This window comes from Pseudarthrobacter phenanthrenivorans Sphe3 (assembly GCF_000189535.1).
GTDB lineage: Bacteria > Actinomycetota > Actinomycetes > Actinomycetales > Micrococcaceae > Arthrobacter > Arthrobacter phenanthrenivorans.
This window is the reverse complement of record NC_015145.1, coordinates 2,952,861-3,177,488: the sequence shown is the minus strand read 5'-3', so window position 1 is coordinate 3,177,488 and position 224,628 is coordinate 2,952,861. Positions and strand designations below refer to the sequence as shown.

Genomic DNA, 224,628 nt, shown 5'->3' with positions numbered 1-224,628 from the left:
AAGGGCGGCACCCTGCAGGAGTGGGCCCAGCCGCTGATGCTGAGCCTGCACGATCTTTCGCTGGACATGGTGCCGCACACCAGCCACCCGCACCTGGTGATCACCAAGGCCAACGCGGTGGGCGATGCACCGGAGGTGCTGGTCAAAGTCCTCCGCAGCGTCGCGGGCCGGCAGCCGGACTACCTCACCGTGCTCATGACCGAGGCGTCCTGGGGCAGGGACTTTGAACCGGCGTCGGCCGCGTCCACCTACTCCTGGGCGCTGCGCACCGCCCTGCGCGTCTACCTCCGCTCGGTGCAGCTGATCAAGTGGAACCTCTATCCAGGGCGGCGGCGTGCCAGCCCGGCATGGCTCGGTGCCTGGCTGCGGCAGCTGGTGCTGGCCTCGCTGGCCGCGTTTGCCGGGTTCTTCATCCTGCTGGCCGTGCTGGTGGTGCTGCTGCTGATCATCGTCCTGGCCTGGATTCCGGGCCCGGGCCGCTGGGTGGGCAAGCTCGTATCCCTGTTCGCCGATTTCCTGGGGGATCCGCAGGTGTGGAAGCGCAGGCCGTTGCAGGCGGCGGCGATGAGGCAGCGGGTGGTGGACACGCTGCAGCGCTGGGACCACGGCGCGGGCACGGAGGTGACCGTGGTGGCACACAGCCAGGGCGCGGCGATCACGGGGCAGGTCCTGTTCCAGAACCAGGCGCGCGCCACCAATTTTGTCAGCGTGGGCAGCGGCCTGGACCTGCTGGGCTACGCGCAGTGGGGCGGCGGCACGGGGGAGGACCCGGTGACGGACTGGCTGGCCAATCCCCGGCGGCCGCGCTGGATCAACGTGTGGGGAAAGTTCGACTTCGTGCCGGCCGGGCCCATCTCCACGCACGCCAACGGGCCGCTTCCCGTGTTCGGCAAGCTCTACGAGCGGGACAGCGCCGGCGACGGCGGTCCCGGCCCCGAGGAGCATCCCGTCTACAACAGGTCGGCGCTGATCTACGACCATATTGTCTACTCCAAGAACCGGGTGGAGGTGCTGGATCCGCTGGCACGGCTGATCCTGGACCCGCCGCCCGCTTCCAGCGCGCTGGCGTTCAGGGTGCTCGACGGCGACCGGCGGCTCCGTCCGCACCGCGTCATGGTGAAGAGCCTGGGGGTGACGCGGCTCCTGGCCGTCCTCACCTCGGGGCTCAGCGCTCCGGCGGCGCTTGCCTGGCTGGGGTCCCAAGGCTGGGCCCGGGACCTGGTGCAGTGCGGCCCGGCCGGGGCGGGGCAGGATCCGTGGTGGTCCTCCTGGCTGTGCTCCGGGCCTACCTACCACTGGGCGCACGTGGAGGACTGGGGCGTGCTGGCCATTACCGCGGCGGTGTTCGCCGGGGTGCTGGTGGGAATCCTCAACGGGCCGGTGTGGGGCGTGCTGCACAACCGTCTCCAACGGATCCGCAAGCCGTCCTTCCGGCAGTCCAGCGATCCCACCCGGAACCCGCCGGCCAACCCGTGGTGGTCCGTGGCGGGTTACCTGCTGATCGTCACGGCGGTGGCCGTGGTGCTGCCCTTCCTGCTGGCCTGGCCGGAGATGCCGTGGGTGGCGGTTGTGGTGCTGGTGGTTGCCCTCTGGTCGCTGTGCTTCACCCGGACCAGCATCACGGGCCTGCCGGCCCGGACAGGTGGACTGGGCGCTCAGCCCACCGCTTCGGGAAGCCTGCCGGTTAATACCGTGACCGGTGCGGAGGACCAGCGCTCACGCTCCGGCTCGTAGGAGATGACCACGGAGGTGCCGCTGTCCCGCGCCTCGTCCATGGCGAGCAGCAGCGCGTCCTCCACGTGGCGGGCGTATTCCAGCCGCTCCGCCAGCGAGCCCTGCAGGCCGGCGTCGTCAATCAGCACGTGGCCCTTGCCGTCCACGATGACCTTCAGCGAATATCCCCTGTCTTCATGAAGGGACCCCCGGGTGGACGTAATCTCGGTAACTTTGTCTGCCCGGACCAGCCCGTTGCCGAGCGTGCGGATCCACACTTCACCCATCGAATGACCTCCCCTTTGGCAGTGGGCGCGGATCAGCGCCCCTAAGCCGAACGCTACTCCTTTGCGGGGCTTTTGTGACCCCCGAATTCGCTTATTTGCGGGCCTTTTGGCACTGGCGGAGGGCCTATCAGCCGGAGGTTGCGGTCGGCCGGGTTAGGATGCTGCTTTTGGCAGATATGGTGGGCCAAGAGCCGGGGGTGCGTGTGACGTTGGAGGATGCTGTGTGGTCGAAGCTGGATACATATCTTTTCCCGCTCCCGCCAACCACCAAGTATCCCTCGGGAACCTTTGAACTGGATGTGGACTCCGGGCAGATGCGGTGGTCCACGGGGCTGTTCAGCATCCATGGGTTGGGCCAGGGTGAGGTGGTTCCCACCCTCGAGCTGCTCCTGGCGCACAAGCATCCACAGGACCGGGGCCCGTCCGGGCGTTGTGGTCCGGCCTGCTGGAAGCCGGCGGCCAAGGCGCGCTGCTGCACCGGATTATTGACGCCCACGGCAAGGAAAGGCGCGTCTTCTCGGCCATTTTCGCGCTGGCAGACCCCTCAGGACATGTGCAACGCGTCCGCGGGTTCATGGTGGACGTCACGCTGAGCCTTCGGATCGAGTCGGAGCACGCGGCCTCCCAAGCCATAGAGGGCGTGTATGCCCACAAAGCCGTCATCGAACAGGCAAAGGGCATTGTCATGACCCTCCAGGGCGTGGACCCTGAGGGTGCGTTCAAAGTCCTGGCTGTTCAAAGCCAGCACACCAACGCCAAGCTCCACGTTGTGGCAGAAGAACTGGTCAAGGCAGCGGCTGCGGGCAACGCGAAGGATGCGCTGGCCAAGTTCCGGTAGGAGCAGGTGGCGGGACCTTCGGCACTTCTAGCCGGCGGCGCCCCGGGGGGACCCTGATGGCAGGGGCAGGAGCAAACAGTTCCGGCCGTTGACTCGCTTTGGGAGCCTGCATGGCGGATAAGACGATGACCATGGCCGCGACCACCCGGGGCGGCAATATTGGTTCTGTCCTGGTTAACGCCGCCTTGCTGTGGGGCATCAACAACTGGCCGGGCTGGCAGGCGGTGCCCTTCCTGACCGACGATATGACCCGCGTGCTTGGCCTCATCAACGCTTCCCTCACCGCAGGCATCATCGCCAACCTCGTCTTCGTGGTGATCCGCAACCGGGGCGTCATGGCCCTGGGCAACCTGGTGGTCCTGGGAATCGGCCTGGCCGCCACCTTCCGCGTGTGGGAAGTGTTCCCCTTCGACTTCGGGGACAGCTGGTCCGGCTGGCCCGTGGTGGTGCGGGTGCTGCTGGTGCTCGGCATCGTGGGCTCGATCATTGGGATGGTGGTGGAAATCATCGCCCTGTTCAGGTCGCTGGCCGGGGTTGGAGAGCGGGCCCGCCAGTAGCTGTGCGGCGCTGCGTTGTGCGGCGCTGCGCACTGAGGCTGGGATTCGCTGCGCACTGAAGCCCGGATTCGCTGCGCAGTGACAGTCCCTGCGCATTGACGTCTGCCCCGGGTGCGCAGGCGGTGTTCCCCGGTGTGTCCCCGGTGCTGCTGCCCGTGTGTTCCCAAGGCGCGCACGGGAGCGGCCATAGGATAAATCTGATGACTTCCCCGGCCGACCCCCAGCCCTTCAACCTGCGCGGCATCGCGGTGGCAGCGTTCGGACCCACGCTGCTGTACGGGATCGGCACGGGGGCCATCCTGCCGGTGGTGGCCCTGACTGCCCGCGACCTCGGTGCTTCGGTGGCCGTCGCGGCGCTGATCGTGACGCTGATCGGGCTGGGATCGTGGTTCTTCAACCTGCCTGCCTCCCTGGTGACCCTCAAGTTCGGTGAGCGCTGGTCCATCGTGGGTGCTGCCGTCGCCGCCGGCCTTGCGCTCGCGGCCGCCGGGCTGACGTCCCTGGTGCCTGACGGGCTGTGGCTGCTCGCCGTGGCAATGGCCGTCGTCGGAATGTCCGGCGCAGTGTTTGGCCTGGCCCGGCAGAAGTACCTGACGGAGGCCGTGCCCGTGGAATTCCGCGCGCGGGCGCTGTCCACGCTGGGCGGCGTGAACCGCATCGGCGTCTTCATCGGCCCGTTCCTGGGCGCGGCCGTCATGCAGTTCGCGGGGATCGGCGGAGCCTACTGGGTGGGCGTGGTGGCCATGGCGGGTGCGGCGCTGCTGTCCCTCACCATCCCGGACCTGGCAGTTCCGCCAGCGCCCGACGGCGGACACAAGGGTCCCGAGCCCACGCTCCGGAGCGTCGCGGTGTCCCACGCGGGTGTCTTCCTTTCGCTGGGCGTGGGGATCCTCCTGCTTAGCGCGCTCCGCTCGTCACGCCAGGTGGTGATCCCGCTGTGGGCGGACCATCTGGGCATGGATGCCACGTCCGCTTCCCTGATCTACGGGCTGTCCGGGGCGATCGACATGCTGGTGTTCTATCCCGCCGGCAAGCTCATGGACCGCAAGGGCCGGCAGTTCGTGGCGGTTCCTTCCACGCTGCTCATGGGTATTGCGCTGCTGCTGATCCCGCTGACCGGTTCCTTCGTGGGGCTGCTGCTGGCGGCGCTGCTGATCGGGTTCGGCAACGGAATCAGTTCCGGGCTGGTGATGACGCTGGGTGCCGACTTCTCGCCGGACCGCGGCCGGGGGCAGTTCCTGGGGCTGTGGCGGTTCATGGCCGACGCCGGGTCCACGGGCGGGCCGGTCTTGTTGTCGGGGGTGACGGCCCTTGCCAGCCTGGGGGCGGGGGTCTCAGCCACGGGAGTACTGGGGTTCGCGGCGGCGGCCGTGTTCGCCGTCGTGATTCCCCGGCTGAAGCACCGCCGCAACTACTGACGGACCCTTCGGGATATCCTCGACAGATGGGTGAACGGGACGTGAGGACTCGGATCAGGGCGCTGCAGAAAGCCGTGTGGTGGGCGCAGGACTATGTCTACGCTGCGGTGTGCCAGGTCCAGGGCATGCTGTCGCGCGTGCAGCCGGGATCCTTCCACCAGGGCCACCGCAGCCCCGTGCTGATCATTCCCGGCGTGTACGAAAACTGGCAGTTCATGATGCCTCTCATCAGGGCGATCCACGACGAAGGCCATCCCGTCCACGTGGTCACGGTGCTGCAGCGGAACAAGCTGGATGTTCCGGTGGCGGCGCGGATGGTGGCGCAGCACCTTGAAGAGGCCGGGTTGCGGGACGCGGTGATTGTGGCGCACAGCAAGGGCGGGCTGATCGGGAAGTACGCCATGCTGAACCTGGACCCCGAGCACCGGATTTCCCGGATGGTCACGGTCTGCACCCCGTTCTCCGGGTCGCGCTACGCCAAGTACATGCTGCTGCCCACGCTGCGCATCTTTTCCCCCACCAACGCCCTGACGCTTGAGCTGGCCCGCGAGGAGGCCATCAACAGCCGCATCACGTCCATCTACGGGCCGTTCGATCCGCACATCCCGGAGGGCAGCATCCTTCCCGGTGCCACCAACATCGAGCTGCCCACCGCCGGGCACTTTAGGATTTTGGGTGATTCTGAGACGGCACGGATCATCGTTGACCAGCTGAACCCCGGACAGCCGTGACTCCTGGCGTGGGCGATTCCAACGCAGGGGGCTACGGCGTCGGGGACTCGCGCGCCATCCCGGACGAGCCGGACCACTCGCGTTCCAGCAGCGCGGTGGAGCGCCGGCAGAGCAGGTGGGCCACCGTCCTGGCGGTGCTGCAGCGCCTGCTGTACCTCGTGGTTACGGTGGCGGTGGGCTGGGCTGTGTGGTTCTTCCTGCTGTCCCGCCTCACCCGCGGCCCGGAGCAGGCCTGGGTGTTCCTGCCCGTCTGGCTGATCCTGGCCTACGCGCTGCTGCCGCGCATCCACAAGATCCTGAGCAGCCTCTACATCCCGGACTACTTCATCGGCCGGGCAAGGACGGGCGACGGCGTCCTGGGCGATCCCGTGAACCTCGCCGTGGTGGGGACCGGGGAGGAGCTGCGGCGGGCGATGCGTTCCGCGGGCTGGGTGGAGGCCGACGCCATCACTCCCGCCACCGCCTGGCACACGCTGACGTCCACCGTCCTGGGCCGCAGCTACCCGGCCGCCCCGGTCAGCTCGCTGTACGTGTTCGGCAACAAGCAGGACCTGGCCTTCCAGCGGGAGATCGACGGAAACCCGCGCAAGCGCCACCATGTCCGGTTCTGGAAGTGCCCGCCTGGATGGATGCTGCCCGGCGGACTCTCGGTGGACTGGGTGGGCGCAGGCACCTACGACCGCAGCGTGGGACTGTCCCTGTTCACCTTCCAGATCACCCACAAGATCGCTGACCGCACGGATGAGGAGCGCGATTTCATCATCGGCACCCTGCGCGCTGCCGACGCCGTTGAATCCGTGCACATCATCCTGAACTACTCCAGCGGCTACCACCACCGCAACGGCGGCGGCGACGCCATTCGCACAGACGGGCACCTGCCGATCATCGACCTCTACGAGCCGGGCAGGCCCGGGAATCCGGCTAGTACGCACTGAACACGTTGCTGGTGGCCGGCTCAAGGGTGCCGCTGCTGGCGGTCAGCGTGCAGCCTGTTCCTTTTCCTGCGATTTCGAGGGCAGGAAATGCCACGGAACCGGCGGTTGCCACCGGCTGGACGCCCTTGATGCTGCAGTGGGAGGCGAGCGTGACCTGCGCGAGGGCATCTGTCTGGTTGCCGAAGGCGTCCAGGACGTGGACGGTGACGGCCGGGGTGATGGGCTTGTTCTTTTCAACGTCGGGGCCGATTGCATCGAAGCGAAGCCTGGCTGGGGCGGCTGCCGTGATGGTCGCGGAGATGCCGGCCGGTGCCGCCAGGCCGGGTGCCGCGAGGGCTATGGCTGCAGTGCCGGCCTTGGTGTCACCGTAGAAGAACGACGCCGATGCCGAACCGGCAGGGATGGTCACCGCGGTCACGGCTGGACCGTTGGCCGTGGCGGCGAAGATGCCCGTTGCGCCGGAGCTGGTGGAAAGGCTTACCGGGATGCTTCCTGCGGTGACGGGGTTTCCGTAGGCGTCCTGGCGTTCCACCGTGACGGGGCCCAGCAGGGCGGACGCTGAGGCGCTGCCGGCAAGGGTGGTGCCTGCGGTAATGACGAGCTTGGTGGCCGCCGCCGGGAGCACAGTGAAGCTGCTGGTGGTGGCATCAGGGTACCCGGGGCTGGACGCCGTCAGCGTGTAGCCCGCACCGGCCTTGGTGATGGAGAGGTTGCTGAAGGTGGCCATCCCCGACGCGTCGGTTGTGGCCGTGGTGGTTCCGGCCAGCGTTCCGCCTGCGGGATTCGCGCCGAGTCCGAGGTTGACCCGTACTCCTGCCTCGGGAACGTCGGTGCCGGAGACCGTCCGGAGCTGGACCCTAAAGGAAACAAGGGGTGAACCCGCTGTCACAGTTGCGGGGGGCTGGGGGCTGAGGGCCAGTTTGCGGACGCTGGACACCGCCACGGCCGCGCTCGCGGCGCCCGCAGATTTCCAGGAGCGGTAGACGGCGGTGACCAAGTACCGGTGCGTGCCGTCCGGCACCGCGGTGTCCGTACACGTGGTGCCCGGGACAGGTGCAGCAGGGCTGGATCCACAGGCCGGGAAGGCAGCTGTCCCCGTCAGGCGCGTGACGTAGTAACCGGTGGGTGCCACATTCCCGGGCGAAGGGGTCCAGCCCACCACCACGTTGGAGTCGCTGGCCGCCGGCACCGTCACGTTGGTGGGTGGAAGGAGGGTGGCGACTGCCGCCGTCGTATGTCCAACCCCTCGCGCCTGCCAGGACGCCGCGGCAGGCGGGGCGCCCAGCAAAGCACCTGCAACCACGGCCAGGAAGAACGCAACGGGCTGCAGGGCCCGGTGGTACGCCGCCAGCTCCCGCCGACGCCGGGGGCTGGCTTCGGGGGAGCTGGCGGGGGTGTGCATGGGACCTTCCGGAGGTGGGCTGCGGGAGCAGTCAGGCGGATAGCTTCACCATTGGGCCAGGAAGCTGGCGGTGGTTGACAGGAGCGTGAGCCCCTGTGCTCTTCAGTTGGCGGAGAAGTAGAGGGGAACCTGGGCGTTCTTGCAGCCGTCCTGGCTGACGCCGGCCAGGTTGAGCATCTGCAGGGTCACGGTCCCGGTGGCCGTTTCCCCGGGGGCGAGTTCGGCGGCAGTAAAGGTAGGGGTACCCACCAGGAAATCGTCCTTGGAGCATCCGGCGGCGAGGCTCCATGCCGTGCCGTCGCTGTTGGCCACTTCCACTGCCACATTGCTGACCTTCTGGACACCCGCGCCGGCCGGATTGGTGACTTTGAAGGTGAACGTCTGGCTGGGGCCGCCGGGCGAAAGAGCTTCGCCTTCCACGGCTGTCTTCTCGATGGTGAAGCTCTTGGAGGTGCCCGCGGCAGCGGTGGTGCTGCCTGTGCCCGTGGCGGACCAGTAGGCGAAAGCGGCGCCGCCGCCGATGGCGATGAGTGCGGCGGTGGTTCCGATAATGCGTTTTTTACGTCCGGCAATCTTGGCCATGTCATTCCCCTGACAAATTGGTGCGGTGTACGCAGAGACCTTTGGAGCCGTGAGCGGCTCTGATGGGGAAAGCTTCTCCGCGGAGGCTCAAAGTACACCCACGTAATTCCTCAAGTTTCGTGCAAGACTGCCTGTATTTCCGCAGGTCAGACGCCTAAGAGGGTGCCATGACGATTTAGCTGGCGGCCGCGTCCAGCCCTCGCAGCATCCGGTCCAGGTCGGCGCTGGCGGTAATACCCCCGGGGGTATACGATAGCAAACGTAACCACCGACAGGACCAGACGCCTGAGGAGGCACCATGAGCTACACGCACACCATAACCGTTCCGCTTGCCTGGGATGAAGCGTTGCAGCGCACCCGGGACGCGCTGGCCGAGCAGGGCTTCGGCATCCTCTCCGAGATCAATGTCCGCGCAACGTTCGAAGCCAAGCTGGGGGCTGAGGCTGCAGATTCCATTGGGGATTACGTGATCCTGGGCGCCTGCAATCCCGCACTGGCGAGCCGTGCCCTCGCCGCGGAGCCCGCCCTTGGCGCGCTGCTGCCGTGCAACGTGGTGGTCCGCCGCGGCGCCGGGGCCGGCGAAACCACCGTCGAGGCCATTGATCCGCAGACCATGGTGCAGCTCACTGCCAACCCCGCGGTCAAGGAAGTGGCGGACGACGCCGACACGCGCCTCCGCGCTGCCCTCGCCAGCCTTGACGGCAGCATCGGTCCGGGGGCCTGAGGGGGCGCCATGCCAGGCGACGGCTACCAGGGGGATTCCTTGCCGGAGCGCGGGCCTGCTGAGCTTCAGCACCCCCGCTTCGCGCGCGCCTTTGCCCAGGCCGTGGAGGGCATTGACCGCCGCGGCGGAGCGGGGCACCGGCGGGAACTGCTCGCGGGCCTGCACGGGTCCGTGGTTGAAATCGGTGCGGGCGAAGGCTCCAGCTTCACCTACTACCCGCCCTCGGTCACCCACGTGCTGGCCCTTGAGCCGGACGACTACCTCCGCAGCATAGCGGCGGCCAAAGCCGCCGCTGCACCGGTGCCGGTGACGGTGGTTGCCGCCCCCGGCGAACATATTCCGGCGGCGGACGGCAGTGCAGACGCCGTGGTAGCCAGCCTGGTCCTGTGCAGCGTCGGCGAGCAGGCGCCCGTCCTGGCCGAGATCCGGCGGGTCCTGCGCCCGGGTGGGATTCTCGCCTTCTACGAACACGTCCGCTCCGACAACCGGCTTTTTGCCGCGGTGGAGGACCTGCTGACCCCCGTGTGGCAGCGGCTCGCCGGCGGCTGCCACCCCAACCGGGACACCGTGCGGGCAATCGAGGACGCGGGATTCGCGCCCGTCAAGAGCCGGCGCTTCAATTTCGCCGTCAACGCACTGTCGCCGCCCGCCGCGCACGTCCTGGGCACGGCCGTCAGCCCCGGCCCCCGGAAGGCAGGCTAAAGCGGCCAGCCGCCGGCATTCGCTCCGTTAACGCAGAAGAGTCCCGGCGCCGCCATGGGGGGTAAGGCGACGCCGGGACGCTCGGGGGAGCGCGGCATCCTGTGCAGGGGGACGCCGCGCCCGCCGTTCGAACAGCCATCGGGAGACGGCCGGTGGATGGCAGGTACCTGGCGGCGCCCACTTCAAAACGCCGCCAGGGGATTGGGGGGCTTCGAAACGAAGATCCTGCCGGCCGTTTCGCTTGCCTTGTTATGCCACCGCCCGTTTCCCGATACCCGCAACTATCCAGCGGCAATATCAAAAAAGGCACCTGAATCGGCTCAAGGTTCAGTCAAAGTTTGGGGACTTCGCGGCCGGCCAGGAGGGTGACCAACAAGATACGTGATTTTGACGTGGACGAAACATTTGGGCCCTTGCCGTCTCATATCCTTAAGTGCAGGAAAAATTCAGCTGGAGGGACACCTTGGAAACCACCGACGCCGCCGTGAAGCCCATCATTGGACTCACCACCTACCTGGAGCATGCAGGGACGGACGGTTGCGGTACGGTCAGCGCGGCGTTCCTCCCCGAAACCTACCTGGCCCCCGTCATCGCTGCGGGCGGCGTTCCCACGCTTCTTCCGCCGCAGCCCGTGGTCCCCGGAGTCATCGAACACCTGGTGAGCCGGCTGGACGGGCTGGTGATCCCCGGCGGCTGGGATGTGGATCCCGCGCTGTACGGGCAGGAAGCCCACCCCGAGACGGACAAGCCCCGCCCTGAACGCGACGCCTGGGAACAGGCCCTCATCCGTGAGGCGATCCGGCAGGACGTTCCGCTCCTGTGCATCTGCCGGGGCGAACAGCTCCTGAATGTCACCCTGGGCGGCACCCTGCACCAGCACCTGCCCGAGGTGGTCGGCACGGGCCACTACCAGCTGGGCGGGTACGAGTTCAACAAGATCCAGGTGGAGGTCCGCCAGGGTTCGCGCCTGGAGCAGCTGATCGGAGCCAGCCCGGAACCGGTTCCCGTGTCCCACCACCAGGCCGTGGACAGGCTGGGGGAGGGCCTGATCGCTGCCGCCTGGAGCGAAGACCAGGTGGTGGAGGCCATTGAGCACCCCGGCAGCACCTTTGCCCTGGGCATCCAGTGGCACCCTGAGGAACTTCCGGAGGACTTCGGGCTCTTCCGCGGCTTCGTCGAAGCAGCCCGCGCCAAGCTGCTGACCCGCCTGTGGCAGGCCACGCCGCCGTCGGCCGCTCCCGCCCACGCCGCCGCCCCAGCCATGGCTGCCTCCGCGGTCCCCGCCACGGAACTTGAGGCTGGGCCCGGCGCCTTCTGACAGCACCATTCGACCTGAAACGCCTCCTCCCGCCCCGGCCGGAGGGGGCGTTTTCCGTGCTGCCCGCCGCAGTTCTGCTTGCGAACATGAAATAAGCATGCTTACTATGTTTGGGTAACCGAGGTTAAGCCAAAGCCCCGCGGATTTACCGAGGAGCAACGTGGCTAACCAACACCACAGCAGTTTCCCGCATGCACGCTGGGGCCGATGCGCGAAATCGCCGGAACATGCGGGTTCACGATGATACGCCGGGTAGGTGTCGAAGAAGAGTTCCTGATCGTCGACAACGCCAGCGGACACGCGGTGGCGCTGGGCGAGGTGCTGGACCGCCTGAGTGACGACGACGGCCTCAGCAGCGAAATGAAGCAGGAGCAGATCGAGGCCTGCACCCTTCCCCGGATAAGCCTGGAGGAGCTGGCGCAGGACATCATTGCGCGGCGGGTAAGCGCGGATTCCGCCGCGCGGGCCGTGGGAGCACGGTCCGTGGCCCTTGCCACGTCACCCTTCCCGGTGCAGTCCACGGCCGCGCCCGGAACCCGCATCGAGCAGATGATGCAGAAGTTCGGCGTCACCGCCGTCGAGCAATTGACCTGCGGGTGCCATGTCCATGTGGAGGTGGAGTCGGACGAGGAAGGCGTCGCCATCCTGGACCGGATCCGCATCTGGCTCCCGGTGCTGATGGCGTTGACCTCCAATTCCCCCTTCAGCAACGGCGTGGACACCGGCTACGCGAGCTTCCGCTCGCAGGCATGGAACAGGTGGCCCACCGCGGGACCCAGCGACATCTTCGGCTCAGCCCACGGCTACCACACGCACATCCAGGAGATGCTCAATTCCGGAGTGCCCCTGGACCTGGCGCAGATCTACCTGGACGCCAGGCTCAGCCACCACCATCCAACCGTGGAGATCCGGGTGGCGGACGTCTGCCTTTTCGCCGACGACGCCGTCCTCCTTGCCGCCCTGGTACGCGGCCTGGCGGAAACAGCGGCACGGCAGTGGCGGGCGGGCGCACCGCCGGTCGCCGTCCCAACCGTGCAGCTCCGGCTGGCCTCCTGGCAAGCGGGCCGCTACGGCATCGGCGGTGACCTGGTGGATCCGCTGACCTGCCGGCCCCGCCCCGCCTTCGAAGTGGTGATGTCCCTGCTGGACCACCTCCAGCCGGTGCTGAAGGAACAGGGCGAGCTGAGCACGGTGGAATTCCTGCTGTTCCAGCTCCTCGCCCGCGGAACCGGTGCCGACCGGCAGCGCGCAGCTTTCGCCCAGGGGGGCGGCCTCAGCAGTGTGATCACCGACGCGGTGCATACCAGCAGCCTTCCCACCACCCTGCAGCGGGACGCCGCCGACGCGTCTCTGCTCGGCAGCCAACAGGAATTGTGAACATCGGAAACAGGAGGCCAGATGGACCAGAATGAAGCCCCGGTGCTCGAGGCACTGGCTGAACACCGGAAACTGGGACGCTACGGCTTTACGCCCACCTGGGCCCTACCCGGCGCCGACATCTGCGTGGTCAGTGTGCACAAGATGGGACTGGGCTTCGAACGAGGGTCCATTTTCCACCTGCAGGGAAACCTGGTGGACCCGGTCCGCCTGAACCAGTGCGCGCACGTCCTTCCGTTGCCAGGAATGAGGACAGCACCATGTGCGGAATAGCCGGCGAAATCGCCTTCAACGGGAGAACGGCCTCCCAGGAGGCGGTTCTGGAAATGATGGGGGAAATGACGTCGCGGGGACCCGACGGGAGGGGGACCTGGCACGCGGGCTGGGTGGCGCTGGGGCACCAGCGGCTCAGCATCATCGACCTCTCCTCCGCCGGAGCGCAGCCCATGCTCGAGGAGGGCGGACTGGCCGTCACCTTCAACGGGTGCATCTACAACTACAAGGAACTGCGGCGCGAGCTGGAGCCGGACTTCACCTTCCGGTCCACCAGCGACACCGAAGTGATCCTCAAGGCCTACCGGAAATGGGGTGACGACTTTGTCCACCACCTGGTGGGGATGTTCGCCATCGCCCTGTTTGACGCCCGGCGCGGCGAGGTCCTCCTGGTCCGCGACCGGCTGGGCATCAAACCGCTGTACGTTGCGGAGATCCCGGGAAGGCTGCGCTTCGCGTCGTCCCTGCCGGCGCTGGTGGCCTCGGGCGGGATCGACACGTCCGTTGACGAGGTGGCCCTGCACCACTACCTGAGCTGGCACTCGATCGTTCCGGCCCCGCGGACCATCCTCCGCGGGATCCGGAAGGTCCCGGCCGCCACCATCCGGACCGTCAGCCCTGACGGCAGCTGGCATGACCGTGAGTACTGGAAGCCCTCCTACACCCGCCGCGCCGAGCATGCCGGGTGGTCCGCCCTGGACTGGCAGGACGCGGTGCGGGAGGCGCTGCGGACGGCAGTACGACGCCGGATGGTTGCCGATGTGCCGGTGGGCGTCCTTTTGTCCGGGGGACTGGATTCAAGCCTGCTGGTTGCCCTGCTCGCGGAGGAAGGCCAGCACGGGCTGTCCACCTTCAGCATCGGCTTTGACGGCGCCGGCGGGGATTCGGGCAACGAGTTCGAGTACTCGGACCTGGTGGCCCGCGAGTTCGGGACCAGGCATGAGCGCCTGCATGTCAGTACCGCGGAGTTTGCGCCGTCCATCGGTGACGCCGTGGGGGCCATGTCCGAACCCATGTCCAGCCATGACGTCACGGCGTTCCACCTGCTCTCCAGGACTGTGACCGAGCACCTGAAGGTGGTGCAGTGCGGGCAGGGCGCCGACGAAGTGTTTGGCGGCTACGGTTACCACCAGCCGCTGGCCGGCGCGGAACGTTCGCAGGCCCTGCCAACGTTCACCTCATCCTTTGTGGACCACAGCCACGACGAGCTGGTCGGAATCCTTGAGCCTGAATGGTTCACCGGTTCCGACGTCAGCAGCCGGGTCCTGTCCTCCCACCTGGACGCCCCGGGAGCCGATACCGCCCTGGACGCCGTGCTCCGTTTGGACACCCACCTGCTCATGGTGGACGATCCGGTCAAGCGGCTGGACAACATGTCCATGGCGTGGGGCCTCGAAGCCCGTGTCCCGTTCCTGGACCACGAACTCGTGGAGCTCGCCGCGTCCTGCCCGCCCGAGCTGAAAGCCTCCCAGGGCGGGAAGGGCATCCTGAAGGACCTGGGCCGGCAGATGCTGCCCACCGCCGTGGTGGACCGGCCCAAGGGATACTTCCCGGTCCCCGCCCTGCGGCACCTCGAGGAACCCTTCATCTCGATGGTCAGCGACGCGCTCCACGCACCCGAAGCCAAGCAGCGCGGGATCTTCCGCGCCGACTACATCGCCTCCCTGCTGGCCGACCCCAACATGCAGCGGACAGCGGTGAACAGCAACGTCCTGTGGCAGTTCGCCCTGCTGGAGATGTGGCTGCAGCGCCACGGGGTTGGGTAGCCGTGCTGCCGGAACCTCGCGGCTGTGGGGCAAGCCGGCCCTGGCCATCATCGGGGTGGATGTCCCGTCCGTGGCCATGTCCTCCGATACGCTGGTGCCCGCAGCTCGGGCCAGGTTCAGCCTGAGCCTGGCGCCGGGCACTGATACGGCTGCAGCGATGGAGGCTGTGCGCCGGCATGTGGAATCCCACATTCCCTTTGGCGCGGAAGTCACGTTTACTCCCGGCGGACGGACCGAGGGTTTTGCCGGGGACGCCTCCTCCCCGGCCGCACGGGCCATGCTGTCCGCCATGGGCGAGTCGTGGGGCGTGCCCGCTGTGTGCATGGGCGTGGGCGGCTCCATACCGGCGGTCAACATCCTGAACAAGCTGTACCCGGAGGCGGAGATCCTCATCACCGGGGCCGAGGACCCGGACTCGCGCGCGCATGGGGCCAACGAGTCGATCCATCTGGGGGACTTCGAAAACGATCCTCGCCGAGGCCCTGCTGCTGGCCCGATTAAACGCCCGGGGCTGACACTGGCCTGACCCCCGGTCAGTCGGCAGGGCAAGTCTGGGGGTACCACATTTTCCACATTGTCCGGGCGCAAATCCCGCATATCTGAGAGTGAAACCTCCGAACGGGCCGCTGGCCCACCTAGCTTGGAACCTACTTTCAAGAAGACGGAAGTACACCCACCCCAAGGGCAGGTTCCAAGGTGCAGCCGTTCTCCCCCTTCCCCTCCATGCACTCAAAGCATGCGTCCCTGACCGGCGGCACCAGCGGGCGGCATCGACGACGGCGGCGCCTTCGGGTGCTATTCACACGCTTGGCCGTGGCCTGCCTTGTGGCGGGATCGCTGGCAAGTGCTGCCGGTCCTTCCTCCGCGGCTGAAAGTACCGGGCCCAACCTGGTCAACAACCCATCCCTCGAAGCGGGGGCTACGTTCCCGGACTGCTTCCAGGCCTCAGGCTGGGGGACGGCGGGAACCTGGAGCTTCTCCCCTGGCCGTACGGGAGGGCGGGCGCTGTCCCTCACCGTGAGCGGCTATACCTCGGGCGACCGCAAGCTCCTCCAGGCGGAAACCGCTGCCTGCGCACCCAAGGTGACAGCCGGGCAGGTCTACAATCTGGGGGTCTGGTACCAGTCCACGGTCCCGGTTTCCATCACCACTTTCAGGCACACCGCCAGCGGCTGGACGTACTGGGGCGACCTGGGGCGGGTGGCCGCTTCGGCGGGATGGACCGAGGCGAAGGTTGCCACCCCTGCCGTTCCAGCCGGAACAGACCAGATCGCTTTCGGCCTCTCGATTGCCGCGAACGGAAAACTCACCACCGACGACTACTCGCTGTTCGCCACCAGCACCGGGACCACTACGCCGACGCCAGCCCCTGCCGGCGGCGAACTTGTGGTTAACGGAACCTTGGCCACCGGAAGCCCGGTTCCCACCTGTTTCACCACCACCGGCTGGGGAAACCGCACTGTGTCGCAGGCGCTGTCAACCGACATCCCCGCTACTGCCCCGGCCGGGTCCCGCTCCTGGTCCATCACCGTCAGCAACTACGTCAGCGGAGACGCCAAGCTGCTGCCTTCCGAAACGGCAGCATGCGCCCCGGCAGTGAAGGCGGGCAGCAAATACAACCTCTCCATCGACTACAAATCCACATCGCCGCGCAACTCCATCACCGTGTTCACCCACACTGCCGCCGGCTGGGGCTACTGGACCGACCTTGCCCAGCCCGCAGCCTCCTCCACCTGGGCCCAGTCAGCGGTGACAACACCTGCCATTCCCGCGGGAGTTGATGCCATCTCCTTCGGTATGTCCGTCTCCGCCAACGGAACCCTGAAAACCACGAACTATTCACTGAAGGAAGTGGCCTCACCGCCGCCGCCCTCCGGCACGCCTGCGCAGCTCGGGTCCTGGGAGGTGTTCAACGCCCCCATGCCGCTGCGTTCCATCCACTCCACCCTCCTCAGCGACGGCCGGCTGCTGCTGATCGCCGGCTCAGGCAATGACGGCGCGGCCTTCAACGCCGGCACGTTCAAGGCTTCCGTGTGGAACCCCGCCACCAACACCTTCACCAGCATTCCCGTCCCGTACGACATGTTCTGCGCGGGCCATGTCACCCTGCCCGACGGCAAAGTCCTGCTGGGCGGCGGAACGCTGGCCTTCCCAGCTGAGGGCGCCGGCCCCACCACCTTCAAGGGCTCGAAGAAGAGCTACTACTTCGACCCGAAGGACAACACCTTCCACCCCGTGAACGACATGGCCGGAGGGCACTGGTACCCCACGCTGACCAAACTCGGCAACGGCGACATTTGGGCGGCCGGCGGCCTTGACGAAAAGGCTGAAGGAACAGTGCTCACCGAGATGTTCCAGACCTCCACCATGAAGTGGCTCCCCTCAGGAAACGTGCCCCAGACCTGGAGCTTCTGGGGCACCTACCCCCACATGTACCTGCTCAATGACGGGCGGATGTTCTACTCCGGCGGCCATACCTTCGGCAACGGACTGCCCGGCACCGGAGCCTCCCTCTACAACTGGCAGACCGCCCAAATCTGGGACGTGCCCGGACTGCGGCAAAAGGATATGCGGGACCAGGCCGGATCCGTCCTGCTGGGACCGGCACAGGACCAGAAGGTCATGATCGTGGGCGGCGGCAACACCGAAACCAACCTGCCCGCCATCAACCTGGTGGACATCATCGACCTGAAGCAGCCCAACCCGGCCTATGTTCCGGGACCCGACCTTCCAGGTCCCGGAAAGGCATACGTCAACGTCCTGAATCTTCCGGACCGTACGGTCCTCGCCGCGAACGGAGCCCAGCACAACCGTGCGGGCGATGTCCTGACGGCGGCCGTCTACCAGCCAGCCACCAACAGCTGGCTCAGCATCGGCGCGGACCCGGTAGGCCGCAACTACCACTCCTCCTCGATCCTCCTGCCCGACGGCAGGGTGGCGGTTCTGGGCTCAAACCCCCTGGACAACTCGTTCGAGCTGCGGATCTCCGTCTACTCGCCGAAGTACATGTTCAACGGAACACGGCCCACCATCACCGCAGCACCAGCAACGGCAACCCGGGGACAGCAGATCAGCCTGAAGACCACCGGCACCATCAAGGCAGCCCAGCTGATGTCCCCGATGTCCGCCACCCACCAGACGGACACCAACGCCCGCCTAGTGGACCTGCCAATGACCACAAGCGGCGGCAACGTCAATGCCACCATCCCCAGCAACCCGAACCTGCTGCCGCCCGGTCCCTACATGCTGACAGTCCTAGACACCGACAACCGTCCGAGCATCGCGAAATGGGTGTGGATATCATGACCGAACCCCGCCGTCCCCTGCATGGCAGGACGGTCCGGTGGGCGCGCAACAGCGTGATCACACTGGGCCTGACAGCCCTGCTGGCACTGTCCTACCACTCGGCCACCGTCTCCTCGTCGGACGCCGCCGTCAGCCGTACTGGCCATGCTGCTGAATTGGCCAGTATGCAGCGGCCCGGCCCGGAGGGACCCCCTTCCGCGCCGGAACAGCCGGCGGCCGGCGGCAATGCCAACGCCAGTGCCCAGCGCAACGGGAACGCCCAGCCCGGCCAGGTCGATGAGGAAGATCCGGCAAACCGGCCACAGACCTCGCTGCAGGACGCGGCAGGACGCGAGCACCCGGTGGGTGCAGCCAATCCGGCGCGGCAGGCTCCGCTGCCCCAGCTGCGGGAAAAGGTCCTTCCCTCGCAGGTACTCGAAAGCGGCGCCACCGGCTACGGCGGGTGCCTGCTGGAATACGGCGAGAACGGCCAATGCGTACCGGCAGTCCCGCCGAGCCTGGCCAGCCATGTCCAGGACATGAAGGCGGCCGGCGGCAATCCCAGCGCCATGGAGCACCGGTGGTCCTGCACCGAGCTCCGCCAGTACTTCGAGGACGGAGTGGCGCTTCGCCAGGCGGGAACTGATCCCCAGAAGCTGGACGCCAACGGCGACGGAAAGGCATGCGGGGCCGGCGACCGCTAGCCCTTTACGAAGTCCCCTACCCCCCTCCTGAAGCAGGGCCGCGCGAGCGGCTCCGCTTCAGTCCACCCAAAAACCGGTTCCGCACCCCAGTTTCCGCGGCTAACGAAGCAGGCCTCAGATGCTCACCACCATCCTCACCGTCATCACCGGCGTACTCATCATCGGCATTTCAGCGGTGCTTTTCGTGATCGCACTGTCCACGCTCTATGTCTCCACCCATGCCTGGTGGGATCCCAAGACGCAGGCCGCCACGTCCTACACCGACCTGCTTCCCGCGCCGGGGGTCTCCTTTTCGCTGATCATGCCATGCCGGCACGAAAGTGAAATGGTGATGCGCAGCACGCTGGACCACCTGTGCAACCAGGACCATCCCGACGTCGAAGTGGTGATCTCGGTGGGCCATGACGACCCCGAAACGGTGGCGGTGGCCCGGAAGCTGGCCGCGGAGCGGCCGGAGATGGTGCGGGTCAGCGTTGACGAGGGGGCGGTGAAGAACAAACCACGCCAGCTCAACACCGCACTGGCCATGTGCCGCAACGACGTGGTGGGGGTCTTTGACGCGGAATCGATTGCCGCTCCGGACCTGCTCCTGCACGTGGACACCTGCTTCGTGGCCAAGAATGCCGACGTGGTGCAGGGGGCCGTGCAACTGGTTAACTACCGGGACACCTGGTACTCGCTGCGGAACTGCCTGGAATACTTCATGTGGTTCCGCTCCCGCTTGCATGCATACGCGAAACAAGGGTTTATCCCGCTGGGCGGCAACACCGTATTCGTCCGCCGCGAGCTCCTCAGTTCCATCAACGGCTGGGACAACAACTGCCTCGCGGAAGACTGCGACCTTGGGGTCCGGCTCTCGGTGATGAACCGGAAGATCGTCATCGCCTACTCGCCGCACCTGGTCACCAAGGAAGAGACTCCGGACTCCATCCGCTCCCTGGTCAAGCAGCGGACCCGCTGGTCGCTGGGGTTCATGCAGGTGTTCGCCAAGCGTGACTGGCAGGCGCTGCCCACCCTGAAGCAGCGCAGCATCGCCTGGTGGACCCTCATGCAGCAGCACTTCATGGCGTTTGCCGGCCTGTGCATCCCGCTCTGCATCCTCACCGCCCTCTTTGGCAAGTTCCCGGTCCCCGTTACCCTCCTGACGTTCGTTCCCCTGGTCCCGGCGGTCGCCGCCGTCGCCTTCGACATCTGCATGCTGCGGGAGTTCGGCCGGGACCACGGCTACAAGATCCGGCTGTACGACTACGTCCGGCTGGTCCTGGGAACGCCGTTCTACCAGATCCTCCTCGCCTTCTCCGCGCTCCGCGCCCTCATCAAATTCCGGCAAAGCGACTTCAGGTGGGAAAAGACGATGCATGCGGGTTCCCACCTCGGCTACCTGGCGGCACGGCCATGAACGCCCTCCTTGCACCAACCCGGAAAGCATTTGCAGCACCTGTCCTGCCGGCCCGCGCCAGGGGGTTCCTTGTTGGCGCCAGGAGCTTCTACCGGAGCCTTGTGCCGGACCAGAAGGCCGGCGCCCTGGTGGCCATGGTGGCTGCGGCCCTATCCGGCTGGAACATCCTCAACGCCCCCGCTTACCAGGACGACGAAGGCACCTACACCGCCCAGGCCATGGCGGCGCTGAACGGCAGCCTTGCCCCCTACACCTACTGGTACGATCATCCGCCGGTGGGCTGGCTGCAGCTGAGTGCCCTGTCCTGGCTCCCGGGACTGCTGGGCCAGGGTGACGAACCCTACGTGGGGCAGATGCGTTACGTGGTGGCTGTCTTTTTCATCGCCAGCACTGTGCTGGTGTTCCTGCTGGCCCGCCGGCTGCAGCTGGCCCTGCCGTTTGCCGTGCTGGCGGCGCTGCTCTACTGCATGTCGCCCCTGTCCCTGGTGCTGGGCCGGCAGGTGTTCATTGACAACGTCGGCGTACCCTGGCTGCTCCTGGCGTTCTACCTGATTCTCTCGCCCCAGCTGAAACTCTGGCAGCACGTGGGCGCGGGCGTCTGCTTCGCCGTTGCCGTGCTGTCCAAGGAGACGCTGGCCATCTTCGGCCCCGCCCTGCTGCTGGCACTCGTGCACCGCCCGTACTGGAAGACGCGGTTCTTCTCGGTGGTGGGATTCCTGTCCGTTGGCGGGCTGGTGCTGGGCTTCTTCCCGCTGCTGGCAATCCTGCGGGGAGAGCTGATATCCGGGCCGGGGCACGTGTCACTGCAGGACGCCGTCGCCTACCAGTTCGTTTCCCGGCCGGGCTCGGGCAGCCTCCTGGACCCCACGTCCGGGCGGTACGAGCTGGTGATGGGGTGGATGTACTACGACAAGTTCGTCATCCTCTGCGGCATCGTAGGGGCACTGGTTTGCCTGCTCCGGCGCGAAACCCGCTGGATCCCCGCCGGGCTCCTGCTGTTTTCAGCACCTGTGGTAATCGGGCATGGCTACCTGCCGGCCATGTACATCATTGCCGCCATCCCCTTCCTGGTGCTGGCCATCGCGGTCACCGCCGACCTGACCTGGCGCACGGTGTCCCGCCTTTTCCCTTACATTCCGTACCGCGGCAGGCATGCTGCGGCGTTGAAGCGGACAACCCTTGGCTCCCGCCTGGTGGCTCTCGGCATCACCGGCACCACCATGGTGCTCGGCCTGAGCGTGGTGCTGCTGCCGCCGTGGCTGGCCATGGACCGCACACTGCTGGTCAGCAACGAGAACAAGGACTGGAACAACGCCCTTCAGTGGTCCAAGGACAACCTGCCCCAGGACGAGGTTCTCCTGGTGCCCTACTCCATGTGGCACGAACTGAACGCGGACGGACGGCATGACCCGTGGAAAGTGGTGGCCCTGGAGAAAATGGACCTGGACTCCGACTTCGAGGTCCACCACCCTGCCGGCTGGCGAAGCATTGACTGGATCATCGAAGGCCCGCCCACAGCGCGGAACATCAAGAACCTCGAACTGGAAAACGCCGGGCGGGCGTTGGAGAACTCCCGCGTCGTGGCTGCTTTCGGGGACTGGAAGGTGCGGGAAGTGCTCAGCAGCGCGTCGCCGTCGTCCATGGCAGGTGAGCGCCGATGACCAGGCTGGCGCGGGTCCTCTTGAGGGCCAGGATTTCCCGTTTCGCCATGGTGGGGGCGTTCGGTGCGCTGCTGAACATCCTCATCATGACGGCCCTGATCGCCGTTGGCACCAACTACATCACGGCCGCCATCGTCGCCGCGGAAACCACCATCATCACCAATTTCCTCATGCAGGAGAAGCTCGCGTTCGCCGACCTGGCCGAACGCGGGCGGCCGCTGATCCAGCGGTTCTTCCACTCGTTCAGCTTCAACACCCTTGAGGCCGTGGCCAGGATTCCCCTGCTGTGGGTCCTTGTGGAGTTCTTCCGCATCGCGAGTCCGGTGGCGCAGGCCGGAACCCTCGGTGTGGCGTTCTTCGTCCGGTACGCCTTCCACTTGAAGTTCGTCTACGGCGGGCAGGAACCGGTGGTCCCGGTTCCCGTGCCCGTTCCCGTGCTGAAGCAAGCGGACGACTGACAACGTGGGAAAGGGCGCAAAGGTGCCGTTACCGCTGTGGTGGGTCCCGCCGTCGTGCGCTTACACAGGGGCTGCTTCCAGCCCGATGACCGTGAGGCCGCCGCGGAGGGCTGCCGGCTCCAGGTAGCCGAGCGCCTGGGCCACCGGAACGGCCGAAGCGGCAGCCCACGCCTGTGGCCGGCAGGAGGCAGGGTACGGAACCGGCGGCCAGGTATCCGCAGCGGCGTGCCCGGCGAACAACTCCGGAAGGCGCCAGTTGAATCCGTGCGCGGCCCGGAGCAGCCCACCCGCCAGCTTGCGCGCTTCCTCGAAATATCTTTCCGCCAACAGGCCGCCGAGGATCATGGCGCTGTCGTGGGTCCACACGGAGCCGGCGTGGTACCTGGTGGGCCAGTAGGCGGCGTTGCTGGTGGAGATGGTCCGGATGCCGTACCCCGAGTACATGGATGGGTCCATCAGCCGGCGGACCACGATTTCCGTTTCCTCGGCGTTCAGGATTCCGGTCCCGAGCAGGTGGCCCATGTTGCTGGCCACACCGTCCACGGGGTTCTTGGCTGCGTCTAGGGCGATTGCCGGGTACCGGCCGAGATCGTCCTCGCACCAGAAACTGGCCCGGAAGCGGTCACTCATGGCGGCCGCGTACCCGCGCCACTCGGCGGCCTCGGCAGTAGCGTCGGCGCCACTGAAGGCTTCCAGCAGGTCTGCGCCGGCGAGGGCTGCCGCGTATGCGTAGCCCTGGACCTCGCACAGGGCGATGGATCCTTCAGCGAGGTTGCCGTCATGCGCGCGGATGGAGTCACCGCTGTCTTTCCAGCCCTGGTTGGCCAGCCCGTGGCCCGTTGTATCCAGGTATTCCAGGAAGCCGTCACCGTCGGAATCGGCGTGCTCCCGGAGCCAGCCCAAGGCGCGTTCCAGATGCGGCATCAGGTCCCGCACCTCGTCCTCCGGCATTCCTGCCTGCCACGCCTCGTGGAGGAGCATGATCCACAGCGGCGTGGCGTCAATGGTTCCGTAGTAGACCGGCGGCAGGGAAACCTTCCCGTCCAGGGTGACGGTATTGGTGACGCGCCGGACCTCGTGGAGGATCTTGCCCGGCTGTTCCGCGGTGGCTGTATCGGCCTGGACGCCCTGGCGCTTGGCCAGTGCGCGCAAGGTGCCGGCCGCGAGCGTGGTGTCGATGGGGAGCAGCATGCGGGCCGCAATCAGGGAATCACGGCCAAACATGGTGAAGAACCAGGGGGCACCTGCGGCCAGGAACGTGTCATCCGGCGATTCCCGGTCAGCCATCCGCAGGCCATTGAGGTCGCTGACGGCGTGGTGCAGCAACCGGGCGATGTCGGCACTGCCGTGGTCCTGTGGTGCCTCCTCCGCCGGCCCGGACTGCTCCGGCACTGCCAGCTCGCGAGTGCGCGGCGCGATCATGGGAGCGGCAGAATCATGGGCTTCCAGGCGCCAGGAGACCTCGGTGCTGCCGCCGGCAGGTACTGTGACCAGCCACGTTGCGGTGACTTCGGCCTTGTCCGCATGGAGAGTGGGGGAGCCCGTGAATGCCAGCTGCAGGTGCGTATGTGCGTCCCGCCACTGCCATCCGTCCGTGCGGACCTGCGGCAGGTCCGTCGCGTACTGCCCCTGCTTGATCTTTTCCAAGGGAGTGTTATCGGCGGTCATGCGGATCTCGACGGCAAACGTAGCCGGGCTGGACAGGGCGGAGACGATCTCGATCGACTCGCTGACGCCGGCCCCGTCCGCCGAACGCGTCCGGCGCAGCGACACCAGCGGGTCCGCGACGCTGGGGTCCGTGCGGATGAAGCTCAGGTAACCCACCGTGTCCGCCCCGTGGGTCTGGGTCGAAACCCAGCGGGGCTCCACGCCCTCAACGGTCAGCAGGACGGCGGAGATGACGCGCTCATCGGAGCAGTAGATGCCTTGGGCCTCGGTGCCCCTGATCTGGCCGTCCGCTTCGGACCAGGCCTGCACTGGTGCGGCAAAGACTCCGGACAGATCGTGCATGAAGGGCTGATGGGTCACGGGGAAGCTCCTGGAGGGGTGGGAGGCGGCCTGTAATTTGATCGTTCAAAAATTTTCACCGGCAGGCACGCGCAAAAGATTGACAGGGGATTTGAACGTTCATATTGTTTATGACATCAGCAGAGATTGCAACATCCCCCGGCACGCTTTCCCACAAGGACCAAGAAGCCGGGGACAGAACCCAAAGGAGATCGGCCATGGCGTCACGGGTGACTATTGTGGACCTCGCCAACCAGCTCGGGGTTTCCCGGCAGACGATCTCCAATGTGTTGAACGCCCCGCACCGGGTCAAGGAAGAGACGCGCATCCGGGTGGCCAGGGCCATCGAGGAAAGCGGCTACCGGCCCAACGCCGCTGCCCGCCAGTTGCGCAACCATGTGTCCAAAAACGTGGGCATGCGGCTGCAGCCGGCAGGCAACGGCATCAGCGGTACGGTGCTGACGGGCTTCCTGTATGGACTGACCGAGGCTGCGCACAGCCACGGCTACCGGGTGACCCTCTACTGTGCAGACTCGGACGAGGAGGAGATCAGCCGCTACGAGGAACTGGTCACCGAGGCGGACCTGGACGGCTTCATCCTCACAGCCACCCACCACGGTGACCAGCGGGCCGCCTGGCTTGCCCAGCGGGGTATTCCGTTTGTCGCATTCGGGCGGCCCTGGGATTCAGGCCGGGATGTGTCCGACGCCGGGCATTCGTGGGTCGATGTCGACGGCCGCAGCGGGACACGCGAAGCCACGGAACACCTCATTGCCGCCGGGCACCGGAGGATCGGCTACATCGGCTGGCCGAACGGTTCCGGTGTGGGCGGGGACCGGCGCTCCGGGTGGCTCGAGGCGATGACGGAGCATTTCGGGACGGAAGACCCCGCACCGCTCATCTACGCAGGCGAAGACACCGCTGCCAGCGGTTCCTCGGGTGCAGCCACCCTGCTGGCCAGGGGAGCCACCGCCTTCGTCTGCGCCAGCGACAGCCTTGCCCTGGGCGCCAGCGCCTACCTGCGGCAATCGGACCAGCCGGCCCTGGCCTCGGCGGTGGTCGGCTTCGACAACACCCCCGTGGCCGCCGCCGTCGGACTTTCCAGCGTGTCGCAGCCCGTGGAATCCGCAGCTGCCGAGGTCATGCGGCTGCTGCTTGGCCACCTGAACAGCCCGACGGCGGAACCACAGCACGTGCTGCTGCGCCCCCGGCTCGAACTCCGGGACCTCCAGCCGTTCAACCACTAGCTTTTCCCGCCACAACAACCCCCAACTAAGGATCAGACAATGATGACTGCACTACACCCTGCCCAAAAACAGAAAGCATCCCGCATACTGGCCGGCGCCGTGACTGCCCTGGCCACCCTCGCGCTGGTTGGCTGCGGCTCAGGCTTCAGCGCCGGCGGCACAGACGGCACGGACGCTCCGGACGCCGGCGGCCCACTGAACATCCTCATTGCCTCCTCGGGCGAAGCGGAATCCACCGCAGTGAAAACGGCTGTGGCCGACTGGTCCGCCGGCGCCGGAACCGAAGCCACGGTCTACGTCGCCTCCGACCTTCCGCAGCAGCTCAGCCAGGGCTTCGCCTCCGGCAAACCGGCAGACGTCTTCTACGTCTCAGCGGACCAGCTGGCCAACTACGCGGGCAATGGCTCGCTCGAGCCCTACGGGGATGACCTTGCGAACAAGGACGACTTCTATCCTGCCCTGACCGAGGCCTTCACCTACGACGGGAAGCTCTACTGTGCTCCCAAGGACTTTTCCACGCTGGGGCTGGTCATCAACCAGGACCTGTGGAAGCAGGCCGGGCTGACCGAAGCTGATGTGCCAAAGACCTGGGAGCAGCTCGAAGCCGCAGCCGCCAAATTGACCCAGGGCGGCACCGTGGGCCTGGCCTTCGGCCCGGAGTACCAGCGCGTGGGAGCTTTCTTCGCGCAGGCCGGCGGCGGCCTGGCCAAGGACGGCAAGGCGGTTGCCAACAGCGAAGAGAACGTTGCGGCTCTGGGCTTCGTCAAGAAGATGATGAACGACGGCGTAGCCAAGTTCAGCTCCGACCTGGGCGCAGGCTGGGGTGGCGAGGCCTTTGGCAAGGGCCAGGCAGCCATGGTGATCGAGGGCAACTGGATCCAGGGCGCCCTGGACAAGGATTACCCCAACGTCAACTACCAGGTGGCCGAACTGCCTGAGGGGCCCGGCGGCAAGGGGACCCTAACCTTCACCAACTGCTGGGGCATCGCCGCGGACAGCAAGAACAAGGATGCCGCCCGGAAGCTCGTGGAGCAGTTGACCAGCAAGGAGAACCAGCTGGCGTTCTCCGAGGCCTTCGGCGTGATGCCGTCCATCAAGTCCGCCCGTGAGGAGTGGACGGCGGCCTTCCCGGCCCTGGCACCCTTCATGGCAGGTGCGGATTACGCCCAGACCACGCCCTTGCAACAGGGTGCGGCTGATGTCCTGGCCGACTTCAACGCCCAGCTCGAGCAGCTGAAGGACAAGGAGCCCAAGGCCATCCTCGACTCCACCCAGGGTTCGCTTGAGCCGGTCCTTGAGGGGGCAAAGTAGCGGTGGCGGCCCGTGCAGCGCGCGCGACGGGGATCCATGGCAAGCAGGCGCTGGCCGGCTGGATCTTTGTGGCGCCCGTAGTACTGATCCTTGGCCTGTTCCTCCTGGTTCCCGTAGTGATGGCTGCCTGGGTCAGCGTCTCCGACTGGACCGGCCGGGGGAGCCCCTTCGGCCCGAACGTGGATTTCGTGGGGGCGGAGAACTACCAGGCCATCGTTGCCGGCGGCGGACTCGCGGAAAAGGACTTCGGAACGGCGCTGCGCAACAACGCCTACTACGTCCTGCTGGTGGTGCCGCTCCAGACCGCCATGAGCCTGTTCCTGGCCGTGCTGGTCAACCGGCAGGTGCTGCGGGGCCGCGGCCTCTTCCGGACGGCCTTCTACTTCCCGTCCGTTACCAGTTCGGTGGCCATCACGGTGCTGTGGCTGTTCCTGTTCAGTGCAACTGGCGTGGTCAACAAGGTGCTTGGTTTCGTGGGCTTCCAGGGGCCCAACTGGTTCCAGGACCCTCGGGGAGTGCTGCACCTGCTGCTCTCCGCCGTCGGCGTCACGGGACCTTCGGCGGCTGGCGGCCAGTTCCTCGGCATCAGCTGGTGGGAGTGGCTGTCCGGGCCGTCGGTGGCCATGTCCGCCTTCATCCTGATGGCCGTCTTCACCACATCCGGGACCTTCATGCTGCTGTTCATCGCGGCATTGCAGGGACTGGGCTCCGAAGTCCAGGAAGCTGCCCTGATGGACGGGGCCTCCGGCTGGCAGCGGTTCTGGTTCGTCACCCTGCCGATGCTCAAGCCCACGCTGTTCACGGTGCTGACGCTGGGCCTGATCGGCTGCTGGCAGGTCTTCGACCAGATCTACGTTGGGACGCAGGGCGGCCCCTCCAAAACGACGCTCACCCCGGCGTACCTCAGCTTCAACTCAGCCTTCAACAACCAGCAGTGGGGCCAGGGTGCAGCCATCAGCTTCATCCTCTTTGGCATCATCGTGGTCTTCGCGATGATCCAGCGCTGGCTGCTGCGGGATAAGGACAGTGCACGATGAGTATCCAGACCCGGCCCAGGCCGGACCTTCGCAGCACGACGGCGGCACCGGCCGCACGTTCCCGCCGCCGCTTCACAGGTGGCTGGGTGGCCTACGGGCTGCTGGTGGCACTGGCCCTGGCCTACACCTTCCCGTTCCTGGTCCAGCTGGCCACAAGCTTCAAAACGGAACCGGAGGCGGCGGCGAACCCCCTGGCCCTGCTGCCGTCCACCTGGTCCGGGGCTGCCTACACCGCGCTGTTCGCCAATTCCGATTTTCCGTCCTGGACAATGAACTCGCTGATCGTCACCGTCCTGGTTACGGCCGGCCGGGTGTTTTTCGATTCCCTGGCCGGCTATGCCCTTGCCCGGCTGCAGTTCCGGGGCCGCGCCACGGTGTTCGCCATCCTGGTGGGCGTCATGGCGGTGCCGGGGGTGGTCCTGCTGATCCCCAAGTTCCTGGTGCTCAACCAGCTGGGCATGTACGACTCGTACACCGGCATGGTCCTGCCCCTCCTGGCGGACGCCGCGGGAGTGTTCATCATGAAGAACTTCTTCGAATCAGTTCCGGCCTCCATCGAGGAGCAGGCCAGGATTGACGGTGCGGGAGTGTTCCGGACCTTCTGGTCCATCGTGCTGCCCATGTCCATGCCGGCGCTGATGACCATCGTGATCCTGAGTTTCCAGGGTTCCTGGAACGAGCTCAACCACTTCATCGTCTCCACCCAGAGCCCGGAGCTGACCACGCTCACCAAGGGCGTGGCCCAGCTGGCGTCCGGGCAGCTGAGCCAGGGAACGCAGTATCCCCTCAAGCTGGCTGCGGCCCTGCTGATGACGGTGCCGGTGGCGATCGTGTTCTTCATCTTCCAGAAACGGATCATGAACAGCACTGCCGGGGCAGTCAAGGAATAACCGCCAGGGCACCGGGCCCCCGTCCAGCCAGCCGGGCGGGGATCCGGTGACCGTTACCGCTGTGGTGAGTCCCGCCGTCGTGAGGCATAGGCAAACAGTGACGTGGTGGCAACGGTGGCCAGGTACCCGGCGATGACGATCAGCGAGATTCCGGCCCAGAAGTAGTTCGTGGTGCTGCCCTCCTGCCAGGGGCTCGGCGCAAGGCGGACCAGCGAATAGACGGCCACTATGGCCGACACCAGCCCGATCAGCACCGGCAGCGTCAGCCAGATCCGCGCCGAGCCGATGTGCCTGCCAAAGCCGTCCCACGCATTCCATGAGCCGCGGCGCATGATGAGCCACCCCGCGGGAATCATGAAGGCACCCACCAGCAGGAACGCGGCCACCACATCGGCCGGCCGGTGCCACTGGTTGATCAGCGTGGACACCCCGGAAGCGATGGCGAACGTGCCGCCCACGAAGCCCGCCATGGGACGCCAGCGCGGCGAGGCCATCAGGAACACGGCCGCCGCGGCGGAGGCCGCCAGCGTTGTGTGCCCGGACGGCAGCGAGTTCAGCTCCAGCGTCACCACGCCCTTGTCCGGGCGGGCCGGAAGCAGGTCCTTGAGCACCTGGGTGGCAATATTCGCCCCGACGCATGCAGCAACCGCGATTCCGGCCTCGGCCCAGTGCTTCCGGATCACCGTGACGAACAGGACCACGACGGCGGCCATCACCAGTGAGATGGTGGGCAGCAGGTCCAGGAATTTGGTGGTGGCCTTGCCGGCTGGCCCGTGCAGCTCCACGGCTTCCACCAGCGCAGACTCGTCGATGAACTGGCCGGTGGTGGTCTGGACGAAGTAGTAGTACGTGGCGATCAGTCCGGCCACGCAGGCCAGGGTGGCCAGCACGAACAGGAAGCCCGACCCTGGTGCGGGTCGGGCTGCAGTCCTGCCGGGTGATTGCCGTTGGGAAGTCATCGCCTTAAAGGGTGACACAGAAAACTGGGATCCCGCCGCACGTTGGACCTCGTCACCGCGCCCCGCGACGGGAATGCGTAGTTTTTGCCCCGGGGCCGGAACTGAACCCGCGTGAAGACGGCGGGCCTGGGACGGGATGGCTCCAAAAGTCACGCATTTACGGACGCTTGTACAGTTGAATCCATGCCAACCGACCCGCCCCAGGTGCCCGCGCTCGAGGAACTGCTGGCCGGAGCGCACGTGGTGTCCCTGCCCATGCGGGTGAAGTTCCGCGGCATCATGGAGCGCGAGTCGCTGCTGCTGCGGGGGCCGGCCGGGTGGGGGGAGTTCTGCCCGTTCCCCGAGTACGGCGACGCCGAGGCCTCCCGCTGGCTGGCCGCAGCCGTGGAGGCCGCCTGGCAGGGTTTTCCTGCCCCGCTCCGTTCCGAGATCCCTGTCAACGCCACCGTCCCGGCCGTGGCCGCGGCCCGCGTCCCGGACGTTCTTGCCCGGTTTGGCCGGGTGGATGCAGTCAAGGTCAAGGTGGCGGAACAGGGTCAGACGCTCGACGACGACGCCGCGCGCCTCGACGCCGTCCGCGCGGCCTTGCCGGATGCGGCCATCCGGGTGGATGCCAACGGCGGGTGGGATGTTGAAACAGCGGTCACGGCGCTGAGCCGGCTGTCCGCCGTCGGGCTCGAGTACGCCGAACAGCCCGTGCCCACCATCGTGGGGCTGGCTGAGGTGCGTTCCCGGCTCCGGGCAGCCGGCACACCCGTGTTGATCGCAGCGGACGAGAGCGTGCGGAAGGAATCGGATCCCCTGCGCGTTGCCCGGGCGGGTGCGGCCGATCTGTTGGTGGTCAAGGTGGCTCCGCTCGGGGGAGTGCGCCGCGCCCTGGACATCGTGGCGCAGGCCGGGCTGCCCGCCGTCGTCAGTTCTGCGCTGGACACGTCCGTGGGGATCCGGGCCGGGCTGGCATTGGCCGCAGCGCTTCCTGAGCTTCCCTATGCATGCGGGCTGGGGACTGTGTCCCTGTTTGAATCCGACATTACGGTGGATCCCCTGGTGGCCGACGACGGCGGCATCCGCCTTCGCGACGTCGCCGCCGACGCAGGGCTGCTTGAGCGGTATGCGGCTTCCCCCGAACGCCGCGACTGGTGGCTGGCCCGGCTGCGCCGCGTCCACGCCCTCCTGCCCGCCTGACACCCTCTCTCACTCAACGTCGGCTTTCCTGCGACCCTCTCTCACTCGATGTCGGTTTTCCTGAATCCCTCTCGCAGTTAATGTGCCTTCCGGACGAACGCTCCCGCACATACCCGCAGGTCACGAGCGGTTAACCGGAACTTCACCTCCCTGACGGCTGCCCGTAGAAAGCGGCTGACAGGGTGGGCGGACCGCATCGAATTTTTTGGAAGGCAACCATGTCTGAAACGACTGCCCGCAAGTTCACCCTGCTGCCGATGCTCGGCCACACCAAGGGCAAGCGCAGTGCCGTCACCTGCGCCCTGAAATGTGACAACGCCTGCGCCGGCGATGTCTGCAACACCAGCTCCAACAGCTACTTCCGCGACATCGCCTCCGCGACCATGTCCCGCCGCGCCGCCCTGGGCTTCGGCGCCGCCGGTGCCCTCGCCGTCGTCCTCGGTTCAGCGGTGACTTCCCCCGAATCCGCCTCCGCTGCAGGCCTGTTCAAAGCCGCCAAGGAGGGCTTTGGCAAGTCCAAGCTGCAGTTCTCGGCGATCCCCTCCATCGACGCGATGGTTGACGCCGTCACCGTACCGGAAGGCTTCACCTGGAAGCCCGTCATCCGCTGGGGCGACCCCATCTTCAATGACGCGCCGGAGTTCGACCTGAACAACCAGACGGCGGCCGCCCAGGAAAAGCAGTTCGGGTACAACAACGACTACACCGACATCCTGGAGATCCCCGGCAGCAAGGGCCGCCGCGCCGTCCTGTTCTCCAACCACGAGTACACCAACGACGCCATCATGTTCCCGGCCACCATGCCCGCCAAGCAGATGCGTGCAGTGGGGGCCGCTGCCCATGGTTTGTCCGTAGTGGAGCTGGAACGCCAGAACAAGAACAAGCCCTGGACCTACGTGAAGGGCGCCAAGCTGAACCGCCGCTACCTGAACAACACGGTGTACGAACTCACTGGTCCGGCCGCCGGCTCCGCGCTGGTCAAGACCGTTGAAGACCCCACCGGCCGCCTCATCAAGGGCACCTTGGGTAACTGCGCCGGCGGCACCACCCCGTGGGGCACCATCCTCTCCGGCGAGGAAAACTTCCAGGGCTACTTCGTGGGCAGCGGCACCTCCGCCGGGGACAAGCGCTACGGCATCACCTCCAAGCCCACCGCCCGCCAGTGGGAACTGGACGAGCCCCGCTGGGACACGCGCAACGCCGGCTACGAGAACGAAGCGAACCGCTTCGGCTGGATCGTCGAAGTTGATCCCTTCGACCCCACCTCCACCCCGAAGAAGCACTCTATGCTGGGCCGCTTCAAGCACGAGGGCGCCAACGTGATCATTGCCGAGTCCGGCCACGTGGTGGCGTACTCCGGCGACGACGAGCGTTTCGACTACCTCTACAAGTTCGTCTCCAAGGACAAGTACCGCGAAGGCGACCGGGCGCACAACATGACCCTGTTGTCCGCCGGCAGCCTCTACGTGGCCCGGTTCAACGGCAACTCGCCGGCCGCCGAGATCACCGGAACCGGCGCAGTGCCCTCCGACGGCGCCTTCGACGGCATCGGCGAATGGCTGCCGCTCGTGGTGGACGGCAAGTCCGCGGTTCCCGGAATGTCCGTTGAGGAAGTTCTGGTCTACACCCGCCTGGCCGCTGACAAGGTTGGCCCCACCAAGATGGACCGCTGCGAGGACGTCGAGCCCAGCCTGCACACCGGCAAGGTCTACGTGGCCTGCACCAACAACTCCAACCGCGGTGTCGGGTCCAACGAAGGCGCCACCGAAGTCAACCCGCGCACCCAGAACCGCGACGGCCACATTGTGGAAATCACGGAAACGGGCGGCCAGACCTCCACCACTTTCACCTGGAACCTGCTCATGGTCTGCGGAGATCCGGCACAGGGGGACGTCACCTACTTCTCCGGCTTCCCGGTAGACAAGGTCTCGCCCATCTCCTGCCCGGACAACCTGGCCTTCGACTCCGTGGGCAACCTCTGGATCTCCACCGACGGCGCCCCCTCCGGCATCGGCCGCGCGGACGGCCTGTTCAAGGTCGCCCTTGAAGGAGCCGAGCGCGGCAAGGTTGAGCAGTTCCTGGCCGTCCCGCGGGACGCCGAGACCTGCGGCCCCGTCATCCACGACGAGGAGCGCACCGTGTTCGTTGCCGTGCAGCACCCGGGCGAGGACGGCACCTTCGAGAACCAGGTGTCCTTCTTCCCCGACTATGTTCCCGCAGGTACGACGCCGGCAGCCGGCCAGGCGCGCGCCCCCCGTCCGTCGGTGATCCAGGTGTTCCGCACCGACGCCTAAGCCGCTGCCGCCCCTGTGACGCTCTCTCGCTTGATGCGTGCTTTTTGGGAACGCTCTATCACTTCCCGGCGCCCGGGTGCCGCGAAGTGATAGAGCGTTGGGTTTTAAGCGACGTTAAGTGAGAGAGCGTCGTGGGGTGGCAGACTGGTTTGGTGACTTCGCTGAACGAACCTGACGCCTCCCGCACCTCACAGGAAGCTTCTTCCGGCACGGACGCCCCGGAGGCGGCACCTGGGCTAACTTCGCTGGCTGCGGCAAGGATCGCCGTCGGGGTATTGGTCGACGGCGGTGTGCGGCATGTGGTGGTCTCGCCCGGTTCGCGGTCAGCCCCCATGGCCTACGCCCTGGCCGAGGCGTCCGCGGAAGGAAAAGTGGAGCTGCTGGTCCGGATCGATGAGCGCTCTGCAGGTTTCACCGCACTCGGCCTGGCTTTGGCCACCGGCTCACCGGCCGCCGTTCTGACGACGTCCGGGACCGCCGTCGGCAATCTCATGCCTGCCGTGATGGAGGCCAACCACGCCGCTGTCCCACTGATCGTCCTCTCCGCAGACCGGCCGGACGAACTGCGCGGAACAGGCGCCAACCAGACCACCATCCAGCCGGATCTTTTCGGCGAACAGGTGCGCTTCGCCGTCGACGTTCCCGCCGGCTCCAACCCGGAAAGGGCCGTGCAGACCGGCCTGTCCGCAGCCACCGGCGCGTTTGCCGAGATTCCGCCCGGCCCGGTCCAGCTCAACCTTGCCTTCCGCGACCCGCTCGTTCCGGAACGGGGGGAGGACCTTCCGGCGGCTGCCGAGCGGCAGCGCTACCGGATCGGCACCGAGCCGCTCATCATGAACCTCCCGCCGGCGCCGGCTGCGATGCCGCAGCGCCGCACCGTGGTTGTGGCGGGGCACGACGCCGGGCCCGTCGCAGAGGCGTTTGCCCGCGCCCAGGGCCTGCCGCTGCTGGCGGAGCCCTCGTCCAACGCCCGATTCGGCCCGAACGCAGTGGGACCTTACCGTTTGCTGTTGGAGCACTTCGGCCCGGATTCGGCGCAGCCGATTGAGCGGGTGGTGCTGTTCGGCCGGCCCACGCTGTCCCGGCCCGTTGCCGCGCTGCTGGCCCGCGCAGAGGTGCCGTCTGCCCTCTACCAGCCGGTTCCGGTGGCCTGGTACGAGCCCGGGCGCCGCACGGAGCTGCCGCTGGAGAACCTCGCGGACCTCGCCGACTTCGCCGGCCGCGGCACCCCGGAATGGTTGGACACCTGGCTGCTCGCAGGCTCAGCCGCCCAACATGCCCTTGACGGAATACTTACGGCTGACGCATCCGCCACGGGTCCGTCCGTGGGCTCCCTGCTGTGGAAGCACAGCCGGGGGCAGCTGCTGCTCGGCTCCTCCAACGGGATCCGCGACGTGGACCTGGCCGGCTTGCCCGCAGCCGATCCCGCCGCCACCGTTTATGCCAACCGCGGCCTTGCCGGAATCGACGGCACCATCTCCACCGCCACCGGCGTAGCCCTCGGAGGCCGGCAGGAAACCACCGTTCTGCTGGGCGACGTCACTTTCCTGCACGATGCCGGCGGCCTGCTCCTCGGTGCGGGGGAGGAGCAGCCGGACCTGCGGATCGTGGTCCTCAACGATTCCGGCGGTGCTATCTTCGACCTCCTGGAGCACGGCGCGGTGCGTGAGGCCGGAAAGTACGGAGACACCGTCGAACGACTTTTCGGCACCCCCCACACAGTGGACATCGCGGCACTTGCCTCAGCATACGGCGTCGGGCATTCAGTGGTGAGTACGACGGCGGGACTCGCCGAAGCGCTCGCACAGCCGATCCAGGGGCGCAGCATTGTGGAAGTCAGGACGGACCGGCGCGGGCTGCGGGCCCTGCATGCGCGGATCAAGGAAGCGGTGGCGGCGGCAGTCGGGGGAGTGCTGGCACGCTAGCCCACAACTGCACCTTCCACACTGGCACTATGGCCGGTGTTCCTTCATTGCCGCCTCGAAGGCCGGCAGGCTGCGTTCAACCATGTCGTCGTTGGCCGTGAGGGAGATCCGGAAGAAGCCTGGGGTCTCAAACAGCACGCCCGGGAACACGAAGACGTCCCGGCGGACGAGTGACTCCGTGAACGCCTCGTCGTCCGGGATGGGGGACGTGGCAAACAGGTAGAACGTGCCCTCGGGCCGGTGGACGCGGTAGCCCATGCCGCCCAGGACATCAACCAGCCGGTCCCTGCGCCGCTCCAACTGGCCCACGTCAATGGTGAACTTTTCCAGTTCAGGGAGGGCGTGCTGGAGCAGGGCGTTCGGATACACCCACCCCATCGCCACCTGCAGGCCGGTGATGGCCGGGCGCATCTCCTCCCGGTGCGGCATCGTTGGCGGGAGCGCCAGGTAGCCCACCCGCTGGCCGGGGGAGAGGTGGGTTTTGCCGTAGGAGTAGGCGAGAAGGGTGTGCGCGTAAAACTCCACCGGGCTGTGGAAACGGAGCCCGTCGAACACAATCCGGTTGTAGGCCTCGTCCGAGACCAGGTAGATCCGCCGGCCGATCCTCGCCGAGGCAGCTTCCAGCATTTCCGCCAGCCGGAGCAGCAGCCCGGGAGGGTAGATCCGCCCGGTGGGATTGTTGGGCGAATTGATGATCACAACCCTGGTGCGCCCGGTGATGGCAGCCTCAATCGCGTCCAGGTCCAGGTCGAACGTGGCGGTGCTGACTTTGACCTTCACCGGAACCAGGCCGGCTTCAAGGATCAGCGGCTCGTAAAGGAACCACGGCGGAAGGCTGAAAATTACCTCGTCACCGGGATCAGCCACCGTCTTTAGTGCCAGGGCGATGGCGGCAAACCCGCCGGTGGTCAGGTAGATGTCCTCCGCCCGGAAGGGTACGTCCAGGAGCCTCTGGAGGGATTCCGCGGCGGCCTCCCGGGCGGCTTCGCCATTGGTCTGGTAGGCGAACCACTGGTCGTTCTGCGGGGTCAGGGCGTCCCGCAAGGTGTTGACGTACCGGTCGGCGGGCATCTGGTGGGGGTTGCCGAACGTAAAATCGCAGACGTCGGAGTGGCCCTTCCGGCGCAGGTTGGCCGCTGTGATGTACGCGTCCACCCGCTGGAAGGACGGGATGGAGGCCAGCTGCGCTGCGCGGTCAGATACCGCAGAGGCAGCACGGGATGTGATGGTCGGATCGGTCGTCATGCCAGCGCTCCTCTGTTGGCCGGCCGCGGCGGGACGGCGGCCGGATGGGCAGCACGCTGCTGAGCCAGTGGAGGCTGCGGACCTATTCTCTGGCCCGCCCGGCCCGAAGTAAAGGCTTCGATGACGCACAGACGCCCTGGCGCTGCCGGTCTTCAGGCAGCGCCAGGGCATCTGTGGACCCCACCAACGAAGTGGCCTATCGGAAGCTGCGCCTACTCTTCGAGGTCGATGTGCGTCGGATCGAGGACACGGCGCAGGAACTCCTTGGTCCGGGGCTGCGTGGGGGCGGAAATGACCTGCTCGGCCACACCTTCCTCCACCACAACGCCGCCGTCCATGAACACCACCCGGTCGGCCACTTCGCGGGCGAAGCCCATCTCGTGGGTGACCACCAGCATGGTCATGCCTTCCTTGGCGAGGTTGCGCATGACGGACAGGACATCGCCCACGGTCTCGGGGTCCAGCGCGGAGGTGGGCTCGTCGAAGAGCATCAGCTCCGGGTCCATGCTGAGCGCCCGGGCGATCGCCACGCGCTGCTGCTGGCCGCCGGAGAGCTGGTCCGGGAAACGGTCGGCGAGGTGGCCCAGGCCCACCCGCTCCAGGTTGTGCATGGACACCTTGTCCGCCTCGGCCTGGGACCGCTTGAGGACCTTGGTCTGGGCGATGCTGCAGTTGCGCTTGGCGTCCAGGTGGGGGAACAGGTTGAACTGCTGGAACACCATGCCCACCTTGCGGCGCATCTTGTCGATGTCCACATCGGGATCGGTGGCCTCGAAGCCGCCCACGTGGATGCTGCCCTGGTTGGGCTGCTCCAGCAGGTTCACGCACCGCAGCAGGGTGGACTTGCCGGAACCCGAGGGCCCGATCAGGCACACCACCTCGCCGGGAGCCACGTCCAGGCTGATGCCTTTCAGGACTTCGTTGGACCCGTAGGACTTGCGCAGGTCCTTGATGGCTACGCCGGTGGCATGGATGGTGCTGGTGCTGCCGGAGGAATTTACGACGTCGTTCATGGTCTTCCCTGCCTATCGCTTGGTCCGCGCGGAGCGGCTTTCGAACTTCCGGGCCAGGAGGCTCAGGGGGATGGTGATCACCAGGTAGAAGGCGCCGGCCACCAAGAGTGGGGTCAGGCCCGCACCCAGGCTGGAGATGCCGTCACGGCCGAACTTGGTGAGCTCGTACTGCGAGGCGGTGAGGCCCAGGACGTAGATCAGCGAGGAGTCCTTGGTCAGCAGGATGATCTCGTTGGTCAGCGGCGGCAGCACGATCTTGAAGGCCTGGGGGATCACGATGGTGACCATGGCGCGCCACTGCGGCATCCCCAGGGAACGGGCGGCCTCCAGCTGGCCCTTCGGCACCGCCTGCAGGCCGGCGCGGAGCGTTTCGGCGATGTAGGCGGAGGCCACCATGCCGAGGGAAACCATCACGATCACGGTGATGTTCCACGAGACGCCGAAGGCCAGGGGCACGCCGTAGCCGAAGGCGATGAACACCAGAAGCGCGGGGATACCGCGGAAAAACTCGATGTAGCCGGTGGCGATCCACCGGTACAGCGGGAAGCTGGAGAGCTTCATCAGGGCCAGCAGCAGGCCGCCGGAAAGGCCCACGATGAAGCCGAGGAAGGTGTAGATCAGGGTGTTCGACAGGCCGGTGACGAAGATGCCCGGGAACATGGGCCCGATCTTGGCGAAGTTGAAGACGCTGTTGCCGATGGCCTCCCAGTCAGTTGCCAGGATCAGCGCGGCGATGGCCACAACAAAGATTCCGGCCTGGACATACAGGCTTACTCTGGCTCGTTGACGTGCGGTCATTGCCATGGGGTGCTCACATTCGTTGTGCGTGGCTGAGGCCCCGGACGGACTGCGGTACAGCCCGTCCGGGGCCCCAGCGGCGTAATTCTCGAGGCTGCGTAGTACTCAGGGCCGTGCAGGAGCCGGGGCGTGGGCTCCGGGCCGCATGGCGACTACAGGGGCAGTGGCTACTTGGCGGTCTCGCCGAACCAGGTGGTCTTGAACTTCTCCAGGGAGCCGTCTCCCTCCAGCCGCTCGAGCGTGGCGTTGACCTTCTCCAGCATTGCGGTGTTGCCCTTCTTCACGGAGATGCCGAGCTGCTCGCCGGTGGCGAACTCCTCGACGCTCTTGAACTTGGGGTTGTCCTTGATGGCGTATCCCAGCACTGACTGGTTGCCCAGGGCGGCGTCGATGGTGCCGGCCTGGAGTGCCTGGACCAGGAGGCCCGTGTCCTCGAACTGCTGGGCGTCGATTCCCTGCTCTTCCGCGTAGTCCGCGCCGGTGGTGGCCTGCTGGACGCCAACTTTCTTGCCCTTGGCATCGTCCAGGCTGCTGATGCCGGAGTCCTCGCTGGCCACGAGTGCCAGGTCGTCATCGAGGTAGGGGGTGGAGAAGTCCATGACCGACTTGCGGGTGTCCGTGATGGAGATGGAGGAGATGCCCAGGTCGCACTGGGTCAGCGCGGTGCCGGTCTCGATGGCCTCGAAGGAGCTGTCCACGATGCTCAGTTCGGCGCCGAAGTCCTTGGCGAGTTCCTTGGCGATGTCCACGTCGAAGCCGACCGTCTGGCCGTCTTTCTCGAATTCGAAGGGCTCGTAGGGGATGTCCGAGCAAACGGTGAGCTTGCCTGCGTTGATGAGCTGGATGCCGCCTTCAGAGGCTGCCGGGGTGGAGCTTCCGCCGCCGCACGCCGTGAGGGTGAGGGCGCCGACGGCGAAGAGTGCTGCTGCCTTGGCGGTCAATTTGGCCGTGGCCAGGGACTTGAGCTGCATGTTTTCTTACCTTTTGTTGCGGGGAGTATGCCGTACTAAATCGGTTCATAGTGTAGCGCCGATTATGAGATGTGCATCACAGGAAACTTAGTTTCACTATTGGATAACTAAATCACAGAAGAAATCAAGCGTGCAGGAGAGGCGGCTGTCTCATATTCCGGACACCGCCGGACACCGCCGGGAAGGAGGGTTTAGTTGCTGATCCCCAGGGACTCCAGCATCGGCCGGAACTTGGCCCACGTTTCCGCGAGTTCCGCCTCCGGCTGCGAGCCGTCCACGATTCCACAGCCTGCATATAGCCGGACCGAGGTGGGGGATTCGATCACGGCTCCCCGCAGCGCGATGCCCCACTCGCCGTTTCCTGCGGCGTCCAGCCAGCCCACCGGACCGGCATAGGGTCCCCGGTCCAGGTGCTCCAGCTTCCGGATGAGCGCCCCCGCCACCTGTGTGGGGGTTCCGCACACAGCGGCCGTGGGGTGCAGGGCGTTGATCAGCGCAAGGCAGGTGGGCACGTGGCCCTCCACCTCGGTCAGTTCAGCCTTGACGTCGGAGGCCAGGTGCCAGACGTTCGGCAGTTCAAGGATGAACGGCTCGTCGTGTGCGTTCATCGCCTCGGAAAAGGGCGCCAGCTGGGTGGTGAGCGACTGGATGGCGATCTCGTGCTCGTGCCGCTGCTTCTCGGAGCCTGCCAGCACGCGGGTGGCGTAGTCCATGGGCAGTCCGTCCTCGCCGTGCGCGTCGCGGCGGTCCAGAGTTCCGGCCAGCACCCGCGCCTGGGCCGTCCTGCCCTCAACCTGGATCAGCATCTCCGGCGTGGCACCCACCAGCCCGTCCACCCCGTACGTCCAGCATTCCCGGTAGCGGGCCGCGAGCTCGCGCAGCACCGTCGCCGCATGCACGCCCGAGGGAACCGTTGCAACCACGTCGCGCGCGAGCACCAGCTTCTCCAGCGCGCCGGTCCTGATCTCCGCCACCCCCGCATCGACCGCTGCCATCCATGCTTCCTCGCTGAGCGACCCTGTGTGCAGGGTTGCACCCGCGGCAAGGGGGAGGGGGCGTACGACGGCGCCGCCCGCCTTTCCGGGGCCGGCACCAGGGGTGCCGTTCCCGGCTGCGTCCGCTGCCGCCGTCGTGCTTCCGGCCGGACTGTCCCCGTCCGGGGCTGCTGTGCTGCCACCGCCGAGCCAGCGGTCCAGGGCGGCGAGGGCGCCCTCTTCGGTGAGCGGGCCGTCGTCGAACGTCAGCTGGGTGAGCCACACCTGCCCGTCACGCACGCCCACCACGATCTCCGGGACGATCAGCCGGGACTCGTGCGCGGAGGTTTTGGAGAAGGCAAAAGAACCGAAAGCAACCGGGCCGGTGCCCGGCAGCTCTACCGCATCGTCAACTTCGGCCTCAAGGACCAGGTGCCGCCACCAGATGTCGGCCTCGAGGAAACGTTCCGGGCCGGTGGCGGTGAACCGAGCGATTTCGCCGAACCCCGCCAGCCCGGCCTCGCGGCGGGTCCAGCAGAGGACATCGTCCCGGACCAAAAACGACGGCAGCCCCCCGGCGAATTTTTGGCCATCGAGGGGGACTGTCAAGGTGCGGAACGTGCTCGTCATGATGAGACAACACTACTCCCGCCGCCGCACGGCCCCGGAGCGGCGGCGAGGCATGCTTCGTCCAACCCTGACCCGGACCGCCTTGGTCCGGACGCTCCGGAACATTTGAGACAATGACATGGTGAACCGAGCATCCTTGGATAAGCGTCCGGACGAAGTAGCCACAATGTTTGATGACGTCGCACCTAAATACGACGTGGTCAACGATGTCCTGTCCATGGGGCAGACCCGCCGCTGGCGCAAGGTCGTGGTGGAAGCCATGGAAGTCTCCAAGGGGCAACGCGTGCTCGATCTGGCCGCCGGCACGGGCACGTCCAGCGAGCCGTATGCCGACGCAGGCATAGATGTCATTGCGTGTGATTTCTCCCTTGGAATGCTCAAGGTGGGCAAGCGCCGCCGCCCGGACATCAACTTCGTGGCCGGAGATGCCACCAACCTGCCGTTCGCCGACAACGCCTTCGATGCCACCACCATTTCCTTCGGCCTGCGCAACGTCAACGAGCCCAAGAAGGCGCTGGAGGAGATGCTCCGGGTCACCAAACCGGGCGGACGCCTGGTCATCGCCGAGTTCTCGCAGCCTGTGGTGCCGCTCTGGCGCACCATGTACACCGAGTACCTCATGCGCGCCCTGCCGGCCATTGCAGTCAAGGTGGCCTCCAATCCGGACGCCTACGTCTACCTGGCCGAGTCCATCCGCGCCTGGCCGGACCAGGACCACCTCGCAGCCTGGCTGCAGGAGACCGGCTGGGAAAACGTCACCTACCGTAACCTGACCGGCGGCATCGTGGCCGTCCACCGCGCGTTCAAGCCTGCCGGGTCCACGCCGGACAATGCTGCTGCCGCCATCGCTGCGCACAAGGGCCCGGTGGCCAAGCTGCGCCGCAACATCACACGCTGACCTGTGAAGGTACTGATTGTCGGCGCGGGGCCGGCCGGGTCCACCGCCGCGTACTACCTTGCCAAGGCGGGCATCGAGGTCACGGTCCTGGAGAAGACGAGCTTCCCGCGCGAAAAAGTCTGCGGGGACGGGCTCACTCCCCGGGCCGTCCGCGAGATCCAGAAGCTGGGCCTGCCCCACCCCGAGGGTGACGGCTGGCGCCGGAACAAAGGCCTGCGCCTGATCGCCGGCGGCCGCACCATTGAGCTGCCCTGGCCCGAGGTATCAGATTTCCCGCAGTACGGCCTGATCCGCACCCGCCTGGGATTCGACGAGGAGCTCGCCCGGCATGCCCAGGCCGCAGGCGCTGCGATCCTTGAGCTGCATAGCGTCACCGAAGCACTGCATGACGACGACGGCCGGGTCACCGGTGTCCGCGCAGCGCTCCTGGACGAGTCAGGGCGCAAGACGGGGCAGACGCGGGACTTCAGCGCCGACGTCGTCCTCGCCGCCGACGGCAACTCCACTCGCACCGCCGTCTCGCTCGGCATCCGGAAACGCGACGACCGGCCCCTCGGCGTCGCGGTCCGCACGTACTTCACCTCGCCCCGCACTGACGACGACTGGATGGAGGGCTGGCTGGAGCTTCCCGGCCGCGACGGCAAGCTGCTGCCCGGCTACGGATGGGTCTTTGGCGTGGGCGATGGCACCTCGAACGTTGGCTTGGGCATCCTGAACTCCTCCAAGGAGTTCGGCAAGCTCGACTACAAGCAGGTCCTGCGCGAATGGACCGCCGGCATGCCCGCCGAGTGGGGCTTCACGCCGGAGAACCAAGTGGGGGTGATCCGCGGCGCCGCGCTGCCCATGGGCTTCAACCGCACCCCGCATTACTCGCCCGGCTTGCTCCTGCTGGGCGACGCCGGCGGCATGGTCTCCCCGTTCAACGGCGAGGGCATCTCCTACGCCATGGAGTCCGCGCGCTACGCTGCCGAGTTCATCATCGACGCCTCCTCCCGTGCGGCTTCCTCCGGCGGAACGTACGACGCTGATGCGCATCTTGCGCGGTACGCGGACTATGTGCGGGACCAGTGGGGTTCGCACTTTACGCTGGGCCGCGCGTTCGCCGTGCTGATCGGCAAACCCGCGGTCATGAAGCTCGCGCTGCGCACCGGGATGCCGATTCCTGTGCTGATGCGGTTCGTGGTGCGGCTCCTTGCCAACCTCACGGACCCGTCCGCGCGCGGCTTTGAGGACCGGGTGATCCGCGTCCTGGAATCGCTGGTTCCTGCCACATCCAATACCCCGCCTGCTTCGAACCAGCGGTATCCGCAACAAAAAGTTAGGGTTAACCCGTGACCAACCCCGCAGACCACAGCTGGACGCACGCCGGACACGGCCTGCCGGACTCAGAACCCAGCCTCAACACCACCGCCATCGCAACGGGTTTGCAGCTGCCCGCGGGTTTTGCGGCCATCGCCGGAGATGCCGAACTGGGGCCGGCCATCACCAACAACCTGGCGCGGGTGGAGAAGAAGCTCCGCGAAGCCATCGCCAACTCCGATCCGCTGGCTGACGCGACGTCGCGCCACCTGGTGGAAGCAGGCGGCAAGCGCATCCGGCCGCTGCTGACACTCCTCTGCGCGCACCTCGGTGACGCGTCGCTGCCCGCCGTGGTGCAGGCCGCCGTCGTGGTTGAACTGACCCACCTGGCTACGCTCTACCACGATGACGTGATGGACTCCGCGCCGTTCCGCCGGGGTGCACCCACCGCCCATGAGGTCTGGGGCAACTCCGTGGCCGTCCTCACCGGCGACCTGATCTTCGCCCGTGCGTCGATCCTGGTGTCCGAGCTGGGCTCCCGTGCCCTGGGCATCCAGGCCAGGACTTTTGAGCGGCTGTGCCTGGGCCAGCTCCACGAAACCGTTGGGCCGCGTCCGGATGAGGACCCGATCGAGCACTACCTCTCGGTCATAGCGGACAAGACCGGCTCGCTGGTGGCGGCGTCCGGGCAGCTGGGCGCTATCTTCGCCGAAGCCGATCCCGCTTTCGAGCCCGTCCTGGTGGAGTACGGCGAGAAGGTGGGAGTTGCTTTCCAGCTTGCGGACGATGTCATTGATGTCACCGGTATCAAGGTGAAGTCCGGCAAATCCCCGGGCACTGACCTGCGCGAAGGCGTGCCCACCCTGCCGGTCCTGCTCCTGCGCCGTGCTGCCGAGGATGGCGACCAGTCCGCCGTCGAGCTGTTGACGCTTATTGACGGTGACCTGAGCTCCGATGAAGCCTTGGCCGAGGCCGTTGCCGGCCTGCGCGAGCACCCAGTCACGGCCGAATCCTGGGTGGTGGCACGCCAGTGGGCCAACGAAGCCATTGCAGCCCTGGCTCCGCTGCCCGAAGGCGTGGTCAAGGACTCGCTGTCCAACTTCGCGCTGGCTGTGGTGGACCGCGCCAGCTGATTCCTGATCATTCGCGGAAGCCCGGCTCCCTGGTTTTGGGGCCGGGCTTCTTCTTTTCTGAGCCTTGAGTTTCTCTTGGTGGCCTTAAACGGGACAGCCCCGGTTCTCGGCAACGATACGAGTCATACGTTGCCTTGAACCGAGGCTATCTCTCCGTTCGCATCAGACCCGCCGGAGGCGTTTAGCGGATCCATGAATAGTCTATGACAGCTTTGTCATAAAGCGCAAGTACCTTGTTACCCGTTCTGTCACAGACTTTTCCCTCCCTAATGCGGGGAGGCTGACCGGAATGCGCCACTTATGAGTGGTGGGCTCCGGGTGGCCCGGATGGTTGCAGGGCAGGCGCAGGCGGTGGTGGTCAAGAGTCACGCATTCCGGTGCAGGCCGGGGATCAAACCCGGTGATGTGTTGTCCACATAGTCGTGAGAGCAGCTCGCGGCGGCGTTCCAGGCGGCAACACGCTGTTCTGGTGGATATCAATGACTACATGATGCGGCATGGGGGAGCTGCCCGTGCACTGCAGCTGAAGAGGGCCGGTTTCTCTCGAACGATGGTCAGCCAGGCTGTTGGGTTGGGCGTACTTGTCAGAGTTCGGCGGGGCGTCTACGGGCTGCCTGGCCAGGGCGTCATGGCAAGGGCCCTGGCTGCTGGCGGCAGGCTGACCTGCCTCTCCGCGGCGCCGCTGTACGGGCTCTGGACGCTCAACAGTGTTACAACCGTTCATGTCTGCCGCAGTCACCCGAGTAAGGCGGCAGGGCTAAAGGACCATGGCCGGCCCAGGCATCCGAAGCATGCCTGGCTGCCCGTTGTTGGGCTGGCCGATGTCCTGCTTCATGCCCTTCGCTGCCTTCCTGAGCCCGATGCCCTGGTCATGGTGCAGTCCGCCGTGGGCAGCGGAAGCATCTCCCTGGACTTCCTGTTCGCAAAATGCCAGGGGCGCCGGAACGGCAAAGCGCGGTCGGTACTGGATTTGGTGATTCCCAGGGCAGACTCGGTGCTTGAAGTCCTGGCCAACGCGCAGTTCGCGAAAGCCGGGCTTCGGGTCCAGAGGCACGTCTTCATTCCCGGAGTGGGCGAAGTGGACTTCCTCGTGGAGGAATGCCTTGTGGTCGAGACCGACGGGTCCACTCATTTTGAACCGCGTTCCGTGAAGCGGGACCAGCGGCGCAACAACCGCAGCGTCGTCGATGGCTACCTGGTCCTGCGTTACTACTATGACGACGTCGTTCATTCGCCGGAAGCAATGGTGGCTGAAGTCCAGGCGGTGCTGAAGCTGTGGCAAAGCGGTCAGTTTCGTGGCAATTCCGTCCGCAACTTTGACCCATTTGCGTAGCTTATGGCTGAGTCAAAGCTGCCTGACCTCGGCAATCCAAGGGCACGAAGCGGATCCAGCCCTAAAAACTACGCATTCCGGTCACAAGGAACGAGAGGAAGCAGGGAGCCCTAGTCCTCGTCGTCCTCGAAGGCCCACTCGAACATGTCGAACACGAACTCCGAGAACGTGCCTTCCTCGGACTTCCATTGGCCGCGGGCATTGTTGCGCCGGTACACAATGGGATCCGGGACGCTGAGGTCGCCCACGCGGAAGCCCCAGGTGTACTCCTCTTCCTCGTCCTCAAGGAACATCAGGAAGCCCTCGTCATCGACTTCGAGCTCGTCCGGATCCCAGAAGTAGTGGTAGGCCTCCATCAGGTCCTCGCAGCCGCCGAGGGCAAGGTAGAACTCGCGGAGGACCAGCGGAATCTGGAATTGGTGGTCGGCCAGGGCCTTGTCCAGCTCTTCGGGGGACAGGCCGTCCGCTTCCTGCCATTCATCCTCGAGATACTTCGGAACAAGCGCGCGGAACTTCTCGAGGAACATGTCAGTCATGCTCATATCCTAGCCAATTGCGGGGCCGGCAAAGTGCCACCGAAGAGCCGCCGGAACGCCGCATCAGGAGCCTGGCTCGTTGTCCCGACGGTGCCAGCCGTGAACCGCAAGCGGCGCCTGCCAGGACCGGCGCCAGGCCAGGACCCGGAAGGTGAAAACCACGGCAGCAATGGCCGCCGCCGTCAGTACATTGAACATGCCCAGGACCCACAGCACGGCCGTCATCGCCGCCCCCAGGAAGGCCGGCAGAGCGTAGATGTCCTTGGGGTTGAACAACTGCGGAACCTCATTGGCGGTGACGTCGCGCAACAGCCCGCCGCCCACAGCCGTGGTTACCCCCAACAGCACCGACGCCACCGGATTCAGCCCGGTGGCCAGCGCCTTGAGGGTGCCGGTCATGCAGAACAGGGCCAGCCCGGCGGCGTCGAACAGGGTCAGCAGCGAGGTGTACCGCTGGACGCTGGAGAACAGGAAGTACACCAGCGCGGTGGCGAGTACCGGCGGCACCAGGTAGGCGGGGTTGGTAAAAGCGGCCGGGACAACGGCAAGGATGATGTCGCGGATCACACCGCCGCCCAGGCCCACAAGGGACGCCAGCAGCAGGGACCCCACAATGTCGATCTGTTTGCGCGCCGCCAGGAGTGAACCGGAGACGGCGAAGAAGAAGACGCCCAGCAGATCCAGCCACACCGGCGCGTTGTCAAAGGGGAATGTCATGGAGCGTCCCGGCAGTATCAAAGAGGGCGGACAGGGCGGCTCCAACGTTACGCTAGCCCCTATGAACAGCCCCATCATGATCGCCTGCGCCCATGGGACGTCCAGCACACAGGGAGCCGCGGAGGTCAACGCCCTGCGTGACAACATCGCTGCCCTGCGCCCCGGGCTCGATGTCCGGGAAGCATACGTGGACGTCCAGCAGCCTGACCTGGTGGACGTGGTGGCGGGACTGCCGGAGGGGGAGTCCGCCGTCGTGGTGCCGTTGCTGTTGAGCGTCGGTTATCACGTGAAGGTGGACATCGCGCGGGCCGTGAAGAGCCGCCCGGGCAGTGCCGCGGCCGCGCCGCTGGGGCCTGACCCGCGCCTTGCCGAGCTGTTGGACCAGCGGCTCCGTGAAGCCGGCGTGACGGACAACGACGTGATCGTGCTCGCAGCGGCAGGTTCCTCCAACCCCAACGCCGCCGTGAGCGTGGAGGAGCTGCTGGGCCAGTTGCAGGAGCTGCGGTCCAACCGGATGGTGGCTGCCTATGGTGCCTCCGCCAAGCCTTCCGTGCCCGACGCCGTCGCAATGCTTCGCGAGGAGCTTGAGGGTGGTGCCGGTGCGGGGGAGTCCGCAGGGGCTGTCGACGTCGGCGGGCGGGTTGTGATTGCCTCCTACCTCCTCGCGCCGGGCTTCTTCCACGACCAACTCGCCAAGGCGGGGGCCGACGTCGTGACCGAACCCCTGCTGCCGTCCCCCGTGCTCGCCGAGATTGCCCTGGACAGGTACGATGCCGCCGTCGCAAAGATGAAGAAAACGCCCGCCAAAGCACCGGAAACGGAGGCTTCGGCACTCACTGCGGCAGCCCCCGCGGAACCGGCCGCAAATGCACAGGAGGGTGGCTTCTTCAAGGCCGTCCGGCGTTTCGTGACGAAATATTTCCCTAGGTGACTTAGCGTTTCCGGGCCTTTGTGACGCTCTTCGGGCGGGACCTACAGTCGATGCATGACTGATACAGCTCTAGCCGGAGCGTCCGCTGCCTCCAAACGCCCGGCCCGCACGTCCCGCCCCGCCGCGAAGCCGCACGGGCAGTGGAAAGTGGACGGCAAAACGCCCCTGAACGCCAACGAAACCTGGAAACAGGAAGACGACGGCCTCAACGTGCGCGAGCGTATCGAGACCATCTACTCCAAGGAAGGCTTCGACGCCATCCCCGGCCAGGACCTCCACGGCCGGTTCCGCTGGTGGGGCCTGTACACCCAGCGCAAGCCCGGGATCGATGGCGGCAAGACCGCAACCCTTGAGCCGCACGAGCTCGAAGACAAGTACTTCATGCTGCGCGTCCGCATCGACGGCGGCGCCCTCACCACCGAGCAGTTGCGCGTCATCGGCCAGATCTCCGTTGACTTCGCCCGCGACTCCGCGGACCTCACCGACCGCCAGAACATCCAGCTTCACTGGATCCGCGTGGAGGACATCCCGGAGATCTGGACCCGCCTGGAAGGTGTTGGCCTGTCCACCACCGAGGCCTGCGGCGACGTCCCCCGCGTGATCCTGGGATCGCCCGTGGCCGGCATCGCCAAGGACGAGATCATCGACCCCACCCCGCTGATCGAGGAGCTGGGGGAGCGGTTCATCGGCAACCCGCTGCTGTCCAACCTGCCGCGCAAATACAAGACCGCCATCACCGGCCACCCCAGCCAGGACGTGGTCCACGAGATCAACGACTTCGCCCTTGTGGGTGTCCGCCACCCCGAACTCGGCGTCGGCTACGACCTCTGGGCCGGCGGCGCGCTGTCCACCAACCCGATGCTCGGCAAGCGCCTTGGCGCCTTCGTGACGCCGGAGCAGGCCGCCGACGTGTGGCTTGGCGTCACCAGCATCTTCCGCGACTACGGCTACCGCCGCATGCGCACCAAGGCCCGCCTGAAGTTCCTCATGGCCGACTGGGGCCCGGAGAAGTTCCGCCAGATCCTTGAGGACGAATACTTGGGCTACAAGCTGGCCGACGGCCCTGCCGCGCCCAAGCCCACCACCCCCGGCGACCACATCGGCGTGCACGAGCAGAAGGACGGGAAGTTCTTCATCGGCGCCACGCCGCTGGCTGGCCGCCTGTCCGGCGCCGCGCTGGTCAAGCTCGCGGACACCCTCGAGGCCCGCGGCTCCTACCGGCTGCGCACCACCCCGCACCAGAAGCTCGTTGTGCTGGACGTCGAGAAGGACCAGGTTGAGCCGCTCGTGGCCGAACTGGATGCGCTGGGCCTGTCCGCCCGCCCGTCCGTGTTCCGCCGCGGCACCATCGCCTGCACCGGCATCGAGTACTGCAAGCTGGCCATCGTGGAGACCAAGCACACGGCTGCCACCGCCGTGGCCGAACTGGAGCGCCGCCTTGCGGACCTCGCCGAGTCCGGTGAACTGCCGCACGCGCTGTCCCTGCACATTAACGGCTGCCCCAACTCCTGCGCCCGCATCCAGACGGCGGACATTGGCCTCAAGGGCATGATGCTGCCAACGCCCGACGGCGATCCCTCCCCGGGCTTCCAGGTCCACCTGGGCGGCGGGCTGGCTTCCAACGAGCGCGAGGAAGCAGGGCTGGGACGCACGGTCCGCGGCCTCAAGGTCTACGTCGACGACCTGCCGGACTACGTTGAGCGCGTCGTCCGCACCTTCGTGGCCCAGCGCGCCGAAGGCCAGACCTTCGCCGAATGGGCCCACGCAGCAGACGAGGAGGCACTCCAGTAATGAGCAAGCATGCACTCGGAGTGGACCCGGTAGTTGCGCCGGCAGAAGCCGCTGCACAGGTGGAGGCCACGGTGGCAACCGCTGTTGCTGAACCTGCAGGCCGCAAACTCCGCTCAAAGGAAGAACTGAAGGCGCTGGCCGAGGCCGGCGCTGCCGAGCTCGGCTGGGACGCCCCGGCCCGCGACGTGATCGGCTGGGTGGAGCGCAACTTCGAGCTCCCCGCAGTTGCCGTCGCCTGCTCCATGGCCGACGCCGTCCTGCCGGCCCTGGTCGCGGACCAGATGCCCGGCGTCGACGTCCTCTTCCTGGAGACCGGCTACCACTTCCCGCAAACCTACGCCACGCGTGACGAGGTGGCAGCCAACCTCCGCGTCAACGTGGTGGACGTGCTCCCGGAGAACACCGTGGAGCAGCAGGACCGGCTCCTGGGCAAGGACCTGTTCGCCCGCGACGCCGCCCAATGCTGCGCCCTGCGCAAGGTGGCTCCGCTGCAGCGCACTTTGGCCGGCTACGAACTCTGGTTCACCGGTGTCCGCCGCGACGAGGCCCCCACCCGCACCAACACCCCGCTGGTCACCTGGGATGAAAAGAACGGCCTGGTCAAGGTCAACCCGGTGGCAGCGTGGACATTCGACCAGCTGGTCCAGTACTCGGATGACAACCTCCTGCCCGTCAACCCGCTGCTTTCCCAGGGGTACCCCTCCATTGGCTGCCAGCCCTGCACCCGGAAGGTAGCGCCGGGTGACGACCCCCGCGCCGGCCGCTGGGCAGGCTCCGACAAGACAGAATGCGGACTACACGTATGAGCACTTCACTAACCGAGGAGACCCAGGTGACTGAGTCCGCCGTCTCAACCCGCCTCTCCAGCCTGGACACCCTCGAGTCCGAGGCCATCCACATCATCCGCGAGGTTGTTGCCGAGTTCGAGAAGCCTGCGTTGCTGTTCTCCGGCGGCAAGGACTCCGTGGTGATGCTGCACCTGGCCACCAAGGCCTTCTGGCCGGGCAAGGTTCCCTTCCCGGTGCTGCACGTGGACACCGGCCACAACTTCCCGGAGGTCATCGACTTCCGCGACCGCACCGTGGAGCGCCTGGGCCTGAAGCTCGTGGTGGGCTCCGTGCAGGAGTTCATCGACCGCGGCGAACTCGCCGAGCGTGCCGACGGCACCCGCAACCCGCTCCAGACGGTCCCGCTGCTGGACGCCATCCAGCGGAACAAGTTCGACGCCGTGTTCGGCGGCGGCCGCCGCGACGAGGACAAGGCCCGCGCCAAGGAGCGCATCCTGAGCCTGCGTGACGAGTTCGGCCAGTGGGACCCGCGCAACCAGCGCCCGGAGCTGTGGAACCTCTACAACGGCCGCCACACCGTTGGCCAGCACGTCCGCGCGTTCCCCATCAGCAACTGGACCGAGCTGGACATCTGGCGCTACATCGAGCGCGAGAACATCGAGCTGCCCGGCCTGTATTACGCCCACGAGCGCGAGGTCTTCGCCCGCGACGGCATGTGGCGGGCGGTGGGCGAGGTGTCCCAGCCCCTGCCGAACGAGGAAGTCATTACCAAGACTGTCCGCTACCGCACGGTGGGGGACATGTCCTGCACCGGCGCCGTCGAGTCCGACGCCTACACCGTCTCCGACGTGGTGGTTGAAGTCGCCGCCTCCACCCTGACCGAACGTGGCGCCACCCGTGCGGACGACCGCATCTCCGAGGCCGCCATGGAAGACCGCAAGAAGGACGGGTATTTCTAATGACCACCGAAGCAGTTCGCGCGGCGGACCTCGAAACGGCCCTGCCCACTACCCTCTTCCGCTTTGCCACGGCAGGATCGGTCGACGACGGCAAGTCCACTTTGGTGGGCCGCCTCCTTCACGATTCCAAGGCCATCCTGGCTGACACGCTCGACGCCGTTGCCCGCACCTCAGCCGACCGCGGCTTCGGCGGGGAAAAGGGCGGTATCGACCTGGCCCTGCTGACCGACGGCCTGCGTGCCGAGCGGGAACAGGGCATCACGATCGACGTCGCCTACCGCTACTTCGCCACCGACCGCCGCAGCTTCATCCTGGCCGACTGCCCCGGGCACGTTCAGTACACCAAGAACACGGTGACCGGCGCGTCCACCGCGGATGCCGTCGTCGTACTCATTGACGCCCGGAAGGGTGTGCTGGAGCAGACCCGCCGGCACCTGTCCGTGCTGCAGCTGCTGCGCGTGGCGCACGTCATCGTGGCCGTGAACAAGATCGACCTGGTGGACTTCAGCGAGTCCGTGTTCCGCGGGATCGAAGCCGACGTGCAGCAGGTGGGCCGCGAACTGGGCCTCGGCTCGGACGGCATCAGCGATCTGCTGGTGGTTCCGGTGTCCGCGCTCGACGGCGACAACGTGGTGGAGCGCTCCGAGCGCACCCCGTGGTACACCGGTCCCGCGCTGCTGGAGGTCCTCGAGACCCTCCCTGCCGCCGACGAACTCGAGAGCCATCTGGAAAGCTTCCGCTTCCCCGTACAGCTGGTCATCCGGCCCCAGGGCGCGCTGGCACCCGACGCCGTGGCTGCCGGCCTGGATGTGGAGGCCTACCGCGACTACCGCGCGTACGCCGGCCAGATCACGGAAGGCTCAGTCAAAGTAGGGGACCAGGTCTCCGTCCTGACGCCCGGCCAGGATCCGCGCACCACCACGGTGGTGGGCATCGACTTCGCCGGCGCCTCGCTGGACGAAGCCGCCGCCCCGCAGTCCGTGGCCATCCGCCTGGCTGAGGAATTCGACGTCGCCCGCGGTGACACCATCGCCGCCGCCGGGACCGTCCGCGAAGCCTCGGCCGACCTCTACTCGGCGCTGTGCTGGCTGTCCCCGAAGCCGCTCCGCGAGGGCCAGAAGGTGCTGGTCAAGCATGGCACCCGCACGGTCCAGGCACTGGTCCGCAACGTGTCCGGCAAGCTGGACCTCGCCTCCTTCAAGCTGGAACCGGCGTCCACCCTGGAACTGAACGACATCGGCAACGCGCAGCTCCGGCTCGCGGCGCCGCTGCCGCTGGAGAACTACCTGCACCACCGCCGGACCGGTGCGTTCCTGGTGATCGACCCGCTGGACGGCAACACGCTGGCTGCGGGCCTGGTCAAGGACCACCCGGGCGACCACGAGGACGAGCGCTACAGCATCTAGTTTTCGCACGGAATCGCCGGAACAGCGTGAGGCCGCCGTAGAGATACGGCCTTCGCGCAGCGTTCCGGCGATTTCCTGTTACGGGGGCCTTTACCGGGGCAGGGTTTAACCATGGAAACCATCAACAGCAAGCTCCTCAACTGGGCTTCCATCCTGGATGCCCAGACCCGGGAGCAGGCAGTGATGACGGCCGGACTGCCGTTCATCTACCCGCACCTGGCCCTCATGCCGGATGCCCACCTGGGCAAAGGGGCCACCGTGGGCTCGGTCATTCCCACGCTGCATGCCATCATCCCGGCGGCAGTGGGAGTGGACATCGGCTGCGGCATGATCGCCGTCCGGACCCAGTATTCCCTGGCAGACCTGCCCAAGGACCGGAAAAAGCTCCGGGAGGACATCGAGCGTGTCATTCCACTCTCCGCCGGCCACAACAACCGGAGCGTCCTGCCCACCGCCGAGCCCCGGATCGCGGAACTGAAACGGCTGGCCGCCAAAGCCGACTTCAACCCGTCCCGCTACGTGGAAAAGTGGGAGCTGCAGCTCGGTTCCCTTGGCTCCGGCAACCACTTCATCGAGATCTGCGCGGATGAGTCCGACGGCGTCTGGCTGTTCCTGCACTCCGGTTCGCGCGGCGTCGGGAACAAGATCGCCCAGCATCACATTGGCGTGGCCCAGCAGGTGTCCCGGAAACACCAGGTCCGCCTGCCGCACCCGGACCTCGCCTACCTGGACGAGGGCACGCCGCAGTTCGACAGGTACATGGCTGAGCTGCGCTGGGCCCAGCACTTCGCCCTCCTCAACCGCGAGGAGATGATGGACCGCGTGGCCACCCAGTTCGGCCACTGGGTGGGCGGCCGGGTGCAGGAACTCGAGCGGATCAACTGCCACCACAACTTCACCCAGCGGGAGACCCATTACGGCAGGTCCGTGTGGGTGTCGCGCAAAGGCGCCATCAAAGCCGAGCACGGCGATCCGGGACTTATTCCGGGGTCCATGGGGACGGCGTCGTACGTGGTGGAAGGCCGCGGCAACCCTGCCTCACTGAACTCCTCCCCGCACGGGGCAGGGCGCGAATACTCCCGTAACGCGGCACGGAAAACCTTCTCCCTTGACGAGCTGAAGAAGGCCATGAGGGGCATCGAATTCCGCGCGTCGGAGGCCTTCATCGACGAGATTCCGGCCGCGTACAAACCCATTGACCAGGTAATGCACGACGCCGCCGACCTGGTCACTGTCCGGCACAAACTGCGGCAGCTGGTCAATGTCAAGGGGAACTGACCGGGTCAAGACGGTCTGGCGCACGCCCCGTAACAGGAGCATCCGCGCGTTTCGAATATGACGCTAGATGAACGTGCGTGACCCCCCGTTTCCGCTTCGTTGAACGGGTTTGGGCCACTCCCTATGGTGAAACAATGACTAGTTCCAAGCCCGGGATGATCCGCATCGTGGCAGGCGAAAGCGCGGTTCCCAAGCGCAAGCGTGCCATCGAGGCTGCCCTGGCCATCGGGCTGGTCCTGCTGATCGCGGTGGGCGCCGTGGTGGCCTCCACCGTTTCCCGGAACACGGAAGCGCAGGCTGCCGAGCCCACTCCCGCCGCGCAGCTCAAGCTGGGCTACTTCGGCAACGTCACCCACGCCCCGGCCCTGGTGGGCATCAAGGAAGGGTTCCTGGCAGAGGCCCTCGGCGCCACTGCGCTGCACACCGAGACATTCAATGCCGGGCCGGCGGCTATCGAGGCGCTCAACGCGGGTGCCATTGACGCCGCCTACATTGGGCCCAATCCGGCCATCAACTCCTTCGCCAAGAGCCGGGGCGAGTCGGTGAAGATCGTGGCCGGCGCCGCGGCGGGCGGCGCCCAGCTGGTGGTTAAGCCGGAGATCAACTCCGCGGCGGACCTCAAGGGCAAGACCCTCGCCTCCCCGCAGCTGGGCGGCACCCAGGATGTGGCACTCCGCGCCTGGCTCGCTGGCCAGGGGTACAAAACCAACGTGGATGGCAGCGGCGACGTGGCCATCAACCCCACGGAAAACGCCCAGACCCTCAAGCTGTTCCAGGACGGAAAGCTCGACGGCGCGTGGCTGCCCGAGCCGTGGGCGTCACGGCTGGTGCTCCAGGCCGGAGCCAAGGTGCTGGTGGACGAAAAGGACTTGTGGGACGGGACGGGTACCGGCAAGCCCGGAGAATTCCCCACCACCGTCCTGATCGTGAACCAGAACTTCGCCGCGGACCACCCGGACACCGTCAAGGCACTGCTGGACGGCCACGCGAAATCGGTGGCCTGGCTGAACGAGGCCCCCGCCGCGGAAAAATCCAGCGTCATCAATTCCGCCCTGCAGGAATCGGCGGGAGCGGCCCTGGCTGACGACGTCCTGGCCCGGTCCCTGGCGAACATCACCTTCACCCTGGACCCGCTTGCCGGAAGCTACCCCCGGCTGCTGCAGGACGGCGTGGAGGCAGGCACCACCAAGCAGGCGGACATCAACGGCCTGTTCGACCTGCGTGCGCTCAACGGGGTCTCAGCAAACAAGATTTCAGCAGCCGGCCTCGGCCAGGACTGACCCACCACCTACGTAAGGACGCTCCATGCCAGTCGTACTGGAACACCTGGGCAAGCGCTTCGGCGACGGCGCCCCGGTACTGGACGACGTCAACGCCACCATCGGGAAGGGCGAGTTCGTTGCCCTCCTCGGTGCCTCGGGCTGCGGCAAATCCACCCTGCTGAACATCATCGCGGGACTGGAGCCGCCGTCGTCGGGCGCGCTGGAAGTACCCAGCGACGGCGCTGCCTTCATGTTCCAGGACGCCGCCCTGTTTCCCTGGCTGACGGCCCGGGAGAACATCGAACTGGCCCTGAAGCTCCGCGGCGTTGGCAAGGCACAGCGCAAGGCCAAGGCCCAGGAACTCCTGGAACTGGTGCACCTGGGTTCGGCCGGGGACAAGCGCCCGCATGAGCTCTCCGGCGGCATGCGGCAGCGCGTTTCCCTGGCGCGGTCGCTCGCCCAGGACCGGCAGCTGCTGCTCATGGATGAGCCATTCGCCGCCCTGGATGCCATCACCCGCGACCTGCTGCACGATGAGCTGGAGCGGATCTGGAAGGAAACCGGGCGGACCATCGTCTTCGTCACGCACAACGTCCGCGAGGCCGTCCGGCTGGGCCAGCGCGTGCTGCTGCTGTCCTCACGTCCTGGCCGCGTGGTCCAGGAATGGGACGTCACCGAGGAACACCGTACCGACGCCGGGCTTGCCGGCCAGCTGACCGGGGTCATCACCGCCCGGCTGCGTGAGGAGATCCGCCGCCATGCCAAGTAACCAGACGCCCCTTGCCGAGGCCCCTTCGGAACCGGCCGAGCCGCGCCACGTCCACGCCGCCCTGACCCGCACTTCCACCGGCAACGAGGACCTGCGCGAACTCGAGTCGGGGCTGGACTCCCTGCAGTCCGACGCCGCCCGGAAGAACCGCATCGACTGGAGCCGCATCCTGCTGCCCGTGGCCGCCCTGCTGGTCCTGGTGCTGGCGTGGCAGTTCTACGTCTCGCTGGGCCTGAAGCGGCGTGACCTGGTCCCCGGCCCGCTGGACGTGGCCACCCAGATGGGCGTTCTCTGGAACGAAGGCAAGCTCCAGGAAGCCGTCTGGACATCGCTGCAGCGAGGCCTGGTGGGCTTCGTCATTTCGGTGACCATCGCCACGCCCGTGGGCCTGCTCCTGGCCCAGGTGGCACCGCTGCGCCGCGCCTTTGGTCCGCTGATCTCCGGCCTGCAGGTCCTGCCGTCGGTTGCCTGGGTTCCGGCGGCCATCATCTGGTTCGGCCTGACCGACGCCACAGTGTATTTCGTGATCTTTATGGGTGCCATCCCGTCCATCATCAACGGGCTCATCTCCGGCGTGGACCAGATCCCGCCGCAGTACCGGCGCGTGGGTACCGTTCTCGGGGCTTCCCGGCTGGAGATGGCGCTGCAGATCATCCTTCCCGCCGCCCTGCCCGGGTACCTGGGCGGGCTCAAGCAGGGCTGGGCCTTCTCCTGGCGCTCACTGATGGCGGCGGAAATCATCGCCGTGGGCGGCACCATCGGCTTCGGCCTGGGTTCATTGCTGGACCAGGGCCGAATCCTGTCCGACATGACTGTGGTGATGTCCGCGATCCTGCTGATCCTCGCCGTCGGCATCCTGATCGAACTGCTGGTGTTCGCACCGATCGAGAAACGCCTGTTGCGCAGCCGCGGCCTCCTGGCGGGCGGCACCCGCTAGAACCCATGCGTCAGAGCCCGACGGCGACTCCCGCCGTCGGGCTCTGCTGTTCCGTGGCGACCCAAAGGCGTAACTTTTACCCGCCCTCCGCCACACCCGCCGCGTAGTTCCGCTGGCAAGGTCCTGTGCCAGGCTCAAAAGTTACGCAGTTACGCCAGCACCCCGGGACCCAGGCCCCCCGGAAGCTGGGACTGAGTGAAAGACTGGCCCCATGACCGCCAGCTTCGTGTGCCGCACCACATCCAGCCTTCGGCCGGAGCAGCTGTTCGACCTGGCCCGCAGCGTTGACGTCCACGTGGATTCCCAGAAAGGCTCGGGGGAGCGGGTTGTAGCCGGTGTGACGTCCGGGCTGATCGGTGCGGGGCAGGAAGTGAGCTGGCAGGCACGGCATTTCGGGGTGCCCTTGACCATGACCAGCCGGATTACGCACTTCGACTTCCCGCACAGCTTCACCGACGAACAGGTGAAAGGCCCGTTCAAGTCCTTCCGCCACGTCCACGAATTCGAAATTACGGCCGGGGGCAGCGTCATGACGGACCGGGTGGAGTTCAGCGCGCCGTTCGGGCTTCTGGGGCGCGTGGTGGAGAAGCTGGTCCTGCGCCCGTACCTGCAGCGGCTTATCCGGGACCGCGGGCGGTTCCTCGCCGGACTGGGGTGAGTCCTCCCGCCTTTGTGACGCAGCGTTACCTTGCGTGAACTGGTGTTGCTCGCCCTTTGTGGGCGATTGTGACGCGGCCCTACCGTTGATTCATGGCAATTCAGGATATCTACCCCACAGCGCTGCGGCTGCTCGGCCGCCCCGTGCTGGTGGTGGGCGGCGGCCCCGTTGCGGCCCGTCGCGCCAAGGGCCTGCTCGACGCCGGTGCAGTGGTCACCGTCGTGGCGCCCGTTGCCTCTGACGCGCTCCGGGAACTGGCCGACGCCGGCCTCCTCACCTGGGCAGCGCGCCACTACCTTTCAAGCGACGTCGACGGCGCCTGGTTCGTCCAGACGGCCACCGGCGATGCCGCCGTGGACGCGCAGGTCTCCGCAGACGCCGAAGCGCAGCGCATCTGGTGCGTCAACGCCTCCGACCATGAAGCCTCTGCAGCCTGGACTCCCGCGGTCGCCGAAGTGGACGACGTCAAGATCGCCGTGAACGCCGGGGGAGACCCGCGCCGCGCCATGGCCGTCCGCGATGCCGTGGCCACCGCCCTGGAAACCGGCGACCTTCCGCTGCGCCGCCGCCGGGCACACCGCGGTTCCGTTGCCCTCGTCGGCGGCGGCCCCGGCGACACCGGCCTCATCACCGTCCGCGGCCGCCGCCTCCTGGGCCAGGCCGACGTGGTGGTCGCAGACCGCCTGGGCCCGCGTGAACTCCTGAACGAACTTGCTCCTGACGTCCGCGTCATCGAGGTCGGTAAAACCCCCGGCCACCATCCTGTGCCGCAAACCGAAATCAACAGGATCCTGGTAGAGGAAGCCCTGAACGGCCACCGCGTTGTCAGGCTGAAGGGCGGCGACCCGTACGTGCTGGGCCGGGGCGGCGAGGAAGCCGAGTACTGCCGCCAGCACGGCGTCGAGGTGGAAGTGGTTTCCGGCGTCACGTCCGCGATCTCCGTTCCCGCCGCCGCCGGCATTCCGGTGACGCACCGCGGCCTGGCCAAGGGCTTCAGCGTGGTCACCGGCCACGAGGAACTCTCCGAGGTTCCGGCCCGGCCTGATCACACCATCGTCCTGCTCATGGGCGTCGGCCAGCTGCGCGAGTCGGCGTCCGCCCTCGGCAAAGCCGGCCTGCCGGAAAACACTCCAGTTGGTATCGTTGAAAACGGCTATTTGCCGGACCAGCGCGTGACGATTGGCACGCTCGGTTCCATTGCCGGCCAGGCGGAAGCAGCCGGCGTCGCAAATCCCGCAGTGATTGTCATCGGTGACGTGGTGCGCGTGAGCCCGTTCGCGCCGTCGCACTTCAAAACCGCTGACTACAGCACCACCACCCCGAACAAGCCCCGAGTCCTCACCTCCTAGCCGAACAAAAGGAACACAGCCGTGTCATCAAGCACCACCGTAGGTTCTGCCGAACGCCCGCTGCGCGTCGCCGTCGTGGGCTCCGGCCCGGCCGGCGTCTACGCCGCGGACATCCTCACCAAGAGCGAGGCCGTCAAGAGCGGCGAGCTGACCGTGAGCATCGACCTCTTTGACCGCTACCCGGCACCCTATGGCCTGATCCGCTACGGCGTGGCCCCGGACCACCCCCGCATCAAGGGCATCGTCAACGCCCTGCACAAGGTTCTGGACCGCGGCGACATCCGCTTCTTCGGCAACGTGGACTACGGCACCGACCTCACCATCGAGGACCTCCGCACCCACTACGACGCCGTCATCTTCGCCACCGGCGCCATCAAGGACGCGGACCTGAACATCCCGGGCATCGAGCTGGAGGGCTCCTTCGGCGGCGCCGACTTCGTCTCCTGGTACGACGGCCACCCGGACGTCCCGCGCGAATGGCCGCTGGACGCCAAGGAAATCGCCGTGATCGGCAACGGCAACGTGGCCCTGGACGTGGCCCGCGTCCTGTCCAAGCACGCCGACGACCTGCTGGTCTCCGAAATCCCGGACAACGTCTACGCCGGCCTGAAGGCCTCGCCCGTCACCGACGTGCACGTCTTCGGCCGCCGCGGCCCCGCCCAGGTCAAGTTCACCCCGCTGGAGCTGCGCGAGCTGTCCCACTCCAAGGACGTGGACATCATCCTGTACCCGGAGGACTTCGAGTTCGACGAGGAATCGGACCGCCAGATCCAGAGCAACAACCAGACCAAGACCATGGTGGGCACGCTCACCAACTGGATCGCCGAGCAGCCCGAGGACCTCTCCGAGCTCAAGGCTTCCCGCCGCCTGCACCTGCACTTCCTGCACAGCCCGGTGGAGATCTATGACGACGCCGAGACGCCGGGCAAGGTTGCCGGCATGCGGTTCGAGCGCACCGAGCTGGACGGCACGGGCAACGCCCGCGGCACCGGCGAATTCGTGGACTACCCGGTCCAGGCCGTGTACCGCGCCATCGGCTACTTCGGCTCGGCCCTGCCGGAGATCGAGTTCGACCACAAGAAGGGCGTCATCCCGAACGACGGCGGCCGCGTCCTGGACGCATCCGGCGCCCACGTGCCTGGTATCTACGCCACCGGCTGGATCAAGCGCGGACCCGTCGGCCTGATCGGCCACACCAAGGGCGACGCCCTGGAGACCGTGACCTACCTGCTGGAAGACCGCGAAAACCTTCCGGTGGCCAGCGTGCCCGCTGAGGACGCCGTCGTCGAACTCCTTGACGGCCGCGGCGTGAAGTTCACCAGCTGGGAAGGCTGGCTGGCGCTGGACGCCCACGAACTCGCCCTCGGTGCAGCCGCCACCGAGGCCGGCGGCTCGCACGGTGTCGAGGTCAAGCGTGAGCGCATCAAGGTGGTGCCGCGCGAGGACATGGTCAACATTTCCCGCGACGGCGTGGCTGCCCAGGTCTAAGGCTCCACTAGCAACGCGAGGTCACTCCCGCCCGATAGACCGGGTTTATTGGGCGGAAAGTGACCTCGCGTTGCTTTAAGCCGGCCGTGCTATTTCCCGGCCCCGCCGGCGGCCATGAGCTCCAGGCGCTTGAGCGTCTCCCGGTTGCGCACCGTGATCATGGGGTCCCGCAGGAACTTGGGAATCCGCTTGCCGGGTCCGCGGATGGCGTCTTCAGCCATGGTGACCTTGCAGCCCCCGCCCTGGTCCTCCTCGAGGGTGATCACCACTTTTGCTTCACCCAGCGGCCAGCCACGCGCCACCAGTTCGAGCTTCTTGTTTGGCTCAGAAGTTGTCACGCTGGTGCTGTCATTGATCAGGAACGGCCAGGCGCCCACGGAGTGGTGCAGCCGTGATCCGGCGTGCGGCCAGTGGTCGTCCACGGCCCGGATCCGGGAGGCCCCCACCACCCAGCCGGAGTACAGCCAGCCGTCGGCAATCACCTTCCAGACGTCGGCGGCGGGGGAGTTGAATACCTGCGACACGGTTGCCATGGGCTTCCTTTCTGTTGCCGCTGCGCCGGTGCCGGCCGCGGTCTGGTCCGCTGGGGTGGTGGAAGGTACGACGGCGGCTGGAGCCTGCCGCTGGGCGGCCAGGTACGACCGCTCCCGGAGCCGGCGCGTCCAGGGGTAGGTGTGCGCGCCGGGCGGCAAGTTGGCCAGCGGGTCGAAACGCAGGCTGGTGTCCTGCGGTTGTGCAGCAGCACGCAGGCGCAGCTCCCCGCAGTGCTGCCAGGGACCTAACGGCCTGGCCCAGTACAACTCAAGGATCCATTCCCCTGACTGGGGCGATCCTTGGGGAAACCGCCCGCTCTGCAAGCCCAGCAGCACCGGGCCCCGGCGGCCCCGGTAGGGCATCAGGGTCGTCAGGGCGGCGCCGGAGACTTCCAGCCTGGGCTGGAGCAGGAACCTGCCGGGGACCCGCCAGCCTGTGGAGGCGAAGAGGATATCGGCGGGGCCGCCGTCCCTGCTGCCGGCGGCGGGAGTGACCACCCGCAGCGCCAGCCCCAGGATGTCCGGAAGTCCCTTCGGCAGCCCGATCGACCGGGAGAACCGCGCTTCAACCGCGTCCGTTCCGGGCGCGTCGAGCCAGTCGAGGCCGCTTGCTCCGCCGGCACTGCCGGTCCTTACCAGGCGGCCGGTCAGCCCTGTCCCGTTGGGATGGATGGGCCGGACAGGCCGGACCAGCTTCAGGACCCGGAACAAGGAGGCGAAGGCCAGGCCCGCCGCCGCGCTTAAGCCGCGGGCGCCGTCGTCGTCCGTTCGCTGGTCACCCGATAAGTGGTCCGTCATGCTTCCTTCCTACCCACAAAGGCGGAACTACATCCGGCCGAACCGGGAGCGGATCAGGGCGAACACCCCGTAGGCAATGAATCCCGCCCCGATGGCCACCAGCAGGTACGGGCCCCAGGGGTGGTCGCGGAGGGCTTTGAGGCTGCCGTCCAGTCCGGTGGATTCGTCCGGGTTGTGTTTGGCGGCGGCGATGACGAAGAGCAGGCCGGTGAGGACCAGGGCGATGCCTTTGGCAATATGGCCGGCCACGCCCAGCCCGTCGATCAGCCTGCCGCGCCGCCTGCCGTCGAAATGGAAGAGCTCCTCCTTGAACCCGAACCGGACGCCCTTGACCACAAAGTAGATGCCGATGCCCACGATGGTCAGGCCCAGCGCCACCAGCACCCACAACCCCAGCGGCGTGGCCATCAGTGCGGCACTGAAATCCCGGGTGCTCTCACTGGAGTCACCGCGCATCCCCACCGCGAACCCGGCGAAGCTGAACCCGACGCTGCTGTAGGCGATGGCCAGGAAGCCAGAGGAAACCAACTTGGACACCCGCTCCTTGCGGGGAGCGCGGCGCATGCGAAGAGTGGCCTCGCTCGCCTGCCACAACCCCAGGCCCAGGCACGCCACCACGCACGCCCACATCACATACGGGCCCCAGGGGTTCGCCGCCAACTGTTCAATGGCACCGCTTGGTTCAGCCTCTCCGGGCTGGCCGAAGGCCACCGCGATGGCGATGGCCCCAATGATCACGTGGAGCACGGCCATGACGGCGAAACCCGCGCGCGCCAGGACGTCCAGGGCCTTGTGGTTGGAGGCCTCCTCGACGGCGTCCGCGGCCCTGCTGATGGTGGATTCCCCGTCGGACATGGGTCAGCCGTTCATCGGTCCTTCGGCCCGCAGCTTCTCCGCGCCCGGCCCCTCCACATGCACGGTGCAGCGGACCACCAGCTTTCCCGGGGCGTTGTCGAGTTCCACCAGGGAATCGTCCGCGCTCAGGACGGTGAACACCTGGGAGTCCGCCACCACTGACACTCCCTTCGCGGCCGCCGTTTCCCTGGCATTGGCCAGTGCCTCGTCCTGCAGGCCTTTTACGTAAGCGTTCTCCTGTTCGCGGGCGGGGTCTCCGAAAGCCCAGCCGAACAATGTCCCTGTAATTCCCATGGCCCCGATATTACGCGTTCTCCATCCCGGAAGGCGGGCTTTCGTAACATTAGTAAGTGTGCTTACCATAGGCGGACCATGACCTTGAGGGGACACGGCAAGCGAAGACCGCGCGAGCGGCATCTCGGAACCAGATCAACGTTAGGAATGCACATCATGGCAGGAAATCTCATTGCCCGGTCCGTTCACGATCTGACGGCAGCAGCGTGGTTCGGTGGATCCCTGATGGGTGCCATCGGCCTGAATGGTGCAGCCGCGGCAGCCAAGGACCCATCCGAGCGGACCCGGCTTTCGAGCGCGGGCTGGATGAAGTGGGCACCGTTCCAGACTGCGGCGTTCGCCTCGCACCTGGTGGCGGACCTCGCCATCGCCTGGGAGAACAAGGGCCGCATTGCCAAGCAGGAGGGCGTGGCCCGCGATACCGCCATCAAGACGGCCGTGACCGTGGCGGGCGCCGCGGTGACCCTCTACTCGGGGATCCTGGGCAAGAAGGTGGAGAAGCTCGCGGCCGAGGGTGCTGAAGGCGCCACCGAGCCGCGGCCCGACTCCTCGGAGGAACTGAAGACCGCCCAGCAGCAGCTGAAGATGCTGCAGTGGGTCATCCCCGCGTTTGCGGGCGCCGTGATTATCCTGGGCGCCAAGCATGGCGAGATGCAGCGTCCCAAGAACGTCTTCGCAGGGCTCCGCTCCTGAGCGCTCCCAGGCGGTAACGCAGCAACGCACGACGACGGTCCGGCACCCAGGTGCCGGACCGTCGTCGCGCATCCCCTCAGCGGGAGTGTTCGGCGTTCCCAACCGCGGAGGCTAGATGGGTTTGGTGCCCGCCGGCGGCAGGTTCGGGTTCATGTCCTCCAGGTTGGGGTCCTCCGCGGTCCACACCTGGATGATGGCCCAGGCGACGGCGGCAAGCGGCACGGAGAGCACGGCGCCCACGATTCCGGCCAGGATGGTGCCGGCGGTCAAGGCCATCAGGATCACCAGCGCGTGGAGCTGCAGCGACTTGCCCATGACGATGGGCTGCAGGAGGTCGCCTTCGAGCTGGTTGACGGCAATGACCACTGCCACCACGATCAGGGCAACAACAGGGCCGTTGGCCACGAGTGCCACCAGGGCGGCCAGGATGCCCGCCACCGTGGCACCCACCAGGGGAATGAAGGCGCCGATGAACACGATGATGGCCAGGGGGAGGGCCAGGGGAACCTGCATGATCAGCAGCGCAGCGCCGATGGCCACGGTGTCCACCAGGGCAACTATGGCGGTGCCGCGGACGTAGCCGCCCAGGACCTCAAGGGTCCGGCTGCCCACACGGCGGAGCTTGGCTTCGCGTGCTCCGCTGAAGGGGCGGAGGAAGAAGTTCCAGATCTTTGCGCCATCCTTGAGGAAGAAGAACAGGATGACGATCATCAAGGCCGCGCCGGCAAAGAACTCCGTGACCACTGAAAGCCCGGTGATGGCGCCGGAGCGGACCTGGCTGCTGGTGGCGAACTCGACGATCCCCTGCCGTGCCTGGTCCAGCTGCTCCTGCTCAATCGGGATAGGCCCGGTGAGGAGGAACTTCTCCAGCTCATCCAGCCCTGAAGCGGCCTGTTGCGCCAGTTCGCCCCACTGGTTGCGGACCGAGAGGTAGATGACTGTGAATACGCCGCCCAGCACCAGCAGCAGGCCAATAAACGCGATGCCGGTGGCAAGGCCGCCCCGCAGTCCCCGGCGCCGGAGCATGTTGACGAACGGGCCGATCGCCGCGGCCAGGATGAGCGCAATCAAAATCGGAATGACCAGGAGCTTGATCTGCATCAGCGCGTAGACGGATACCACTGCCACCGTGAGGATCAGGAGGACCTGGGCCGCGCGGATACCCACCCTGCCCAGCCCGTCCGCCCACAGTTCGCTGGGGGACTTGGTGGGCCGTGGTTTCCGGGTGGCTGCCGCGGGCTGTTCCGCCGTGCCGGCATGTCCTTGTGCCTGTCCGGCCGCCACCGCGGCAGCTGGTGATTCCTCCGTCTCCGGCTGCGGGGGCTCCTTGCCCAGTTCGTGATCAGTCAGGCGTGGTGTTCGCGCCACGGGAAACTCCTCATCGTCGGCGGGTGCCCGCCGCGCAGGGGTGCGCGAAAGGCATGACTACCTGCGTCTGATAGTAAGCCTACTGACCGGTTAAGCCCGGACGAAACCCCGCCGTCGCCATTGGGACAAGACCCAGTCGCTACCGCGCCAGCCAGTCCGCGCAGGAGTTTAGGTTCCGGTTGACCGTTGCTACGGCCGTCTCGGCGTCCCGCTGTTCGATGGCGTCCACCAGGAGGTCGTGTCCCTCCAGTGGGCGGCCGTCGAATCCCGGCCGCCGCTGCTGGGCCAGGAGGTCCTGGTGGAAGGCCGCACCAAAACTGACGTAGAGCTCGTGCAGCAGGGGATTGCCGGATGCCTTGGCCACCCGTTCGTGGAATCCCCAGTCGGCCGCAGCCCAGGCCTCGTAGTCTCCCGCGTTCCAGGCCTGGTCCCGCGCGGCGAGCAGGGCACGCAGGGCGGAGACGTCGTCGGGCATGGCATTGCGCGCCGCCAGGCGGGCGGCCTGCGTGTCCAGGCCCAGCCTGACCTCCAGGATGTGCACCTCGGTGTGGTCCTGGTACAGCCGCCGGGCGGCACCGGAAATTTCACTGGTGGCCCGGACGTAGGTGCCGTCGCCCCGCCGGACCTCCAGCATCCCGCTGTGGGCCAGGGCCTTGATGGCCTCGCGGAGGGTGCCCCGTGAAACGCCCAGGGTGGCCATCAGCTCGGTTTCGGACGGAATCCGCTGGTGGAGGGGCCACTCGCCGGAGTGCACCATGGTGCGCAGCTTGGCGGTGACCTCGTCGGCGAGCGGCGCGCGGGAGGATGGGCTCAGTGCCATGGCCGTCCTACTTTCGTCCGCCGGCGGCCATGGCCTTGCCGGTAATCAGGTGGGCCACCACGATCTGGGCAACCGCCAGCGCAAGGAGCAACAGGAGGGGCAGGGTCCAGCCGCCGGTAGCGCTGTGCAGCAGCCCCATCCCAAACGGCCCGGCGGTGGCCAGCAGGTAGCCGGTGGACTGGGCGAGCGTGGACAGCGCGGTGGTTTCTGCGGTGCTGGCGCCGCTGCGGCTGATCATCACCATGACCAGCGGGAAGATTCCCAGGCCGAACCCGATCAGTGCGGCCGGGACGGCGGCCAGTTCCACGGGCAGGACCAGCAGCGCCGCCAGCCCGGCAACCATGGTGATGCTGGCCAGGTAGAACGCGGGCCGCAGCATGCGCGGCCGGGAGCCGATGGCGATGAGCACCATGCCCGCCGGAACGGAAACAAGCTGCATGAGCCCGAACATCAGTCCACTGGCGGAGGCACTGAGTCCCATGGTGGTCAGCAGGTACGGGAACCAGCTCAGCAGGGCATAGGCGAGCAGGGCCTGGAGGGTGAAGATCGCGGTGAGCAGGAACCCCTTCCGGGTCCGCAGCAGCGGCCACGGCAGGACGCTTGCGGCGGCCTGGGCAGGGCGGTTGCGGTGGGCGTGCAGCGCCACGGGAAGGAAGCCCAGGAGCGCGGCGACGGCGGTGATGCCGATGGCGCCGACGGCGGCAGAAGGCGAGCCGAGTGCATGCGCCAGCGGTACCACGGCGACGGCGGTGACGGTGGCGCCCGTGGTCATGGTCACCGTATAAACGGCGGTCATGAGGGAAGTGCGGTGCGCGAAATGCTCCCGGATGAAGGAGGGCATGGCCACGTTGCAGACGGCCAGGCCGGACATGCCCACGACGCTGCCCGCAACCAGCATGCCCGTGGCGGGGATTCCCCGCAGGAGGAGGCCGCCGGCCAGCATCGCGAGGGCCAGCAGGATCGCTTTTTCCACGCCGAGCCGTCCGGCGAGCCAGGACGTGCCCGCGCCCGCCAGGGCAAAGCACAGCGTGGGGATGGACGGGATGATCGCGGCCACCAGCACGCCGTAGCCCAGGACGGCCTGCAGGTCATGCAGCAGCGCAGACGCCCCGGTGATGCCGGCGCGCAGGTTCAGGCCGATCAGCACCAGCGCAATCACGCCGAAGACGACGGCGGAGCGGGGCCTGGCTGCGGAGGTCGCCGGAGCGCCGGTTTGGGGCGCGGCGGCGGCAGGGTTTGCGGCACGTTCTGCGGCGGGCGCGTTGGAGGTGGCAGGAGAGGAAGCGGGCATCTCTCAAGTCTAAAGGTTAGACGTTTGATGTTTGGGCTTAAGTGGCAGAGCTCTCCCGGGATACCGGCCGGGGGCAATAGACTGCCAGCGGGAGCCCGGACCGGTTCGTCCGGCCCGGATGGGCGGAAGCGGAAGGATCGGCTGGTGAAGGCATCGCAGGCGCTGGAAATTGAAAAGAAGTACGACGTCGACGAGGACGCCGTAGTGCCCCCGCTGGACGGACTTCCCGGAGTGGCCCGCACGGCAGCTCCCCACACTGCGCTGCTGGAAGCGGTCTACTTCGACACGGAAGGGCTAACCCTGGCGTCCCGCCGGATCACCCTCCGCCGCCGCACTGGAGGAACCGACGCCGGCTGGCACCTGAAGCTGCCCCCGCTGGAAGCCGCGTCCGGACCGGAACCGCAACAGCGGCGTGAACTGCACGCCCCGCTGGGCCAGCCCGACGTAGTGCCCGACAGCCTGCTCGACCACCTCCAGGCGTACCTCCGCGGAGCGGCAGTGGCTCCCGTTGTCCGGCTTGAAACCCGGCGCACCACCCACGCGCTCTACGGCGGGGACGGAACGCACCTTGCCGACCTGGCCGATGACCGGGTGACCGCGACGCGCCTGCACCGGGCCGCAGCCCCGGGCGCGGCTGGCAGCGCCGGCCCTGCTGCCGCAGAGAAGCTGCACTGGCGGGAGTGGGAACTGGAACTGGTCCACGGTGAACCCTCGCTCTTCGCCCCGGCCGGGGAGTTGCTGGCCCAGGCCGGTGCCCGTCCGGCCGGCCACGCCTCCAAGCTGGCCCGCGCCTTGGGCGGGGCCGCAGGCGGCATCACCCCAGACTCCATCGAATCGCCGGATACAGGCACGGGCGAAAGCACCGCAGCCCTCCGCACGGGCAAGAAAGCCCCGGCAGCCGCCGTCGTCACTGCCTACCTCCGCGCGCAGATCGAGGAGATCCTCGCCCAGGACCCGGCGGTCCGGGAGGAAGAACCCGAGGCGGTCCACAACATGCGGTCAGCCACCCGGCGGATCCGCTCGGTCCTGGCCGCCTACCGCAAGCTGTATGCGGCCGGCCCCGTCCGCCGGCTGCGGGACGAACTTAAGTGGCTTGGCCAGATGCTCGGGGCGCCGAGGGACGCGGAAGTCCTGCTGGGCAGGCTCCGCGGGCAACTGGACGACCTGCCGCAGGGCGACGGGACTAACGCCGCGCGGGACCGCGTGGAGCACAAGGTGGGCGCCGCGTACGACGACGGGTACCGGCTCCTGCAGGCTGCGCTGCGGTCCGACCGTTACTTCAGGCTCCTGGATGACCTCGAGGATTTCCGGGACAATCCGCCGGTCCGGCCGGATGCGGTGGCGCCGGGACGGCGGGCAGCTGCGAAAGCGGTGGACAAAGCTGCCCGCCGGCTCCGGCGTTCCCACCGGGCTGCGGCCCACGCGAGGCGGGGCGCAGCCCACGAAACAGCCCTCCACCAGGTGCGCAAGGACGCCAAGCGGCTCCGTCATGTGGCGGAAACGGCCGCCCTGGTGCATGGCAAGCGTGCCGGGAAAGTCGCCAAGGCAGCGCACCGGCAACAGAAAATCCTGGGAGACTTCCACGACGCCGTGATCGCCCGTGACCTGCTGGCCACCGCCGGCGGGAGCCACGATGCACCCGCCACCGTGGCAACTTACGCGGCGCTCGGGAACCGCCAGGACGAGCTGATGCGGGCTGCCGAAGCCAAGTACCGCAAGGCCCGGAAGAAGTCCCGCGACCTCCTGCGGCGCGGCGTTATCTAGGCACCTTATTTTCCCTGGCGGGCCGACAGCCGGGCCACGGCGAGGGCCAGCCAGAGCTGCACGCGGTCGGTGGTGACGGCGGGGTCGTACCCGGTCAGCTCGGTGATCTGTGCCAGCCGGTACCGGACCGTGTTGCGGTGCAGCGTGAGTTCCTCCGCCACGGCGGCCACGGAACCGTTGTTGTTGAGGTAGCTCTCCAGGGTGGCCATCAGTTCCGAACCATGGGCGGCGTCGAACGTCCGGAGCGGATTCAGCGATTCGTTGGCCATGTCCGCCAGCGGCACGTCCTCGCTGGCCAGCAGCAGCGACGTCAGGCTAAGCCGCTCCGGCTCATTGACGGGCAGGCCGTGGCTTGTCGCATCACGGGCCTCGAAATAGCTCCAGCGGAGGCCGTTCGGCTTGGTGTAGGCCCCGCCGATGCCGATCGTGGCGTGGATTCCGGCCTCGGCCAGGTGGTCGCTCAGCTTCCGGGCCAGCGCAGGTGCGCGGCCGCCGTCGTCATTGATGACCAGCACCAGGTCCTTGCCGACGACGGCGGCCACCGCGTCTTCGAGGTCACGCGGCACAGAGGTGCTCACCAGGGCTTTGTTGTGCGCGGCGGAGACCGCCAGCAGCACCACGTTTTTCCGGGTGCTGTTCACGCCCACGCCCGCCAGCCGCCGCTGGGCCTCGCTGGTCTCCAGCGCCCCATGGATCACGTCCTCCAGGACCTGGCCGCACAGAGCCCGCTGGGACTGGCGCTGCTTGACCATGTTGTTCAGCTCCACGCTGATCAGGTTCTGGGCGTACCCGATGATGCCGGAGTCCTCGAACGGCTGCCGGACCCACAGCGTGCAGGCGTCCCGGCGGCCGGTGGGGACGGGGTAGGAGGACCAGGTGTCTGCCGAGGGGGACTCGCTGCTGCTGTTGTAGAGCTGCGCGGTGAACTGGCTGAGGGCGATGTCGGTGCGCAGCATGCTGCCCAGGTGCTTGAGGAGCTCGGCGAGCCCGCCGCCGGTGAGCAGGGCCCGGGCCAGCACCTGGTGTCCCGCGATCAGCCGCTCGAGCTTCGCGTAGTGGTCCGCCGATTGCGCGTCGGCCACGAGCTTGCCGATGGCGATGAACGGGGTCTCGTACGGCACCTCAACCACTGGCAGGCCCCACCTGTTGGCCTCGGCCAGCAGGGCAGGGGGAACGGCCTCGTGGGAAAGCCCCACGCCGAAGCCGATGCCCACCGCGCCGGCCCGCTGGACCTGGCGGACGAAGCGCCGCTGCTCCGGGGCTGACCGCAGGCGGAGCCCGGTGGTCAGGATCAGCTCACCGCCGTTGATGAAGCGGTGCGGGTCCTCCAGTTCGGTCACTGCCACCCAGTTGATGTCCTGGTGCCAGGTGGTCTCCGCGACCCCTGCCTTGGAGAGTTTCAGGGACTTCACACCCAGCAGGGCGGCAAGGGAAATGGCCATGGGACAAGGATAAAGGGCCGCTGGGCAACCGCACTAAAAAGATCCGGGAAGGGTGTGCAGGTGGCTATTCACTCCCATGTGGCGCTGGCATAGGCTCAAGGCAGTTCCATCCATCCGCCCTACAGCCGATGGCCCCACAGAAAGAGGTTGCACACCGTGGTCCAAACCTTGCAGAACTTCATCAACGGGAAGTTCGTCACCCCTGCCGGCACCGTGCTGCTGGACATCGTGAACCCCACCAACGGTGAAGTGGTGGCACAGTCGCCCGTCTCGGTGCAGGCAGACGTGGACGCCGCCATGACCGCAGCCAAGGACGCCTTCAGGACCTGGAAGCACGTCACCCCCGGCCAGCGCCAGCTCATGCTCCTCAAGCTTGCCGACGCCATCGAGGCCAACAGCGACGAACTCGTGGAGGCCCAGCACCGGAACACCGGCCAGGTGCGCTCGCTCATCGCCTCGGAGGAAATTGCCGCAGGCGCCGACCAGTTGCGCTTCTTCGCCGGGGCCGCCCGCATCCTAGAAGGCAAGTCCGCCGGCGAGTACTTCGAGGGCCACACCTCCTACGTCCGCCGGGAACCCATCGGTGTCGTGGCCCAGGTGGCACCCTGGAACTACCCCTTCCTGATGGCCATCTGGAAGATCGGCCCCGCGCTCGCGGCCGGCAACACCGTAGTCCTGAAGCCCTCGGACACCACCCCCGAATCCACCCTGGTCCTGGCCCGCCTCGCAGGGGAGATCCTGCCGGCCGGCGTCCTGAACGTGGTGCTCGGCACCGGCGAGACCGGCTCCATGATGGTGGAGCACAAGGTCCCCGGCCTGGTATCCATCACCGGCTCCGTCCGCGCCGGCATCGCCGTGGCCGCCGGTGCGGCCAAGGGCCTCAAACGCGCGCACCTGGAACTCGGCGGCAAGGCCCCGGCAATAGTGTTCAAGGACGCCGACATCAAGAAGAGCGCCGCGGCCATCGCAGAGTTCGCCTTCTTCAACGCCGGCCAGGACTGCACCGCCATCACCCGTGTGCTGGTGGAGGATTCCGTGCACGACGACGTGGTGGCAGCCATGGTGGAGCACACCAGGACCCTGCGCACCGGTTCGCAGAACGACGAGGACAACTACTTCGGCCCGCTGAACAACATCAACCACTTCAACGCCGTCACTTCGGTGGTGGAGAACCTGCCCGCCAACTGCCGGATCGAAACCGGCGGCCACCGGGCGGGGGAGAAGGGCTACTTCTTCGAGCCGACCATCATCACCGGCGCCAAGCAGACTGACGACATCGTCCAGAAGGAGACGTTCGGCCCGGTCATCACGGTGCAGCGGTTCAGCACGGAGGAAGAGGCCGTGGAACTGGCGAACGACGTCGAGTACGCGCTGGCTTCCAGCGTGTGGACCACCAACCACGGCACAGCCATGCGGCTGAGCCGTGACCTGGACTTCGGCGCCGTCTGGATTAACACCCACATCCTCCTAACCGCCGAAATGCCCCACGGCGGTTTCAAGCAGTCCGGCTACGGCAAGGACCTCTCCATGTACGGCGTGGAGGACTACACGCGCATCAAGCACGTGATGAGCGCACTTGATGCGTAATCCCCACCGGCACCCTAACCTCGCTCCGCTTCGGCCAGGGAACCCAGCCGGCGTGGGCCCAATTCAGTAGTACGAAAGGCTCCTCCATGACCACCACCGCATCAGACATCACCTTCCGCCTGGAGCAGAAGCGCCGCGTACAGGCAGACTTCCCGGGCCCCAAGTCCGTAGCCCTGGCCGAGCGCCGCAAGGCAGTCGTTGCCGCGGGCGTCGCCTCCGGCGTGCCCGTCTATGTTGCAGACGCCGACGGCGGGATCATCCACGACGTCGACGGCAACTCCTTCATCGACCTTGGTTCGGGCATTGCCGTGACAAGCGTCGGCGCGTCCGATCCCGCCGTCGTCGGGGCCGTCAAGGAAGCCGTGGAGCACTTCACGCATACCTGCTTCATGGTCACGCCGTACGAGGGCTATGTGGCAGTGGCGGAGCAGTTGAACCGCCTCACCCCGGGTGACCACGAGAAGCGCACGGTCCTGTTCAACTCCGGTGCCGAGGCTGTGGAGAACGCCATCAAGGTGGCCCGCCTGGCTACCGGACGCGACGCCGTCGTGGCCTTTGACCACGCGTACCACGGCCGCACCAACCTCACCATGGCGCTGACCGCCAAGGCCATGCCGTACAAGACCAACTTCGGCCCGTTCGCGCCCGAGGTCTACCGCATGCCCATGAGCTACCCGTACCGCGAGGAAAACCCGGAGATCACCGGCGCCGAGGCCGCCAAGCGCGCCATCACCATGATCGAAAAGCAGATCGGCGGGGACCAGGTTGCCGCGATCATCATCGAGCCCATCCAGGGTGAGGGCGGGTTCATCGTCCCGGCTGAGGGTTTCCTGCCTGCGCTGGCTGCCTGGGCCAAGGAGAAGGGCATCGTCTTCATCGCGGACGAGGTCCAGTCCGGCTTCTGCCGCACCGGCGAATGGTTCGCCGTCAACCACGAGGGCGTCGTTCCGGACATCCTGACCCTGGCCAAGGGGATCGCCGGCGGCATGCCGCTCTCGGCCATCACCGGCCGCGCCGACCTGCTCGACGCCGTCCACCCCGGCGGCCTCGGCGGCACCTACGGCGGCAACCCGGTAGCCTGCGCCGCCGCACTGGCGTCCATCGGCACGATGGAGGAATACGACCTCGCCGGCCGGGCCCGCCACATCGAGGAAATCGCAATCGGCCGCCTCAAGGAACTGCAGGCCGAGCTGGCCGGCGACGGAACCGGCGTGATCGGCGACGTGCGCGGCCGCGGCGCCATGCTGGCCATCGAACTGGTCCACGCCGGGTCCAAGGAACCCAACCCGGAACTCACAAAGGCCGTTGCCGCCGCCTGCCTGAAGGAAGGCGTCATCATCCTTACCTGCGGCACCTACGGCAACGTGATCCGGCTCCTGCCTCCGCTGGTCATCACCGATGAGCTGCTGAACGACGGCCTGGACGTCCTCGCCGCGGCCATCAAGGCCAACGCGTAGCCGGCACCAGAGTTAGCGTCCCCTCGCAACGGCGCGAACACCGCCTGGGCCCCCGGAACTACAGTTCCGGGGGCCCAGGCGTTTGACAGGCTGTTACGTGGAGGCGTTGTCCGGCCCGCCGATGACCACCTGCGCCGGACTATGCAGGACGTACCCGTTAAGCCAGGAGAACAGGGCCCGGACTTTCTGCTGGAATCCGGAAAGGAGGGCCAGGTGGACCAGGAGCCAGGACAGGAATGCCAGCAGCCCCTGGAGTTGGAGGCGTTTCCGGCCCAGCTCGGCCACCGCGGCACCCCGCCCGATCATCGCCATGTAGCCCTTGTCCGTATAGCGGAACGGCTGGCGGGTGCCGCCGTTCAGTTCGGCGTGGATGTTCCGGGCAGCCCACTTGCCGGCCTGCTGGGCCACCGAGCCGAGTTGCGGCAGTTTTGCGCCGGTGGAATCGGTGATGTTTGCTGCGTCACCGACCACATACACGCCCTCGACGCCGGGAACAGCAAGATCGGTGCCGACGTCCACCCGGCCACCTTTCCCCAGCGGCAGTCCGGAGCCTGCCAGCAGGTTGCCGCCCTTCAGTCCGCCGGCCCAGACCACGATCCCGCCCGGGATGTCTGTCCCGTCAGCCAGCGTCACGCCGTCGTCCCGCACTTCCGCAACGGATACGCCCATGTGCAGCTGGACGCCGATCTTCGCCAGGCGCCGCCAGGTGTATTCCTGGGACTTCGGCGAGAACATGGTGAGGACCGTGGGAAGCATATCCACCAGGTGCACGCGGCACCGGGAAGCGAGTTCGGGGGAGAAGTACTTGGTAACCACGAATTTGATGTGTTCGGCCAGCGCCCCTGCGGTCTCAACGCCCGTGGGACCGCCGCCTACCACCACCATGTCCACGGGTGTCCCAGGCTCCCGGTCGGCCCGGTCCAGCAGCCGCGTAACGCTGGTGCCGAGCCGCGTGGCGTCCACGACGGAATACAATGGAAGGGCGTGCTCTTCAGCACCCGGGATGTTGAAGAAGTTGGGTACGGCGCCCACGGCAACCACCAGGATCCCGGCCCGGAACGTGTCTCCTCCGGCTGTGGTGACGGTGTGGTTGGCGGCATCGATGGCAGCTACTTCCGCGGTCAGGACCCGCACGTTCCGAAGCCGGCGGAAGACCGACCTGATGGGCCGGGCGATTGCTGAAACGCCGACCTGCGATGTGGCCACCTGGTACAGGAGCGGCTGGAACTGGTGGTAGTTGTTGGAATCGATGAGCAGCACGCGGACCCCTTTGCGGCCCAACTCCTTTGCTGCGGATATGCCGGCGAATCCGGCCCCGATCACGATGACCTGATATGAGTCCTCCATCCGAGCAACCTACTCCACCCGGGTTCCGGGCAACAGTGCTTTAGGAGGATTTCAGTGCTGCCTTGCTCCGCCGGCGCGCCACCGATGTTTTGCGGGCGGTGCGCAGCATGTCCACGGTCAGGACCAGCAGCGCAATCCACACCACACCGAACCCGATCCACCGGTCCAAGGTCATCGCTTCGCGGAACACCACCAGGGCGAGGATGAACTGCAGTACTGGCGCGAAATACTGCAGCAGGCCGATCGTAGTCAGGGGAAGCCTGCGCGCCGAAGCCCCGAAGAACAGCAGCGGCACCGCCGTGATCACGCCGGAGGCCAGCAGGAGCCAGAAATGGCCGGGGCCCTGGGTGGTGAGGGTGGCTGTACCGGCCGCCGCCAGGTAGACCATGGTGGCGGCCGCGAAGGGGGCCAGCACCATGCTCTCCACAGTGAGGCTGGTGACGGCGTCCACCCTGGGCCCAACCCGCTTCTTCACGAAGCCGTACAAGCCAAAGCTGAGTGCAAGAGTCAGTGCGATCCAGGGCAGCTTGCCGTAGGAGTAGGTGAGCACGCCCACCGCCACAAAACCGATGCCGACGGCGGTCCACTGCAGCGGACGCAGCTTCTCCTTCAAAACGAAAACCCCCAGCAGGACGGACACCAGCGGGTTGATGAAGTATCCAAGGGAGGCCTCTACGGCCTGCCCCGTGGTCACGCCGTAGGTGTAGGTGAGCCAGTTGACGGCGATGAGGAGGGCGGCGAGCGCCAGGGTGCCGAACACCGCGCGGTTGCGCAGCGCCGCCGCCAGCGCGGACCAGGCGCGCGTGACGGTGATCAGCAGTGCGCAGAACAGCAGCGACCACACCACACGGTTGGCCACGATTTCGACGGCGCCAGCCGGCATCAGGACGAAGAAGTACAGGGGGAGCAACCCCCACAACCCGTAGGCGCCGATGCCAAAGAGGATGCCCGCCGTCGTCTCCTTGTCTACTGCCTTGGGACCGTCCACTGCCTTGGGGCCGGCAGCCTTGGCAGCTGCGGCCCTGCCGGCGGCGGGGGCGGCCGCTGGAGGCACCGCGGCGGGGGAGGATCCTTCGGGAGTAGGCACGGAACCCATAACACCACCCGCAAGGCAGGTATTCCAGCAGGCAGGGCACGCAATCCGAAAATAGTCAGTAGGCTTGCTTTTATGACATGTGCCAACCGGCCGGATACAGCCCCATGAGGCTCCGGCGCAGCAACGCCTCGGGCCGCGGCTACCGCCGGGTGGCCGCAGGCAAGGGCTTCAGCTACCGCGACCTCGATGGCTCCACCCTGCCCCCGGGACCCGTCCGGGACCGGCTGGAGGGCATCGGCATCCCGCCGGCCTGGACCGATGTCTGGATAGCACCGTTTGAAAACGGGCATATCCAGGCCACCGGGGTGGACGCCGTCGGCAGGCGCCAGTACATCTACCATCCGGAATGGCGCGAACGGAAGGACCGGGTGAAGTTCAACCGTGCCCTCCAGCTGGCGGAATCGCTGCCGGCGGCCCGGCGCAGGGTCACCATGGACCTGCGCGGTGAGGGGTTCACCCGCGACCGCGTCCTGGCAGGGGCTTTCCGGATGCTGGACAGCGGATCCCTTCGCGTGGGGTCGGAGCGCTACACCAATGAAAACGGCAGCCACGGGCTCGCCACCCTGCTCTGCGCCCACGTCCAGGTGCGGAAGGACCGCATCCTTTTGAGGTTCCCGGCCAAGAGCGGCAAGGACTGGGAATCGGAAATCCGCGACGCCGACCTGGCCGCCTTGCTCCGCCTGCTCAAGCGGCGCGGCCCGAACGCCAGGCTCCTCGCCTACAAGGAAGGCCGGCACTGGCGCCCCGTGACCAGCGCCGACATCAATGCCTACGTCAAGGAACGGACTGGTTCCGACTTCACGGCGAAGGACTTCCGGACCCTCCGCGGCACCGTGGCCGCCGCGGCCAGCCTGGCCCGGACCGGAGCCCAGCGGACAGCCGCCAAGCGGAAGCGGGCCATCAGCCGGGCCATGATCGAAGCCTCCGAGGTGCTGGGGAACACGCCGTCGATCGCACGCAAGAGCTACGTGGATCCGCGGGTGCTGGACCACTACCACGAGGGCGAAACCATTGATCCCAAGAGGCCTGACTCCGCCGAGGCCGAGCTCCGCGCGCTGCTGTACCGCGAGGGGGACGTGGTTCCGCTGGCCAAGAGCGGCTGAGGCCTAGAATAGGAGATTGTGCGCTACCTGCTGCGCGCGCGTCCCCACGAACCGCATGACCAGTCCAGAAGGGCTTCCGGTGTCCAACCACAGCGAATCCAGCTCCCCCCGTCCCCTCCGCGTCGCCATTGTGGGCGCAGGACCGGCAGGCGTCTACGCTGCGGACATCCTCACCAAATCCAGCGGTGTGAAGGACGGTGACTTCGAAGTCAGCATCGACCTCTTCGAGGCCTACCCCGCGCCCTATGGCCTGATCCGTTACGGCGTCGCTCCGGACCATCCGCGGATCAAAGGCATTGTCAACGCGCTGCACAAGGTCCTGGACCGCGGCGATATCCGGTTCCTGGGCAACGTGACGTACGGCCGGGACCTCACCCTCCACGACTTCCGCTCCTTCTACGATGCCGTGATCTTCTCCACCGGCGCGGTCAAGGACGCAGACCTGGACATCCCCGGCATCGGCCTCCAGGGTTCATTTGGCGGCGCAGACTTCGTGTCCTGGTACGACGGCCACCCGGACGTGGCCCGGGAATGGCCCCTGGACGCCAGGGAAATCGCCGTGATCGGCAACGGCAACGTGGCCCTGGACGTGGCACGCATGCTGGTGAAGCACCCCGAAGAGCTCCTGAGCACCGAGATCCCGGACAACGTCTACCAGGGGTTGAAGGCCTCGCCCGTCACGGACGTGCACGTCTTTGGCCGCCGCGGCCCGGCCCAGGTCAAGTTCACCCCGCTGGAGCTCCGGGAACTGAGCCACATGAACGACGTGGACATTGTGCTCTACCCGGAGGACTTCGAATTCGATGAGGCGTCCGATGAGGCGATCCGCAGCAACAACCAGATCAAGACCATGGTCAATACCCTCACCAACTGGCTGGTGGAGGAGCACACCGAGTCCGAAAACCCCTCCTCCCGCCGGCTGCACCTGCACTTCCTGCACAGCCCGGTGGAAGTGCTCGACGACGGCACGGGCAAAGTGGGCGGCATCAGGTTTGAGCGCATGCAGCTTGACGGCACCGGAAACGTCAAAGGCACCGGCGAGTACATCGAATATCCGGTCCAGGCCGTGTACCGGGCCATCGGCTACCATGGCTCCGCCCTGGACGAACTGGAATACGATGCCAAGCGCGGTGTCATTCCGAACGAGGGCGGCCGGGTGCTGGACGCCGAAGGCAACCCGGTTCCGGGCATCTATGCCACAGGCTGGATCAAGCGCGGCCCGGTAGGCCTGATCGGCCACACCAAGGGGGACGCCCTGGAGACCATCGGCTTCCTGCTCGAGGACCGGCTCACGCTGCCGCCCGCCCAGAACCCGGATCCGCAGGCCATCATCGACCTGCTGGAAGAGCGGGGCATCGAGTACACCACGTGGGAGGGCTGGAACAAGCTCGACGCCCACGAGGCCGGCCTGGGCGCGGCCTGGACCGGACCCGAGGGCCTGGACCACGTGGTCAGGGAGCGCATCAAGGTGGTGCCGCGCGAGGAGATGATCCGCATCTCCCGCGGCTGACATCCCGGTTGGCCGCTGACGCAAAACCTGTTTGCGTGACTTTTGCAGGCATCCGGTTCCCGCAGCCGCGCCGTTCCAGGGACCGCCCTGCCACGGGCGCCAAAAGCAACGCATTCCGGCCGCCGTCCAGCTGGCTGAGGGATGTACAATTGCCGGGCTGGCAGAACGAAAGCCGCGCACCATCATTGGGAGTTCGATGACGAACCTGATCCAGCCGGCCGCCGAGCCGCACCAGCGGGCAGCCCTTGCCGGGCATGAGTTGCTGGATGGTGCCGCGGCCGGCACCCCGGAAATTCCAGGCCTGCGCAAGCTCATCAGGGAGTCCTGGCAGCGGTCCGCCGGGTTCAAGGCAAACCCGGACAGTCCCGCAGCGCCGCTGGCCATCGACCGGGACGAGCTGGAAGATTACCGCCGGCAGCATCCCCTGGCCGCGATCATGCCGGTCATCAGCAAGCTCCTGGTCCAGCCGAGCCATGACAGCGGACTGCTGGTAGCGGTGGGCGATGAGGTGGGCCGGCTGCTGTGGGTGGAAGGCGATCCCGTGATGCAGCGCCGCGCCGAAGGCATGATGTTCGTCGCCGGCGCCGACTGGTCCGAGGCCAGCGTGGGCACCAGCGCCCCGGGAACGGCCCTCGCCCTGGACCGCGGAATCCAGATTGCCGGTGCCGAGCACTACCAGCGGGCCGTGCATGCGTGGAGCTGCACCGCCGTGCCGTTCCACGACCCGGACTCCGGTGCGGTGCTGGGAGTTGTGGACATCACCGGGACGGACACCGCAGTAGCCCCGCATACCTTGTCCCTCGTGGAGGCAACAGTGGCTGCCGCGCAGGCCCAGCTGCGTGTCCAACGCCTCCAGCTGGCGGCGGAGCTGGCCCGCACACCGGTACGACGACGGGCGTCAGGTAGCACGGCACGCAGCGCTTCCGCCGTGGCCGGCGCCGCCAAGGAAACCAGCCTCTACCGCAACAGCCTGCAGCTGCTGGGCCGCGACCAGGCACTGCTCAGCCTGCAGGGCAAAACCATCACGCTGTCCGCCCGGCACAGCGAGATCCTGGCCCTGCTCAGCTCCCGCCCGGACGGTTTGAGCGCGGAAGAGCTGTGCGGCCTGCTGTACCCCGGAGAAGGCTCCACCATGACCCTCCGCGCCGAAATGGTCAGGCTCCGCAAGGTGCTGCAGCAACTCAACCCGGACGCAGTCCCGGAGTCACGGCCCTACCGCCTGCCGCTGGACCTGGTGCCGGACTCGGCGCAGGTGCTGAGCTGCCTGCAGCGCGGTGCCCACCGGATCGCCCTGGAGATCTATCGGGGCGCCGTGCTGCCGCGCTCGGAGGCCCCCGGCATCACCGAGCTCCGGGAGCGGGTTTCGATGCTGCTCCGGGAGGCGGTCCTGACGGACGGCAGCGCGGAGTCGCTGCTGAGGTACGCCGAACTTCCGGAGGCAAGGGACGACGTCGGGGTCCGCCGTGCGGCGCTCCGCCTCCTTCCGCCGCGCTCACCCAAGCGGGCCGCCGTGGTGGCGGAACTCGAGCGGCTGGAAGCCGAACTCCGCGCCTGAGCCTGGGCCCGCGCCTGAGCCGGGCCCCGCCGTCGTCCTCTCCATGCTTTGACGGCAGGTGGGGCGCAACCTTGCTGCAACCTGCCCGCTCCTACGCTGACTCCAACGGCAAACGCCTGGATTAGCAAAGGAGCTAGCAATGACCGTTTACGCACAGCCCGGCACCGAGGGCTCAAAGGTTACCTTTAAGGACCGCTACGAGAACTGGATCGGCGGCGAGTGGGTTGCGCCGGTGAAGGGCCAGTACTTCGAAAACATCACGCCCGTCACGGGCAAGGCCTTCTGTGAGGTGGCACGCGGCACGGCAGAGGACATCGAGCTCGCCCTGGACGCCGCTCATAAGATCGCCCCGTCGTGGGGAAGGACCTCCGTGGCCGAGCGCGCCGCGATCCTGAACAAGATCGCGGACCGCATCGACGAGAACCTGGAGATGCTCGCAGTGGCCGAGTCGTGGGACAACGGCAAGCCCATCCGCGAAACCCTCAACGCCGACATTCCACTCGCAGCCGACCACTTCCGCTACTTCGCCTCCGCCGTCCGCGCGCAGGAGGGCCGGCTGTCCCAGCTGGACGAGGACACCACTGCCTACCACTTCCACGAGCCGCTGGGTGTGGTGGGCCAGATCATCCCCTGGAACTTCCCCATCCTGATGGCAGTCTGGAAGCTGGCACCCGCGCTCGCCGCCGGCAACGCCGTGGTGCTCAAGCCCGCCGAGCAGACGCCGAGCTCCATCCTTGTCCTGGTGGAGCTGATCGGCGACCTGCTGCCCGCAGGTGTCCTGAACGTGGTCAACGGTTTCGGCGTGGAGGCAGGCAAGCCGCTCGCGTCCAGCCCCCGGATCCGGAAGATCGCCTTCACGGGCGAGACCACCACCGGCCGGCTGATCAGCCAGTACGCGTCCCAGAACCTCATCCCGGTCACACTGGAACTTGGCGGCAAGAGCCCCAACATCTTCTTCAACGACGTGGCCCAAGAGAACGACGCCTTCTACGACAAGGCGCAGGAAGGCTTCGCGCTGTTCGCCTTCAACCAGGGCGAGGTCTGCACCTGCCCGTCCCGCGCGCTGGTCCAGGAGGACATCTACGAATCCTTCATGGCCGACGCCGTGGCCCGGGTGGAGAAAATGGTCCAGGGCAACCCGCTGGACACCGAAACCCAGGTGGGCGCCCAGGCCTCCAACGACCAGCTTGAGAAGATCCTCTCCTACATCGACATCGGAAAGCAGGAAGGCGCCAAGGTCCTCACCGGCGGCGCCCGCGCCGAGCTGCCCGGGGACCTGGCCGGTGGCTACTACGTCCAGCCCACGGTCTTCGAGGGGCATAACAAGATGCGGATCTTCCAGGAGGAAATCTTCGGCCCCGTGGTCGCGGTGACGAAGTTCAGCGACTACAGCGACGCCATGGGTCTCGCCAACGACACCCTGTACGGCCTCGGCGCGGGCGTCTGGTCCCGCAACGGCAACATCGCCTACCGCGCGGGCCGCGAAATCCAGGCCGGCAGGGTCTGGGTCAACAACTACCACGCCTACCCGGCCGGCGCCGCGTTCGGCGGCTACAAGTCCTCGGGCATCGGGCGTGAGAACCACGCCATGATGCTGGACCACTACCAGCAGACCAAGAACCTGCTGGTCAGCTACAACGAAAACAAGCTGGGCTTCTTCTAGGCCCCTTCCAACCACCCGTTCCATCTCCGCTACACCGACGCAAGGATTTCGCCAATGACGACGAGAATGCAAGCAGCAGTAGTAACCGAATTCGGCAGGGACCTGCAGGTCCAGGACCTGGAGATTCCAACTCCCGGCCCGGGACAGGCGCTGGTCAAGGTCCTCACCACCGGCGTCTGCCACACCGACCTTCACGCAGCCGAAGGTGATTGGCCCGTCAAGCCCTCCCCGCCCTTCATCCCCGGCCACGAAGGCGTGGGCGAAGTGGTGGCCCTCGGCGAAGGGGTCACCGACCTTGCGCTGGGTGACCTGGTGGGCAACGCCTGGCTCTGGTCCGCCTGCGGGGACTGCCAGTATTGCCGCACCGGATGGGAAACCCTGTGCGAGGCGCAGCAGAACGGCGGCTACAGCGTGGATGGTTCGTTCGGCGAGTACATGCTCGTGGACACCCGCTTCGCCGCCCGCATACCGGCGGGATCCGACCCCGTCGAGGTGGCGCCGGTGCTCTGCGCCGGCGTCACCGTCTACAAGGGCCTGAAGATGACCGAGACCCGGCCGGGGCAGTGGGTCACCATCTCCGGTATCGGCGGGCTGGGCCACATCGCGGTGCAGTACGCCGTGGCCATGGGCCTCCGGGTGGCGGCGGTAGACATAGCCGATGACAAGCTTGCCCTGGCCAAATCCCACGGCGCCGAGCTGACGGTCAACGCTTTGCATGAGGATCCGGTAGAGGTCATCCAGCGTGAAACGGGAGGGTGCCATGGAGTGCTCGTCACGGCAGTGCACCCCTCGGCTTTCGGGCAGGCCATTGGCATGGCCCGCCGTGGCGGCACCATCGTATTCAACGGGCTGCCGCCGGGGGACTTCCCTGCCCCGATCTTCGAGATTGTGCTCAAGGGACTGACCGTACGCGGCTCCATTGTGGGAACCAGGCAGGACATGGAGGAAGCCCTGGACTTCTACGCGCAGGGCAAGATCCATCCCACGGTGTCCGTCCGTGAGCTTTCAGAGATCAATGCGGTGCTCGATGAAATGAGGCACGCCAAGATCGACGGACGCGTGGTCCTGAGGTTCTGATGCAGGCCAACAGGCTTGAGGCCGCCGTGACGCTGCCAGGGGAGGACTTCTCCCGGGTGGCGCTCACCGAGGCGGCAGTGCAGCTGCTACGGATGCTGTGGCAGCAGCACGGTCCCCTGATGTTCCACCAGTCCGGCGGATGCTGCGACGGGTCCTCGCCCATGTGCTATCCCGCCGGGGATTTCATGACGGGCGGATCCGACGTCCTGCTGGGCCTGTTCGATCTGTCCGATGGATTGCAGCCCCAGCCCGTGGAGTTCTGGATGTCCCGGGAGCAATTCGCGTACTGGAGCCACACCCACCTGACAGTGGACGTGGTGCCGGGACGGGGCAGTGGGTTCTCCGTGGAAGCGCCTGAAGGGAAACGGTTCCTGATCCGGTCCGCCCTGATGGACTGGCCGTCTGCAGCGATTCTGGCCTAAAACGCTTGAGGCCCTTCATGTGAAGGGCCTCAAGTGCTTTTGCAGAAGAACATTCGGCAAAGAGGGCGTCTCACCATTCGGGACGGTTGGGACCGTCCAGTGGATGGACACTACCGTTAATAGGTCTGTTTCCTTCACAAACCAGGATTGTGATCCCTATGAACCTCCTCCGGACCAAATCCATCGAGCAGTCGATCGCCGACGCCGATGAACCCGGACGCAAGCTCAAGCGCTCCCTCAGCACCTGGGACCTGATGATCATGGGCGTCGCCGTGGCCGTCGGTGCCGGCATCTTCTCCGTGGGTGCGAAGGCGGCCGCCAACTTCTCCGGTCCCGCCGTGACCCTGTCCTTCGCGATCGCCGCCGTCACGTGCGCCCTCGCCATCATGTGCTATGCGGAGTTCGCCACCGCCATCCCCGTGGCAGGCTCGGCCTACGTCTTCACTTACGCCACCATGGGCGAACTCCTTGCCTGGATCATCGGCTGGAACCTGATCCTGGAGCTCTTCACGGCGGCCGCCGTCATCGCAAAGTATTGGGGCATCTACCTCAGCAAGGTCTTTGCCCTGATGGGCGCGGATGTTCCGCCCGCAATCTCCCTGGGCGGGGTGGACCTTTACTGGGGCGCGTTCCTGATCGTGGCCGTCTTCACCGTCCTCCTGGTCCTGGGAACCAAGCTGTCCGCCCGCGTCGGCAACATCTTCACCCTGATCAAGATTGGCGTCGTCCTCTTTGTGATCGTGGTGGGCTTCACCTACGTGAAGTTCGAAAACTACGCCCCGTTCATTCCGGCCGCCGAGCCGACCGGTGGAACCGGCGCCGCGGACGTCCTCAAGCAGTCCTTCTTCGGCTTCCTCACCGGGGCTGCCCCGGCACAGTACGGCACCCTTGGCATCTTCGCCGGGGCCGCGCTGGTGTTCTTCGCGTTCATTGGCTTCGATGTGGTGGCTACTTCCGCTGAGGAAGTGAGGAATCCGCAGAAGACCCTGCCCCGCGGCATCTTCGGCGGCCTCGCCCTGGTTACCCTGCTGTACATCCTGGTGTCGCTGGCGCTCACCGGCATGGTGTCCTACACCCAGCTGGCCGAGGCGGAGAACCCCACGCTCACCACAGCCTTTGAAGCCGTGGGCGACACATCCGCGGCCAAGATCATCGCGTTCGGTTCCCTGGTGGGCCTGACCACTGTGATCATGGTGCTCCTCATGGGGCTGTCCCGCGTGGTCCTGGCCATGAGCCGCGACGGCCTCCTTCCCCGCGCCCTTTCGAAGACCAGTGAAAAGCGTTCGACGCCGGTGCGCCTCCAGGTCATCTGTGGCGCCGCCGTCGCCATCGTGGCGGGCGTGACCAACGTGGACCTGCTCGAGGAAATGATCAACATCGGTACGCTGTCCGCCTTCGTGGTGGTGAGCCTGGGCATCCTGGTGCTCCGGAAGAAGCGCCCCGACCTGAAGCCCGCCTTCCGGGTGCCGCTCGGCAAGGTCCTGCCTGTTGTGTCCGCCGTGCTGTGCCTCTACCTGATGACCAACCTTGCCGTGGAGACCTGGATTTTCTTCGCCATCTGGCTGGCTATCGGCATGGCCATTTACTTCGCCTACGGGCAGCGCCACTCGCGGCTCAACGAGCGTTTCGGCGACGCCAGCAAGGCTGTCAACGGAACAGCCGGCCACACGTCACGCGAAGGGGAAGACGAACTCACCCGCGTCTGACGACACCCCCTCCGAATGCCCGCCCTGGCCTGCCCCGGGCGGGCATTCGCGTGTCCGGCTTCTAGGATGGATCAATGGCCCGCCCCACACGACCCGAACGCAAAGCCGAGCTCCTGGCCGCCATCCTGGACTACCTGATGGACAAGACGCTCGCCGAGCTCACCTTTCGGAGCCTTGCCGATGGCCTGGGAATGAGCGCGTACGTACTCGTGTACCACTTCGGAAGCCGAGACCAGCTGATCAACGACATCGTGGTCTCCATCGAGTCCAGGCTGGACCGGATGCGCAATACCGACGTGCGGGACATCGACCGGGCCGCGTGGCGGGAGTTCCTCCTCGACTCCTGGCAGTGGACGATGGCCCAGCGGAACCGGCACCTGACCCGGCTGGAATTCGAGGCGACCGCCCAGGACATCGTGGCGGCCGAGCCGCGGGGGACCTCCCAGGAGCACTTCCGGATGCTTCACCACAAAACCCGCGACTGGCTCATGGTGCAGGGCATCGCCGAAGAGTTTGCCGATACGGACGCGCGGCTTTTCACCTCCACGTTCTACGGACTTCAGTTCGACTTTGTGGTCATGAACGAGCCGGAGGCAGCCACCAAAGCCTTCGAACTTATGTTGACGGTGTTCTTCAACAACCTCGAAACCCGGCTCGCGTCAAACGGCGGGCACGGCTGACCTGCCTGCACCGAAACCCAAGGTCAGGGCCTTATGCGCTCATTCCATAGCTGTAACAATGGGCCCTGTATTGGTGTGCTTTCCGGCCTTACCATGGTTGAATCAATTGGATCGAACGTTTGTTCGAATGACGAACACTAGGGCCTGGGGCCTGATCCGTCCCCGGCCATGGGCACAAAGGAGTGAACATGTCACGTCGTCTCTTTTCGATTCTGGCAGCCGCCTCAGTATTGGGACTGGCGGCCTGCGGCAGCGGCTCTCCCAGTTCCACGGGAGGAGGGAGCGCACCCGCCACAGGTGGCGGAGATGCAGGGCTCACCAAAGTCAGCGTGGGAGTCATCCCCATCGTGGACTGCGCGCCCATCTATCTTGGGGACAAGCAGGGCTTCTTCAAGGAGGAAGGCCTTCAACTGGATATCCAGACGGCCACCGGTGGCGCGGCAATCGTCCCCGGCGTGGTCAGCGGCAGCTTCGACTTCGCCTTCTCCAACCTGATCTCGGTGATGGTTGCCAAGGACAAGGGGCTGGACCTTAAATTCGTGGCCAACGGTGCCTCCACCACCGGCGAGGAAGGCAAAGACATCGGGGGCGTAGTGGTTCCCGCCGGATCTGAGATCAAGTCGGCGAAGGACCTGGCGGGCAAGACAGTTTCGGTGAACAACCTCGCCAACATCGGTGACACCACCATCAAGTCCGTCATCGAGAAGGACGGCGGGGACCCCAGCGGCGTGAAGTTCGTTGAAGTTGCCTTCCCGGACGCCCCGGCCGCCCTCGCCAACAAGCAGGTGGACGCCGCCTGGATCCTGGAGCCGTTCCTGTCCAAAGCGGTGGATGAGGGTGGAACGGTGGTGTCATCGAATTTTGTGGAGATGAGCCCGGAGCTGGACATCGCAGGCTACTTCACCAAAGGCGACACGATCACCGGCAAAGCGGAGCTGACGGAGAAATTCACCCGGGCCATGAATAAGTCCCTTGAATATGCCCAGGAGCACCCGGACGAGGTCCGCGCAATTGTGGGGACCTACACGAAGATCGACGAGCCAACCCGCGCCAAGATGATCCTGCCGCGGTACCGGGTTGAGTTCAACGAGGACGCCTTCAATACCCTCGGCGAGGCAGCGGCCAAGTACGGCACGCTGTCCAAGGCGCCGAGCGCGGACGATCTCCTCCCGTGAGTTCGGCAACTCTGGCCGGGGGCGGGGCTGCTCCAAAGGTGGAGCAGTCCCGCCGGCGGGCGGGCAAGGGGACGGCCAAGCAACTGCTGGGAATCCTGGGGATCATCGGTTTCCTGGCCACCTGGGAGCTCATTCCCCGGCTGGGCCTGATCGATGAACGTTTCCTTCCCCCCGCCACTGAAGTCATCGCAGCCCTGATCGTCGACTTCGGGCTGACAGCCTTCTGGGTGGCCGTGGGCGAGACCATGAAGGCGTGGTTCCTGGGACTCCTGATCGCCGTGGCCGCGGCCGTCCTGCTCGGCTTCGTCATCGGCTCCAGCGGGTTCCTGAGGAAGGCCACGAACTCCACCATTGAGTTCCTGCGGCCCATCCCGTCCGTGGCGCTCATTCCGCTGGCGGTGCTGCTGTTCGGCGTCAAGATCGAGTCGTCACTGCTGCTGATCGTGTACGCCTCGTTCTGGCAGGTCCTCATCCAGGTGCTCTACGGGGTAGCCGATGTGGACATGGTGGCGAACAACACTGCCAAGACGTACGGCCTCGGCAGGATGGCGCGGATCCGGTATGTCGTCTTTCCCACGGCCCTGCCGTACCTCATGACGGGTGTCCGGCTCGCCGCCGCGGTGGCGCTGGTCCTGGCCATCACCGCGGAACTGGTCATCGGCTCCCCGGGACTCGGGCGGGAAATTGCCCTGGCCCAGTCCGGCGGAGCCATTTCCGGTATGTATGCCCTGGTGCTGGCCACCGGGCTCATCGGCGTCCTGATCAACGTCCTGATGCGCCAGATCGAAAAACGGATCCTGGCGTGGCACTCCTCGGTCCGGTCAGAGGTGATCGTATGAGGACGCTCAAGAACCTCGGCTACATCGTGGGCCTCCCGGTGCTCCTGGTCCTGGTCTGGTGGTCCTCCACCCTGGGGGAGGTCAACTTCTTTGTCCCCAAGCCCGCCGACCTGGTGCAGACATTTGGTGAGGTCTGGTTTGGGGACCGCTTCCTCTCCGACGTCCTGCCCAGCGTGGGCAGGCTTCTGGTGGGAGTGGTAGTGGCCATCGTCATCGGCGTGGTGGGTGGAGTCCTGATCGGCTCCATCAGGTGGTTGCGGGCGCTGCTGGAGCCAACGCTGGAGTTTTTCCGTGCCATCCCGCCGCCGGTCCTGGTTCCGGTGCTGATGCTGCTCATGGGAATTACGGATTCGATGAAAGTCACGGTCATCATCTCAGGCTGCATTTGGCCGGTGCTGCTGAACACCATTGAAGGTGTCCGCGCCGTGGACCCGGTGCTCTCCGACTCCGCCCACACCTACGGCATCAGCGGCTGGGCGCGCATCCGGTACCTGGTGCTGCCGTCGGCAAGCCCGCAAATCATGGCGGGGGTGCGCCAGTCGCTGTCCCTCGGGCTGATCCTCATGGTGATTTCCGAAATGTTCGCCTCGTCCTCGGGACTGGGCTTCACGATCGTGCAGTTCCAGCGGTCCTTCGCCATTCCGGAAATGTGGTCCGGCATCGTTGTCCTGGGCCTCCTTGGGGTGGCCATGTCCTTCATTTTCCAGTGGGCCGAGCGGAACATCCTGCGCTGGTACCACGGCCAGAAAGAGGTAGAAAATGCAGCCTGATCCAACACGGACGAACACGGAGCCCACGCTTTCAGTCCGCGGGCTGAAGAAGGTTTACCAGAGCGACGGCGGCGACGTCGAGGCCGTCCGCAACCTCACCTTTGACCTGCGGGCAGGCGAGCTGGCGTGCCTTGTGGGGCCTTCAGGCTCAGGAAAGACCACGCTGCTCAAATGCATCTCCGGGCTAATGGCACCTACCGAAGGCGAAGTTCTCCTGGACGGCAAGCGGGTCACCGGTCCGCCCAAGAAGATGGCAGTGGTGTTCCAGGAATACGGACGCTCGCTGTTCCCCTGGATGCGGGTCCGGGACAACGTGGAACTGCCGCTGAAGAACCAGGGTGTCCCCAAAGCTGAACGCGACCGCCTGGTGGACGACGCTCTCGAAGCGGTCGGGCTCTCGCACGTCCCGCGGTCCTACCCCTGGCAGCTCTCCGGCGGCATGCAGCAGCGCGTGGCCATTGCCCGGGCTATCGCGTACCAGCCCGAGGTCCTGCTGATGGACGAGCCGTTCGCGGCCGTGGATGCGCAGACCAGGGCCGACCTGGAGGACCTCATCCGCGTGGTCTGGAAGAAGCTGGGGGTGACCGTGCTCTTCGTGACGCACGACATTGACGAATCGGTCTACCTTGGCGAGCGCGTCATCATCCTTTCCAGTTCACCCACCGTGATCCAGGAGGATATCCCGATCGACCTTCCGGCGGAGCGCGACCAGCTGAACACCCGTTCCCTGCCGCGCTTCACGGAACTGCGGCACCACGTGTACGAGCAGATCCAGCTGGCGAAAAAGGGGCACCGGCCGGCGGCGGCCACAGCGGGGGAGGGAACGGCGGTCAAGGGGCAGCATGCCGGCTGACCCAATCCACCAGGGGGCGGAGAGCATCCCACAGCTCGCCGATTTCCTGGACCGCACCCGGGGTAGCCAGCCAATCCGGGCGGCCCAGGTGGACGCTGGCTGAGAGGGACTTGTGCTTGAGCAGTTCTGCCCGTGGATGGTCGCGGGCATAGCCGCGCGGCACGGTCTTCAGCTTCTCCCCTTCGACGGCAAAGCCTGCGGCAGCCACGGCGTCGACAATCTGGCGGAGTGACTCGCCCGTCCCGGACGCATCCACGGAGTTGCGGTACCTGGCGAGCTGGGCAGGCGTGTGGGAGTGGCAGCCACCACCCACCAGAAGCCCGTCGGCACTTATCTGGAGGTAGTAGCCCACTCCCTCCTGGACCGAAGCGACTGCCCCCTGGGCTGTTTTGTACGGGGACTTGTCCTCGGAAAACCGGATATCCCGGTTGGGCCGGAAAAGCTTTGCCGGCCCAAACCGGGGTTCCAGCTGTGCGAGCAGCGAGGAGAGAGGTTCCTTGACCAGGGACAGGTAGCTGTCCTTGTGTTCCTGCCACCACTCCCGGGTGTTGTGGTCCTGGAGCTCCTCATAGAACCCGAAGGCGCCGGCGGGTATGCCCTGGAAAGTTGTCATGAAGCGATCCTAGGGACGGCAGGCAGCGGGCCGCCATGCCCCGAGACGGCTATGTGGAAAAGAAAAACCACCCCGCCGCAAGAGCGCGGCGGGGTGGTTTTCAGTAACGCAAGTCGGCGCTGGATCAGCCGATCTTGTTGGCAGCCTCTGCATCGGAGGACGGAGCCGACGGAGCAGCCACGGCACCGAGGTTGGCGCGCAGCTTGGCGCCGAGCTCGGCGTCAACGTTGGTCCAGTACTGGATGGCGCGTTCCTTGATGCCGGGGCTCTTGACGCCGCCCACCGCACCGGTGATGGTCTCCAGGAAGCGGGCCTTGGCCGCCTCGTCATAGACCTCGCGGTACAGTGTGCCTGCCTGGATGAAGTCGCTGTCCTCGGCGTGGAGGGAATGCGCGGCAAGGGTCAGCTCGCCGTCGTTCTCCCAGCCGCCTGCCGGGTTCTGCGGCTCAACCGCGGCCGGGCCACCCACGGAGTTGGGGGCGTAGACCGGGACGGAGGGGGCGTTGAACAGGTAGCGTCCGGCGCCGTCCTGGCTGTAGTTGTTGACCTGGTTCTTGGGCTGGTTCACCGGGATCTGCGCGTGGTTGGTGCCCACGCGGTAGCGGTGCGCATCCGCGTAGGAGAAGATGCGGGCCTGCAGCATCTTGTCCGGGGAAGCGGCGATGCCGGGCACGAAGTTCGACGGCGCGAAGGTGGCCTGCTCGATCTGCGCGAAGTAGTTCTCCGGGTTCCGGTTCAGCTCCATGGTGCCCACCTTGATCAGCGGGTAGTCGCCGTGCGGCCACACCTTGGTCAGGTCGAACGGGTTGAAGCGGTAGGTCTTGGCGTCCTCGTACGGCATGACCTGCACGTGCAGGTCCCAGGACGGGAAGTTGCCGGCTTCGATGTTCTCGGACAGGTCGCGGATGTAGAAGTCGGCGTCGGAGCCGGCCAGCTGTTCGGCCTGCTCGCTGCTCATGGAGTTCACGCCCTGGTTGGACTTGAAGTGGTACTTGACCCAGAACCGCTCGCCTTCGGCGTTGATCCACTGGTAGGTGTGTGAGCCGTAGCCCTGCATTTCGCGCCACGAGGCGGGCAGGCCGCGGTCACCCATCAGCCAGGTGACCTGGTGGGCGGACTCGGGGGACAAGGTCCAGAAGTCCCACTGCATGTCAGCGTCACGCAGGTGGGTGCCCGGAAGGCGCTTCTGGGAGTGGATGAAGTCCGGGAACTTGATGCCGTCGCGGATGAAGAAGACGGGGGTGTTGTTGCCCACGAGGTCGTAGTTGCCCTCGGTGGTGTAGAACTTCACGGCGAAACCGCGGGGATCGCGCCAGGTGTCCGGGGAGCCGTTCTCGCCCGCGACGGAGGAGAAACGGATCAGCATCTCGGTTTCAGCGCCCGGCTGGAGGAAGGCTGCCTTCGTGTACTTGGACACGTCCTCGGTGGTCTTGAACGTACCGAATGCTCCGCCGCCCTTGGCGTGCACTACGCGCTCCGGGACCCGCTCGCGGTTGAACTGGGCGAGCTTTTCCACCAGGTAGTGGTCAGTCAGGATGATCGCACCGTCGGCACCGACAGACTTTGAATGCGCATCGGACGTAACGGGGGCACCTGACTGGGTTGTTGAAATGGCAGTCATTGTTCTCCTATTTCTCTATTTCTTGTGAGGGACGGTTGGAAGGAAGTTGTTGGGACTGCTGGCAGTCCTGGCAGATGCCCTGGTACATGACGTCGGCGATCTGGATGGTCATCGGCTTGGCGTTCTCGTCCCAGTGGGGCGTGAGGCAGGGTGCGTGGCCCACGGCGCAGTCGACGTCCTCCACCCGGCCGCAGCTGATGCAGACGGCATGGTGGTGGTTGTCGCCCACGCGGGTTTCATACAGGGCGGGGGAGTGCGGCGGCTCGAAGCGGCGCAGCATGTGCAGGTCCGTCAGGTCCCCCAGGACCACATAGACGGACTGGGCCGTGAGCTCCGGGAGTTCGGCGCGGGCCGCGGCCAGGATGCTTTCAGCAGGGGAGTGGGGATGGCGTTCGACGGCGGCGAGGACTGCCAGCCGCTGCTTGGTCACCCTGCGGCCGTGGGCACGCAGGGCCGCAGCCCATGCTTCCTGGCCGTCGAAGTGTTCCATCATGACACTATTGAAGCACTTATTATGAACATCTCACAATAAGGCTCGGCTAACACCGGATGAATGTTGCCAAACCCGCCGCCATTAGGGTTGCAGGGTGGGGAAACTGCTGGCCGACATCACGCCGCTCAAGGAAAGCCCGGCGTTTCGCCGGCTGTGGCTGGGCTCGGCCGTGTCCGCCGTCGGAAGCCAACTCACTTTGGTGGCGGTCAGCCTGGAAATCTACCGCCTGACGCAGGACAGCTTCTACGTGGGCCTGCTGGCGGTCTTCGCGCTGGTGCCGCTGGTGGTCGGCGGACTGCTGGGCGGTTCCATCGCCGATTCCCATGACCGGCGCCGGGTGGCCCTGCTGGCCACCGCCGTGCTGTGGCTGACCACCGGCCTGATTGCGCTGCAGGCCTGGTTGCAGCTGGGCAATGTCTGGGTCCTGTACCTGCTCGTGGCCGTGCAGAGCGGGGCCCAGGCCATCAACCAGCCCGCCCGCAGCGCCATCCTTCCGATGCTGGTCCGCAAGGAACTCCTGCCAGCCGCCAATGCCCTCAGCATGATGTCCTTCGGCCTCGCCATGACAGTCGGACCCCTGCTGGCCGGTGTGCTGGTGGCCTGGGTTGGGTTCGGATGGACGTACACCCTGGACTTTGCCAGCTTCGCCTTCGTGCTGTGGGCTGTCTACCGGCTGCCGCCCCTGCCGCCGTCGGGAAGCCCGGGCAGGCCTGGCGTCCGGTCCGTCGTGGAAGGCTTCCGCTTCCTGGGGACCCGGCCCAACCTGCGGATGACGTTCATCATTGACCTCATCGCCATGATCCTTGCGCAGCCGCGGGCGTTGATGCCCGCGATCGGTGCCGTGATGATCGGCGGCGGCGAGGCCACTGTAGGGATCCTGCTGGCTTCCACCGCCATCGGTGCCTTCCTGGCCGGACTTTTTTCCGGGCCCCTGGGCATTGTCCGCCGGCAGGGGAGCGCGGTGGTCTTCTCGGTGATGGGCTGGGGTGCGTCCATCGCCGGGTTCGGCCTGGTGGTGCTCCTGGCCGGCCGTGCCCCGGATGGAGCGGTGACGTTCTGGCTGCTCCCGGCGGCGGCGTGCTGTGCGCTGGCCGGAATAGCTGACTCCATCAGCAGCGTTTTCCGCAATACCATCCTGCAGGCGGCCACGCCGGACCACCTGCGGGGAAGGCTCCAGGGCGTGTTCATCGTGGTGGTCGCGGGCGGACCCAGGATCGGGGACCTTCTGGCCGGCGCGGGGACGCGGATCCTGGCCGAAGGCTGGGTCCTGCTGCTCGGCGGCCTGCTGTGCATTGCCGGTGCGTGGGTGGCTGCCAGGCTGCAGCCGGGGTTCCGGAGGTACGACGCGCGGAACCCGGTTCCCTAGACAGCCGTTCCCTTAGTGAAGAAGGAGGAGACGTGCACAGACACTACAACGGGCTCAAGACGGCGGCACTCTTCGGTGTGTTGTGGGCGGTGCTGCTGGGCCTCGGGGCGCTGATCGGCACCAGCACCCGCAGCTCTGCACCCATCTGGATCATGGCGCTGGTGGGTGTAGCCACCACAGCCTACGGTTACTGGAACAGCGACAAGATCGCCATCCGGGCCATGGCTGCGTACCCGGTGAGTGAAGCGGAGGCGCCGCAGCTGTACCAGATCGTCCGGGAGCTGTCCGTCCGGGCCAACCAGCCCATGCCCCGCATTTACCTCTCGCCCACCATGAACCCGAACGCCTTCGCCACCGGCCGCAATCCCCGCAACGCGGCGGTCTGCTGCACTGAAGGGATCCTGCGGCTCCTGGACGCCCGCGAGCTCCGGGGTGTCCTGGGGCACGAACTCATGCACGTCTATAACCGCGACATCCTCACCTCGTCTGTAGCTGCCGCCGTCGCGGGCGTGATTACCTCGGTGGGCCAGATGCTGCTCTTCTTCGGCGGCGGGGACCGGCGCAACTCCAATCCGCTGGCCATGATCGCCATGGCGCTGCTCGCCCCTTTCGCGGCGTCCCTGATCCAGCTCGCCATTTCGCGGACGCGGGAGTACGACGCCGACGAGGACGGTTCGCAGCTGACGGGCGATCCGCTGGCGCTCGCCTCAGCCCTGGCCAAGATTGAGCGCGGAGTGAGCGTGGCGCCGCTTCCGCCGGACCAGCGGCTGGTCAACGCCTCGCACCTGATGATCGCGAACCCGTTCCGCGGAGGCGCGATGAACAAACTCTTTGCCACTCATCCCCCCATGCGGGACCGGATTTCCCGGTTGGAGCGGATGGCGGGCCGGCCGCTCAGCTGATGCCAGGTTCTCCCGCCTGCGGAGCCTCCGACGCACAAATTCGAAGGCGACACGCATAAAGGGTGGCGCTACCCGGATATGGGGAGCGCCACCCTTTATGCGTAGCGGGAATACTTTTGTGCGTCGAAAACCGACGGCGGGGGACGGCTAGCTGCGGAAGTTCACAAACTGCAGGTCGGCTTCCTCGAAGTCCTTCAGCAGCGCCATGGTGGCCTGCAGGTCATCGCGGGACTTGGAGGACACGCGCAGTTCGTCGCCCTGGATCTGCGACTTCACGGACTTGGGGGCTTCGTCCCGGATGAGCTTGTTGATCTTCTTGGCCAGGTCCTGGGCGATGCCCTCCTTGATGGAAGCCTCCAGGCGGAATTCCTTGCCCGATGCGTAGGGTTCGCCGGCGTCCAGCGACTTCAGCGAGATGCCGCGGCGGATCAGCTTGGACTGGAGCACGTCCAGGACAGCCAGGACGCGTTCCTCCGAGTTGGCCTTCATCAGGATCTTCTCGCCGCTGAAGTCCACCTCGGCGCCGACGCCCTTGAAGTCGTAGCGCTGCGCCAGCTCCTTCTGTGCCTGGTTCAGCGCGTTGGCCACTTCCTGCTTGTCCACTTTGCTTACGACGTCGAACGTTGACTCGCCTGCCATGACTCTCCTTCTGCTGCTGGGAGCCCCGCGCGAAGACAGGGCCTGATCACTGCATTCCAGCCTAATACGGATACCGGCCCGGGTGGGGTCCCGGATTCACAGTTCCCTCCCAGCAGACGCTCCGCCGGAACGAAGGGAGTTCGGGGAGAGTTGTACGTGTTGGAAACCGCTTGAAGGGAACACCATGCGCCGCAAGGCCGTACGTTATGTCCATCGCACCAGCTCGGCGGCGGCCGGGAAAGTCGCCACGGCAGCTTCGTCGGTGGCGGCGGCAGCGGTGGCGGCCTCCATTGTTTTTGCTCCGGTGGCTGATGCAACATCCCGGATGGAAGGCGTCAAAGAGGATCTGCTGCGGGCCGTCCAGCTGAACCAGATCACCGAGGAGCAGGCGGTGAAGTTCGAAGCCCGGCTCGCCGGCAGGATCCTGGGCGAGGCCTGACCCAGTCACTTTTTCCCGCCATTTCAAGGGTTTTTCCGGCTCGCGCCGCCCGATTCGATTCTTCGGCGGAAGTTCTGTAAAGTTGTCTTGCCCGCGGTTACTGGAAGCGGAACGGACCGGAAACGGACGTTCTGAACACTGCATCGGCGGGTACTTCTTTTGAAGTTCGGCAGATTACCCGAGCGGCCAAAGGGGGCTGACTGTAAATCAGCTGGCAACGCCTACGGGGGTTCGAATCCCTCATCTGCCACCCAAGGAAAGCCTCCGGAACCTCCAGGTTCCGGAGGCTTTTTCGTGCCGTGAAACCGGCTCCCGCACTCCCGTTACGGGCTTGTTCGCAGATCCGGCCCTTGAACATTCCGATCCGCGAAGAAGGCCAGGAATCCAGCACGCGATCCGGCGCCCGGGCCGTCGACATCGGCTGCAGCACGGGCGTAGTCTGGCAGCATCGGCGCATGTGCCCCGATGCCCTGCGTCGATCAAAGAATCGATAAAGGAGGATCAATGAGTGCCGTACGTGAATTCATGACGACGGACGCACAGTGTATTAGGGAAAACCAGTCACTTGCAGATGCAGCCAGGATGATGCTGGACCTGGACTGCGGATCGTTGCCCATCTGCGGTGACGACGGCAAGCTGCACGGCATGATCACCGACCGTGACATCGTGCTCAAGTGCGTGGCCGCGGGCCGGGATCCCCGCGACATGATGGCCCGCGAACTCGCTTCGGGCAAACCCTACTGGATCGATGCCGACGCGAACGTTGACGCCGCCATCGAAATGATGGAAACCCACCAGGTCCGCAGGCTCCCCGTGATCGCCGACCACAAACTGGTGGGCATCATCAGCCAGGGGGACATCGCCCGCAATTACTCCGAACAGCGGGTGGGTGAACTCGTAGAACACATCTCGGAACGCAAGCGGATGAACGCCTGACCAACAGTTCCGCACCAGGAACTTCCGCTATGGGAATTCCCTCCAACCAGCGCCACGGGGTCCCCTCCGTGGCGTTACTTATGTCCAATCATGGCCTTGTCCGCGGTTCCCTGCCTTGAAGGCTAGGAACCGCGGACAAGCGAAGGAGACTGCCCATCCCCGGGCAGCCGGGCCGGTCAGTTCAACGCGATCAGGAGCATCTGGCTGGTGCCCGGGATGCAGGTCTGCAGGATTGCGCGCGGGAAGCCGCCGAACACGTTGAGGACGTCGTTGGTGGTTCCCGGGTTGGGCACCTGTCCCCGCGCCGACACGGTGTAGGTTCCGTATCCCGGGAGGCTCACGGTTTCACCCACGCCAATGCCGGAGAACCGGGCCCAGCCGCCGCAGAAATCGTGCTCGGTGATGAAGAGCGAGTAGCCGTCGTTGGGGGTGTAGTGGATGGGGCCGATGCACGCGTCAACCATGGACTGCCCGCCGGCACCAGCGACGTAAATGGTGCGGACTGCGGGGGCTGCCGGAACGAGGGCGGGGGCAGGGGCCGGAGCTGCAGCTGGGGCTGCGGCCTGGGGCGGTGCCGCCGCTGTTTCCGGAGCGGGGGAGACGGCTGGTCCGGCAACAGCCGGTCCCGTCAGCACCAGCGTCTGCCCGGGAAGGATGATGCTGTAGGGGCTTAGTCCGTTGGCGGCAAGCATGGCATTCATGTCCACGCCGTGGCTGGCTGCGATGGCTCCCACGGTATCCCCGGGGACCACCGTGTACAGGTTGGCGTCCCCAACAGGGGCCGGCGCAGGCTCGGGGGCAGGCGCCGGTGCGGCCGGTTCGGGAGCGGGTGCCGGTTCAGCCGGGGGTGCCGGGGCGTCGGCGGCAGGCGCAGCGGCTCCGGAAGCGGCCTCGGCTGCGGGCTGTCCGGCTGCTGCGGCGTCCGCAGCTCCAGGCAACGCCGCGCCCGCAACCTGGCCAACCGCCGTCGTGCCCTGGTTGAGGGAGGCAGGCGGCGCGGCCAGGGCGCCGATCCCCACCGCCGCAACCACGGCGGCAGTGGCCATTCCTGCCCACAGCTTGTTGCTGACGGCCGGCCGTGCAGTGGTCAGCCCGGTGCGGGGTTCGTCGGTGGCGAAGCTCCTGCTGGCAGCTTCGGGGGTTGAGAGGTATGGCTGGTTCATGGGTAGCCCATCACGTTCGGTCCGGGCAGGCCGGAGCGACTGCTCCGGCAGGCAGGACGGATCAAGGAAATGCGCCGGCCGCCCGGTGCACTACCGGGGCAGCCCAAGAGGCGCGTGATGGAGGCATCCGCATACCCAGAAAATACGGAGGCTCCGCGAGGAGGCAGGACCCCCGGGAAGCCAACCAGGGGGACCGCCGGCACGTGTTCGGTCCTAGGAATCCCGAGTCTAGGAAGCGGCCGCCGCAGGCGGCACCAGTAGGAATTACCCGAATATTTGGTGCGGACACTCGGTAGCGCTGGAGAGGCTACTCAATCGGCCGCGGCCCGGTACTTGCCTGGGCGGCAAGGAACTACAGCGGGCGTTGCTCCCTGAGTTCTGCGATCTCGCGCCGCAGTGAGGCGATTTCAGCCACCAGCCCGGACATTTCGGCCCGGACCGGTTCCTCGGCCTCGGCCACGGCTTCGGCGGTATCCTCCACCCGCTGGACCAGCCAGGAGGCAATGGATGCCGTGACCACACCCAGGACGGCGATGCCGCTCATCATCAGGGCGGCCGCAACCATCCGGCCGATGGGCGTCACGGGGTACATGTCACCGTAGCCAACGGTGGTGATGGTGGTCATGGCCCACCACAATGCGTCGCCGAAGGTCACGATCTTCGCGTCCGGTGCCGACTGCTCCACGTCCAGGACAGCAAGGGCTCCGACGAACACCAGCATCGCGGCCGAGCCCACCACATAGGTCACCACGCGGCCGCGCAGCGTGTCGCCCAGGGTCCGGTGCAACACGGACAGCAGCGTCACCAGCCGCAGGAGGCGCAGCGGACGGAAGAACGGCAGGGCCACGATCACCAGTTCATGCAGGTTCCGGACAAACCACACGCCCCGGTCCCGGGCCAGCCACAGGTTTGCGACGTAGTCCACCGCAAAGATGCCCCAGGTGGCCCACATGACGGCTTTCCAGCCACAGGGCTGAACTGCCTTCGATCCGGCCGATGACCTGCCACGCGTAGGCTCCCAGGAAGACGAGTGCAGTGGCCGTCAGCGGCCAGTCCGCCAGGTCCCGGTAGCGTTGTTGCGTCATGCAGGAAATCCTACTGGCAGCCTCGCGGCGGCCGGCCCGGCAATGTTACTGGCGGGTAGCATAAGGGGATGCACCTGCTCCTGAGAACCCTCGTGATGTTGTTCCGCTCCTCGCGCCGCCCGCCGCTGACCGTCTGGGACAGCTCCTCGCTCCCGCTGCGGGTCCTCCCCACGGACATCGATATAGCCATGCACGTCAACAACGGCATGTACCTCTCCCTTATGGATCTGGGCCGGTTCGACCTGATGGTACGCAGCGGCGTGTGGCAGCGGATGCGCCGCCGGGGCTGGGGGCCGGTGGTGGCCGCGGAAACCATCGCCTTCCGCAAATCCCTTCAGCTGTGGCAGCACTACACCATCGAGACCCGCATCATTGGCCTGGACGCCAAGGCCATCTTCTTTGAACAGCGGATAGTGGCCGACGGCGAGATTTATGCACGTGCCTACATCGCCACCCGCCTGGTGGCCAAGGGGCGGCCTGTCAGCCAGGAGGAGATCCTGCGCGAGTTCGGGGAACCGCCCGCGGACATGGTGCTCCCCGCATGGATCCACGAGTGGCGGGCTTCCAGCGCTTTGCCCGGCAGCAGGACGCCTGCCCCGCACGCCTGGAGCCTCTAATCCGCTAGGTTCCCACGTCGCGCCGGTCCAGGGCGACGGCGGCCAGTGCCACGAGTGCCACCGAGAGGCCCCACAACCATGCTGCAGCGCCCCAGTCCGCTCCGTTGGACACCGGTGAGTTGCCGTACGCCCAGTGGTAGGGACTGAGGTCCAGCAGCCACTCCACATCCTCGCTCTGCCGCCCCACGGCGTTGAACACGTACCCGAGGACGGCAACCGCTGCGCCGGCTGCAAGACCGTAGGTACGTCGGCCGGTGATGGAACCGACGCACAGGGCCATGGTTCCGCTCAGGAGGGCAAGCCCGGCAAAGAGGACGGTGGCGCCCAGCAGGTTGTCCAGCTCAATATCCAGTTGCGCGGGGCCGTTCAGCAACCAGACCAGGGCACAGACCACGACAGCCAGCAGCACTATGCACAGCAGCAAGGCCAGGGCCCGTTCCAGCACCACCTGGATCCGCCGCACCCCGTGGGCCAGGGTCAATTCAAGTTGGCCGGATTCCTCGTCCCCGCCAACGGCCGCGGCGCCCCAGGAAACGGAGGCTATGGTCATGAGCAGGAAGCCGAGCAGCCCGAAAAGCGTGGCCTGCGTGTAGCCGGGGCCGGTGGCAATCTGGTCATAGTTGAGAGCCTTGGTCATTTCGGCCGGCAGGGCATCGATCATGCCCTGCATCTGGGCGCTGCCTCCGATGGACGGGTACAGCGGCAGGTAGAGGAAGATGGCCGCCGCCAGACCCACCGCCCAGCCCAGCGTGGAGCGCCAGGTGTCAAAGATCGCGCGGCGGAACAGGGGAAGTGTTTTCACCGGGTTTCCTCCCGCGGGCCGGAGTACATCTTCAGCACGGCCTCCTCAAGGTCCGGCTCTTCCAGGACGAGGTCCGTCAGCGGAAGGGTGGCAAGAATCCGGACCAGCGGCTGGATGGCGCCCTCGACGGTGGCGGACAGGGTGGCGTTGCCGTCGGACTCCAGCACCTCCACCTGCCCGACGCCGGGCACTCCGGACAGCCGCGCGACGGCGTCGTGCGCTGGTGTTCCGGAGGTGGTGAAGCGAACGTGGCGCACGGCGCCTTCGCGGAGCCCGCTGACGGACTCGACGGCGATGATCCGCCCGTCCCGGAGGATGGCCACCGTGTCAGCGGTCTGCTGGACCTCGCTCAGGACGTGCGAGCTGAGGAAGATGGTCTGCCCCCGGTGCCGCGCCTCCCGGACCATGGCGTGGAACTCCTGCTGGACCAGCGGGTCAAGGCCGCTGGTGGGCTCGTCGAGGACCAGCAGTTCGGGCTGGTGCATGAAGGCCTGGACCAGACCCAGTTTCTGCTTGTTGCCTTTGGACAGCTTGCGGGTGTGGCGGTCCAGGTCCAGACCCAGCCGCTCCGCCAGCTGATCCACGCGGCCGGGCGGCACGGGCCCGCTGATCGCCTCGTAGTTGGCCAGCAGCCTGCGACCCGTCACGCGGCCTTCCAGGAACAGCTCGCCCGGAAGGTAACCGATCCTCCGGCGCAGCTCCGGCCCGCCCGCACGCGGGTCCGTACCGAGCACCCGGACGGTCCCGCTGGTTGGGCGGATGATGTCCAGCAGGCAGCGCATCGTAGTGGTCTTACCCGCCCCATTAGGTCCAATCACGCCAAAAACGGAGCCTGCCTCCACCGCAAAGTCGACGCCGTGGAGGACTTCCCGGCGGCCGAACTTCTTGGTCAGTGACTGAACCACAACAGCGGTTGCCATCATCCCTCCCGGATCCGCGCGGACAGTGGCTGCTGACCCCTAGATTAGGTGCCGCCGGACCCGCTGTACATGCGCGGGCCGCCTTATTCCCAATGACGCGGGAAGCGAACAAGCGCCGGACGGGCGGGACATGGGCAGGCATGACGCGTACCGTGGTCACATGGCTACCCTTGACATCACAGGTGAACAGTTCGCATCCACGATTGAAGGCAACGATATTGTCCTGGTGGATTTCTGGGCGGAGTGGTGCGGTCCCTGCAAGCAGTTCGGTCCCACGTACTCAGCGGTTTCCGAAAAGCACCCGGATGTCCTCTTCACCAAGGTGGACACCGAGGCGGAGCAGCAGCTCGCCGCGGAGGCCGGCATTTCCTCCATCCCTACGCTGATGGCCTTCCGCGAAAAGGTGCTCGTGTTTTCGCAACCCGGAGCCCTGAACGCCCAGCAGCTCGAACAGGTGGTGGATGCCGTTAAGGCGCTGGACATGGAGGAAGTCCACGCCCATGTTGCACGGCAGCGTGAAGAAGCCGCGGCCGCCAGGCCCACGGGCCCGCAGGACGGCACCCAGATCCCTGATCTTTAAGACTCCCGGATCTCTAAGACTCCCTAAAACCACCGCGGGGTCACTTCCCGCCCGGAAACCTCGGTTTCACGGGCGGGAAGTGACCCCGCGTTGTTGTTGTGGGGGCGGACGCTAGAGCCGTTCCAGCTTCACGGGCTCGGCCAGCAGCGCACTCAGGGATTCGTTCAGGTCCTGGACGGCGATGCCCTTGGAGTGCTTGTCCAGGTCCTCTTCGGACGCCCACTGCTCGGTGAGGACCAGCTTCTCCTCGCTGGCCTCCGTCAATTCGTAGCGGATGCAGCCCGGCTCCTTCACCACCTCATCGATAGCTATTTCCAGGGCGAGCTTTACGCGGTGAAACTCGCCTTCGTTGGGGATGAACGTTGCCTGCAGGTCAATGGGTGAACTCATGGTTTTCACAATACCGGCACCGGTGGGAGGCCAAGGTTCTGTTGCGCCGCCCCTGCCGCGGCGTGCTTCCCAAGTGCTTTGATTGCCGGGAGCCGCTTGGTAGCGTGCCAGCATGCGCGCTTATACAGCCGGGGACACTGACGTCCCGCTGCTCGAGGAGACCATCGGCGGGAATTTCGAGCGGGTGGTGGCCCGGTTCCCCTTCCACGACGCGCTGATTGAGGCCGCGCCGGTCCCCGGCGGGGATGCCCGCCGCTGGAGCTACACCAAGATGAACGACGACGTGGACCGTTTGGCGCGGGCTCTTATCGCTGTGGGCGTGGCCAAAGGGGACCGCGTGGGTATCTGGAGCCCGAACTGCGCTGAGTGGACCCTCCTGCAATACGCCACGGCAAAGGCGGGGGCAATCCTGGTGAACGTGAACCCTGCGTACCGGCGGCATGAACTGCAGTTCGTGGTGAAGCAGAACGGCATGCGGTTGCTGGTTACGGCGCCCTCGGACCGCACCAGCGACTATGTGGGGATGGCCCGGGAGGCACTTGCCGGCTGCCCCGACCTGCGCGGGCTGGTCTTCCTGCCGGCACCCGCCGAAGAGGGGTTCGACGCCGGCGTCCCCCTCAGTGATGCGGAGCTGACGTACGCTGAGCTGCTTCGGCGGGCCGACGCCGTCGGGCATTCCTCGCTGAAGGCCCGCATGGCTGAACTGTCACCGCACGACCCCATCAACCTGCAGTACACCTCCGGGACCACCGGCTTCCCCAAGGGTGCCACGCTCACGCACCGCAACATCCTGAACAACGGCTTCTCGATTGGGGAGCTGCTGCGCTACACGGAGCACGACCGGGTGGTCATCCCGGTCCCGTTCTATCACTGTTTCGGCATGGTGATAGGGAACCTGAACGCCCTGAGCCATGGTGCTGCCACCATCATCCCCGGCCGCGGATTCAACCCCGCCGCCGCCCTCGAGGCGGTCCAGGACTTCGGTGGCACATCCTTGTATGGAGTGCCCACCATGTTCATCGCCGAACTCGCGCTGCCCGACTTCGCCTCCTATGACCTGTCCACGCTCCGGACCGGTGTAATGGCCGGCTCCCCGTGTCCTGTCGAGGTGATGAACCGGGTCATTTCCGAGATGAACATGAAAGACGTGGCAATTTGCTATGGCATGACCGAAACGTCGCCGGTATCCACCATGACCCGGCACGGTGACACGCTGCGGCAACGCACGGAAACGGTAGGCCGCGCCATGCCGCACCTCGAAAGCAAAGTTGTGGATCCAGCCTCCGGCGAGGTCCTGGAACGGGGGCAGATCGGGGAGTTGTGCACCCGGGGGTACGCCGTGATGGCGGGGTACTGGAACCAGCCGGACAAGACCATTGAGGCCATCGACCCTGACGGATGGATGCACACCGGCGACCTCGCCCGGATGGACGGGGACGGCTACGTGGTGATTGAAGGACGGATCAAGGACATGGTGATCCGCGGCGGCGAGAACATCTACCCGCGGGAAATCGAGGAGTTCCTGTATACGCACCCGTCCGTCCAGGATGTGCAGGTCATCGGGGTTCCGGACGCGACATACGGGGAGGAACTGATGGCCTGCATCATCCTGAAGCCGGGCGCCGAGCCGCTGGATCAGGCTGCTGTTGCCGGCTTCTGCCGCGGCAAACTGGCCCATTACAAGATCCCGCGTTACGTCGAGGTCCGGGACAGCTTCCCCATGACGGTTTCGGGGAAAATCCGGAAAGTGGAGATGCGCGAGCAGGCGGTGGCGCGGCTGGGGCTTTGAACTGCGATGTCAGTGCCGGCGGTGGTCCTGGATGGTCATCCGTGGACCGAACGTCGGCTTGCGGAAACCGGTGCTCTGGATCATCCGGACAACGCGCTGCCGGTGGCCCCGCCACGGTTCCAGCAGCCGCAGCATTCCCGCGTCATCCGTGCGGCGTCCGGTGAGCGCCGCGCCCACATAGGCGGCCAGGTGGTAATCGCCCACCGAAATCGAGTCAGGGCAGCCGTGCGTGCGCTGCACAACCTCTGCCGCAGTCCACACGCCGATACCCGGGACCACCTGCATTTTCTCCGCGGCCTCCAGCGCGGGCAGTGCGGCCAGCCGTTCAAGCGCGACGGCGGAGCGCAGCATCCGCATGACGGTGGCCGAACGCTGGGGCCCCACGCCCGCCTTGTGCCACTCCCAGCTCGGGATCCGTGCCCAGGCCTCGGCCGTGGGCGGAAGCATCAGGCCTGCGGGGGCGGCGATTCCCGCCTGCGGTGCGGGAGACCCATAGCGGTGCACCAGATAGCGATAGGCCCTGCGGGCCTCGATCACTGTCACCTTCTGTTCAAGGATGATCGGGACAAGCTGGTCAATCATCCGGCCGGTGGAAGGAAGCCGGAGGGCCAGGCTGCGCCGCCGCGCCTCCCGGACCATATGGGGGAGGGTGGCCTGGAACTCCGGCTGGTCAAAGCCCTGCCAGTCGTCGTCGGCCCCCAGGAGCCGCGGCGCGGAGCCCACCGCCGCAGCGGCACCGGGACCCCACCCCTGGACGTCCACCCGGAACTCCAGGTCCCCCGTGCCGGCGGGGCTGAGGCGCAGGGTAGCCGGCCCGTGCGCCGTCGTAAAAGCAACCCAGACCACGCCGCCCTGGTAGCTGAAGGACGGGTCACTGGTGCCGCGCAGGAGCGGTCCCAAAGTCCGCCCGAGATCATAGGGGCCGCCCGGATACCAGCGGAGCGAGGCGTCCGCCGCGGCAGCGAGCCGGGCGGGAACCTCTGCAATCGTCATGCAGCCATCGTCCCACGGGCCGCCGACAATCAGGGGTTTCCGCCATCCCCGGCCCCCGGACGCACGTCCGAAAGTCCCTTATCCAGCCGGCACGTACGGGACTAGACTCCACCGTGTGGTGCGGAACCACCGTGCCGAAAGCTCGAAAGACCAGGAGGCAAACCATGGGTGGAGTAGTGCATTTCGAGATTCCCGCTGACGACCAGGAGCGGGCCAGGAAGTTCTACCAGGAGGCCCTCGGGTGGCGGATCGAACCCGTCCCGGGCATGGACTACAACATGGTCATCACCACCGCCATGGACGAGGCAACCGGCCAGCCCACAACCCCGGGAGCCATCAACGGGGGCATGATGGCCCGGGATGGTGAGGTCCGGAATCCGGTGATCACCGTGGACGTCCCTGACATCGACGCCACCCTCAAAACTGTGGAACAGCTCGGCGGATCAGTTGTCATGGCCAAGAGCGAAATCCCCCAGATGGGCTACTACGCCTACTTCAAGGACTCCGAAGGCAACATCATGGGCCTCTGGGAGAACCTGCCCGCAGAACACCAGGCCCAGACGGCCGGGTAAGGCCGGGCCGGTGCTCCGGGCGGCGACGGGCGCCTGAGGGAAGGTGCCGGGAGCGCGGAAGCGGTAGCTTTGTACTCATGAAGTACGCCCAGTCCATCCTGGACCTCATCGGCAATACCCCGCTCATCAAACTCAACCACGTGACGGACGGCGTCAAGGCCACAGTCCTGGTGAAACTGGAGTACTTGAACCCCGGCGGATCCATCAAGGACCGCATCGCGGCCAAGATGATCGAGGATGCCGAGCGCGAGGGCAAGCTGCAGCCCGGCGGCACCATCGTGGAGCCGACCTCCGGCAACACCGGCGTTGGGCTGGCGCTGGTGGCCCAGCAAAAGGGCTACAAATGCGTCTTCGTGGTGCCGGACAAAGTGGGCGAGGACAAGCGCGCAGTCCTGCAGGCGTACGGTGCCGAAGTGGTAGTTACCCCTACCGCCGTGCCCCCGGACAGCCCGCAGAGCTACTACGGCGTTTCGGACCGGATCGTGCGGGAAACCCCGGGTGCGTACAAGCCGGACCAGTTCTCAAACCCGGCGGCACCCAAGAGCCACTACCAGACCACCGGCCCGGAGATCTGGCGCGATACCGACGGCAAGGTCACGCACTGCGTGATCGGCGCCGGCACCGGCGGCACCATCACCGGCACGGGCCGGTTCCTCAAGGAGGCCTCGGCCGGCAGGCCGGAGTCCGACGGCGGCGTGGTCCGGATCATCGCAGCCGACCCCGAGGGTTCGGTCTACTCCGGCGGAACCGGCCGGCCCTACTTCGTTGAGGGCGTGGGCGAGGACATGTGGCCCGCCAACTACGACAAGTCGGTGCCGGACCAGGTGATCGCCGTCAGCGACGCCGATTCCTTCGCGATGACCCGGCGCCTGGCCAGGGAGGAAGGACTCCTGGTGGGCGGCTCCTCAGGCATGGCTGTAGCAGCCGCCCTGAAAGCCGCGCGGGACCTGCCGGAAAGTGCCGTCGTCGTCGTTATCCTGCCGGACTCCGGACGCGGCTACCTGGCCAAGATCTTCAACGACCAGTGGATGCGCTCCTACGGCTTCCTGTCCGGCGGCGAGGAGACCTCGGTGGGTGAGGTCATCAAATCCAAGAACGGCGAACTGCCGGACCTGGTCCACATCCACCCCAACGAGTCCGTGCGCGACGTCATCAACATCATGAACGAGTACGGCGTCAGCCACATCCCGGTCCTCTCCCAGGAGCCGCCGGTGGTCATGGGCGAGGTGCTGGGCGCGGTGGATGAGCGCAGCCTCACGGCCAAGCTGTTCCGCGGCGAAGCCAAGCTCACGGACAAGATCTCCGAACACATGGGCCCCAAGCTGCCCGTCATCGGTTCGCTGGAAACCATCTCGGCCGCCAGGGAGCTGCTCTCGGACGTGGACACCGTCATGGTCACGTTCGTGGGCGCCCCCATCGGCATCCTCACCCGGCACGACCTCCTGGCCTACCTCAGCAACTGACCCGCTTCACCCAGACCTGCTCACCCGTAAAGGAGCACCATGTCCGCCTCGCACACCCAAGGTTTCAACACCCGCGCCGTCCACGCCGGCCAGGCCTTCGAGCCCCGCACCGGCGCGGTGGTGCCGCCCCTGCACTTCAGTTCCACCTATGCCCAGGACGGCATCGGCGGGCTGCGCGCCGGGTATGAGTACGGCCGCGGCGGCAACCCCACCCGGGACGCCCTGCAGGAACAGCTCGCCGCGCTCGAGGGCGGGACACACGCCTACAGCTTCAGCTCCGGCCTGGCAGCGGAGGACTCACTCATCCGCGCCCTGACCCGGCCCGGGGACCACATCGTTCTCGGCAACGACGCCTACGGCGGGACCTACCGGCTGATCAGCCGCGTCCTGGGCGGCTGGGGGATCGGCAACACCCCCGTGGACATGGCAGACCTGGACGCCGTCCGCACGGCAGTGGCCGCCAACAAGACCAGGTTCGTGTGGGTGGAAACCCCGTCCAACCCGCTGATGAAGATCACCGACATCGCGGCGCTCGCGGAGGTAGCGCACGACGCCGGGGCCCTCCTGGTGGTGGACAACACCTTCGCATCGCCCTACCTGCAGACCCCGCTCGCCCTGGGTGCCGACGTCGTGGTCCACTCGACCACCAAGTACATTGGCGGGCATTCGGACGTGGTGGGCGGCGCCGTCGTGGTTAAGGACGCCGACCTGGCGGAGAAGATCGGCTTCGTGCAGTTCGCAGTAGGTGCCGTCTCCGGCCCCATGGACGCCTTCCTCACCACCCGTGGGCTGAAGACGCTCGGGGTGCGGATGGACCGGCACAGCCTCAATGGCCAGGCCGTGGCGGAGTGGCTGCTGGAACGCCCGGAAGTGGAAGCTGTCCTGTACCCGGGCCTGCCGTCCCACCCGGGCCACGAGCTGGCAAAGAGGCAGATGCGGAGCTTTGGCGGCATGGTCTCGGTGCAGTTCAAGGGCGGCGAGGCGGCTGCGCGGAAGGTGGCCGAATCGACCTCAGTGTTCACGCTGGCGGAGTCGCTCGGCGGCATCGAGTCGCTGATGAACTACCCGTCGGAGATGACCCACGCCTCGGTCAAGGGCACCGAACTCGCCGTTCCGGTGAACCTGCTGCGCCTGTCCTGCGGGATCGAGGATGTGGAGGACCTGGTGGCGGACCTGGAGCAGGCGTTCAACACGCTGCCCTAGGGTCCGCCCGCGTTCCCGGAGCCTGCGGTGCGGGGCGTTCCGGCTCGATGCCAGGCCGCTATTAGGCTGGTCCCATGGAATCTCCGCACGCAGCCGTCCGCAAGGCCGCCCTGGTGACCGGCGCCGGAAGGCTTGCCTCCATCGGGGCAGGCATTGCCCGGCACCTTGCTGCCGAGGGCTGGGACCTGGTGCTGGCTTACTGGCACGACTACGATGCCCGGATGCCCTGGGGAAGCGAGCCGGACGACGTCGTACGCCTGACCGCCGAGCTTGAAGCGATTGGTGCTCAGGTGCATCCGCTGGCGGCAGACCTGCAGGACCCGGCGGCGGCCGACCGGCTCGTGGCTGAGGCGGTACGCCTGGCCGGTCCGCTGCAGGGCATGGTCCTCAGCCATGCGGAATCGGTGGACTCAGGCGTGCTGGACACCAGCCTGGAATCCTTCGAGCGGCACTTCGCCGTGAACACCCGCGCGAGCTGGCAGCTGATTGCCGCGTTTGCCCGGCAGGCAACGGACGACGGCGGCGCGATCGTTGCGCTGACCAGTGACCACACGGCGTTCAACCTTCCCTACGGCGCCTCCAAGGGTGCGCTGGACCGGATCGTGATCGCGGCCGCCCGGGAACTGGGACCGCAGGGGATCTCGGCGAACGTGCTGAACCCGGGCCCGGTGGACACGGGCTGGATGACCGACGAGGTACGGGAAACGCTGACCGCCCAGCAGCCGGGCGGGCGGCTGGGCACTCCGGCGGACGTTGCAGGGACTGTGGCGTTCCTGCTCTCACCCGCCGGACGCTGGGTCTCCGGCCAGCTGATCAAGTCCGACGGCGGCTTCTCGGCCTGACCCAACTAGGTAGCGCTAAGTGTCGTTTTGGGGCTCCAAAGTGACACTTAGCGCTACCTAGTTGGGAGGGGAGGCCGAGGTCAGCGGAACGCGTTGAGGCCCGTGATGTGCCGGCCCAGGACAAGGGTATGGACCTCGTCCGTGCCCTCATAGGTCCGGACCGATTCCAGGTTGGCCGCATGGCGCAGCGGGGAATAGTCCAGCGTGATGCCGTTTCCGCCGAGGATCGAGCGGGCCTCCCGGGCAATCGCAAGGGCTTCCCGGACGTTGTTCAGCTTGCCCAGCGAAATCTGCTCGGGCCGCAGCTTTCCGGCGTCCTTGAGGCGTCCCAGGTGCAACGCGAGGAGCGTCCCCTTCTGGATTTCCAGCAGCATGTTGACCAGCTTCTCCTGGGTCAGCTGGTATCCGGCCAGCGGCTTGCCGAACTGCAGCCGCTCCTGCGAATAGGCCAGGGCGGCCTCATACGAGTCCCTGGCTGCGCCCATCGCACCCCAGGCAATGCCGTACCTGGCTTCGTTCAAGCAGGTGAACGGGCCGCGCAGGCCCCGGGCAGCCGGCAGCAGCGCCTCGGGACCCAGCCGGACGTCGTCGAACACCACATCGCACTGGATGGAGGCCCGCATGGACAGCTTCTGCGGGATCGGGACGGCTGTGACCCCGGGTGTGCCGGCCGGCACCAGGAAGCCGTGCACGCCGTCGTCGGTCGCTGCCCAGACCACCATCACCCCGGCCACTGAAGCGAGGCCGATCCAGCGTTTGGTACCGTTCAGCACCCAGCCTGCCTCCTCGCCTGGCCCGTCGCGCCAGGCAAGGGTGGCCATGGCTGAGGGATCGGATCCGGCTGTAGGCTCGGTCAGCGCGAAGCAGCCGATGATTTCACCGGCGGCCATCCGGGGGAGCCACTCCTGTTTCTGGTCCTCTGAGCCCCATGTGTGGATCGCCGTCATCGCCAGCGAGCCCTGCACGGAAACAAACGTGCGGATTCCGGAGTCGCCGGCTTCCAGTTCCATTGCCGCCAGCCCGTATTCGACGGCGGAGCGGCCCGGGCAGCCATAGCCTTCCAGGTGCATGCCGAGCACCCCCAGCTCGCCCAGTTCCTGCGCGAGTTCCAGGGGGAAGACGGCGTCGTCATACCAGCGCGCGATGCCCGGCTTGATCCGCTGGTGGGTGAAATCGCGGACCCTCTGCCGGGTGTTCAGCTCGTCCGTGCTCAACAGGCTGTCCAGCGCCAGGATGTCGGAAGGATCGGCGTCGAATTCCGCCCGCGCTTCAGGGGCATTGCTCATGGAAGAACCCTAGCGGGACGTTGAGCCGGCCGCCGGGGACGCTGCGGACGGCTCTCCGGTGAAGTAGCCGCGGGTTGCAGGCAGGAACCGGCACACTACGGCCAGCACCACACCCAGGGCCAGCAGCAGCACGCCGCTGACGAACGCCCCGCCAATGCCGAAGATCTGGGTGTCACCGTAGGCCGGGTCCCACATCTGGACCGCCGAGATGAAGAAGGCGGCCGTCAGCAGGAGCGCGCCCAAGAGCGGGAAAACGCCCCGGAACCACAGGTTTCGTGCGGACTGGCGCAAGGTGCCCCGGAAATACCAGAAGCACGCGAAGCCGGTAAGCGCGTAATAGAAGGCGATGAACAGGCTGATGGCGCTGATCGAGTCAGAGAGGAGGTTCTCGCTAAGGAAGCTCATGGCCACGTAATAGGCGATCGCGGCAGCACCCATCACCTGGGTGGAGAACCCGGGTGTCTGGTTCTTCGGGTGCACCTCGCCGAATTTGGCGGGCAGGGCTCCGTGGACCCCCATGGACAGGGTGCCGCGGGCCGTGGGGAGGATGGTGGTCTGGGTGGAGGACAGCACCGAGGCAAGGACCGCGACGACGATCAGCCAGCCCCAGGGGCCCAGCACCACGTCCCGCATGGCCAGGAAAACGTCGTCCTGGTTGGCCTCGTTGCCCAGGCCGATGCCCTCGCTCCCCACGGTGGCGTACATCATCACCAGCAGTGCAACGGAGACGTAGATGGCCACCAGGACGAAAGCCGAGATCACGGCGCCCCGGCCCGGTGTGGTGGAGGGGTTCTCCGTTTCCTCGTTGACGGCCAGGCAGGTGTCCCAGCCCCAGTAGATGAACAGGGCCAGGAGCGCTCCGTGCACCACGGCGCCCGGATCCGCAAAGGCACCCACCGGGTTGAACCACTCAAAATCAAAGGCCTGGCCCTCCGGTGCACCCGCAACTATCCGCACCACAATTGCCAGCGCAAAGATGCCCAGCGCAATGTACTGCACGTAGGTCAGGACCCTCTGGACGTGCTCGCCCAGCCGGATGCCCCGGTAGTTGACCAGCGTCATCACGGCGATAAACAGCACGCCCGTGGCAGTAACCAGCGCCTTGTTCGCGGCCAGCGATCCGTCGCCCACCAGCAGCCACAGGTACTGCCCGGCCACCTGGGCAAGGTTGGCCAGGACCACGATGCCGGCGAGCGCCACACCCCAGCCGCCCAGCCATCCCGCCCATGGGCCGAAGGCACGGCGGGACCAGGTGAAGGTGGTGCCGCAGTCCGGGATGGCGCTGTTCAGTTCACGGAAGGCATAGGCAATGAACAGGACGGGGATGAACCCCAGCAGCAGGATCAGGGGAGTGTAGTTCCCGTTGACTGCCACGATCAGGCCGAGGGTGGCAGCCAGGGAGTACACCGGTGCCGTGGAGGCCAGGCCGAGCATGACTGAATCTCCGAGGTCAAGGATGCCCGCGCGGAGGCCCTTCGCCGGGACGGTGGTGCCGGGCGCGCCGCCCGGACCTCCCGCCGTCGTGGTCTCTGTGCTCATGCTGCCACCGGATTCATAGTGCGATACCTGCTTTGCTGGAGGAAGCCACGGCCGAAAGCGGCGCGGGCGCGTCGATGGTGTTGGGCACGAAGCGGCAGAAGTAGTCCGTGACGGGCCCGTCGGATTCGCGGATACCGCAGCCTACCGATTCGCCGTCCACCACCCACAGGCCCAGGACGGGATGGTTGCCGTCAAAATCCGGCAGTTCCTGGTACTGCTGGTAGCACCAGCCCTCGCGGCCGTAGCCGCCGGGCTGTTCCAGGCTGATACCGGCCGCGTGGATCTTGATGTTGTCGCCCTCGCGGCCGTGCAGCGGCTTGGCCACCCACTCCTTCAGCGGGCCGGGCTCGTTGAGGAAGGCGGGCAGCAGGTTGGGATGCTCCGGATACAGGTGCCACAACGCTGCGAGCAGCGCCTTGTTGGAGAGCAGCATCTTCCAGGCCGGCTCCACCCAGCGCGGGTTGTGCGCGCGCTCCAGCAGCCGGGGACCGAACGGTTCCTTCATCATCAGCTCCCACGGGTAGAGCTTGAAGATGGTGCTGATCATGAAGTTGTCCAGGTCCACGAAACGGTTCAGGTTGGGGTCCCAGCCGATATCGGACATGTTGATGCCGATGGTGGTCCACCCCGCCTGGCTGGCCACGTCCCGCATGTAGGCCGCCGTCATCCAGTCCTCACCGGACTCCTCGACCTCCGAGTGCGCCACGTGCAAGGTGCTCATGCCGGTGCGGTACTGCATCTTTTTCCACTGCCGGATCAGGGCCTCGTGGATGCCGTTCCACTGGTCCTTCTCCGGGAAGACATCCTGGAGCCAGAACCACTGCGCCACCGCGGCCTCGATCAGTCCGGTGGGAGTGTCGGCGTTGTACTCGAGCATCTTGGCGGGACCGCCCTGCCCGTCGTAAATGAAGTCGAAGCGGCCGTACACATCCACGTCCCCGGCCTGCAGGGACTCCGCGGCCAGCTCCAAAGCCTGCGGTCCGATGCCAATGGTGCCCATGGCTCCGGTGGCCAGGAACTTTGCCGCCTCGATGCACATCCGGTGCATTTCTTCGGCCGTCTCCTCAAGGCGCTCCACTTCGTCGAGGGTGAACTCGTAGTAGGCAGCCTCGTTCCAGTATTCGACCTTCCGCCCGTCGTCCATGGTGGTGGTGGAGAACACCAGCCCCTGTTCCTCAATTTTCTGTTTCCATCCGGGACGGGGATCGGAGAGCAAACGCTTCACGCTCAGCCCCCCGAGACTTTGCCGCCGCCGCTGGTGCCGCTCTTGGCGCTGGTGCCGAAGCCGCCCCGGCTGACAGTGCCGCCCTTGGTGCTGTAACCGGTGGCCACCTTGGCGCCGCTGGGGACCGTTTTGGTGTAGTTGGGAGCCGTGGAGCGGTTCTGGCCGATGGGCGGAACGTAGGCACCCCGGGAGAAGAAGTACCAGGCGTAGATGCCGCCGGAACGCGCGGCTGAGCTCTCGCAGCTCCTGTCCTCCACGCGCTCGCCGGTTTCTTCATTGAAACAGACCTGCGCGTACTCGGGATCGTCCTGGTTGCTCGCCACGACGGCGGTGATGGTGCCGGCCAGCAGGGCGGTGACGCCGAGGCCCACGACGACGGTGCGCCGCTGCGAGCGCTTCTTCCGGGACGCCTCTTCGTTGAGCTGCCGTTCGCGGTCCCGCGCGAACGGGTCCACCGGAGTGACCGGCTGGTTCAGTAGTTCCGGGCGCAGTTCCGGCTTAGGCACCTGCCAGGGAGGAGGTTTCGCACCGCCGTGCCCGTCCCCGCCCGGCTGGCCGCCTTCGCCCGCAGGCTGGCCGCCGGGCCGCCCGCGGTCCGGGTCCTTGTTCGGGTCCATGGTGTCCCCCTCAGTTGTCCACGTGAATTGGGCACAGCGCTGCACCCCCCCAATTGCAATCCTGAAATCAGCGTAGTCCCTGCCGGTAGCGGCTGCGAGTAGGGCAGCCCGTCCGGAACAGGGGAGAAGTCCCCATCCCGGCAACTCCCCGCCGCTGCCGGCCGCCGACCCTACACTGGAGCCATGGAAACCGCCTCTGTCCTTGCCGTGTGCCGCGTCCACCAGCTCCTTCCGGACGCATCGAACGTAGGCGTGACCGCCATCGACAAGCGTCCCGCCGAAGGCCCGGTCAAGGTGCACCGGTTGGGCCTGCAGGGCGACATCCAGGCCAACCGTGTCCACCATGGCGGGCCGGACCAGGCCCTCTACGCCTACTCGCAGGAGGACGCGGACTTCTGGGAGGGCGAACTCCAGCGCGAGCTGCCGCCGGGTTTCTTCGGTGAAAACCTGCGGGTTGCCGGGATCGATGCCACCGGCACGGTGATCGGAGAGCGCTGGAAGATCGGCCTGGACGTGGAAGTGGAGGTCACCTCGCCGCGCACGCCCTGCGCCACCTTCCAGCGCCGCATGCGCGAGCCGCGGTTCGTCAAGCGTTTCACCGAGGAAGGCCGGGTGGGAGCCTACCTGCGGGTGGTCCGGACGGGGAGCATCCAAGCGGGAGACCATATCCACCGGCTGTACGTCCCCAGGCACGGCATCACCGTGGGCAAGTGGTTCAGCGAGCCTGACCTGGAAGCCATGGAAGCACTGCGCGACGCCGAGGCCGACGGCGAGATCCGCCTGCAGCAGCCGGAGTTTAATCAGAAGTTCGAGGCGCTGGAACGGCAGCTGGGCCGGTAGCCGCAAGGGCAAGACGGCTGGAAGGGGAGCGGTGTGCGCAAGCTCACCGCCGCCGTCGTACGTTCAATTTCCGCTGCGGCGGGTGCGTACCTTACACTTGAAACATCCCCCACTCCGGAAATCCCTTATTCCTGCCCAATTTTTGAGGCAGGACTGGCAAGTGTTGGGGCCCGCACAAGCGATGCGGGCATTTTCATAGGGAGAGCCGGCTAAAGAAAACGCTGTACAGACTGCTGGGATAGCAGCCAAGAGATGCAGCGGGAAGTCCTGCCACGGGATTGCGAAAGCGCCGGACTTCTGTGACCGGCCGGTCAATGTTTGCCCGGCATCCACGGCACACGTACTGCGGCTCCACTCACCTCGGGTAGTGCCGCCTGGCCCCCTATGGATGAGGAATATTTCCCTATGCCCGAAAATCACAACGACGCCACTGCTGAGACAGCAACTGCCAGCATCGAATTCACCGAGCCCGCTGCTCCCGCAGCCGAGGCCGCTCCGGCACCCGCCGAAACCCCTGAAGCAGCTCCTGCCGAAGCCCCCGCAAAGGTTGAGGAAGCCCCCGCCGCTCCCGCCGCCAAGGCTGAGGACGACGAGGAAGAGGGCATCAAGTTCGCCGACCTCGGCATCGACGGCCGCGTCCTCGCCGCCCTGCAGGATGTCGGCTACGAAAAGCCTTCCCCCATCCAGGCAGCAACCATCCCGCTGCTGCTCGAAGGCCGCGACGTCGTGGGCCTCGCCCAGACCGGCACCGGTAAGACTGCAGCATTCGCAGTACCGGCACTGTCCCGCCTGGCCGAGCTCCACGACCTCAATGGCCCGTCCCGCAAGACCCAGGCCCTGGTCCTGGCTCCCACCCGTGAGCTGGCCCTCCAGGTTGCCGAGGCCTTCACCTCGTATGCCAAGCACATCGACGACTTCACCGTCCTCCCCGTGTACGGCGGCTCCGCCTACGGCCCCCAGCTCGCCGGCCTGCGCCGCGGTGCCCAGGTTGTCGTCGGTACCCCCGGCCGCGTGATCGACCACATCTCCAAGGGTTCCCTGGACCTGTCCGAGCTCCAGTACCTGGTGCTGGATGAGGCCGACGAGATGCTGCGCATGGGCTTCGCCGAAGACGTGGAGCAGATCTTCCAGCAGACCCCGTCCGACCGTCAGGTTGCGCTGTTCTCGGCCACCATGCCGAGCCAGATCCGCCGCATGTCCAAGCAGTACCTGAACAACCCGGCCGAGATCTCCGTCAAGTCCAAGACCACCACCGGCGCCAACACCCGGCAGCGGTACCTGCAGGTCATGGGCCCGCACAAGCTCGACGCCATGACCCGCATCCTCGAAGTTGAAGAGTTCGACGGCGTCATCGCCTTCGTGCGCACCAAGATGGCTACCGAGGACCTGGCTGACAAGCTGAAGTCCCGCGGTTTCCAGGCCGCTGCGATCAACGGCGACATTCCGCAGCAGCAGCGCGAGCGCACCGTGGACGCACTGAAGGAAGGCCGCATCGACATCCTCGTGGCCACCGACGTCGCCGCCCGTGGCCTTGACGTGGAGCGCATCAGCCACGTCATCAACTACGACATCCCGCACGACACCGAGTCCTACGTGCACCGCATCGGCCGCACCGGCCGTGCAGGCCGTTCCGGCGACGCCATCCTGTTCATGACGCCGCGTGAGAAGTACCTGCTGCGTTCCATCGAGAAGGCCACGCGCCAGCCGGTGGAGCAGATGCACCTGCCCACGGCGGAAACCGTGAACACCCTCCGCCTGGGCAAGTTCGCCGAGCGCATCACGGAAACTCTGGCCTCCGAGGACGTGGCTCCGTTCCGCGACCTCATCGCCTCCTACGAGGAAGAGCACAACGTGCCCGCCTCGGAGATCGCCGCAGCCCTTGCCGTCATGGCGCAGGGCGGGCAGCCGCTCCTGGTCAAGGAACTGCCGGCAGCTCCGGAGTTTCAGAAGCGCGAGCGCTCCAAGGACGGCTTCGGCTCCCGCGGGCCCACCCGCGCGCTCACCGAGGGCAACGCTACGTACCGGATCGCGGTGGGACGCCGCCAGCGCGTCATGCCCGGCTCCATCGTGGGCGCCATTGCCAACGAGGGCGGCATCTCCTCGGCACAGATCGGCGGCATCGACATCCGCTCGGACCACTCCCTGGTGGAGCTCCCGGCGGACCTGAGCCCCGAGCAGCTGCGGGCACTGTCCCGCACCCGGATCGGCGGCGAGCTGATCCACCTCGAACTGGACAACGGCCGCAAGCCCTCCGGCGAGCGCGGCTCCTACCAGGGCAACCGCGGCGGAGACCGGGGCGGCAACTTCAAGGGCAACGGCGGGTTCAAGAAGGAATTCCGGAAGAACGACGGCGAGCGCTCCTCTGCGGACCGCGGAGGCCGCTCGTACAGCGAGCGTTCCTCCTTTGGTGCCGACAGCGGTGCCAGCCGCGGCCAGGCCAGCGACTCCCGCTTCGGCGGCCACGGTGACGGCTCCCGCAAGCCCCGCCACGGCAACGAGGGCGGCCAGCGGGACTTCAACCGCAAGGGCAAGTGGTAAACCCGTCAGCTAGCTGACACGTTCCTCTGGTGGGCCGGCTTTCGAGCCGACCCACCGGCGTTTAACGCTCGGAATTCTGGCAGCTACCGGGACTTCCGGAGCGCTGAAGTCCCGGTGTGTGCCCAAAAACTCCAGCCGGGTGTGGGGCTCGCCACATCAGCGCCTTCGTGAGCACCTGAACGCGTCCGGGCAGAGGCCCGGCGCCGCTGCCAGTTTGCCCGCACACCCCAGGAATGGCGCGGAAAACGGGGGTTTTTGATGTCCGGAAGCCAGGTGTTCCAGCACTCCGAAACCGCCCTGGCGCCCGATTTGTTGGTGGTGAAATCTTCCGGTAGAGTATTTACTCGTTGCCCCCCTAGCTCAGTGGTAGAGCGCGTTCTTGGTAAGAACGAGGTCACCGGATCGATTCCGGTGGGGGGCTCTGGATGAGGGCCTGTGTCAAGGCGGTTTTGACCGGCTTGGCGCAGGTTTTTCTCATTCGTGGCGGTGTAGCTCAGTTGGTTAGAGCGCACGACTCATAATCGTGAGGTCGGGAGATCGAGCCTCCCCACCGCTACAGGCTAAGCCCCCGGAATCCCCGAGATTCCGGGGGTTTTCCTGTTTAAGCCGCCGATGTTCCGGTTGCCGCCCAAGGGCTGGGACCGGCCCCCCGTCACCGATTCGCGCCCCCGCTATGGGGCAAGGTAACGTTTAGGTCACTGGTTGGCGTACACGCCTTAATGAAGCATTCCGAATGCTTTTGCGTGTGGTAAGTCCCAGGCTTCAACGCCTTGCGTTCCGCAGACCGTGACCGTTTCCGGGCAGGAGCACGCCTAAGGCTCACTGCCCTGTCCGCATTCCCATGAAGAGGCTTAGTTTTCCATGCGCAGAAATAGTCTGCTCGCCGCCGGCGTCCTTGCGGCTCTCCTTGCCACCTCCGCCTGCAGCGACGTCACCGGCGCCCCGGCCCCACTGTCCTCAGATTCGTCTGCCGGGGTTGAAGCCGGCTCCAACACGTGGCAGGGCTCGCCCGCCGCCGAGGTCGGCGTATCGCAGAAGGCAGCTGCCGAGAGGGCTGCCGCCAAGAAGGCCGAGGCCGCGGCGGCGGAGAAGGCCGAAAAGGCTGCCGCAGACGAGAAGGCCAAGAAAGCCGAAGCTGCCGCAGCGGCGGAGAAAGGGAAGCCAACGCCTGGGGCGACGGCCAGCGAGGCTGCTGCGCTGGCGCGGACGGCGGACCGGGTGCCGGCCGCGGGCCTGGCTCCCTCGGCGATGCCTTCCGCCCCGAAGCAGTCACCGGCGGCCACTCCGGCCGCATCCTCTGAGCAGATCGTCACCACCACCTACACAACGGCTTACACCTGGTACGACAACACTCCGGCAGGCTCAGCTGCGATCAGCCACCCGGTACTGCACAAGACTGCCGGGGGCACCGGCACGTACGAAGACCCGATCACCATCGCCGTGGGGCATTCGCTGGCCACCGGGGAGGACGTGCTGGACTTCCCGGCCGGCACGCGGATCTACCTCCCGGACGTCCGCCGCTACTTCATCGTCGAAGACACCTGTGGCGACGGCAGGGATCCCGAGAACGGCCCCTGCCACCAGGGTGCCAACGCGCACGGCACCAACTCCACCATCTGGATTGACATGTGGATCGGCGGCCAGAGCGCCAGTGCAGACGCGGCCAACGCCTGCGCCCGCAAGGTAACCAACGTCAAGACCGCCGTTTTCAACCCGGCCAGCAACTACGTGGTCGCGCCGGGAGCCGGCGTCATCCACGACGGCACCTGCGATGCGGGCTACGGCAACACCCTTGTAAAGCAGTAGCCAAGCGGGGGAGCGGCGTCCCTGCCGGGATCCCTGACAAAAACGAGGCTGTGGCGGGAGAATGGGCGCATGCGCCAGCTCATCTACACCGCCATCGCCTCCCTGGACGGCTACGTGGCGGACAGCTCCGGAAACTTCGACTGGAGTGCTCCGGATGAGGAGGTCCACGCCTTCATCAACGACCTGGAGCGCGACGCCGGCACGCACCTTTACGGACGCCGCCTGTACGAGGTCATGGCGGTGTGGGAGACGATGGGCGGGCCCGGGGAGCCGGAGGTCATCCAGGACTACGCAAGGATCTGGCGGGGTGCCGAGAAAATTGTCTACTCCTCCACTCTGGCGGGTGCCGGGACCGCCAGGACGCGTGTCGAGCGGGAGTTCAACCCTGATGCCGTCAGGGAGCTGAAAGCCGGAGCGGGCGGCAGCATCAGCATCGGCGGGGCAACACTGGCCGCCGCCGCGCTCCGCGCCGGGCTGGTTGATGAATGCTGTATTTTCCTCAGCCCCGTTGCCGTGGGCGGTGGGCTGAGGTTCCTGCCGGAGGGGCTGAACCTGCAGCTCGACCTGCTGGACGAGCGCAGGTTCGGCAACGGGGTGGTGTACCTCCGCTACCGCGTCCTGTCCTGAACTCCGGGGGACCTGCGCGGCGGGGTGCGGCGCCGGCGCGGTGGGGGAGCAGAATAGGGCCATGACCCGAATCGCAATCATTGGCGGCCACGGCAAAGTGGCCCTGCACCTGTCCGCCCTGCTCACCGAGGAAGGCCACAGCGTCACGTCGTTCATCCGTAACCCTGACCATGCGCAGGATGTGGCGGACACGGGGGCAACGCCGTCGGTCCTTGACGTTGAAAATTCGACGACGGCGGAGATCGCCGGGGCTCTGAAGGGCCATGACGCCGTGGTCTGGTCGGCGGGGGCCGGTGGCGGAAACCCTGCCCGGACGTACGCCGTGGACCGGGACGCGGCAATCCGGTCCATGGACGCTGCGGCCCAGGCCGGAGTCAACCGCTACGTGATGGTGTCCTACCTGGGAGCCCGCAGGGATCACGGCGTGCCGGCCGACCACGGCTTCTTTCCCTACGCCGAGGCCAAGGCTGCCGCCGACGAATACCTCCGCGGCACCGGCCTGGCCTGGACGATCCTGGGACCGGGCGGCCTCACTGACAAACCCGGAACCGGCATGATCACCGTGAGCCCGGCGGAGGGGGACCGGTCAACGTCCCGCAGCAACACCGCCATTGTGGCTGCTGCCGTGCTTGACCTGCCCCAGACGGCCGGCAAGACCATAGAGTTCTGCGACGGCTCCCTGCCCGTTGCCGCCGCGCTGGAATCACTCAGCTGACACTGCCAGCTGGAGGTCCAGCGAATTCTTCTCCACGTGATCCAGGGCAGCGCGCACAGCCCCCAGGGTGACGACTGAATCGCCCAGTGGTGACACCGCCACCCTTGGCGGTGTCACTGTGAACTCCTTCAGCTTCCGGGCAATGGGCTCCAGCAGCACGCCGGCGGAGTTTGCCACCGCGCCGGCGATGACAACGAGTTCCGGGTTGAGCATCGTGGCCACGGCGCCGATCACCCTGGCCATCCTGTCCGCCAGGCGGTCGAGGATCTCCAGGGCCACAGCATCACCTCCGGCTGCGGCCGCGAAGACGTGCTCGGCTTCGGCGCCGCCGGCTGCCAGCTCCCGGAGGGAAGTCCGCGCCCCGCCAGCCAGCGCCTCGGCCGCCCATGCCCTGGCCACGCTCGCGATCCCGTACGTGTCTCCCACGCCCTGGACGTACTCCAGGAAAGCCAACTCGCCGGCACCGCCGCGGCTGCCGTGCAGCAGCCGCCCGCCGTCGACCACCCCTGCGCCAAGCCGCTCACCGGCGAGGATGACCACAACGTCATCCACGCCCGCGGCGGAGCCCTGCCAGCGCTCGCCCAGGGCGGCGAGGTTGGCGTCGTTTTCCAGCAGCACCGTCCAGCCGCGCCTGTCGCGCAGGGCCGCCTTCAGCCCGACGTCGAACAGGCCCCAGAAGTGCTGGGCCTGCAGCACATCGCCGTGCCGGTCAACGGGAGCGGCGATGCCGGCTGAGACGGCCAGGACGGAATCAGGAGAGGCCCCCGCGTTCTGGAGCGCGGAGAGTGCCGTGCGGTCGATGACGGACACGCGCTCAGCCGCGGAAATCTCCGCCTCCGCGAAGGGCTGGGTTGACCTGCCCAGGATGTTCCCGCGAAGGTCTGACACCACCACCGTCGCCTTGGAAACGCCCACATCCATCCCCAGGACGCAACCGGCGCGCTCATTGAGCTCGAAGCGCCTGGCGGGGCGGCCCTTCTGGTATCCGCCAAAAGCCCTCTGGTTCTCCAGCTCCCGGATCCACCCGCGTTCCTTGAGGTCCTCGCAAACGGCTATCGCGGTGGCGCGCGTCAGTCCCGTGGCCTCCATGATCTCGGAAACAGTCACCACTGCTGTGGTCCGCAGGAATTCCAGCACGGCGCCGGCACTGACCCTCCGGAGCAGTTGGGGGGTGGCGGCAGGGGATTCAGACATGCTGTTGACCTTTCCGTCGTTTGCGCCAGATAATATTCCAGTAACTAAATTTAGCCTCAAAATAAATATACCCCCAACGGAAGCAAAGGATCATCCCTTGTCCACCACCGCCACCCTGGCAACCCTTTCCGATTCCGACCGCCCGGCCGATCCGAACTGGTGGCGCCAGGCATCCGTCTACCAGATCTATCCGCGCAGCTTCGCTGACTCCAACGGTGACGGCATCGGTGACCTCAAGGGCATCACCTCCAAGGTGCCGTACCTGAAGTCCCTGGGGATCGACGCCGTCTGGCTGAGCCCCTTCTACCCCTCGGCACTCGCGGATGGCGGCTACGACGTGGACGACTACCGCGACGTGGACCCCAAGCTGGGCACCCTCGAGGACTTCGACGAGATGGCCGCTGCCTTGCACGAGGCAGGCATCAAGCTGATCGCGGACATCGTCCCCAACCACTCCTCCAACCGGCACAAGTGGTTCCAGGAGGCATTGGCCTCACCCAAGGGCTCTCCGGCCCGGGACCGCTACATCTTCCGTGACGGCAAGGGACCGAACGGCGAGTTCCCGCCGTCGGACTGGGACTCGGTCTTTGGCGGCCCGGCGTGGGAGCGCATCACCGAGCCGGACGGCAGCCCCGGCCAGTGGTACATGCACATCTTCGCGAAGGAACAGCCCGACCTGAACTGGTCCAACCGGGAAATCCGCGAGGACTTCCTGAAGACCCTGCGGTTCTGGTCCGACCGCGGAGTGGACGGCTTCCGCGTCGACGTGGCGCACGCACTCACCAAGGACCTCACCGAGCCGCTGCTGTCCAAGCTGGAGCTGAGCGCGGCCAACACGGGCGTGGACGGGTTCGACGACGGCACGCACCCCTTCTGGGACCGCGACGAAGTGCATGAGATCTACGCCGAGTGGCGCGAGGTGTTCAACGAGTACAACCCGCCGCGCACCGCCGTGGCTGAAGCCTGGGTCCACGCAACCCGCCGGGCACGCTACGCCAGCCCGGAGGGCCTTGGCCAGGCCTTCAACTTCGACCTGCTGCAGGCTGACTTCAACGCCGCCGAGTACAAGGAGATCATCACCCGTAACCTGGCCGAGGCGGCCGCCACCGGTGCCTCCTCCACGTGGGTCTTTTCCAACCACGACGTGGTCCGCCATGCCACCCGCTATGGCCTGCCCCAGGTCTCGAAGGGCAAGGCAGGCACCAAGGGCCAGGACGGCAAGGACTGGCTGCTCGCCGGCGGCCCCAAGGAGGAACTGGACACGGAGCTCGGTGAACGCCGCGCCCGCGCCGCCACCCTGCTGATGCTGGCTGTCCCGGGCTCCGCCTACCTGTACCAGGGCGAGGAGCTGGGCCTCCAGGAAGTGGCGGAGATCCCTGAATCCGAGCGCCAGGATCCGTCCTTCTTCCGCAACAAGGGCGTGGAGATCGGCCGCGACGGCTGCCGCGTCCCGCTGCCGTGGAAGGTTGAAGGAACCTCCTTCGGCTTCGGCGAAGGAGGTTCGCACCTGCCCCAGCCCGACTGGTTCAGCAAGTACGCCGTCGAGGCGCAGGACGGGACCGAGGGCTCCACCCTGGAGCTGTACCGCAGGGCCCTGAAGCTCCGCCGCGAACTGCTGACGGACGAAGAGCTGGAATGGGTGGAGAACGGCAACCCGGAGGTCCTGCACTTCCGCCGGCCCAACGGCTGGCAGTCCGTGACCAACTTCGGGGACACCGCCGTCGACCTTCCCGCCGGTGAAGTGCTGGTCACCAGCGCACCCCTGGAGGATGGCAAGCTGCCGGCGAACACCACTGCATGGCTGCGCTGATGCCTGTACCCGTACCGGAACGGCGGCCTTCCTGATGCAGGAACTGATCTATGGCTGCATGGGCCTGGGCGGCAGCTGGTCCGACGAGCCGCATGCCGGTGAGCATGTGGACCAGGCCGCTGCCGCCATCGACGCCGCCCTGGACGCGGGCATCACGCTGTTCGACCACGCGGACATCTACCGCAGCGGCAAGTCGGAGGCTGTCTTCGGGGAGGTGCTGGCCGCCACACCCGGCCTACGGGACCGCATCCGGCTGCAGACCAAGTGCGGCATCAGGCTCAATGAACGCGGCCTGCAGACGCACTATGACCTCAGCCGGGAAGCCATCCTGGAACGGGTCAACGAAAGCCTGAAGCGGCTCCGCACCGACTATGTGGACATCCTCCTGCTGCACCGCCCGGACCCCCTGGCGGACCCGGCGGAGGTGGCGTCCGCCGTCGGGCAGCTGATGGCGGAAGGCAAGGTCCGGCAGCTCGGCGTCTCCAATATGTCCGGGGCGCAGATCGAGGCGCTGCAGGACCGGCTGGAAACCCCGGTGGTGGCGAACCAGCTGGAGATGAGCCTGCTCAAGCGGGCCTGGCTGGAAAGCCAGGTGCTGGTGAACCACGCCGAGCACCTGGACTACAGCTTCCCGCACGGCACCCTGGAGTACTGCGTCCGGAACTCCATCACCCTGCAGGCCTACGGCTCCCTGGCCAAGGGCCTGTACACGGGTGCGGAACCGGAAAGCCCCACGTCCGCCGAGGCTGCCACCGCCGAACTGGTGGCGTCCCTGGTGGGGGAGTACGGCAGCGCGGGGGAGTCCGTCCTGTTGGGCTGGCTGATGAAGCACCCGGCCGGCATAGCGCCCGTGATCGGGACCATCAACCCCGGCCGGATCCGGGCCTGCGCGGGGGCCGCCCGCGTGGCCCAGGCCATGACCCGCGCGGACTGGTACAAACTCTGGGTCACTGCGCGCGGCAGCAACATCCCCTGACCCACCCCAACTAAGTAGCAGCAAGTGTCGTTTTGTCGCCCCAAAACGACACTTGCTGCTACCTGTTTTCGCCGGGACCCGAGTCACATCCCGTTTAGTTCGTATTGATCCTCACAAGCGGGCCATTTTCTGCGGCATCGCGGTGGCCGGGCGGATACGGTAGATACATGACGTCTACCATCGCCACCGAGACCGTAAGGCCGGAACGCAATATCCCAGCAGAGATCGCCCGCTCCTGGCTCCTCGTAAATGCCATGAAGACCGAGCTCTTCGACCAGTCGGCAGTCTCCCGCGCCGATTCGATCATCCTGGATATTGAAGATGCCGTGGACCCCTCCCAGAAGGACCAGGCCCGGAACAACGTGGTGGACTGGCTGACCGCGGGCGGCAAGGCCTGGGTCCGCATTAATGACGCCACCAGCCCGTTCTGGGCTGACGACCTCGCCGGCCTCCGCGGCACCCCCGGCCTGCTCGGCGTGATGCTTGCCAAGACCGAGTCCGCGGACCAGGTCACCGAAAGCTTCCACCGCATGGACGGCAAGACGCCCGTGATCCCGCTGGTGGAATCCGCCGTCGGCATCGAGGAAGCCAACCACATTGCCAAGGCCCAGGGCGCCTTCCGCCTGGCCTTCGGCTCCGGCGACTTCCGCCGCGACACCGGCATGGCCGCCACTGCCGAGGCCATGGCCTACCCCCGGGCCAAGCTCGTAGTCGCCAGCCGGGTGGGCAACCTTCCGGGCCCCATCGACGGCCCCACCGTGGGCACCAACCACCCCATCCTGCGCGAGCAGACCGGCATCACGGTGATGATGGGCATGACCGGCAAGCTCTGCCTGGCCATTGACCAGACCCCCGTCATCAATGAGGTCATCAGCCCCACACCGTCCGACGTAGCCTGGGCCACGGACTTCATGGCAGATTTCGAAGCCAACGGCCGCGTTATCCGGGACGGCTCCGACCTGCCCCGTCTGGGCCGCGCCGAGAAGATCATGAAGCTCGCGGTCGCCTTCGGGGTACAGCCAGCGCTGTAGGCCCGCCCCCCTTGCTTCAGGAGACCCCGTGACCGATACCGCCTATCTGGTCCACGGGGTCTTTTGGCCTGCTCCGGAGGATCCTGCCCGCCCCTCCGGAGCCGCACCCGTGCTGCGGCTGCTGGCGCCGGACGGCACCTTCCTCGAGACGGCGCTCGACGACGGCACTCGGCTGGGCTTCCGGGTCGCCGGCGAAGGAAAGTCCTGCCTGGGCCACCACAGGGTCTACGGCCCGGCCCACCGTGACCACGTGCTGTGCAAGGACCGGTCGCCGTCCGCCCGCGGGCACCAGTGCGAGCGCTGCTTCGTGGCGGACGACTTCCGGCTGATGCACGATTTCCACCGGGGCGGCGGCGTCCCGGCCGGGCTGCGCAGCTATCTCATGCAGCCACACTGGCTCTACGTCGCGACCTTCGCCAACGGTGCCAGCAAGGTCGGGACGGCCTCGGACCTTCGGAAGTGGCAGCGGCTTGCCGAGCAGGGCGCCGTGGCGGCCAGCTATGTGGCGCGTGCCGGGGACGGGAAGGTAGTGCGCATCCTGGAGGACCTGGTAACGCGCGACGCCGGCCTGCCGCAGCAGGTGCGTGCTGCCGCCAAAGCCGCCGCCCTGGCCGCCCCGGCACCCGCAGAGCTGGTCACTGCCCGCAATGCAGGGCTGGCCGACGATGCCCGGCGGATTCTGTCCACCGCCGCCGAGGACGGTTTTGAGATAGTGCAGGAGACCTGGAGCAGGCCGCGGCTCGCCGGGCGCCTGTGCTCCACCACTGCCCGCCACCCCTATCCGCACGCGCTGGAATCAGGCGCGCACGGCTTCACTGTCCGGTCGGTCTGCGGCAGTTTTGCCCTGGCCGGCCTGGATGGCGCGGACCTGGAGTTCGTGCTGGACCTGGGCCGGCTCAAGGGCTGCAGCATCGAGCTCGGCCGGCACCGCTCCGAAGTCCCGGCGGTCCAGGAGGCGCTGTTCTGAGTCCCGGTAGACTTGGACGGTGCTGAACGAATTCTGGGCCACTGCGCCAACCCGTTACAAAGTCCTGGTCTTCAGCGCCATGGGACTCATCGCCGTCGGCATTGTCCTGAACCTGGTGGGGAACACCAGCGGCAACCAGGGACTGGCCATCGCGTCCCTCCCGCTGATCGGACTTGGCCTGGTCCTGCACATCGCCGGCATGGTGGTCCGCGGCCAGGCAATCCGGAAGACCCTCCGGCAGGGGCCGGGCCGGTAACCTTTCGGGCCGCTCCGCCGCCTGGCGATAGGCTGGAGCCCATGACTATCAATCCGGACCTGCAGGGCCGAAGCTACCCTGCCGCAGAGGTGTACGACGTTGGCCGCGAGAAGATCCGCGAGTTCGCCCGCGCCGTGAAAGCCAGCCACCCTGCACACTTCGACGTCGATGCCGCCAAGGGCCTGGGCCACCCGGACCTGGTGGCCCCGCCGACGTTCGCGATCATCATCGCCCAGCGCGCCGACGCCCAGCTCATCGAAGATCCCGGGGCCGGCATCGACTTTTCCCGCGTGGTCCACGCAGACCAGCGCTTCATCCACCACCGCCCCATTTTCGCCGGCGACCAGCTGGTGGCCGAACTCCATGTGGACGGCGTCCGGGCCATGGGCGGGGGAGCGATGATCACCACGCGCTCTGAAATCTTTGCCCTCGGATCCGGCGATTCACGGGAGCACGTCTCCACCACCACGTCATCCATCCTGGTCCGCGGAGAGGGACAGTAAACCATGAGCTTCAGCATCCACGAACTCAGCCCGGGCCAGGAAATCGGCAGCCGCACCATCGGGGTCACCCGCACGGACCTGGTCAAATACGCCGGTGCTTCCGGCGACTTCAACCCCATCCACTGGAACGAGTCCTTTGCCACCAGCGTGGAACTGCCCGGCGTCATCGCTCATGGCATGTTCACCATGGGCTCCACCGTCCAGCTGGTCAGCGACTGGGCGGGCAACCCGGGCGCGGTGGTGGATTTCCAGACCCGCTTCACCAAGCCCGTCCTGGTCACCGACACCACGGGCACTGATGTACCCGGCGCCACAATCGAGGTGAGCGGCATCATCGGAAAGCTCGACGCCGAGGCCAACACGGCCCGTATCGACCTCACTGTTGTCTCCGCCGGCCAGAAGGTCCTGATGAAGGCCCAGGCCATCGTTAAGCTGTCCTGACTCCCTGCCGGCATCAGGCCGCCGGCGGCAAAGAAACTGAGGGAGGCGCCCGGCTGGGCGGCCTCCCTCAGGTCTTTGCAATCTGGCTAGTAGGACGAAGCGGCGGCGTTATAGGCCGACTGGATGACGGAGCCCCAGTATGGGCCGTACATCTTGGTGGAATTGCTCCCGTATCCATAGCTGTTGACCGAGTTCTGGTATCCGCCGGACGAGGTGCCGATGAACCAGGGGCCGCCTGAGGAACCGCCGGTCATGTTGCAGGGGATTCCCTGGGTGTTGAACTGCGGGTTGTAGGGATCATTGGTCGCCGTACCTGAGCAGCTCTTGAGGGATTCGCCGTTGAAGGGTGCCGCGGCGGGGTAGCCAAAGGCCTTGTAGCTGAGGCCGCGCGCTGCATTGAACCGCACTCCGGAGGCGCCCACAACGTCTGCAAGGTTGCGGCCGTTTAGCTGTGACATTACGGCGAACCCGGTGTCGTACTGCATGCTGCCCGATGAGCTCCACTGGGTCGGGGCGTAAAGGGCCTTGGCTGACCACTTGCCGTAGGGCGCCGACCCGTTGAGGTACGCCGGAACAAACGTGAACCTCGTGGCGAATGCACCGGGGCCCTCGTTGAGGCAGTGGCCCGCTGTGGACACCGTATTCCTGTTGGTGGAGGCCACGGAGTTGGCCGAGCAGACGTAATCCGCCCCGCCCAGGGTGAAGAACACCTTACCGATATGCGGAACCGGGTTCTCGCTGGCATTTGCCAAGGGCTGGACCGAAGGCTCCGAACCCTTGATCTTGCTCTCAGCTCCCTTGCTGACAGCTTCCCCGGCGTGGGCATTGCTGGCCTTTTGGCGCTGCATCGCCTTCCTGGCCAGCACGTCGCCGGGGATGGCTGCCTTCATCCGGTCCGGTGTCCAGTAGTCGGCGTCAGTGCCGGCGGTCCTGGTGCTGCTGACTCCGGCAACATCCCTGGTGTCCGGGGCCGGAGGGGCGGCCGTGGCTCCCCCCGCCGAGGCGAGGGTGAACAAAGCGGCTGTGGATAGGCTCATGAGGCTTGTGGCCAGAGTCCTGGTAATGGTCATAGCTGTCCTATGCGGTTGCGTGGAAGCGGACCTATGTGTGTGATCCGCTGGCTTGAAGGTACGCAGGTATGACAATTTTGTAAATATCAAATACTAGGTTTGTTGTTTAATTATCGGTCTTGTTGATTCACGATCTGCGGTGTCGACGAAGGTGCCAAGACCTCCGCTGCCTGTACTAGTAAGGTGGTCTGGTGACTCCCACGATGCTTTCCGAACTGACCACGGCCGCCGTCGGAGGCCCCGCCGGCACATATATCGAGGCCCGTACCGAGGCCGAGATCATCGATGCCGTCCGGGCTGCTGATGCAGCGGGGCAGCCGCTGCTGATCATCAGCGGGGGTTCCAACCTGCTGATTTCCGATGACGGGTTCCCCGGAACCGTGGTCAGGATCGCCTCGGAAGGGTTCACCGTCAACGCCGAGGACTCCTGCGGGGGCGTGGCTGTCGTGGTGCAGGCGGGCCACAACTGGGACAAGTTGGTGGAGCATGCCGTCCTCCATGCATGGTCCGGGATCGAAGCCCTTGCCGGGATTCCCGGGTCCACAGGGGCAACTCCGGTACAGAACGTGGGTGCCTACGGCTCCGATGTCTCCCAGACGATCGCCGCAGTCCGGACCTGGGACCGCGAACGCAACGCCGTGAAGACCTTCACCAACTCCGAGCTCAAATTCGGCTACCGGGACTCCATCCTCAAGCAGACCACCTCCAACGGCTCGCCCCGGTACGTGGTGCTGACCGTGGAGTTCCAGCTGCCCATTGGGCGGATGAGCGCTCCCATCCGGTATGCGGAGCTGGCACGCTCGCTTGGCGTGGAGCAGGGGAAGCGTGCCTATTCGACGGACGTGCGCCGGGAGGTCCTGCGCCTGCGGTCCTCGAAGGGCATGGTGCTGGACCCCGAAGACCGTGACACGTACTCCACCGGTTCGTTCTTTACCAACCCGATCGTCCCGGCCGGGGTCGCCGCAGCGCTCCCGGACAAGGCGCCCCGCTATCCCGCCGGCCAGGACGGGCTGGTGAAGCTGTCCGCTGCCTGGCTCATCGACCAGGCAGGCTTCGGCAAGGGCTTCGGCCTGGAACAGGACAGCGTCAGCGGGGGCCGGGCTTCACTTTCCACCAAACACACCCTGGCCATCACCAACCGCGGCTCAGCCAAAGCGGCGGACGTGGTGGCGGTGGCCCGCGAGGTGCGTGCCGGCGTCGAACGGCGTTTTGGCATTACCCTCCATCCGGAGCCGCTGCTCATCGGCCTGGAGCTGTAGCGGTTCTTTCCTGCTGCCGGCGGACTCATCCTGCACTGGGGCCATGTCGGCGCTCCCGGCCGGACCGTAGGATGGGGCCATGGCTGGGAAACGCGTTACCGGCAGGACCCTCGGCAGGTTGCGGCTGGTGTCCCAGCGGCTGGTGCCGCTGCCCGTCACCGCTGCCGCGCAGCAAGCGGATCCTCAGGATCCCATCGCCGCTACTGTCCGCTGGATGACCGCGATGCAGGCCCAGGACCTGCAGGCAGCCCTGTGGGCGGTGGGCGCCCGGGCGCCGGGGACTGGCCTCAGCAATGCACGCGCTGCCCTCGATTCCGGTGCTGTCGTCCGGTCCTGGCCCATGCGGGGAACCCTGCACCTGGTGGCCCCGGAGGACCTGCGGTGGATGCTGGACCTTACCGCCGAGCGGCTTACCAAAGGCACCGCCTCCCGGCACCGCGAGCTGGGCATCACATGGGCGGATATCGAAAAGTGCCGGGACATCGCCCTGGCGCTGGTTTCGGGCGGAGGAGCGGCCGGCCGCAGGGAACTCTTCCAGGTTTTTGACACCGCCGGGCAGCCCACGCAGGGGCAGCGGGGCATCCACATCCTTGGGACGCTGTGCCGGCACGCATGGCTGGTCCCGGGGCCGCTGGCGGGAAACCAGCAGCAGTTCGCGGCTTTCGATGAGTGGATCCCCGCGTCGCGGCGCCTGGAGCGGCAGGAGGCCATTGCCGGGTTTGTGCTGCGTTACGTCCGGAGCCACGGGCCTGCCACCGTCCGGGACTTCGCCTGGTGGACGCAGATCCCCCTGACTGAGGTCCGGGCGGCGTTTGAGGATGTCAAAGACCAGGTGGTGGAGCTGGAGTTCGAAGGGAACAGCTACTGGCTGTCCCCGGAGGTAGCTGGATTGCTCGACGGCGGTGTCCCCGGGCAGCGCTCCGTCCTCCTGCTGCCCGGCTTCGACGAGTTCCTGCTGGGGTACCAGGACCGGAAACTGGTCCTCGCAGCGGAGCATGCCGACAGGATCGTGCCCGGCGGCAACGGCGTCTTCAAGAAGACCCTGGTAGCCGGGGGAGAGGTGGTTGGCACCTGGGGCCGCGAAGGCACCGGGCCGGGTGCCGCCGTCGTGCCTGAACTCTTTGACGGTGCCCGGCAACTGGGGACTTCAGCGCGGGCAGCCTTCGACCGTGCCGCCCGGCGCTACCTGGAGTTCCTGGACAGCTGACGGCAGAACAACGCGGGGTCACTTACGCCCACCCGCAGGTGCGGATCGGGCGGTAAGTGACCCCGCGTGACTGCGCCGGGGAGGTTACAGGTTCCCGGTGGCGATGTTAAGCATCCGGCGGAGCGGCTCGGCGGCGCCCCAGAGGAGCTGGTCGCCTACGGTGAAGGCGCTGATGTACTGCGGGCCCATCTCCATCTTCCGGATGCGGCCTACGGGGATGTCCAGGGTGCCGGAAGCGGCCACCGGGGTCAGCTCGGCCATGGAGGCTTCCTTGGTGTTGGGAACCACCTTGGCCCACTGGTTGTCCGCGTCCAGCAGCTTTTCGATCTCGGCAACGGACAGGTCCTCGCGGAGCTTGAGGGTGAGGGCCTGGGAGTGGGAGCGCATGGCACCGATGCGGACGCAGAGCCCGTCCATGATCACGCGGTTGTCCTCGGAGGTGCCCAGGATCTTGTTGGTTTCCACCCCGGCCTTCCACTCTTCCTTGGACTGGCCGTTGCCCAGGTCCGCGTCGATCCAGGGAATCAGGGATCCGGCCAGGGGAACACCGAACTGGCTCGCGTCGATCTCCGTGCGCTGGTGGGCCAGGACCTTGCGGTCGATGTCCAGGATGGCCGACGCCGGGTCGTCCAGTTCCGTGCTGACCTCGGCGTTGAGCGTGCCGAACTGGCTGAGGAGCTCGCGCATGTGCCGGGCGCCGCCGCCGGAGGCAGCCTGGTAGGTCATGGAGGTGCCCCACTCCACCAGGCCGTTCTTGAACAACCCGCCCAGGCCCATCAGCATGCAGGACACGGTGCAGTTGCCGCCGATGAAGTCCTTGGTGCCGTTGACCAGGCCCTTGTCGATGACGTCGCGGTTGATGGGGTCCAGCACAATGATGGAGTCATCGTTCATGCGGAGGGTGGAGGCGGCGTCGATCCAGAGGCCGTCCCAGCCGCGGCTGCGCAGCTCGCCGTGGACCTGCTCGGTGTAGTCGCCGCCCTGGGCGGTGACGATAATGGGCAGCTTGGCCAGTGTGTCGACGTCGAACGCGTTTTCGAGCTTGCCGGCGCCGTCAGCGAAGGACGGCGCGGCACCTCCCGCGTTGGAGGTGGAGAAGAACACCGGGTTGATGTTGGCGAAGTCGCCCTCGTCCTGCATGCGCTGCATGAGGACGGAACCGACCATGCCGCGCCATCCGACCAGGCCGACGGAAGGGGTAGCTGCTGTAGTCATTCGTACAGTTTAGACTTCGGAACCGGCAGGGCGCAGTCGGTTACGTCACGCCGCCAGGGGCGTCGGACAAAAGGCGCGACGGCGGCCGGCAGGGCTACCTGTCGAACTGCCTGCCCGTGGGTTCCGGAATTCCACGTTCCGCCCTCAGGCGCTTGGCCTTGCGCGCGACCCCCGCCATCCGCACCGCGTAGAGTACACCGCCCGCAGCCGCCACGGTCAGGACCAGGGCTCCCCACATGGGGTCTTCGCCCCGGCTGGTGGGTCCGGCGATCAGCAGGATGGAGAAGACCGCGACGGCGGCGAAAAAGACAGCCATGGCGAGGAAACCGGCGGCGGACCTCACCTGGGGGTGGGAACTGGCGGTGACCACGCCAAGTTCGTCCTTGCCGTAACTGTGAAGCCTGCCCTCTACGGTCCGGAACAGGACTCTCTTCTCACCGCGCGCCAGTGCCTGTTCATGGTCGGCGCGGACCTGGTCGTCTGCTGCAGGGCCGCTGCCCGCACTGTTGCCTGAAAAGCTGTTCTGCACGCTAGTCCTGTCGGATTGATCGGATATGGTCCAACAGCTGGCTGTCGGTGAGGCCGCTGATCTCCTGTATGTGTTCGCCGGGTGCGTCGAGGACGCCGTAGCCCGCTGCCCAGCCCTGTCCGCTGCGCTTGATCAGCAGCTGCCGCCCTGCCCCGTCCTCGAGCAGCCGGATGGTGGCCCCGCCGGCAGGGTTGTCCTCGAGGTGCTTGCGGATGATGAAGAAGTTGGCTTCTGCCGGCGCTGTGTCGGGACGCTGGGCCATGGCGAACCAGCTTAAGTAGGCGCGGGGCTGCAGCAGGATCCGATAGGCAGGCGACTCGACCGAGAGGACGTTGTCCACGGAATTGGCCGTGAGGAGGTTGATCTGCATCCGCTTGGTAGCCTCCGTGAGGGCAGTGGCCACCGCTGCCACCGGTCCGGCGACGGAAAGCTCACCGCCAGGCTCAACGTTGGCGGCGCCGCGTGCCACCAGGGAGGAAGCACCCGCAGAAAGCAAGGAGGCATCATCGAGTTCGCGCTCCAGGCGCAGCGCCTTCGCGGAGGCTTCGGCTGCCGGGCCCCGCCGGAGGTTTAGGAGGACCAGAAGCTCGGCGAAGCCAAAACCGATCGCGTCCGGGAACCCTTGGTCAGCAGTGGAAGGCCTGGCCGTAGTTGTTTCAGTCACTGGGTAATCTCCTCAGTTCTCAGAAGCCAAAAAAGTCGCCGACCGCGGCGACGCCGTCACCGACGGCGTCGCCAACGGCTTCCGCACCATCCGCGATCTTATCCCCGACGTAGTTCACGGAGTCGCGGACGACGGGGACGTTGTCGTAGAGGGCAAGGGCGCCGCTGGCCACCATGCAGGCCGTACCGACGGGTGGCGGCGCGAAGGAGCCGACGCCCAGGAGCGCTTTGGTGGCGGAGTACGCGCCAGCCTGGTAGTCGCCTTCCCTAAAGTTGTTGACGGCATCCAGGCTGTCGAGGCCCGCGCCGACGAGTCCCAGGCCTCCGCTGAAGGCGCCAAGGTACTTGAATGCCGTGCTGGTGTCGGCAAGGCCAAGGACTTGGTGGAATTTGCCCTCAAACAGGTTGTTGGACAGGTTAAAGAACTTGCTGAACTCGTTGGAGTTCTGGAAGGCCCGCCAGGCTGCGGGATCAAGGAAATCTCCAATACGGGACTTGTGCAGCATCGCGGCGATGTCGAACACTCCGGCCCGCATATTCGGGAAGGCCTTGGTGAGCCCGTAGATATCCCAGCCGTTCCGGAAGGGCGAATTCGGGTCTGCCAGCCAGTCCGGCCCCCAGGGATTGTCGCTCCCGCGCCCGTTGCCGCCGGGGCCGTTGCCGCCCGGCACGCCCGAACCAGGGCCGCCCGGCCCGGACCCGCCTGCACCTCCGGCATTGCTCGCCTTGTCCTGTTCATCCGCGTTGGTGAGCAGGAGCTTTGATTCCTGTTTGAGGCGCGCTGCGGTCTTTTGCAGGAGCACCCGGTGGTTGCCGTTCCAGTCGGAGCGGAAGTGTTCCGCGTCCTCGCCCTTCCATGCCGGGTTGTTGTTAATGTGGCTGCTCAGCTGGGTTGACTGCTGCATCAACAGGTCGGCCGTCTTGTTGAACTGCTGCGCGAGCGTGCGCAGCTGGTCAACATCGGCGCCCCACAAGTTTCCTGCCACCTGGCATCCCCCAATCAGTCGAACAGCTGTGCCTCACGCTGCATGCCCAGCCTAGTGGCAGGCCCGGGCAGGGCGCGATGGGGTGCGCTCCCCATGCACGCGGCAACTCCTAGCCCCGCTTGGACTCCTCCAGCACGGCGGCCTTGCGGGCCCGGAGCGCAAAGAAGGCCCCGAACGCGAACACCTGCGTGACTACCACCAACACGATGGCCCCGGCGATTTTGTTGCCGCCCAGGATCATGGTCAGCCCAACGATCGCGGACAGGAGGGCAAGCAGGGGCAGCAGCATGTAACCCAGGACAAAGAGGGTTTCCGGTTTCTTCAACATTTCTAGCCCTCAGTCCTTGACCATTTGGTGAATCTGTAGCGGGTGCCGTTGGCGCCTGTCAGCCAGCCGTCCGGCGGCACGGAGGCCGATGCCTCCCAGCCTGGGCCAAGCTGCGGGGCGTAGGTATCGCCGTCGGCCGTCACATCGATAGTGGTCACCACCGCGACGTTCGCCAGCTCGGTGGACTGGGAGAAGATTTCTCCACCGCCCAGGATCCACACAGTGTCCCCGCCCTCCACGAACTGCGATTCCAGCAGCGCATCATCCAGGGAAGGAACCACGACGGCGCCCTCCGCCTCGGGTGTCCCGGCCCAGCTTTTCTGCCGGGTGATGACGATGTTGGTCCGCCCGGGCAGGGGGCGGTACTTCTCCGGGAAGGACAGCCACGTCTTGCGGCCCATCACCACGGGATGACCCATGGTGAGCCGGGTGAAGTGCTTCAGGTCCTCGGGCAGGTGCCAGGGCATGTCGCCGTCCTTGCCGATGACGCCGTCGGGGGTCTGCGCCCAGACCAGCCCGACGCCGGTTACCGAGGCGGCCAGCTCTTCCGTAAAGGACTGCGGGTCTGTGGACTTGTCGGTGCTCATACTGCGATCGGCGCCTTGATGGTGGGGTGGTGCCGGTAGCCAACCACTTCGAAGTCCTCGAGGGTGTAGTCGAAGATGGACGCCGGCTTGCGGAGGATCTTCAGCTGCGGGTATTCGTAGGGTTCGCGCTCCAGCTGCTTGAGGACCTGGTCCATGTGGTTTTCGTAAATGTGAACGTCACCGCCGGTCCAGACGAATTCACCGGGTTCCAGCCCCACCTGCTGCGCCACCATGCAGGTGAGCAGCGCGTAGGAGGCAATGTTGAAGGGGACGCCCAGGAACATGTCGGCGGAGCGCTGGTAGAGCTGGCAGGACAGCTTGCCGTCCGCCACGTAGAACTGGAAGAACGCGTGGCACGGCGGGAGGGCCATGTCCCGGAGCTCGGAGACGTTCCAGGCCGAGACAACGTGCCGGCGCGAGTCGGGGTTGGACTTCAGGCTGTCCATCAGCTCGGCGATCTGGTCGATGTGGCCGCCGTCGGGAGTGGGCCAGCTGCGCCACTGGACACCGTAGACCGGCCCCAGGTCGCCGTCGGCGTCAGCCCATTCATTCCAGATGGTGACGCCCTGGTCCTGCATCCACTTCACGTTCGTTTCGCCGCGCAGGAACCACAGGAGTTCCACTGCCACGGACTTGAAATGGACCCTTTTGGTGGTGATCAGCGGAAAGCTTTTGGACAGGTCGAACCGCATTTGGCGCCCGAAAACGCTGGTGGTTCCGGTTCCCGTGCGGTCTGATTTGTGCGTGCCGGAAGCCAGGACATCGCGCAGGAGGTCTTCATAAGGCGTTGGGATGCTCACGGCTAAAGTCTACTTGTCCATCAGTGCGCCCGGTGGACCCCGGACCAGCAGGGGGGCCGTTTCTGGTCCCTTACGTCCTTCCCTTCCCCAGCCGGCCCCGCAGCAGGTCGAGCATTAGCTCATCGGTCAGGTGCGCGCGGCCTCAAGCTCCTTGTACGCCCGGGCGACGGTGCCCGCTGCGATGCCCAGATCGGCAGCAAGACTGCGGACGGTGGGCAGGCGGCTTCCCGGGACGAGTGTCCCCGATGCAAGGGGAACTGATTTGTGAGCGAATCTGTTCATACGGAGGTGTCGGGGAGTGCAGGTCAACGGTGATCCCCGCACTCATGTGGCGGTTTCCTTCTCGGGGATACGGCCGGGAGCGGGTACGCGGGCGAAGCCGCGCACAGGAATCACGGCGATAACGATGCCTGCGGCGGCCGACAGGGCGCCGGTGGAGGGGGCGACGTCCCAAGCCCAGGCCCAGGGGGTAGGTTTTAGGTCCAGCGCGTGCTGGATGGCGGGTCCCGCTGACAGCAGGAGCGCCCCCGCCTGGACGGTGAAGCAGGCCGCCAGGGTCCGGACCACCCTGTGCACGGTGATGGCGCGGAGCGCTGCATCCAGGCCAGGAACCGTCGTCGTAATGCCGTGCCGTCTTTTAGCGGCAACCAGGGGAAGGATCGCGAGCAGTGCCACGGCGATGCACGCCCACGAAGTTGGGGTCCAGGACGGAAGGATGCCGAGGTCCACTTGGACGACGGCGGTTACAAGGATGGCTCCGGCCACCACGGCAAGGGCCGCAATGCCGGTGGTGAGGAGGGCAGGGCTGACAGGCTGGCGAGGCCATACCCGCGGGGCGCCGCGATCTCCGTAATTGCGCTGGATCAGCAGTTCGCCCGCGGCTGTAACCACCAGGACGGGCGCAGCGGCCATGGCAACAACCAGCGCCGGGTGCCCCGTGACGGCGCCCGGAACAAGTACCGCCACCAGGGCCGGAAACAATGCGGCCAGACCCAAGGCGGCCCCCAGAGACATGCATAGCCGGGAGGCAGGGTGTGAGGCTGCTGCCCGTTCACCGGGTGCATGCGCCGTACCCTTTGTCTGGAACGCCCGGAGCTTAGGCGGCGCCCACCACCACATCGCGAGCAGGACCGCGAGGTTCACCGCGCCGGCAACATTCACCCATCCATTGGAAACAACGGAAGGATCGGGGCGCGCTGCATGGTTGCCCACTATCGCCGCCAGGCCCGACGCTATGGTGGCCACGGTACGGAGCAGCCGGTTCATGGCGATGGTCCTGAGGAGGTTGTTCTCCTCGGTGTCGAGTACCTCGAGCCGGCGCCGGCGGGTGATGAGCACCAGCACGAGGTAGGTTCCGGCAGCCAGGACGAGGAGCGCGGGCCCAAGGTAGGACGCCAGCTCGACGCCGGGGACCCGGCCGTCGCCGCCATACGGAACAAGGCCATGGCCTGGGTCCGGGCGGGACCCGTAGGAGATTGGAGCATAGCCAGGAAGTGTAGCCATCCAGCCAATCTGAAGAGCGGCCCCCGCAAACACGGCCGCAACGGTCCAGGCGAGTGGTCTCGGCAGGAAGTCGCGGACGCGCCGCACCTCCAGGTCTGCCTGCCGCCGGGCGAGCCGGGGTACGGGGTAGCTGAGTTGGCCGATGGCATGCACGGCCAGGCAGCCAAGTACAGGCCATGCCAGCGCGGGCACGATGCCCGCTGTGCTGTTGAGCGCCGGTAAGCCAGGATTGACGTGAAGAATGCCCGCGTTTCCGGCTGCCTGCAGTGAGCTGGCCAGCCAACCTATTACCCCCACCCATAATGCGTGCTGGGAAGCGGAGGCCACGGAGTTGCCCCCAGGGCCCCAGATGACCCAGCGAAGCAGGAGGTAGCTCCCTGCAGCCAGCAAAAATGGCCACAGCAAAGCCATCGGCGGAACATTACTGAAGAGAACTGCATCGATAACCGGCACTTTATCCCCCGATTTGTGCATCAAATGTACTAAGCCTTCGATACAAAGCTTGAGGGGTCAAACGCCGCCGCCCTAACGCTCCTAGTCGTCGAAGGGCTTGAACTGCTCCACAGCCACGATCTGCCGCCGCCCGCCCGGAGCCACGTGGCACACCACCATTTCACCCGGGGACAGGTACGGTTCCTTGGCCGGCAGGAGGGCCCGAAGGTGCGGCGGCATATGCCGGGCAAGCTGCCCGAAGACCGTGGGCAGGGCCGGCCGGTGCGTGCAGACCGCCACCGGCCGCTGCTTGTCGAAGAGGGCTTCAATGACGGCGGCGGTCTTCTTGGGGCTGCGCTCATGCCGGTGTTCGGTGAGGGCTTCAACGAGTTTCACCTTGGCGCCGGCAGCCTTGGCGTAGGGTGCCACGGTGGCGACACACCGCAGCCAGGGACTTGTCACCACGCGCGGCGGCTTCCAGGCATGCAGGAGCCGGCTTACTGCCTGCGCCTGCCGCGTCCCGGTGGCAGCCAGCGGCCGCTCGCCTTCCGCTTTGCTCCACGAGGAGCGAGGCTTCGCCTTCGCGTGGCGGAGGACCAGGAGCGGCCACGTGTCCAGCTCCCCGCGCCTGTGGGCTTCCTGCAGGTATTCAAGGGGCACGACGTCGGATGGATTGGACAGCAGGGACGCCGCCTTGTCTGGCGTGCACCACATGACGCTGTCCACCTCCTTGCCGTCGGGAAGCAGGCGGGCACCGTTCACTTTCACTGCCCAGTAATGGACCACCTTCAGCCCGGAAGCCACGTGGTAGTGGATGGGCGGCAGCGGGATGCCCAACTGGGCGGTCAGGCCGATCTCCTCCTGGATTTCCCGGACAGCGCACTCGGGGATGGTTTCGCCGTCGTCGATCTTGCCCTTGGGCCAGGACCAGTCGTCATAGCGGGGGCGGTGGATCAGCAGGACTTCCAGTTTGTCCTTGACCACCCGCCAGGGCAGGGCACCGGCAGCCGTGACGGCTACTGGTTCCCCGGGGTGGTCTGTCTGGTCCGCTACAAGTGCATCGCTCGACAAAACAGTCGCTTTAACGTCGCTCGACAAAGCAGTGGCCCTTACCGCCGGCTCAGGCTGCGCTGCCGGGGGCGGGAGGCCAGCAGCCAGGACTGGACGTCCTCGAGCGGCCTGCCGTCCTCAGCCAGGTGGTGCCGTGTCCAGTTGCCCTCGTTGTCCAGGTGCCAGCTGGCGGTTCCGGGTGCCATGTAGCGCTTGAGCAGGTCCAGGACGTAGTTGATGTCGTCGGCGCTCGCGAGCTGCACCAGTGCTTCCACGCGGCGGTCCAGGTTGCGGTGCATCATGTCTGCCGAGCCGATGTACACCACCGGGTCCCCGCCGTTGGCGAAGGCGAACACACGGGAGTGTTCCAGGAACCTGCCCAGGATGGAGCGGACCGTGATGTTTTCGCTGAGGCCGGGCACGCCGGGCCGCAGGGAGCAGATTCCGCGGACCACCACGTCCACCTTCACACCGGCCTGCGAGGCACGGTACAGGGAATCGATGATGGCCTCATCCACCATGGAGTTCACCTTGATCTGCACCCGCCCGGGAACCCCGGCCCGGGCGTTGCGGATCTCGGTTTCAATCCGGTCGATCAGGCCCGAACGGACAGAACGCGGTGCCACCAGCAGCCTCTTGAACGTGGACTTGGGGGCGTAGCCGGAAAGCTGGTTGAACAGCTTGGACAGGTCCTCGCCCACCTGCTCGTTGGCGGTCAGCAGGCCCAGGTCCTCGTAGTAGCGGGCGGTCCGGGGGTGGTAGTTGCCGGTGCCGATGTGGCAGTACCGGCGGAGCCCGTCCACCTCCTGCCGGACCACCAGCGAGAGCTTGCAGTGCGTCTTGAGGCCCACGATGCCGTAGACCACGTGCACGCCGGCCTGTTCCAGCTTGCGGGCCCAGGAAATGTTTGCCTGCTCGTCAAACCGCGCCTTGATCTCCACCAGGGCAAGGACCTGCTTGCCGGCCTCGGCCGCATCGATCAGCGCGTCGACGATGGGCGAGTCGCCGGACGTGCGGTACAGGGTCTGCTTGATGGCCTGGACCTTGGGATCCGCGGCGGCCTGCTCCAGGAAGGCCTGGACGGAGGTGGAGAACGAGTCGTAGGGGTGGTGCAGCAGGATGTCCCGCCGGCGCATGGCCGCAAACACGTTGGCGGCCTTGGACGTCTCCGACTCGTTGAGGTATCGGGACGTGTGCGGGACGTGCTTGGGGTAGTGGAGGTCGGCACGGTCGATGGCGGCGATCACGGACAGCCCACGCAGGTCCAGGGGAGCCGGAACGGAATACACCTCGGATTCCTCGACGCCCAGCTCGCGGATCAGCAGCGCGCGGATGTTCGGGTTGATGTCATTGGTGACCTCGAGCCGGACAGGCGGGCCGAAGCGGCGCCGCAGCAGTTCCTTTTCGAGGGCCTGCAGGAGGTTCTCGGCGTCGTCCTCTTCCACCTCCACGTCCTCGTTCCTGGTGACGCGGAAGGTGTGGTGCTCCAGGACCTCCATCCCGGGGAAGAGTTTGTCCAGGTGGACGGAGATGACTTCCTCAAGGGCGATGAAGCGGGCCACCCGGCCCGCCACCGCGCCGGCACGGGGACCGTCGATGGAGATCAGGCGAGGGAGCTGGTCCGGCACCTTGACACGGGCGAAGAGCTCCTTGTCGCTGATCGGGTTGCGCACCACCACTGCCAGGTTGAGCGACAAGCCGGAAATGTACGGGAAGGGGTGGGCCGGGTCCACCGCCAGCGGCGTAAGGATGGGGAACACTTTTTCGGCGAACATGACGCTCAGCTGCTGCTTGGCTGCGTCATCCAGTTCGTCCCAGTGCATGAGGTGGATGTGTTCATAGGCCAGGGCAGGCCGGATCTGGTCTGCGTACACCTGCGCGTGCCGCTGCTGGAGCCGGTGGGCTTCCGCGCTGATCCGTTCGAGCACCTCAACCGGGCTCAGCCCGGCGGGGGAGGGCACTGCAAGGCCGGTGGCGATGCGCCGCTTCAGCCCGGCCACCCGGACCATGAAGAACTCGTCCAGGTTGGAGGCGAAAATCGAGAGGAAGCTGACCCGTTCCAGCAGGTGCAGGGTGGGGTCCTCGGCCAGTTCCAGCACCCGGGAGTTGAAGCTGAGCCAGCTCAGTTCACGGTCCAGGAAGCGGTCCGGGCGGATATCGCCTTCAGGCTGCAGGTTCGGCGCAAACTCCGGGATGTCTATGCGGTCCTGGGTGGCCCGTGACGCCGGTACCTCCGAGGAGCCGAAGCGGGCACGCACCGGCACTGCAACATCCTGGGACGTGGCTGTTCCGGAAGGTTCCGGGTTCATGGCATCTCCTTTACCTGGCGGTTGATGCTGGCGCTGCCGGCCTGCGCGGTTCTGCTTCAACCTTACAAGCATTCAGCACGGCCAAGGCGGTGGAATTCCGGGCCGCGCCCCTGCCGGCGCGCCGGACTACCCGGCTGCCACCGGCCCGTACATCACGTCCATGTCCCAGCGGGTGAAGCCCAGCTTGCGGTACAGCGCAACGGCCGGGGCATTATCGGCGTCGGTGTACAGCATGACGGCGTGCAGCCCCAGGCCCTGGAGGTACCGGATACCGGCAATCGTCAACGCCTTGCCGAGGCCCGTGCCCTGCGCCTCCGGCGCCACACCCACCGCGTAGACCTCCCCGATGGCCGGGTGGCCGCCGTGCCGCGGGTGCACCTTGGTCCAGTGGTAGCCGAGCAGGTTGCCCCGGCCGTCTTCAGCCAGGAAGAACCCTGCAGGATCGAACCACTCCTCCGCCATCCGCGCGTCGAGGTCGGCCCGGGTGAGACTCCCTTGTTCGGGGTGGTGGGCGAAGGCGGCCCGGTTCAGGGCGAGCCATGGCTCCTCGTCCTTCCCCGGCACGAAAGTGCGGAGGGAGACGCCCTCCGGAAGGTAAGGCTCGGGAAGGTCCGCTCCCGCCGTCGTCATCCTCATCTTCCAAAGCTCGCGGATGGGACCGAAGCCGTAGCGGGCGGCCAGGTCAGCAGCGGCCTCATGGTTGCCATGGGACCACGCCTTCAGCCCGTCCAGCCCGCGGCGTTCCTTCAGGGCGCCCGCCAGCCGGTCCGCAACGCCCTGGTTTCGGTAGCTGGGGTGGACCGCGATCTCCAGCACTCCGGTGCCGTCCGGCGCTTCCACCACCACCGCGAAACCGGCGAGATCCTGGCCGGAGGCGGGGTCGGAGTCCTCGTCAGGGGCATACAGCGCCAGGGTCAGCAGGGAGTGCTCCGCGGAGTCCCCCGCCCGCATGGTCACAAGGGTCTGCTCCGAGATGGACGGATTGCCGTCGGATTCCTCGGCCGCGGCCAGGAGGTCCCTGCAATCCCTCAGGAGCTGCTGGTCAACGGCGCCTCGTTCAACATGGACGGGCCACTTCTCGGGGTGCGCTGGAGTCATGAGGCAAGGCTATACGGGAAGCTGCGCGGACGCTCAGGCCTCGGTGAGTTCGTCCTCCTGCTGACGCACCAGGGTGAGGCGGTAGCCCACATTGCGGACCGTGCTGATGAGGTTTTCGTGGTCGGCGCCGAGCTTGGCACGCAGACGCCGGACGTGGACATCCACGGTGCGGGTTCCACCGTAGTAGTCGTAGCCCCAGACTTCGGTGAGCAGCTGCTGCCGGGTGAAGACGCGGCCCGGGTGCTGCGCCAGGTACTTCAGCAGCTCGAATTCCTTGAACGTCAGGTTAAGGGGAGCGCCATTGACGCGGGCTGTATAGCTTGCCTCGTCGATGATGACGCCGGCGGCGCGGATTTCAGTGGGTGCGTCCTCCTGCTCCGGCACGGCACGGGCAACGGACAGCCTGATCCGGGCTTCCACCTCGGCGGGGCCGGCAGAGTCCAGAACGATGTCATCTACGGCCCAGGCCGAGGAAACGGCGGCCATGCCGCCTTCGGTCAGGATCAGGACCAGCGGTGCGCTCAGGCCCGTGGCTTTCAGAAGCTGGGTGAGGGAGCGTGCACCCACCAGGTCCTTGCGGGCATCCAGCAGCACGATGTCGCACGGGTCCGTTTCCAGGAGGGCGGTGGGTTCGGCAGGGAGGATGTGGACGCGGTGGTTCAGCAATTCCAAGGCAGGCAGGATGTCCACCGAAGAGCCAGTGCTGTTCGTCAAGAGCAGGATGTGCGACATTGTTCCTCCAAGGGCCGTCCGCGCATCATTGGGCGACTGAACCGGGTTTTAACCGGCCGGTACTGGCTTCCCGCCCCGGTGTTGGGCCGTTCCTGAAGAGCCGGCCGGCCAGCCTTGGCAGGGAGCTTAGCTGAGCTTTGAGTATACCCGGCGGGTCCTTTATCGCCATGGATTCGGCCCTGTCAGGGTTACATTTTGCGACATATGCCGTTCATATAGGGCAGGATTGAGCCGGGGGCCCCGACGCCCTCCCCGAAGGGCGGCTCCGCCTTTCCAGGTCGACGCCAGGATGGGATTGCAGCGCAGTGAGTGCAGAAACTAAGTCCAGGCCGGGTTCCGCATGACGGCGGAGTTGCAGGCGCCGGCACAGTCTTTGGGCTCGTGGACCATCGGCGTCGTGGGGGTGGCCGGCCTGGCCGCCATCATCGCCGGGGTTTACACCTCGCGCGAGGTCCTCATGGGCGTAGCTGTTGCCATTGCCGCTGCCATCGGCTTTGGCTGGCCGCACTTCCTCCGGATCCCCGCGAAGAAGACGCTTGCCGCGGTGATCGCCGTGCCGGGCGCCGCGTCAGCGGTCGCCGCCGGGTTTGCTCCCGCCCCGGGCTACCTGGACTGGACCCCGGCATTCATCGCGCTGGGCATGATGGCGGTTTTCGTAGTGCAGCTGATCCGCGGAACCGGACAGGCGCAGCGGCTGGAGTCGACGCTCGGCTGCTGTGCAGGTGTGCTGCTCGCCTGCCTGGGCTCCGGATGGATAGCAGGAGCACGGTTCAACGGTGTCCGTGAAATGCTCCTGGTGGCCGCCATCAGCGCCGCGGTTGCCCTGCTCGCCGGACTGATCCGCTGGCCGGACACCATCGTGGCGCCCCTTGGAATTGTGATGGCAGGGCTGGCCGGGCCACTGGCCGGCCTGGTGCTTTCGGACATCGAAGTGGTCCCGGCCGCCATTTTCGGCGTCGTGGTGGGTGCGGTGCTGGCCAGCTTCCGGCGGCTGGTCACCCTCCGCGGTGCCCCTCTGAACATTGCGGCCGCCCTGGGCATGGGCCTTGCCCCTGTGGCCGCAGTGGGTTCCCTTGCTTACTTCATAGACAAACTACTCATCTACTAACGCGTTAGGATGGCATCATGTCCGTACTTGCTTTTGAAATCTTCTTCCTTGTCCTGCTCGGCATCGCCAGCCTCGCCATGGCCTGGTTTGCCGGCTTCGTGGTCTACCGGCTGTTCAAGGGCCAGAAGTAGACGCCTTTTTCCCGGAGCTAGCCGTTTCCAGAGGTAATTGCTGTGCCCATTGAGATTCCTACAGATCTGACCCCGGAACTTGTTCCCCTGTCCTGGCTCATTGGTGAGTGGGAGGGCCGCGGCCGGCTCGGCAGCGGGGATGAGGACTCGGAGCACTTCCTGCAGCACGTGTCGTTCACGCACAACGGGCTGCCTTACCTTCAGTACCGTGCCGAAAGCTGGCTGACTGACGACGACGGTACGCGCCTGCGGCCGCTCACGGTGGAGACCGGCTTCTGGGCGCTGGAGCGCAAACAGTTGGATGCCGACGGCGGCCCCGGGCTGATTCCCGCCGACATCGTTCCCGCGTTGAAGAGTGCCGACGAAGTCGAGGCGCTGCGCAACAAGGAGGGCGGCTTCGACATCTCGGTGTCAATCTCGCATCCGGGCGGCATTTCTGAGTTGTACTACGGGCAGATCAAGGGTCCGCAGATCCAGCTCACCACGGATATGGTGATGCGCGGCAGCCACTCCAAGGATTACAGCGCCGCCACCAGGATCTTCGGCCTGGTGGACGGGAACCTCCTGTGGCGGTGGGACGTCGCCGTGGGCGGCAAGGAAGGCAAGGGACTGGAAGCCCACGCGTCCGCGTTCCTCAAGAAAGTCTCCTGATCCTTTCGGTCTTTGGGCGGAAACGGCAGCGGCAGTGCCGCCGCTGCAATTGGAAAAATCCGGAATACCGGCGAGCCTGAAGGACTTCTACTGAATATGACTACTCCCAGCCCCCTGCTGTCCCGCCCCGGCGCCGTCCAGGCTGCCGGTGCGGACGCAGGCGTTGCCGCCCACTACGGCGAGCCCCTGCGCGAGCAGCGCGCCCTCGCGGCCGGAATTGCCGTCGTCGACCTTTCCTCCCGAGGCGTTGTTACGGTGACCGGACCGGACCGGCTGAGCTGGCTCAACACGCTCTCTTCACAGCAGGTGGCTGGCCTGCAGCCCGGCCAGTCGAGCGAACTGCTCCTCCTGAGCGTGCAGGGCAGGATCGACTTCGACGCCCGCGTGATTGACGACGGCGGGACCACCTGGCTGATTGTCGAGGCCGCCGAAGCCGCGCCGCTGGCCGAGTTCCTCAACAGGATGAAGTTCATGCTGCGGGTGGAGATCGCCGACGTCTCTGCGGACTGGGCAGTGGTTGGCACCACTAAAGCCGTTCCCGAATGGTCCGACCTGCTGGTCTGGGAAGACCCGTGGCCCCATGTGGGGGCTGGCGGCTACTCCTACGCGACCGTCCCGGAGGCAAGCCATCCCGGGCTTGAGCGCCCGTGGTTCGAGTACCTGGTGCCTGCTGCTGAGTTGGTGCAGAGGGTGGCGGAGCGCCCCCTCGCGGGTACGCTGGCGGCGGAAGCGCTTCGGGTAGCAGCCTGGCGTCCCCGGATCGGAGCCGAAACGGACGACAAGACGATTCCCCACGAACTGGACCTCCTCCGCACTGCCGTCCACCTGGCGAAGGGGTGCTACAAGGGGCAGGAAACCATTTCGCGGGTGCACAACCTCGGCCACCCGCCCCGCCGGCTTGTCTTCCTCCAGCTGGACGGGTCCCAGCACACGCTGCCGCAGGCGGGGAGCCCGGTCCTGCTGGGCGAGCGTAAGGTAGGGACGGTGACGTCCGTCGCCCAGCACTACGAGATGGGCCCGGTTGCCCTGGCAGTCATAAAGCGTTCCGTGGCGCCGGATGAAATACTGACAGTCCTGGATGGCGAGGAACCGTACCCCGCCGCACAGGAAATCATCGTTGCCCCTGATGCCGGCCAGGTCGTGGGGCGCCAGACCGGATTCCTCAAGGGGCCCCGACAGTGACTGAGAACGCCGACACCAATGCAGCGCCCGACGACGAGACGCTGGCTTTGGCGCACACACTCTTCCAGGCAGCCAGGGACGGTGACGCGGCGCTGCTGCGTGCCTACCTCGAGGCCGGCGCCCCCGCGGTCCTCACCAACTCCGCCGGCGACTCCCTCCTGATGCTGGCCGCCTACCACGGCCATGCCGACGCCGTTCAGCTGCTCCTGCAGCACGGCGCGGACGCAAACACGGCCAACGACCGCGGCCAGACCCCGCTGGCGGGGGCGGCGTTCAAGGGCTACCAGGACGTTGCGCGTGTCCTGCTGGACGCGGGGGCGGACCCGGACGCAGGTTCCCCCTCCGCCCGCGCGGCCGCCCAAATGTTCGCCCGTACGGAGATCCTGGATCTTCTGGCCTAGGTGGATTACCTGGCCGCTCCAGGGCCGGGGAATGAACCGCGGTCAGCCAAGATGGACGCTGGTCTCGATTCCCCCGGCTGACAGGCCGAGCTTCCGGGCCAGGGCCAGGGATCCGGTGTTGCTGACGTCGGTGCGCCATTGAAGCGTGAGCCCTGCCGTGAGGGCTTCATGGGCGGCGATCGAGGCAGCAAGGGAGCCAAGTCCACGGCGGCGCCACTCCGGGTCCACCAGCACGCCGAGGTGGGCCAGCAGGCCCTCCCACTCGGTGTAGGCCCCGCATGCCAGCGGTACCCGGCGACCCTCGATTTCGTGAACGATGGTGAACCGGTTCTCCAGATCGGACAGGCCTACTTCATTGACGTCGTCCGGCGGGCACCTGCCCTCAAGCTCGATCGCTTCGGGGTTGCCGTGCGATACGGTCAGCTCCTCCGAGGGCTGCTTCAAGGGCAGGTCGTCGGCGAAGAACAGGGCAGCAGCACCCAGGCCATGGCCGCCATGGGACCGGGTCAGCGTCAGGAGGGTGACGTGCTGGGCCATCTCCTCGTCCGGGATGTCCGATGCGGCGTCAATCACCCACTGCGGCCCCACGAGTGCCGAGCTTCCAAAGAGCCGAACGAACTCCACGGTCCGCACGGATTCGTCTGACCGAACGATGCGTTCACCAGACGAAAGGGCGGTACTGAAAGCGTCGTCGTCCAGCCCCAGGCGCCGGGCCCACGCAAGCTGGATGATGGCGGCGGAACCGGGGTCAAGTGTCATGCTTCCAGCCTAGGACGGCAGGACGGCGCAGCCGAACGGGACACCGCGGGGACGGGGCAAACCGGCCCCGCGGCGACGACATGGCCCGTGTGCACCACTCAGCCGAAGAGGACGGCGGCTTCGTCGTAGCGCTTCTGCGGCACGGTCTTCAGTTTGCCCAGGGCCTCCTGGAAGCCCACATGCTCGATGTCCGTTCCCTTGAGCGCCACCATCGTGCCCCAGTAGCCTTCCACCACGGAATCAATGGCTGCCATGCCCAGGCGGGTGGCTAGGACGCGGTCAAAGGCTGAGGGCACGCCGCCGCGTTGGATGTGGCCCAGGATGGTGGAGCGGGTTTCGATGCCGGTTCGGGCTTCGAGTTCCGGGGCGAGCTGGTCGGCGATGCCGCCCAGGCGGGGCCGGCCAAAGGTGTCAAGGCCGCGTTCCGAGTGCGGCGATTCCATGTGCTCCGGAACAAAGCCTTCAGCCACCACCACCAGCGGTGCGCGGCCACGGGCGTGGGCCTCCTTCACCCACTCCGTGATCTGCTCGATGCTGACCTTCTGCTCCGGGATGAGGATGGCGTGGGCGCCCGCGGCCATGCCGGCGTGCAGGGCGATCCAGCCCACGTGCCGGCCCATGACTTCGGCAATCATGCAGCGGTGGTGCGATTCGCCGGTGGTGCGGAGCCGGTCGATGGCTTCGGTGGCGATCTGGACGGCGGTGTCGAAGCCGAAGGTGTAGTCGGTGGCGTCAAGGTCGTTGTCCACGGTCTTGGGAACACCCACGATCTTCAGCCCGGCATCCGTGAGCCGCTTGGCTGCGGCCAGGGTTCCTTCACCACCGATCGCGATGATCGCGTCGATGCCCAGGCGCTCCATGTGGCCTTTGATGACCTCGGGGCCGCCGCCGTTTTCGAAGGGGTTGGTGCGGGACGTACCAAGGATGGTGCCGCCCTGTTTCGCGATGCCACGGACCATGGTCCGGGGAATATCGATGATGTCGCCCTCAACAACGCCGCGCCAGCCGTCGAGGAAACCGACGAATTCGTGGCCGTGGATCGCGATGCCTTTGAGGACGGCTCCGCGGATCACCGCGTTCAATCCGGGGCAGTCGCCACCGCTGGTAAGGATTCCAATTTTCATGTCTCGCTCAAATCCTGGGGAGAGGGTTTACAGGCAGAGCGCCACGCTGAGCTCACGTAGAGTCTAGTGCGGTGTGTGGGGTACGACACAAACTGGTTACATGAAAGCCCCGCCCCCAAGGGGAGCGGGGCTGGTATGCCTTTGTGCTTACGGGCGGTTCAGTGAGCGCCTGTCAAGGAAGACCTGCAGCGGGATGACGTTCCGCTGGTCGGGCAGGATGATCCAGGCCAGGAGATAGAAGATGACGGCCGGGCCGGGGAGCAGGCAGAAGACCAGGAAGGCGATCCGGACGAATGCAACATCCACGTTGAGTTTCGCTGCAATTCCGCCCAGCACCCCGCCGAGCCAGCGCTCCGGTCCGCGTTGCAGGCCAAGGCCCCTGACGATGCTGAAAAACTTGTCCATGGTTCAAGACTCCCGTGTTGTGGTGCTGTTGTCACGTTTCCGGGCCGAGAGGAGTCCGCCCACCACCAGGGCTGCACCCGCTCCGATCATGAGCCCAATGAGGACATACGTCCCGTTCAGGGTGACGATGCCCAGTTGCGAGATGATGATCAATGCCGCCAGCGCGAGGACGATCAGGCCCCAGACGATGGTTCCCACCCTCGCCCCCGAAGGAGGGGCAGGCGAGGTGCTTCCCGCCGTCGTGCTTCCCGCAGCGTACGGGTCCGGGGCCGGTGTTTGGCTGCTCATTGTCAGTTACCTTCCTGGATGGTGACATTGCTGACGGTGCCATGGATCTGGATTACCAGGTGGCTGCCGGGCTGGTCGGTGTTGTAGCTGCTTTCGCGGGTGGTGATGCCGCCGCGCTGGTTTCCCTGTTCGGTCAGGTTGCCCATGGTCATGTCGGCCCTGATGTCCACGGGCACATCATCCGGGATGACCACGGTGACGTTGCTGGCCGTGATGTCCAGCGGCACACGTACCTCTGACTCGAGCGGCGCCTCCAGGTTCATTTCAGTCAGGTCCACGGTGCCGCTGCCTGCGGTGATGTCAAAACCGTCGCTCGCCTGCTGGATACTGGTGGGCGTCCAGTCCACCTGCTGGAAGCGGACGCGTTCACCGTTGTTGCCCACCACGTTGAAGATGCCTCCCGTGATGAGGGCGGCCACGGCGAAGAACGAAAGGATGCCGGAGGTGCGGCCGCGGAGGCCCAGGATCAGGATGCCCAGGCCCAGGACGGCTGCGGCACTGGCCCAGGCCACAGCGTTTGCGGAGTCGCCGAGGTCTATGACGTTGGTGATATCCAGCGCCTTAAGCCCGGCGCCCACCAGCAGGGCGCTGCCCGCAGCAACTGCGACGGCGGGTGTGCCGGGACCAGCCGGACGCGGGCGGGGGGCCGGGGGCGGAACGGGCGACGGACGGCTGCCGCCGTACCCGCTGGTGCCGTACCCGCTCGTGCCCCATCCGCCACTGCCGCCTGAGGCGGTAGCTCCGCCGTAGGGGTTGCCGGCAAACGGACCGCTCCCCGCAACGTCCGAGTAAGGGGGAGTTGCTGTGCCTGTAGTCCCGGACGAGTAAGCGGTGCTGCTGGCAGAATATGCGGTGGTGCCGGATGCTGCGCCGGACGGGGTTCCGGCGGCTGTCTTGTTCCGCTGCACCAGGTAGTAGATCAGGTAGATCGCGCCGCCCACCCACAGTACGGTCCAAAGGAACGGGCCAACGCCCTGGTTGCCCCAGACCCAGAAGCCGTTGCCCAGGCCGCTGAAGCCGAGAACCACGGCGATCAGCGAGCCGGTCATCCCGCTGGTCCAGCGGCCCGCACCGGCTTCCTGGACGTGGATCCTGCCGTCTGGCTCAGGCAGGAACGCCCAGGCCAGGCCGTAGAAAAGCACACCAATGCCGGCGAAGAGGGCCAGGATAATGAAGACGCCGCGGACAATCAGCGGGTCGATTCCCAGGCGCTGGGCGATGCCGCTGGAGACTCCGCCCACCCAGCGGTCCTGGCCGCGGACGATGCCCTGGCTGCGGACCCACGTAAAGAAGTCGGTCTGCTGGTGCGGGATGCCTGGCTGCGGGACGCCCTGGTGAGGAACTCCCGGCTGCGGGACGCCGGTATGGGGGGCGCCTGGGTCGGGGCTTCCACCGGGCGCGTAGCTGCCGCCGGTCGGGGGCTCTTGTGGACGCTGGTTCTGCGGTGGGGGGTCCTGGGGGAAGTCATGGCCGGATTCCTGTGATGCCACTGGCTGGGAGGGCGGCGGCACCAAGGGCTCCGTGGGATTTGTCTGCCGGGAAAGGGGCTCCGTGGGGTTTTCCTTCTCCCTGTCGGATGGGGGTTCGGCTGGCTGGCTGTCGTTCGGGGGTGTGGTTTGCGGGTTCATGCTTCGATCCTGCCGTCCGCTGCAGTCGCGCTCTACTGGGGGACACCCTGAACCGTCCCTGAGCGACCCCCGGTTCCGCCGCAAACCGCGTCCCGGAAACCCTGATCCATGTTTGGATTGATCCATGACAACCGCCTTTGGCCGGCCCCCGCTGGTCCGCCGCAGCGACCGCTTCATCGCGGGCGTCTGCTCCGGCCTGGCCGCGCATCTGGGGCTGCCGGTGAACGCCGTACGCCTGGGCATGGTCCTGGCGTCCTTCGCCGGCGGGGCCGGCGTCGTCTTTTACGCCTGGCTTTGGATCATGGTCCCCACCGCTTACGAAAGTGCACGGCGGCAGGGGCGCCGCCCGGCGTCGCCTATTGCTCCTGCCGTCAGCCTGGAGCCCATGCCGGCCACTGCTGCGGCGGCCACAGCCGCGGGTGGTCCTGCCGCCGGAGGCGCGCTTTCGGAGGGAGGGGCCGACGGCGGGGCAGGCGCCTCAGCAGCGGGCGCCGGCCCTGGCGCGGGTGCTTTCGCCGGGGAGGCGGCGGAGGCAGGCAGGCCGCCGCCCTGGTTCCGGTTCCGGGAGATGCGTTACGGCAAGGAGATCCTGCTGGGCGTGGGACTGCTCCTGGTGGCGGGCATCCTCATCGCCCAGCTGCTGGGGGTGGATATTCCATTGGGAACCCTCATTCCGGCGGCGGCCGTCCTCGGCGGCGCCTCGATCGCCTGGATGCAGCTGGACGAGACCCGGCGCGCGGGCCTTGTGGACAAGACCAAAGCGGACCAGGCCGGGGGATGGGCCCGGCTGGCGGCCGGCCTGGCGCTGGTGGTGGCCGGTGTCCTGGTGATGGTGTCCGGTTCCGGTTCCTGGGAGCAGACCTGGCTGGCGCTGCTGGCGTCCGTGGCCGTTCTTGGGGGAGTGGTGCTGGTCCTGCTCCCGTGGGGCCTGAGGTTCTGGCGCGACCTTGAGGCTGAGCGGGCGGGCCGGATCCGGGAAACCGAACGGGCGGAGATTGCCGCCCACCTGCATGACTCGGTGCTGCAGACGCTGGCACTTATCCAGCGACGCGCCGCCAACGAGCACGACGTCGTCCGGCTGGCCCGCGCGCAGGAGCGGGAGCTCCGGGGCTGGCTCTTTGAAGATCCCGGCAAGGACGCCGGGCAGCTCTCGGACCGGATCAAGGCGGTTGCGGCCGAAGTTGAGGATCTGCTGGGTAACGCCGTGGAGGTGGTTACCGTGGGAGACACCGCCGTTACCGAAGGACACGAGGCGCTGGTCCAGGCCAGCCGGGAGGCCATGCTCAATGCTTCCAGGCACGGCGGCGGGACGGTCTCGGTATACCTGGAGGTGTCCGGCGGACGCGCTGAGGTGTTCATCAAGGACCGCGGGCCGGGATTTGAACTCCAGGCCGTCCCCGAGGACCGGATGGGCGTGCGGGAATCCATCATCGGCCGCATGAGCAGGCACGGGGGCACGGCAACCATCACCAGCACCGGCGAGGGCACAGAGGTGCGGCTGGCTTTCCCGGCTGCGGAACCGGACACAACGGAAGGCACACCATGAACCCCACACAGGGAACCGGCAATGGGCCCGGACAGGGCAGGCAGCCGGTCCGGGTGGTCATTGTCGACGACCATGCCATTTTCCGCTCGGGCCTGAAAGCGGACCTTGACCCCAGCATCCAGGTGGTGGGTGAGGCCGCCACAGTGGAGCAGGCTGTTGCCGTGATTGCGCAGGAACGCCCTGAGGTGGTGCTGTTGGATGTCCACCTGCCGGGCGGGCTCGGCGGGGGCGGCCGCGAAGTCATCGCCGGGTCCGCCGCGCTGCTGCCCACCACCAGGTTCCTTGCCCTCAGTGTTTCCGACGCGGCGGAGGACGTTGTGGCGGTCATCCGGGCAGGAGCGCGCGGCTACGTCACCAAGACCATTTCCGGAGCCGAAATCACCGACGCCGTTTATCGGGTGGCCGGGGGAGACGCCGTCTTCTCGCCCCGGCTGGCAGGTTTTGTCCTGGACGCCTTCGGTACGGCCCCGGCTGACATCGCCGACGACGAACTGGACAAGCTCTCCGCCCGTGAACTTGAGGTCATGCGGCTCATCGCCCGCGGCTACAGCTATAAGGAGGTGGCCAAGGAATTGTTCATCAGCATCAAGACCGTGGAAACTCATGTCTCGGCGGTGCTGCGCAAACTCCAGCTCTCCAGCCGGCACGAGCTCACCAAGTGGGCGGCCGAGCGCCGCCTCCTATAACCAACGCTCTCTCACTTAACGCCCGTTTTTCCCCAACGCTCTATCACTGGATGCGCCTTAAACCGGAACGCTCTATCACCCTCCTAATTGGAGTGATAGAGCGTTCCGGTTTTTGTTGCGTTAAGTGAGAGAGCGTCCTACTGGGCCTTGCCCAGGAAGTCCTGCAGGCGCTGCACGCCGGTAGCCAGGTCTTCGTCGCCCAAGGCGTAGGACAGGCGCAGGTAGCCGGAAGGGCCGAAAGCCTCGCCGGGAACCACGGCGACCTCAACTTCATCCAGGATCAGGGCCGCCAGTTCGGCGGAGGTCTGCGGCGTGGCGGTGCCGGACGCCGTCGGGAATTCCTTACCCAGCAGCGCACGGACGTCCGCGTACACGTAGAAGGCGCCCTTCGGCGTCGGGCATTCAACACCAGGGATGGCATTGAGGCCGGCGACGATGGCCTTGCGGCGGCGGTCAAACGCCACCTTCATCTCGTCCACGGCCGTCAGCGGGCCGGAAACCGCGGCCAGGGCAGCGATCTGCATGATGTTCGAGACGTTGGACGTGGCGTGGGACTGGAGGTTGGTGGCGGCCTTGATGACGTCGGCCGGGCCGATCATCCAGCCCACGCGCCAGCCGGTCATGGCGTAGGTCTTGGCGACGCCGTTGAGGATGACCACCTTGTCGCCGAGTTCCGGGGCGGCGGTTGCGATGGAGGTGAAAGGAACGCCGTCATAGGTCAGGTGCTCGTAGATCTCGTCGGTGACAACCCACAGGCCCTTCGCCGCGGCCCACTTGCCGATCTCCGCCACCTGCTCCGGGGAGTAGACAGAGCCGGTGGGGTTCGACGGCGAGACGAACAGCAGGATCTTCGTCTTGTCCGTGACAGCTGCCTCTAGCTGTTCAACCGTGACAAGGTAGTCCTGCTCCGGGCCGGCGAAGACCTCCACGGGCACCCCGCCCGCGAGCCGGATGGCCTCCGGGTAGGTGGTCCAGAACGGGGTGGGAACGATGACCTCGTCGCCCGGGTCCACCAGCGTGGCGAAGGTGTTGTAGACGGCCTGCTTGCCGCCGTTGGTCACCAGGACCTGGGAAGGCTCGACGGCGTAGCCGGAGTCCCGCAGGGTTTTCTCGGCGATGGCCTTTTTCAGCTCGGGAAGCCCGCCCGCGGGGGAGTAGCGGTGGTACTTGGGCTGGCTTGCCGCTTCGATTGCAGCCTGGACGATGTAGTCCGGGGTGGGAAAGTCCGGCTCGCCCGCGCCAAACCCAATGACCGGCCTGCCTGCTGCCTTCAGCGCCTTCGCCTTGGCATCAACGGCAAGGGTTGCGGATTCGGCTATTGCGGAAATGCGCTGGGAAACGCGGGCGGCAGACATGGCAGGTCCGTTCTTCGCTTGCAGCCTGGCGGCTGGAATGTGGGATTCGACGAGTTCTACTCTATGCTGTTCACCGGACCCTCCGGGTTGCCGCTTTTGATTTGTGACTGTATGCCAGCCACTGAAAGGCGGGAAGCAGGGTGGGCCGGAAATCGGGCCGGTTCGACGTACGCGAAGTTGTTGCGTAGACTGGTTCACCGGTGTTGAAAACACGGATGATGACGTGCGCCCCAGTGCAAGCTGGTTGTTCGTTGTCAGAGGGTGGAATTCACTCCATAGGGTAGTGGCGCAATTGGTAGCGCAGCGGTCTCCAAAACCGCAGGTTGCAGGTTCGAGTCCTGTCTGCCCTGCGCAAGCTGCCCCGGGCGAAAATCCGGGGCAAGCGCAGCAACCATGGTTCTGATCAGGGCCGGGTAATCCAACATTGCAAAGATGAGCGAGGACCAGGTGACCGAAACAGCTGCCAGCAGCTCCAAGGGCCGCCCAGCTAAGAAGGACGCCAAGGCAAACTTCTTCGCCCGCATTGCACTCTTCATCCGCCAGATCATCGGCGAACTGAAGAAAGTTGTTGCACCAACCCGCAAGGAACTGATTAATTACACGCTCGTGGTGCTGGTGTTCGTAGGCATCATGATGATTATCGTCAGCCTGCTGGACATTGGTTTCGGAACCGCCGTCGGCTGGATCTTCGGCGGTACCGGCCCCACGGACAGCTAAGGCTGAACGGTCCGCAGGCTGCGTGTTCCGTCCGGGAAACCGGAGGGATACACCGGTGTGCGGAATTGAGCCATTTAAATAGGCATGTTAGGCAATGAGGAAGCAGGAGACCAAGTGTCTGAGCAGGAGCTCGAGGTAACCGAGACTGAGCTGGAAGAGTCCGCGGACATCACGGCAGAAGCCGGTGACGAGTCTGAGGTTGAGTCCTCCGCGCCCGAATCCGATGACGCCGATTCCGACTTTGACGCCGAGACCGACGACGACGCCGAGGCTGACGAGGCCGGCTCCGACGAAGAGTCCGCTGATGCCCTCGCCGCTGCCGCAGCCAAGGCCGACGTGGACCCCGCTGAGGAATTCAAGGCCAAGCTGCGCCGCCAGGAAGGTGACTGGTACGTCATCCACTCCTACGCCGGTTACGAAAACCGCGTAAAGGCCAACCTGGAGACCCGTATCCAGACCCTGGACATGGAAGATTACATCTTCGAGATCCAGGTGCCCATGGAAGAAGTCGTTGAGATCAAGAACGCTCAGCGCAAGGTCATCAACCGCGTCCGCATCCCCGGCTACGTTCTGGTCCGCATGGACCTGACCGACGCCTCCTGGGGTGCCGTCCGCCACACTCCCGGTGTGACCGGCTTCGTGGGCAACGCGCACAACCCGGTACCGCTGCGCCTCGACGAGGTATTCTCCATGCTCGCGCCGGTCTTCGAGGAAGAGCAGGCCGAGAAGGGCAAGCCGGTCAACAAGCAGCACCAGACCCCCGTGGCTGTGGACTTCGAGGTTGGCGAATCCGTCATCGTCAAGGAAGGCCCGTTCGAGACCCTTCCCGCCACGATTTCCGAGATCAAGCCCGAGTCCCAGACCCTCGTGGTCCTGGTCTCCATCTTCGAGCGCGAAACGCCGGTCACCCTGGCGTTCAACCAGGTCACCAAGATCTGACAACCCAAAGAATTCGTTCCGGCGCTGCCCGCTTAGCGGCACGGGAACGGCCGGCCGCCTTGCCATGGCGGCCAAAAACCTGAGGCACGCTCCTGTGTCCCAGGACGTTATTGAGAGAAGGACCCTACATTGGCTCCCAAGAAGAAGGTCACCGGCCTCATCAAGCTGCAGATCCAGGCAGGTGCCGCTAACCCGGCCCCGCCGATTGGTCCTGCGCTTGGCCAGCACGGTGTCAACATCATGGAATTCTGCAAGGCGTACAACGCTGCGACGGAAGCCCAGCGCGGAAACGTCATCCCCGTGGAAATCACGGTCTACGAGGACCGTTCCTTCACGTTCATCACCAAGACCCCGCCGGCTGCAGAGCTCATCAAGAAGGCTGCAGGCGTCGCCAAGGGTTCAGCTACCCCGCACACCGTCAAGGTTGCCAAGCTGACCCAGGCACAGGTTAACGAGATCGCCTCCACCAAGATGGAAGACCTCAACGCCACCAGCCTCGAAGGCGCAGCGAAGATCATCGCCGGCACCGCCCGCTCCATGGGCATCACCGTCGAGGGTTAATATCCCTCGCTGCCCAGCTGCCGGGTCCGGGAAACCGGGCACGACGACGGGCGGCACCGCCGGGACCACCGGCACCATCACTATTGAGATGTTGGACATCCGGCACGGATAACGGGCCGGAGCACCAACTGTGGCAGGGCCCAGCGCGGTCCGCAGACCACAACTGCACAAGGAGAAATAAGCAGCATGGCAAAGCGCAGCAAAGCATATGAGGCAGCAGCCGCCAAGATCGACGCGGGCAAGTTCTACGCGCCGTTTGAGGCAATAACGCTGGCCAAGGACACCAACCCGTCCAAGTTCGACGCCACCGTTGAGGTTGCATTCCGCCTCGGCGTCGATCCCCGCAAGGCTGACCAGATGGTCCGCGGCACCGTCAACCTGCCCCACGGCACCGGTAAGACTGCCCGCGTCCTGGTTTTCGCCACGGGTGACAAGGCTGAGGCAGCAATCGCTGCCGGCGCCGACTTCGTTGGTTCCGATGACCTGATCGAGAAGATCGCCGCCGGCTGGACCGACTTCGACGCCGCCGTCGCCACCCCTGACCTCATGGGCAAGGTTGGCCGCCTCGGTAAGGTCCTGGGCCCGCGTAACCTGATGCCGAACCCGAAGACGGGCACCGTGACCCCCGATGTCACCAAGGCCGTCAACGACATCAAGGGTGGAAAGATCGACTTCCGCGTCGACAAGCACTCCAACCTTCACTTCATCATCGGCAAGGTGTCCTTCGACGCCGTCAAGCTGGCTGAGAACTACGCAGCCGCACTGGAAGAGGTGCTTCGCCTGAAGCCGTCCGCTTCCAAGGGCCGCTACATCCAGAAGGCCACCGTGGCCACCACGTTCGGCCCCGGCATCTCCGTGGACCCGAACGTCACCAAGGTTCTGACCGAAGCCTAGGCTTCAGCAGCATCCCTTGCCTTCCGGCATTGAAGGGACCGCCCGGCAGCAGCCGGGCGGTCCCTTGTCCGTTAAGCCACCGTTTTGTCTCCGCGGCCCTCGACACCCCGCCGCGGCTGACTAGGCTGAAGCCATGACGCAGCCGAACGCCCTGGGGGTTTCCGCCGTCGCCATGCCCCCGTCCCTGGAGCAGGCGGAAGACTACCCGGACTTCCTTGACTGCCTGGCCCTGCGGAGGGCGCACGAACTGGAGACGTGGGGCAACCTTGACCGAGGCTATACCGCAGCCGAGGAACTGGAGCATTGGCGGGGGACCCCCTATGAAGCGCGGCACCTCTTCCTGGGCCGGATCAGCGGGGAACCGGTGGGCATGTGCTCAGTGACGCTCCCACTGCGGGAAAACCTGTGGACGGCGGGCATCAATGTCCTGGTGGCACGGCAGTTCCGGCACCGCGGACTGGGCCGGCAGTTGTTGCACTTTGCTGAGGCTGTTGCGCAGGAGAACCACCGTACATCCCTGGATGGTTACTTCGAACTGCCCGCCGAGCAGGTGGACCGTGCAGCCGGCGCGCTGCTGCCGGCGAAGTCCGGTGCAGGAGGCCTGCCGGCGGATGAGCCCTCAACAGCCTTTGCCGCGGCCGCTGGTTACGGGCTTGAACAGGTGGAGAAGTCCAGCCGGCTCAGCCTCCCTGTGCCGCCGCAGCGGCTGGCCGCACTGGAAGCTTCGGCAAGGGGCCACGCAGGGGACTACGACCTGGTGGGGTGGGCCGACGCCTGCCCCGAAGAACTGGTGGACAGCTACGCCATCCTTAATGCCCGGATGAGCACCGATGTGCCCACGGCTGGCCTGGACTGGGAAGGTGAAGCCTGGGACGCGGACAGGGTCAGGCGGAACGAGGAAATGCTGGCCCGCAGCGGTATGCAGGCGCTGACGGCGGCTGCCAAGCACAGGCCCACTGGCGAGCTGGTGGCCTACACGGTCCTGAACTGGCGGGCGGAAGTTCCCGCCACCGTGCTCCAGCAGGACACGCTGGTGTCCTCCGGGCACCGGGGACATCGCCTGGGAATGCTGGTCAAGCTGATGAACCTTCGCATGGCCCAGGAGAGGTGGCCCTCGGCACGCTCGGTGTTGACATGGAATGCCACGGAAAACCAACATATGCTGGCCATAAATATTGCCCTTGGATTCAGGCCTGCTGGTTATGAAGGTGAGTGGCAGAAACGGCTGGGATGATGCGCCTATGGCAAAAGACGTGAAGATCGAGCAGCTCTGGATTCCGGACAGGCTCGATGCGCCGGACGCTGCGGACTTCCTGGCCGCCGTCGAGGTGGGGCGCAAGGTTCGCATGCAGACCTGGGGCAGCGACGACCTCGCGTATGGTCCGCTGGAAAAACTGCTTGAGTTCCAGGACCCGTACGAGCGCCAGCTGATCCTTGTGGCCAAGGTGGACGGGGACATTGTGGGCACGGTGGACATCGCCCTTCCCCTCACTGACAACCTGGACCTTGCCGAATTCACCTTGGACATCCTGCCGGAGTTCCAGCGCCAGGGGGTGGGCAGGCGCCTGCTCCAGGCCGCCGAACAGCTGGCCCGGGCCGAAGGCCGCACCATGATCCTGGTGGACACCAACCACCCGGGGGCGTCGCTGCACGAGTTTGAACGGGCCCAGCTGGTCCCGGGCTCCGGCCAGGGCTTCGTGCCGCTGGAGAGCCGCGAAGTGGAGTTTGCGCAGAAGACCGGCTACACGCTGCAGCACATCGAGCAGTTCAGCTCCTGCTCATTGCCCCTGGATTCCAAGCTCGTGGCAGACCTGCAGGCGGAGGCCGAGGAGGCGAACAACGGCCGCTACCGGCTGCACCACTGGACGGACCGCTGCCCGGAGCAGTGGCTGGAGGCCGTGGCGGCCCTTGAGAACCAGGCGGGGGCCGACGTCGATCCCTCCCTGGAAGCGCCCGTGGAACAGGACATGGTGTTCGACGGCGGCATCCTGCGGGAAGCGGAAGACGTCGCCATAGCGCAGGGGAGGCGGACGGTGGTCACCGCCGTCGAACACCTCGCCACCGGGGCGCTCGTGGGCCTGACCACGATCACCGTGCTGGCGCACCGCACGGACGTTGTCTTCCAGGACGACACCCTGGTCCTGCAGGAACACCGCGGGAACAAGCTGGGGCTGCTGATCAAGGTGGCCAACATGGAGCGGCTCACCGAGCAGTTCCCTGATGCCCGCGTCATTTACACCTGGAATGCTCCGGAGAACAGGTACCTCCTGACCGTGAACAAGCAGTTGGGCTTCCAGACCGCGGGTGTGACCGGGATCTGGCAAAAGGAGCTCCCGCGCCTGCGCACCAGCAACAGCTGAGGCGCGATTTGGCGGACCGGAGGCGCCTCCCGTAGACTGGGATGACCAAAGACCGTCGGTTGTTGGAAATCCACTCTCCTGAACATGGCTCAACTCTGCAGTTGTGCGCGGGGGACCACAGTGGGTTTCCGGACGAAGGACCCTCAACGCAGGGCGGCCGGCGCAGGTGAACGAAGCAAAGCTCCATGGACTATCTGTGTTGAGCCAAGCCCCGTGCATCTGCGCGGGGCGTTTTTAGTTTTAGCTCACCTTGAGCGGGGACCGTCGAATACCGGCACTATCCCCGGAAGGAGGGTTATGGCAACGCCTATCAAGGTTTCAGCAGTAGCTGAGATCACTAACGATTTCAAGGAATCGAACGCCGCTGTCCTGACCGAATACCGCGGGCTCACCGTTGCACAGCTCAAGCAGCTGCGTGTTTCTCTCGGCCAGGACACCAAGTTCGCGGTCGTCAAGAACACCCTGACCGCCATTGCAGCCAAGGAAGCCGGCGTTGAAGCATTCAACGACCAGCTCTCCGGCCCCACTGCAATCGCGTTCATCAAGGGTGACGCAGTTGCTGCTGCCAAGAGCCTGACGGATTTCGCCAAGACCAACAAGCAGCTCGTCATCAAGACCGGCTACTTCGAGGGCAAGGCACTGAACGCCAGCGAGGTTGCCGCACTGGCAGCACTCGAGTCCCGTGAGCTGCAGCTCGCCAAGGTTGCAGGCGTCCTCAAGGCCCCTGCCGCCGCCGCTGCACGCATCATCGACGCACTGCGCCTCAAGCTTGAAGAAGAGAACGGTGCACCGGCAGCTGCCGAGGCGCCCGCCGCTGAAGAAGCACCTGCCGCAGAAGCTGAAGCCCCGGCTGAAGCTCCCGCAGCTGAAGAGAACTAAGACTCTTCACCCCACCAGACTCCGGTGTGATGCCAGGCCCCGCGCCGCTGAACACCACAACAGGAAGGACGCCTACCATGGCGAAGCTCAGCAACGAAGAGCTCATTGAAGCTTTCAAGGAACTGACCATCATCGAGCTCTCCGAGTTCGTCAAGCTCTTCGAAGAGACCTTCGAAGTTACCGCTGCTGCTGTTGCAGTTGCCGGCCCTGCCGGTGGCGCAGCTGCTGAAGAGGTTGAAGAGAAGACCGACTTCGACGTTGTCCTCGAAGCAGCCGGCGACAAGAAGATCGCAGTGATCAAGGAAGTCCGCGCCATCACTTCCCTGGGCCTGAAGGAAGCAAAGGACCTGGTTGACAGCGCTCCCAAGGCTGTCCTCGAAGGTGCTACCAAGGAAGCTGCCGAGAAGGCCAAGGAGCAGCTCGAGGCTGCAGGCGCCACCGTTACCCTCAAGTAACAGCGCTTTTCCTTCGGAAAGCCCCGTCCACGTTTGTGGGCGGGGCTTTTGCGTTCCCAGCCCAAGTAGGTAGCGCTAAGTGTCGTTATGAGCCCTCAAAACGACATTTAGCGCTACCCAGTTGGGGTTCGGGGAGGTCAGGCGGGGTCGCTGATGTCCGCAACCACCGCATCCAGGGCGGACGTGAGTGCGTCCGCGTCAACGAATGCGCTGTAACCATGTGCTCCGGCGCCCATCGAAATCCGGCGCCCCGTGATGGTGGCGTCCGCGTAAACCGGCCAGCTGGTGGTGCTGCCCAGCGGAGTAATGGTCCCGCGCTCATAGCCCGTGGCATCCAGGGCCACATCCGCGGGCGGCAGCGAGAGTTTGTTGACGCCCACGAGGTTCCGGAGCTTGGGCCACGATATCTGCCGGTCGCCCGGAATCAGCGCAAACAGGAAGGAGCCGTCCCTGTGCTTGACCACCAGCGACTTGACGATGTCCCCGGGCATGATCCCCAGGATGCCCGCTGCCTCCTCAAGGCTTTTGGCCGCCGGCCGTTCCACCACGTCAACGTGCAGGCCGCGTGCGGCGGCGTCGGCCAGGAAACGTTCCCGGCCGACGGCGGCTCCGTCCTGGGAGCCGTTGCTGCCCGCAGGTGCTTCCGCCATCAGTCGCGGTACAGCAGGAGCGCTTCGCCCTGCCCGCCGCCGCCGCACAGGGACACCGCCGCCTTGCCCGTTCCGCGGCGCTTGAGTTCGTGGGCCGCGTGAGCTGCAAGGCGGGCGCCCGAAGCGCCGATGGGATGGCCCAGTGCAATGGCCCCGCCATGGATGTTGCACTTCTCAAGGGGATAGTCCAGGTCTTTCAGTGACTGCACCGCCACGGACCCGAAGGCCTCGTTGATCTCGATGAAGTCCAGGTCTGCGGTGGTCCAGCCGGCCCGGTCAAGGGCATTTCGGATGGCGCTGGACGGCTGTGAGTGCAGGGAGTTGTCCGGCCCGGCCACCTGCCCCGGCTTCCCAACGACGGCCAGGTACTCCAGGCCGTGCTCTTCCGCGTACGCCCGCGATGCCAGCACCAGCGCTGCGGCGCCGTCAGACAGGGGAGAGGAGTTGCCGGCGGTGATGGTGCCATCGGTGACGAAGGCTGCGCGGAGACCGGCGAGGGACTCGACGGAGGCGTTGGGACGAACGCCCTCGTCCTCAGAAACCACCAGCGGATCACCCTTGCGCTGCTTGACACTGATAGGTGCGATCTCGTCGTCGAAGGTTCCGTTCTTGGCTGCAAGCGCAGCGCGCTGGTGCGACTGGGCGGCCACATTGTCCTGGGACGTCCGGTCAATGCCCAGCGTCAGGTTCCTCGTTTCGGTGGACAGGCCCATCGACTGACCGTCGAAGGCATCGGTCAGGCCGTCATGGGCGGCGGCGTCCAAAGCCTGGATGGAGCCGTAAGTCCAGCCCTGGCGTGAACCGGGCAGCAGGTGCGGAGCGCGGGTCATGGACTCCTGGCCGCCGGCCACCACCACCGACGCTTCCCCGCCACGGATCATCCTGGCGGCGTCAATGACCGCGGTAAGTCCCGAAAGGCACACCTTATTGACGGTCACCGCCGGAACATTCCACCCGATGCCGGCGCCGATCGAGCTTTGCCGCGCAGGGTTCTGCCCCGCCCCTGCCTGGAGCACCTGTCCCATGATGACGGCCTCGACATCGCCTACGTTCACGCCGCTGGCCTCCAGCGCGGCTCTGATGGCGTGGGCGCCGAGCTCCACTGCCGTGAAGCTGGCCAGCTGGCCGTTGATCCGGCCTTGCGGGGTTCGTGCTGCTGCAAGTATGACAACGTCGGTGTTGTCAGGAGAGTTGCCCATGGTTCTGTCTTCCGATCCGTTTTCGGTGTGTAAGCCACCAAGGCTATCGTGACCCTGGTCACCCAACTATTCAAACGCATGAGCGGCTATGTGCATTCCGGCGGCCGCTCCGGCGGCGGCACTTGCGAAAACCGGTGCTTGCAATCAGGCCGGATGTGGGGTAGACATGTAGGTTGTTTTGCCGTATCGTAGATATTTGCGTCTTCCCTGTTTACCTTCAGCCTTCATATAGCGGTGGGCTTTGCCTGGCAGCTGGCAATCAACGTGCCGTCAACAACGTCACAGCATCGTCAGCACGGGCCCCGGGTCATATAGCGGAACCGGATGGTAGCACTGCGGAGCATTCCGCAGGGTGCACAGCGGGGGAGATCTGAAAACGCCTGAAGGTCTGTGGAAGGATCCCTCTTGGTCGCCTCGAGCACCTCTAATAACGAAACCGCTAACACCGCCGACAGCACTGATGGTGCCACTCGCCGGCTCTCATTCGCAAAGATTCACGAACCTCTTGACGTTCCGAATCTGCTTGCCCTCCAGACGGACAGCTTCGACTGGCTGGTCGGAAATGAGCGCTGGCAGGCCCGCGTAGCGAAGGCTGTGGAAGAAAACGATCTCAGCGTCGCCACCACGTCCGGCCTGTCGGACATCTTCGAAGAGATCTCCCCGATCGAGGACTTCCAGGGCACCATGTCCCTGAGCTTCTCCGATCCGGAGTTCGCTGACCCCAAGTACACCATGGCCGAGTGCAAGGACCGGGACGCTACGTACTCGGCTCCGCTGTATGTCAAGGCCGAGTTCATGAACAACAACACGGGCGAAATCAAGCAGCAGACCGTGTTCATGGGCGACTTCCCGCTGATGACCGAGAAGGGCACCTTCGTGGTCAACGGCACCGAGCGTGTCGTCGTCTCCCAGCTGGTCCGTTCCCCGGGCGCCTACTTCGAGCGCGCTGCTGACAAGACCAGCGACAAGGACATCTTCACCGCGAAGATCATCCCGTCCCGCGGCGCCTGGTTCGAGCTCGAAATCGACAAGCGCGACCAGGTCGGCGTCCGCCTCGACCGCAAGCGCAAGCAGTCCGTCACCGTGCTGCTGAAGGCCCTCGGCTGGACCGAAGGCCAGATCCTCGAAGAGTTCGGCCAGTACGACTCCATGCGCGCAACGCTGGAGAAGGACGCTACCGAAACCCGCGAAGACGCGTTGCTGGACATCTACCGGAAGCTGCGCCCGGGCGAGCCGCCCACCGTCGAGGCTGCCCAGTCCCTGCTGGACAACCTGTACTTCAACTCCAAGCGCTACGATCTGGCCAAGGTTGGCCGCTACAAGATCAACCGCAAGCTTGGCATCGACCGCTCCCTTGGCGACAAGGAAGCCTCGGTCCTGCACGTTGAAGACATCGTGGCCATGATCAAGTTCCTCGTTGCGCTGCACGCCGGCGAGAAGACCATCAAGGGCACCCGCGATGGCCAGGAAGTGGACCTGCGCGTCGAAATCGACGACATCGACCACTTCGGCAACCGCCGCATCCGCGCCGTCGGCGAGCTCATCGAGAACCAGGTCCGCACCGGCCTGTCCCGCATGGAGCGCGTTGTCCGCGAGCGTATGACCACCCAGGACGTCGAGGCCATCACGCCGCAGACCCTGATCAACATCCGCCCCGTTGTTGCAGCCATCAAGGAGTTCTTCGGAACGTCCCAGCTGTCGCAGTTCATGGACCAGAACAACCCGCTCTCGGGCCTGACCCACAAGCGCCGCCTGTCGGCCCTGGGCCCAGGTGGTCTGTCCCGTGACCGCGCCGGCATGGAAGTCCGTGACGTGCACCCGTCCCACTACGGACGTATGTGCCCCATCGAAACCCCTGAAGGCCCGAACATTGGCCTGATCGGTTCGCTGGCTTCCTACGGACGCATTAACCCGTTCGGCTTCATCGAGACCCCTTACCGCCTGGTCAAGAACGGCGTCGTTTCCGACGACGTCCAGTACCTGACGGCCGACGACGAGGCTGAGGTGCTGATCGCCCAGGCCAACGCGCCGCTGGACGAGAACAAGAAGTTCGCCGAAGAGACCGTCCTGGTCCGTGCCCGTGGTGGTGGAGGCGAGCCCGTCCTCGTTCCCGCCGAGGACGTCGAGTTCATGGACGTTTCCCCGCGACAGATGGTGTCTGTGGCAACGGCCCTGATCCCGTTCCTCGAGCATGACGATGCAAACCGCGCACTCATGGGTGCCAACATGCAGCGCCAGGCCGTGCCGCTGGTCCGCTCCGAGGCCCCCTTCGTGGGCACCGGGATGGAGCGCGCCGCAGCCGTCGACGCCGGTGACGTTGTCATCGCGAAGAAGGCCGGTGTGGTCACCGAGGTTTCCGCCGAGCTCGTCATCATGCTTAACGACGACGGCACCGAGACCAACTACCGCATCAACAAGTTCGCCCGCTCCAACCAGGGCAACTGCTACAACCACCGTGTCCTGGTGAACGAAGGCCAGCGCCTGGAAGTTGGCGGCATCATCGCCGACGGCCCGGCAACGGACCAGGGCGAGCTCGCCCTCGGCAAGAACCTGCTCGTGGCGTTCATGTCATGGGAAGGCCACAACTTCGAGGACGCCATCATCCTCTCGCAGCGCATCGTTGCCGAGGACGTTCTTTCCTCCATCCACATCGAGGAGCACGAGATCGATGCCCGCGACACCAAGCTTGGTGCCGAGGAAATCACCCGTGACATCCCCAACGTGTCCGAGGAAGTCCTGGCGGGCCTGGACGAGCGCGGCATCATCCACATCGGTGCCGAGGTTGAAGCCGGCGACATCCTGGTCGGAAAGGTCACCCCCAAGGGTGAAACCGAGCTGACCCCGGAAGAGCGCCTGCTGCGCGCCATCTTCGGTGAGAAGTCCCGCGAAGTGCGCGACACCTCCCTGAAGGTGCCCCACGGCGAGTCCGGCACCGTCATCGGCGTGCGCGTCTTCGACCGCGACAACGACGACGAGCTGCCCCCGGGCGTCAACCAGCTGGTCCGCGTCTACGTGGCTGCCAAGCGCAAGATCACCGACGGCGACAAGCTCGCCGGCCGCCACGGCAACAAGGGTGTTATCTCCAAGATCCTCCCCGTCGAGGACATGCCCTTCCTTGCCGACGGCACCCCCGTTGATATCGTCCTGAACCCGCTGGGTGTCCCGGGCCGTATGAACGTGGGACAGGTGCTCGAGACGCACCTCGGCTGGGTTGCCAAGACCGGTTGGAAGATCGAAGGCGAGCCCGAGTGGGTCAAGCAGCTGCCGAACCTGCCGCGCGAGAGTGGCCAGACCACTGTTGCCACGCCGGTGTTCGACGGCGCCCGCGAAGAGGAAATCACGGGCCTGCTGGACTCCACCAACCCGACGCGTGACGGCGAACGCCTGATCAACTCCTCCGGCAAGACCCGCCTGTTCGACGGCCGCTCCGGCGAGCCGTTCCCGGATCCGATCTCGGTCGGCTACATGTACATCCTGAAGCTCCACCACCTGGTGGACGACAAGATCCACGCGCGCTCCACCGGCCCGTACTCCATGATCACGCAGCAGCCGCTGGGTGGTAAGGCACAGTTCGGTGGCCAGCGCTTCGGTGAAATGGAAGTGTGGGCGCTCGAAGCTTACGGCGCCGCCTACACGCTCCAGGAACTCCTCACGATCAAGTCTGACGACATCCACGGCCGCGTGAAGGTCTACGAGGCCATCGTCAAGGGCGAGAACATCCCCGAGCCGGGCGTTCCCGAGTCCTTCAAGGTCCTGATCAAGGAAATGCAGTCGCTGTGCCTGAACGTGGAAGTCCTCTCCACGGACGGAACCACAATTGAAATGCGTGACTCTGATGACGCAGTCTTCACGGCTGCGGAGGAACTGGGTATCGATCTGTCCCGTGCAGAGCCCAGTTCCGTAGAAGAGGTCTAAGGAGGCGTACGACGGCGGGTGACCGCCCGCCGTCGTACCTCACCTTCCTCATCCCGCACCCAAGACTTCAGAATTTAGAGAACAAGAGAGAACAGGGACCATATGTCCAGCGAATCCTCCTTCGGCCTCATGCAGATCGGCCTCGCCACCGCGGAAGACATCCGCGGCTGGTCGTACGGCGAGGTTAAGAAGCCGGAAACCATCAACTACCGCACGCTCAAGCCCGAGAAGGACGGCCTCTTCTGCGAGAAGATCTTCGGCCCGTCCCGGGACTGGGAATGCTACTGCGGCAAGTACAAGCGCGTGCGCTTCAAGGGCATCATCTGTGAGCGCTGTGGCGTTGAAGTCACCCGCGCCAAGGTCCGCCGCGAACGCATGGGCCACATCGAGCTTGCCGCTCCCGTCACGCACATCTGGTACTTCAAGGGTGTTCCCTCCCGCCTGGGATACCTCCTTGACCTGGCACCGAAGGACCTCGAAAAGGTCATCTACTTCGCCGCCTACATGATCACCAGCGTCGACGAGGCTGCCCGCCACGAGGAACTGCCCAACCTGCAGGTTGAGCACGACATCGAGAAGAAGCAGCTGATCGACAACCGCGACTCCGACATCGCGGCGATCGCCCGCGACCTCGAAGGCGAAATTGCCCGCCTGGAGGGCGAAGGCGCAAAGGCTGCCGACAAGAAGAAGGCCCGCGACTCCGCCGACCGCCAGATGGCCAACGTCCGCAAGCGTGCCGACGCCGACATCGAGCGCCTCGAGCAGGTCTGGGACCGCTTCAAGAACCTGAAGGTCGCAGACCTCGAAGGTGACGAAGGCCTGTACCGCGAACTGCGCGACCGCTACGGCATGTACTTCGAAGGCTCCATGGGTGCCGAAGCCATCAAGAAGCGTCTTGAAAGCTTCGACATGCAGGCCGAGTCGGACCTGCTGCGCGACATCATCGCCAATGGCAAGGGCCAGCGCAAGACCCGCGCCCTCAAGCGCCTGAAGGTGGTCAACGCGTTCCTGACCACCAACAACAGCCCGCTTGGCATGGTCCTCGACGCCGTCCCGGTGATCCCGCCGGAACTGCGTCCCATGGTCCAGCTGGACGGTGGCCGCTTCGCGACCTCCGACCTCAACGACCTGTACCGCCGCGTGATCAACCGCAACAACCGCCTCAAGCGCCTGCTTGACCTGGGTGCTCCGGAGATCATCGTCAACAACGAGAAGCGCATGCTTCAGGAAGCTGTTGACAGCCTCTTCGACAACGGCCGCCGCGGCCGTCCGGTCACCGGACCGGGCAACCGTCCGCTGAAGTCCCTGAGCGACATGCTCAAGGGCAAGCAGGGCCGTTTCCGCCAGAACCTCCTCGGCAAGCGCGTGGACTACTCCGGCCGTTCGGTCATCGTGGTCGGCCCGCAGCTGAAGCTGCACCAGTGCGGCCTGCCCAAGCAGATGGCGCTGGAGCTCTTCAAGCCGTTCGTGATGAAGCGCCTGGTTGACCTCAACCACGCCCAGAACATCAAGTCGGCCAAGCGCATGGTGGAGCGGTACCGTCCGCAGGTCTGGGACGTGCTGGAAGAGATCATCACCGAACACCCGGTGCTGCTCAACCGTGCACCTACCCTGCACCGCCTCGGCATCCAGGCCTTCGAGCCGCAGCTTGTTGAAGGTAAGGCAATCCAGCTCCACCCGCTGGTTTGTGGCGCCTTCAACGCCGACTTCGACGGCGACCAGATGGCAGTTCACCTGCCCCTGAGCCCCGAAGCCCAGGCTGAAGCCCGCATCCTGATGCTGTCCTCGAACAACATCCTGAAGCCCTCCGACGGACGTCCGGTCACCCTGCCTTCGCAGGATATGATCATCGGCCTCTACCACCTGACCACCAAGCGTGTCGGTTCAGCTGGCGAAGGCCGCATCTTCGGTTCGGTTTCGGAAGCCATCATGGCGTTCGATGCCCGCGAGCTGCACCTGAACTCTCAGGTCAAGATCCGCCTCGAAGGCTTCGTACCGTACGCCGGCTGGGAAGCTCCGGAAGGCTGGGAGCCGGGTCAGCCCGCGCTCGTCCAGACCTCCCTGGGCCAGGTTCTCTTCAACGAGACCCTGCCCGAGGACTACCCCTGGGTTGAGGCTGTTGCCGACAAGGGCGAACTGTCCCGCATCGTCAACGACCTCGCCGAGCGCTACCCGAAGGTTGTTACCGCTGCAACGCTGGACAACCTGAAGGATGCCGGTTTCTACTGGGCCACCCGCTCAGGCGTCACCGTTGCCATCTCGGACATCGAGGTTCCGGCCGCAAAGCCGGAGATCCTCGCCGGCTACGAGGAGCGCGCCGCCAAGATCCAGGGCCAGTACGACAAGGGCCTGATCGACGACGACGAGCGTCGCCAGGAACTGATCGAGATCTGGAACAAGGCAACCAACGAGATCGCCCAGGCGATGCGTGACAGCCTGTCCCCGATGAACACCATCAACCGCATGGTGTCCTCCGGTGCACGTGGTAACTGGATGCAAGTCCGCCAGATCGCGGGTATCCGCGGCCTGGTGGCCAACCCGAAGGGTGAAATTATTCCCCGTCCGATCAAGTCCTCGTACCGCGAGGGCCTGTCCGTTCTGGAATACTTCATCGCCACGCACGGTGCCCGTAAGGGTCTGGCTGACACCGCTCTCCGTACCGCCAACTCGGGTTACCTGACCCGTCGTCTGGTGGACGTATCGCAGGACGTCATCGTTCGCGAAGAGGACTGCGGCACGGAGCGTGGCCTGGTCACGCCCATCGCCGTCGCCGATTCCAACGGTGAGCTGGTCCTGGACGAGAACGTCGAGAACAGTGCCTACGCACGTACCCTCGCCGTCGACGTCGTGGACTCCGAGGGCAAGGTCCTGGCCGCTGCCGGCACCGACTGCGGCGACGTTGTCATCGACGAGCTGTTCAGGGCAGGCATCACCGAGGTCAAGGTCCGCTCCGTACTCACCTGTGAGTCCAGCGTCGGAACCTGTGCACTGTGCTACGGCCGTTCGCTGGCCACCGGCAAGACCGTGGACATCGGCGAGGCCGTGGGCATCATCGCCGCACAGTCCATCGGTGAGCCCGGTACCCAGCTGACCATGCGCACGTTCCACACCGGTGGTGCTGTTTCCGCCAGCGGTGGCGACGACATCACCCAGGGTCTGCCTCGTATCCAGGAGCTCTTCGAAGCCCGTACTCCGAAGGGTGTCGCACCGATTGCGGAAGCAGCCGGCCGTATCACCATCGAAGAGTCCGAGCGCCAGATGCGCCTGGTCATCACCCCGGATGACGGAACTGAAGAGATCGCCTACCCGGTCCTTCGCCGTTCACGCCTGCTGATCGAGGATGGCGACCACGTCACCGTCGGCCAGAAGCTGATCAACGGACCGGTGGATCCCAAGCAGGTCCTGCGCATCATGGGTCCGCGTGCGGCACAGAAGTTCCTGGTGGACGAGGTCCAGGGCGTGTACCGCAGCCAGGGCATCGGTATCCACGACAAGCACGTCGAGGTTATCGTCCGCCAGATGCTGCGCCGCGTCACTGTCATCGAGTCCGGCGAATCGGACCTGCTGCCCGGCGAGCTCGCCGAGCGCAGCCGCTTCGAGGACGCCAACCGCCGCGTTGTGTCCGAGGGCAAGACTCCGGCTTCCGGACGTCCTGAGCTCATGGGCATCACCAAGGCGTCGCTGGCCACCGAGTCCTGGCTGTCCGCAGCTTCCTTCCAGGAGACCACCCGCGTCCTGACGCAGGCGGCCATGGAAGGCAAGAGCGATCCGCTGCTGGGCCTCAAGGAGAACGTCATCATCGGTAAGCTGATCCCGGCCGGCACGGGCCTCCCGCGCTACACCGAGGTCACCGTGGAGCCCACTGAAGAAGCAAAGGCCAACCTGTTCACCGGCCCCAGCGCATTCAGTGACTTCTCGTACGACACCCTGGGCGGCGACGGAGCTCCTGAGTTCCACGCCATCCCGCTGGATGACTACGACCTGGGCAACGACTTCCGCTAGAAGGCAGTCCGCGTGGGCCCCGTCTCAACCTGCCTTTCGGCAGGGGGAGGCGGGGCCTTCCCGTTAACCCAACCAGGTAGCGCTAAGTGTCGTTTTAGGGGTTCAAAACGACACTTGGCGCTACCTAGTTGGGGGACTAGGGCCCTGATTAAGGGGTATGGGCCGTCCGTGCTAGACTTGTTACCAATTGTTATTGTGGCAGTGGATGAGTGCGCCGGTTCCAGCTGAAAGGCTGAGCCAGAGCGACGTTTCCGGTTTGCAGGGTTCTTGTGCAACGTATGCCACATTTTTGCATGCCTAGGGACCACTGAGATGCGAATCAGTTCCTGGTATGCGATCCGACTATTAAGGCTTCGCCTTCGCCGCCGTGGAGATCTTCTTCAAGGCCCGGGCGGCGGGGCATCGCAACAAGAGAGTGACCGGAAGCGGCCACTCCGGATACAACGGAGAACACGAGAGTGCCTACGATTAACCAGCTGGTCCGCAAGGGCCGCACGCCTAAGGTCTCAAAGACCAAGGCTCCCGCGCTTAAGGGCAGCCCCATGCGCCGCGGTGTTTGCACCCGCGTCTACACCACCACCCCGAAGAAGCCGAACTCGGCTCTGCGTAAGGTGGCACGTGTGCGCCTCAACGGCGGCGTGGAAGTTACCGCCTACATCCCCGGTGTTGGCCACAACCTGCAGGAGCACTCCATTGTGCTCGTCCGCGGTGGTCGTGTGAAGGACCTCCCGGGTGTCCGCTACAAGATCGTCCGTGGCGCCCTCGATACCCAGGGTGTCAAGAACCGTAAGCAGGCACGCAGCCGCTACGGCGCAAAGATGGAGAAGAAGTAATATGCCTCGCAAGGGTCCGGCCCCCAAGCGGCCGCTCGTACAAGATCCCGTTTACGGCTCCCCGCTGGTCACCCAGCTGATCAACAAGGTGCTTGTTGACGGCAAGAAGTCCACGGCAGAGCGCATCGTCTACGGTGCCCTCGAAGGCGCACGCGCCAAGTCCGGCGGCGACCCCGTAGCAGCCCTCAAGAAGGCCATGGACAACGTCAAGCCTTCCCTCGAGGTCCGCTCACGCCGCGTTGGCGGCGCCACCTACCAGGTTCCGGTTGAGGTCAAGCCGGGCCGCTCCACCGCACTCGCCCTGCGTTGGCTGGTTGGCTACTCCAAGGCCCGCCGCGAAAAGACGATGACCGAGCGCCTCCAGAACGAGATCCTGGACGCGTCAAACGGTCTCGGTGCCGCTGTGAAGCGTCGCGAAGACACCCACAAGATGGCCGAGTCCAACAAGGCCTTCGCACACTACCGCTGGTAATACTTCCCGGACGCCGCCGGCCCTACCGGGCCGGCGGCGAACGTGCAGTCCATCCGAAAGGGAGACACCGTGGCACAGGACGTGCTTACCGACCTTAGTAAGGTCCGCAACATCGGCATCATGGCCCACATTGATGCCGGCAAGACCACCACCACCGAGCGCATCCTGTTCTACACGGGTGTGAACCACAAGATCGGCGAAACGCACGACGGCGCTTCGACCACCGACTGGATGGAACAGGAAAAGGAACGCGGCATCACCATCACGTCTGCCGCCGTGACCTGCTTCTGGGAAAACAACCAGATCAACATCATCGACACCCCCGGCCACGTTGACTTCACCGTTGAGGTTGAGCGCTCCCTGCGCGTCCTCGACGGTGCCGTTGCCGTATTCGATGGCAAGGAAGGCGTTGAGCCGCAGTCTGAGACCGTATGGCGCCAGGCTGACAAGTACAACGTTCCCCGCATCTGCTTCGTCAACAAGATGGACAAGCTCGGTGCCGACTTCTACTTCACCGTAGACACCATCATCAGCCGACTCGGTGCCAAGCCGCTGGTCATGCAGCTGCCGATCGGTGCCGAGAACGACTTCATCGGCGTCGTCGACCTGCTCTACATGCGTGCCCTGGTGTGGCCCGGCGATGCCAAGGGTGACGTCACCATGGGTGCGAAGTACGAGATCCGCGAGATCCCGGCTGACCTCCAGGAAAAGGCCGAGGAGTACCGCGCGAACCTCGTTGAGACCGTCGCCGAGTCCTCCGAAGAACTCATGGAGAAGTACCTCGAGGGCGAAGAGATCTCGATCGACGAGCTCAAGGCCGGCATCCGCAAGATGACCATCAACTCTGAGCTGTACCCGATCTTCTGTGGCTCGGCCTTCAAGAACCGTGGCGTCCAGCCCATGCTCGACGCAGTGGTGGACTACCTGCCCAACCCGCTCGACGTCCCCCCGATGATCGGCCACGATCCTCGCGACGAAGAGAAGGAACTGACCCGCAAGCCTTCCGCCGACGAGCCGTTCTCTGCTCTCGCTTTCAAGATTGCGGCCCACCCGTTCTTCGGACAGCTCACCTTCATCCGCGTGTACTCCGGTCACGTGGAAGCAGGCGCCCAGGTGGTCAACTCCACCAAGGGCAAGAAGGAGCGCATCGGCAAGCTCTTCCAGATGCACGCCAACAAGGAAATGCCCGTCGAGGGCGCTACCGCCGGCCACATCTATGCAGCCATCGGTCTGAAGGACACCACCACGGGCGACACCCTGTGCGATGCCAACAACCAGATCGTCCTCGAGTCCATGAGCTTCCCGGAGCCCGTGATCTCGGTTGCCATCGAACCCAACACCAAGGGTGACCAGGAGAAGCTCTCCACGGCCATCCAGAAGCTCTCCGCTGAGGACCCCACCTTCCAGGTGTCCCTCAACGAAGACACCGGCCAGACCATCATCGCCGGCATGGGCGAGCTCCACCTGGACATCCTGGTGGACCGCATGCGCCGCGAGTTCAAGGTCGAGGCCAACGTTGGCAAGCCGCAGGTTGCTTACCGTGAAACCATCAAGCGTGCTGTGGAGCGTCACGACTACACGCACAAGAAGCAGACCGGTGGTTCAGGCCAGTTCGCAAAGATCCAGATCGCGATCGAGCCGCTGGACACCGCCGAGGGCGAGCTGTACGAGTTCGAGAACAAGGTCACTGGTGGCCGCGTTCCCCGCGAGTACATTCCGTCTGTCGACGCCGGTATCCAGGATGCACTGAACGACGGCGTCCTGGCCGGTTACCCGGTTGTCGGCATCAAGGCCACGCTGGTTGACGGCGCGTACCACGATGTTGACTCCTCGGAAATGGCGTTCAAGATCGCCGGCCGGATGGCTTTCAAGGAAGCCGCCCGCAAGGCGAACCCTGTCCTGCTCGAACCCCTGATGGATGTCGAGGTCCGCACCCCTGAGGAATACATGGGTGAAGTTATTGGTGACCTCAACTCCCGCCGTGGCCAGATGCAGTCCATGGAAGATGCACAGGGCGTCAAGGTCATCCGTGCACACGTCCCGCTGTCCGGCATGTTCGGCTACATCGGTGACCTGCGCTCGAAGACCCAGGGCCGTGCTGTTTACTCCATGACGTTCAACAGCTACGCCGAGGTCCCGAAGGCTGTTGCCGACGAGATCATCCAGAAGAGCCGCGGCGAATAATCCCTCGGGATTTTCAAAGCGAACAACCTCGGGTGCGCCTGCCGTAATCGGAAAGCGCAGCCGGTGCAGATGGCCGGACCGGCCGGAACCATCCGGTCGGGCCGGATCCGGCCATCTGCACGAACAGGCTCAAGGCACTAGTATTAGTTCCTGAATCTGCAATTTCACCAATCCAAAGCCCCCAAGTAGACTTGCCTGAGTTTCTGCCGCGACAAGCGCGGCTGAAAGGTAAGTCATTTGAAAACGTTCTAGGAGGAACCTGTGGCAAAGGCAAAGTTCGAGCGGACTAAGCCGCACGTTAACATCGGCACCATTGGTCACGTTGACCACGGTAAGACGACGTTGACGGCCGCCATTTCCAAGGTGCTGTACGACAAGTACCCGGATCTCAACGAGAAGCGCGACTTCGCGTCGATCGACTCTGCTCCCGAAGAGCGTCAGCGTGGCATTACCATCAACATCTCCCACGTGGAGTACCAGACCGAAAAGCGCCACTACGCACACGTAGACGCCCCGGGTCACGCTGACTACATCAAGAACATGATCACCGGTGCTGCCCAGATGGACGGCGCAATCCTCGTGGTTGCCGCTACTGACGGCCCGATGGCACAGACCCGTGAGCACGTTCTGCTCGCCCGCCAGGTTGGTGTTCCCTACCTGCTGGTCGCGCTGAACAAGGCTGACATGGTTGAGGACGAGGAACTCCTCGACCTCGTCGAAATGGAAGTTCGTGAGCTCCTGAGCTCGCAGGGCTTCGACGGCGACAACGCTCCCGTCGTTCGCGTTTCCGGCCTCAAGGCACTGGAAGGCGACCCGGAGTGGGTCAAGTCCGTTGAGGACCTGATGGCTGCTGTGGACGAGTCTGTTCCGGACCCCGTACGTGACCGCGACAAGCCGTTCCTGATGCCGATCGAGGACGTCTTCACCATCACCGGTCGTGGCACCGTTGTTACGGGCCGCGCCGAGCGTGGCACCCTCGCCATCAACTCCGAGGTCGAGATCGTCGGCATCCGCCCGGTCCAGAAGACCACGGTTACCGGTATCGAGATGTTCCACAAGCAGCTCGACGAAGCATGGGCCGGCGAGAACTGTGGCCTGCTGCTCCGCGGTCTGAAGCGCGACGATGTCGAGCGTGGCCAGGTTGTCGTCAAGCCGGGTTCCATCACCCCGCACACCGACTTCGAGGCTAACGTCTACATCCTCTCCAAGGACGAAGGCGGACGTCACAACCCGTTCTACTCCAACTACCGCCCGCAGTTCTACTTCCGTACCACGGACGTAACCGGCGTTATCACCCTGCCCGAGGGCACGGAAATGGTTATGCCTGGCGACAACACTGAGATGACCGTTGCGCTCATCCAGCCCATCGCTATGGAAGAGGGCCTCGGCTTCGCAATCCGCGAAGGCGGCCGCACCGTTGGTTCAGGACGTGTTACCAAGATCATCAAGTAATTCTTGTTGAACTGAAGAACAGCCCCGCTGCTACTGCAGCGGGGCTGTTCTTTTCGTTTAAGCCGTCCCTGATACTGTTGCTGGACCGAAAGGAGTTCACCATGGAGTGGCTAATTTTCCTGATCGCGGCCGTCGCCGTTGTGGCCGGGGTGTTCTGGGCCAAGAAGTATTTCCGCCATGAGATTGACCGCGCCAAGCGCATCAACCGGGCCAACAAGAACCAGTAGCCTATGACTGGATGATGCCGCTGTGCATGCCGGGTTACTTTCCTCCTGCTGCGCGTGCCCGGCTGAGGGCCTGGTACCAGTAGAAAGACTGTTTGGGAGTCCGTGCGAGCGTTTGGAAGTCCACGTGGACCAGTCCGAACCGCTGGGAGTAACCAGCCGCCCACTCGAAGTTGTCCATCAGGGTCCACACGTAGTACCCACGCAGGTCTATTCCGGACGCGATGCCGCCAGGAGCGGTAGCAGTGAGGGCTGCGTCCAGGTGGGTGGCCAGGTACCGGACGCGGTCCTGGTCCTGCAGCGTTTCGGTCACGCTGTCCGGTTCCGGGAAACTGGCCCCGCCTTCGGTGATGTAGACGGGCGGCAGGACGTCGCCGTACCGGTCGTGCAGTTCCTTCAGCAGGACCGCCAGATGGTCCGGTGCCACAGGCCAGCCGAAGCCTGTGCTTCCATACTCCGGGTAACCCACCTCATGGAACGGCAGCCTGGCCACGGCTTTGTGCAGGTCCGCCGGGATGGAGGCTGACCCCCGCCCCATGGCCACCTTCACCGGGAAGTAGTAGTTCAAGCCGTAGAAATCGAGCGGCTGGTGGATGGTGCGCAGGTCGGCGTCGGAGATCTTTCCGATGGAACGCAGCCAGGGCCTGGCGTAGAGGGGGAGGGCCGGATAGCGGCCCAGCAGGACGGGATCGGCATAGATCCTGTTCATCAGCAGATCATAAAGGTGGGCAACCAGCCGGTCCCCGATCTTACGGGAGGCAGGGCGGACCGGGGCATGCAGGTTGGTGACTCCGATTCCCCCGGCAACGCCCGCTGCCCGCAACGCCTGGACACCGAGTCCGTGTGCCAGGAGCTGGTGGTGGATGGAGGGAAGGGCGTCGAACAGCAGGGCATGGCCGGGTGCGTGTACTCCCAGGGCGTAGCCGTTGAGGGTAACGGAAACCGGTTCGTTCAGGGTTACCCACTGGGCCACCCGGTCCCCGTATCGCTCGCCGGCCGCTTGGGCGTACTCACTGAACCGTTCGGCTGTTTCCCGGTTCAGCCAGCCGCCCCGGTGTTCCAGCGGCAGCGGGGTGTCCCAGTGGTAGAGCGTTGCCATCGGGGCAATCCCGGCAGCAAGCAGCTGGTCGAGCAGCCGGTCGTAGAAATCCAGGCCTTCCTTGTTGAAGCTGCCGCGCCCCTCCGGCTGGATACGCGGCCAGGACAGCGAGAACCGGTACGAGTCCACGCCCAGTTCCTGCAGGAGCGCCACGTCTTCGGGCAGCCTGTTGTAGTGGTCGCAGGCCACGGCGGGGGAGTGGCCGCCCAGGATGGCTCCAGGCTTCTCCGCGAAGGCGTCCCAGCCGGACGGGCCGCGTCCGCCGTCGGTCACTGCTCCTTCAATCTGGAAGGCGGCGGCGGCCACCCCCAGGGTGAACGACGGCGGCATGCGGCTGGCCAGTTCCGTCGCCGATTCTGTGCTTTCCAGGGTCATGCCCCTATCATCCATTCGGGAGGGACCGGGGGCAATGGCAGTTGCCGGCAGTGCCGGAGGCGGCCGATTCGCTTCTGCCGCCAAATTCCGGCATACTAGATGAGTTGTTCAAGCGCTTCTTCGCGTCCCGATCCGGATAATGCCGGGTGCCAGGGTCCAAGTGGAAGACCAAACATAACCCACTCCCCATGGAATAGCGGATTTGTATGCGTGCCAAGCGCGACACGCCCGACCGCGGGGGTCGGTTGCGCCGGCAAGGTGAGGAACCCGGATTCATCCGGATTCAGTTTGTGCGGCGGGTGGTGGTTACGACTTTAAATGCTTCGGCAGCCATACAACACGTAAGTAAACAGAGCAGCATTTACTGAAAGAGAGTCAGGCGACATGGCGGGACAAAAAATCCGCATCCGGCTGAAGTCATACGACCACGAGGTCATTGACGTTTCAGCACGGAAGATCGTTGAGACGGTCACGCGCGCAGGCGCAACGGTAGTGGGCCCCGTACCGCTGCCGACGGAGAAGAACGTGTACTGCGTTATCCGCTCTCCGCACAAGTACAAGGACAGCCGCGAGCACTTCGAAATGCGCACGCACAAGCGTCTTATCGACATCATCGATCCCACGCCGAAGGCCGTCGACTCGCTCATGCGCCTCGACCTGCCGGCTGACGTGAACATCGAAATCAAGCTGTAGGGAGGTGCTGAGAGACTATGACCGCAACCCGTAACGTAAAGGGCCTGCTGGGCACGAAGCTCGGCATGACCCAGGTCTGGGACGAGAACAACAAGCTCATCCCCGTCACTGTGGTCCAGGCAGATTCGAACGTCATCACCCAGCTGCGCAACGCAGAAGCTGATGGCTACGTAGCCGTACAGATCGGCTACGGCCAGATCGATCCCCGCAAGGTCACCAAGCCGCTGGCTGGTCACTTTGAGAAGGCAGGCGTCACGCCTCGCCGCCACGTCGTCGAACTCCGTACCGCAGATGCTGCTGAGTACGAGCTGGGCCAGGAGCTCTCCGTAGAGGTCTTCGAAGCCGGCCAGAAGATCGACGTCATCGGCACCACCAAGGGTAAGGGCTTCGCCGGTGTTATGAAGCGTCACGGCTTCCACGGCGTTGGCGCCTCCCACGGTGCCCACAAGAACCACCGTAAGCCCGGTTCAATCGGTGGCGCATCCACCCCGAGCCGCGTCTTCAAGGGCATGAAAATGGCCGGTCGCATGGGCGCCGTCCGTCACACCACGCTGAACCTCACGGTCCACGCGGTTGACGTCGAGAAGTCGCTGCTCCTTATCAAGGGTGCCGTCCCCGGCGCCCGCGGCCAGGTCGTACTCGTACGCACCGCCGTGAAGGGAGCCTAGTCCAATGGCTAACACTGTCCAGGTTGACCTGCCTGCAGAGATCTTCGACGTTCAGACCAACGTGCCGCTGCTGCACCAGGTTGTCGTTGCCCAGCTCGCTGCTGCTCGCCAGGGTACCCACAAGACCAAGACCCGCGCTGAAGTTTCCGGTGCAGGACGCAAGCCGTTCAAGCAGAAGGGCACCGGCCGCGCCCGCCAGGGTTCAATCCGTGCTCCTCACATGACCGGCGGTGGCATTGTCCACGGTCCCACCCCGCGTGACTACAGCCAGCGCACCCCCAAGAAGATGATTGCTGCTGCACTGCGCGGCGCACTGTCTGACCGGGCACGCAACGGACGCATTCACGTTGTCGCAGAACTGGTTGAAGGCTCCAAGCCTTCCTCCAAGGCTGCACTGGCAACGCTGCGTGGTGTCTCCGAGCGCAAGAACCTGCTGGTTGTCATCGAGCGCGCCAACGATGTTGCTGCACTGTCCGTGCGCAACCTCGACGGTGTTCACGTTCTGTACGCAGACCAGCTGAACACCTACGACGTTCTCGTGTCTGATGACGTTGTCTTCACCAAGGCTGCCTACGACGCATTCGTTGCCGGCAAGGCAGTGGCAAAGAACGAGGAGGATGCCAAGTGAGTGCAGCCACCATCAAGGATCCCCGCGACGTCGTGCTTGCACCCGTCGTGTCGGAAAAGAGCTACGGCTTGATCGACGAGGGCAAGTACACCTTCCTGGTGGACCCCCGCTCGAACAAGACCGAGATCAAGCTGGCCGTGGAGAAAATCTTCTCCGTCAAGGTCGAATCGATCAACACCATCAACCGTGCCGGTAAGCGCAAGCGCACCAAATTCGGATGGGGTACCCGCAAGAACACCAAGCGTGCGATTGTCACCCTCAAAGAAGGCACCATCGACATCTTCGGCGGTCCGCTCTCGTAGCGGAGACCACTTTAACGAGGAAATAAATTATGGGAATCCGTAAATACAAGCCGACTACCCCGGGCCGTCGTGGCTCGAGCGTAGCGGACTTCACCGAAATCACGCGGTCGACGCCGGAAAAGTCGTTGGTACGTCCGCTGCCCAAAAAGGGCGGCCGTAACAACACCGGTAAGATCACCACCCGTCACAAGGGTGGCGGACACAAACGCCAGTACCGTCTGATCGACTTCCGTCGTCACGACAAGGACGGCGTGGACGCCCGCGTTGCTGAAATTGAGTACGATCCGAACCGTACGGCCCGCATTGCCCTCCTGCACTACGTTGATGGCACCAAGCGTTACATCATCGCCCCGAACAAGCTGTCCCAGGGTGACTTCGTAGAGGCCGGCGCCAACGCTGACATCAAGCCTGGCAACAACCTGCCCCTGCGCAACATCCCCGTGGGTACCGTTGTCCACGCAGTTGAACTGCGTCCGGGCGGCGGCGCCAAGATGGGCCGCTCCGCCGGCGCATCCATCCAGCTCGTTGCAAAGGAAGGCCGCTTCGCCCAGCTGCGTCTGCCTTCCGGCGAAATCCGCAACGTTGACGTGCGCTGCCGCGCAACCGTCGGCGAGGTCGGCAACGCCGAGCAGTCGAACATCAACTGGGGCAAGGCCGGCCGCATGCGCTGGAAGGGCGTCCGCCCGACCGTCCGTGGTGTCGCCATGAACCCGGTTGACCACCCGCACGGTGGTGGTGAGGGTAAGACGTCCGGTGGACGTAACCCCGTCAACCCCAACGGTCAGCGGGAAGGCCGCACCCGCCGCCCCAACAAAGAGAGCGACAAGCTTATTGTGCGTCGCCGTCGTACTGGCAAGAACAAGCGATAGGAGCCTGGACACATGCCACGCAGCCTGAAAAAAGGTCCTTTCGTTGACCAGCACCTCTTTGTGAAGGTAGCCAGGGAAAACGAAAAGGGCACCAAGAACGTCATCAAGACCTGGTCCCGCCGTTCGATGATCATCCCCGACATGCTCGGACACACGATCGCCGTACACGACGGACGCAAGCACATCCCGGTGTTTGTCACTGAGTCGATGGTCGGGCACAAGCTCGGCGAATTCGCTCCCACGCGGACATTCCGCGGCCATGTCAAGGACGACCGTAAGGGCAAGCGCCGCTAGGCGCCTGCACTTACGTCAAAGACGAGAGAAGGAAAGCAATGGAAGCCAAGGCAATTGCGCGCCACATCCGCGTAACGCCTATGAAGGCCCGGCGCGTCGTCAACCTTGTTCGTGGATTGCAAGCGAATGAGGCTCTGGCAATTCTGAAGTTTGCCCCCCAGGCAGCTTCGGAGCCGGTATTCAAGGTAGTACAGTCGGCAATCTCCAACGCCCGGGTCCTCGCGGACCGCGACGGCGTGGCGTTTGACGAAGGTGACCTCATCATCAGCGAAGCGTTTGTTGATGAAGGCCCGACCATGAAGCGGTTCCAGCCGCGTGCCCAGGGTCGTGCATTTCAGATCAAGAAGCGCACCAGCCACATCACCGTGGTAGTCGCTACCCCGGAGAAAGAGGAGGCTCGCTAAGTGGGACAGAAAGTAAACCCGCACGGGTTCCGACTCGGCATCACCACCGATCACGTATCGCACTGGTTCGCTGACAGCACCAAGGCCGGCCAGCGGTACAAGGACTTCGTTCGCGAAGACATCCGCATCCGCCAGCTCATGTCCACGGGCATGGAGCGCGCCGGTATCGCCAAGGTTGAGATCGAGCGCACCCGTGACCGCGTCCGCGTGGACATCCACACGGCCCGTCCCGGCATCGTCATCGGCCGCCGTGGAGCAGAAGCAGACCGCATCCGCGGCGAGCTCGAAAAGCTCACCGGCAAGCAGGTCCAGCTGAACATCCTCGAGGTCAAGAACCCCGAGATGGAAGCCCAGCTTGTTGCCCAGGGCGTTGCTGAGCAGCTGACTTCCCGTGTGGCATTCCGCCGTGCGATGAAGAAGGCCATGCAGTCCGCGCAGCGTGCAGGTGCCAAGGGCATCCGTATCGCCTGCTCCGGTCGACTGGGTGGCGCTGAAATGTCCCGCTCGGAGTTCTACCGCGAAGGCCGTGTGCCCCTGCACACCCTCCGTGCGAACATCGACTACGGCTTCTACGAAGCCAAGACCACCTTCGGCCGCATCGGTGTGAAGGTCTGGATCTACAAGGGTGACGTCACCGCCAAGGAACTGGCCCAGCAGGCCGCTTCCGCCCCGTCCCGCGGACGCTCCGGCGACCGTCCGGGCCGCCCGGGTGGCGCTGACCGTGGTGACCGCCGCCGTCGCAACGACCGCCCGGCCGCTGACGCAGCTCCTGCTGCCGAGGCTCCGGCAGCTGAGGCTGCACCTGCTGCAGCTGTAGAAGGAGGACAGGCTTAAATGCTTATCCCACGTCGAGTCAAGCACCGTAAGCAGCACCACCCGGGTCGTTCCGGCGCTGCTACGGGCGGCACCAAGGTCTCCTTCGGTGAGTACGGCATCCAGGCCCTGAGCCCGGCATACGTCACCAACCGTCAGATCGAGTCTGCCCGTATCGCGATGACCCGCCACATCAAGCGTGGCGGCAAGGTCTGGATCAACATCTATCCGGACCGTCCCCTGACCAAGAAGCCTGCCGAAACCCGCATGGGTTCCGGTAAGGGTTCGCCGGAATGGTGGGTCGCAAACGTCAAGCCGGGCCGGGTTCTCTTTGAGATCTCCGGTGTCGAGGAATCGGTAGCCCGCGAGGCACTGCGCCTGGCAATCCACAAGCTCCCGTTGAAGGCACGCATTCTGCGTCGCGAAGGTGGTGAATAGAAATGGCAGTAGGATCCAAGGATCTGGCTCCCGCACAGCTGGACGGTTTCGACAACGAGCGTCTCGTTGAAGAACTCCGCAAGGCCAAGGAAGAGCTGTTCAACCTGCGTTTCCAGTCCGCCACCGGACAGCTGGAGAACCACGGTCGTCTGCGCGCGGTAAAGAAGGACATCGCCCGCATCTACACCGTTCTCCGTGAGCGCGAGCTGGGCATTCGTGCCGAGGTTGCCGCACCGGTTGTGGAAGCCAAGGAAGAGAAGAAGTCCAAGAAGGCAGCAACCAAGAAGGCCGAGCCGGCTGAAACGGTTGAGACCGAGGAGGATGCCAAGTGAGTGAAAAGGACGAGAACGTGACGGAAACTGCTACCGCAGCCACGGCTGAGCAGCGCGGTTACCGCAAGACGCGTCGCGGCTACGTGGTCTCTGACAAGATGGAAAAGACCATCGTTGTCCAGGTTGAGGACCGCGTGAAGCACGCCCTGTACGGCAAGGTCATCCGCCGTACCTCCAAGGTCAAGGCACACGATGAGAACAACACCGCCGGCATCGGCGACCTGGTTGTCATCGCCGAGACCCGTCCGCTGTCCGCCACCAAGAACTGGCGGCTCGTGGAAATCCTTGAGAAGGCCAAGTAGCACCTGCTGCTTCGGTATCCGGAAGCCCCTGCTCCCTCTGGGAGCGGGGGCTTCCGCGCTTAACCATGCAACCCCGCCACGCGGGGCAGGCCTTGGCGAAGGCACGACGGCGCGTCCCGACGTCGTGCCTCTTCCCCCGGACGCTCTCTCACTTAACGCGGGAAATTCCGGGACGCTCTCTCACTGTGAACTGGTCCCCGTTAGTTGGACTGGTTAAATGGGATTCTAGGCTGCGAGGGTCTGGGCCCGGTATTGGACCGGGCTCAGACCCTTGAGCTTTGTGGAGATTCTTTCGTTGTTGTACCAGTGGATGTACTCGTTCAGTGCCGTTGCCAGTGCGTCGGTGCTGATGAACCGGACGCGGTGGAAGAGTTCTTCCTTGAGGTGGCCAAAGAAGTTCTCCATCACTGCGTTGTCGTGGCAGTTGCCCTTGCGGGACATCGACTGGACAGCGCCGGCGGCCTTGAGAAGCGTCCGCCAAGTGAGGTGCTGGTATTGGATGCCTTGGATGCTCTCCTAAGTGTCAAGCGGCGTTTCGGTGTTGCCTGGTGTTCGGGACGATGTGCTGGTGGCCGGGGTTGAGGATGAAGTAGACCTCTCGGGCGAGGTATCGCTTCAGGCAGCGGATGATCTCCATCTTGGAGTGCCCCTCGGCGGTCTTTTTCGCGACGTACGTCTGCGTTCTCGGGTCGAGCCTGATCCGGCTGATGACGGCGAGGTGCAGGGCGCGGTTGGCTTGGCGGTCGCCGCCGCGGTTGAGTCGGTGCCGTTGTGTCATTCCGGAGGACGCGGGTAGGGGTGAAGCGCCGCAGAGCATCGCGAATGCGGCTTCGGATTTCATCCGCTCGGGGTTGTCACCGGCCGTTACGAGGAACTGTCCAGCGACTTCGATGCCGATTCCGACGCGTTCGAGGAGTTGGGGTGCGAGGGCTTGGACGATGGGGTTGATGAGCTCGTCCAGGTCGGTTATCTCGTCGGTGAGTTCCAGGTAGCGGCGGGCCAGGGACTTCATCGAGACCCGGTAGGCGGTGATGGGGTCGGTCGCGTTTGATACGTCCGGCCGCCATGCAGCGAGGGTGCGGATGAGCTGCATCCGGGTCAGGTGGCGGACTTGGTCGCGAAGCACCTCCGGCGCGGAGACGATCGACATCCGAAGGAGTTGCAGGGCGCTGCGGCGCTCCCGGACCGCGTGCGCGCGGGTGATGCGCAGCACGCGCAGAGCTTCGACGGCGCCGTCCTTGCTTTTTGGGATGCTGGTGCGTCGGCCATGCAGTGCGGCGCGGGCTGCATTGATTGCGTCCAGATCGTCGTCCTTGCCTTTACGGCGGCGGTCAGACCGGTCGGGCCGGTCGACCTCAAGGATCATGACACCGGCTTTGGCAAGGTGTCGGGTCAGGCCGGCACCATAGGATCCGGTGCCCTCGACACCGATCCGGGCCAAGTCACCGAAATCGCCGATCCAGGCGAGCATTGCCCGGTAGCCGGTGCGTGTTGTCGGGAAGCTCTTAGTGCCCAGCACTGTCTCGCCGGCATCGATGACGGCGGCGACGTGGAGTTCTTTGTGCGTGTCGACGCCGGCGAAGACGGGCGTCGGTGCCTGGTCCGGCTCGCTGGTTTCGGGCGTTCTGGTCATGTCGTTTTCCTCCGGTCCATCCGATGTGCAAGGGGCACGGCCCCGGGCATCGACCACCGGCGGACAAGACAGTGATGAGCACACTTGGCGCAGGCTCTCCTTAGGTCACTCCGGCGGCGAGGCCTAGCGCCTCACTGGGTACGCCTGGGGACTGACAGATCCGGGGAAAGACACAGCTGTCGATCGGAGTGAGGGTCAAGAACCCTGGGCGCACCCGGCACCAGCATCCTGTCGCATCCATCACCCTGCGAGTCAAGGATCCTCAGGGAATACCGGTTCCGACAGTCTCACTGTCCGAATGCACCAGTGGCTGCTGGCCGGGCTCGAGGCAGGCCAGAGCCTCCTTCAGCGAAGCGTTCGTCAGAGCCAGGTTCGGGGACGTGCTGATGGCATGGGAAATGATCTGCCGGTCGAAGAGGTCCATCACCGGGGAAAGGTAGAGCTTGCGGTCCCCGACGCTGAATTCGGTCACGTCGGTCACCCACTTCTGGTTCGGGGCATCGGCCTGGAACTGCCGGTTCAGCAGGTTCGGGGCAATCCTGCCCTGTTCGCCTTGGTAAGAGTTGTAGCGCTTCCGGCGCCGGATCCTGCAGAGCAGCTGCAGTGAGCGCATCAGTTTCAGCACGGTCTTCTTCGCAACCGTCCACCCTTGCTTGAGTAGCTCCGCATGGATCCGCCGGTGCCCGTACCGGCCATGGTTCGTCTCAAAGATCTCCGTGACGGCCGCTTTGAGTTTCTCTTTCGGGTCCGGGACCTGAAGACGGGCCTGGTGATAGAAGAACGTCGAGCGGGCCAGGCCCGCGATCTCCAGCAGGACCGGGAGAGGGTAGTCAGCCTTGAGGGAAACGACGGACTGGACCTTCACCGTCGTTCCTGATCCCTCAAGGCCCGCAGTTTTCCCAGATACGCCACCTCCGCGCGGAGCCGCTCGTTCTCCCGCCGCAACCGTTCCAGTTCGGATAACTCGACCCGTTCAGGTGGAGCCGCGGACTTCGCAGGCCTGCCCTTGGCCTTGGGACGCAATCCCTCCGCACCATCACGGCGATACGCCCGGACCCACTTTTGCAGCAACTGACGCGAGGACAAACCGGCCTCCACAGCCAGGTCCGGGCCGGTCTCACCCGCGAGGAACCGCTCCACCAACGCCAGCTTGAACTCAAACGAGTACGACTTCGCCGGTTTGCTCACCAGCACTCCTTGCCCCTGAATCCTCCACCGCCCATACAGTGCCCTGACCGGCACCCACGGCGCATCAAGCAAACGAGCCGCAGCCCGATACCCAACACCCCTTCTCAAACCACGCTACCGCCGCCTCACGCTGGACCTCAGACAAAGAACTACGTGCACCCATAAAAACTGCTCCCCGGAAGTCGAAACTGAATTACTCAGTCCAACTTCCGGGGAGCAGTTCACTGTCCTCAGGAAAGTGATAGAGCGTCGGTGGTGGATTCAAGTGGTCGTTGCAACACGTCCTATGCTGCTGATTCTTCCAGTATTTGCTGGAGGGCTTGTGCGGGTGTTTTCCAGCCGAGGGTTTTGCGTAGGCGTCCGTTGAGTCCTGCGGCAGCGTAGTCGAGGTCTGCGCGGGTGACGGTGGTGAGGTCCATGCCTTTGGGGAAGTACTGTCGCAGGAGTCCGTTGGTGTTCTCGTTCGTGCCGCGTTGCCAGGGTGAGTGAGGATCGCAGAAGTAGACCTCGGCGCCGGTGGCGATCCTGACGCGTTCGTGAATGCCGACCATCTCAGCGCCTTGGTCCCAGGTCAGGGACCGGCGCAGCTGGGCCGGCAGGGTCGGAAGGGTTGCCTCGATGGCGGCCAGCACCTGCTCGCCGGTATGTCCGTTAGGCAGGTGCAGGAGCATCACGAAACGGCTACTGCGTTCCACGAGGGTTCCGATCGCCCCGGCGCCAGGGGTACCGATGATCAGATCGCCCTCCTTACGATTTTGTTGTGGGTGATTTCGGAGCTGTCGTAGTGTTTCGATCACCCTCGGGTGGCGGGTATGGCCTAGGTCGCCCTGCCGCTTGGATGGCTCACTGGGAATGGCCGCCCGCTGCCCGCCGATGACTCGACCGCTGATTGAGAATTACGACATTGATCGTTGGGTAAGGACGTGCCGGCGTAGTTATCGACATGTCGGTGACGGTCGAAAACTGAGCCATAGTGACGGTTGAAAACTGAGCCACCCGTTCCAAACGATTGGGTGGGTGATCACAGTGGAGGATTGGGCGCTTATTCGGCGGTTGCATCTTGCCGAGGGTGAGTCGATGAGGTCGATAGCGGCGCGGCTGGGTATTTCCCGGAACACCGTTGCGAAAGCGGTCAGCGCCGACGGTCCGCCGACTTATGTGCGTGCGCCGCAGGACTCCGGGATCAAGACGGTGGAACCGGCCATCCGTGCGCTGCTGAGGGAGAATCCGCGGATTCCAGCGACGGTGCTGGCGGAGCGTGTGGGCTGGTCCGGGTCTCCGGCGTGGTTCCGGGAGAACGTGGCCAGGATTCGGCCGGAGTTTGCTCCAGCGGATCCCGCGGACCGGATCAGTTACGAACCGGGCGATCAGGCGCAGTGCGATTTGTGGTTCCCGGAGGTGCGGATACCGGTCGGGTCCGAGAAGCCAAGGGTTCTGCCGGTGCTGGTTATGGTGTCCTCGCACTCACGGTTCATCATGGCCCGGATGATCCCGTCGCGGATGACCGGGGATTTGCTGGCCGGGATGTGGGAGCTGATCGGATCCCTGGGCGCGGTGCCTCGGCGGCTGATCTGGGACAACGAAACCGGCATCGGGCGGCGGAACAGTTACGCCGCCGGCGTTGCGGCGTTCGCCGGGGTCCTCGCGACCAGGATCGTGCAGGTCAAACCCTACGATCCGGAGAGCAAGGGCGTGGTGGAGCGGGCCAACCAGTTCCTGGAAACCTCGTTCCTGCCCGGCCGGACCTTCGCCTCACCGGAGGATTTCAACGCCCAGCTCAGCCAGTGGCTGCCCAAGGCGAACAACCGGATGGTCCGACGGACCGGTGCCCGGCCTGCGGAGCTGATCCGACAGGACAAAGCGGCGATGCTGGGGCTGCCGCCGGTTCCGCCCGTGACCGGATTCGCCACCAGGGTCAGGCTGCCGCGGGACTACTACGTCCGGATGGGATCCAACGACTACTCCGTGCACCCGCAGGCGATCGGCAGGTTCGTCGACGTCACGGCGGACCTGGAAACGGTCACCATCAGCCTGGACGGCCGCTGCGTCGGATGCCATCCCCGGTCCTGGGGCGCCGGCCTGACGGTCACTGATTCGGACCACGTCGAGGCTGCCCGGACGATGCGTAAAGCCTTCCAAAACCCTGCACCTCCAACGGATACGGCGGGGCTGCGGGACCTGGCTGACTACGACCGGGCGTTCGGTGTCGTGCTCGATGATGGGCAGGTCGCGTGATGGCTGAAGCGAAGGAAATTGCTGGGCAGATCGAGTACTACTCCCGGGCGATGAAGGCGCCACGGATCCGGGAAGCGGCAGCCAGGCTCGCGGATCAGGCCCGCGAGGCCGGCTGGACCCATGAGGAATACCTCGCCGCGGTCCTGTCCCGGGAAGTCGCCGCCAGAGAAGCCTCCGGAGCCGAGATGCGTGCCCGGGCTGCCGGGTTCCCTGCCCGCAAATCCCTCGAGGACTTCAGCTTCGACCATCAGCCCGGCCTCAAACGCGACACCATCGCGCACCTGGCCACCGGTGCGTTCCTCACCGAAGCCTCCAACATCGTCCTGCTCGGCCCGCCCGGAACCGGGAAAACCCATCTCGCGACCGGGCTGGGGCTGCGGGCCACCCAGCTGGGACACCGGGTCCTGTTCGCGACTGCCATCGACTGGGTCGCCCGACTTCAGGCTGCGCATCAGAGTGCGCGGCTGCCGCAGGAACTGGTCAGGCTGCGCCGCTACGGGCTGATCATCGTCGATGAAGTCGGCTACATTCCATTCGAACAGGATGCCGCGAACCTGTTCTTCCAGCTCGTCTCCTCACGCTACGAGCACGCCTCGCTGATCCTGACCTCGAACCTGCCATTCGCCCGCTGGGGAGACGTGTTCGGCGACCAGGTTGTCGCCTCCGCCATGATCGACCGCATCGTCCACCACGCCGAAGTCGTCACCCTCAAAGGCTCCAGCTACCGACTCAAACATGCACAGACGGAATCGCTGCCCTCGACAAGACCGGAAAATACGGCAGAATAACCAACGTCAACGTGGCTCACTTTTCAACCCACGAAATGGCTCAGTTTTCGACCGTCGCTGACACGACAGGGCCAACCGAAATTGGAGCTGATCGAAGGAGACTGAACATGCCGGCATTCTGGGTAGGAATCGACTCAGGCAAAAGAGCACATCATTGCGTCGTGATCGATCAGACGGGGACCGTGCTGCTCTCGAAACGGGTCGAGAACGACGAAAACGCAGTGCTCGAACTCATAGCCACGATCGCGGAGATCGCGGCCGGGGGCGAAGTCTGCTGGGCCACGGATCTGAATTCCGGCGGAGCGGCCCTGTTGATCGAGTTGTTGGCCGCGCACGCCCAGCAACTGCTCTATATACCTGGACGGATCGTGCATCACGCTGCGGAGACCTACCGCGGAGATGGCAAGACCGACGCGAAAGATGCCAGGATCATCGCTGACCAGGCACGGATGCGCACGGACCTCCAACCAGTCCGCCGCACGGACCAGATCAGCGTTGACCTGCGGCTCCTCACCGCCCGCCGTACGGATCTGATCTGCGACCGTGTCCGGGCGATCAACAGGCTCCGCGCCACCTTGCTGGAATATTTCCCGGCTCTCGAGCGTGCGTTCGACTACTCCAAACAGGCGCCCCTGGTCCTCCTGGGCGGCTACCAGACACCCGAGGGCATCCGGCGGATCGGACTAGCTCGGCTCACCGGTTGGCTGAGGAAACGCGGCTGCCGCAATAGTGCCAAGATGGCAGAGAAGGCACTGATAGCCGCAAACTCCCAGCACACCGTACTGCCAACTCAGACCACAGGCTCTGCCCTGGTCGTCCGGCTGGCCGGGCAAATCAGCACTCTCGATGCGGAGATCGCCGGCATCGATGCCCAGATCACGGACCTGTTCGGGAAGCACGACAGCGCCGATGTTTTGCTCACCATGCCGGGCTTCGGCCCCGTACTCGCAGCTACTTTTCTCGCGAACATCGGCGGCAACCTGGACGCGTTTGACTCAGTCGACCGGCTCGCCAGCGTCGCGGGGCTGGCTCCCGTCCCGCGCGATTCCGGACGAATCAGCGGGAACCTGCACCGACCACGTCGCTTTAACCGCAGGCTCCTGCGGACCTGTTACCTCGCCGCCCTCTCCAGCTTGAAGAACAGCGCGGCCTCAAGAACCTATTACGACCGGAAGCGCGGAGAAGGAAAGTCGCATAAACAGGCCCTCATCGCCCTCGCCAGACGTCGCATCAACGTCCTCTGGGCGATGCTCCGTGACCACACCATCTACCAGGAACCAATGCCACGCATCACCGCTCAGGCGGCTTGACAGAAACATTGAGATTCCCAGTGCCCGGGCACTGCCCGGTCATCGGCTTCCGCGGGGCGTTCACTGATCAGCAACTCTTGCGGGACCCGGGGCCTTCGCATGCCCGCGCGCCGGTTTGGCTGCCGCACGGCCCGGCCGGTGCGCAGAGCAGCAGCGAGCTCGGCTCTCAGCCCGCCGCGGCCCTGGATGTAGATGCACTGATAGATAGTCTCCGGGCTGATGCGCATGCTTTCATCATCGGGGAAATCAATCCGCAGCCGGGCGCTGATCTGCTCCGGGGACAACCGTTCCCGCGCCGTCAGCATTCCGGCGACGTAAAGCGCCAGGGCCTCGTTGAAAGCCAGCTTCCGTGCCTTAGGCCTGCGCGCCAGCTTCTGCGCACGGTTCTGCGCCGAGGACGCCAGGTACGGACGGTTGCCCCCGTTCCGGATGTTCCTGCCCAGCTCCCTGCTGACAGTGGACGGGTTCCGGCCCAAACGCCGGCCGATCTCCCGCACGCCGCACCCGGCCGCCCGCCACACAGCGATCAACTCGCGCTCATCGAAGGACAGGAACCGCCCGTACGGGGGCTTCTTCGCAGGATCCACCCCACCATGCTGACGGACGATCAACCTGGCCGCAGACAGGGACATACCGGCCACCGCCGCCGCCACCTCATCAGATGCCCCAGAAGACCGCGCCTCCCAGAAAACCCGCACCACCGACTGCAACAGCTCAGGCCGACCAAAACCCACAACAACACCCCAATCACTCAGGTGTTGCAACGACCCCTTGAACCCGCCGGTGAGAAACGCCCGTTAAGTGAGAGAGCGTCCGACGGCGGCGGGGCAGGTCTTCCGATCGCGGCACCTGGGCGGGCCAAGACCCCAGGTGGGCCGAAAGGCTGCCGTGCGTGACGCCGTCGTGCGTTGCTCGGGGGAGTGGGCAGGGACTGCTGCTCTGTGATATGGGGACTTGCCGTATCTGTGCTAGGATATTGAGTTTGTATGGCGCCTTTCGTGCGCCGTCATCAACCTCGTAAACAAGCGTGCCACGGCATAGTGCCCCCTTGCGCCCAGGACCAGTCCTGGACCGGATGGGAGCAACTGCTTCTGGCACGGGAGTTTAGGCCTGGTCTGGCAAAATCCAGGCAGGTCAAGAGACACCCCGATCAACCGTTCCGCAAGGCTCATTCCGTAGGAAGATTTTCGGTCTGAGAACCGGCGCGACGCAAGGAGTAAATAGTGATTCAGCAGGAGTCGCGACTCAAGGTCGCCGACAACACGGGTGCTAAGGAAATCCTTACCATTCGCGTTCTCGGTGGATCCGGCCGTCGCTACGCAGGCATCGGTGACGTCATTGTCGCCACCGTCAAGGATGCAATCCCGGGCGGCAACGTAAAGAAGGGCGATGTTGTCAAGGCAGTCATCGTCCGTACCAAGAAGGAACGCCGCCGTGCGGATGGTTCCTACATCAAGTTTGACGAGAACGCAGCTGTGATCCTGAAGGGCGACGGTGACCCCCGCGGTACCCGTATCTTCGGACCGGTTGGTCGTGAACTGCGTGACAAGAAGTTCATGAAGATCGTTTCTCTGGCTCCGGAGGTGCTCTAGTCCATGGCTGCAAAGATCAAGAAGGGTGACCTGGTTCAGGTCATCACTGGCGCCAAGGCTGAGCGCGGCGGCGACCGCGGCAAGCAGGGCAAGGTCCTGCGCGTGTTCACCGACACCAACCGCGTGTTGGTTGAGGGCATCAACCGCGTCACCAAGCACACCAAGGTCGGCCAGTCGCAGCGCGGCACCAAGACCGGTGGCATCGAGGTCGTTGAGGCTCCGATCCACATCTCCAACGTGGCTCTGGTAGACCCGTCCACCAAGAAGCCCACCCGCGTCGGCTTCCGCACCGAGACCGTTGAGCGTAACGGCAAGCAGCGCGAAGTCCGCATCCGCGTGGCCAAGAGCTCAGGGAAGGACATCTAATGACTGAGACTCTCGAGACTCCGGCAACGAAGATCGTTCCTCGTCTGAAGACCAAGTACGCCGATTCCATCAAGAGCTCGCTCATGGAGGAATTCAAGTACCAGAACGTCAACCAGGTTCCCCGCCTCGTGAAGGTCGTTGTGAACATGGGTGTTGGAGATGCCGCCAAGGACTCCAAGCTGATCGACGGCGCTGTCCGCGACCTCACCCAGATCACCGGCCAGAAGCCGCAGGTAACCAAGGCCCGCAAGTCGATCGCACAGTTCAAGCTGCGCGAAGGCATGCCCATCGGTGCACACGCTACCCTGCGTGGCGACCGCATGTGGGAATTCCTGGATCGTCTTGTCACCCTGGCGCTGCCCCGAATCAGGGACTTCCGCGGTCTCTCCGGCAAGCAGTTCGATGGCAACGGCAACTACACCTTCGGTCTGACCGAGCAGGTTATGTTCCACGAAATCGACCAGGACAAGATCGACCGCGTCCGCGGTATGGACATCACGGTTGTTACCACTGCTAAGACCGATGACGAAGGCCGCGCGCTGCTGAAGGCGCTTGGCTTCCCGTTCAAGGCCGAAGACTAATCTAACTACGTAAAAGGTCCGGCGGTACCGCACCCTCCTGGGGACAGCGGAACCGCGGAAACCGTTACGAGGAAGGGCAAGAGCCCACAATGACAATGACAGATCCTGTCGCAGACATGCTTACGCGTCTGCGCAATGCAAACTCGGCATACCACGACACCGTGACCATGCCGTACAGCAAGCTCAAGGCACGCGTTGCCGACATCCTCAAGGCTGAAGGCTTCATTGCCGGCTGGAAGGAAGAGGACGCTGAGGTTGGCAAGAAGCTGACCATCGAGCTCAAGTTCGGACCGAACCGCGAGCGTTCAATCGCTGGCGTTCGCCGTATCTCCAAGCCGGGCCTGCGTGTTTACGCAAAGTCCACCAACCTGCCGCACGTGCTCGGTGGCCTGGGTGTCGCAATCCTGTCCACCTCTTCCGGCCTCCTGACTGACAAGCAGGCCGGCAAGAAGGGCGTGGGCGGCGAAGTCCTCGCGTACGTCTGGTAACGGGAAAGGAAGAGAATAATGTCACGTATTGGACGTCTCCCCATCACCGTTCCTGCCGGCGTTGAGGTCAAGGTTGACGGCTCTGTCGTCAGCGTCAAGGGATCCAAGGGCGAGCTGAACCACACTGTGGCCAGCCCGATCGAGGTCACCCTGGAAGCAGACACCCTGACTGTCGCCCGCCCGAACGACGAGCGCGCCTCCCGTTCACTCCACGGCCTGACCCGCACCCTGATCTCCAACATGATCGAGGGCGTTACCAAGGGCTACGAGAAGAAGCTTGAAATCGTTGGTACCGGTTACCGCGTTCAGGCCAAGGGATCTGACCTTGAGTTCGCTCTCGGTTTCAGCCACCCGGTCAATGTCTCCGCACCGGAGGGCATCACCTTTGCAGTTGAGACCCCGACCAAGCTCTCTGTTTCAGGTATCAACAAGCAGCAGGTCGGCGAGGTTGCTGCCAACATTCGCAAGCTGCGGAAGCCGGACCCCTACAAGGGCAAGGGCATCCGTTACGCCGGCGAAGTCATCCGCCGCAAGGTCGGAAAGGCTGGTAAGTAACCATGGCCATCTCAATTAACAAGAAGCGTACGAACAAGAGCAAGTCTGCTTCGCGCAGCCGCCGCCAGCTTCGTATCCGTAAGCGCATCTCCGGTACGGCTGTACGTCCTCGTCTGGTCGTCAACCGCTCCGCACGCCACGTGTTTGTCCAGGTTGTCGATGACACCATTGGCCAGACCGTAGCAAGCGCCTCCACCCTGGAAGCCGACCTTCGTGCATTCGACGGCGACAAGACTGCCAAGGCCAAGCGCGTTGGCGAGCTCGTTGCCGAGCGTGCCAAGGCTGCCGGTATCGAGGCTGTTGTCTTCGACCGCGGTGGTAACAAGTACCACGGCCGGATCGCCGCCGTCGCTGACGGTGCACGTGAAGGTGGGCTGTCGCTGTGACGGAAGCAAACAAGGAAAAGGACACTGTGTCTGCAGATCAGAAGGCGACTGACGCCGTAGCTGCTCCGGCCACTGAGACCACTGCACCCGCAGCTGCCGACGACCGCCGTGGTGGCGCTCGTCGCGGCGAGCGTGGCGACCGTGGCCAGGGCCGCGGCGAGCGTGGCGGCCGTGGCGGCCGTGACGGCGGCCGTGAAGCCGAGAAGAGCCAGTTCGTAGAGCGCGTTGTCACCATCAACCGCGTCTCCAAGGTGGTCAAGGGTGGTCGTCGCTTCAGCTTCACCGCCCTGGTCGTCGTCGGTGACGGTAACGGCATGGTCGGCGTCGGCTACGGCAAGGCCAAGGAAGTTCCCGCAGCAATCGCGAAGGGCGTAGAAGAGGCCAAGAAGTCCTTCTTCCGCGTTCCCCGCGTGGGCAACACCATCCCGCACCGCGTTCAGGGTGAGGCTGCTGCCGGCGTCGTAATGCTGCGTCCGGCTTCCGCCGGTACCGGTGTTATCGCCGGTGGTCCGGTCCGTGCAGTACTGGAGTGCGTGGGCATCCACGACATCCTCTCCAAGTCGCTCGGTTCCTCCAACGCCATCAACATCGTTCACGCGACTGTTGATGCCCTGAAGCGCCTCGAAGAGCCGGCAGCAGTGGCAGCACGCCGCGGCCTGCCCCTCGACGAGATCGCTCCGGCTGCACTGGTGAAGGCCCTCTTGAGCCCGAAGGCAGGTGCCTAGTCATGGCTAAGAACCTGATTCCCTCCGACTCACAGTTGGAGATCACTCAGATCAAGTCCGCCATTGGCGGCAAGCAGAACCAGCGCGACACCCTGCGGTCCCTCGGCCTGAAGCGGATCGGACACACCGTTGTCCGCACTGCCGACGCCGTCACCGTGGGAATGCTCAACACGGTTCCGCACCTGGTAAAGGTAGAGGAGGCGAAGTAAATGGCAGAGAACACTGCTGATAAGGCACAGGCTGCTGAGAAGCAGAACGCCCTGAAGGTTCACCACCTGCGTCCCGCCCCGGGTGCCAAGACCGCCAAGACCCGTGTTGGTCGTGGTGAAGCATCCAAGGGTAAGACCGCTGGTCGCGGTACCAAGGGTACTGCAGCCCGCTACCAGGTAAAGGCTGGCTTTGCCGGCGGCCAGCTGCCGCTGCACATGCGCCTGCCCAAGCTGCGCGGCTTCAAGAACCCGTTCCGCGTTGAGTTCCAGGTTGTAAACCTGGACAAGCTCAACGAGCTGTTCCCTGAAGGTGGCGCTGTCACCGTGGAGAACCTGGTCGAAAAGGGTGCCGTTCGCAAGAACCAGCCCGTCAAGGTGCTGGGCACCGGCGACATCACCGTCAAGGTTGACGTCACCGCCCACGCATTCTCGGCCAGCGCTGCTGAAAAGATTGCCGCAGCAGGCGGAAGCACCACCGCTCTCTAGTGCCGGTGGGCTGCAAGCCCGTTGTTGAACTCCCGGTCTTGGGGCTATGGCCCCGGGGCCGGGAGTTTTTTCCATCCGCCCGGCGTTTTTTCCGCGCCATCCGGCGCACGAGCGCCAGCGCGGATTGTTCGCATGGCGCATACAACCGTTAGACTCGGTTGTTGGGATTTATAGATCCCCATCACACCACTCTTATAAACACCACAGGAGGACGCTTGCTTAGCGCATTTGGCCGGGCCTTTCGCACGCCTGATCTGCGACGCAAGTTGTTGTTCACGCTGGGAATCATCACCATTTTCCGCTTGGGTGCTTTCATTCCCTCGCCAGGTGTGAACTACCAGAATGTCCAGCAATGCTTGCAGAACGGTCAGACCGCAGGCGGGCTGTACCAGCTCGTTAACCTGTTCAGCGGCGGCGCGTTGCTCCAGGTGTCCATCTTCGCCCTGGGCATCATGCCGTACATTACGGCCAGCATCATCGTCCAGCTGCTGCGGGTGGTCATTCCCCGGTTCCAGCAGCTCTACGAAGAGGGCGCCTCGGGTCAGTCAAAGCTGACCCAGTACACCCGGTACCTCACCATTGCGCTGGGCCTGCTCAACGCCACCACCCTGGTGTCCCTGGCCCGCTCCGGCCAGCTGCTGCCCGGCTGTGCACTGGAGATCATTCCTGACGACAGCGTGATCACCACCATCCTGATCATCATCACGCTGACTGCCGGCACCGGCCTGATCATGTGGATGGGCGAGCTCGTGACGGAGAAGGGCGTGGGCAACGGCATGTCCCTGCTCATCTTCACGTCCATCGCAGCCACGTTCCCCACCTCCCTGGGCGCCATCTGGACCTCGCAGGGCCCCGCAACGTTCTTCACCGTCCTCGCCGTCGGCCTGCTGACGGTGGCGCTGGTGGTCTTCGTCGAGCAGTCGCAGCGCCGCGTTCCGGTGCAGTACGCCAAGCGGATGATTGGCCGCCGCACCGTGGGCGGTACCAGCACCTACATCCCCATCAAGGTGAACATGGCCGGCGTGATCCCCGTGATCTTCGCTTCCTCCATGCTTTACCTGCCGGGCCTGATCTCCCAGTTCAACCAGCCCCGAGCCGGCGAACCGATCCAGCCGTGGGTTGAATGGATCAACAACAACCTGGTCCGCGGTGACCAGCCCATCTACATGGTGCTCTACTTCGCCATGATCGTTTTCTTTACCTACTTCTACGTCGCGATCACCTTCAACCCTGAAGAAGTCTCAGACAACATGAAGAAGTACGGCGGCTTTATCCCGGGTATCCGCGCGGGTAAGCCGACCGCTGACTATCTGCAGTACGTGCTCTCCCGGATCACCCTGCCCGGAGCCCTGTACCTCGGCTTCGTGGCGCTGATCCCGCTGGTTGCACTGGTGCTGATCAACGCAAACCAGAACTTCCCGTTCGGTGGCACCTCGATCCTGATCATGGTGGGCGTTGGCCTGGAGACCGTCAAGCAGATTGATGCGCAGCTACAACAACGTCACTACGAAGGGCTTTTGCGATGACGAGAATGTTGATTATTGGACCTCCCGGTTCAGGAAAAGGTACGCAGGCGGAGCGGATTTCAGAGCGCCTTGGCGTTGTGGCCATCTCCACCGGTGACATCTTCCGTGCGAACGTGAAGGGCGAAACGCCCCTTGGCATCGAGGCCAAGAAGTACATGGACAACGGCGACTTCGTTCCGGACAGCGTGACCAACAAGATGGTGCGGGACCGGCTCAGCGAGGCCGACGTCGAAAACGGCTTCCTGCTGGACGGTTACCCCCGCACCACGGCGCAGGTGGACTACCTGGATGAGATTCTCGCCAAGGGCGAGGAAAAGCTCGACGTCGTCCTGCAGCTGACTGCCGACGATGAGGAACTCGTCCACCGCCTGCTGGGCCGGGCCAAGGAAACGGGCCGGAGCGACGACAATGAAGCCGTCATCCGCCACCGCCTTGACCTCTACCACGAGCAGACGGAAGCCGTAGTGGCCAAGTACGCCGAACGCGGCATCCTCACCCAGGTGGATGGCATCGGCCCCATCGACGAGGTCACCGACCGCGTCATGGAAGCCATCAAGGCTGCCCAGGCAGCCTGACCCAGCGCACAGCTTTTCCGAGGCTCCTCCCGGTAGACGGGAGGAGCCTCAGCCATTTGAAAGGAAACACCATGGCCTTTGGCCAGCCCCGTATCGAATACAAGACCAACGCCCAGATGCGCACCATGCACGAGGCAGGCTTGGTCCTGAGTCGTGCCCTTGACGCTGCCGTGGCGGCCGCCGTTCCCGGTGTCACCACCAAGCACCTCGACGACGTTTTCGCCGCGGTCCTGAACGAAGCGGGCGCAAAGTCCAACTTTCTTGGTTACCACGGCTTTCCGGCCACCATCTGCACATCGGTCAACGAGGAAGTGGTCCACGGCATCCCGGGCAGCCGGGTCCTCAATGACGGGGACATCATCTCAATCGACGGCGGCGCGATCGTCAACGGCTGGCACTCCGATTCCGCAAGGACCGTCGTTGTAGGCACGGCCGATCCGGAGGACCAGCGCCTCTCGGACGTGACGCGCGCAGCGATGTGGCACGGCATTGCCGCGCTGGCCACCGGAAAGCACGTGGGCGACATTGGGGCTGCAATCGATGACTACGTCTCGTCCGTTCCCGGCAAACCGCTCGGGATCCTCGAGGACTATGTGGGCCACGGCATCGGTTCCGAAATGCACATGGCCCCCGACGTGCTGAACTACCGCACCAGCCACCGCGGCCCCAAGATCAAGCCGGGACTGTGCCTGGCGATCGAGCCCATGCTGGTCCGCGGCGGCATCGAAACCGCGGTCCTGGAAGATGACTGGACCGTGGTCACCACCGACGGGAAGCGGTCCTGCCAGTGGGAGCATTCCGTTGCGGTCCACGAGAAAGGCATCTGGGTGCTGTCAGCGCCCGACGGCGGCGCGGAGCACTTGGTGCCGCTGGGCGTCACCCCGGTCCCGATCCCTTAGGTCCCCTCCCTTCTTCCCAACTAGGTAGCGCTAAGTGTCGTTTTGGGCCCTCAAAACGACACTTAGCGCTACCTAGTTGGGGGGGGAGGGGGAACAATGGGTGCCATGGGAGCAATCACTGACGTGCCGGGAGTCCGGGTGGGGCATCAGCAAAAGTCCGACGACGGCTGGCTGAGTGGCGTGACAGTGGTGCTGCCCCCGGCAGGCACGTTGGGATCGGTGGACGTCCAGGGCGGCGGGCCGGCCACCCATGAGACCGACGCCCTGGATCCCACCACGCTGGTCAGCGCAGTGGACGCCGTGGTGCTGACCGGCGGCAGTGCCTACGGCCTGGCCTCAGCCTCCGGCGCCCAGCGCTGGTGCGAGGAGAACGGCCGCGGCTTCGCCGTGCCCGGGGGAGTGGTTCCCATCGTTCCGGCCGCCGCGATCTTCGACCTTGGCAGGGGCGGGGACTTTTCGGCACGTCCGACGGCGGACATGGGCTACGCTGCAGCCGCCGCCGCTGGGGGGCAGGAGGAAGGGCACGACGTCGGACGCGGCAACGTGGGTGCCGGCACCGGTGCGCTGCTTGGCAGGACCTACAAGGGCGGGGTGGGGACAGCTTCGGTCTCGCTGGAAGGTGGGGTGCTTGTGGGGGCACTGGCCGTGGTGAACGCGCTGGGCCTGCCGCTGGTCGGGCACACGGTTCTCCAGGAGTCGGTGGCTGGACCGCCGCTCAACACAACGCTTGTTGTTGTTGCCACGAATGCCATCCTTGACGTCGCCGAGTGCAAGCGGACCGCTTCCGCTTCGCATGCGGGCATCGCCCGGGCGCTGAGTCCCAGCCACACCCTTGCTGACGGCGACACCGTCTTTTGCCTTGCAACCCAAGCCGTGGCACTGGACCGCTCGGACGAACCTGCCCGGCAGCTCAGCCTTATTACGCTGCAGAGCGCGGCAGCCGACGTCGTACGTTTGGCCATCCTTGACGGCGTGGCCAGCGCTGCAGCCGTGACGACCCCGGCAGGCCACTATGGTGCGTACGGGGCAGAGATGCGCTAGCATTGCTGGATTTAACTTTTACCGGGAATCAGAGTAGTGTTGTTTGTTGGTTGTCTGGACTGCCACGCCCTTTTGGGTCCCGGAGTGGACAATCGATCCAACAAAAACGTTCGTGGTCATGACCGGTGCAATCGGGCAGGACTGCGGCAACAAACAGTTAGCGGAGGGTATGGCCAAGAAGGACGGGGTCATTGAGATCGAAGGCGTTGTGACCGAGGCGCTGCCTAACGCGATGTTTCGCGTTGAGCTCACCAACAAGCACATCGTACTGGCACATATCTCTGGAAAGATGCGTCAGCACTACATCAGGATTCTCCCTGAGGACCGCGTAGTGGTGGAGCTGAGCCCGTACGACCTCACCCGTGGTCGTATCGTCTACCGCTACAAGTAAATTGCTGGGCGGCCCCGGTGTGAGCTGGCGCCGCTCCAGTTGACCAACTGTTACACGCAAAGGAATGCCATGAAGGTCAAGCCGAGCGTCAAGCAGATCTGCGAAAAGTGCAAAGTGATCCGCCGTAATGGCCGGGTCATGGTGATCTGCGAGAACCCGCGCCACAAGCAGCGCCAGGGCTAATTCCCTTCACTGGGAAATCCTGGGTTGTTAACCCACGCAAGTAAATAAAGGCAGCACAAGCTGATCTGGGACGTATGGAGCCCGGGCAGCTAACCCCCGGTCGGAGGCTGGGGCCGCACGGAACGTGCGGGTGTACTGCCTACGACCTCCGGTTTATCAAGGAGTACTGCCACTATGGCTCGTCTCGCTGGCGTAGACATTCCCCGCGAAAAGCGGCTGGAAATTGCGCTTACTTACATCTACGGCGTGGGCAAGACCCGTGCACACGAAACCCTGGCCGCCACTGGCATCAGCGCTGACGTTCGCGTCAAGGACCTGACCGATGCCCAGCTGGTTGAGCTGCGTGACTACATTGAAGGCAACTACAAGGTTGAGGGTGACCTTCGCCGCGAAGTAGCAGCAGATATCCGCCGCAAGGTTGAAATCGGCAGCTACGAAGGCCTGCGCCACCGCAAGGGCCTGCCCGTACGCGGACAGCGTACGAAGACCAACGCCCGTACCCGCAAGGGCCCGAAGCGCACCGTCGCCGGCAAGAAGAAGGCCCGTTAAAATCCCCGCCGGGATTAACGGACTTTCCCCCGATAACTTTCTGTAGGAGAAATAATGCCCCCGAAGACTCGTGGCGCGGTTCGCAAGCCGCGTAAGAAGGACAAGAAGAATATCGCGCTTGGCCAGGCGCACATCAAGAGCACTTTTAACAACACCATCGTTTCCATCACGGATCCGACCGGCGCTGTTATCTCTTGGGCTTCCTCAGGTGAGGTTGGCTTCAAGGGCTCGCGTAAGTCCACCCCGTTCGCAGCCCAGATGGCTGCCGAAGCTGCTGCCAAGCGTGCCCAGGAGCACGGCATGCGCAAGGTTGACGTTTTCGTCAAGGGACCGGGTTCAGGACGCGAGACCGCGATCCGTTCGCTGCAGGCCGCAGGCCTCGAGGTTGGCTCCATCCAGGACGTCACCCCCGCCGCCCACAACGGCTGCCGCCCGCCGAAGCGCCGCCGCGTCTAAGGCTTTCGACGCCGCATGAGCTTGCCCGGACCATTGATGGTGCGGGCAAGCCCAGCGCGTTAAGTCTTCAGACCGAATTTCCACCACCTGTGTTGCGTCATATAGCGGATGCTCGCCGAAAGGAAACCTAAGTGCTCATTGCACAGCGCCCCACCCTCTCCGAAGAGGTAGTCTCCGAAAACCGTTCGCGTTTCATCATTGAACCGCTGGAACCGGGCTTCGGCTACACCCTCGGAAACTCCCTCCGCCGTACCCTGCTCTCCTCCATCCCCGGTGCTGCCGTAACCAGCATCCGGATCGATGGCGTGCTGCACGAGTTCACCACGGTTCCGGGTGTCAAGGAAGATGTCACTGAGATCATCCTGAACATCAAGAGCCTCTCGGTTTCCTCTGAGCACGATGAGCCGGTTGTTGCCTACCTGCGCAAGCAGGGCCCCGGAGTCGTCACCGCCGCGGACATCGCTCCGCCGGCCGGCGTCGAATTCCACAACCCGGATCTGCACATTGCCACGCTGAACTCGAAGGGCAAGTTCGAACTCGAACTGACCATCGAGCGCGGCCGCGGCTACGTTTCGGCAGCTCAGAACAAGTCCGGCGATGCAGAGATCGGCCGTATCCCAGTCGACTCCATCTACTCGCCGGTGCTGAAGGTTACTTTCCGCGTGGAAGCAACCCGTGTTGAGCAGCGCACCGACTTCGACAAGCTGATTGTCGACGTCGAGACCAAGCAGGCCATCGCCCCGCGCGATGCCGTCGCTTCCGCAGGCACCACCCTGGTGGAGCTCTTCGGTCTGGCACGTGAGCTGAACACCGCAGCTGAAGGTATCGAGATCGGCCCGTCGCCCACCGACGCTGCCCTGGCAGCCGACATGGCACTGCCGATCGAGGATCTGGACCTCACCGTCCGTTCCTACAACTGCCTCAAGCGTGAGGGCATCCACACCGTGGGTGAACTCGTTGCCCGCTCCGAGGCTGACCTGATGGACATCCGCAACTTCGGTGCCAAGTCCATTGACGAGGTCAAGGCAAAGCTGGTTGAACTGGGCCTGTCCCTCAAGGACTCGCCTCCCGGTTTTGACCTCGCAGCACGCGCCGCAGCAATCGAAGAGGACGACGCCGCCTTCGGCGACGACGAACTCTAAACCAGACCTTGGCCGGCGGGCCGCACCATGGTGTGCAGCCCACGGCTTCCATTTGAGGAGAAACAACTATGCCTACCCCCACTAAGGGTCCGCGCCTCGGAGGCGGCCCGGCTCACGAGCGCCTCATGCTCGCGAACCTGGCAGCATCCCTGTTCGAGCACAAGCGGATCACCACCACGGTCACCAAGGCCAAGCGCCTGAAGCCGTACGCAGAGCGCCTGGTCACCTTCGCCAAGCGTGGCGACCTCGCTTCCCGCCGCCGGGTCCTCGGCCTGATCAGCAACAAGGGCGTCGTCCACGAGCTGTTCACCGACATCGCCCAGGCTGTGGAGAACCGCGACGGCGGCTACACCCGCATCACCAAGATCGGCAACCGCAAGGGCGACAACGCTCCCATGGCTGTCATCGAGCTGGTCCTCGAGCCCGTTTCCGCCAAGCAGGCCGTAGTCGCTGAGGCTACCCAGGCTGCTGCCAAGGCTGCTCCGGCTGCCGAGGAAGCTCCTGAGGCTGAGGAAACCACCGAGGCTCCCGCCGCTGACGAAGCTGCAACCGAAGAGGCTCCGGCCGCTGAGGCTGCAACCGAAGAGGCTCCGGCCGCTGAGGAAGCTGCTGAAGCGCCCGCTGCCGAGGAGAAGGACGCGAAGTAATTCGCTGACCTCCTTCGCATAGACTTGAGTCTATGAACGACCAAAAACCCGCGGCCCCCGTTTTGGGGGGCGGCGGGTTTTTGCGTGTCCGGCTTGATCTTTCGTACGACGGCGGCCCCTTCAGCGGGTGGGCACTGCAGCCGGGCCTGAGGACAGTCCAGGGCGTCCTGGAGGAGGCCCTGCACCTCCTGGTGCGGCGTCCGGTGCGCGTGACGGTGGCCGGCAGGACGGACGCGGGCGTCCACGCCCGTGGCCAGGTGGTGCACCTTGACCTGACCGAAGCCGAGTGGCTGGGACTGCCGCGGGGGCACGAACTGGATCCCGCCGTCGCCATGCTGCGCAGGATCCGCGGCGCCCTGAGCCGTATCCTCGGGGACCTCACCGGGGCGGTGGAGGTCCATCGGATCATCCTGGCCCCGCCCGGCTTCGACGCACGGTTTTCGGCCCTCTGGCGGCGTTACAGCTACCGCATTGCGGACGGCCCTGCGCTCTGGGACCCGCTGGGCCGGTACTCAACCCTCTGGCACAAGAACCCGCTGGACGTTGACCTGCTGAACGAGGGAGCGTCCAAGCTCCTGGGGCTGCAGAACTTCCTGTCATTCTGCAAGCCGCGGGAAGGGGCCACCACCATACGGGAACTGCAGCGCTTCGAGTTCACCCGGGCGGAGGACGGTGTCATTGTGGCCACAGTCCAGGCGGACGCGTTCTGCCACAACATGGTCCGTGCCCTGATCGGTTCCGCCCTGTACGTGGGCGAGGGCGTGGAAGAACCGGGCTGGCTGTATGAGCGGCTGCTGGCGCAGAAGCGGGACGCAAAATCCGTGCTGGCCGCACCGCATCCGCTGGTGCTGGAAGAGGTCGCCTACCCGTCCGACGACGAGCTGCTGGCCCGTGCCGAACGTACCAGGGCCCTGCGGAACTAGAACGCCGGCGGCGGCCCGTCTGCCGGCAGCGTCAGCGTAAAGGTGCTGCCCTTTCCCTGGCCGCTCTCGCAGGTGATGGTCCCGCCGTGGCCCTCCACGATCATCTTGGTGATGGACAGCCCCAGCCCGGCCCCGGAAATTGCCGCCTTACGCGCAGCCTCGGACCGGAAGAAGCGCTTGAACACCCGGGCGGTGTCCTCCCGTGACATCCCCATGCCGGTATCGCTGACGCTGAGTTGTACCCAGTCCTTGCCGGACCTGGCGCTGATGCTGACCGTGCCGCCGTCGGGGGAGTACTTGATGGCGTTGGACACAAGGTTGTCCAGGGCCTGGCCGATCCGCAGCGGATCCGCATATGCCCACAGGGGCGACGGCACATCGGTGTTGAGCTGGATGTGGGCGCGCTCAGCCTCGGCCAGCGCGGAGCCAAGGCTCGTCTCCACCAGGCTGGCCAGGTCCGTCCGTTTGGGGTGCACGTTGAGGGCGGTGGACGCGCTGGCCGTCAGGTCCGAAACAAGCGCAGCCAGCCGCTCCGCATTCCGTTGGACCACCAGCAGGCGCTGGGCCACTTGCGGCGGCAGGTCGGCCCCGACGTCGTCCAGGACGAGGTCGATATTGCCGATGATGGAGTTCAGGGGTGACTTGAACTCATGGGACACGTTGGAAACAAGTTCCTGGTTAGCGGCCAGCGCCTCCACCCAGCCGGTGACGTCGTTGTACACCACCACCGCCCCGTTGAAGGTGCCGTCCTCGCTCGTCAGCGGCCGGGCAGCGGTGGAGACGGCCCGCTGCTCTGCACCTTCACCGGCCCACACCAGGTAGTCGGCGAAGGATTCGCCCGCTATTGCGCGGCTGATGGGGCGTTTCTCGGGCGGCAGCAGGGTCCGCCGGTCCTGGCCGAAGATCAGCTGGTGCCCCTGCCCGGGGATGGCGCTGTCCGCGCGGGTGGCCTGGCGGAAATCCTTCTGGCGGTTGTTGGCCACGAGGAAGTTGCCGGAACGGTCGACGGCGGCAATACCGACGTCAGTAGCGTCGAGGACCGTCTGGAGCAGTTTTTCCCGTTCCCGGCTTTCGCGCAGCAGCTTGCGCAGTTCCCTGTCCTTTTCCGCCAGTTCGCGCTGCTGCAGCCGGACGTGCACGCTGGCAAACCGGATGGCCAGTGACACTGAAAGCATCATGAGGGGGAAGAGGAGGGCGGTGGTGATGTCTGTGGCCGTCAGGTTGGGGAACCGGCCAATCATGGGCGGAACCATGATGAGCAGCGGTCCCACGAAGCTGAGCACCAGGCTGGTGCGGGCCAGTATCCCCGACGCGGAAAGCCAGATCACGGGAAACACAACCAGGACTGCCAGGCCCGGGAGGAGGGGCGCGGCGCCGTTGCGGAGAAGCCCGATGGCGGCGAAGTCCAGGATGGGAACCAGCAGGTAGGGCCGGTGGGGCAGGCGCTCCCACGGCACCAGGAAGCAGCCCAGGAACAGGATGCCGTGCATGATCAGCCCGGACAGGTAAAGCGGACTCTGCAGGAGCGTGGGCCAAGCCAAGGGAGTGGCCACGGCCAGCGCCGCCACGATCAGCGTCAGCGGCAGCTGGCACAGGACCACCTGGGCGCGCGGTCCCAGCCCGCGGAAAAACCGGGCAGGTCCCCGATTGAACATGTGCTCAGCCATGAGTGGGAATCAGGCCTCCGCGACGTGAATGGAAAGGCCGGGCGGCAAGTGCTTTCGAATTCGGGCACGTCATTTTCGGCACATCCTTTCCGCTCGTAATGCACACCTCTTGTCATGATAATTGACTTTCCGAAATGAATGGCGAAAGAGATGTGATCAGCAGGGCTTACGAGTAGCGTATAAATGGTTGGAGCGGGTATGGCATTGGCGCTGGGCCGATGGGGGGCCATGTCCGCCTGGCACGGGGATTTCAATGGACGAACTTGGTGTGGCTGTTGTAATTGAAGACGATGCGGATGTGCGCAACCTCCTGGAGGGAGTGCTGACACAGGCGGGTTTTGAAGTACATACAGCGGCAGACGGACGGGCCGGTGTGGAAGTGGTCCGCAGTAAACAGGCCAACGTGGTGACGCTGGATATCGGGCTTCCGGACATCGACGGGTTTGAAGTCCTGCGGCGCATCCGGCATTTCAGCAACGCCTACGTGGTCATGCTGACGGGCCGGACTGAGGAACCGGACTTGTTGTCCGCCCTCAATGCCGGAGCGGACGACTACATTGCCAAGCCCTTCCGGCCCAGGGAGCTCAGGGCACGGGTGGCTGCAATGATGCGCAGGCCACGGCACGACGCGAATGGGCAGAAGTCTGCGGTGGCCGCTTGGGGAGCACCGGCGGCCCCGGCCGCCGCCCCGGCCGCCCACGACACCGCCGTGCTGCACCATAACGGACTCACACTGAACTACCGGACCCGGACTGTGGAGATCAAGGGCCAACCGCTGGGGCTGACCCGCAGCGAGTTCGACCTGCTTCATGTGCTGCTCCGCGGAGGCGGCGCGGTTTGTACCCGGTCCGACCTGGTCAGGGCCGTCCGCGGCGAGTTCTATGACGAGGACACGTACATCAGCGAAGCGGACGAACGCGCCGTCGAGGTCCACATCGGCAACCTGCGGCGCAAGCTCAAGGAAGACCAGCAGTCGCCGCGCTGGCTGCAGACTGTCCGCGGCGTAGGGTACCGGTTGGCTCCCGCGAGGTCTTCTGAAGGCTAGTCGTTCTCCAGGATGTAGGTGGCCTGCAGTTCGGAGACGGTTTGTCCGCCATCTTCGGCCACGCGGCCCATCAGCAGCTGCCCCTCACCAAAGTCACCCCTGCGGATGACAGCCTCCAGGAGCTCGGCGAGTTTTGCCAGCCGGAGGCCGCCCACCATGGCGGAGGTGATCTTCAGGCTGATCACGGCATCCAGGGCAGAGGCGCGGTCCTGGCTTTCCACGGCTGCTGCCAGCCGGGTGTAGCGCTGGTCCCACATCGCGGTGTAGTCGCGGGCGAAGCGCTGGGCCAGGCCGGAGCCGGCGAGCTCGTCTTCGAGCTCTTCGAGGACCGTTGCGTCAACGAGCGGCAAGAGACCGGCCGCTTCCTGTGATTGCGCGGCTTCGGCTGGCTGAGCGACCCCAGGCTGCAACGGGTCCGCGGCGGCGGCCTCGCTGCTGAAGCCGGGATCTTGACTGTGCATTGTTCAAGGCTACTTCCTGAAATTCTTCCGTTGACCTATTTCGGGTGATCCTGTGGAAACCTTGAGCGATTTTGCAGCTGGCACTGGGATGCCCTACTGCCCGCTCAAAGTCACCACGGTGTTGATGACGGCCGGCCCCAGAATGGCAATGAACAGGACCGGGAAAATGAAGAAGAGCAGCGGAAACAGGATCATTACGGGGAGTTTCATCGCCTTTTCTTCAGCGCGCTGCCGCCGTTTCATGCGCATCACCTTGGCCTGGACGCGAAGTACCCGGCTGATTGCAATGCCATAGGTGTCCGCCTGGATTATGGCCTGCACGAAGCTGCGCAGCTCAGGGATGCTTGTCCGTTCGGCCAGCGCCAGGTATGCCTCCCTTCGGCTGCGGCCCACCTGCATGTCCTGCAAGGTGCGCACCAGTTCCTCTGCCAGCGGGCCCTTACCGTTCTCGCCCGCCCGTGCCATGGCGCCCTCGAAACCCAGGCCGGCCTCGACGGAGATCAGCATCTGATCGAGGGTGTTCGCCAGCTCCAGCTGGATGACCTTCTGCCGCTCCTTTCCCTTGCTGTACAGCAGCAGGTCCGGAATGAAATAGCCCATGAACAGGACGAAAAGGCCCGCAAGTTTCATTAGCGGCGTGGTTCCTACGGCTGTCATATAGAGCCCCACCACGAGTCCTGTGAGGCCCAGCGCCAGCTTAGTACCCAACACTTTGCCCAGCGGCATTGAAAGCGGTCGGCCAGCAAGCGAAAGCAAACGGTCCAGGAACAGGACGTAGCCCGGGGGAGTCAGACGGCGGCCGATTGTTTCGAGCATGGTTCGTTTGGTAGCTGAGGCCACGCTGACCGAGGCGGTTCCCCTCGCCAGCAGTTCGCCAACCGCAACCTGGCCCTGTTTGTCGACTGTGAGGACGGACCAGGTCAGCCCGGCTACAGGAACGCAGACCAGGATGACCGAGACGAGAATGATCAGGTTCATGATTCCCTCAGAACTTCAGGTCGATGATCTTGCGCATCCACAACGCGCCGATGGTCATGAGGACGAAGGAGACCCCGATCATCGCCCATCCTAAAGGATGGGAGAACATGGAGTTCATGTAGGTCGGGCTCATGGCCACGAGCATGGCCACAATTCCGAATGGCATGGCAATCAGGATGTAGGCAGAGAACTTGCCCTCTGCCGCCAACGCCTTGATGTGGCCTTTGATCTCACTCCGCTCGCGGATTGTTTCTCCTGTCTGATCCAGGACGTCCGCCAGGTTTCCACCCACTTCACGGTTGATTTGGATGGCCTGCGAGATCCAGACAAAGTCTTCATTCTGCATGCGTTCAGCAGTGTCGTTGAGGGCTGCCAGCAGGTCACGGCCCAGGCTGGTTTCCGTGATCACGCGCCGCATCTCCTCGGACGTAGGCTTCTGCGACTCGGCGGCGGCAGCGTCGATGGCGCGCAGGATACTGTGCCCGGCGCGGAGTCCGCCGGAGAGGAGCTGCAGGGTGTCGCCCAGTTGGCTGTCGAACGCGGCCCGGCGTTTTCCGGCCAGGAATCCCAGGACAAGCTTTCCCACGAAAGGGGCCACAACGGTAAGGAGGAGCCCAACCAGAGGGCCAACGGTGACGATGCCCACCAGCATGCCCACGCTGCCGCCGATGCCCACCAGCAGGAAGAACTCGGCCTGGCTGAGGCGAAGCCCGGCATTCTCCAGTTCGGCGCGGGAGAACAACTTCACGTCCCGCCCGGTAAGTAGCCGCTCAAAGGACCTGACGGCAGATCCCGCCAGCCGTGACAGGGACGAGGGAGGTTCGGATTCAAACGGACGACGGCGGTCCAGCGGCACTCTCGGGGCGCTGGGCAGAAGCACAGTTACGCCCAGTAGACTCACGGCGACAAGCAGGATGACTGCTCCAACAGCAAGGATCACGACTGTCCCCTTATTTCCCGGCCGACGTTTGCGGGCCTGTGAAGACGGCAGGTGAAACGTGGATGCCTAGATCTTCGAAGCGGTCAATAAACCGTGGCCTGATTCCGGTGGCCACGGGTTTGCCGAGGAAACGGCCATGGGAGTCCACTCCTGCCGAGTAGTCGAAGACGAAGGCATCCTGGAGGGTCACTATGTCTCCTTCCATACCTTGGACTTCAGTGACATGAGTGATGCGGCGGGAGCCGTCCCGGAGCCGGGAGATCTGGACGATGAGGTTGACCGCGGATGCAATCTGCTCGCGGATGGCCCGCAACGGGAGGTCCATTCCTGCCATCAGAACCAGAGTTTCGAGGCGAGCCACCGCGTCCCGGGGGGAGTTGGAGTGGACAGTCGAGAGCGAACCGTCATGGCCCGTGTTCATAGCTTGGAGCATGTCCAGCGATTCCCCGCCACGGACCTCACCTACGACAATGCGGTCGGGCCGCATGCGCAGCGAGTTCCGGAGCAGTTCCCGGATGGTCACCTCGCCCTTGCCCTCCGTGTTTGGCGGTCGGCTCTCGAGCCGGACAACGTGTTCCTGTTGGATCTGGAGTTCCACGGCGTCCTCGATGGTGACGATGCGTTCGTCCGACGGCAGGAAGGACGACAGCACATTGAGGAGCGTGGTCTTGCCGGTGCCAGTACCGCCCGAGACGATGATGTTGAGTTTGGCTTTGACGCACGCATTAAGCAGCTCGGCCATCTCCGGCGTCAAAGTACCGAAACTAATAAGGTTCTGGACGGTCAGCGGAGTCTTGCTGAATTTACGGATTGTCAGTGAAGACCCGCCGACGGCAAGGGGCGGAATAACGGCGTTAACACGGGAGCCGTCCTCGAGGCGCGCATCCACCAGTGGGGAGGACTCGTCGATGCGGCGGCCCACCTTCGAAACGATCCGTTCAATGACCTTGCGCAGGTGTTCCTCCGAACTGAACCGCGACTCGGAAAGCGTCAATTTGCCTTTGCGCTCAACGTAGATCTGATCCATTCGGTTGACCATGATTTCGCTTACGTCCGGATCGTCTAGAAGGCGTTGGAGCGGGCCATAGCCGAGGACGTCATCGGCAACGTCGCGGACGAGGCGAGTTCGTTCCTCGGGCGACAGCGGAACCTGCTCGGCATCGATGATGCGGGTTAGTTCCTCCTTGGCAGTGCTCCGTAGCTCCTGCTCGGTAACCGCAGCATCATTAAAGCGGGCCCCCATCCTCTCGAAGAGTGCGGTGGCGGCCCGGTGCTTCATGGCTGCGAAGACATCCACAGGCTGTGCCTTGGGCACAGTGGAGGCACCGGCGTCGGACGTTGAAAGGTCGACGGTCGGGCGGGCAGGAAGGTGCCGTGGCTCGCTCTCCCGCGTCGGGGTGGGGGCAGCGGTGGGGCGCGGTGGTTCCAGCACGGCAACACTGCCGCCCGACGCCTGGTTGCGGTCCTGGACCGCGCTGATCCGTTCGGAGAGCTTCATCAGATGACCACCCTTCGGTGAAGCTTGCGCTGGGCCTGTGTACGCCACGCAGGGTTGAACCGCTCCACCAGCTGGCGGAGGCTCTTCACGGCGGGGTCCTTTTTCGATTCCTGGAGGACGGGGACGCCCCGGTTCGTGGACAGGGCCACGGCCCGGGACCGCGGGACGCTGACGTCCACGGGCGCGCCAATGGTGGATTCGACATCCTGGACATTGAGTCCGGCTCTGGCATCCGCCATGTTCAGGACCACATGCCGTGACTCGGGCATGATTTCCAGCTGGCGAAGTACCTCCAGGCCGGACCGGAGGCCGCGGAGGCTGGGAATGTCCATGGCGCTGACCCAGACGGCGTCGGTGCACTGCTCCATGGCGGCGAGGCCGATCTCCTGCATGCCCGGAGCCGTGTCCAGGACTACGTACTGGAATTCGTGGGACAGCTGTTCTACCAGGTGACTGACCTGTTCCGGAGTGATGTGGTCCGCTTCCACGGGGTTCGGCGGCGCGCACAGGGCGTAAATTCCGGCGGGGTGCACGGTAAGGAAGGCCTTGAGGACCAGCGAGTCCTGGGCGGCGGCGGGGGTGACTGCATCAGTGACGGTGTGCTCGGGGTTGAGATACAGGCCGGAGGCGACATCGCCGAACTGCAGGTCAAGGTCCACAATGACCACGCTCATGGGCGCGATCTGGCCGAGGCCGATGGCGATGTTGGTGGCCAAGGTAGTCTTCCCCACGCCGCCCTTCGGCGAGAAGACGCCGATCACCAGGCCCTTGCCGCCGTTTTCCGTTTGGACGGATTCGGGGCCGCGATTGCGGGTTGCGAAGGACTGGCAGGCGCGCTCCAGCAGCACGCGGATTTCGGCGGCATCGGCCTGCGGACTGAGAATGTCGCGGATCCCTGCGCGCATAGCGTGGACGAGGTAGGTCGGGTCAATGTCGCTTACCAGGACCAGGCTCAGGCCGGGGAGTTGGACGTCGAAGACTTTAGCGAACCGCAGCGCCTCCTCGTAGGGGACGTCCGGTCCGATGATCAGGACTTCCGGCTGTTCCTGGTTAAGGAGTGCGAACAGTTCGGCGGGGCCAGCCGGGAGAATGTCCGAGGCGATGGTTTGGACGGACCCGCGGAGGCCGTGTGCGACGGCGTCGCGGAGCTTCTGATCGAATTCGGAGCTGGGGGAGAGCAGGACGAAGCGGCTCACTTGTAGACCACTTCCTTGCGTTCAACCCGTGGGCCATTGTCCTGGGCGTCGAGTGGTTCCTTGGTGAGCCAGAGAGTGCCATTTATGGACGTGAAGATAATCTTGGCGGCATCGACGTCGGTGACGGCGACGGTGATCATAAGGGAACCCTGCGGGAGGGTGGTGTCTTGAGAATTAGCCTCGCCTTCGGCCGGCTTCTCGGTGCTGGCAGGTTGGGGTGCACGCTGGACGGCGGTCACGATTACCTTGCGCAGTGTGAGTTGGGTGGTGGCGTCATCGGCCTTGGCCTTGTAGGCCCCGTTCTCGAAGTTCAGTGCGATACCAACGTGATCGCCTACATTGATCCGGCCACCCACCACGCGCTTGGGTTCTACCTCGAAGGAAACTTCCTGCAGGCCGGCGGGCACCTCGACGGCGCCTTGGGCTTTGACGTCGGCCGGGGCGACGAGCCGTTCGGCCAGAAGCTGTTCGCCGGCTACCAGATCCACGGCGCTGACGGTGCCAGCTTTGTTGTCCAAGCTGCTCAACGCGGTATCGGAGACTCCGGCGGCGGGCATCCTTTCCAGGGCGAGGGAAGCAGCCATGTCATTTACGGGAGTGCCCGCTGGGATCGCCGTCTTCACCACCAGGACATCCACTGGCTGGGTGGTGGCTATGGCGCGCTGGTCAGCGCCCTGCGCATAGAAAATGATGAGGAGGGCCCCCACAATCGCCAAGGCAACCGCGGCGGTTCCTGCCACTAGGCGAGACTTCACTTTTTGCTCCTGGTAAGACGTAACTAGGTTTGGGTCAGGGGGACATGCGGACGATCGTGGCCCCATACTCGTCCACGGGTCCGAGCGTGTAGCCATCGGCGAGGGAAACGTACTTGACGAACTTGCCAATAATGCCGCGGCACTCGCCGGTGCATGCCGTCGTGGAGGTTACGCCGGTCGTCGTCGAACTTTCGCTTCGGAACTCGTAGGGCAGGCCGGCGCTTCCCGTGAACTTCCAGCCGGTGACCTCGAATGCCGCGAAGGACACTAATCCATAAATGGCGCCGCTACCGGTTCCGGTAACCTTGTTGAAAATGGGCAGGAGGACTGTGACCTTCCGGCCTGCGTTGATATCATCAGCCCACTTCTGCAGGGTAGTCCCGCAGTTGCCCGGCGCGTTGTTGCCAGGGTCACTGCCGCCCTCACTGACGGCAAGATCGATGGTTCCGCCGCACTTGCCAAGGTCCTGAACCAGCCAGCCAAAACCGCCTTCGACAGCCGCCCCGGACGGGCCGTAGTTACAGTCAACGTTGGAGTTCTTGCCGTGTTCCTGGAGAAGCTGGAGCGAGCCGCCTATGTTGTCTTTGACCTGGCAGATGGAGAAGGCGAGGGGAAAGGCGGTACGGCCGGCCATGGGACTACCCCAGACGGCTGATGCCCGCGCTCCGACTTCCTTCGTAGGAATGCCGAGAGCGTCCGCAAAGAACAGGGAGACCGAGTTGTCTGCACCACCAACTTCCTTGGCAGAGGTGGTGACGCTGACTTTCCTTGTCGTTTTATCGAGGTCGATGGTGTGTACCTTGCTCATGCCGTCCAATGCGTTCCGGTTGGCGAGGCCGCTGGCAAGTGCCGACGTCGTCGAGCAGTCCACCCCGGTTGCGTCCCGGGCGCATTTCTGGGCCACGGCGATTGCGGAGGCGTCCGCACCGTTTTGCAGCTGTGCGCGTTCAGAGTAGATCACTCCGATGTCGACGGCGATCGCCACGAACCCTAGGAGGGCGACCATGAGAATGGCCACGATGACGCTGATGGCGCCGCCTTCGATTGCGTTGCCATCTTTTACCCGCCGCACAGCATGACTCCTTTTCCTGTCATCGGGAAAGGGCCGGCAATTCCGGTGATGGTGGCCAGGTTGTACTTGATGGTGAGTGTGACTTGCGCATTGGTGCTACATGCGGTGGTGCTCAAAGTGATGTCCGAATCCGGGATGGTTGTGCTTACGGACACTGCTGCATTTTTCGCGGCTGTCCTGGCACCAGCCGGGTCATTGTTGATGGCCATGACCCGGACACCATCACGCGCGGCGTTGGTAAGGGTGATCTGGGCGTTGTATGCCCGGCCGAATTCGATCGTGCCAAGAACCAGCAGCAGGAGTACCGGGAGAAGAATCGCGAACTCAACGGCGGCTGCCCCGCGTTCGGATGTTTCGGGCATTTGCTGCGACCCTCCTCTCGTCCACTATTGACGCGCATCGTTTCGAGACATGGAAGAAAATTGTGCGGCGCAGGTTTCGGCTGCGCCGCACAACAAGTTTGCGGGTGTAACGGAAATAACGTCCGTCCTACTTGCTCCATGGGAGCGGCGGACGACTTAGATTGTGACGTTCACCTTGTCGAACATTCCGTCCAGGGTTGTGCCCAACAGCTGGACAGCGACGATGATGACGACGGCAATGAGGCCAACCATGATGCCGTATTCGACGGCGGTTGCGCCCTTTTCGTTGCTGAGGCGGTTCTTGAGGTTGAGGCCGAGGGTCTGAAGGGTGGCGATAAGAGAAAGCATTCTGTACTCCTGAGCGAGACGGATGGCTGGCCCTGCACCAGCTCTGATACGAAGTTAGCAACCAAGAAAGGTACTGGCTCGGTATCTTGGGACATCCTGCGCAAAGGTTTTCCACAGTGTACTTTTCTTGCGCTTCTGCTTGGATTTTGCTGCGCTGACGCTGGGGTTTGGACTTCCGCCGCCACACAAACGGACCCCCTCGGTTCTGGGTGCCGAGGGGGTCCGGTCTTAGGGGCGCCTTGCGGCGCGAGGGGGGCTTAGGTAAAGGCCTCAACGATCTTTATAGCGGCTGGCCCGAGGAGAACGATGAAGAGCACCGGGAAGATGCACAGCAGGAGTGGAAAAAGTACTTTCACGGGCAATTTCATTGCCTTCTCTTCGGCCCGCTGGCGGCGCTTCACCCTCGCCTGTTTTGCCTGTGTCCGGAGTACTTTCGCAATACCGATGCCGTATTTGTCGGCCTGTATTACGGCCCGGACGAAGCTTCGCAGATCTTGTACCGATGAGCGGTCTGCCAGAGCCTGATACGCATCTTGACGGGGGCGCCCAACCTGGATGTCCTGCAGTGTGCGCATTAGTTCCTGGGACAAGGCTCCGTCGCCGTAACCGCCGGCGCGGGCCATTGCAGCTTCAAAGCCAAGTCCTGCCTCCACTGAAATGAGCAGCTGGTCCAGGGTGTTTGGCAGCTCAAGCTCGATTTCCTGTTGGCGCTTGATTCCCTTGTTGTAAATCAAGAGATCGGGGAGGAAGTAGAGGAGAGCCGACATAAAGAGTCCCAGGGCGATGATCTGAGCCGATGGAGAACTTGCATACATCAGCAGTCCCAGAATTGCGCCAGTGAGAGCGAGCAGCGGCTTTGCGATGATCACCCTCTCCAGCGGCAGCGAAGCCGGTCGACCTGCGAGGGAGAGCCAGCGGTCCAACTTTGCTTCATAACCGCTAGGAGTCAGGCGCTTGGAAAGGTCCAAAAGCGCAGGAGGGCGCTGTATCGCTTGGCCTCCCGCCTGGGTAAAGCCCTGCGTCAGATTCGTCTGCACGGCAAGTGCAGCTTTGCGGTCTGTCGTAGCGAAAGCCCAGACAAGGTAGGTCAGGGGAAGTACGATCAGTGAGATGTAGAGCCATGCTATGGGTGTCATGGTTTCCCCCTAGAACTTGATCTTCACTACGCGGCTCATCCAGAAGCCACCAACTGTGAACATGACTATGGCCATGACGAGCATCACGAGCCCGAGCGGTTTCTCCACGAACACGTTGAGGTACCCAGAGTTGATAAAAGCGAGGATAAAGGCGACCCCGACTGGCATGGCCATCAAAACATAGGCCGACATCTTTCCCTCGGCGCTGAGAGACCTGATCTGCCCCTTGATTTCGCTTCGCTCCCGTATGGTCCCGGCGACTTGCTCAAGCACTTCTGCCAAGTCACCGCCGACTTCCCGGTTGATTTGGATCGCCTGGGAGATCCAGCGGAAGTCTTCGCTATCCATTCGCTCGGCTACGTCTTCGAAGGCTAGACGCGAGTCCTTTCCGATGCGGGTCTCGTTGACAATCCGGAGAAGCTCTTCGGAAGTGGGCACGTCTGCTTCCTGGGCGGCAGCTTCAACTGATCGCAGCACACTGTGCCCTACCCTTAGCCCACCGATGAGCATTTGTATGGTGTCTGTCAGCTGCCCCTCAAACTTGGCCCGCCGCCTGTCCCGAAGGATAGCCAGGACCACCTTGGCAAGGAATGGAGTTGCTGCTCCCGCCAACAGCCCAAGGACGGGGTGGGTCAGTAGGGCTGTAAAAGCTCCCGCGAGGAAAGAAGCAATGACAACAGCAACCGTGAAATCCGCTGGTGCCATTTTGACGCCTGCCCTGTATAGCACCTCACGGTTATAGGGCCCACCTGAATCACCGATGACATTTTCTACGGCAGTAACTGCCGTCTGCGAAACGCGGGCGACTGTTGACCGGTCCTGCTGGATGCCCAACCGCCTTCTTTCCAGGGGGAGCGATCCGAACCGGGGTTTGAAGACAACGAAGATCACGAGGAGCAGCGCCGAGAGGCACAGGGCCACGGCAAGGACGAAGACCATGGGGGAGTCCACCGCTATCGCCTTCCTACGGGTGCTACTACTGTGCCGAAAACTGCTGGCGATACCGAAATGCCAAGTTCGGCGAAGCGATCCAGAAAGCGTGGCCGGATGCCGGTGGCCACCGGTTTGCCCAAGAATCGTCCGTGGGCATCCATACCGGCCGCATAATCGAAAAGGAAGGCATCTTGCAGCGTGACAATGTCACCTTCCATGCCTTGGACTTCTGTTACGTGTGTTACCCGTCGGGTGCCGTCGCGGAGACGTGTCACCTGGATGATCAGGTCCACCGCAGACGAGACTTGTTCACGGATCGCTCGGAGTGGCAGGTCCATGCCGGCCATGAGGACCAGGGTTTCCAGGCGAGCGATGGCGTCCCTCGGAGAATTGGCGTGCACTGTTGACAGGGAGCCGTCGTGGCCCGTGTTCATTGCCTGAAGCATGTCCAGGGATTCGCCGCTTCGAACTTCACCCACAATGATGCGGTCCGGCCTCATGCGGAGGGAATTGCGGACCAGCTCACGGATGGTAACCGCGCCCTTGCCTTCAATATTGGGAGGCCGGCTTTCCAGCCGGACAACATGCTCCTGCTGGAGCTGCAATTCAACAGCATCTTCGATGGTCACGATGCGGTCATCTGGAGGTATGAATGAGGAAAGCACGTTGAGCAGAGTGGTTTTGCCGGTTCCCGTGCCGCCCGAAACGATGATGTTCAAACGTGCGCGAACACATGCGTTCAGCAACTCAGCCATCTCTGGCGTCAACGAACCCCAATCAATCAGGTTCTGCACGGTGAGGGGCACGTGACTGAACTTGCGGATGGTCAACGAGGGCCCGTTTACTGCCAACGGCGGGATAATTGCGTTGACCCTGGACCCGTCCTCCAACCGAGCATCAACCAGCGGTGACGACTCGTCAATTCGGCGGCCCACTCTCGAGACGATACGTTCGATGACTGTCCGGAGGTGGTCGTCAGAGCTGAAACGTGTCCCTGTCAAGGTCAAGTGCCCGTGGCGCTCAATGTAAATCTGATCAAATCGATTGACCATGATTTCCGTAATTGACGGGTCCTCCAACAAGCGCTGCAGGGGGCCATAGCCCATAACCTCGTCGGCGATCTCCCGAATCAGCCGGCGCCGTTCCTCTGGAGACAGCGGAACCTGTTCTTCATCAATGACGGTGGACAGTTCATCCACGGCGGAGGCGCGCAAAGCCTCTTCAGAGGAGGCCGTGTCGCCAAATCGGCTGCCCATGCGTTCAAACAGCGCTTGAGCGGCCCTTTGCTTCAGATTTGCCAAGGCATCCACGGGCGGCGATACTGCAGGCGCGGCCGTCGCCGTAGAGTTAGAAAGCAGCGAGTGGCTCGTTGACAAAGAAGGGGTCGGAGACGTCTGAATTTCGGGTGCAGCTGCCGCGGCCGCCACATGCTGATCCGGGCCGGGATTTCCGCTGGACCGTGAAAGTCGATCTGAGAGTTTCATGAGACAACCACCCTTCGATGAAGCTTGGTTTGTGGGGAAGCCTGCCATTGGGGATCAAAGCGATCCACGAGCTTTTTCAGGCCCTTGGAGGCAGAATCCCTGGCGTTGCTTTGAAGGATGGGAACACCTCGATTGGTAGAAAAGGGAAGAGTCTTGGACCGTGGCACCACTGTGTCCACGGGAACTCCGATCGTTGCTTCAACGTCCTGAACTGATATGCCGCTCTTCCGGTCGGCAAAATTCAGGACGGTGTGCCGCCCTTGGGGCAGCAGTTGGAGTTCCCGAAGCACTGAAAAGCACTTGTGCAGACCGCGAATACTGGGCACGTCCATCCCGCACACCCAGACGCCGTCTGTTGCCTGCTCCAGCGTCGCCAGGACATGTTCGCCGAGCCCAGGGGCAGTGTCTACCACTACATACTTGAACTCGCTTGCCAACTGATTGATAAGCCTGTTGACATGCTCAGCCGTGATGAAATCAGATTCTGCAGGAGTCTTTGGGCCGCAGAGCGCGTAAATCCCCGCTGGATGTACAGTCAGGAATGCTTTGAGCACCATGGAGTCCTGTGAAGCGGCGCCATGAACTGCATCAGTGATTGAGTGCTCCGGCTCCAGCAATAGTCCGGAGGCGACGTCACCAAATTGCAGATCGAGGTCCACCAGGACGACGCTCATGGGTGCCACTTTTCCCAGCCCAATTGCCAGGTTAGTGGCGACAGTAGTCTTGCCAACGCCTCCCTTTGGAGACATGACCGCGATGACCCTTCCGCGATCCTGCAGCCCTTCGGCGGCGGGAGCCATGCCACGGCGGCGACTAGCGGAAGCCAGACATGCTCGCTCGAGAAGGACCCGCAGTTCACTAGGACCAATCTCCGCCGACACCACGTCCCGAATGCCCGCATGCATAGCGCGTAGTACTAGCTCCGGGCTTGCCTCCGCAATGAGGAGGAGGCTGATTTCCGGATACTGCAGGTCGAAAACCGTAGCCAACTTTAGGGCGTCATCTGGTGCTACACCTGGGCCCAGGATAAGAACTTCGGGTGGGGCGCCATTGAGCTGCTTGAAAACATCATCCGGTCCCCCCGACAGAATCGCCGGCGATAGGGTCTGTAATTCGCCATGAAGTGCGCCGGTGATTGCCTGACGAATACGTCCTTCGAAATCACGTACTGCGGTTATGGCCACAAAACGGCTCATCAGAACAGCCCTCCGAATGTGGTTACTGGCGGCGTTGACTTCACGGTTGATTCGCTTTGCTTGGCCAGCCACAGCTTTCCAAACTCCGCACTGTAGATGAGTTTCGAAGCGTCAGAGTCGCTTCTGGCGAACGTGATAAAAGCAGAACCGTTTGGCATCTCAACTGCCGGCTCGGATGAACCCGAACCTGAATTGTTCTTTGAATCAGACGGTGCCTTCTGCACGGCGGTGATGAGGACATCGTGGAACAGCAAGCCCGTTTGTCCGTCCTCTTTGTCGAATGAAGAGTAGATGGTCACTGTGTCGCCAGCTTCAAGCCGGCCTCCGAGGATACGTTCGGGTGACAGCAAGAGAGTGACTTCCTCGAGTCCCTCAGGAACTGGAACCGTGCCAGGCGCCAAGTCCCGTGGATCCACCAACCGAGTGGCCATCAGTTGTTCGCCTGGCTCCAGAGCGACTGCCGTGACCTTGCCTTCCTGTTGGTCCAGGCTAGTCAGGGCACCTGCAGGAACCGCAGACTTGGGGATCGAGTCGACACGCAGTTTGGCTGACAAATCCGACGTTTTGGTGCCCGCCGGGACCTTCTCTTTGACAACAAGGACGTTAACAGGTTCAAGTCCGGCTTGGGCGCGGGCTGAGGCGCCCTGAACATAGACGAACAGGAGAGCAGCTCCCACTACTGCCAGCAGTAATGCGGCTAAGCCTCCCAGTAGGCGTGATTTCACTTCAATTGCTCCTTTATTGACGTGGCAAGCGAGACGTAGTCCTGCTCAGTTACTTCGATAGGAACACCTTGGTTGCCCCAAAGTTCGGGCCCCTGCCGGTGGTAACGACGGCCTCTTCGAGAGTTACGAAGCGGACAAAGTAGCCCTGAAGTCCTCTGCAATTGCCGGTGCAGCTAGGCGCAGCCGGATCGTTATGGGTCACAGAAGGGCCACCGAACTTGTAGCCCGTGACTTGGAATGCAGCAAACCCGACCAGCGTGTAGACGGTATTGCCCCCGCCGTCCGTAGCGGAATCGAACAGCGGTACCAGTGCAGGTTCGTCCATGATGTTTGTCAGGATGGCGTCGCATTCCGCCGCTGTAGGGAAATGGTTGCCTGGCTGGCCTTGCACAGTGGCATCGAGTTCGATATCCGCACTACAGCCTTCGTCGGTCTCCAGCCATCCGAATCCGCCTGGCTGGTATCCGTTCTGGCTGGCGCAACCGGGGTAGTCAGGAGTGTTTTCGTCATAGCGCAGCAAGATGTGCGTAGGTGTGGGATCGCCGGTGAAGCTCCCAGTGGTATCAAGTTCAGTCAACTGAGTAGGCGTCAAGTACTTGCGGAAAACGCATTCACTCACCGTCCAGGGAAGCGTGGAACCAGACGATGGCGGACCCCACGAGGCTTCGGCAGCAGCCGTAATTTGGCTCGTGTCGATTCCTAGGACCCGGGCAAAGAAGAGGGAAAAATGATTGTCGCCTGACCCCGCTTCACGAGCGTTGGTCTCCACCCGGATGGTCGAAGGGCTAGGTTGTGTTACTGAGAAAACGCCTGTGGCCCCATCATTAGCATTTGCATCGGCAAGCCGGTTTGCCGGGGCTGCCATCGCTACTGCGCAATTGACCCCATTCGCACACTCCTCGGCGATGGCTAGTGATGTTGCATCAGCACCGTTCTGGATTTGTGCCTTTTCTGCATACATCGCCCCCACGTCAACGGCTAATGCTGCGCATCCAAGCAGAGCAACCATTAAGACTGCCACCAGAATCGTGGCCGCGCCTCGCTCTGGGCTTTCGTGGGTGGTGGAGGAGTCGCACGTTGTATGAGTTCGCTGAGTTAACCGCCACATCGCATTACCCCCACTCCCTTCATGGACAGTGGAAAGATCCCCGGGGCGCCGAAGAAGCCGGCGTCAAGGAAGCCTGTTAACGAAGGCAATGCAACGCTGGTCGTCACCTCGACATCCGACCCACTTGAGCAGCTGCTGGAGTTGTCGGATACGGACACGGGCAGCCCGGCGAGAGCCGGCGCTGCCGCAAGTGCCGTTCCCCGCACATCCAATCCTGCTTCGTCGTGGTGGATTGCTGCGTAACGTGCGCCCTCACGGGCGGCCTGGGTCAGGGAGACCTGGACGTTGAAAACTCGTCCAAACTCTATAATGCCCAGAAGAAGAAGCAGCAGCAGCGGGAGTACGATTGCCATCTCGACCGCCACAGCGCCTCTTTCCTTCCTGTCTGAATACATGAATGCTCCCCAGTGTGTCCTGCGGGTTGAAAAGTACGAATGGTTCTTGTGGTGATGAGCAATCACCACAAGAACCATTGATGCCCTAGATTGCGGTGGAAACTTGGGTGAAGAGCTCTGCTACCTTGGGCCCCAGTACGATTACCGCCGCCATGACGACTACAGCGATGAAAGCGACCATGATGCCGTACTCAACCATGGTGGCGCCCTTCTCATTCGAGTTGACGCGCTTCTGGACGGTTTCGAGGAACGTGACGATGATTGTAATGAATGCGCTCATGTCGACTCCTTAGGAAAATCAGGTTCTGTGTTCCGGGGTTGGGGTGAGGGCGTAAATTATTCCTTCGCCCCGACCCCGGACATTCACCTAGATTGCGGTTGATACAGACGTGAAGAGGCCTGCGATCTTGGGGCCGAGAATGATGACAGCGGCCATTACCAGAACGGCGATGAAGGCGACCATAATGCCGTACTCAACCATCGTTGCGCCCTTTTCTTCACGGGCCAGGCGATCCTTGACGCCGGCGATGAAAGCAGTCATAGAGACCATAAGAGAAGTCATTTTATTGTCCTTAATTCGGTGAAATGGAACCAATTGATTTCAACGAATTTCCAGCTGCCCCCATAAGTCTTTAGCGGCTGGACTTCGCTAAGAAGAGATTGTCATTTTGGGGGCAAAGGCAACAATGGGTAGTGGTACTCGACTTTTTTGAGGCGTGCAAAAAGTACGTACTCGAAACAAAGGGGGAGTACTCAGGTGGGTGCGCCGGCCTCTTCGGGTACTACCTGCTTGAGGCGTACTTGGGCCTCTGGTTGGAAGCTATGGGAGTGCTAGGCGAGCAGCAGTGCGATGCCCGCGGTTGCCCCGAGCATGGAGGGCCCGTGTGCTACTTCCGCCGCGTCTTTCCGGCCTTTAATCGCCACCACAACCAGTGTGACCAAACCGTTCAAGATGAAGCCAAGGAGGCCGCCGTAGAGCAAATGGGTCCAGCCTAGGTACCCCAGGTAAAGACCGATGGGCGCGGCCAGTTTCACATCGCCCATCCCTATGGCCCCGGGGGAGATCAGGGCCAGGATCAGGTAGACGGCGAACAAAATGACGGCGGCAAGTAATGCCCGGAGAAGGTCCGGGGTTCGCAGAGCGAAGACCGCGGGCACTAATAACAGGAGGAAACCGCCTGCGAGTAACGCGAGAACCATGGGGTTTGGCAGTAAATGCAGGGCAACGTCGGTACGGGCAAGCTGTATTCCCAGGATCGCAAAGAATATAAAGGCCGGCAATTCAGGGACAATTCCAAAGTGCACAGCAAACAGGGCGCAGAACGCAAAGGTGAGGGCCGCCGTCGTAATACGAACGGCAGGGGATGCCCGCCCGCCTAACCGGGGAAGGAGCCGCGCGACAAGGCTGTCGGCCGCAAGGGAGAGCGCCGTGCCCAAAACTCCGGCGGCGAGGACTGGAAGCCAGCCTGCGAACCCCTCATTACCTACTGCATCCACCGCGACCCCCTGCGCCCGTCACGCCGGCATGCGCTGAAATGGCGTCCGGCTACCCCATTTTGACCCTGAACCCCCTGACGCGCTAATCTTGGTAGTCGTTGTGCGTGTCCTATTCCGATGGTGCGTGCCCGCTTGAGAATCCGGTTGCAGGATGACTACTCAACGTGCACATTCGGAACCACAGGATGACTGGTTACATAGAGCCCTCACCTCTGTTCCGGTAGCGCGCAGACAGTAGGTGCGCGAGCTAGCGACACCTAAACAAGAACGCCAGAACAAGAACGAGGCAAACACCGTGCGTACGTACACCCCGAAGCCCGGCGATATCAACCGCCAGTGGCACGTCATTGACGCCACAGACGTTGTCCTTGGTCGTCTTGCAAGCCAGACCGCAATCCTGCTGCGCGGCAAGCACAAGGCCACCTATGCATCCCACATGGACATGGGCGACTTCGTCATCATCATCAACGCTGAAAAGGTAGCCCTGACCGGCGCCAAGCTGGAGCAGAAGCGCGCATACCGCCACTCCGGCTACCCGGGCGGCCTGACCTCCGTCAACTACGCGGAACTGCTGGAATCCAACCCGGTCCGCGCCGTTGAGAAGGCCATCAAGGGCATGCTCCCCAAGAACTCCCTTGCTGCCCAGCAGCTCGGCAAGCTGAAGGTGTACCGCGGTGCTGAGCACCCGCACGCCGCCCAGCAGCCCAAGACTTTCGAAATCACCCAGGTCGCCCAGTAGTCCTGGCCACCAAACAACTTATCTATACAAGGAGAATCGTGGCTCAGAACGAAGAGACCACCGAGGCCGTCGAGGCCGAGGAAACCCTGACCAGCTACACCTCTGAAAGCTCAGCTGCCGAAGCTGCGCCGAAGAAGGAGCGCCCGGCCCTGACGGTTGCCGGCGCAGCAGTTGGCCGCCGCAAGGAAGCCGTTGCACGCGTCCGCGTCGTGCCCGGCACCGGCAAGTGGACCATCAACGGCCGTGCGCTGGACAACTACTTCCCGAACAAGCTGCACCAGCAGGACGTCAACGAGCCCTTCAAGATCCTTGATCTCGAAGGCGCCTACGACGTCATCGCCCGCATCCACGGCGGCGGCATCTCCGGCCAGGCCGGTGCCCTGCGCCTCGGCATCGCCCGCTCGCTGAACGAGATCGACGTCGAGAACAACCGCGCCACCCTGAAGAAGGCCGGTTACCTGTCCCGCGACGCCCGCGTCATCGAGCGTAAGAAGGCCGGTCTCAAGAAGGCCCGCAAGGCCCAGCAGTACTCCAAGCGCTAAATCCGCTTGCACAGAAGCCCGTCCCGCCATTGGCGGGGCGGGCTTCTGTCGTTGTACCACACGGAGGACAGCCGCGGGGAAGATGGAAGTCAACAGAATCTTACGGGTGGTGTGGAAGTGAGCGTGCGTGACGGCCCCTTCTGTGGCGCCGCGTCGCTAGTTCCGGATGGCGAAAGTTGCGATTGGGAGCTCGCGACCTTGGATGATGTTGGCCAGTGCTAAAGGATCCTGGTGCTGATATAGCGGACTAAATCGGTGTGGCTGGCTACCCGCGAGCTTGCTTGGCAGTATGCCTATTGAAGCAAGTCGTAATACTCCGCATCGCCAACCTGCTCCACAGAAAAACGTTGCCGCACCCAAGCAACAATCTTCGCAGACTCGCCGCGTCCTTCAAGCGTCAAAGGCGGCAACTCCTGGATGACAAGTGAAGCTACCTTGCCCTCTCCGACCAGAGTCTGAAACTGCTCCAGTGTTGGATGGGGATCCGTCCCATCAAAGCCGCCAATGGGCAGCACAGAACGTCCGCTGTCCAGTTGATAGTTGGCCGCCGTCTCTGACCCCACCATGGCGGCTGTCCATCGTGTGCTTTCAGGGGCCGCGCGAAGCCTGGAGACGACCGCTTGTTCCGGAACGTCGCCGAACATGACCGCAACAAAGCTGGCTGGCACGTCGGATCCGAGCTGTTTCCGATCAGGATGGTCTGTCCTGATTCCTAGAATACTGGGTCCAGCTACAACGCCAGCGCCGATGTGAGGGCTAAGAACGGTGTTAATGGACCAGACGACAGGACCTACCATGAGCGCGACCGCGACTACACCCACGGAGACAGCTCTAAGAATCCGCGAAGGTGGAGGAAGCACCGTTAGAGCGACTGCGGCTGACCCTACAGCCAGGGCAACCTGCGGTCCGAACGGAAAATCAGCCGTTGATCGGCTCGCGGAGACGAAGCCAATGATCATTGTCGCCAGGAGGCTCGCTGCTAACGCAACGCGCATACCTCGGCGGTGCCGGAGCCGATACATGTGGATCAGGCCGATGGCCGCCAAA

General features: G+C 65.1%; 221 protein-coding genes, 4 tRNA genes and 5 pseudogenes (2 of these 230 running past the window's edge). 144 read left to right on the top strand and 86 right to left on the bottom strand.

Going from position 1 to position 224,628, the window contains the following annotated elements:
• On the top strand, positions 1-1,734 hold the 3' portion of the coding sequence (locus ASPHE3_RS14755; RefSeq protein WP_013601990.1) for a hypothetical protein. 135 nt of this gene lie to the left of the window's left edge; 1,734 of the gene's 1,869 nt are visible here — the last part of the coding sequence; its start codon lies off the left edge, out of view; it ends in the stop codon at positions 1,732-1,734.
• On the opposite strand, the gene ASPHE3_RS14750 is transcribed toward ASPHE3_RS14755, so the two are convergent.
• Positions 1,656-2,000: a thioredoxin domain-containing protein gene (locus tag ASPHE3_RS14750; protein WP_041652238.1), complete on the bottom strand. Its 345-nt coding sequence runs from the start codon at positions 1,998-2,000 to the stop codon at positions 1,656-1,658. The two genes, ASPHE3_RS14755 and ASPHE3_RS14750, sit on opposite strands and share 79 nt — an antisense overlap.
• 430 nt (positions 2,001-2,430) lie before the next feature.
• Between ASPHE3_RS14750 and ASPHE3_RS22505 the strand changes: the two genes are divergently transcribed.
• The 5 genes from ASPHE3_RS22505 to ASPHE3_RS14725 all read left to right on the top strand — a co-directional run bounded on the left by ASPHE3_RS22505 (position 2,431) and on the right by ASPHE3_RS14725 (position 6,479).
• Positions 2,431-2,838 carry an ANTAR domain-containing protein gene (locus ASPHE3_RS22505; RefSeq protein WP_254362887.1) on the top strand — a complete coding sequence of 136 codons (408 nt, stop codon included), beginning with the start codon at positions 2,431-2,433 and terminating at the stop codon, positions 2,836-2,838.
• 110 nt (positions 2,839-2,948) lie between these two features.
• Complete coding sequence (locus ASPHE3_RS14740) at positions 2,949-3,395, top strand: hypothetical protein (RefSeq protein ID WP_049786077.1); 447 nt, start codon at positions 2,949-2,951, stop codon at positions 3,393-3,395.
• Positions 3,396-3,595: 200 nt separating this feature from the next.
• Complete coding sequence (locus ASPHE3_RS14735; RefSeq protein WP_013601988.1) at positions 3,596-4,813, top strand: MFS transporter; 1,218 nt, start codon at positions 3,596-3,598, stop codon at positions 4,811-4,813.
• Between the two features lie 26 nt (positions 4,814-4,839).
• Complete coding sequence (locus ASPHE3_RS14730) at positions 4,840-5,544, top strand: esterase/lipase family protein (RefSeq protein ID WP_013601987.1); 705 nt, start codon at positions 4,840-4,842, stop codon at positions 5,542-5,544.
• An 8-nt stretch (positions 5,545-5,552) separates the two neighbouring features.
• Positions 5,553-6,479 (top strand): LssY C-terminal domain-containing protein, encoded by a 927-nt coding sequence (locus tag ASPHE3_RS14725; RefSeq protein WP_254362885.1) that lies wholly within the window; start codon positions 5,553-5,555, stop codon positions 6,477-6,479.
• On the opposite strand, the gene ASPHE3_RS14720 is transcribed toward ASPHE3_RS14725, so the two are convergent.
• Together ASPHE3_RS14720 and ASPHE3_RS14715 are read right to left on the bottom strand one after the other, a co-directional pair.
• A complete protein-coding gene (locus tag ASPHE3_RS14720; RefSeq protein WP_013601985.1) occupies positions 6,466-7,881 on the bottom strand; it encodes a hypothetical protein in 1,416 nt (471 codons plus the stop codon). The two genes, ASPHE3_RS14725 and ASPHE3_RS14720, sit on opposite strands and share 14 nt — an antisense overlap.
• A 102-nt stretch (positions 7,882-7,983) precedes the next feature.
• Complete coding sequence (locus ASPHE3_RS14715; protein WP_013601984.1) at positions 7,984-8,463, bottom strand: hypothetical protein; 480 nt, start codon at positions 8,461-8,463, stop codon at positions 7,984-7,986.
• Between the two features lie 298 nt (positions 8,464-8,761).
• On the opposite strand from ASPHE3_RS14715, the gene ASPHE3_RS14710 reads away from it, so the two are divergent.
• The 12 genes from ASPHE3_RS14710 to ASPHE3_RS14655 all read left to right on the top strand — a co-directional run bounded on the left by ASPHE3_RS14710 (position 8,762) and on the right by ASPHE3_RS14655 (position 22,130).
• The gene (locus ASPHE3_RS14710; RefSeq protein ID WP_013601983.1) at positions 8,762-9,187 is read left to right on the top strand and encodes a DUF302 domain-containing protein; all 426 of its coding nucleotides are present in this window, start codon (positions 8,762-8,764) and stop codon (positions 9,185-9,187) included.
• Between the two features lie 9 nt (positions 9,188-9,196).
• Positions 9,197-9,889: a class I SAM-dependent methyltransferase gene (locus tag ASPHE3_RS14705; RefSeq protein WP_013601982.1), complete on the top strand. Its 693-nt coding sequence runs from the start codon at positions 9,197-9,199 to the stop codon at positions 9,887-9,889.
• A 463-nt stretch (positions 9,890-10,352) separates the two neighbouring features.
• Complete coding sequence (locus ASPHE3_RS14700; protein ID WP_013601981.1) at positions 10,353-11,207, top strand: gamma-glutamyl-gamma-aminobutyrate hydrolase family protein; 855 nt, start codon at positions 10,353-10,355, stop codon at positions 11,205-11,207.
• Between the two features lie 207 nt (positions 11,208-11,414).
• A complete protein-coding gene (locus ASPHE3_RS14695) occupies positions 11,415-12,584 on the top strand; it encodes a glutamate--cysteine ligase (protein ID WP_013601980.1) in 1,170 nt (389 codons plus the stop codon).
• A gap of 21 nt (positions 12,585-12,605) precedes the next feature.
• Positions 12,606-12,857 (top strand): hypothetical protein, encoded by a 252-nt coding sequence (locus tag ASPHE3_RS22500; RefSeq protein WP_013601979.1) that lies wholly within the window; start codon positions 12,606-12,608, stop codon positions 12,855-12,857.
• Positions 12,845-14,623, top strand: a complete 1,779-nt coding sequence (locus ASPHE3_RS14685; RefSeq protein ID WP_013601978.1) for an N-acetylglutaminylglutamine amidotransferase — start codon at positions 12,845-12,847, stop codon at positions 14,621-14,623. Before ASPHE3_RS22500 ends, ASPHE3_RS14685 begins: the two co-directional genes overlap by 13 nt.
• Entirely contained in the window at positions 14,616-15,149 is a 534-nt protein-coding gene (locus ASPHE3_RS14680; RefSeq protein ID WP_013601977.1) for a hypothetical protein, read from the top strand. The genes ASPHE3_RS14685 and ASPHE3_RS14680 overlap by 8 nt, the downstream gene beginning before the upstream one ends.
• Before the next feature lie 266 nt (positions 15,150-15,415).
• Positions 15,416-17,929, top strand: coding sequence for a galactose oxidase early set domain-containing protein (locus ASPHE3_RS14675; RefSeq protein ID WP_254362883.1), 2,514 nt, complete (start codon positions 15,416-15,418; stop codon positions 17,927-17,929).
• The gene (locus ASPHE3_RS14670) at positions 17,911-18,612 is read left to right on the top strand and encodes a hypothetical protein (protein ID WP_148258108.1); all 702 of its coding nucleotides are present in this window, start codon (positions 17,911-17,913) and stop codon (positions 18,610-18,612) included. Before ASPHE3_RS14675 ends, ASPHE3_RS14670 begins: the two co-directional genes overlap by 19 nt.
• A 118-nt stretch (positions 18,613-18,730) precedes the next feature.
• Positions 18,731-20,011, top strand: coding sequence for a glycosyltransferase (locus ASPHE3_RS14665; protein ID WP_013601974.1), 1,281 nt, complete (start codon positions 18,731-18,733; stop codon positions 20,009-20,011).
• Positions 20,008-21,672 (top strand): glycosyltransferase family 39 protein, encoded by a 1,665-nt coding sequence (locus ASPHE3_RS14660; protein WP_013601973.1) that lies wholly within the window; start codon positions 20,008-20,010, stop codon positions 21,670-21,672. The genes ASPHE3_RS14665 and ASPHE3_RS14660 overlap by 4 nt, the downstream gene beginning before the upstream one ends.
• Positions 21,669-22,130: a GtrA family protein gene (locus ASPHE3_RS14655; protein ID WP_013601972.1), complete on the top strand. Its 462-nt coding sequence runs from the start codon at positions 21,669-21,671 to the stop codon at positions 22,128-22,130. Before ASPHE3_RS14660 ends, ASPHE3_RS14655 begins: the two co-directional genes overlap by 4 nt.
• A gap of 60 nt (positions 22,131-22,190) precedes the next feature.
• Here ASPHE3_RS14655 and ASPHE3_RS14650 read toward each other — a convergent pair whose 3' ends face one another.
• Positions 22,191-24,158, bottom strand: a complete 1,968-nt coding sequence (locus tag ASPHE3_RS14650; RefSeq protein ID WP_013601971.1) for a glycogen debranching N-terminal domain-containing protein — start codon at positions 24,156-24,158, stop codon at positions 22,191-22,193.
• Between the two features lie 197 nt (positions 24,159-24,355).
• Between ASPHE3_RS14650 and ASPHE3_RS14645 the strand changes: the two genes are divergently transcribed.
• The 4 genes from ASPHE3_RS14645 to ASPHE3_RS14630 are packed head-to-tail and all read left to right on the top strand — an operon-like array spanning position 24,356 to position 28,622.
• Positions 24,356-25,384: a LacI family DNA-binding transcriptional regulator gene (locus tag ASPHE3_RS14645; protein WP_013601970.1), complete on the top strand. Its 1,029-nt coding sequence runs from the start codon at positions 24,356-24,358 to the stop codon at positions 25,382-25,384.
• A gap of 39 nt (positions 25,385-25,423) precedes the next feature.
• Positions 25,424-26,695 carry a sugar ABC transporter substrate-binding protein gene (locus tag ASPHE3_RS14640; protein WP_013601969.1) on the top strand — a complete coding sequence of 424 codons (1,272 nt, stop codon included), beginning with the start codon at positions 25,424-25,426 and terminating at the stop codon, positions 26,693-26,695.
• Positions 26,696-26,697: 2 nt separating this feature from the next.
• On the top strand, positions 26,698-27,732 hold the full coding sequence (locus ASPHE3_RS14635) for a carbohydrate ABC transporter permease (RefSeq protein ID WP_013601968.1): 1,035 nt from the start codon (positions 26,698-26,700) through the stop codon (positions 27,730-27,732).
• Positions 27,729-28,622, top strand: coding sequence for a carbohydrate ABC transporter permease (locus tag ASPHE3_RS14630; RefSeq protein WP_013601967.1), 894 nt, complete (start codon positions 27,729-27,731; stop codon positions 28,620-28,622). Before ASPHE3_RS14635 ends, ASPHE3_RS14630 begins: the two co-directional genes overlap by 4 nt.
• A gap of 53 nt (positions 28,623-28,675) precedes the next feature.
• Here the strand turns inward: ASPHE3_RS14630 and ASPHE3_RS14625 are convergent, their stop codons facing one another.
• On the bottom strand, positions 28,676-29,581 hold the full coding sequence (locus ASPHE3_RS14625) for a phosphatase PAP2 family protein (protein WP_013601966.1): 906 nt from the start codon (positions 29,579-29,581) through the stop codon (positions 28,676-28,678).
• A gap of 183 nt (positions 29,582-29,764) precedes the next feature.
• Between ASPHE3_RS14625 and ASPHE3_RS14620 the strand changes: the two genes are divergently transcribed.
• From ASPHE3_RS14620 to menD, 3 genes are all read left to right on the top strand, one after another.
• Positions 29,765-30,766 carry an o-succinylbenzoate synthase gene (locus ASPHE3_RS14620; RefSeq protein WP_013601965.1) on the top strand — a complete coding sequence of 334 codons (1,002 nt, stop codon included), beginning with the start codon at positions 29,765-29,767 and terminating at the stop codon, positions 30,764-30,766.
• Between the two features lie 218 nt (positions 30,767-30,984).
• Entirely contained in the window at positions 30,985-33,060 is a 2,076-nt protein-coding gene (locus tag ASPHE3_RS14615; protein WP_013601964.1) for a PhoX family protein, read from the top strand.
• Between the two features lie 161 nt (positions 33,061-33,221).
• Positions 33,222-34,985, top strand: coding sequence for a 2-succinyl-5-enolpyruvyl-6-hydroxy-3-cyclohexene-1-carboxylic-acid synthase (menD, locus tag ASPHE3_RS14610; RefSeq protein ID WP_409372055.1), 1,764 nt, complete (start codon positions 33,222-33,224; stop codon positions 34,983-34,985).
• Between the two features lie 27 nt (positions 34,986-35,012).
• On the opposite strand, the gene ASPHE3_RS14605 is transcribed toward menD, so the two are convergent.
• From ASPHE3_RS14605 to ASPHE3_RS14585, 5 genes are all read right to left on the bottom strand, one after another.
• The gene (locus ASPHE3_RS14605) at positions 35,013-36,230 is read right to left on the bottom strand and encodes an aminotransferase class I/II-fold pyridoxal phosphate-dependent enzyme (RefSeq protein ID WP_013601962.1); all 1,218 of its coding nucleotides are present in this window, start codon (positions 36,228-36,230) and stop codon (positions 35,013-35,015) included.
• 212 nt (positions 36,231-36,442) lie between these two features.
• On the bottom strand, positions 36,443-37,243 hold the full coding sequence (locus tag ASPHE3_RS14600) for an amino acid ABC transporter ATP-binding protein (protein ID WP_013601961.1): 801 nt from the start codon (positions 37,241-37,243) through the stop codon (positions 36,443-36,445).
• A gap of 12 nt (positions 37,244-37,255) precedes the next feature.
• Positions 37,256-38,047 (bottom strand): amino acid ABC transporter permease, encoded by a 792-nt coding sequence (locus ASPHE3_RS14595; RefSeq protein WP_013601960.1) that lies wholly within the window; start codon positions 38,045-38,047, stop codon positions 37,256-37,258.
• 161 nt (positions 38,048-38,208) lie between these two features.
• Positions 38,209-39,012 (bottom strand): ABC transporter substrate-binding protein, encoded by an 804-nt coding sequence (locus ASPHE3_RS14590; protein ID WP_013601959.1) that lies wholly within the window; start codon positions 39,010-39,012, stop codon positions 38,209-38,211.
• 191 nt (positions 39,013-39,203) lie between these two features.
• On the bottom strand, positions 39,204-40,616 hold the full coding sequence (locus ASPHE3_RS14585) for an isochorismate synthase (protein ID WP_013601958.1): 1,413 nt from the start codon (positions 40,614-40,616) through the stop codon (positions 39,204-39,206).
• 121 nt (positions 40,617-40,737) lie between these two features.
• Between ASPHE3_RS14585 and ASPHE3_RS14580 the strand changes: the two genes are divergently transcribed.
• From ASPHE3_RS14580 to ASPHE3_RS14565, 4 genes are all read left to right on the top strand, one after another.
• Positions 40,738-41,514 (top strand): demethylmenaquinone methyltransferase, encoded by a 777-nt coding sequence (locus ASPHE3_RS14580; protein WP_254363092.1) that lies wholly within the window; start codon positions 40,738-40,740, stop codon positions 41,512-41,514.
• Positions 41,515-41,517: 3 nt separating this feature from the next.
• The gene (locus tag ASPHE3_RS14575) at positions 41,518-42,849 is read left to right on the top strand and encodes a geranylgeranyl reductase family protein (protein WP_013601956.1); all 1,332 of its coding nucleotides are present in this window, start codon (positions 41,518-41,520) and stop codon (positions 42,847-42,849) included.
• A complete protein-coding gene (locus tag ASPHE3_RS14570) occupies positions 42,846-43,946 on the top strand; it encodes a polyprenyl synthetase family protein (protein ID WP_013601955.1) in 1,101 nt (366 codons plus the stop codon). Before ASPHE3_RS14575 ends, ASPHE3_RS14570 begins: the two co-directional genes overlap by 4 nt.
• Positions 43,947-44,415: 469 nt before the next feature.
• Positions 44,416-45,279 carry a type IV toxin-antitoxin system AbiEi family antitoxin domain-containing protein gene (locus ASPHE3_RS14565; protein WP_049786075.1) on the top strand — a complete coding sequence of 288 codons (864 nt, stop codon included), beginning with the start codon at positions 44,416-44,418 and terminating at the stop codon, positions 45,277-45,279.
• Positions 45,280-45,389: 110 nt separating this feature from the next.
• Here ASPHE3_RS14565 and ASPHE3_RS14560 read toward each other — a convergent pair whose 3' ends face one another.
• Together ASPHE3_RS14560 and ASPHE3_RS14555 are read right to left on the bottom strand one after the other, a co-directional pair.
• Positions 45,390-45,815 carry a hypothetical protein gene (locus tag ASPHE3_RS14560; protein ID WP_013601953.1) on the bottom strand — a complete coding sequence of 142 codons (426 nt, stop codon included), beginning with the start codon at positions 45,813-45,815 and terminating at the stop codon, positions 45,390-45,392.
• Positions 45,816-45,878: 63 nt separating this feature from the next.
• A complete protein-coding gene (locus ASPHE3_RS14555; RefSeq protein ID WP_013601952.1) occupies positions 45,879-46,532 on the bottom strand; it encodes a trimeric intracellular cation channel family protein in 654 nt (217 codons plus the stop codon).
• A gap of 61 nt (positions 46,533-46,593) precedes the next feature.
• On the opposite strand from ASPHE3_RS14555, the gene ASPHE3_RS14550 reads away from it, so the two are divergent.
• From ASPHE3_RS14550 to ASPHE3_RS14495, 12 genes are all read left to right on the top strand, one after another.
• Positions 46,594-47,463 (top strand): sirohydrochlorin chelatase, encoded by an 870-nt coding sequence (locus ASPHE3_RS14550; RefSeq protein WP_013601951.1) that lies wholly within the window; start codon positions 46,594-46,596, stop codon positions 47,461-47,463.
• 54 nt (positions 47,464-47,517) lie between these two features.
• The gene (locus ASPHE3_RS14545) at positions 47,518-49,254 is read left to right on the top strand and encodes a nitrite/sulfite reductase (protein WP_013601950.1); all 1,737 of its coding nucleotides are present in this window, start codon (positions 47,518-47,520) and stop codon (positions 49,252-49,254) included.
• Positions 49,254-50,060, top strand: coding sequence for a phosphoadenylyl-sulfate reductase (locus ASPHE3_RS14540; protein WP_013601949.1), 807 nt, complete (start codon positions 49,254-49,256; stop codon positions 50,058-50,060). The genes ASPHE3_RS14545 and ASPHE3_RS14540 overlap by 1 nt, the downstream gene beginning before the upstream one ends.
• On the top strand, positions 50,057-51,001 hold the full coding sequence (cysD, locus tag ASPHE3_RS14535) for a sulfate adenylyltransferase subunit CysD (RefSeq protein WP_013601948.1): 945 nt from the start codon (positions 50,057-50,059) through the stop codon (positions 50,999-51,001). Before ASPHE3_RS14540 ends, cysD begins: the two co-directional genes overlap by 4 nt.
• On the top strand, positions 51,001-52,407 hold the full coding sequence (locus tag ASPHE3_RS14530; RefSeq protein ID WP_013601947.1) for a sulfate adenylyltransferase subunit 1: 1,407 nt from the start codon (positions 51,001-51,003) through the stop codon (positions 52,405-52,407). Before cysD ends, ASPHE3_RS14530 begins: the two co-directional genes overlap by 1 nt.
• 111 nt (positions 52,408-52,518) lie before the next feature.
• Positions 52,519-53,685, top strand: coding sequence for an RtcB family protein (locus ASPHE3_RS14525; RefSeq protein ID WP_013601946.1), 1,167 nt, complete (start codon positions 52,519-52,521; stop codon positions 53,683-53,685).
• Between the two features lie 155 nt (positions 53,686-53,840).
• Positions 53,841-54,965 carry an ABC transporter substrate-binding protein gene (locus ASPHE3_RS14520; RefSeq protein ID WP_013601945.1) on the top strand — a complete coding sequence of 375 codons (1,125 nt, stop codon included), beginning with the start codon at positions 53,841-53,843 and terminating at the stop codon, positions 54,963-54,965.
• Positions 54,966-54,990: 25 nt separating this feature from the next.
• Positions 54,991-55,716, top strand: coding sequence for an ABC transporter ATP-binding protein (locus ASPHE3_RS14515; RefSeq protein ID WP_013601944.1), 726 nt, complete (start codon positions 54,991-54,993; stop codon positions 55,714-55,716).
• Positions 55,706-56,653, top strand: a complete 948-nt coding sequence (locus ASPHE3_RS14510) for an ABC transporter permease (RefSeq protein ID WP_013601943.1) — start codon at positions 55,706-55,708, stop codon at positions 56,651-56,653. The genes ASPHE3_RS14515 and ASPHE3_RS14510 overlap by 11 nt, the downstream gene beginning before the upstream one ends.
• A 211-nt stretch (positions 56,654-56,864) precedes the next feature.
• Entirely contained in the window at positions 56,865-57,311 is a 447-nt protein-coding gene (locus tag ASPHE3_RS14505) for an SRPBCC family protein (RefSeq protein ID WP_013601942.1), read from the top strand.
• A gap of 92 nt (positions 57,312-57,403) precedes the next feature.
• Positions 57,404-58,660 (top strand): uroporphyrinogen-III C-methyltransferase, encoded by a 1,257-nt coding sequence (cobA, locus tag ASPHE3_RS14500; protein WP_013601941.1) that lies wholly within the window; start codon positions 57,404-57,406, stop codon positions 58,658-58,660.
• A gap of 21 nt (positions 58,661-58,681) precedes the next feature.
• On the top strand, positions 58,682-60,148 hold the full coding sequence (locus ASPHE3_RS14495; RefSeq protein WP_013601940.1) for an FAD-dependent oxidoreductase: 1,467 nt from the start codon (positions 58,682-58,684) through the stop codon (positions 60,146-60,148).
• Between the two features lie 89 nt (positions 60,149-60,237).
• Here the strand turns inward: ASPHE3_RS14495 and ASPHE3_RS22710 are convergent, their stop codons facing one another.
• Genes ASPHE3_RS22710 through ASPHE3_RS14475 form a run of 3 tightly spaced genes read right to left on the bottom strand, consistent with a single transcriptional unit; the run spans position 60,238 to position 62,628 of the window.
• Positions 60,238-61,479: an SRPBCC family protein gene (locus ASPHE3_RS22710; protein ID WP_013601939.1), complete on the bottom strand. Its 1,242-nt coding sequence runs from the start codon at positions 61,477-61,479 to the stop codon at positions 60,238-60,240.
• Between the two features lie 27 nt (positions 61,480-61,506).
• Positions 61,507-62,334, bottom strand: coding sequence for a DUF1206 domain-containing protein (locus ASPHE3_RS14480; protein WP_013601938.1), 828 nt, complete (start codon positions 62,332-62,334; stop codon positions 61,507-61,509).
• Positions 62,335-62,337: 3 nt separating this feature from the next.
• Positions 62,338-62,628 carry a hypothetical protein gene (locus ASPHE3_RS14475; protein WP_013601937.1) on the bottom strand — a complete coding sequence of 97 codons (291 nt, stop codon included), beginning with the start codon at positions 62,626-62,628 and terminating at the stop codon, positions 62,338-62,340.
• 156 nt (positions 62,629-62,784) lie between these two features.
• Between ASPHE3_RS14475 and ASPHE3_RS14470 the strand changes: the two genes are divergently transcribed.
• Positions 62,785-63,321, top strand: coding sequence for a hypothetical protein (locus ASPHE3_RS14470; RefSeq protein WP_041652235.1), 537 nt, complete (start codon positions 62,785-62,787; stop codon positions 63,319-63,321).
• A gap of 111 nt (positions 63,322-63,432) precedes the next feature.
• On the opposite strand, the gene ASPHE3_RS14465 is transcribed toward ASPHE3_RS14470, so the two are convergent.
• The 3 genes from ASPHE3_RS14465 to ASPHE3_RS14455 form a co-directional block, all read right to left on the bottom strand.
• A complete protein-coding gene (locus tag ASPHE3_RS14465; RefSeq protein WP_013601935.1) occupies positions 63,433-64,689 on the bottom strand; it encodes an AI-2E family transporter in 1,257 nt (418 codons plus the stop codon).
• Between the two features lie 139 nt (positions 64,690-64,828).
• Entirely contained in the window at positions 64,829-65,509 is a 681-nt protein-coding gene (locus ASPHE3_RS14460) for a FadR/GntR family transcriptional regulator (protein ID WP_013601934.1), read from the bottom strand.
• Between the two features lie 7 nt (positions 65,510-65,516).
• Positions 65,517-66,800 (bottom strand): MFS transporter, encoded by a 1,284-nt coding sequence (locus tag ASPHE3_RS14455; RefSeq protein WP_013601933.1) that lies wholly within the window; start codon positions 66,798-66,800, stop codon positions 65,517-65,519.
• 144 nt (positions 66,801-66,944) lie between these two features.
• On the opposite strand from ASPHE3_RS14455, the gene ASPHE3_RS14450 reads away from it, so the two are divergent.
• A complete protein-coding gene (locus ASPHE3_RS14450) occupies positions 66,945-68,564 on the top strand; it encodes a CYTH and CHAD domain-containing protein (protein ID WP_013601932.1) in 1,620 nt (539 codons plus the stop codon).
• Positions 68,565-68,569: 5 nt separating this feature from the next.
• Here the strand turns inward: ASPHE3_RS14450 and ASPHE3_RS14445 are convergent, their stop codons facing one another.
• Positions 68,570-70,006 (bottom strand): PucR family transcriptional regulator, encoded by a 1,437-nt coding sequence (locus tag ASPHE3_RS14445; protein ID WP_013601931.1) that lies wholly within the window; start codon positions 70,004-70,006, stop codon positions 68,570-68,572.
• A 156-nt stretch (positions 70,007-70,162) separates the two neighbouring features.
• On the opposite strand from ASPHE3_RS14445, the gene ASPHE3_RS14440 reads away from it, so the two are divergent.
• Entirely contained in the window at positions 70,163-71,593 is a 1,431-nt protein-coding gene (locus tag ASPHE3_RS14440) for a gamma-aminobutyraldehyde dehydrogenase (RefSeq protein WP_013601930.1), read from the top strand.
• Positions 71,594-71,679: 86 nt separating this feature from the next.
• Complete coding sequence (gene gabT / locus ASPHE3_RS14435; RefSeq protein WP_013601929.1) at positions 71,680-73,050, top strand: 4-aminobutyrate--2-oxoglutarate transaminase; 1,371 nt, start codon at positions 71,680-71,682, stop codon at positions 73,048-73,050.
• Between the two features lie 93 nt (positions 73,051-73,143).
• Here gabT and ASPHE3_RS14430 read toward each other — a convergent pair whose 3' ends face one another.
• Together ASPHE3_RS14430 and rarD are read right to left on the bottom strand one after the other, a co-directional pair.
• Positions 73,144-74,397, bottom strand: coding sequence for an NAD(P)/FAD-dependent oxidoreductase (locus ASPHE3_RS14430; protein ID WP_013601928.1), 1,254 nt, complete (start codon positions 74,395-74,397; stop codon positions 73,144-73,146).
• Between the two features lie 40 nt (positions 74,398-74,437).
• Positions 74,438-75,493, bottom strand: coding sequence for an EamA family transporter RarD (rarD, locus tag ASPHE3_RS14425; protein ID WP_041652233.1), 1,056 nt, complete (start codon positions 75,491-75,493; stop codon positions 74,438-74,440).
• 104 nt (positions 75,494-75,597) lie between these two features.
• Here rarD and ASPHE3_RS14420 point away from each other — a divergent pair, with 104 nt between their 5' ends.
• The 12 genes from ASPHE3_RS14420 to ASPHE3_RS14365 all read left to right on the top strand — a co-directional run bounded on the left by ASPHE3_RS14420 (position 75,598) and on the right by ASPHE3_RS14365 (position 88,846).
• Positions 75,598-76,596 carry a DNA topoisomerase IB gene (locus ASPHE3_RS14420; RefSeq protein ID WP_013601926.1) on the top strand — a complete coding sequence of 333 codons (999 nt, stop codon included), beginning with the start codon at positions 75,598-75,600 and terminating at the stop codon, positions 76,594-76,596.
• A gap of 55 nt (positions 76,597-76,651) precedes the next feature.
• Positions 76,652-78,106 carry an FAD-dependent oxidoreductase gene (locus ASPHE3_RS14415; RefSeq protein WP_375153939.1) on the top strand — a complete coding sequence of 485 codons (1,455 nt, stop codon included), beginning with the start codon at positions 76,652-76,654 and terminating at the stop codon, positions 78,104-78,106.
• 196 nt (positions 78,107-78,302) lie between these two features.
• Positions 78,303-79,661: a GAF domain-containing protein gene (locus ASPHE3_RS14410; RefSeq protein WP_013601924.1), complete on the top strand. Its 1,359-nt coding sequence runs from the start codon at positions 78,303-78,305 to the stop codon at positions 79,659-79,661.
• A 139-nt stretch (positions 79,662-79,800) separates the two neighbouring features.
• Positions 79,801-81,324, top strand: a complete 1,524-nt coding sequence (gene exaC / locus ASPHE3_RS14405; RefSeq protein ID WP_013601923.1) for an acetaldehyde dehydrogenase ExaC — start codon at positions 79,801-79,803, stop codon at positions 81,322-81,324.
• A 54-nt stretch (positions 81,325-81,378) separates the two neighbouring features.
• Complete coding sequence (gene adhP / locus ASPHE3_RS14400; protein ID WP_174266600.1) at positions 81,379-82,401, top strand: alcohol dehydrogenase AdhP; 1,023 nt, start codon at positions 81,379-81,381, stop codon at positions 82,399-82,401.
• Positions 82,401-82,823 carry a DUF779 domain-containing protein gene (locus ASPHE3_RS14395; protein WP_013601921.1) on the top strand — a complete coding sequence of 141 codons (423 nt, stop codon included), beginning with the start codon at positions 82,401-82,403 and terminating at the stop codon, positions 82,821-82,823. The genes adhP and ASPHE3_RS14395 overlap by 1 nt, the downstream gene beginning before the upstream one ends.
• Before the next feature lie 158 nt (positions 82,824-82,981).
• Complete coding sequence (locus tag ASPHE3_RS14390; protein ID WP_013601920.1) at positions 82,982-84,529, top strand: amino acid permease; 1,548 nt, start codon at positions 82,982-82,984, stop codon at positions 84,527-84,529.
• Positions 84,530-84,603: 74 nt separating this feature from the next.
• Positions 84,604-85,209 carry a TetR/AcrR family transcriptional regulator gene (locus tag ASPHE3_RS14385; RefSeq protein WP_013601919.1) on the top strand — a complete coding sequence of 202 codons (606 nt, stop codon included), beginning with the start codon at positions 84,604-84,606 and terminating at the stop codon, positions 85,207-85,209.
• 188 nt (positions 85,210-85,397) lie between these two features.
• Positions 85,398-86,384 (top strand): ABC transporter substrate-binding protein, encoded by a 987-nt coding sequence (locus tag ASPHE3_RS14380; RefSeq protein WP_013601918.1) that lies wholly within the window; start codon positions 85,398-85,400, stop codon positions 86,382-86,384.
• Positions 86,381-87,223 carry an ABC transporter permease gene (locus ASPHE3_RS14375; RefSeq protein ID WP_013601917.1) on the top strand — a complete coding sequence of 281 codons (843 nt, stop codon included), beginning with the start codon at positions 86,381-86,383 and terminating at the stop codon, positions 87,221-87,223. The genes ASPHE3_RS14380 and ASPHE3_RS14375 overlap by 4 nt, the downstream gene beginning before the upstream one ends.
• Positions 87,220-87,993: an ABC transporter permease gene (locus tag ASPHE3_RS14370; RefSeq protein WP_013601916.1), complete on the top strand. Its 774-nt coding sequence runs from the start codon at positions 87,220-87,222 to the stop codon at positions 87,991-87,993. Before ASPHE3_RS14375 ends, ASPHE3_RS14370 begins: the two co-directional genes overlap by 4 nt.
• Entirely contained in the window at positions 87,983-88,846 is an 864-nt protein-coding gene (locus ASPHE3_RS14365) for an ABC transporter ATP-binding protein (RefSeq protein WP_013601915.1), read from the top strand. Before ASPHE3_RS14370 ends, ASPHE3_RS14365 begins: the two co-directional genes overlap by 11 nt.
• On the opposite strand, the gene ASPHE3_RS14360 is transcribed toward ASPHE3_RS14365, so the two are convergent.
• The 3 genes from ASPHE3_RS14360 to ASPHE3_RS14350 form a co-directional block, all read right to left on the bottom strand.
• Positions 88,824-89,459 (bottom strand): DUF2461 domain-containing protein, encoded by a 636-nt coding sequence (locus ASPHE3_RS14360; protein WP_013601914.1) that lies wholly within the window; start codon positions 89,457-89,459, stop codon positions 88,824-88,826. The two genes, ASPHE3_RS14365 and ASPHE3_RS14360, sit on opposite strands and share 23 nt — an antisense overlap.
• A gap of 124 nt (positions 89,460-89,583) precedes the next feature.
• Positions 89,584-91,080, bottom strand: a complete 1,497-nt coding sequence (locus ASPHE3_RS14355) for a catalase (RefSeq protein ID WP_013601913.1) — start codon at positions 91,078-91,080, stop codon at positions 89,584-89,586.
• A 7-nt stretch (positions 91,081-91,087) separates the two neighbouring features.
• Positions 91,088-91,573, bottom strand: coding sequence for a Fur family transcriptional regulator (locus ASPHE3_RS14350; protein ID WP_013601912.1), 486 nt, complete (start codon positions 91,571-91,573; stop codon positions 91,088-91,090).
• A 94-nt stretch (positions 91,574-91,667) separates the two neighbouring features.
• On the opposite strand from ASPHE3_RS14350, the gene ASPHE3_RS14345 reads away from it, so the two are divergent.
• Entirely contained in the window at positions 91,668-92,939 is a 1,272-nt protein-coding gene (locus ASPHE3_RS14345) for an MFS transporter (protein WP_013601911.1), read from the top strand.
• Positions 92,940-92,971: 32 nt separating this feature from the next.
• Complete coding sequence (gene htpX, locus ASPHE3_RS14340) at positions 92,972-93,841, top strand: zinc metalloprotease HtpX (RefSeq protein WP_013601910.1); 870 nt, start codon at positions 92,972-92,974, stop codon at positions 93,839-93,841.
• 147 nt (positions 93,842-93,988) lie between these two features.
• Here htpX and ASPHE3_RS14335 read toward each other — a convergent pair whose 3' ends face one another.
• Positions 93,989-94,480, bottom strand: a complete 492-nt coding sequence (locus tag ASPHE3_RS14335; RefSeq protein ID WP_013601909.1) for a YajQ family cyclic di-GMP-binding protein — start codon at positions 94,478-94,480, stop codon at positions 93,989-93,991.
• A gap of 184 nt (positions 94,481-94,664) precedes the next feature.
• On the opposite strand from ASPHE3_RS14335, the gene ASPHE3_RS14330 reads away from it, so the two are divergent.
• The 3 genes from ASPHE3_RS14330 to ASPHE3_RS14320 all read left to right on the top strand — a co-directional run bounded on the left by ASPHE3_RS14330 (position 94,665) and on the right by ASPHE3_RS14320 (position 95,855).
• Positions 94,665-94,919, top strand: a complete 255-nt coding sequence (locus tag ASPHE3_RS14330; protein WP_013601908.1) for a hypothetical protein — start codon at positions 94,665-94,667, stop codon at positions 94,917-94,919.
• Positions 94,920-95,087: 168 nt separating this feature from the next.
• A tRNA-Tyr gene (locus tag ASPHE3_RS14325) sits at positions 95,088-95,169 on the top strand.
• A 254-nt stretch (positions 95,170-95,423) separates the two neighbouring features.
• On the top strand, positions 95,424-95,855 hold the full coding sequence (locus ASPHE3_RS14320; RefSeq protein WP_013601907.1) for a CBS domain-containing protein: 432 nt from the start codon (positions 95,424-95,426) through the stop codon (positions 95,853-95,855).
• A gap of 176 nt (positions 95,856-96,031) precedes the next feature.
• Here ASPHE3_RS14320 and ASPHE3_RS14315 read toward each other — a convergent pair whose 3' ends face one another.
• Positions 96,032-97,018 carry a LysM peptidoglycan-binding domain-containing protein gene (locus tag ASPHE3_RS14315; RefSeq protein WP_013601906.1) on the bottom strand — a complete coding sequence of 329 codons (987 nt, stop codon included), beginning with the start codon at positions 97,016-97,018 and terminating at the stop codon, positions 96,032-96,034.
• Between the two features lie 352 nt (positions 97,019-97,370).
• Positions 97,371-98,103, bottom strand: a pseudogene (locus tag ASPHE3_RS14310) (potassium channel family protein).
• Between the two features lie 68 nt (positions 98,104-98,171).
• Here ASPHE3_RS14310 and ASPHE3_RS14305 point away from each other — a divergent pair.
• The gene (locus tag ASPHE3_RS14305; protein WP_013601904.1) at positions 98,172-98,720 is read left to right on the top strand and encodes an acyl-CoA thioesterase; all 549 of its coding nucleotides are present in this window, start codon (positions 98,172-98,174) and stop codon (positions 98,718-98,720) included.
• A 4-nt stretch (positions 98,721-98,724) separates the two neighbouring features.
• Here ASPHE3_RS14305 and ASPHE3_RS14300 read toward each other — a convergent pair whose 3' ends face one another.
• Positions 98,725-99,522, bottom strand: coding sequence for an ABC transporter permease subunit (locus ASPHE3_RS14300; RefSeq protein ID WP_013601903.1), 798 nt, complete (start codon positions 99,520-99,522; stop codon positions 98,725-98,727).
• Positions 99,519-100,442 carry an ABC transporter ATP-binding protein gene (locus ASPHE3_RS14295; protein WP_041652987.1) on the bottom strand — a complete coding sequence of 308 codons (924 nt, stop codon included), beginning with the start codon at positions 100,440-100,442 and terminating at the stop codon, positions 99,519-99,521. The genes ASPHE3_RS14300 and ASPHE3_RS14295 overlap by 4 nt, the downstream gene beginning before the upstream one ends.
• Positions 100,443-100,602: 160 nt before the next feature.
• Between ASPHE3_RS14295 and ASPHE3_RS14290 the strand changes: the two genes are divergently transcribed.
• On the top strand, positions 100,603-101,022 hold the full coding sequence (locus ASPHE3_RS14290) for a thioredoxin family protein (protein WP_013601901.1): 420 nt from the start codon (positions 100,603-100,605) through the stop codon (positions 101,020-101,022).
• Between the two features lie 111 nt (positions 101,023-101,133).
• Here ASPHE3_RS14290 and ASPHE3_RS14285 read toward each other — a convergent pair whose 3' ends face one another.
• Positions 101,134-101,412: a putative quinol monooxygenase gene (locus tag ASPHE3_RS14285; RefSeq protein ID WP_013601900.1), complete on the bottom strand. Its 279-nt coding sequence runs from the start codon at positions 101,410-101,412 to the stop codon at positions 101,134-101,136.
• 112 nt (positions 101,413-101,524) lie between these two features.
• Here ASPHE3_RS14285 and ASPHE3_RS14280 point away from each other — a divergent pair, with 112 nt between their 5' ends.
• Positions 101,525-103,201: an AMP-binding protein gene (locus tag ASPHE3_RS14280; protein ID WP_013601899.1), complete on the top strand. Its 1,677-nt coding sequence runs from the start codon at positions 101,525-101,527 to the stop codon at positions 103,199-103,201.
• A 9-nt stretch (positions 103,202-103,210) separates the two neighbouring features.
• On the opposite strand, the gene ASPHE3_RS14275 is transcribed toward ASPHE3_RS14280, so the two are convergent.
• Entirely contained in the window at positions 103,211-104,194 is a 984-nt protein-coding gene (locus ASPHE3_RS14275) for a DNA-3-methyladenine glycosylase family protein (RefSeq protein ID WP_013601898.1), read from the bottom strand.
• A 164-nt stretch (positions 104,195-104,358) separates the two neighbouring features.
• Here ASPHE3_RS14275 and ASPHE3_RS14270 point away from each other — a divergent pair, with 164 nt between their 5' ends.
• From ASPHE3_RS14270 to ASPHE3_RS14255, 4 genes are all read left to right on the top strand, one after another.
• Positions 104,359-104,766, top strand: a complete 408-nt coding sequence (locus tag ASPHE3_RS14270; protein ID WP_013601897.1) for a VOC family protein — start codon at positions 104,359-104,361, stop codon at positions 104,764-104,766.
• Positions 104,767-104,843: 77 nt separating this feature from the next.
• A complete protein-coding gene (locus tag ASPHE3_RS14265) occupies positions 104,844-106,229 on the top strand; it encodes a cystathionine beta-synthase (RefSeq protein ID WP_013601896.1) in 1,386 nt (461 codons plus the stop codon).
• A gap of 39 nt (positions 106,230-106,268) precedes the next feature.
• Complete coding sequence (locus tag ASPHE3_RS14260; protein ID WP_013601895.1) at positions 106,269-107,432, top strand: cystathionine gamma-synthase; 1,164 nt, start codon at positions 106,269-106,271, stop codon at positions 107,430-107,432.
• Between the two features lie 74 nt (positions 107,433-107,506).
• A complete protein-coding gene (locus tag ASPHE3_RS14255; RefSeq protein WP_013601894.1) occupies positions 107,507-108,274 on the top strand; it encodes an SDR family oxidoreductase in 768 nt (255 codons plus the stop codon).
• A gap of 80 nt (positions 108,275-108,354) precedes the next feature.
• On the opposite strand, the gene ASPHE3_RS14250 is transcribed toward ASPHE3_RS14255, so the two are convergent.
• The 4 genes from ASPHE3_RS14250 to ASPHE3_RS14235 are packed head-to-tail and all read right to left on the bottom strand — an operon-like array spanning position 108,355 to position 112,941.
• Complete coding sequence (locus ASPHE3_RS14250; protein WP_013601893.1) at positions 108,355-109,560, bottom strand: acyl-CoA dehydrogenase family protein; 1,206 nt, start codon at positions 109,558-109,560, stop codon at positions 108,355-108,357.
• Positions 109,561-109,569: 9 nt separating this feature from the next.
• On the bottom strand, positions 109,570-111,099 hold the full coding sequence (locus ASPHE3_RS14245) for an APC family permease (RefSeq protein ID WP_013601892.1): 1,530 nt from the start codon (positions 111,097-111,099) through the stop codon (positions 109,570-109,572).
• Between the two features lie 13 nt (positions 111,100-111,112).
• Positions 111,113-112,324, bottom strand: coding sequence for a glutathionylspermidine synthase family protein (locus tag ASPHE3_RS14240; RefSeq protein ID WP_041652230.1), 1,212 nt, complete (start codon positions 112,322-112,324; stop codon positions 111,113-111,115).
• Between the two features lie 2 nt (positions 112,325-112,326).
• A complete protein-coding gene (locus tag ASPHE3_RS14235; protein WP_013601890.1) occupies positions 112,327-112,941 on the bottom strand; it encodes a Tat pathway signal protein in 615 nt (204 codons plus the stop codon).
• A gap of 183 nt (positions 112,942-113,124) precedes the next feature.
• Between ASPHE3_RS14235 and ASPHE3_RS14230 the strand changes: the two genes are divergently transcribed.
• The 7 genes from ASPHE3_RS14230 to ASPHE3_RS14195 all read left to right on the top strand — a co-directional run bounded on the left by ASPHE3_RS14230 (position 113,125) and on the right by ASPHE3_RS14195 (position 119,467).
• Positions 113,125-113,781 carry an MOSC domain-containing protein gene (locus ASPHE3_RS14230; protein ID WP_013601889.1) on the top strand — a complete coding sequence of 219 codons (657 nt, stop codon included), beginning with the start codon at positions 113,125-113,127 and terminating at the stop codon, positions 113,779-113,781.
• Between the two features lie 405 nt (positions 113,782-114,186).
• Positions 114,187-116,319: a DEAD/DEAH box helicase gene (locus tag ASPHE3_RS14225; protein ID WP_013601888.1), complete on the top strand. Its 2,133-nt coding sequence runs from the start codon at positions 114,187-114,189 to the stop codon at positions 116,317-116,319.
• Between the two features lie 349 nt (positions 116,320-116,668).
• A tRNA-Thr gene (locus ASPHE3_RS14220) sits at positions 116,669-116,740 on the top strand.
• A gap of 61 nt (positions 116,741-116,801) precedes the next feature.
• Positions 116,802-116,875, top strand: a tRNA-Met gene (locus ASPHE3_RS14215).
• A gap of 305 nt (positions 116,876-117,180) precedes the next feature.
• Positions 117,181-118,125, top strand: a complete 945-nt coding sequence (locus ASPHE3_RS21240; RefSeq protein ID WP_013601887.1) for a hypothetical protein — start codon at positions 117,181-117,183, stop codon at positions 118,123-118,125.
• A 69-nt stretch (positions 118,126-118,194) separates the two neighbouring features.
• The gene (locus tag ASPHE3_RS14200; RefSeq protein ID WP_013601886.1) at positions 118,195-118,752 is read left to right on the top strand and encodes a dihydrofolate reductase family protein; all 558 of its coding nucleotides are present in this window, start codon (positions 118,195-118,197) and stop codon (positions 118,750-118,752) included.
• A gap of 61 nt (positions 118,753-118,813) precedes the next feature.
• On the top strand, positions 118,814-119,467 hold the full coding sequence (locus ASPHE3_RS14195) for an SDR family oxidoreductase (protein WP_013601885.1): 654 nt from the start codon (positions 118,814-118,816) through the stop codon (positions 119,465-119,467).
• On the opposite strand, the gene ASPHE3_RS14190 is transcribed toward ASPHE3_RS14195, so the two are convergent.
• The gene (locus tag ASPHE3_RS14190; protein WP_013601884.1) at positions 119,456-120,661 is read right to left on the bottom strand and encodes an ROK family protein; all 1,206 of its coding nucleotides are present in this window, start codon (positions 120,659-120,661) and stop codon (positions 119,456-119,458) included. The two genes, ASPHE3_RS14195 and ASPHE3_RS14190, sit on opposite strands and share 12 nt — an antisense overlap.
• A gap of 97 nt (positions 120,662-120,758) precedes the next feature.
• On the opposite strand from ASPHE3_RS14190, the gene ASPHE3_RS14185 reads away from it, so the two are divergent.
• From ASPHE3_RS14185 to ASPHE3_RS14155, 7 genes are all read left to right on the top strand, one after another.
• Positions 120,759-122,471: a glycoside hydrolase family 13 protein gene (locus ASPHE3_RS14185; protein ID WP_013601883.1), complete on the top strand. Its 1,713-nt coding sequence runs from the start codon at positions 120,759-120,761 to the stop codon at positions 122,469-122,471.
• 34 nt (positions 122,472-122,505) lie between these two features.
• Positions 122,506-123,447 (top strand): aldo/keto reductase, encoded by a 942-nt coding sequence (locus ASPHE3_RS14180; RefSeq protein ID WP_013601882.1) that lies wholly within the window; start codon positions 122,506-122,508, stop codon positions 123,445-123,447.
• Between the two features lie 167 nt (positions 123,448-123,614).
• On the top strand, positions 123,615-124,478 hold the full coding sequence (locus tag ASPHE3_RS14175; RefSeq protein ID WP_013601881.1) for an HpcH/HpaI aldolase/citrate lyase family protein: 864 nt from the start codon (positions 123,615-123,617) through the stop codon (positions 124,476-124,478).
• Between the two features lie 28 nt (positions 124,479-124,506).
• On the top strand, positions 124,507-125,445 hold the full coding sequence (locus tag ASPHE3_RS14170; protein WP_013601880.1) for a DUF2797 domain-containing protein: 939 nt from the start codon (positions 124,507-124,509) through the stop codon (positions 125,443-125,445).
• 19 nt (positions 125,446-125,464) lie between these two features.
• Entirely contained in the window at positions 125,465-125,701 is a 237-nt protein-coding gene (locus tag ASPHE3_RS14165) for a DUF3188 domain-containing protein (RefSeq protein WP_013601879.1), read from the top strand.
• A 41-nt stretch (positions 125,702-125,742) separates the two neighbouring features.
• Positions 125,743-126,204, top strand: a complete 462-nt coding sequence (locus ASPHE3_RS14160) for an FAS1-like dehydratase domain-containing protein (protein ID WP_013601878.1) — start codon at positions 125,743-125,745, stop codon at positions 126,202-126,204.
• Between the two features lie 3 nt (positions 126,205-126,207).
• The gene (locus ASPHE3_RS14155) at positions 126,208-126,645 is read left to right on the top strand and encodes a MaoC family dehydratase (RefSeq protein WP_013601877.1); all 438 of its coding nucleotides are present in this window, start codon (positions 126,208-126,210) and stop codon (positions 126,643-126,645) included.
• An 86-nt stretch (positions 126,646-126,731) separates the two neighbouring features.
• Here ASPHE3_RS14155 and ASPHE3_RS14150 read toward each other — a convergent pair whose 3' ends face one another.
• Positions 126,732-127,715 (bottom strand): trypsin-like serine peptidase, encoded by a 984-nt coding sequence (locus ASPHE3_RS14150; protein ID WP_013601876.1) that lies wholly within the window; start codon positions 127,713-127,715, stop codon positions 126,732-126,734.
• Between the two features lie 191 nt (positions 127,716-127,906).
• On the opposite strand from ASPHE3_RS14150, the gene ASPHE3_RS14145 reads away from it, so the two are divergent.
• Together ASPHE3_RS14145 and ASPHE3_RS14140 are read left to right on the top strand one after the other, a co-directional pair.
• Positions 127,907-128,974, top strand: coding sequence for a UDP-N-acetylmuramate dehydrogenase (locus ASPHE3_RS14145; protein ID WP_041652225.1), 1,068 nt, complete (start codon positions 127,907-127,909; stop codon positions 128,972-128,974).
• A 79-nt stretch (positions 128,975-129,053) separates the two neighbouring features.
• On the top strand, positions 129,054-130,181 hold the full coding sequence (locus ASPHE3_RS14140; protein WP_013601874.1) for a winged helix DNA-binding domain-containing protein: 1,128 nt from the start codon (positions 129,054-129,056) through the stop codon (positions 130,179-130,181).
• Between the two features lie 84 nt (positions 130,182-130,265).
• Here ASPHE3_RS14140 and asd read toward each other — a convergent pair whose 3' ends face one another.
• The 13 genes and pseudogenes from asd to ASPHE3_RS14080 form a co-directional block, all read right to left on the bottom strand.
• Positions 130,266-131,396: an aspartate-semialdehyde dehydrogenase gene (gene asd, locus ASPHE3_RS14135; protein WP_013601873.1), complete on the bottom strand. Its 1,131-nt coding sequence runs from the start codon at positions 131,394-131,396 to the stop codon at positions 130,266-130,268.
• A 94-nt stretch (positions 131,397-131,490) separates the two neighbouring features.
• A complete protein-coding gene (locus ASPHE3_RS14130; RefSeq protein ID WP_013601872.1) occupies positions 131,491-131,925 on the bottom strand; it encodes a hypothetical protein in 435 nt (144 codons plus the stop codon).
• A gap of 1 nt (position 131,926) precedes the next feature.
• Complete coding sequence (locus ASPHE3_RS14125; protein WP_013601871.1) at positions 131,927-132,589, bottom strand: hypothetical protein; 663 nt, start codon at positions 132,587-132,589, stop codon at positions 131,927-131,929.
• Between the two features lie 19 nt (positions 132,590-132,608).
• On the bottom strand, positions 132,609-133,574 hold the full coding sequence (locus ASPHE3_RS14120) for a WXG100 family type VII secretion target (RefSeq protein ID WP_013601870.1): 966 nt from the start codon (positions 133,572-133,574) through the stop codon (positions 132,609-132,611).
• A 109-nt stretch (positions 133,575-133,683) separates the two neighbouring features.
• The gene (locus ASPHE3_RS14115) at positions 133,684-133,902 is read right to left on the bottom strand and encodes an NF038396 family protein (RefSeq protein ID WP_013601869.1); all 219 of its coding nucleotides are present in this window, start codon (positions 133,900-133,902) and stop codon (positions 133,684-133,686) included.
• A gap of 2 nt (positions 133,903-133,904) precedes the next feature.
• The gene (locus ASPHE3_RS14110; protein ID WP_013601868.1) at positions 133,905-134,489 is read right to left on the bottom strand and encodes a dihydrofolate reductase; all 585 of its coding nucleotides are present in this window, start codon (positions 134,487-134,489) and stop codon (positions 133,905-133,907) included.
• Positions 134,486-135,289, bottom strand: coding sequence for a thymidylate synthase (locus tag ASPHE3_RS14105; protein WP_013601867.1), 804 nt, complete (start codon positions 135,287-135,289; stop codon positions 134,486-134,488). Before ASPHE3_RS14105 ends, ASPHE3_RS14110 begins: the two co-directional genes overlap by 4 nt.
• A 135-nt stretch (positions 135,290-135,424) precedes the next feature.
• Positions 135,425-135,617, bottom strand: a pseudogene (locus ASPHE3_RS21555) (GntR family transcriptional regulator); the annotation flags it as partial.
• On the bottom strand, positions 135,614-137,203 hold the full coding sequence (locus ASPHE3_RS14100) for a hypothetical protein (protein ID WP_254362879.1): 1,590 nt from the start codon (positions 137,201-137,203) through the stop codon (positions 135,614-135,616). The gene ASPHE3_RS14100 and the pseudogene ASPHE3_RS21555, both read right to left, overlap by 4 nt.
• Positions 137,204-137,326: 123 nt before the next feature.
• On the bottom strand, positions 137,327-138,295 hold the full coding sequence (locus ASPHE3_RS14095) for an NUDIX hydrolase (protein WP_013601865.1): 969 nt from the start codon (positions 138,293-138,295) through the stop codon (positions 137,327-137,329).
• Between the two features lie 38 nt (positions 138,296-138,333).
• Complete coding sequence (locus ASPHE3_RS14090; protein ID WP_013601864.1) at positions 138,334-140,583, bottom strand: RNA degradosome polyphosphate kinase; 2,250 nt, start codon at positions 140,581-140,583, stop codon at positions 138,334-138,336.
• 126 nt (positions 140,584-140,709) lie between these two features.
• The gene (gene mshD / locus ASPHE3_RS14085; RefSeq protein ID WP_013601863.1) at positions 140,710-141,681 is read right to left on the bottom strand and encodes a mycothiol synthase; all 972 of its coding nucleotides are present in this window, start codon (positions 141,679-141,681) and stop codon (positions 140,710-140,712) included.
• A gap of 33 nt (positions 141,682-141,714) precedes the next feature.
• Positions 141,715-142,413 carry a winged helix-turn-helix transcriptional regulator gene (locus ASPHE3_RS14080; protein WP_013601862.1) on the bottom strand — a complete coding sequence of 233 codons (699 nt, stop codon included), beginning with the start codon at positions 142,411-142,413 and terminating at the stop codon, positions 141,715-141,717.
• 340 nt (positions 142,414-142,753) lie between these two features.
• On the opposite strand from ASPHE3_RS14080, the gene ASPHE3_RS14075 reads away from it, so the two are divergent.
• From ASPHE3_RS14075 to ASPHE3_RS14060, 4 genes are all read left to right on the top strand, one after another.
• Positions 142,754-143,521, top strand: a complete 768-nt coding sequence (locus tag ASPHE3_RS14075; RefSeq protein WP_041652223.1) for a hypothetical protein — start codon at positions 142,754-142,756, stop codon at positions 143,519-143,521.
• A gap of 173 nt (positions 143,522-143,694) precedes the next feature.
• On the top strand, positions 143,695-144,303 hold the full coding sequence (locus tag ASPHE3_RS14070) for a nitrobindin family protein (RefSeq protein WP_013601859.1): 609 nt from the start codon (positions 143,695-143,697) through the stop codon (positions 144,301-144,303).
• Positions 144,304-144,399: 96 nt separating this feature from the next.
• Positions 144,400-145,485, top strand: coding sequence for a CAF17-like 4Fe-4S cluster assembly/insertion protein YgfZ (gene ygfZ / locus ASPHE3_RS14065; protein ID WP_013601858.1), 1,086 nt, complete (start codon positions 144,400-144,402; stop codon positions 145,483-145,485).
• The gene (locus ASPHE3_RS14060; RefSeq protein WP_013601857.1) at positions 145,482-145,886 is read left to right on the top strand and encodes an ankyrin repeat domain-containing protein; all 405 of its coding nucleotides are present in this window, start codon (positions 145,482-145,484) and stop codon (positions 145,884-145,886) included. The genes ygfZ and ASPHE3_RS14060 overlap by 4 nt, the downstream gene beginning before the upstream one ends.
• A 42-nt stretch (positions 145,887-145,928) precedes the next feature.
• On the opposite strand, the gene ASPHE3_RS14055 is transcribed toward ASPHE3_RS14060, so the two are convergent.
• From ASPHE3_RS14055 to ASPHE3_RS14035, 5 genes are all read right to left on the bottom strand, one after another.
• Positions 145,929-146,645 carry a GNAT family N-acetyltransferase gene (locus ASPHE3_RS14055; protein ID WP_013601856.1) on the bottom strand — a complete coding sequence of 239 codons (717 nt, stop codon included), beginning with the start codon at positions 146,643-146,645 and terminating at the stop codon, positions 145,929-145,931.
• Positions 146,646-146,743: 98 nt separating this feature from the next.
• Positions 146,744-147,769, bottom strand: coding sequence for an ATP-dependent 6-phosphofructokinase (locus tag ASPHE3_RS14050; RefSeq protein ID WP_013601855.1), 1,026 nt, complete (start codon positions 147,767-147,769; stop codon positions 146,744-146,746).
• Positions 147,770-147,916: 147 nt separating this feature from the next.
• Positions 147,917-148,174, bottom strand: coding sequence for a PspC domain-containing protein (locus ASPHE3_RS14045; RefSeq protein ID WP_013601854.1), 258 nt, complete (start codon positions 148,172-148,174; stop codon positions 147,917-147,919).
• A 3-nt stretch (positions 148,175-148,177) separates the two neighbouring features.
• Positions 148,178-148,462: a hypothetical protein gene (locus ASPHE3_RS14040; RefSeq protein WP_041652220.1), complete on the bottom strand. Its 285-nt coding sequence runs from the start codon at positions 148,460-148,462 to the stop codon at positions 148,178-148,180.
• A gap of 2 nt (positions 148,463-148,464) precedes the next feature.
• On the bottom strand, positions 148,465-150,090 hold the full coding sequence (locus tag ASPHE3_RS14035) for a PspC domain-containing protein (protein WP_013601852.1): 1,626 nt from the start codon (positions 150,088-150,090) through the stop codon (positions 148,465-148,467).
• A 124-nt stretch (positions 150,091-150,214) separates the two neighbouring features.
• On the opposite strand from ASPHE3_RS14035, the gene ASPHE3_RS14030 reads away from it, so the two are divergent.
• Both ASPHE3_RS14030 and ASPHE3_RS14025 read left to right on the top strand, forming a co-directional pair.
• Positions 150,215-151,636, top strand: coding sequence for an ATP-binding protein (locus tag ASPHE3_RS14030; protein ID WP_013601851.1), 1,422 nt, complete (start codon positions 150,215-150,217; stop codon positions 151,634-151,636).
• A complete protein-coding gene (locus ASPHE3_RS14025; protein WP_013601850.1) occupies positions 151,633-152,322 on the top strand; it encodes a LuxR C-terminal-related transcriptional regulator in 690 nt (229 codons plus the stop codon). Before ASPHE3_RS14030 ends, ASPHE3_RS14025 begins: the two co-directional genes overlap by 4 nt.
• Positions 152,323-152,459: 137 nt before the next feature.
• On the opposite strand, the gene ASPHE3_RS14020 is transcribed toward ASPHE3_RS14025, so the two are convergent.
• The gene (locus tag ASPHE3_RS14020) at positions 152,460-153,677 is read right to left on the bottom strand and encodes a pyridoxal phosphate-dependent aminotransferase (protein ID WP_013601849.1); all 1,218 of its coding nucleotides are present in this window, start codon (positions 153,675-153,677) and stop codon (positions 152,460-152,462) included.
• Between the two features lie 277 nt (positions 153,678-153,954).
• Here ASPHE3_RS14020 and ASPHE3_RS14015 point away from each other — a divergent pair.
• The 9 genes from ASPHE3_RS14015 (at position 153,955) to rplL (ending at position 160,482) form a co-directional block, all read left to right on the top strand.
• A tRNA-Trp gene (locus ASPHE3_RS14015) sits at positions 153,955-154,027 on the top strand.
• A gap of 82 nt (positions 154,028-154,109) precedes the next feature.
• A complete protein-coding gene (gene secE / locus ASPHE3_RS14010) occupies positions 154,110-154,394 on the top strand; it encodes a preprotein translocase subunit SecE (RefSeq protein ID WP_013601848.1) in 285 nt (94 codons plus the stop codon).
• A 114-nt stretch (positions 154,395-154,508) separates the two neighbouring features.
• On the top strand, positions 154,509-155,333 hold the full coding sequence (gene nusG, locus ASPHE3_RS14005; RefSeq protein ID WP_013601847.1) for a transcription termination/antitermination protein NusG: 825 nt from the start codon (positions 154,509-154,511) through the stop codon (positions 155,331-155,333).
• A 129-nt stretch (positions 155,334-155,462) separates the two neighbouring features.
• Entirely contained in the window at positions 155,463-155,894 is a 432-nt protein-coding gene (gene rplK, locus ASPHE3_RS14000) for a 50S ribosomal protein L11 (RefSeq protein ID WP_003803853.1), read from the top strand.
• A 186-nt stretch (positions 155,895-156,080) separates the two neighbouring features.
• Positions 156,081-156,788, top strand: a complete 708-nt coding sequence (rplA, locus tag ASPHE3_RS13995) for a 50S ribosomal protein L1 (RefSeq protein WP_013601846.1) — start codon at positions 156,081-156,083, stop codon at positions 156,786-156,788.
• A 133-nt stretch (positions 156,789-156,921) separates the two neighbouring features.
• Entirely contained in the window at positions 156,922-158,022 is a 1,101-nt protein-coding gene (locus tag ASPHE3_RS13990) for a GNAT family N-acetyltransferase (protein WP_013601845.1), read from the top strand.
• 7 nt (positions 158,023-158,029) lie between these two features.
• Entirely contained in the window at positions 158,030-159,148 is a 1,119-nt protein-coding gene (locus tag ASPHE3_RS13985) for a GNAT family N-acetyltransferase (protein WP_013601844.1), read from the top strand.
• Positions 159,149-159,445: 297 nt separating this feature from the next.
• Positions 159,446-160,027, top strand: a complete 582-nt coding sequence (gene rplJ, locus ASPHE3_RS13980) for a 50S ribosomal protein L10 (RefSeq protein ID WP_013601843.1) — start codon at positions 159,446-159,448, stop codon at positions 160,025-160,027.
• A 77-nt stretch (positions 160,028-160,104) separates the two neighbouring features.
• On the top strand, positions 160,105-160,482 hold the full coding sequence (rplL, locus tag ASPHE3_RS13975) for a 50S ribosomal protein L7/L12 (RefSeq protein WP_013601842.1): 378 nt from the start codon (positions 160,105-160,107) through the stop codon (positions 160,480-160,482).
• A 137-nt stretch (positions 160,483-160,619) separates the two neighbouring features.
• Here the strand turns inward: rplL and ASPHE3_RS13970 are convergent, their stop codons facing one another.
• A complete protein-coding gene (locus ASPHE3_RS13970; RefSeq protein ID WP_013601841.1) occupies positions 160,620-161,132 on the bottom strand; it encodes an aminoacyl-tRNA deacylase in 513 nt (170 codons plus the stop codon).
• Positions 161,132-162,331 (bottom strand): acetyl-CoA C-acetyltransferase, encoded by a 1,200-nt coding sequence (locus ASPHE3_RS13965; RefSeq protein ID WP_013601840.1) that lies wholly within the window; start codon positions 162,329-162,331, stop codon positions 161,132-161,134. Before ASPHE3_RS13965 ends, ASPHE3_RS13970 begins: the two co-directional genes overlap by 1 nt.
• 405 nt (positions 162,332-162,736) lie before the next feature.
• Between ASPHE3_RS13965 and rpoB the strand changes: the two genes are divergently transcribed.
• From rpoB to ASPHE3_RS22850, 7 genes are all read left to right on the top strand, one after another.
• On the top strand, positions 162,737-166,246 hold the full coding sequence (gene rpoB, locus ASPHE3_RS13960; RefSeq protein WP_013601839.1) for a DNA-directed RNA polymerase subunit beta: 3,510 nt from the start codon (positions 162,737-162,739) through the stop codon (positions 166,244-166,246).
• A 102-nt stretch (positions 166,247-166,348) separates the two neighbouring features.
• Positions 166,349-170,248: a DNA-directed RNA polymerase subunit beta' gene (locus ASPHE3_RS13955; RefSeq protein WP_013601838.1), complete on the top strand. Its 3,900-nt coding sequence runs from the start codon at positions 166,349-166,351 to the stop codon at positions 170,246-170,248.
• Between the two features lie 458 nt (positions 170,249-170,706).
• The gene (gene rpsL, locus ASPHE3_RS13950; protein ID WP_009358312.1) at positions 170,707-171,081 is read left to right on the top strand and encodes a 30S ribosomal protein S12; all 375 of its coding nucleotides are present in this window, start codon (positions 170,707-170,709) and stop codon (positions 171,079-171,081) included.
• A 1-nt stretch (position 171,082) separates the two neighbouring features.
• On the top strand, positions 171,083-171,553 hold the full coding sequence (rpsG, locus tag ASPHE3_RS13945) for a 30S ribosomal protein S7 (protein ID WP_013601837.1): 471 nt from the start codon (positions 171,083-171,085) through the stop codon (positions 171,551-171,553).
• Positions 171,554-171,622: 69 nt separating this feature from the next.
• Positions 171,623-173,737 (top strand): elongation factor G, encoded by a 2,115-nt coding sequence (gene fusA, locus ASPHE3_RS13940; RefSeq protein ID WP_013601836.1) that lies wholly within the window; start codon positions 171,623-171,625, stop codon positions 173,735-173,737.
• 261 nt (positions 173,738-173,998) lie between these two features.
• Entirely contained in the window at positions 173,999-175,189 is a 1,191-nt protein-coding gene (gene tuf / locus ASPHE3_RS13935) for an elongation factor Tu (RefSeq protein WP_013601835.1), read from the top strand.
• A gap of 101 nt (positions 175,190-175,290) precedes the next feature.
• Positions 175,291-175,416 carry a hypothetical protein gene (locus tag ASPHE3_RS22850; RefSeq protein ID WP_259460293.1) on the top strand — a complete coding sequence of 42 codons (126 nt, stop codon included), beginning with the start codon at positions 175,291-175,293 and terminating at the stop codon, positions 175,414-175,416.
• A 34-nt stretch (positions 175,417-175,450) separates the two neighbouring features.
• On the opposite strand, the gene ASPHE3_RS13930 is transcribed toward ASPHE3_RS22850, so the two are convergent.
• Positions 175,451-176,887 carry a GH1 family beta-glucosidase gene (locus ASPHE3_RS13930; protein WP_013601834.1) on the bottom strand — a complete coding sequence of 479 codons (1,437 nt, stop codon included), beginning with the start codon at positions 176,885-176,887 and terminating at the stop codon, positions 175,451-175,453.
• Positions 176,888-177,271: 384 nt separating this feature from the next.
• On the opposite strand from ASPHE3_RS13930, the gene rpsJ reads away from it, so the two are divergent.
• From rpsJ to rpsQ, 11 genes are read left to right on the top strand one after another with little or no spacing between them, the layout of a single operon-like run.
• Positions 177,272-177,580: a 30S ribosomal protein S10 gene (rpsJ, locus tag ASPHE3_RS13925; protein WP_003803825.1), complete on the top strand. Its 309-nt coding sequence runs from the start codon at positions 177,272-177,274 to the stop codon at positions 177,578-177,580.
• A 17-nt stretch (positions 177,581-177,597) separates the two neighbouring features.
• Positions 177,598-178,248 carry a 50S ribosomal protein L3 gene (gene rplC / locus ASPHE3_RS13920; RefSeq protein WP_013601833.1) on the top strand — a complete coding sequence of 217 codons (651 nt, stop codon included), beginning with the start codon at positions 177,598-177,600 and terminating at the stop codon, positions 178,246-178,248.
• Positions 178,249-178,252: 4 nt separating this feature from the next.
• Entirely contained in the window at positions 178,253-178,876 is a 624-nt protein-coding gene (gene rplD / locus ASPHE3_RS13915) for a 50S ribosomal protein L4 (RefSeq protein ID WP_013601832.1), read from the top strand.
• Entirely contained in the window at positions 178,873-179,178 is a 306-nt protein-coding gene (rplW, locus tag ASPHE3_RS13910; RefSeq protein WP_009358306.1) for a 50S ribosomal protein L23, read from the top strand. Before rplD ends, rplW begins: the two co-directional genes overlap by 4 nt.
• Before the next feature lie 29 nt (positions 179,179-179,207).
• A complete protein-coding gene (rplB, locus tag ASPHE3_RS13905) occupies positions 179,208-180,047 on the top strand; it encodes a 50S ribosomal protein L2 (protein WP_013601831.1) in 840 nt (279 codons plus the stop codon).
• Between the two features lie 12 nt (positions 180,048-180,059).
• The gene (gene rpsS, locus ASPHE3_RS13900) at positions 180,060-180,341 is read left to right on the top strand and encodes a 30S ribosomal protein S19 (RefSeq protein ID WP_003803803.1); all 282 of its coding nucleotides are present in this window, start codon (positions 180,060-180,062) and stop codon (positions 180,339-180,341) included.
• A gap of 38 nt (positions 180,342-180,379) precedes the next feature.
• Positions 180,380-180,745 carry a 50S ribosomal protein L22 gene (gene rplV, locus ASPHE3_RS13895; protein ID WP_009358304.1) on the top strand — a complete coding sequence of 122 codons (366 nt, stop codon included), beginning with the start codon at positions 180,380-180,382 and terminating at the stop codon, positions 180,743-180,745.
• Positions 180,746-181,579 (top strand): 30S ribosomal protein S3, encoded by an 834-nt coding sequence (gene rpsC, locus ASPHE3_RS13890; RefSeq protein ID WP_013601830.1) that lies wholly within the window; start codon positions 180,746-180,748, stop codon positions 181,577-181,579.
• Entirely contained in the window at positions 181,580-181,996 is a 417-nt protein-coding gene (rplP, locus tag ASPHE3_RS13885; RefSeq protein ID WP_013601829.1) for a 50S ribosomal protein L16, read from the top strand.
• A gap of 2 nt (positions 181,997-181,998) precedes the next feature.
• Positions 181,999-182,328 carry a 50S ribosomal protein L29 gene (gene rpmC, locus ASPHE3_RS22845; protein WP_013601828.1) on the top strand — a complete coding sequence of 110 codons (330 nt, stop codon included), beginning with the start codon at positions 181,999-182,001 and terminating at the stop codon, positions 182,326-182,328.
• On the top strand, positions 182,325-182,630 hold the full coding sequence (gene rpsQ, locus ASPHE3_RS13875; protein WP_013601827.1) for a 30S ribosomal protein S17: 306 nt from the start codon (positions 182,325-182,327) through the stop codon (positions 182,628-182,630). The genes rpmC and rpsQ overlap by 4 nt, the downstream gene beginning before the upstream one ends.
• Before the next feature lie 225 nt (positions 182,631-182,855).
• Here rpsQ and ASPHE3_RS21235 read toward each other — a convergent pair.
• The 5 genes and pseudogenes from ASPHE3_RS21235 to ASPHE3_RS22070 all read right to left on the bottom strand — a co-directional run.
• Positions 182,856-183,143: pseudogene (locus ASPHE3_RS21235) on the bottom strand (transposase); the annotation flags it as partial.
• Between the two features lie 10 nt (positions 183,144-183,153).
• The gene (locus tag ASPHE3_RS13865; RefSeq protein ID WP_013599791.1) at positions 183,154-184,263 is read right to left on the bottom strand and encodes an IS110 family RNA-guided transposase; all 1,110 of its coding nucleotides are present in this window, start codon (positions 184,261-184,263) and stop codon (positions 183,154-183,156) included.
• 262 nt (positions 184,264-184,525) lie between these two features.
• The gene (locus ASPHE3_RS13860) at positions 184,526-185,128 is read right to left on the bottom strand and encodes an IS3 family transposase (RefSeq protein ID WP_013599790.1); all 603 of its coding nucleotides are present in this window, start codon (positions 185,126-185,128) and stop codon (positions 184,526-184,528) included.
• Positions 185,125-185,451 carry a helix-turn-helix domain-containing protein gene (locus ASPHE3_RS13855; protein WP_167536972.1) on the bottom strand — a complete coding sequence of 109 codons (327 nt, stop codon included), beginning with the start codon at positions 185,449-185,451 and terminating at the stop codon, positions 185,125-185,127. Before ASPHE3_RS13855 ends, ASPHE3_RS13860 begins: the two co-directional genes overlap by 4 nt.
• 284 nt (positions 185,452-185,735) lie before the next feature.
• Positions 185,736-186,197, bottom strand: a pseudogene (locus tag ASPHE3_RS22070) (IS30 family transposase); the annotation flags it as partial.
• Positions 186,198-186,477: 280 nt separating this feature from the next.
• Between ASPHE3_RS22070 and istA the strand changes: the two are divergent.
• From istA to ASPHE3_RS13835, 3 genes are all read left to right on the top strand, one after another.
• Positions 186,478-187,686 (top strand): IS21 family transposase, encoded by a 1,209-nt coding sequence (gene istA / locus ASPHE3_RS13845; RefSeq protein ID WP_041652583.1) that lies wholly within the window; start codon positions 186,478-186,480, stop codon positions 187,684-187,686.
• Positions 187,686-188,474 (top strand): IS21-like element helper ATPase IstB, encoded by a 789-nt coding sequence (istB, locus tag ASPHE3_RS13840; protein WP_013600137.1) that lies wholly within the window; start codon positions 187,686-187,688, stop codon positions 188,472-188,474. The genes istA and istB overlap by 1 nt, the downstream gene beginning before the upstream one ends.
• Positions 188,475-188,581: 107 nt before the next feature.
• The gene (locus ASPHE3_RS13835; protein WP_013599339.1) at positions 188,582-189,784 is read left to right on the top strand and encodes an IS110 family RNA-guided transposase; all 1,203 of its coding nucleotides are present in this window, start codon (positions 188,582-188,584) and stop codon (positions 189,782-189,784) included.
• Between the two features lie 14 nt (positions 189,785-189,798).
• Here ASPHE3_RS13835 and ASPHE3_RS13830 read toward each other — a convergent pair.
• Positions 189,799-190,539 (bottom strand): annotated as a pseudogene (locus ASPHE3_RS13830) (IS30 family transposase); the annotation flags it as partial.
• 468 nt (positions 190,540-191,007) lie between these two features.
• On the opposite strand from ASPHE3_RS13830, the gene rplN reads away from it, so the two are divergent.
• The 20 genes from rplN to ASPHE3_RS13730 all read left to right on the top strand — a co-directional run bounded on the left by rplN (position 191,008) and on the right by ASPHE3_RS13730 (position 203,504).
• On the top strand, positions 191,008-191,376 hold the full coding sequence (gene rplN / locus ASPHE3_RS13825) for a 50S ribosomal protein L14 (RefSeq protein ID WP_009358299.1): 369 nt from the start codon (positions 191,008-191,010) through the stop codon (positions 191,374-191,376).
• A 3-nt stretch (positions 191,377-191,379) separates the two neighbouring features.
• Positions 191,380-191,742 (top strand): 50S ribosomal protein L24, encoded by a 363-nt coding sequence (gene rplX / locus ASPHE3_RS13820; protein WP_013601824.1) that lies wholly within the window; start codon positions 191,380-191,382, stop codon positions 191,740-191,742.
• Positions 191,742-192,323: a 50S ribosomal protein L5 gene (gene rplE / locus ASPHE3_RS13815; RefSeq protein WP_013601823.1), complete on the top strand. Its 582-nt coding sequence runs from the start codon at positions 191,742-191,744 to the stop codon at positions 192,321-192,323. The genes rplX and rplE overlap by 1 nt, the downstream gene beginning before the upstream one ends.
• 89 nt (positions 192,324-192,412) lie before the next feature.
• Entirely contained in the window at positions 192,413-192,811 is a 399-nt protein-coding gene (rpsH, locus tag ASPHE3_RS13810; protein ID WP_041652213.1) for a 30S ribosomal protein S8, read from the top strand.
• An 18-nt stretch (positions 192,812-192,829) separates the two neighbouring features.
• Positions 192,830-193,366: a 50S ribosomal protein L6 gene (gene rplF / locus ASPHE3_RS13805; RefSeq protein WP_013601821.1), complete on the top strand. Its 537-nt coding sequence runs from the start codon at positions 192,830-192,832 to the stop codon at positions 193,364-193,366.
• Between the two features lie 2 nt (positions 193,367-193,368).
• Positions 193,369-193,752 carry a 50S ribosomal protein L18 gene (rplR, locus tag ASPHE3_RS13800; protein ID WP_013601820.1) on the top strand — a complete coding sequence of 128 codons (384 nt, stop codon included), beginning with the start codon at positions 193,369-193,371 and terminating at the stop codon, positions 193,750-193,752.
• Positions 193,749-194,477 (top strand): 30S ribosomal protein S5, encoded by a 729-nt coding sequence (gene rpsE / locus ASPHE3_RS13795; protein WP_013601819.1) that lies wholly within the window; start codon positions 193,749-193,751, stop codon positions 194,475-194,477. Before rplR ends, rpsE begins: the two co-directional genes overlap by 4 nt.
• Positions 194,478-194,479: 2 nt before the next feature.
• Positions 194,480-194,686, top strand: a complete 207-nt coding sequence (gene rpmD / locus ASPHE3_RS13790; protein WP_013601818.1) for a 50S ribosomal protein L30 — start codon at positions 194,480-194,482, stop codon at positions 194,684-194,686.
• Entirely contained in the window at positions 194,687-195,172 is a 486-nt protein-coding gene (gene rplO, locus ASPHE3_RS13785) for a 50S ribosomal protein L15 (RefSeq protein WP_013601817.1), read from the top strand.
• Positions 195,173-195,387: 215 nt separating this feature from the next.
• On the top strand, positions 195,388-196,698 hold the full coding sequence (gene secY, locus ASPHE3_RS13780) for a preprotein translocase subunit SecY (protein ID WP_013601816.1): 1,311 nt from the start codon (positions 195,388-195,390) through the stop codon (positions 196,696-196,698).
• Between the two features lie 5 nt (positions 196,699-196,703).
• A complete protein-coding gene (locus tag ASPHE3_RS13775) occupies positions 196,704-197,273 on the top strand; it encodes an adenylate kinase (RefSeq protein WP_013601815.1) in 570 nt (189 codons plus the stop codon).
• Positions 197,274-197,344: 71 nt separating this feature from the next.
• Positions 197,345-198,172: a type I methionyl aminopeptidase gene (gene map / locus ASPHE3_RS13770; protein WP_013601814.1), complete on the top strand. Its 828-nt coding sequence runs from the start codon at positions 197,345-197,347 to the stop codon at positions 198,170-198,172.
• A gap of 105 nt (positions 198,173-198,277) precedes the next feature.
• On the top strand, positions 198,278-199,213 hold the full coding sequence (locus ASPHE3_RS13765) for a P1 family peptidase (protein ID WP_041652978.1): 936 nt from the start codon (positions 198,278-198,280) through the stop codon (positions 199,211-199,213).
• A 169-nt stretch (positions 199,214-199,382) separates the two neighbouring features.
• Positions 199,383-199,604: a translation initiation factor IF-1 gene (infA, locus tag ASPHE3_RS13760; RefSeq protein WP_009358723.1), complete on the top strand. Its 222-nt coding sequence runs from the start codon at positions 199,383-199,385 to the stop codon at positions 199,602-199,604.
• A gap of 69 nt (positions 199,605-199,673) precedes the next feature.
• The gene (gene rpmJ / locus ASPHE3_RS13755; protein WP_009358722.1) at positions 199,674-199,787 is read left to right on the top strand and encodes a 50S ribosomal protein L36; all 114 of its coding nucleotides are present in this window, start codon (positions 199,674-199,676) and stop codon (positions 199,785-199,787) included.
• Positions 199,788-199,961: 174 nt separating this feature from the next.
• A complete protein-coding gene (gene rpsM, locus ASPHE3_RS13750) occupies positions 199,962-200,336 on the top strand; it encodes a 30S ribosomal protein S13 (protein WP_003803743.1) in 375 nt (124 codons plus the stop codon).
• A gap of 54 nt (positions 200,337-200,390) precedes the next feature.
• A complete protein-coding gene (gene rpsK / locus ASPHE3_RS13745; protein WP_009358720.1) occupies positions 200,391-200,792 on the top strand; it encodes a 30S ribosomal protein S11 in 402 nt (133 codons plus the stop codon).
• Positions 200,793-200,923: 131 nt separating this feature from the next.
• Positions 200,924-201,934, top strand: a complete 1,011-nt coding sequence (locus ASPHE3_RS13740) for a DNA-directed RNA polymerase subunit alpha (RefSeq protein WP_013601812.1) — start codon at positions 200,924-200,926, stop codon at positions 201,932-201,934.
• 68 nt (positions 201,935-202,002) lie between these two features.
• The gene (gene rplQ / locus ASPHE3_RS13735; protein ID WP_013601811.1) at positions 202,003-202,581 is read left to right on the top strand and encodes a 50S ribosomal protein L17; all 579 of its coding nucleotides are present in this window, start codon (positions 202,003-202,005) and stop codon (positions 202,579-202,581) included.
• Positions 202,582-202,613: 32 nt separating this feature from the next.
• Positions 202,614-203,504, top strand: coding sequence for a tRNA pseudouridine synthase A (locus ASPHE3_RS13730; RefSeq protein ID WP_013601810.1), 891 nt, complete (start codon positions 202,614-202,616; stop codon positions 203,502-203,504).
• Here the strand turns inward: ASPHE3_RS13730 and ASPHE3_RS13725 are convergent.
• Positions 203,501-205,171, bottom strand: a complete 1,671-nt coding sequence (locus tag ASPHE3_RS13725) for a sensor histidine kinase (RefSeq protein ID WP_013601809.1) — start codon at positions 205,169-205,171, stop codon at positions 203,501-203,503. The two genes, ASPHE3_RS13730 and ASPHE3_RS13725, sit on opposite strands and share 4 nt — an antisense overlap.
• Positions 205,172-205,424: 253 nt before the next feature.
• Here ASPHE3_RS13725 and ASPHE3_RS13720 point away from each other — a divergent pair, with 253 nt between their 5' ends.
• Positions 205,425-206,216, top strand: coding sequence for a response regulator transcription factor (locus tag ASPHE3_RS13720; protein ID WP_013601808.1), 792 nt, complete (start codon positions 205,425-205,427; stop codon positions 206,214-206,216).
• On the opposite strand, the gene ASPHE3_RS13715 is transcribed toward ASPHE3_RS13720, so the two are convergent.
• From ASPHE3_RS13715 to ASPHE3_RS13625, 19 genes are all read right to left on the bottom strand, one after another.
• Positions 206,213-206,677 (bottom strand): hypothetical protein, encoded by a 465-nt coding sequence (locus ASPHE3_RS13715; RefSeq protein WP_041652207.1) that lies wholly within the window; start codon positions 206,675-206,677, stop codon positions 206,213-206,215. The two genes, ASPHE3_RS13720 and ASPHE3_RS13715, sit on opposite strands and share 4 nt — an antisense overlap.
• Positions 206,678-206,770: 93 nt before the next feature.
• Positions 206,771-207,655 (bottom strand): type II secretion system F family protein, encoded by an 885-nt coding sequence (locus ASPHE3_RS13710; protein ID WP_013601806.1) that lies wholly within the window; start codon positions 207,653-207,655, stop codon positions 206,771-206,773.
• Positions 207,656-207,662: 7 nt separating this feature from the next.
• Positions 207,663-208,595, bottom strand: coding sequence for a type II secretion system F family protein (locus ASPHE3_RS13705; protein ID WP_013601805.1), 933 nt, complete (start codon positions 208,593-208,595; stop codon positions 207,663-207,665).
• Positions 208,596-208,605: 10 nt separating this feature from the next.
• Positions 208,606-210,093, bottom strand: coding sequence for a CpaF family protein (locus ASPHE3_RS13700; RefSeq protein WP_013601804.1), 1,488 nt, complete (start codon positions 210,091-210,093; stop codon positions 208,606-208,608).
• Positions 210,093-211,289 (bottom strand): AAA family ATPase, encoded by a 1,197-nt coding sequence (locus tag ASPHE3_RS13695; RefSeq protein WP_013601803.1) that lies wholly within the window; start codon positions 211,287-211,289, stop codon positions 210,093-210,095. The genes ASPHE3_RS13700 and ASPHE3_RS13695 overlap by 1 nt, the downstream gene beginning before the upstream one ends.
• On the bottom strand, positions 211,286-212,044 hold the full coding sequence (gene cpaB / locus ASPHE3_RS13690; RefSeq protein WP_049786072.1) for a Flp pilus assembly protein CpaB: 759 nt from the start codon (positions 212,042-212,044) through the stop codon (positions 211,286-211,288). Before cpaB (ASPHE3_RS13690) ends, ASPHE3_RS13695 begins: the two co-directional genes overlap by 4 nt.
• 34 nt (positions 212,045-212,078) lie before the next feature.
• On the bottom strand, positions 212,079-213,116 hold the full coding sequence (locus ASPHE3_RS13685) for a TadE/TadG family type IV pilus assembly protein (protein ID WP_013601801.1): 1,038 nt from the start codon (positions 213,114-213,116) through the stop codon (positions 212,079-212,081).
• Positions 213,104-213,478 (bottom strand): TadE/TadG family type IV pilus assembly protein, encoded by a 375-nt coding sequence (locus ASPHE3_RS13680; RefSeq protein WP_013601800.1) that lies wholly within the window; start codon positions 213,476-213,478, stop codon positions 213,104-213,106. The genes ASPHE3_RS13685 and ASPHE3_RS13680 overlap by 13 nt, the downstream gene beginning before the upstream one ends.
• A gap of 156 nt (positions 213,479-213,634) precedes the next feature.
• Positions 213,635-213,826, bottom strand: coding sequence for a Flp family type IVb pilin (locus ASPHE3_RS13675; protein ID WP_013601799.1), 192 nt, complete (start codon positions 213,824-213,826; stop codon positions 213,635-213,637).
• Between the two features lie 257 nt (positions 213,827-214,083).
• The gene (locus ASPHE3_RS13670) at positions 214,084-214,962 is read right to left on the bottom strand and encodes a type II secretion system F family protein (RefSeq protein ID WP_013601798.1); all 879 of its coding nucleotides are present in this window, start codon (positions 214,960-214,962) and stop codon (positions 214,084-214,086) included.
• A 9-nt stretch (positions 214,963-214,971) separates the two neighbouring features.
• Entirely contained in the window at positions 214,972-215,913 is a 942-nt protein-coding gene (locus tag ASPHE3_RS13665) for a type II secretion system F family protein (protein WP_148258107.1), read from the bottom strand.
• A gap of 2 nt (positions 215,914-215,915) precedes the next feature.
• Positions 215,916-217,379, bottom strand: coding sequence for a CpaF family protein (locus tag ASPHE3_RS13660; protein WP_013601796.1), 1,464 nt, complete (start codon positions 217,377-217,379; stop codon positions 215,916-215,918).
• Positions 217,376-218,575, bottom strand: coding sequence for an AAA family ATPase (locus ASPHE3_RS13655; protein WP_013601795.1), 1,200 nt, complete (start codon positions 218,573-218,575; stop codon positions 217,376-217,378). The genes ASPHE3_RS13660 and ASPHE3_RS13655 overlap by 4 nt, the downstream gene beginning before the upstream one ends.
• Positions 218,575-219,300 carry a Flp pilus assembly protein CpaB gene (gene cpaB / locus ASPHE3_RS13650; RefSeq protein ID WP_013601794.1) on the bottom strand — a complete coding sequence of 242 codons (726 nt, stop codon included), beginning with the start codon at positions 219,298-219,300 and terminating at the stop codon, positions 218,575-218,577. Before cpaB (ASPHE3_RS13650) ends, ASPHE3_RS13655 begins: the two co-directional genes overlap by 1 nt.
• A gap of 49 nt (positions 219,301-219,349) precedes the next feature.
• The gene (locus tag ASPHE3_RS13645) at positions 219,350-220,408 is read right to left on the bottom strand and encodes a TadE/TadG family type IV pilus assembly protein (protein WP_013601793.1); all 1,059 of its coding nucleotides are present in this window, start codon (positions 220,406-220,408) and stop codon (positions 219,350-219,352) included.
• Positions 220,396-220,773 (bottom strand): TadE/TadG family type IV pilus assembly protein, encoded by a 378-nt coding sequence (locus tag ASPHE3_RS13640; RefSeq protein ID WP_013601792.1) that lies wholly within the window; start codon positions 220,771-220,773, stop codon positions 220,396-220,398. Before ASPHE3_RS13640 ends, ASPHE3_RS13645 begins: the two co-directional genes overlap by 13 nt.
• A 115-nt stretch (positions 220,774-220,888) precedes the next feature.
• Complete coding sequence (locus ASPHE3_RS13635; RefSeq protein ID WP_013601791.1) at positions 220,889-221,083, bottom strand: Flp family type IVb pilin; 195 nt, start codon at positions 221,081-221,083, stop codon at positions 220,889-220,891.
• A gap of 87 nt (positions 221,084-221,170) precedes the next feature.
• A complete protein-coding gene (locus tag ASPHE3_RS13630) occupies positions 221,171-221,353 on the bottom strand; it encodes a Flp family type IVb pilin (protein WP_013601790.1) in 183 nt (60 codons plus the stop codon).
• 281 nt (positions 221,354-221,634) lie between these two features.
• Positions 221,635-222,300, bottom strand: a complete 666-nt coding sequence (locus ASPHE3_RS13625; RefSeq protein ID WP_013601789.1) for a prepilin peptidase — start codon at positions 222,298-222,300, stop codon at positions 221,635-221,637.
• Positions 222,301-222,595: 295 nt separating this feature from the next.
• Here ASPHE3_RS13625 and rplM point away from each other — a divergent pair, with 295 nt between their 5' ends.
• Positions 222,596-223,039 (top strand): 50S ribosomal protein L13, encoded by a 444-nt coding sequence (gene rplM / locus ASPHE3_RS13620; RefSeq protein ID WP_009358699.1) that lies wholly within the window; start codon positions 222,596-222,598, stop codon positions 223,037-223,039.
• Between the two features lie 38 nt (positions 223,040-223,077).
• Complete coding sequence (rpsI, locus tag ASPHE3_RS13615; RefSeq protein ID WP_013601788.1) at positions 223,078-223,581, top strand: 30S ribosomal protein S9; 504 nt, start codon at positions 223,078-223,080, stop codon at positions 223,579-223,581.
• Between the two features lie 293 nt (positions 223,582-223,874).
• Here rpsI and ASPHE3_RS13610 read toward each other — a convergent pair whose 3' ends face one another.
• On the bottom strand, positions 223,875-224,628 hold the 3' portion of the coding sequence (locus tag ASPHE3_RS13610; protein WP_148258106.1) for a glycosyltransferase family 39 protein. The gene runs 959 nt beyond the window's last position; the window shows 754 of its 1,713 coding nt (coding positions 960-1,713); its start codon lies off the right edge, out of view — the gene reads right to left on this strand; its stop codon occupies positions 223,875-223,877.

Bases quoted from the DNA above. Each gene is read 5' to 3' on its own strand.
- ASPHE3_RS14750 (WP_041652238.1), bottom strand. From the start codon at position 2,000: ATGGGTGAAGTGTGGATCCGCACGCTCGGCAACGGGCTGGTCCGGGCA.
- ASPHE3_RS14740 (WP_049786077.1), top strand. From the start codon at position 2,949: ATGGCGGATAAGACGATGACCATGGCCGCGACCACCCGGGGCGGCAAT.
- ASPHE3_RS14735 (WP_013601988.1), top strand. From the start codon at position 3,596: ATGACTTCCCCGGCCGACCCCCAGCCCTTCAACCTGCGCGGCATCGCG.
- ASPHE3_RS14730 (WP_013601987.1), top strand. From the start codon at position 4,840: ATGGGTGAACGGGACGTGAGGACTCGGATCAGGGCGCTGCAGAAAGCC.
- ASPHE3_RS14720 (WP_013601985.1), bottom strand. From the start codon at position 7,881: ATGCACACCCCCGCCAGCTCCCCCGAAGCCAGCCCCCGGCGTCGGCGG.
- ASPHE3_RS14715 (WP_013601984.1), bottom strand. From the start codon at position 8,463: ATGGCCAAGATTGCCGGACGTAAAAAACGCATTATCGGAACCACCGCC.
- ASPHE3_RS14710 (WP_013601983.1), top strand. From the start codon at position 8,762: ATGAGCTACACGCACACCATAACCGTTCCGCTTGCCTGGGATGAAGCG.
- ASPHE3_RS14705 (WP_013601982.1), top strand. From the start codon at position 9,197: ATGCCAGGCGACGGCTACCAGGGGGATTCCTTGCCGGAGCGCGGGCCT.
- ASPHE3_RS14695 (WP_013601980.1), top strand. From the start codon at position 11,415: ATGCGCGAAATCGCCGGAACATGCGGGTTCACGATGATACGCCGGGTA.
- ASPHE3_RS22500 (WP_013601979.1), top strand. From the start codon at position 12,606: ATGGACCAGAATGAAGCCCCGGTGCTCGAGGCACTGGCTGAACACCGG.
- ASPHE3_RS14685 (WP_013601978.1), top strand. From the start codon at position 12,845: ATGTGCGGAATAGCCGGCGAAATCGCCTTCAACGGGAGAACGGCCTCC.
- ASPHE3_RS14670 (WP_148258108.1), top strand. From the start codon at position 17,911: ATGGGTGTGGATATCATGACCGAACCCCGCCGTCCCCTGCATGGCAGG.
- ASPHE3_RS14665 (WP_013601974.1), top strand. From the start codon at position 18,731: ATGCTCACCACCATCCTCACCGTCATCACCGGCGTACTCATCATCGGC.
- ASPHE3_RS14660 (WP_013601973.1), top strand. From the start codon at position 20,008: ATGAACGCCCTCCTTGCACCAACCCGGAAAGCATTTGCAGCACCTGTC.
- ASPHE3_RS14655 (WP_013601972.1), top strand. From the start codon at position 21,669: ATGACCAGGCTGGCGCGGGTCCTCTTGAGGGCCAGGATTTCCCGTTTC.
- ASPHE3_RS14645 (WP_013601970.1), top strand. From the start codon at position 24,356: ATGGCGTCACGGGTGACTATTGTGGACCTCGCCAACCAGCTCGGGGTT.
- ASPHE3_RS14640 (WP_013601969.1), top strand. From the start codon at position 25,424: ATGATGACTGCACTACACCCTGCCCAAAAACAGAAAGCATCCCGCATA.
- ASPHE3_RS14630 (WP_013601967.1), top strand. From the start codon at position 27,729: ATGAGTATCCAGACCCGGCCCAGGCCGGACCTTCGCAGCACGACGGCG.
- ASPHE3_RS14625 (WP_013601966.1), bottom strand. From the start codon at position 29,581: ATGACTTCCCAACGGCAATCACCCGGCAGGACTGCAGCCCGACCCGCA.
- ASPHE3_RS14620 (WP_013601965.1), top strand. From the start codon at position 29,765: ATGCCAACCGACCCGCCCCAGGTGCCCGCGCTCGAGGAACTGCTGGCC.
- ASPHE3_RS14615 (WP_013601964.1), top strand. From the start codon at position 30,985: ATGTCTGAAACGACTGCCCGCAAGTTCACCCTGCTGCCGATGCTCGGC.
- ASPHE3_RS14605 (WP_013601962.1), bottom strand. From the start codon at position 36,230: ATGACGACCGATCCGACCATCACATCCCGTGCTGCCTCTGCGGTATCT.
- ASPHE3_RS14600 (WP_013601961.1), bottom strand. From the start codon at position 37,243: ATGAACGACGTCGTAAATTCCTCCGGCAGCACCAGCACCATCCATGCC.
- ASPHE3_RS14595 (WP_013601960.1), bottom strand. From the start codon at position 38,047: ATGGCAATGACCGCACGTCAACGAGCCAGAGTAAGCCTGTATGTCCAG.
- ASPHE3_RS14590 (WP_013601959.1), bottom strand. From the start codon at position 39,012: ATGCAGCTCAAGTCCCTGGCCACGGCCAAATTGACCGCCAAGGCAGCA.
- ASPHE3_RS14585 (WP_013601958.1), bottom strand. From the start codon at position 40,616: ATGACGAGCACGTTCCGCACCTTGACAGTCCCCCTCGATGGCCAAAAA.
- ASPHE3_RS14560 (WP_013601953.1), bottom strand. From the start codon at position 45,815: ATGACTGACATGTTCCTCGAGAAGTTCCGCGCGCTTGTTCCGAAGTAT.
- ASPHE3_RS14555 (WP_013601952.1), bottom strand. From the start codon at position 46,532: ATGACATTCCCCTTTGACAACGCGCCGGTGTGGCTGGATCTGCTGGGC.
- ASPHE3_RS14550 (WP_013601951.1), top strand. From the start codon at position 46,594: ATGAACAGCCCCATCATGATCGCCTGCGCCCATGGGACGTCCAGCACA.
- ASPHE3_RS14545 (WP_013601950.1), top strand. From the start codon at position 47,518: ATGACTGATACAGCTCTAGCCGGAGCGTCCGCTGCCTCCAAACGCCCG.
- ASPHE3_RS14540 (WP_013601949.1), top strand. From the start codon at position 49,254: ATGAGCAAGCATGCACTCGGAGTGGACCCGGTAGTTGCGCCGGCAGAA.
- cysD (WP_013601948.1), top strand. From the start codon at position 50,057: ATGAGCACTTCACTAACCGAGGAGACCCAGGTGACTGAGTCCGCCGTC.
- ASPHE3_RS14530 (WP_013601947.1), top strand. From the start codon at position 51,001: ATGACCACCGAAGCAGTTCGCGCGGCGGACCTCGAAACGGCCCTGCCC.
- ASPHE3_RS14525 (WP_013601946.1), top strand. From the start codon at position 52,519: ATGGAAACCATCAACAGCAAGCTCCTCAACTGGGCTTCCATCCTGGAT.
- ASPHE3_RS14520 (WP_013601945.1), top strand. From the start codon at position 53,841: ATGATCCGCATCGTGGCAGGCGAAAGCGCGGTTCCCAAGCGCAAGCGT.
- ASPHE3_RS14515 (WP_013601944.1), top strand. From the start codon at position 54,991: ATGCCAGTCGTACTGGAACACCTGGGCAAGCGCTTCGGCGACGGCGCC.
- ASPHE3_RS14510 (WP_013601943.1), top strand. From the start codon at position 55,706: ATGCCAAGTAACCAGACGCCCCTTGCCGAGGCCCCTTCGGAACCGGCC.
- ASPHE3_RS14505 (WP_013601942.1), top strand. From the start codon at position 56,865: ATGACCGCCAGCTTCGTGTGCCGCACCACATCCAGCCTTCGGCCGGAG.
- cobA (WP_013601941.1), top strand. From the start codon at position 57,404: ATGGCAATTCAGGATATCTACCCCACAGCGCTGCGGCTGCTCGGCCGC.
- ASPHE3_RS22710 (WP_013601939.1), bottom strand. From the start codon at position 61,479: ATGACGGACCACTTATCGGGTGACCAGCGAACGGACGACGACGGCGCC.
- ASPHE3_RS14480 (WP_013601938.1), bottom strand. From the start codon at position 62,334: ATGTCCGACGGGGAATCCACCATCAGCAGGGCCGCGGACGCCGTCGAG.
- ASPHE3_RS14475 (WP_013601937.1), bottom strand. From the start codon at position 62,628: ATGGGAATTACAGGGACATTGTTCGGCTGGGCTTTCGGAGACCCCGCC.
- ASPHE3_RS14470 (WP_041652235.1), top strand. From the start codon at position 62,785: ATGGCAGGAAATCTCATTGCCCGGTCCGTTCACGATCTGACGGCAGCA.
- ASPHE3_RS14460 (WP_013601934.1), bottom strand. From the start codon at position 65,509: ATGGCACTGAGCCCATCCTCCCGCGCGCCGCTCGCCGACGAGGTCACC.
- ASPHE3_RS14455 (WP_013601933.1), bottom strand. From the start codon at position 66,800: ATGCCCGCTTCCTCTCCTGCCACCTCCAACGCGCCCGCCGCAGAACGT.
- ASPHE3_RS14445 (WP_013601931.1), bottom strand. From the start codon at position 70,006: ATGGCCATTTCCCTTGCCGCCCTGCTGGGTGTGAAGTCCCTGAAACTC.
- gabT (WP_013601929.1), top strand. From the start codon at position 71,680: ATGACCACCACCGCATCAGACATCACCTTCCGCCTGGAGCAGAAGCGC.
- ASPHE3_RS14430 (WP_013601928.1), bottom strand. From the start codon at position 74,397: ATGGAGGACTCATATCAGGTCATCGTGATCGGGGCCGGATTCGCCGGC.
- rarD (WP_041652233.1), bottom strand. From the start codon at position 75,493: ATGGGTTCCGTGCCTACTCCCGAAGGATCCTCCCCCGCCGCGGTGCCT.
- ASPHE3_RS14420 (WP_013601926.1), top strand. From the start codon at position 75,598: ATGAGGCTCCGGCGCAGCAACGCCTCGGGCCGCGGCTACCGCCGGGTG.
- ASPHE3_RS14415 (WP_375153939.1), top strand. From the start codon at position 76,652: ATGACCAGTCCAGAAGGGCTTCCGGTGTCCAACCACAGCGAATCCAGC.
- ASPHE3_RS14410 (WP_013601924.1), top strand. From the start codon at position 78,303: ATGACGAACCTGATCCAGCCGGCCGCCGAGCCGCACCAGCGGGCAGCC.
- exaC (WP_013601923.1), top strand. From the start codon at position 79,801: ATGACCGTTTACGCACAGCCCGGCACCGAGGGCTCAAAGGTTACCTTT.
- adhP (WP_174266600.1), top strand. From the start codon at position 81,379: ATGACGACGAGAATGCAAGCAGCAGTAGTAACCGAATTCGGCAGGGAC.
- ASPHE3_RS14395 (WP_013601921.1), top strand. From the start codon at position 82,401: ATGCAGGCCAACAGGCTTGAGGCCGCCGTGACGCTGCCAGGGGAGGAC.
- ASPHE3_RS14390 (WP_013601920.1), top strand. From the start codon at position 82,982: ATGAACCTCCTCCGGACCAAATCCATCGAGCAGTCGATCGCCGACGCC.
- ASPHE3_RS14385 (WP_013601919.1), top strand. From the start codon at position 84,604: ATGGCCCGCCCCACACGACCCGAACGCAAAGCCGAGCTCCTGGCCGCC.
- ASPHE3_RS14380 (WP_013601918.1), top strand. From the start codon at position 85,398: ATGTCACGTCGTCTCTTTTCGATTCTGGCAGCCGCCTCAGTATTGGGA.
- ASPHE3_RS14370 (WP_013601916.1), top strand. From the start codon at position 87,220: ATGAGGACGCTCAAGAACCTCGGCTACATCGTGGGCCTCCCGGTGCTC.
- ASPHE3_RS14365 (WP_013601915.1), top strand. From the start codon at position 87,983: ATGCAGCCTGATCCAACACGGACGAACACGGAGCCCACGCTTTCAGTC.
- ASPHE3_RS14360 (WP_013601914.1), bottom strand. From the start codon at position 89,459: ATGACAACTTTCCAGGGCATACCCGCCGGCGCCTTCGGGTTCTATGAG.
- ASPHE3_RS14355 (WP_013601913.1), bottom strand. From the start codon at position 91,080: ATGACTGCCATTTCAACAACCCAGTCAGGTGCCCCCGTTACGTCCGAT.
- ASPHE3_RS14350 (WP_013601912.1), bottom strand. From the start codon at position 91,573: ATGATGGAACACTTCGACGGCCAGGAAGCATGGGCTGCGGCCCTGCGT.
- ASPHE3_RS14335 (WP_013601909.1), bottom strand. From the start codon at position 94,480: ATGGCAGGCGAGTCAACGTTCGACGTCGTAAGCAAAGTGGACAAGCAG.
- ASPHE3_RS14330 (WP_013601908.1), top strand. From the start codon at position 94,665: ATGCGCCGCAAGGCCGTACGTTATGTCCATCGCACCAGCTCGGCGGCG.
- ASPHE3_RS14320 (WP_013601907.1), top strand. From the start codon at position 95,424: ATGAGTGCCGTACGTGAATTCATGACGACGGACGCACAGTGTATTAGG.
- ASPHE3_RS14315 (WP_013601906.1), bottom strand. From the start codon at position 97,018: ATGAACCAGCCATACCTCTCAACCCCCGAAGCTGCCAGCAGGAGCTTC.
- ASPHE3_RS14305 (WP_013601904.1), top strand. From the start codon at position 98,172: ATGCACCTGCTCCTGAGAACCCTCGTGATGTTGTTCCGCTCCTCGCGC.
- ASPHE3_RS14295 (WP_041652987.1), bottom strand. From the start codon at position 100,442: ATGGCAACCGCTGTTGTGGTTCAGTCACTGACCAAGAAGTTCGGCCGC.
- ASPHE3_RS14290 (WP_013601901.1), top strand. From the start codon at position 100,603: ATGGCTACCCTTGACATCACAGGTGAACAGTTCGCATCCACGATTGAA.
- ASPHE3_RS14285 (WP_013601900.1), bottom strand. From the start codon at position 101,412: ATGAGTTCACCCATTGACCTGCAGGCAACGTTCATCCCCAACGAAGGC.
- ASPHE3_RS14280 (WP_013601899.1), top strand. From the start codon at position 101,525: ATGCGCGCTTATACAGCCGGGGACACTGACGTCCCGCTGCTCGAGGAG.
- ASPHE3_RS14275 (WP_013601898.1), bottom strand. From the start codon at position 104,194: ATGACGATTGCAGAGGTTCCCGCCCGGCTCGCTGCCGCGGCGGACGCC.
- ASPHE3_RS14270 (WP_013601897.1), top strand. From the start codon at position 104,359: ATGGGTGGAGTAGTGCATTTCGAGATTCCCGCTGACGACCAGGAGCGG.
- ASPHE3_RS14265 (WP_013601896.1), top strand. From the start codon at position 104,844: ATGAAGTACGCCCAGTCCATCCTGGACCTCATCGGCAATACCCCGCTC.
- ASPHE3_RS14260 (WP_013601895.1), top strand. From the start codon at position 106,269: ATGTCCGCCTCGCACACCCAAGGTTTCAACACCCGCGCCGTCCACGCC.
- ASPHE3_RS14255 (WP_013601894.1), top strand. From the start codon at position 107,507: ATGGAATCTCCGCACGCAGCCGTCCGCAAGGCCGCCCTGGTGACCGGC.
- ASPHE3_RS14250 (WP_013601893.1), bottom strand. From the start codon at position 109,560: ATGAGCAATGCCCCTGAAGCGCGGGCGGAATTCGACGCCGATCCTTCC.
- ASPHE3_RS14245 (WP_013601892.1), bottom strand. From the start codon at position 111,099: ATGAGCACAGAGACCACGACGGCGGGAGGTCCGGGCGGCGCGCCCGGC.
- ASPHE3_RS14235 (WP_013601890.1), bottom strand. From the start codon at position 112,941: ATGGACCCGAACAAGGACCCGGACCGCGGGCGGCCCGGCGGCCAGCCT.
- ASPHE3_RS14230 (WP_013601889.1), top strand. From the start codon at position 113,125: ATGGAAACCGCCTCTGTCCTTGCCGTGTGCCGCGTCCACCAGCTCCTT.
- ASPHE3_RS14225 (WP_013601888.1), top strand. From the start codon at position 114,187: ATGCCCGAAAATCACAACGACGCCACTGCTGAGACAGCAACTGCCAGC.
- ASPHE3_RS21240 (WP_013601887.1), top strand. From the start codon at position 117,181: ATGCGCAGAAATAGTCTGCTCGCCGCCGGCGTCCTTGCGGCTCTCCTT.
- ASPHE3_RS14200 (WP_013601886.1), top strand. From the start codon at position 118,195: ATGCGCCAGCTCATCTACACCGCCATCGCCTCCCTGGACGGCTACGTG.
- ASPHE3_RS14195 (WP_013601885.1), top strand. From the start codon at position 118,814: ATGACCCGAATCGCAATCATTGGCGGCCACGGCAAAGTGGCCCTGCAC.
- ASPHE3_RS14190 (WP_013601884.1), bottom strand. From the start codon at position 120,661: ATGTCTGAATCCCCTGCCGCCACCCCCCAACTGCTCCGGAGGGTCAGT.
- ASPHE3_RS14180 (WP_013601882.1), top strand. From the start codon at position 122,506: ATGCAGGAACTGATCTATGGCTGCATGGGCCTGGGCGGCAGCTGGTCC.
- ASPHE3_RS14175 (WP_013601881.1), top strand. From the start codon at position 123,615: ATGACGTCTACCATCGCCACCGAGACCGTAAGGCCGGAACGCAATATC.
- ASPHE3_RS14160 (WP_013601878.1), top strand. From the start codon at position 125,743: ATGACTATCAATCCGGACCTGCAGGGCCGAAGCTACCCTGCCGCAGAG.
- ASPHE3_RS14155 (WP_013601877.1), top strand. From the start codon at position 126,208: ATGAGCTTCAGCATCCACGAACTCAGCCCGGGCCAGGAAATCGGCAGC.
- ASPHE3_RS14150 (WP_013601876.1), bottom strand. From the start codon at position 127,715: ATGACCATTACCAGGACTCTGGCCACAAGCCTCATGAGCCTATCCACA.
- ASPHE3_RS14140 (WP_013601874.1), top strand. From the start codon at position 129,054: ATGGCTGGGAAACGCGTTACCGGCAGGACCCTCGGCAGGTTGCGGCTG.
- asd (WP_013601873.1), bottom strand. From the start codon at position 131,396: ATGACTACAGCAGCTACCCCTTCCGTCGGCCTGGTCGGATGGCGCGGC.
- ASPHE3_RS14115 (WP_013601869.1), bottom strand. From the start codon at position 133,902: ATGTTGAAGAAACCGGAAACCCTCTTTGTCCTGGGTTACATGCTGCTG.
- ASPHE3_RS14110 (WP_013601868.1), bottom strand. From the start codon at position 134,489: ATGAGCACCGACAAGTCCACAGACCCGCAGTCCTTTACGGAAGAGCTG.
- ASPHE3_RS14100 (WP_254362879.1), bottom strand. From the start codon at position 137,203: ATGGCTTTGCTGTGGCCATTTTTGCTGGCTGCAGGGAGCTACCTCCTG.
- ASPHE3_RS14090 (WP_013601864.1), bottom strand. From the start codon at position 140,583: ATGAACCCGGAACCTTCCGGAACAGCCACGTCCCAGGATGTTGCAGTG.
- mshD (WP_013601863.1), bottom strand. From the start codon at position 141,681: ATGACTCCAGCGCACCCCGAGAAGTGGCCCGTCCATGTTGAACGAGGC.
- ASPHE3_RS14080 (WP_013601862.1), bottom strand. From the start codon at position 142,413: ATGTCGCACATCCTGCTCTTGACGAACAGCACTGGCTCTTCGGTGGAC.
- ASPHE3_RS14075 (WP_041652223.1), top strand. From the start codon at position 142,754: ATGACGGCGGAGTTGCAGGCGCCGGCACAGTCTTTGGGCTCGTGGACC.
- ygfZ (WP_013601858.1), top strand. From the start codon at position 144,400: ATGACTACTCCCAGCCCCCTGCTGTCCCGCCCCGGCGCCGTCCAGGCT.
- ASPHE3_RS14055 (WP_013601856.1), bottom strand. From the start codon at position 146,645: ATGACACTTGACCCCGGTTCCGCCGCCATCATCCAGCTTGCGTGGGCC.
- ASPHE3_RS14050 (WP_013601855.1), bottom strand. From the start codon at position 147,769: ATGAAAATTGGAATCCTTACCAGCGGTGGCGACTGCCCCGGATTGAAC.
- ASPHE3_RS14045 (WP_013601854.1), bottom strand. From the start codon at position 148,174: ATGGACAAGTTTTTCAGCATCGTCAGGGGCCTTGGCCTGCAACGCGGA.
- ASPHE3_RS14040 (WP_041652220.1), bottom strand. From the start codon at position 148,462: ATGAGCAGCCAAACACCGGCCCCGGACCCGTACGCTGCGGGAAGCACG.
- ASPHE3_RS14035 (WP_013601852.1), bottom strand. From the start codon at position 150,090: ATGAACCCGCAAACCACACCCCCGAACGACAGCCAGCCAGCCGAACCC.
- ASPHE3_RS14030 (WP_013601851.1), top strand. From the start codon at position 150,215: ATGACAACCGCCTTTGGCCGGCCCCCGCTGGTCCGCCGCAGCGACCGC.
- ASPHE3_RS14025 (WP_013601850.1), top strand. From the start codon at position 151,633: ATGAACCCCACACAGGGAACCGGCAATGGGCCCGGACAGGGCAGGCAG.
- ASPHE3_RS14020 (WP_013601849.1), bottom strand. From the start codon at position 153,677: ATGTCTGCCGCCCGCGTTTCCCAGCGCATTTCCGCAATAGCCGAATCC.
- secE (WP_013601848.1), top strand. From the start codon at position 154,110: ATGAGCGAGGACCAGGTGACCGAAACAGCTGCCAGCAGCTCCAAGGGC.
- rplA (WP_013601846.1), top strand. From the start codon at position 156,081: ATGGCAAAGCGCAGCAAAGCATATGAGGCAGCAGCCGCCAAGATCGAC.
- ASPHE3_RS13990 (WP_013601845.1), top strand. From the start codon at position 156,922: ATGACGCAGCCGAACGCCCTGGGGGTTTCCGCCGTCGCCATGCCCCCG.
- ASPHE3_RS13985 (WP_013601844.1), top strand. From the start codon at position 158,030: ATGGCAAAAGACGTGAAGATCGAGCAGCTCTGGATTCCGGACAGGCTC.
- rplJ (WP_013601843.1), top strand. From the start codon at position 159,446: ATGGCAACGCCTATCAAGGTTTCAGCAGTAGCTGAGATCACTAACGAT.
- rplL (WP_013601842.1), top strand. From the start codon at position 160,105: ATGGCGAAGCTCAGCAACGAAGAGCTCATTGAAGCTTTCAAGGAACTG.
- ASPHE3_RS13970 (WP_013601841.1), bottom strand. From the start codon at position 161,132: ATGGCGGAAGCACCTGCGGGCAGCAACGGCTCCCAGGACGGAGCCGCC.
- ASPHE3_RS13965 (WP_013601840.1), bottom strand. From the start codon at position 162,331: ATGGGCAACTCTCCTGACAACACCGACGTTGTCATACTTGCAGCAGCA.
- ASPHE3_RS13955 (WP_013601838.1), top strand. From the start codon at position 166,349: ATGTCCAGCGAATCCTCCTTCGGCCTCATGCAGATCGGCCTCGCCACC.
- rpsG (WP_013601837.1), top strand. From the start codon at position 171,083: ATGCCTCGCAAGGGTCCGGCCCCCAAGCGGCCGCTCGTACAAGATCCC.
- ASPHE3_RS22850 (WP_259460293.1), top strand. From the start codon at position 175,291: ATGGAGTGGCTAATTTTCCTGATCGCGGCCGTCGCCGTTGTGGCCGGG.
- ASPHE3_RS13930 (WP_013601834.1), bottom strand. From the start codon at position 176,887: ATGACCCTGGAAAGCACAGAATCGGCGACGGAACTGGCCAGCCGCATG.
- rpsJ (WP_003803825.1), top strand. From the start codon at position 177,272: ATGGCGGGACAAAAAATCCGCATCCGGCTGAAGTCATACGACCACGAG.
- rplC (WP_013601833.1), top strand. From the start codon at position 177,598: ATGACCGCAACCCGTAACGTAAAGGGCCTGCTGGGCACGAAGCTCGGC.
- rplD (WP_013601832.1), top strand. From the start codon at position 178,253: ATGGCTAACACTGTCCAGGTTGACCTGCCTGCAGAGATCTTCGACGTT.
- rplB (WP_013601831.1), top strand. From the start codon at position 179,208: ATGGGAATCCGTAAATACAAGCCGACTACCCCGGGCCGTCGTGGCTCG.
- rpsS (WP_003803803.1), top strand. From the start codon at position 180,060: ATGCCACGCAGCCTGAAAAAAGGTCCTTTCGTTGACCAGCACCTCTTT.
- rplV (WP_009358304.1), top strand. From the start codon at position 180,380: ATGGAAGCCAAGGCAATTGCGCGCCACATCCGCGTAACGCCTATGAAG.
- rplP (WP_013601829.1), top strand. From the start codon at position 181,580: ATGCTTATCCCACGTCGAGTCAAGCACCGTAAGCAGCACCACCCGGGT.
- rpmC (WP_013601828.1), top strand. From the start codon at position 181,999: ATGGCAGTAGGATCCAAGGATCTGGCTCCCGCACAGCTGGACGGTTTC.
- ASPHE3_RS13865 (WP_013599791.1), bottom strand. From the start codon at position 184,263: ATGACCAGAACGCCCGAAACCAGCGAGCCGGACCAGGCACCGACGCCC.
- istB (WP_013600137.1), top strand. From the start codon at position 187,686: ATGGCTGAAGCGAAGGAAATTGCTGGGCAGATCGAGTACTACTCCCGG.
- ASPHE3_RS13835 (WP_013599339.1), top strand. From the start codon at position 188,582: ATGCCGGCATTCTGGGTAGGAATCGACTCAGGCAAAAGAGCACATCAT.
- rplX (WP_013601824.1), top strand. From the start codon at position 191,380: ATGGCTGCAAAGATCAAGAAGGGTGACCTGGTTCAGGTCATCACTGGC.
- rplE (WP_013601823.1), top strand. From the start codon at position 191,742: ATGACTGAGACTCTCGAGACTCCGGCAACGAAGATCGTTCCTCGTCTG.
- rpsH (WP_041652213.1), top strand. From the start codon at position 192,413: ATGACAATGACAGATCCTGTCGCAGACATGCTTACGCGTCTGCGCAAT.
- rplF (WP_013601821.1), top strand. From the start codon at position 192,830: ATGTCACGTATTGGACGTCTCCCCATCACCGTTCCTGCCGGCGTTGAG.
- rplR (WP_013601820.1), top strand. From the start codon at position 193,369: ATGGCCATCTCAATTAACAAGAAGCGTACGAACAAGAGCAAGTCTGCT.
- rpmD (WP_013601818.1), top strand. From the start codon at position 194,480: ATGGCTAAGAACCTGATTCCCTCCGACTCACAGTTGGAGATCACTCAG.
- rplO (WP_013601817.1), top strand. From the start codon at position 194,687: ATGGCAGAGAACACTGCTGATAAGGCACAGGCTGCTGAGAAGCAGAAC.
- ASPHE3_RS13775 (WP_013601815.1), top strand. From the start codon at position 196,704: ATGTTGATTATTGGACCTCCCGGTTCAGGAAAAGGTACGCAGGCGGAG.
- map (WP_013601814.1), top strand. From the start codon at position 197,345: ATGGCCTTTGGCCAGCCCCGTATCGAATACAAGACCAACGCCCAGATG.
- ASPHE3_RS13765 (WP_041652978.1), top strand. From the start codon at position 198,278: ATGGGAGCAATCACTGACGTGCCGGGAGTCCGGGTGGGGCATCAGCAA.
- infA (WP_009358723.1), top strand. From the start codon at position 199,383: ATGGCCAAGAAGGACGGGGTCATTGAGATCGAAGGCGTTGTGACCGAG.
- rpmJ (WP_009358722.1), top strand. From the start codon at position 199,674: ATGAAGGTCAAGCCGAGCGTCAAGCAGATCTGCGAAAAGTGCAAAGTG.
- rpsM (WP_003803743.1), top strand. From the start codon at position 199,962: ATGGCTCGTCTCGCTGGCGTAGACATTCCCCGCGAAAAGCGGCTGGAA.
- rpsK (WP_009358720.1), top strand. From the start codon at position 200,391: ATGCCCCCGAAGACTCGTGGCGCGGTTCGCAAGCCGCGTAAGAAGGAC.
- rplQ (WP_013601811.1), top strand. From the start codon at position 202,003: ATGCCTACCCCCACTAAGGGTCCGCGCCTCGGAGGCGGCCCGGCTCAC.
- ASPHE3_RS13730 (WP_013601810.1), top strand. From the start codon at position 202,614: ATGAACGACCAAAAACCCGCGGCCCCCGTTTTGGGGGGCGGCGGGTTT.
- ASPHE3_RS13725 (WP_013601809.1), bottom strand. From the start codon at position 205,171: ATGGCTGAGCACATGTTCAATCGGGGACCTGCCCGGTTTTTCCGCGGG.
- ASPHE3_RS13720 (WP_013601808.1), top strand. From the start codon at position 205,425: ATGGACGAACTTGGTGTGGCTGTTGTAATTGAAGACGATGCGGATGTG.
- ASPHE3_RS13715 (WP_041652207.1), bottom strand. From the start codon at position 206,677: ATGCACAGTCAAGATCCCGGCTTCAGCAGCGAGGCCGCCGCCGCGGAC.
- ASPHE3_RS13710 (WP_013601806.1), bottom strand. From the start codon at position 207,655: ATGAACCTGATCATTCTCGTCTCGGTCATCCTGGTCTGCGTTCCTGTA.
- ASPHE3_RS13700 (WP_013601804.1), bottom strand. From the start codon at position 210,093: ATGAAGCTCTCCGAACGGATCAGCGCGGTCCAGGACCGCAACCAGGCG.
- ASPHE3_RS13680 (WP_013601800.1), bottom strand. From the start codon at position 213,478: ATGCCCGAAACATCCGAACGCGGGGCAGCCGCCGTTGAGTTCGCGATT.
- ASPHE3_RS13675 (WP_013601799.1), bottom strand. From the start codon at position 213,826: ATGCTTTCTCTTATCGCCACCCTTCAGACCCTCGGCCTCAACCTCAAG.
- ASPHE3_RS13670 (WP_013601798.1), bottom strand. From the start codon at position 214,962: ATGACACCCATAGCATGGCTCTACATCTCACTGATCGTACTTCCCCTG.
- ASPHE3_RS13660 (WP_013601796.1), bottom strand. From the start codon at position 217,379: ATGAAACTCTCAGATCGACTTTCACGGTCCAGCGGAAATCCCGGCCCG.
- ASPHE3_RS13655 (WP_013601795.1), bottom strand. From the start codon at position 218,575: ATGAGCCGTTTTGTGGCCATAACCGCAGTACGTGATTTCGAAGGACGT.
- ASPHE3_RS13645 (WP_013601793.1), bottom strand. From the start codon at position 220,408: ATGTGGCGGTTAACTCAGCGAACTCATACAACGTGCGACTCCTCCACC.
- ASPHE3_RS13635 (WP_013601791.1), bottom strand. From the start codon at position 221,083: ATGAGCGCATTCATTACAATCATCGTCACGTTCCTCGAAACCGTCCAG.
- ASPHE3_RS13630 (WP_013601790.1), bottom strand. From the start codon at position 221,353: ATGGTCTCTATGACTGCTTTCATCGCCGGCGTCAAGGATCGCCTGGCC.